The following is a 225,429-nucleotide window of genomic DNA, read 5'->3' as shown; positions in this document are numbered from 1 at the left end:
ACCCCAGCAGCTCACCGCGAAGAAATCAGAATGCGGCGTATCTGCGGCGCTAGGAAACGTGCGGCGCTAACTAGTCGTCTTTGTCTACGTCGAGGACCAGACCCTGGGGGTCGATATCGATGTCGATCTCACCGGAGGCGATTTCCCAGAACCCGTCGTCTTCCCACCTGGTCTCCACACCGGGCTCATTATCGTTGGCGGCGGCGAGGGCACGCTCGACATCAGCTGCGCTGAGGCCTTCGTCAGCCATTTCAGACTCCGCCTCTGGGGTGTAACCAGTCACTTCCTTCGGCAGTTCACGACCAGCAGCGTCGTCACCATCATCGGCATCGTCTGCGTCGTCTGCGTCGTCCGCGTCATCATCGCCGGCTACGTCGTCTTGCTGAACTTGATCGTCGCCTTCGGTCTCAACCTCTTCGGCCACCGTGGATTCGGCTCCGGCGTCGGTACCGGTGGTGCCGTCGTCCGTCTCACCGCACGCAGTGAGCGCGGAGAGGGACAAAGCGGAGGCAGCGATGGCAGCGGAAACCCTCTTAATGTTCATGGTTTCCACCCTACAGAAGGTTTCTGGCAGTTAACTGCCAGCGTTGGGCGCTGCGATGAACACCGCCAGGAAGACCGGCACGAACGTCATGAAGATGAACGCCGCGAGACCTAAGGCGACAGAGAGCGCCATCGGCTTCTTCTTCACGACTGCGAAGAAACACCCTGCAAAGAGTCCGAACCCGATGAAGATCGAGCAGATTCCGAGGATTGTTGCGGTTCCCACGTCTTTTTCGCCTCCTCCCAGTCCGCGGGTGTGGTCAGCAGCGGGTCGCACCCGAAGTGGGCGTCGCGCACCTTGTCGCGGCGGCGACCGTACATCTGCATGACGGTGAGCACCATGATCGCGATGATCAGACCGTCGCGCGTGACCACAATGAGGTTGAGCATCCCACCGGGCAACCCGAGGTTGTCGGTGCCCATCATGTGCCACATGAGGATCGGCCAGACCAACATGTCCACCGTCATCCACGACAGCAACAGGCGCCAGTGGGGGAGTGCGAGCACTGCCGGAATGACAAGCCACAGCGAGTACTGGGGGCTCCACACCTTATTGAACAGCAGAAAGAAGCCAACGATGAGCACGAACAGTTCCGCGACGCGCGGAGTCTGTGGTGCCATTAATCCCGCGACGAGAACGAATAGACAGCCTGCTAGGAAAAGCACGAGGGTGACCGCGTTGAGGATCACCGGCGCGCCGTCGCCGGAATCGAAGCCGTTCCACCCGAAGGCGCGGGAGGCCACGGCGTAGATCGTGGTCCACTCCCAGCCGCGCTCGGTGTTCAGGCGCTGGAACTCGTGCCAGGCGTCGTAGTTGTACAGCATGATTGGCACGTTGACTACCAGCCACGACACCACCGTGGCTACCAGCATCTGCACGAACGGCATGGCCTTCTTCTTGCGTAGCGCAATGACCAGGTAGGCACCCAGCAGGAACAGCGGCCACATCTTGAACGCCGTGCCCAGCCCGATGAGCACTCCCGCGAGCCAGAACTTCTTGTTCCGGGCGGCCAGCAAGGCCCCGACCATGAACGCGATGGAGGGAATGTCCCAGTTGGTGAAGGCGTGCATGATGAGCAGGGGAGAGACCACCACCAACATGGTGTCCCAAATGCGGTTACCTGCCAGCTCGGCCACCATGCGGGCGGTGAAGACCCAGATGACCGCCATGACGAATGCGGTGACGTAGAAGTACCAACCGGAATCCGGCAGTGCCCAGCTGACCAGGGGATAGGTGTTGCGAGAGAGCCAGCCCATCGCGCCTTGAAACAGTCCGCCCAGTACCGGGTACTCCATGTACCGGGTGAGGTCGCCTTCCTGCCAGGAGTAGTCGTAAACGAATCCTGGCTGGTCAAGGCCGCGCCCGCCGTAGAGGGGAACGATGTCGTTGTAGCAGAAAGAGGTGTATTGGCGGTTGCCGTCCCAGTTGAGTTGCAGGGAGCCGTCGACAAGCTTGCCGCGCGCACAGTTGGACTTGCTCAGTGCACCGAGCGCCATGAAAACCCAGGCCACCGACATGATGGCACGCAGGGGTGTCCACCAACGGCCACGGCCAATCTGCGCGAAACGGCCCATGGGGCCGCCCAAGGTTTCCACGACCCCGCGCGCAACCGGCTCCGTTTTTCCGGGTTGCACGCGGTCAGCGGCGTTCGCCCACACAGCGCGACGCTTATCGACGCTCACCTCGCCCCCCTTACTGGACCAGTTCGTCGAGAATCTCACCCAAGCTCGGCGGTGGCTCCGGTGCCGGTTCTGGCGCTTGCGGCGGGGCCGGGGCCGGTGCCGGGGCAGGCGGCGGGGCCGATGCCGCCGGTGCTTGTGGCTCGGGTGCAGCGGACCGCTGCTGCGAAGGCTGGCTGTAGTTGTACGAGGTATCCTGGCTGGAGTAGCCCTTTTGTCCGCCGTAGGTGCCGCCGGAGTAGGGGTCAACTCCCCAATTGATTGGCTTGGCGTCGGGGAACTGGCCGTATTCTTTGCCGTCGAGCGCGCCGTCGAGCACGCCCTTCCAAATCTGGGCAGGGGCCTGCGCACCGAACATCGTGCCGCCGTAAGAGTTGTAGATGGCCGTGGTGTTGTCGGCTGTACCAACCCACACCGCGACGGAGAGTTCTGGGGTGCCGCCGACCATCCAGGCGTCCTTGGACAGGCCAGTGTTGCCCAGCTGGACGGTACCGGTCTTTGCCGCCGACGGGCGGCCGCCGGCCAGGGCCGCATGGGACCAGCCAGCGACCGGCTGCATCGCCTGGACGACGTTGTCTGCCACCTGGGAGTTCACGCGGCGTTCTTTGTACTCCGGATCAAACTCGTAGAGCACTTCGCCATCGGCGGAGGTGACTTGCTGGACGAAGTGCGTCGGGTGCCACACACCACGGTTAATCAGAGTGGACACACCCGTGGCCATGTCCAGAACGCGGGACTGGTACTGGCCCAGAATGATGCCGTCGAGTGGTTGCTCACCGTGCTCGGTCAACGTTTCCGGGACATTCGGCAGCTGGCGGGCGACACCCAGCGCGTGCGCCATTTCCTTGGTGTCGTTGGTGGTGTCGTCCAGGTCGGACTGAATGCGGATGAAAGAGGTGTTGTAGGAGTTCTTCAGCGCGTCAGCCATGGAGGTCATGCCGCCGCCACCGCCACCGGAGTTGGTGATGTAGGCGCTACCGACGGTGACGGGGGAGGAGTCGTACGGCGCCGACAGCGGGATGCCCTGCTGCAGCGCAGCCGCAAGACCGAAGATCTTGAATGTCGAACCGGTCTGCAGGCCAGCGTCGGCATAGTCCCAACCGGATGGATCGTCGCCACCATAGTAGCCGCGCACTTCACCGTTCTTCGGGTCGATCGCCACGACACCGGTACGGGCATCCTCCTGCAGCGTCGCCATTTGCGTCTCAGCCGTATCGAGGATCTGCTGCTGGACATGCGGGTCGATGGTGGTCTTGATCTGCAGGCCGCGGTTGGTCACGTCCGCCTCAGAAATACCGATCTGCTCGAGCTCCCTGATCACCTGGTTCTTGATCAGACCGTTCGGGCCGGTGGCCTCCGTGTAGGCGGAGTACGTCTCCGGGTCGCGCGTGTCCGGGAACTGGGCCCCGGCGCGTTCGTCCGCGCTGAGCCAGCCCTGATCCACCATGCCGTCGAGCACGTAGTCCCAGCGGTTCTGCGCCTCGTCCGGGTTGTTCCACGGGTCAAGCTGGCTGGGCAGCTGAATCAGGCCAGCAAGCAAAGCGCCCTCTTCGACCGACAGTTCGGCGGCTGGTTTGCTGAAGTAGGCGTGGGCGGCGGCTTCAATACCGTAGGCGTTGCGGCCGAAGTAAATGGTGTTCAGGTATCCGGTGAGGATCTCTTCCTTGGACCAGTTCCTGGTCATCTTGATGGAGTAGACCAGCTCATTGAACTTACGGGTATAAGAACGCTCATTACCCACGATGGTGTTCTTGACGTACTGCTGGGTGATCGTTGAACCACCACCAGCAGAGTCATTACCCGTCAGCTGGCCGAGCAAGGCGCGGCCGAAACCGGTGAAGGAGAATCCGGAGTTGTCCCAGAAATCGCGGTCCTCAGCGGCGAAGACAGCGTTCTGCACATGCTCCGGCACTTGGTCCAACGCGATCTGCTCACGGTTGCCTTCCGGCGGGACAAGGCGGGCCAGCTCTTTCTGGCCGTCGTTGTAGAAGATGGTGGAGATCTGGGGGGTGTCAATCTCGCCCGGCTGAGGCAGGTCCGCCTTGGCGTAGTTGACACCGAAGATCGTCAGCGGCACAAGCAGAAGCAACACAACGGCCAACGCCAGGGCTGCCAGCCACTGCCCGCGGCGACGCTTCTTCTTGGTCACACGGGTGCTGGAGTCTTTCTCGGACGGCTTCGTGCCCGTCTTAGCGCCGGGCTTACTACTCGCCTTATCTGCCGTCGCCTTATCGGCCGACATCTTCTGCGTCGGCTTCTTGGGCTCCGGCTTCTTACCGGTGGATTCAGTGTCTCGTGCCAATGGGGTGTCCCTGCCTAATCTTTAAACCTCTAGGACAGGGTACTTGCTCAACCAACAAAACACCCAGTATCCCCCCCGTCTTCATTCGCGATTCACAGCTCGGGGACGGCCTGGGATTCGGTCAGCAAGTGGTTCCAACCGCAGCGCTCGCAGACCTCCACGCGGTGAACGGTGACGGGGCCGACCTCTGCGACTATGCCGTCAATCTCATCAATACTGCGTGCTGTTCCGGAGCGGCGACCCACGTTATCCCCGTAAATCCACAGGACCTCCCGCATCACTGCTTCGCAGATAGGACACGGTCGGGCAGAGTCGACTCCGTGGTGTCGGCCGGCGGCCTTGAGGAGAAAATCGGCGTCGCAAAGCTCCTCGCGCTGCACGCGACCAGCCTGAAAGTCGCGCAGCACCGCGCGCCGCTCCCACTCGTGCGAGACCTCTCCTTCGAAACGGAACATTACGCTGAGTTTATCCGTCCCCACCGGCGGCGAAAATGTGACAGAGACAACAACCTTGAGGACGATCGGATATTCGTTTGTTTGTACAACTACCTCTACACTCGAGCGCATGTCACAAATTAATCCCGAAGACGCCTATGCAATCGCAAAGGATGTCCGCCCTTTTCTCACCAAGCTTTACGTCGCTTATTTCCGCATTTCCGAGCAGTCTGACCTGACCGGGCCGCAGCTTTCCATTTTGGAACGGCTCATCGAGTCCGGCCCGATGCGCATTAGTCAGCTCGCCGCCGACGAGGGAATCCGCATGCCGACGGCATCGAATACCCTGCACCAGCTGGAACAGCGCAACCTCATCCATCGCGTGCGCGACGAGAACGACCGCCGCGGTGTGCGTGTGGAGATGACCGATACAGGCATTAAGGAATACGAGCGCGTCTCCGACGAGCGCGTGAAGTACGTCGCGGAGATGATTGGCACGCTTGACAACGAGCTGCTTCCGCTGCTCCAGCAAGCCTCGCGCATCCTGGGCCCATTGGCCGACAGCTACAACACCGGCAACGTCGAGTAGCCGAACAGGCGCAACGGCGCGCGACACCCCCTCGCAGACATGTAAAGTTAGGGAACCGTTAGTATTCCGTTAACGGTATCCCTTTCTTTCGCGCGCCATTATGAATCCTTTACCCCTCACTCCTGAGCTCCTAACCTCTGTCGGTCCGGAGCGCCCTTTGCGCATCGCTGTGGGCTGGGATCAATCCGGGGAAGAGGCGGTGCACTTCGCTGGCTGGCTTGCGCGCACCATGCCTGCACAGATCCGGGTGATTTCCACCGAGAAGCAGCCCTGGTCGCATCTGCGCAACAAGACCAGCAAGAAGTACAAGAAGTGGCTTAAAGAGATTGAGGAGAAGCGCAGCGGTGCAATCCGGGAAGCGCTCAAGGAACACGTCCCGCGCGGTGCGTGGGACGAGGACTACGCAGTATTCCGCGACGGCTCCCCGCGCTACGAGCTGCTCACGCAAGAGGTCGAGCGTTTTCACGCCGATCTTGTTCTAGTCGGTTCCAAACCGAAGGCAGCCAAAGGACGGTTCAAGGCCACGTCCACCGCGGACGCGCTCATGCACTCGTCGCCGGTCTCCGTCGGGTTGGCGCCGCGCGCGGTGAAGTTGTCGAAGAAGGGCATCACGCGGGTCAACTTCGCGTTCCTCGATGAGAACGATGAAGCCGCGAACACCGGCATTGCCAGCGCCGCCGCCATCGCGATGATCCTCGACGTCGATCTGCGCATCATGGCGTTCTCCCCGGAGGAAACCTACGACTACAACGAGCAGATCGCACCCCACCGCGCGTTTATCGACGAATGGAACGAGACATCCTTGGCCCTCCTCGACCGGGCCCGTGATGTCGTCTCGGACATGGCCGAGAAGCTCGGCGTGCAGGGCCTGAAGAACTTCGAAGTGGAAACCCGGGTCAGCGCCGGCGACGGCTGGGACACCGTGGTGGACTCGCAGAAGTGGAAGAAGGGCGACGTGCTCTTCCTCGCGTCCCGGCCGGCCACAACCAACTGTGTTTTCGCTGGTCCGCGCGCGACCGACTTCTTGGAGCACGCTCCCGTGCCCGTCGTGATTTTTCCGCAGCGCTAGCAGGGGAGTCTAGGGTGGAGGCTATGCCTAGTATGCCCTCTGACCGCCCGGACCATCCGGAGAATGACCTGCATGGAGCGGCCGACTACTACAACAAGGTGCGCCCGGAACCGCGTTCTTTCGATGAGCTTGCAAACGAACCCGATCCCGCCCAGCTCAACGAGCGCAACCAGGCGTCCACCCGCCAAGCCATCTGGTTCGGTGTCGCATCCGTTGCGGGCACGTTCCTCATCGCAGGGTTCTTGGCGCTGATCTTCCGTCTCGTCGGCGGTCCGCTGTGCGAAGCGGGAGAGGCCACGTGGCTGTGTTCCCAAGCCGCCCGCACGTGGTGGGCCACCCTGAGCTCCATCTACCCAGTCGCCGCTCTGCTCGGCTGCGCGGTGATCATGGTGCGCAAGCTCAACCGTTATGAGCGATGGATGCCGTGGATGGGCGTGTTCTGGCTACCGCTGGTCCCGTTCACCATGCTGTGGCTCACGGTGACGGTTGGCATGCTCGCCGCCGATTACGCGCCCTGAGAGCACTCCGCACAGTACGGGTTCTCAGCCCGGCACGCTTCGCAGCTCAAGTACTGCTGCCGGCACTCCGGCTCATTCGCGCAGTTGTAGTGCTGGTTCGTCGGCGCGCCGCAGTGCACGCAGTGGCCGAGCTGCACAAACTCCGGGTCATCGTCCGCACCCGCGCCGAACTCTGTGTGCATGCGCTTGTCGAACACGTAGAGCGAGCCTTCCCACAGACCCGAGTTTCCGTACTTCTCCCCGTAGCGCACGATGCCGCCGTCGATTTGGTAGACCTCTTCGAACCCGCGGTTCTTCATCAGCGACGAGAGGATTTCGCAGCGAATTCCGCCCGTGCAGTAGGACACGACTGGTTTGTCCTTCATCCAGTCGTATTTGCCTGACTCGAGCTCCGCGATGAAATCGTGGGTGGTCTCCACATCGGGCACGACAGCGCCTTTGAACTTGCCGATCTCCGCTTCGTACGCGTTGCGGCCGTCAAAGAACACGACATCGTCGCCACGCTTTTCGACGAGCTCATTGACCTCCTCCGGCTTCAAGTGCGTGCCTCCGCCGACGACCCCGTTGTCGTCGACACGCAATTCCTCGGGCACGCCGAAGGTGACAATTTCGTCGCGCACCTTGACCGACAGTTTGGGGAAGTCCTCCTTGCCGCCCTCGGACCACTTGAACTCGATGCCGCGGAAGTATTCCTTGGTTTTGCGGACGTACGCTTTGCACGCGTTGATGTCCCCGCCGACGGTGCCGTTGATGCCGTCAGGGGAGATGATGATCCGGCCGTTGAGGCCCAGCCCCTCGCACAGGTCGCGCTGCCAGAGCCGGATCGCCTCCGGGTCCGGGATCGGGCGGAACTGGTAGTAGAGCAGGATTTTGCTGGTCACACCACTAGTGTATGGAGTCAGCGGGGAACGGTGAAATCAAACGCGGGATTGTCCCCTCAGGGGGACAGGCGTGTTAACGCCTGTGGTACAGAGTTTTGCGCCAGTACTCCGGCTCCGTTGTTGCCAGCACACCGAGCGAGCGGAAGATCCCCTCATCCACAGAACCCAAGATGGTGGTGATGTGAGCATCGCAACCGCGCAGCGACTGCAGCTGCTCCAGCGCGAGCCGGGCGTTGTCGTCTTCCGAGGCGGAAGCGGACAGCGCGATGAGCACCTCGTCAGTGTGCAGGCGAGGGTTGCGCGAGCCGAGGTACGTCGTCTTCAGCGTCTGGATCGGCTCGATCGAGTCGGGGGAGAGCAGGTGCACTTCGTCGTCGATGCCGGCGAGCTTTTTCAGGGCGTTGAGCAGCACGGCTGCCGATGGTCCGAGCAGGTCAGAGGTCTTGCCGGTGACGATGGAACCGTCGGGAAGCTCCAGCGCCGCGCCGGGATTGCCCGTGGTGTCAGCAATCGCGAGCGCCGGGCCGACGACCGGGCGGTCTTCCACAGTCAGCCCTGCCTTGCGCATGACATTCGCGGCGCGCTCCGGCACGTTCTCAGCCACATCACCCCGGCGCGCGTCGACCTGAGCGGCAAGGAAGCGACGGATGATCTCCTGGTTGGCGGCGTACCGGCAGGCGGCGTCGTCGGAGATGCCGTAGCCTGCCATGTTCACGCCCATGTCGGTGGGGGACTGGTACGGCTGCGTCCCCGTCGCCTCGAGCAGCAACGCTTTGAGCAGAGGGAACGCGTCAACATCACGGTTGTAGCTGGAAACCTGCTCACCGTACGCGGCCAGGTGGTACTGGTCGATGACGTTGATGTCGTCGAGGTCGACCGTCGCTGCCTCATAGGCCAGGTTGATCGGGTGCTCGAGCGGCAGATTCCAGATAGGGAATGTCTCGAACTTTGCGTAGCCAGCGGAAATGCCGCGCCTGTTGTCGGCATACACCTGGCTGAGGCAGGTGGCCATCTTGCCGGAGCCCGGGCCCGGCGCGGTCATGACCACCACGTCGCGGGTGGTCTCCACGTAGTCGTTGCGGCCGAAGCCCTCCTCCGAGACGATCCGCGAAATGTCGTTCGGGTACCCGGGAATCACGCGGTGCAGATTGACCGTCAACCCCAGTTTCTCCAGCTTGTCCCGGAAGGCATCGGCTTGGTCAGGGCCGCTTTCGTACTGGGTGATCACGACGTTGTCCACGAGGAAGTTGCGCTCGCGGAAGCCGTCGATAAGCCTTAAAACCTCGTCCTCGTAGGTGATGCCGATGTCCGCGCGGACCTTTTGCCGGACCAGGTCAGGCGCGGCGACGCAGACGACGATCTCCACTTCGTCCTTGATCGCTTCGAGCATGGCGATCTTGTTGTCCGGGGTGAACCCGGGCAGGACGCGGGAGGCATGGTGGTCGTCGAAAAGCTTGCCGCCCATCTCGAGGTAGAGCTTTCCGCCGATTGCTTCACGACGCTTCGAAATCTGCTCCGACTGCATCGCAATGTACTTGTCGCGGTCGAATCCGACTGTGTACCCCATGTGCCCTCCTTAGCGCCGCACCCTAAAGAGAATACATAGAGCCCTGGGGAATCTTGTTCACGCAAGCCGAGTGAATACAATGTATTCATGGCCACGATGACAATCCGCATGAACGCAGAGGACGCCGAGCTGGTCCGCAAGTTCGCGAGCTTCTCCGGCGTCACGATCTCCGATTTCGCCCGCTCCGCCATTCTTGAAAAGATCGAAGATACTTATGACCTGCAGGAACTACGTGAGGCGATCGCCGACGATTCCGGCGAGCGCTTCACCATCGACGACGTGCTCACCGAGCTGCGCTAACGCTTCAAATGTCCTACAAAGTCGAACTCACCGCCAAGGCCCGTAAACAGCTCAAGAAGATGGACCGATTCGACGCCCGAATTCTTGCTACCTGGATCAAAAACAACCTCGACGGCTGCGCTGACCCGCGCGCATTCGGCAAATCATTGACAGCGAACCGCTCCGGGGAATGGCGCTACCGAGTTGGCTCTTACCGGATTCTCGCACTCATTAAGGACGAAACAGTCACCATTGAGGTCTTCACCGTCGGCCACAGAAGCGTGGTCTACGGAGACTAGAACGCCGCCACCGAAACGGTAGCGGCGCTAGCAATCGGATCTAGACCCGATTAATCAACCCCGTGGGCGGCCTTGAACTCGCGGCGCTTCGCGTGCAGGATCGGCTCGGTGTAGCCAGCCGGGGACTCGGTGCCCTTGAAGATCAGGTCCTTCGCGGCCTGGAAGCCGATAGAAGCGTCGTAATCGGCGGCCATCGGCAGGTAGTTGGCGTCCCCGGCGTTCTGCTCGTCGACCTTCTTCGCCATGCGCTCGAGAGACTCCACGACCTGTTCCTCGGTGATGACACCGTGGACCAGCCAGTTCGCAAGGAGCTGGGAAGAAATGCGCAGGGTGGCGCGGTCCTCCATGAGGTCCACGTCGTGGATGTCCGGCACCTTCGAGCAACCGACGCCCTGCTCAACCCAGCGGACCACGTAGCCCAGGATGGACTGGCAGTTGTTGTCCAGCTCCTGCTGCTTCTCCTCGTCGGACCAGGTGTCGCCGCCCGTGTTGACCGGAACGGTAAGCAGGTCAGCGTAGGCGTCGCGGCGGCCAGCGGCGCGCAGCTCGTCCTGCACCTCGTGGACATTGACCTGGTGGTAGTGGGTAGCGTGCAGGGTCGCACCGGTCGGGGAGGGGACCCAAGCGGTGTTGGCACCCTCGCGCGGCTGGCCGATCTTCTTCTCCAGCATCGCGGCCATATGCTCGGTCTCTGCCCACATGCCCTTACCGATCTGTGCGCGGCCCGGCAGGTCATGCGCCAGACCTGCGTCGACGTTGTGGTTCTCGTACGCGAGCTTCCACGGCGCGGTCTGCAGGTCCGCCTTTCGGACCATCGGGCCGGCCTGCATGGAGGTGTGGATCTCATCGCCGGTGCGGTCCAGGAAGCCGGTGTTGATGAACACCAGGCGGTCCGCGGCCTCCATGATGCACGCGTCCAGGTTGACGGAGGTGCGGCGCTCCTCGTCCATGACACCGACCTTGACGGTGTTCTTCGGCAGGTTCAGGATCTCCTCGACGCGGTCGAAGATCTCGTTAGTGAAAGCGACCTCTTCCGGGCCGTGCTGCTTCGGCTTCACCACGTACACAGAACCCGTCCGGGAGTTACCGTGCGCGTTGTCCTTGCGCAGGCCCGGGATAGCGGAGGCAACAGTGATGATGCCGTCGAGCAGGCCCTCCGGGACTTCCTCGCCGTTAAAGAGAATGGCCGGGGTGGTCATCAGGTGGCCCACATTGCGGCACAGCATCATGGCGCGGCCGTGCAGGGTGGCCTCGGAGCCGTCCTTCGCGGTATAGGTCAGGTCGTCTTCCTGCTTGCGCTCGAAGGACTTGTCACCCTTGGAGACGGTTTCAGAGATGTCGCCGCGGTTGAGGCCGAACCAGGTCTGGTAAGCAGCAGCCTTGTCAGCACCGTCGACAGCGGCGGCAGAGTCCTCGAAGTCCATGATGGCGGTCACGGCGGACTCGAGCACGACGTCAGCAACACCAGCGCGGTCGGTCTTGCCCACCGGGTGCTCGCGGTCGAGCTGAATGATGATGTGCAGGCCATTGTGGCGCAGCACGATGCCGGTCGGAGCAGACTGCTCACCCTGGTAGCCGATGTAGACCTCCGGCTCCTTCAGGGAGACCTCGTTGCCGTCAGCGGTGATCTTCAGTTCGCCGGACTCGGTGATTTCGTAGGAGTCGACCTCGGCGTGGGATGCGCCCTCGAGCGGCACAGCCTCATCGAGGAAGTTTCGGGACCACTCGATCACGCGGTCGCCGCGAACCGGGTTGTACCCCTTGCCTGGCTCGGCACCACCGTCGGTCGGGATGGCATCGGTGCCGTACAGCGCGTCGTAGAGCGAACCGTAGCGCGCGTTCGCGGCGTTGATGGCAAAGCGAGCATTCGTAATCGGCACCACCAGCTGCGGGCCGGCGACGTTAGCGAACTCGTCGTCGACGTTCTCGGTGCGGATTGCACCGTCAGTCGGCTGGTCGACGATGTAGCCGATGGAACGCAGGAACTCCTCGTGCTCCTTCGGGTCCGGCTGGCCCGGGTTCTCGCGGTAGTAGTCATCCATGGTGACCTGCAGCTCGTCGCGGCGGGCCAGCAACGCCTTGTTCTTCGGAGCCAGGTCCGCGAAGTACTGCGCGACATCGGCCCAGAACTTCTCCGCGTCCAGGTTCGTTTCGGGCTTGATCTCCGGCAGCAGAGTGTCGTTGACAAAGTCATAGAGCGGGCGGGCCACCTGCAGGCCAGCTACCTCGACGCGCTCCGTGCGGTCCTCGAATTGCGGCGTAGTCATAGGGCAGAGATCCTTTCAGCCAAGTAGACAGAAGATGTATGGCACCAGTCTAGGTTGCCTTAAATTGTTGCGTGCGCATTATGCGAAACATTAAGTGATTGCTGTCACGCTACCCCCGAAATTGTTAGTCAAAAGTCGGACGACTGTCAGGCTGGTCGCGCACGTCGATAAGCAAAAAGCTCTCAAGCTGCGACTTTCCCGTCAGCCTGACCCCCGAGCCACGCCGCTAACCAACGCAAACCACGCCCCGTATTGACGGACTAGTGAGCGGATGGTGATACTAGTCGTTGAACGCCAACAGCGTGGCTCACTTCACTTTCGCTGGGTGAGCGGCTTCAAACAACAGATCCCATAGAAAGGGGACAGGTATATGACCACCACAGGACAGGCTCGTACCGCTGAGGAAATCCAGAAGGATTGGGACGAGAACCCCCGCTGGAAGGGCATCACCCGCGACTACACCGCACAGCAGGTTGCTGACCTGCAGGGCAACGTCGTCGAGGAGCAGACCCTCGCTCGCCGCGGTGCTGAGATCCTTTGGGACGGCATCACCAAGGGCGACGGCTCCTACATCCACGCCCTGGGTGCCCTGACCGGTAACCAGGCCGTTCAGCAGGTCCGTGCAGGCCTGCAGGCTGTGTACCTCTCCGGCTGGCAGGTCGCAGGTGACGCCAACCTCTCCGGCAACACCTACCCGGACCAGTCCCTGTACCCGGCTAACTCCGTGCCGAACGTTGTCCGCCGCATTAACAACGCCCTGACCCGCGCTGACCAGATCTCCCGCGTCGAGGGCGACACCTCCGTGGACAACTGGCTCGTCCCGATCGTCGCTGACGGTGAGGCTGGCTTCGGTGGCGCACTGAACGTTTACGAGCTGCAGCGCGCAATGATCCAGGCTGGTGCCGCTGGTACCCACTGGGAAGACCAGCTCGCTTCCGAGAAGAAGTGCGGCCACCTGGGCGGCAAGGTCCTCATCCCGACCCAGCAGCACATCCGCACTCTGTCCTCCGCTCGCTTGGCTGCAGACGTTCTCAACGTCCCGACTGTTGTCATCGGCCGCACCGACGCTGAGGCTGCAACCCTGCTGACCTCCGACGTCGACGAGCGCGACGCGAAGTTCCTCACCGGCGAGCGTTCCGCTGAGGGCTACTACTACGTCCAGAACGGCGTTGAGCCCTGCATCGCGCGCGCAAAGTCCTACGCTCCGTACGCTGACCTGATCTGGATGGAGACCGGCACTCCGGACCTCGAGCTGGCGAAGAAGTTCGCTGACGGCGTCCACGAGGAGTTCCCGGACCAGCTGCTGGCCTACAACTGCTCCCCGTCCTTCAACTGGTCCTCCCACCTGGACGAGGAAGAGATCGCCAAGTTCCAGAAGGAGCTGGGCAAGATGGGCTTCACCTTCCAGTTCATCACGCTGGCTGGCTTCCACGCCCTCAACTACTCCATGTTCGACCTGGCCTACGGCTACGCTCGCGAGGGCATGCCGGCCTTCGTCGACCTGCAGAACCGCGAGTTCCAGGCAGCATCCGACCGCGGCTTCACCGCTGTGAAACACCAGCGCGAGGTCGGTGCCGGCTACTTCGACCGCGTTGCCACCACGGTCGACCCGAACTCCTCCACCACCGCCCTGAAGGGCTCCACCGAGGAGGGCCAGTTCTAAGCTGAATGCTTGAACGGACTAAACCCGCACTGCCGCTGCGCAGTGCGGGTTTGTCATCTTTTGCAGGATGACACCGCGTAAACTCGTAAACCAGAACCCACCAAACCCGAAGGAGCATCCCGCCATGACTGACTCGAGCATCCAGTTCATTGCCACCGCTGACATCGCCGACATCCACAACAAGGATGTGCGCAGCTGCGACATCCAGTTCCGCAACTTCGGCGGGAGGATCGAGTTCTGCGGTGAGATCCACACGATTTCCTGCTTCCAAGACAACGGCTTGGTCAAGAAGACGCTGAACTCTCCCGGCGAGGGCAAGGTCCTCGTGGTGGACGGTCACGCGTCGATGCACACTGCTCTGATGGGCGACATGATCGCTGAGGCTGGCGTGAACAACGGCTGGGCCGGCGTGATCATCAACGGCCCGATCCGCGACTCCGCGGAGGTGGCCAAGATGGAGTTCGGCTGCAAGGCTCTGGGCACCAACCCGCGTAAGTCCAACAAGGACGGCATCGGCGAGGAGAACATCGTGCTCCGCCTGGGCGGCATCGACTTCATCCCCGGCCAGTACGTCTACGCGGACTCAGACGGCGTCGTCGTTTCGGAGAACCCGGTGGAGCCCGAGTAAACTCCGCTCAATGCCCGAAGGTCACGTTCTCCACCGTCTCGCCCGCGAACTCAACGCGAATTTCCGCAGCGCCCCGGTGGAGGTGACCAGTCCGCAGGGGCGCTTCACGCAAGCATCGCTTATCGACGGCTCACGTCTCACCCGCGCCACCGCCCACGGCAAGCACCTGTTCGTCGACTTCGACGCGCCCCACGTCGAGCACGTGGTCTACATTCACCTGGGCCTGATCGGCTCGTTGCGTTTCGAGCCCGCCGAGGACAACTGGGGCCAGATCCGTCTCCACATCTCCAACGGTACGATTGCCGCTAACCTGCGCGGACCGCAGTTCTGCAAGCTGCTCACCGACGATGAGGTCGACGCGATCATCGCCCGGTCTGGCTTCGATCCGATTGTGGAGGCGACCCCTCCGGACGCGCTCTACGCGAAAATCCACCGATCGAAGCGCTCCATCGGTTCGCTTCTGATGGACCAGAAGCTCTTCGCCGGTGTGGGCAATATCTACCGCGCGGAGGTGCTCTTCCGGCAAGGCATCGATCCGACGGTCCCCGGGACACTACTGAGCCGCGCTCAGTTCGACGCGATCTGGACCGATCTTGTAGAGCTCATGGCCTACGGTGTCGACAACGGGCGCATCGACACCGTCCGCCCCGACCACACCCCGGAGACCATGGGGCGCGACCCGCGCAAGGACGACCATGGCGGAGAGGTCTACGTCTACCGCCGGGCGGGCGACCCGTGCTACATCTGCGGCACACCGATCGAGATGAAGGTGAGCGAGGGCCGGAAACTCTACTGGTGCCCGGGCTGCCAGTAACTTAGAAACCGGTCTTGAACTGCGTCACCACTGGTGCTAGCGTCGGTTTCATGAGGCTCACGATCCGGCTCGATGAAGAGGTGTACACCGCCGCCCGCGCTATTGCAGCTGAGAAAGGCACCAGCGTGGGTGAAGCGGTCAATGATCTTGCACGCGCCGGATTGCCCCGAAGAGATAGTGCAGTGGACTATATCCCCATGTCGCAGCCGATGGGAATGAAGGTCGAGTGCATCAAAGTTAGTGAGATCTTGGATCTGGAAGATCGCGAAAGACTCGGCCGGCGCGTGCAATGATCATCGACGCAAACGTGCTTATCTACGCGTCTGATGAGAACGCGACGCATTTCGCTGAAGCCTCGTCATGGCTTGATGGTGCTCTGCGCGGCACTGAACGGGTCGGCTTCCCGTGGATTTGCTTGCTGGCGTTTCAAAGGATCACCACGAACCCTGCACTGTTCGCTATGCCGCTCACACCTTCTCGCGCGAGTGACTACATCGAGAACTGGTTGAAACACCCGAACTCCTGGGTGCCCCAACCTGGTCCGCAGCACGCGAGTATCCTGCGCACCCTCACCGTCGACAGTGACGCCCGTGGGACCCTTGTCACCGATGCTCATCTTGCCGCTCTCGCTATCGAGCACGGCACCTCCATCTGCTCTTTCGATAGCGACTTTGCTCGCTTTCAGGGCCTGCGTTGGTTTTCTCCACTCGACGCGCAAGACACGTAACGCACCTACGCTGGGGTGCATGCTGCACGCTTACACAGCCGAACAGATCCGCGCGGCAGAGCGCCCGCTGCTCGACGCGCAACGCGAACCCGACGAACTCATGAAATCGGCGGCCCACGCCGTCTTCCTGGCGGCAGAAACCATGCTGACCTGGCCGGACTTCTTGGAACACTACCGCGAGAACCCCCGCATTTTGCTCTTGGTGGGCAAGGGCGGCAACGGCGGGGACGCTCTCTACGCCGGTGCTGAACTGGCACTTGCCGGCCACACAGTAGATGCATGGCTGGCGTGGGGGAGCGCCCACGAACCTGCCTTGGAGGCCTTCCGCAACGCCGGCGGCACCGTCCTTGACAGTGCCCCGATGCAGGAGCAGAACTACCGCCTCGCCATCGACGGGCTCACTGGCCTCGGTGGCGCGGGCAGCCTGGGGGAGGAGGTCAAGCAGGTGCTCGACCACCTCACCGACTGGTACGCCCACGTTTTGGCCGTCGACGTGCCCTCGGGCATTGATGCGGACAGCGGAGAGAAGGGCGAGGTCCACGTCATCGCCGACGCGACAGTCACGTTCGGCGGATGGCGCCGCGCGCACGGTCTCGCCCCGGAGTGCGGCGTCCAGCTGCTCGCCCACCCGCACATTCATGACGGCCGCACGATCGCCGATGAACTTCGCGTTTGGGAGAGCGACACCCTCCTCTTCCGTGCTGTGTCCTCCGAGCTGCCCGTCCCTGACGCGCTCGATCCGCTCCGCCCCGACAATGAACCGGACACGGAGCCCCGCCCGGCGGACGATAAGTACAGCGGCGGAGTCGTGGGCATCCGCGCTGGCAGCGATACATATCCCGGCGCGGCGATCCTCGCCACTATTGGCGCTGTCAATGCGACACCGGCGATGGTTCGTTACGCCGGGCCTCAGGCGTTGGAGGTGGTGCGGGCGCTGCCGGAGGTCGTCGTCACGCACAAGCTCGAAGACGCCGGGCGCGTGCAGGCGTGGGTGTTCGGCCCGGGTGTTGGCACAGATTCCGCGGCCAGCAGCGAGCTCGCGCTGCTTCTCGGACGTGAGGAGCCGTTGCTTATCGACGCCGACGGCCTCACCCTCCTGACCCGCGACCCAGAACTACGCGACCTGCTGGAACAGAGAGAGGCAGAAACAGTGCTCACCCCGCACGACGGAGAGTTCGAGCGGCTGCGGGACGCGCTCGGAATCGCACCCGCTGACCGGCTCACCGAGACCAAAGCTCTTGCAACAACGTTGAACTGCGCTGTTGTGCGAAAGGGGAGGAGCACCATCGTCGCCAACCCGGATCAGGACCACGCCATCGTTGTGGACTGCGGAACCTCGTGGGCGGCCACACCTGGATCAGGTGACGTGCTGGCCGGGCTGATGGGTGCACGGATGGCGCGCGACGGGATGTACGGCATCTACCAATCGGTCACTGTTCACGCGGTGGCGGCGTGGATCTCGGCGCAGACGGAATACGGGGCGGGGCCGACGCATGCGTCGAAAATTGCGCAGGCAATACCCGCCGCGACTGCGAACCTCAACGTGCTACAAGGAGTTCCCGCCGGTTACCGGGCCAGGCGATGGTCATAAGCGAGAAGACGACCGGTACACCGGGTACGCATATGAGCAGGTACCAGGGCCATGGGCCGAACCAGTGCAGCGGGGACCAGCCGCGCGGGTGGCCGGCACTGAAGAAGTAGTTGCCGCCGGTGAGCTTGTTCACCACGCCGGAGACGCCTGCCCACGCCATGGTGATGCCCGAAACCACCCGCCAGTCCTTCCATGACGGCCGGTAGCCCAGCCCGAAGGTGAGCACGACGGGCACGATTGTCGCCGCGAGGTGGAAGTACCAGTAGCCGAGCTCTTGCAGGCGCCAGTTGTCCTGCACGTACGCCATGTCCGGGAAGAAGATGGCCATCGGGTTGAGGAAGAAACCCCAGTAGTATGACAGCGCTGTTGCTGTCGGGTTTTCGGTCCCCAAGGCCAGCGGCGTGATGTAGCGCAGCAGGTCGGTGACATGGAACGGAGCTGTCTCGTCCCACACGATGCGTGACGGACTGAGCACCCACACGAAGTACGCCGTGGAGATCAGCAGCATGATGGCGGAGGCCACCTTGCGAGAGGCCTTCACCACTGAGCCGGGAAGCTTCTTCACAGCCATGACCAGGATGCCGCAGAGGAAGATGAACAGCACCAGAATCGACAGGTGCTTCCGGTCGTACTGTGTGATCGTGGGGTACGACTGGCCTGTGTGGCGCGACTCCCAGTCTGGCGGCTGAATCGGCATGTTTAACGTTCTACCACCAAGTGTGGGGCTGAAAACATTGAACTGCGAAATTTATGGGAGAGGTTTAGCGTGGCCCTGTGCAACAACAATTTCCCGTGCTTCCGCTGTCGACGATGGGCTTCGCTGCCTTCGTGTACGTCACCTTCGAGATGTTCGCCGTCGGCCTCATCAGCCCGATGGCGGAGGACCTAGGGGTCACCGAGGGCCAAATCGGGCTGCTCATGACTGTGTACGCGGGTCTCGTCGCGGTGGTCACCATTCCGCTCATGGAAATCACCCGCAAACTGGACAGAAAACCAGTGTTCATGGCCACGCTGATCTGTCTGCTCGCCGGCATCGCGCTGCAGGCCACCGCGGCGAACTATTGGATGCTTGTCGCCGGGCGCGTGTGCGCTGCCTTCACGCACGGGTTGTTCTGGTCTCTCGTCAACCCCATGGCGGCCCGGCTCGCACCGAAGGGGATGACCGGCCGCGCGATAGGCGTTGTGTCGCTGGGTTCGACGATGGCACTGGTCATGGGCTCGCCGCTGACCACTCTCGTCGGCGGTGCGATCGGGTGGCGCAACGCTACCTGGCTGCTCGGAGTGCTTGTCGCAGGCTCGTTCGCGGCGCTGTTGTTCTTCCTGCCGTCCATGCCCGCCATCCCGCCCGCAGGCAAAAGCGGGGAAGCCAACCAGAAATCTGCGCTACCTGCCCTCGTGCTCTATTTAACGCTGGTGATCACGGCGCTGTTCTGCTCCTACACCTACCTGGGCCTGTTCGTCGAGCGCACGATCGGCGAGACCTTCGTGGCGCTCGGGCTCGCCGGTTACGGCCTCTTCGGCATCGTCGGTGTTCTTTCTGCGGGCCGCCGCTCCGACCGCCGCATGATCCGCATGAACTTCATCTTTTCGGGTCTCATTGTCGTCGCGGGCATTCTCGGTGCACTCGCCCTGGGGCTGATCAGTGCTTCCCCCGCCCTCGCCCTCATCCCCGCCCTCCTCGTCGTCGTTTTTCTCGGTACTGCTGGCGGTGGGTTGCCTACTGCAGCGACGACAATCTTCCTCTATGCGGGGGAGGACAATCAGAACCGTGCATCGTCTATCTACGTGGTCACGTTCCAAGTGGGCATTGCCAGCGGTTCGGCCATGGGTGCCATCCCAGTGGATGCCGGGTTCTTCCCGGGCACCCTTCTGATCACCGCTGTGCTCGGCGCGCTCGCGATGGCTGAACTCAGTTTGCGAGCTCGCCCGATCCTGCGCTAACACAGGTACCCTGAACTGCATGACGAGCAAGGAATACGACAACGCCGCCGAGGTCGAGGTGCGCTCCCTGCCGCTTGCCATCGGGCCGTGGCGAGTGTCCCGCCCGGGAAAGGCCAACAACCAGACCTTCACCTGGCTTTTTTCAGGCGAGGGTTCGGGGGACAACGGAGCTTTGTTCTCCGGCGCGCAGGACTTCACCCGCCGCGGCATCCAGCTCGCACTAGCACTGCCCGAGGATGAGCGTGCCCCGCGCCGTTTCGACAGCTTCGTCCCTGAACCGTTCACACTACTGAGCTTCTCCGGCAAGTCTGCGGGTGAAGCGCGCGTCTTCGTCGGCTCGCTTTTCGGACAAAACAGCCCCGTCGAGACCGCCTACCCCGCGGTCGGCGCTGAACTACGCATCTACCCGGGTGCTGAATTCGTGTTCATGGTTACTCCCGAGTTCGAGCACGCTGTCCTTGCTCTGTCGGACGGCCTTGTACTCGAGAACATTCCTTTGGAACCATCCACGATTGGTTGCACCCAGGACGGCGTGAAGACGCTCCACATCGTCAACGATTCCGATGAATCTGCGCTGGCTATCTTGCTTGGTGGGGATCCCCAATGATTGTCACGCTGTCCATGACGGTACAGGGTTCGCGCCCCGAAATCACGCGCGTCCTGAACGTCGAGGACGCTATTGACCTTTCCGGCATGGCCGCGCTCATTGATGCGGCATTCGGCTTCAGCGGCACGTCCGACCATTTCTTCGCCAGCGAGGACGGTGGCTCCCGCACCCTTTACACCGATGAACCGACCGACGGGGAACTGAGCGAGCACACCCTCACCGTCGCCGACATCGACGGCATGACGTACTTCTATGACCCAGCCGCGACCTGGGCGGTCAGCATCGATGTGCTGGGCACCACCGACGTCGACATGCCCTCGCCCATGCTTGTCGACGCATTAGGCCCCGACGTCCTCGAAGCCTGCGGCAGCCCGGACATGATGTCGGCCTTCCACACCGAGGCTCTCCGGCTCGCCGCCGGTCTCGAACCGGACCTGAAGGTATCACCCCTGCTCCTGAGCTTCATGCCGGTGATGAGTCCGGAGCGCTTGGTCGAACGTCTCTCGCACGCCCATCACCCCTCCGTCGCTGAGCGCATCGCATACACCGCGGAGAACCTCTTCCTCACCAACGACGATGAGCTCATGGATGACCCCCGCGCCCCTGAGATCATCGAGGGGTTCGATTCCTTCGTGCAGTCCCGCCCTGACCTGCAGCAGATCCTCGACTTAGACCCCAATCCGGAGCGCAACCCCACCCTCATTGCCGCCATGTCGGAGTTCTTCGCCGACCAGGCGAGCGAACTGACGGAAGAGCCAGACGAGGACACCGACAGCGACGAGCGGGACGAGAAGGACTAAGCCTGTACCACTAGGTGTAGGCCCAGCCCGCCGAGCACAGTCATTCCTAGGGTGATGGTGAGGACGCCGAACACGTTGGCGTCGATACGCTCGTGGCTCAATCCCTCGGCCTCCGCACGATACTCGGCGCGGTTGCGCACGATGATGGCCATAGCCAGGAGGGCGAGCAGCCCCATAGCTCCGAACACGAGCGCGGAATACGGCCGCGACCAGCGTAAAAGGGTGAGCGAGCAGACTGCCATGGCCAACGCCGTGCGGGTCCACGACATCGCTGTGCGTTCGGGTTGGAGCCCTTCGTCTGCGACGGGGATGGGGGAAGGGGCCATCAGAACAGCCCGATCAGCACGACCAAGCTGGCCAACGCGATGCCGACTCCGAGCAGCGGAACCACCGCAGGCGCCGGCAACGGTTTCTTGTGGCGCAGCGCCCGCTCCAAGTGGACCCAACGCACCGCGGAGCCCAGCGCGATGAGCAATCCGACGAGAATGAGCACGATGGCCGCGATCTGGCGCCACTCCTCGTCAATTCCCGGTAGCGCGAAGGCCTCCAGAGCGATACCGCCCGCGAGGAATGCGAGCGCCGTGCGGGTCCAGGCCAGGAATGTTCGCTCGTTGGCCAGCGTGAAGCGCGGATCAGGCTCGTCCCCGTCGGGAAACACGGTGCGCGTGAACCATCCGCGCTGGTCCGGGTTCTTCTCGCTCATGGTGTCCAGTGTAGGGCTACCCTGGGGCGCATGAGCACTCTTCTCATTACTGACAATGGCCCCGAAATCGTCGACACCACCCCCGAGCATGCAGGGGAGGGCGACACGCTGCTCACCGTGTCCCACTCTTCCGTCAATTACAAGGACGGCATGGCGCTCGCGGGCGACAAAGCCATCGTGCGCGAGCTACCCATCGTTCCGGGCATCGACGCAGTGGGCACGCTTGACGACGGCTCCCTGGTCACCGTCAACGGCTGGGGCATTGGCGAGAAGCGCAACGGCGGCTACACCGAGCAGCTGCGTATCGACGCCGACAAGATCACCCGCGTGCCTGAGCGTTTCGACGCGTGGACCGCCGCCGCCATCGGCACCGCCGGCTACACCGCCGCGCTGTCCGTTGTGGCCTACGAGCGTTTCTCCGCCCACAACAACCCGTCCGGCCCGGTCCTTGTCACGGGGGCGACCGGCGGTGTTGGCTCCATCGCCATTCAGCTCCTAGCCTCACGCGGACACGAGGTCGTCGCGGCTACCGGGCGTGTCGACGAGTACGGCGATTACCTCCGCGGCCTCGGCGCCGCTGACATCATCGACCGCTTTGAGCTCTCTGAGCAGGGCAAACCTCTGCAGAAGGCACGCTTTGCGGGTGCGATCGACTCTGTCGGGTCCACACCGTTGGCCAATGTTCTCGCTCAGACCAAGTGGGGCGGCGTTGTCACTGCCTGCGGCCTGGCAGCCGGCGCGGACCTGGAGACGACGGTCATGCCGTTCATTCTCCGCGGAGTGAACCTTGTCGGCATCAACTCCGTTGACTCCCCATCCGAGCACCGCGAGGAAGCCTGGAACCTGCTTGCGGAGTCCCTCGACACCGACAAGCTGGCCACCTACACCGAGACCGTTGATCTCGAAGGCGCTATCCAGGCTGGTGCTGACCTGTTGGAGGGTAACGCCCGCCACGGCCGTACCGTTGTGAAGATCTAAATCAGCATGGACTCGGGCCTAAAGGCGAGTTAAACTGATCACAAAGGTTCCACCCCGCTAAGAAGAGCCCCTCGGCTCTCCGTCTTGGACGGTAGGCGGGGTGGTCGCTACTTTGTGGGTCTCCGCCAGTACACGCGGTCTCCCTTCTGGAATAGATTGAAGTCATCCCAGTGGACGGCCTCTTTAAGGCGATCTTCCGTGGCAGAATCCTGACGCTCTAACGTTCGGTATGCAGCCCAGGAGAAGTAGTCCGCGATCTGCCCGTTCAGATCCTGCTTGACTGGGTGGAAAAGCACCCTGTACTTCACCCCAAGTTCGCCCAGGATCGGCTTGATTTTCTTCAAGAATGCGTTGCGTTTCTTACCCGTGAGCACCGAATCGAAGATCATGATTACTTGCTGATCCCCGTCATCCACTAAGGCTTTGCCCACCCAGCGCCCCATAGCTGCGCCGAAGAGGCGAAATAACTCGATCTCATTCTGAAGATTAGGAGCAGCAAAAGCCTTATTGATCCACACAGTGTGGACCCGTAGACCGTCAAGCCCACAAATCGTATCGACGACCCGCTTCCTTGTCCCTTTAGTGTTCTCCGTCGCGTGGAATTCTAGATCTTCGCTTCCCTCAGCCATCAGGTCATACTTCAATCGCTGCATGACAGACGCGGTGTAGACCGGATCACGCAGGCATACCGCGGACAACACGAAATGCTGCGAAGCCTTAGGGCCGAACTGCATATCCCCCGACTCGTCAATGAAAACGAAAAGAGTCGATGTGCTCGTACCTGAATCCATCAAACCTGCTTAATTTTCTCCGGATCTCCAAAGCTCTCACCGGCGAGGACGAGGGAGATGAACAGGAAAACGACACCGTACGCGAGACCGATCCAGACCTTGTGCAGCCGTGGGCCGAACCACTGGGCGATCTTCGCGCCGATGAACGCGCCGAGGGTGTTCATGAGGAAGTCATCAATATCGGAGTACCCTAGCCCGAAAACGTACTGCGACACCTCGATGAGCAGGCTGAACCCGGCACCGAAGAGAGTCGCGGTGAGCACCGGTCGGCGTGCACGTTCAAAAAGAATGAATGCGAGCACGCCAACCGGGACGAAGAACGCGATATTGCCTCCGTATCCGAAGAGCGGCCCGAACCACGATTTCGCCTCAACCAGGTCCGAGAAGGGGACAAGCGAGACGCCCCTCCGCATCTGGTTCGCGGGATCCCAGAGGTACCCAATCCGAAAGAACGCCTTGAGCATGGTCAACGCAATGACCACGCCCGAATACGCTGCGAGCGCTCCGGCCGCTGCCCGGCGGCTTGTCACCGTCATTTCACCACGAGGTTGACCATTCGTCCTGGGACGACGATGGTTTTGACCACGTTCTTGCCGTCGATAAGCGATGCGACGCGCTCGTCCGCAACCGCGATCGCCTCGATGTCGTCCTTGGAGGCGTCGGTGGGGACGTCGACACGCGCGCGGACCTTGCCGTTGATCTGGACGGGGATCTCGACGGTGTCGTCGGTCAGCAAGCTCTCGTCGAATGTGGGGAAGGACTCGAACGTGATCGTGCCGGAGTGGCCGAGACGCGCCCACAGCTCTTCGGCGATGTGCGGCGCGAGCGGGGAGACCATCTGCACGAGCGGCTCCACCGTTTCACGTGAAACATTCGCACCGGATTTCTCGCGCGCCTTGGTCAGGTAGTTGACGTACTCGATGAGCTTCGCCACGACCGTGTTGTCGCGCAGGTTCGCGTAGTCGTCGCGGACACCGGCGATCGTGCGGTTGAGCTGTTTCGCGTCTTCGTCGGTCATGGGCTCATCGAAGACATCGACCTCACCGGTCTCTTCATCGACCACGAGTCGCCACAGGCGCTGCAGGAAGCGGTGCGAACCTACGACATCCTTCGTCGCCCACGGGCGGGAGGTGTCCAGCGGACCCATCGACATCTCATAAACACGCAGCGTATCGGCACCGAAATCGCGCGCGATCTCATCGGGAGCCACGGCATTCTTGAGGGACTTGCCCATCTTGCCGTACTCCTGCTTGACCTCTTCGCCCTGGTAGAAGAACTTTCCGTCCTTCTCCTCAACCTCAGCAGCCGGCACGTACACGCCACGTGAATCCGTGTAGGCGTAGGCCTGGATGTAGCCCTGGTTGTACAGGCGGCGGTACGGCTCCTTGGAGGTCACGTGGCCCAGGTCGTAGAGCACCTTGTGCCAGAAACGCGAGTACAGCAGGTGCAACACGGCGTGCTCAACACCGCCGACGTAGAGGTCCACACCACCCGGATCATTCTCACCGTGCTTGGACGGCTGCGGTCCGGCCCAGTAGCGCTCGTTCTCGATGTCGCACAGCGCCTCATCGTTCGTCGGGTCGATGTAGCGCAGCTGGTACCAGGACGACCCCGCCCACTGCGGCATGACGTTCGTGTCGCGAGTGTACTTCTGAGGGCCATTCCCAAGATCGAGCTCGACCTCGACCCACTCGGTCGCCTTCGCCAGTGGGGGAGAAGGCTCCGAATCAGCGTCATCCGGATCGAAGGAGACCGGGTTGTAATCCTCCACGTCCGGAAGCTCGACCGGCAGCATCGACTCCGGCAGCGCGTGCGCGACACCATTGTCGTCGTACACGATCGGGAACGGCTCACCCCAGTAGCGCTGACGAGCGAAGAGCCAGTCGCGCAGCTTGTACTGGATGCGCTCAACACCAGAGCCCTGCTCAACCAACCAGTCAATCGCCTTCTCAATCGACTCCGTCTTGCCCAAGCCGTTGAGGTCCAGACCGGACTCATTGGCGGAGTTGATGTGCGGGCCGTCCTCGGTGAACGCGGCCTCCTCGATATTGCCGCCCTCGAGAACTGGGATGATCGGCAGGCCGAAGACGGTGGCGAATTCATAGTCGCGTTCATCGTGGGCCGGCACCGCCATGATGGCGCCGGTGCCGTAACCGGTGAGAACGTAATCCGCGATGAACACCGGCACCTGCTCGCCGTTGACCGGGTTCACGGCATAGGAACCAAGGAAGACACCCGTCTTCTCCTTGTTCTCCTGTCGCTCCACGTCGGACTTCGCCGCGATCGCGCGCTTGTACGCTGCGACAGCCTCTGCAGGGGTTTGCTCTCCGTACGTCCAGCGGGAGTCCACGTTTGCGGGGTAGGAATCGGCCGTCAGTGCGTCGACAAGCTCATGCTCGGGCGCGAGCACCATATACGTCGCACCGAACAGCGTGTCGGGGCGGGTGGTGAACACCTCCAGCGGGCCAGCCTCAGACTGGAACGCGACCTCCGCACCGCGCGAACGACCGACCCAGTTGCGCTGCATCGCCTTGACCTTGTCGGGCCAATCCAACAGCTCAAGGTCATCGAGCAGGCGGTCCGAATACGCGGTGATGCGCATCATCCACTGGCGCAGGCGCTTACGGAACACCGGGTAGTTGCCGCGCTCCGACCGACCCTCGGCCGTGACCTCTTCGTTCGCCAGCACCGTTCCCAAGCCGGGGCACCAGTTCACCATCGAATCAGACAGGTACACCAGGCGGAACTCATCTACTGCCTTTTGCTTTTCGACGTCATCCAGCCCGTTGTAGTCACGCCCATCCTTCGTGGTGCGCTTGCCGGAGGTCAGTTCGTCGATAAGCTCCGCGATGGGGCGTGCCTTCTGCTGATCCTCGTCGAACCATGAATTGAAGATCTGCAAGAAGATCCACTGCGTCCAGCGGTAGAACTCTGGATCGGTCGTGGCGACGGAGCGGCGGCGATCGTGGCCGAGACCCAGCGCGTCCAGCTGGCGGGTCATGTTCTCGATATTCGCCATCGTGGTCGTGCGCGGGTGCGTGCCTGTCTGAATGGCGTACTGCTCCGCGGGCAGCCCGAAGGAATCGTAGCCCAGGGTGTGCAGGACGTTCTTGCCCAGCATGCGGTTATAGCGAGCGAACACGTCCGTGGCGATGTACCCCAGCGGGTGGCCGACGTGTAGACCGGCACCGGAGGGGTAGGGGAACATGTCCTGGACGTTGAGCTTGTCGGCGGGAAGTTCGCCACCGTCAGCGAGGGGGCCGACTGGGTTCGGGGCGTTGAACGTCCCGTTGTCGATCCAGTATTTTTGCCACTTTTGTTCAATGTCGTTGGCAAGGCCCGCTGTGTAGCGGAACGCCGGTCCAGTCGCGCTAGTCATGGTTAGTCAGTCTAATAGGCGGCCTCCGTCTCTTCAGGCATCGTGTAGGCCTCCGGTTCAGGTGCATCAAGTTCATCATCTGGGATCCACCTCGGCGGCACGGGATCGAACGGGAACTTCAGGTCATACTGGGCCGCCAACTTCTCCAAATCCGCTTGGCACTGGCGGTATGCGGACCACGCAGCTTCCCGCTCCGCACCGAGATAGGGGTCATACGCCACCACCTTATTTTCGTAACCGTCAAGAATGGTGTGACTTTTTGCGTGAAAGTGGGTCGCCTTCTTCCTCAACCGTTCTACGTCGTCGAGCGTGCGGCGCCACCGCGGGTTGGTGGGGGTGAGGTTCGCCCCGGTAATGGAGTCGGGGTCGATGCGCTGGTAGGTCCCGTCGTCGTACAACCAGATGATTTCTCCAGTCAGTGCGTCTTGGACATAGAAGGCGCCGCGATCGGTTTTGCAGTTGTGGTGATGTTGGCACAGACAGAAGAGATTGCTCGCGGTGGTGGGGCCGCCTTCGTCCGAGGGGATCCGGTGGTCAAGCTGGCAGTTCGTCGCGGGCCGTGTGCATCCCGGGAAGATGCAGGTTCCGTCGCGCCCGCGGACAAACGCAGCCATATCCGCCGGTGCATCATGGCCCGCCACGACTTTCGTGGCTGCTGCGTCGAGGTCGATCACGGTTGTGCCGAACTTTTCGGCCAAAAGATGAAGCATGGCGCTTCCCGACGCCCCCGTGTACCCGAACCCCGGAATAAAGGAGGCCGAGGACTCGTCCACGCCGCCATCAGCACCTTTTGGCGTGTACGCGTAGATCGTCGCTGTCGCGGCTGGGGTGATGTCACCGGTGAGCAGCTTGATTGCGGCCTCCGCTTGGGTGACCTTCTCTTTTCGCGCTGCTTCATTTATGTTGGAGCGGAGTGCTGCAATGGAGGCATTGTCAGCGGAGAGCGTCATCCATGCTTCATCGGACCCAGCTGCCCCCGGCCCGAAGTCGATCTGAGGAGCGCCCGGCGTGGTGCGCTTTCGGTTCTTTTTCTTCGCCAGGTCGAATGCGGCCTCGGTGTCGAAGTCACCGATCATCTTGTTCAGCCGCAACGTGATCGTGTTGCGCGCCGGCAACGCTTGCCGCGTCTTGACGGGCGTGAACATCTCCACAAGTGCATCGTCGAAGGCTTCGTACGCCTCGGCCGGGGCATCGGGCCCCAAGCATCCGATCGCGGCGGCTACAGCGGATAAGCGGTCCAGATCCAACCGCGCCGTTGCGAGTTGCATCTCTCGTAGACGGGGCAAGCGGCGCAGCGTCTGATACGCGTAGATCCCTTCTTCCGCCGCCCGCTTGTTGATCCCGGCCAGTTGGCTTAGACGAGACGTCTCACGGTCGTGGTCACGGTTGCCGAGGATCTCTCCACCCTCGACTTCAGACGGGTCAAAGCAATACTGCTTGAAGATCTTGAGTTGAGCGGCCCGCGCTTCCGCTCCGGCCAGCGCGACGTCATCATCGGGTTTCTCGGTCAGGAAATACGGTTCAGGTCTCGTTCGTGCAGCCATGGTTCCCCCCCTGCAGGTGCGTTCAACGTGTATGCGAACATACTTGCATACGGACCCAACAACACCGCTCGAAAGAACCTATTCGTTCGCTTGCATGTTCGAATCGATTGTCAATGAACGCTGGTCAGGGGGACAGTCTTAGAACGGGCGAATATCCACCCGCGCGAGAATCGCGTTGGTGCCCAAGCTTTCCTGGAGAGCGGCGTTGATAGCGTCGTCAGGCGCGCTCGTGAAGATGTGTCCCACCCACGCATCTTTGCCCGGGGAGAACCAACCGTCGCCATCCCCGGAGACGTTGAGCGCAGCATCGCGGATCCACAGCGGGCCGATGACGCCAGGGTTGGACAGAACGTCGAAGGGCTCCAACCGTGTGTGAGCGGCTGGGTCGAGTCGCTCGATCGCACCTTGGTACAACGCGGCCACTCGAGGCTCGTTGTCGGACCGCGACAAGAAGTACACGTTGGCCACGCGCATCCCGTCGGCCGGCGCATGGCGCAGTTTCAGCGGCTCGAACCCATCAAGGGTGCTGGGGTAGGGGTCATTATCCTCAAGATCACTGAGGAAGAAATGGTTGGCCAGCTGCTCCGAGAGCTCTTCGTCGTCGTCAATTGCTGGATCAACGCGCACAATCGTGCGCAGCTGGTAGAGGTCCATGCTCTCCGGGTCGCGCTCGCCCTCGTACGCGGCCTCAGTGCGCAAGTTCCACAGCTCGAACGCGCGGTCAGCGTCGGCGCATCGGCGCGGTGCGAGCGAATGCGTGACGACGCTCTCACCCAACCCCTCAACCCTCTCCCGGTAGCGCTGGAACGCGGAATCGACATCCTCCGGTCTGCAAATGAATGTGGTGGTGACAAGGCGGACGTCGGTTTGGCTGGCCATTTTTCTTCCAAGGTTCTTGTGACAAGTGTGCTTTAGAATCTCGATGAACTTCCAGCAGACGAGAATCCGGACGAAGAAACGCCCGGGGTCGTGCTTGAGGACTCACCGACGGAAACAGCGGCGTCGGATTGGGTGGGTACGTCGACCGTCGAAAAGCCGAATGCTGCACCTGCAGCACCCAGAAGGAGCGCAACTGCGGTAGCGACGGCGGCGCGCTTTGATATGGCCATGACTGCATCGTAATCCGAAAATGAAAAAGGCCGACGTTTCACGTGAAACATCGGCCTCAAGGCGGGGGAGGGCTAGGCGAGCTCTTTGACCTCTTCATCCCTGGACTCAAACTGGCCCTTGGCGAAGCGATCGACCACGAGGGCAATGGCGCCGTCGCCGGTGACGTTCGCGGCTGTACCGAAGGAGTCGATGACAATGTAAGCCGCGATCATGAGGCCGACCATGTTCTCGTCGAAACCGAGCATGGAGGCGAGCAAGCCAGTGGCGGCCATGATGGCGCCACCCGGGACGCCCGGCGCAGCGATCATCATGACGCCCAGCAGGAGGATGAAGCCGAGATAGAGGCCCGGGTTGACATCCATTCCCGCCATGTAGATGACGGCGAAGGCGTAGAGCGCGATCTTCATCATCGACCCGGACAGGTGGATCGTCGCGCACAGCGGCACGACGAAACCGGCGACGTTCTCATCGACTTTGTTGTTCAACGTGGATTTCAGCGTGATCGGAATAGTCGCCGCAGACGAGGAAGTACCCAGGGCGGTGAAGTACGCGGGCAGCATGTTGCGCAGAGCGGTGAACGGATTGACGCCCGCGACGGCTCCGGCGATCAAGTACTGGAGTACCAGCAAGATGACGGTCATGATGACGGACAGCACCAGCACCTTGCCGAAGGCCGCCATGGTGGAGGCCATGTTCTCGTTCATGCCCAAGTTCAAGAACATGCCGAAGATGAAGACCGGCAGCAGCGGAATGACAAAGGACGTGACCACCTTCATGATCACGCGCTCAAGATCCTTGGTGAAGGAGTAGAGAGTGTCGGACTTCACCGCAGTCATAGCCAAGCCCACGCAGAACGACAGGACCAGAGCGGTCATCACTGCGAACGGAGGATCGATCTCCACCTCGAAGAAGGGGGAGAGGGCGCCTTCATCAACGTCTTCAATATCGGTCTGCAACGACTGGCCGCCCAGCAGCCACGGGTACAGGACAGCGGAGACCCCCCAGGCAGTAAGCCCTGAGATCACCGTGGAGCTGTACGCGATACCGGCCGTGATGCCGAGCCACTTACCGGCGCCTTGGCCGAGGCTAGCGATCGCGGGCGTGATCAGCGCGAAGATCAGCACTGGAACGAAGAAGCCCAGGAAGTTGGAGAAAAGCCCGTTGAAGGTGACAAAAATGCGGGCGACCCATTCGGGAAAGAAGAAGCTGCAGGCGATGCCGGCCACGATGGCCACGACAATCCAGAACAGCAGCGACCTCGTGATCGACTTTGTGTTCATGCCTTCATTCTCCACCACCCGGACCACGAGAAAAATCGCGTCCCGGTAAACTATGCAAGCATGTCAGCTGGCGTAATCATCGGAATTCTGCTCATCATCGCGGCCCTCGCCCTCCTCATTCCCGGAGTACTGGCGACAGCGGGCCGCCTGCCCGGCAACTCGATCGTCGGGCTGCGCGTGCCAGAGGTCCGCAAGGATGAAGAGGTCTGGGACACCGCGCACAAAGTCGTGGGCCCGTTTTTCATTCTCGCCGGTGTGACACTCGCCTTCGGGGCCGCGTTCTCGTTCATCGCGCACGGGTGGCTGTGGGCCGCTCCGGTTCTGTTGATCATCGCCGCGGTGGTTGCGGTTGCCGTCGGCGGCAATCAGGGCGCGCGTACAGCCCAACTTGTCGACGAAGCCCGCACCCAAACCCCCGAGCCCGAACCCACCCCGAACGTCAACCTCGACGCACTGCGCAATGCCGCTAAGCAAGCCGACGAGAATTAGACGAGTTCCACTCCCGCGACTCAAGCTCGCGGAGCGCACCGTTGAGCGGCGATCCCGTTAACGGCAGTGCAGACAAATCGATTTCAGCCGCTGCTTTTAGAGCTATCTGGTTGGCGCTGTGCGCCGCCTTGAGCGGAAGGCCGATAGAATCCGCGAAGTCGTCCTAGTGCCGCTACCTTGACCATCGACCTCCGTCATCGCCGCCCGGAAATCGAGTTCCTCCAAGTTCCCGCGCAGAAGGGGCGGGGCAACAGACGGCGCTGTTTCACGTGAAACAACTTGAACGTCACCGGGGAGATCGTTACCGATGGCGAGGAGGAGGGAGAGCTCGTCGTCAAGGGAAGTCTTTATGGCCTTCCAATCCTTCCGAAACTCGGTGTTCTAGCGGCAAGCATATACCCCGCAGTACCAATTCGGAAATATCTGTCGGAATCTGGCGCTGTGCGAGACTAATGCGTCCGAATACACCGGTTTTCCGAAACATCGTTCCGAAACGAGCAATATTCCTAAATCAGTTGCAGCCGGCCCGCCCCTGCCTTAGCCTGAATCTTGTGACTTCCTTCAACGCCCAGAATCAGTGGTGGTGGCGCGCATAGCTGCGCGCCGTAGTCAGTCACCCCTCTCGGCCCGCAAGCTTGACCCTCCAAGCGCAGCGGGCCTTTTTGTATCCAGCACAACCACCACAGAGAGTCAGAAACACCCCCATGAGCACATCCCCTCCACGCGTGACGCACATTGACGTCCGGTACCACGAGGACGCCTCCGTCCTCTTCCAGCACATCGGCGGCACCGAACTGTCAGACACGGTGCTGCTGGAGAGCGCCGACATCACCACGAAGTCGGGGTTGCAGTCGATGGCGGTGCTCGCGGCTTCAATGCGCGTCACGTGTAACGACTACAACGTCGTGGTGGAACCGCTGAGCCCGGAAGGGGAGAGGATCGCCGCCGACCTGGGCGAACAGTTGGCGGAGTTTGCTAGCGGGGACAACACGTTCACGTTCCCGCCGTCGTCAGCTGACGACGAGCGCGAGCGTCTCACCGCCCCCAGCACCGTCGAGGTTCTGCGCGCGCTGACACAACACCCGGAGTCGATGCTCGTTGGCGGGTTCGCCTTCGACTACCTGGCCACGTTCGAGACAGTGCCTGAGGTAGGGGAGAGCACGAACACCTACCCCGATTTCCAGTTCATTCTCGCGGAGATTGTCCTCACGATTGACCACAGGAATCAGACGGCGAAGCTGACGGGGATGGGGGACGTCGATAAGCAACTGCGGAAGTACGAAGAGCTGATCCGCGCCGCCTCCACCGAGAGATCCAAGATCGCCGGTGAAGAGAAAACGCTCACGGTGACGACGAGCTTGGATGACGCGGAATTCCGCCGCGATGTGGACAAGCTGAAGGACAATATCTACAACGGCGACATCTATCAGGTCGTGCCGGCTCGCGCGTTCACGGCGAAGTGCCCGGACGCGTTCGCTGCGTATCAGTGCCTGCGCGAGACGAACCCGTCGCCGTACATGTTTTACGTGCGCGGCTTCGACCGCAACCGCGAGCCGTACGAACTCTTCGGCGCCTCGCCCGAGTCCAACCTGAAGTTCTCGGCCGCGACGCGCGAGGTGCAGCTCTACCCGATCGCGGGCACGCGGCCGCGCGGGGCAACCCACGAGCTGGACACGCGCATGGAGCTTGAGCTGCGTACCGACGCAAAGGAGATCGCCGAGCACACCATGCTCGTCGACCTGGCCCGCAACGACATGGCCCGCGTAGCTGAGCCCGGCACCCGCCGCGTCCGCGAGCTGTTGCAAGTGGACCGCTACTCGCGCGTGATGCACCTTGTTTCACGTGTAACGGCGACTCTCGCGCAGGACCTCGACGCGCTCGATGCGTACCGCGCGTCCATGAACATGGGAACACTCACCGGTGCGCCGAAGCTTCGCGCGACCGAGCTGATCCGCGAGATCGAGGGCTCCCGCCGCGGGTCCTACGGTGGCGCTGTCGGGTACCTGCGTGGGGACGGGGAGTTCGACACCTGCATCGTCATCCGCTCTGCCTACGTCCGAGACGGGGTTGCCACCGTCCAAGCCGGTGCTGGCGTCGTCCGCGACTCGAACCCTCAGGCCGAAGCCGATGAGACGCTCCACAAGGCCTATGCCGTCCTCAACTCGATTGGTCTCGCGCAGAACGCCCGATTGGAGGTCATCCGATGAGCAAGCTCGTTCTCCTGGATAATCAGGACTCCTTCGTCTACAACCTGGTCGACGCGCTCTCCGGCTTCGACGCAACGGTCTTCCGCAACACCGTGTCCGTCGACGCGGTGTTGGGCGCCGACCCGGACGTCATCATCCTCTCGCCCGGCCCCGGCTACCCGGCCGACGCTGGGTGCATGATGGAGCTCATCGAACGCGCACTAGGACGCATCCCGATTCTCGGCATTTGCCTCGGCTACCAGGCACTCATCGAGCACTTCGGCGGCACCGTCTCGTCGTGCGGACCCGTCCACGGTGTGTCCATTCCCATGCGGCTCACAGATCACGGGCTGCAGAGTTCGCTTTTCGACGGTCTCGTCATCGATGGCGGACCCGAGCACCTCGAAGAGGGCCGCCTCGTCCCCGTAGCGCGATATCACTCCCTCGGTTCAGTGGACATCCCGGATGGGTTAGTGGCCCTGGCGCGCACGGAAACACAGGTCGGCGACGTCGTCATGGCGGCGGAGACGGAGGACGGTATGTCGATCGGGCTGCAGTTCCACCCCGAGTCGATTCTTACTCCCGGTGGACCGATCCTGCTGGAACGGTGTGTGAAACAATTGTTGGGCAAATCCAAGAAAGGTGGCAATGATGGCTAGTGACAAGGCGTTGGAGACGTTCCGCTCCTTCATCGATAAGACGGACCCGACGTTGGAGGAGGCTGTCGCCGTCTTCACCCCGTTGACCGTCGGCGACTACGACGATGTGCACATTGCCGCGCTGCTGGCAGCGGTGCGCACCCGCGGCGAGACGTTCGCCGACATTGCCGGTGCCGCCAAGGCCTTCCTCGCGGCCGGCCGTCCGTTCCCGATCACGGGGGAGGGACTCATGGACTCTGCCGGCACGGGTGGCGACGGCAAGAACACCATCAACATCTCCACCGCCGCCTCTCTGGTCGCCGCCGCCGGAGGCATCAAGATGATCAAGTGCGGCAACCGTTCAGTGTCGTCCAAGTCCGGCTCGGCCGACGCGCTCGAAGCGCTGAACATCCCCCTCGACCTCGACCCGGAGCGCGCTGTCCGCCAGTTCGAAGCGTCCAACTTCACCTTCCTGTTCGCCCCTGCGTACAACCCGGCGATCGCGCACGTCCAGCCGGTGCGCAAGTCGCTGGGCATTTCCACGCTGTTCAACACGCTCGGCCCGCTGCTCTCTCCCGGCCGTCCGGAGTACCAGATCATGGGCATCGCTAACCCTGCGCTCGGCCAGACGATCGCGGAGACGATGCGCGAGCTGGGCCGCGGCCGCGCCATGATCGTCCACGGTTCCGGCACAGATGAGATCGCCGTCCACGGACCGACCGAAATCTGGGAGCTCGACCGCCAGGGCAACATCGAGCACTACACCGTCGAACCGTCCGACTTCGGCCTGCCCACCTACACCCTCACCGATCTCGAGGGCGGCAACGGTGACGAGAACGCTGCCGCGATCCGGGCGATCTTCGACGGCACTGCCCCCGATGCTCACCGCGACGCTGTCGCCGCCACCGCAGGCGCCATGTTCTACCTCTATGGGGAAGCCCCAGATTTCAAGGCAGGAACCGAGCGCGCACTGCAGTTGCTTAACGACGGCACCGTCCGCGACTGGCTCTCCACCCACGAAGGTGCAAACTATGCCCTCTGACCTGCAACAACGCGATCCTAGCCAATCTGACGGTCTTCCGACCGTTCTCGAGGGGATTGTAGAGGGTAGAAAACGTCACCTTGACGATATTCGCGGCCGCATCGCTCACGTCGATCCCGCCTCCCTTCCCCGCTCCGAGCGCTCTCTTTACGATTCGCTCGCCCGCCCGGGCGCTCAGTTCATCATGGAGTGCAAGGCGTCCTCGCCCTCGCTCGGTACGATCCGCGCGCATTACGAGCCGGGTGCTATCGCCTCGATCTACTCCCGTTACGCCGCGGGTATTTCCGTACTGTGCGAGCCAGACCGGTTCGGGGGAGACTACGACCATTTGGCCACCGTCGCTTCGACCACGCACCTGCCAGTGCTGTGCAAGGACTTCATCATCGACGAGTGCCAGATCCACGCCGCGCGCTATTTCGGCGCCGACGCGATCCTGCTCATGCTCAGCGTGCTAGACGGCGACACCTACGCCCGCCTCCACGCTGAGGCAGATCGCCTCAACCTTGACGTTCTCACTGAAGTCATCGATGAGGAGGAAGCTGCCCGCGCCACCAAGCTCGGTGCGAAAATCTTCGGCATTAACCACCGAAACCTGCACGATCTCTCGATTGACCTTGGCCGCTCGGCCCGCCTGGCTCCGCTCGCGCCCGAAGGTGCCCTCGTCGTCTCCGAGTCGGGCATCCGTAATGTCGAGACGGTGCGCCAGCTCGGTGGACACTCGGACGGATTCCTCGTAGGATCCCAGCTCACGGGCGAACCAGACATTGACTGGGCTGCCCGCATGCTCGTGTACGGCCCCAATAAGGTCTGCGGCCTTACCTCGTGGTCGGCCGCCCAGGCTGCCCGTGCGGCTGGCGCTGTCTACGGCGGCCTCATTTTCGAGGAAGCATCGCCGCGAAATGTTTCACGTGAAACAGCGGAAGACATCATTTGCCACGAACCCGGTCTGCACTATGTGGCCGTGAGCCGCCGTACCGAGAACTGGGCGGAACTCGTCTTTCCGGGCATCCACGCCGTGCAGATCCATGCGCCTTACCAGGGGAGTGTCGAGGCAGAACTCGACCTGATCGAGCGCGTCCGTACTGAATGCCACTCAATTGACCCGGAGCTTCAGATCTGGCGCGCTGTCTCCATGACGGATGGAAACCCAGAGTGGGCGCAAGGGATCGTCGATAAGCTTGATGCGCTCGTGCTTGACGCTGGCGCCGGTGGCAGCGGAACCACCTTCGACTGGGGCCAGATCCCCGCAGGAATCAAGTCTCGCTCGCTCCTCGCCGGCGGAATCGGCCTGGATAATCTCGAGGATGCGCTGGCTGTGGGCTGCGCGGGGGTCGACCTGAACTCCGGGGTAGAGTGGTCCGGCAAGAAGGATGCGGGCAAGATCCGTCAAGCGTTCACCACAATCAGGAATTTCCATTACTGAGTTTGACTCAATACGAAAGGGAACACCCATGAGCACACTCCTACCCGCGTATTTCGGTGAGTTTGGCGGACAGTTCGTCGCCGAATCGCTGCTCCCGGCGCTGGACCAGCTGGAGCAGGCGTTTGTCGACGCGTGGAACGACGAGGAGTTCATGACCGAGTACCGCGCTCTGCTGCGCGACTACCTCGGCCGCCCGACGCCGCTGACGGAAGCGAAGAACCTCACCGCGGGCAACGACTATGCGCGCATCTTCCTCAAGCGCGAGGACCTCGTTCACGGCGGTGCTCACAAGACCAACCAGGTGATTGGGCAGACCTTGCTGGCGAAGAAGATGGGGAAGACCCGGGTCATCGCCGAAACGGGCGCCGGTCAGCACGGCACCGCGACCGCGCTGGCTGCCGCGCTCATGGATTTGGACTGCACCATCTACATGGGCACGAAGGACATGGAGCGCCAGGCGCCGAATGTGTGGCGTATGCGTCTCATGGGAGCGGAGGTCGTCGGAGTCGACTCTGGTTCTGGCACGCTCAAGGACGCGGTCAACGAGGCACTGCGCGACTGGACCGCAACGTTCCACAACACTCACTACTTGCTGGGCACCGCTGCTGGCCCGCACCCGTTCCCGACGATCGTGCGCGAGTTCCACAAGGTGATCTCGGTGGAGGCGAAGCAGCAGATGCTCGAGCGCACTGGCAAGCTGCCGGATGTGGTCACGGCGTGTGTCGGCGGCGGTTCCAACGCGATCGGCATGTTCGCCGATTTCATTGAGGAAGACGGCGTCGAGCTCGTCGGCGCTGAGCCTGGCGGCGAGGGCATGGAGACCGGCCGCCATGGCGCGGCCATCAACGCAGGCACGATCGGCATCCTGCACGGCTCCAAGTCCTACGTCATGCGCGATGAGGACGGCCAGATCACCGACTCCCTGTCCATCTCCGCTGGCCTGGACTACCCGGCTGTCGGCGCGCAGCACTCGCACCTCGCCCAGACGGGCCGCGCGTCCTACATCGCCGTTCCCGACAACGAGGCCGTCGCGGCGTTCCAGATCCTCTCCCGCAAGGAAGGCATCATTCCCGCGCTCGAGTCTTCCCACGCGCTCGCCTACGCTTTACGACGCGCCGACGAAGCCGCCAGCACCCGCACCCCCACAGACATCCTCGTCTCCCTGTCCGGCCGCGGCGACAAGGATGTCACGCATGTGCAGCAGACCCTGGAAGACAACCCGGATCTCGTTGCCGATTTCACCACCGATGCAGCCACGGAGGGCAAATAACCATGTCGCGTTTTGAACAACTCTTCGCTGACCTCGAGGCGAAAAACGAGGGCGCGTTCGTCCCCTTCGTGATGCTCGGCGACCCGAACCCGGAAGATGCCATCGACATCATCTCTGCCGTCATCGAGGGCGGCGCCGACGCACTTGAGCTGGGCGTTCCCTTCTCCGACCCGGTTGCCGACGGCCCGACGATCCAGAACGCGCACCACCGCGCGCTTGTCTCCGGCGCGACCGTGGCCAAGGCGCTCGACCAGCTTCGTGAGGTCCGCCGCCGCTACCCGGACGTGCCGATCAGCATGCTCATGTACTCCAACGTCGCCTACGTCCGCGGGTACGAGCAGTTCTACCGCGAGTTCAAGGAGGCAGGCGCCGACGCCATTTTGCTTCCCGACGTCCCCGTCCGCGAATCCGCACCCTTCGTCGCCGCCGCGACCACGGTTGGTGTTGACCCGGTCTTCATTGCCCCGGCGAGGGCAACCCCGGAGGTTCTCGAGGGCATCGCCGCGAATTCCCGCGGTTATATCTACGGCGCGTCCCGCGACGGTGTGACCGGCACCGAGCGGGAGTCCCAGACCCTCGGTCTGTCCGACGTGGTCAACAACGTGGCGATGTATGGCGGCGCTCCGATCCTGCTGGGCTTCGGCATTTCCGAGCCGCACCACGTGTCCGACGCGATCGCAGCGGGTGCTGCCGGCGCCATCACCGGCTCCGCCATCGCCAAGATCATTGACGAGTGGGTGGGCGGCGACCACGACGAACCCGTCCACATCACCGACATGGATGGCCTCCGCGCCGAGCTGAAGGACTACGTCGCCTCCATGAAGGCAGCTACTGTTAAGGCATGACCGAGAACTCCCAGACCCCCCGTTGCTCACGCCGTCTGTTCCTCGTCGGCTCCGCCACTACCGTCGCGGGCGCGTTCCTCGCCGCGTGCGGCAAGCCCGCCACGGCTGAGATCGCGGCGACGCAGGTTCCGGTGGGGAGCGCTGTGATCGTCGATAAGCTCATCATCGCGCAGCCGACGGAGGGCGAATTCCTCGCGTATTCGACGGTCTGCCCGCACCAGGGAAACCCGATTTCGCAGGTCAATGGCGATACCGTGCGCTGCCCGGCGCACGGGTCCAGCTTCGACATCGCCACCGGAGAGCCTGTCGAGGGCCCGGCCCAATCGGGTATGACCCCCGCGCCCGTCCGCCAAGAAGGCGACACTGTCGTGGCGGGCGGGGAATAATGGCGATCTACGTCCGCACCACCTTGACCGTCCTGGGCGCGGGATCCGTGGTCAACGTTGCTGAACTTGCCGAGCTCAACGACCACGAGTGCCGCATGGTGCGCATGATCGAGCTCACCCCAGACCACGTGATCATGGGCGCATTTATCGACGGCAAGATCGCCGGGCAGGCCAACGAACCCCTCGACACCGTCCCTCACCCGGACACCTACGACCAGTACGAAGGACTCGAGGCGGAAAGACTGCCCGCCGAGGACTTTGAGGGTCTATGGGCCGAAGCGCGGGCGAAGTTCCCGGAGCTTTAGGCGAGAATCTAGAAGGGCGGGGCGTCCTCCACATAATCTTTGGCCGATTCTTTGAGTGTGTCTTTGTGCGCTTCCTTAGGTCGGAACGGGAACTCCCGGCCGAACTCTTTCTCCAAACCGGCGATGGCAGTGAGGCACTCGTCGAGGGTTGTGGTTCCGGCGTCGTAGTCGTCGATAAGCTTGTGCCCGAGCGCGAAAAAACGGGTCTTTTTTCGGTGCAACCGCAAGATGTCTTCTAGCGAGTGCTGCCACTTTGGGGCCGTTGGCGTGACTTGAGAGTGAATGAAGCCTTCGGGGTCGGTGCGCTGGTACGTCCCATCGGGGAAAAGCCAGACAAGCTCGCCGGTCACGGGATCGGGGATGTAATACGCCCTGCGGTCGGTTTTCATGTTGTGGTGGTGCGCGCAGAGGCTGAAAAGGTTCGATGCAGTGGTTTCCCCGCCTAAATCGAAGGGAACGCGGTGGTCGATCTGGCACTTCCAGGCCGACACCGTGCAACCGGGGAAGCGGCACGTGCCGTCGCGGCCGCGGACGTAGGCCTTGATGTCCTCCGGTGGGGAGTAGCTGTTCACGGTGCGGGTGGCGGCATCGTCGAGATTCACAACTTTGACCGAGTTCTTGTCGGCGCTAGACAGCATGTGGTTGAACATCTCTGTGCCGGGCGCTGTGGTCCAGCCGAATCCGGGGAAGTAGGCAGGGGCCGCCGAGTTCAACGAACCATCCTCGGTCAGGGGAGTGTACGCGTAGATCTTGGCCCCGGGAGCTGGGGTGATCTCGCCATTCAGGAGCTTGAGGGCCGCATCGGATTGGGTCAGGCCGTGGGCGCGGGCGGTCTCGTCGATAGATGCTTTGGTGGCGGCGATGGTCGCATTGTCGCCGACCATGGTGAGGCCCGCAGTGCCCGTGCCTGCCATCGCTTCTTGAAAAGAGATCTCGCATTCACCCGGCGGGGGAGGATCCTTCTTCTCGCGCTTTTCCCGCTTCTGCTCGTTGTATGCCACCTTGGAATCGAGCTCTGCGATGAATTCACGCAGACGCCGCGTGATAGTTGTACGAGTAGGGAGGGGCTGATTCATCCGTGCCGGGGTGAATAGGGTGACCAACAGCTCGTCGATAGTGGAATAGACCTCTTCCGTGGCGTTGATACCGAGCTCCGCTATGCGGACGGCAATCGCATCGAGACGATCAATGTCCAGCAGTTTGGTCTCCTTCTGGAGCGCGCGGAGGCGGGGCAGATCCCGCAAACTCATGTAACCCACCACGGCCCTCTCGGCCGGCGCCCGGCGCAGGCCCGTGTACGCGCACAGGCCCGCGATCTCCCGGTCGAAGTCCTTCGAACAGACCGGCCCCTCCTCACCGTCACTGGACGCGTACCTGCCGAACATCGCGTACTCGCCCTCCCGGAACTGCCTCCCCGCTGCGGCGAGTGGATCGCTCGGATTGTCGGTTGCAAAAAAGGCCGACTTCTTCTTGCGCTCCTTCGTCATTGTTCCCCCTTAGCAGTTGTGTTCGAATGCTATGCACACATCATTGCATATGGGGTGGACACTCACGCTTAACTTGCATGAACCATTAGCCTCTGTGTTCGAACGCTCACGCTAACGAGCAGGTCAGCTGGCTCAAAAAGTACATTCTTCGAACGGTGCCTTAACCGAAGACACCTGACGTGTAGGCAGCAACGGCGCCGCCGACCGCAGCCGTGATAACGCCAAGCGCGATCAACCAGTTCAGCGTGTTGCCCAGCTCGTAACCGCGAGCAGCGTCCCATTTCATAGAGCTGCCGAGCACGGCATTTGCGGAGTGGTTTTGCTCGAACTTGCCGGCGTTGGCGGCTTCGCGCTGCTGCCACTCCTGATCGTCGTTGATGTCCAGGCCGTAAATCGCCTCGATGAGGGGAGCGATGTGCCCCATGCGCACGGCCTCCTCCCATTTCTGCCGCAGTTCCTCGTCGGTCGCGGTGCTGGAGTTCTCCTGGATGTAGGACGGCGAGCTGAACTCCAACATCGGCTTGATGGAACTCGTGTCGTCAACGGGGCGGTTGACCTGGGCGTCGGCAGGCGTAGCAAGGCTAAGCGTGAGAGAGACGGCGGCGGCGGATGCGATAGCTGTGCGGAGGATGCGCTTCATACTGCGAAGCCTAAAACCCCACAGGCTTTTTAGCAGCGCATTAACGCGTTGTTCACCCGAGCACCAGGTTCAGCCGACCACCACATTCACCAGCAGCATGTACACGGCGGTGCCGGTGAGGATGGAGAGGCCGGCACTGCGTCGCCAAGCGTGGAGGGCAAGGGTGACCGCGCCCGCGAGGAGAGCAGGCACGAGCCCGCCGGGGGCATCCAGCGCGCTAGCCAGCGTGTACACGACAAGCACGGTCATGACGCCGACCGGCATCGTCGCACCGAGGAACTCAATCAGCGCGCTGCCCTTGAGCACGCGCAGAAACGCGAAGGGGAGCGCGCGCAGCAACACCGTCACCACTGCGACGGGCACCAGGACGGCTGCGACCATGGTGAGGGTCACGCCGTCGGGAAGCCCCAAAGAATCACCCATTATGTGTTCCCTCGCAGCTCAAGGCGCTTATCGACGCCCGGAAACCCGTACCGCAGCAACAGCACCACGAAGTAGGCTGACAACCCCGCCATGAGAATCGCCGACGGGGCGAGCACGGCCACGAGCACTGCGATCCCGGCGGCGGTCAGAGGCAGGGAGAAGTCGCGGTTGGATTGGAACGCCTCGTACGTCAACACGATGAACAGGGCGGTCAGGGCGAAGTCCATTCCCTGCACGCTGTCCGGAATGACCTGCCCGACGAGCGCGCCAATGATGCCGGGGATGACCCACATCGCTTGGCAGCAGGCTTGGATGGCCAGGACGTGCCGGCCGGTGAGTTCGGAGTGGGGGGTGGTGGAGGTGATGGCGTAGGACTCGTCGGTAAGCGAATAGGTGCTGTAGGCCTTGCCGGCGGGACTGTCGATGAGATGGCGGGGGAACGTGAGGCCGTAGAAAATGTGCCGGAAGTTCACCATGAAGCCGGTGACTGTGGCTGAGAGCGGCCCAACGCCACTGGCGACCATCTGCACGGCGAGAAATTCCATCGAGCCGGCGTAAATGACGATGGAGAAGATCGGCGTCCACCACCAGGCGAAACCGGCCTGTGTCATGACCAGGCCGAATGCGAGACCGAGCGGAATGAGCCCAAGGCCCACTACCCACAGATTGCGCATCTAGTTGTCTTCTGGGTTCGCGGGGAACGTGGAGAACAATGGCAGCGGCATCGGCTGGCGGCGCATGACATCGCTGTACAGGTCGGTGTTCGCGGGGGCGATGACGTCGCTCGGCAGGGCGGGCGCGACGTACCAGTCGCCGCGTTCGATCTCCTCGTCGAGCTGGCCGGGCTCCCACTCGGCGTAACCGGCGAAAAGGCGCATGCCCTCAAGCAAACCCTCGACGGTTTCCGGCTCTGTGCGCAGGTCAACGTGCACGAGGCGGTTGGCCAGGCGGGTGAACTCGGGGTGATCGTCGATCACCGTGCCGGACTTGGTCACGCCGACACCGATCGCCGCCTGCGGGCCGACGGGGCCGCCGATGTAGAGCGCCTGCGGATTGGCCACCTCGGGAAGCCATTCGGGCAGGACATTGTGGACGGCGACGTCGCTGCGCCGGTTGAGCACCGCGCCGAAGGAGTGGGTCGCGGTGTGCTCGATGACAAGGACGATGGAGCGGACGAATTCGTCGGAAAGCATGCCCGGCGCCGCGACCAGCAACATGCCCGGCCCCGGCTCTTCGCGCTCGAGGGCGGTGAACAATCTATCCGCGTAGAAAAACTCAGCCATTTTCTGCCTCCCACCACGCCTTGAGCTTTGCGACGGCCTCATCACGGCCCAGTTCACCGTGTTCCAAGCGGAGATCCTTCATGTATTTCCACGCCTTGCCCACCTGCGGGCCGGGTTCGAGGCCCAAGATCTCCATGATCTCATTACCGTCCAGGTCCGGGCGCACGCGGGCGAGATCCTCCTTGGCAGCAAGGTCCGCGATGCGCTCCTCCAGATGGTCGTAGGTGCGCTGGAGACGCGCCGCCTTCTTCGGGTTACGCGTCGTGCAGTCTGCGCGGACGAGCTTGTGCAGGCGGGGGAGGAGGTCTCCCGCATCGGTCACGTAGCGGCGCACGGCGGAGTCGGTCCACTGGCCCTCCCCGAAACCGTGGAAGCGCATGTGCAGGTAGACCAGCTGGCCCACGTCTTCGATCATGTGCTTCGGGTACTTCAGCTTGCGCATCCGCTTGCGCGTCAACTTCGCTCCGACGACCTCGTGGTGGTGGAAGGACACCCCGCCGCCCGGCTTCGCCTCGCGGGTGTCCGGCTTGCCGATGTCATGCATGAGCGCCGCCCAACGCAGCTTCAGGTCCGGTCCTTCTTCTTCAAGCTCGGTGGCCTGGCGCAGCACGGTCAGCGAGTGGGCATAGACGTCTTTGTGCTGCATGTGCTCGTCGCGCTCGAGCTTGAGCGCCGGGATCTCCGGCAGCACGTGGTCGGCCAGGCCCGTCTCCACGAGCAGGTCAATGCCCTCCCACGGCTGCACCCCGAGCATGAGCTTGTCCAGCTCCGCCTGCACGCGCTCGACGGTGATGCGGTTTATTTCCTGCGCCATGTCCGTCATCGCACGCTTCACTCGCTCTGAGACGTGGAACCCCAGCTGGGAGACGAACCGGGCCGCCCGGAGCATGCGCAGCGGGTCATCGCGGAAGCTGACCTCGGGCTCCTGCGGAGTGTCCAGGACGTGGTTCAGCAGGTCTTTCAGGCCGTCGACGGGATCGTGGAAATCCAGCGCGAGTGAATCCTCGCCCTCGGCGACAAGGAGCTCGATCGCCATTGCATTCACGCGGAAGTCGCGGCGCACCAGATCGTCGTCAATTGCGTCGCCGAAGGTGACTTCGGGGTTGCGTGTGACACCGTCATACAGATCAGCGCGGAAGGTGGTGATCTCCACCTGCTGGCCGTCCTTGACTGTCGACACGGTTCCGAATTCGATGCCGGTGTCCCACACGGCCTCGCCCCAGCCGCTCAAGATGGCTTCGATGATGTCGGGCCGTGCGGACGTCGTAAAGTCCAGGTCATTGCCGAGTCGGCCGAGCATCGCGTCGCGCACCGGGCCGCCGACCAAGTAAAAGGACTCGCCCCGGTCGTGGAATTCCCGCACCAGCGACGTGAGCAGGCCTTCAAGCTCGCGCACCGCTGTTTCCGCCCGGGCGAGCAGCCCGATGAAGGCTGTGGAATCGCCCTTCTCGGGAAAATTGAAAAGCCCGGCAGGGTCGGTGTGGTTCTCGCTCGCGGTCCTCGGGGTCACGGCCATAACCATACTTGGGGTGGTCTCAAGTTCCATATATAAGTCGTGGGCGGATACGATCTGATCTCATGGCTGACTCTCCGAATCCCCCGAAGCGCAGGCGGCGCCGGCGCGGGTCGAGTCATGCCCAAAAGGGGGAGCAGAAGCAATCCCAAAAACAACAACAAAAGCACCAGAAGCAACCCCCAAAATCCCAGAAACAACAGCCGAACAAGCGTCGCCGCAAGCAGCGCCCCCAGAACTACCGCAAGCCGCACACCAGCCAGTACACGACGGACCACAAGATGGAGACCCGGGACGAAACGTCCGCGGGCGGTTTGGTGGTCTCCGGCATGGCGGAAGCAGTGGCTGCGGACGGCAGTGTGGACCTGAGCAGGATCTATGTCGCGCTGATCGGGCGCCTTGACCGCCGCGGCCGCCTGCTGTGGTCGATGCCGAAGGGCCATGTGGAGCCCGGTGAGCACCAGTGGGACACGGCCCGCCGCGAGGTGTGGGAAGAAACCGGCATTTACGGCGAGCCCTTCGAGGACCTCGGCCTGATCGATTACTGGTTCGTGTCTGACGGCGTGCGCATTCACAAGACCGTGCACCATAACTTGTTGCGCTATGTCGACGGGGTGCTTAACGACGAAGACCCAGAAGTCACCGAAGTCGCCTGGGTCCCCGTCAGCGAGCTGATGGAGCACCTGGCGTATGCCGACGAACGCAAGCTGGCCCGCATCGCCTTCGACAAAATGCCAGCATTAGCGCGTGCCGAGAAACGTGCCGGAAGGATCACGCCGCGGTGATGAAGGCACGGATCTGCGCAGTCGTGGCAGCAGCAGTGGTGGCAGTCTGTGCTTCCCCCGCGCACGCCGACCTGCCGGTGCCGATGGATCCGCAAAACTCGGCCGTGGCCTCGCAGTGGGTCAATCCGCAGATTCGCGCGAGCGACGGCAGCGAGAACATCACGCTCTCGCTTGTCGACGCTCCCTCTACCGCCGATTCCGGCTCCACCGTCGACGCGATTGTGCGGGTGCGTAACGACGGCGATGAGCAGATGGACAACCTCACGGTGACTCCCCGGCGCGGACCTGTCTCCGGGTCTGTCTCCGATGCCCAGGTAGCAACGATTGCGGCGCCGGGGGAGTACACGGTCGCCGGTGACACGGTCGAGGTGCCGAACCTGTCCGCAGGGGAGGAAGCCGAAATCACCGTGCAGGTGGATGTCTCGGACCAACCGCTCGCGGCGACGTTCCCGATCATGGTCGTGCTGGAGCAGGAAGGCACCCACTTAGATAGCGAGCGCTGGCACATGGCCGTGCGGGGTGATCTGCCCGAGGAGCAGACTCCCGCGGGTGTCTCGGTGCTCTACCCGGTGAGCGCACCGGTGGACATTGTGCCGGGGGAGACCGGCGAAGCTCCGAACAGCCCGCCGTTGATTCTGGCCTCCGAGCAGCTCGCGGATCAGCTCGAACCTGGGGGGCGCCTGGATCAGTTGATCGAGACGTACGCGGAGACCACCGACGACACTGGCGTCGCTGACGCCACGTGTCTCGCTCTCGACCCCGCGCTGGTGGACACAGTGGACCGAATGGCGCAGGGGTACAAGGTCGACGACGATCGCCCATCCCCGGGCCGCCAACGCCAGCGCCTGCGCGATTCTTGGGGCCGTGAGGACGCGGCCTTCATGGATGCCGCGCCGGGCCGGGGCGCAGAGGATGCTGCTGCCTGGCTAGAGAAGGTCAAGGCCGCGAGCGCGTCTGGCTGCACGGTGGCACTGCCCTGGGCGAATGCTGACTTGAACGCCATCGCCCGCACCGGTGATAGGTGGCTCATGCGCGAGGCCCTCGAGCGCGGGCCCTTCACCTTGGGCCGCGTGCTGGGTACTCCCATCGTGCAGAACATAGTGGTGCCTGGCGCGGGCTACCTCACCCCGGAGTCTGCGCCGGCGATGGGCTGGGCGGACCACAGCAGGTCGACGGTGCCGCAGGTCGGCATGCAGAGCGCGTGGGAAAACGAGCAGGCTGAAACGCAAGACGGGCCCGGCGGCAAGATCGAGGGCGACCAGCAGACCACGCTGGACACCCCGACGTTGCCCAGCACTGAGGATGTCGCGGCGCCGGAACCGTCCCAGCCGGTGCGCGTGCTCGTGGCGGACAACACCGTGCCGGGGGAGCGCTTCGCCACCGCCACACCCGGTGTGGTGACGGTGGGCTTTGATGATGCGCTGGCCAGTACGCTTGCTGCGACCGGCAGCCACCCGGAGACCACCGGTTACTCCCAGGAGAAGCTGCGCTACGACTACTCGATGGATTCGGTGGCGGCGCGCGATCTCACTGCGGCATCGGCTATCGCGACGGCAGCGCGCACGGCGGGGGAGGAGCCGGTGCTCGTCAATCCGCCGGCGGCGTGGGATGCGTCGACAGCGCAGCAAGTCATGGGTACCGTGGGGGAGCTGATGAGCTCCCGCATAGCCGAGCCGATGCCACTCGAGGAGTACACGCGCCCTCCGGAGCAGATTGATCAGGCGGACCTGGAGGCACTCGGCACGCCGTACAACGACCCGACTGTGTACTCCGACACGGAGATCCTCAACGCGGGCCAGCAGGCGCGCTACATCGACGACCTCACATCCATCCTGGTCAATGACGGTGCCATCGCCCTGACCCGTTACGGCTACACGCTCCCGTTGCGGCTGGATCTGCTCGCCGCGCTGCCGGTCACGCACCGCCGCGCCTTGACCTTCTACACGGATGCGGAGCTGCGCACCCGCACGCGGCTGAATGGGGGGCGGGATGCGTTGGGGGCGATTAAAGCGTCGATAAGCTTGATCCCGCCAGGGAACGTGTACACGCGCACGTCCGAATCCTCGCCGCTGCTCATTGTTGCGGAGAACGGACTGCCGCTGCCTGTCGACGCGTCGATTCTTTATCAGGGGCCCCCCGACGCGAAGCTGAACACCCCCACGGAGTTCCGCATCCCGGCGCGCGGTTCGCTCACCCTCCAGATGACGGCGGACCTGCCGCAGAACAATAAGCGCACTGACCTGCAGCTGTACCTCTCCACGCCGGATAATCGGCCGATTTCTCAGCCGGTGAACATCGCTGTGCAGACGGCCGGCGGGGCGCTTGCCACCCGGATCCTCGTCGCCGGGCTGGCGGTGCTGTTCGCGTTGGCGGTTCTTTTCCAACTCGGGAAACGGCGGAGAGAGCACTAGGATTGAGACCCCTATGGAGAAAGCTGAAACTTCGGACCGCTCCGTCGTAAGGTCCACTGGCTCAATGGCAGTGGCGACGCTGTTGTCGCGCATCACCGGCTTCATCCGTACGGTGATGATCACATCGGCGCTCGGCGGCGCGGTGGCATCGGCATTCATCTCGGCGAACACGCTGCCGAACATGGTCACGGAGATCGTGCTCGGCTCGGTGCTCACCGCCCTGGTGGTGCCGGTGCTGGTGCGCGCGGAGAAAGAGGATCCGGACCACGGCGCCTCCTTCATCCGGCGGCTGTTCACGCTGACGTTCACGCTCGTGACTGTGGCCACGGTGATCACGCTCGTCGGTGCACCACTGCTGACACGGCTGATGCTCGATGGCGACGGCCAAGTCAACGTCGTTCAGGCCACCTCGTTTGCGTATCTGCTCTTGCCGCAGATCATGTTCTACGGCTTGTTCTCACTGTTCATGGCGGTGCTGAACACCAAGGAAGTGTTCCGCCCCGGCGCGTGGGCGCCGGTGGCGAACAACGTGGTGACCATCACGGTCATGGCGCTCTACATGCTGGTGCCGGGGTCCATTCACCCGGACGACCCGACACCTGTCACCGATCCGCACGTATTGTTGTTAGGCCTCGGCACCACGTTCGGCGTGGTGGTCCAGTGCCTGATTATGCTGCCGGCGCTCAGGCGCACCGGCGTCGACCTGCGGCTCGAGTGGGGCATCGACGACAGGTTGAAGCAGTTCGGCGGGATGGCGTTGGCCATCATCACCTACGTGGCCATTTCACAGGTCGGCTACATCATCAATAACCGCATCGCCTCGAGCGTCCACGAATCCGCGCCGATCATCTACGCGAACCACTGGCTGCTGCTCCAAGTGCCCTACGGCATCATCGGTGTGACGCTGCTGACGGCGATCATGCCGCGGCTGAGCCGCAACGCTGCCGACGGTGATGACAAGAGCGTGGTCCGCGACCTGACGCTCGGTACGAAGCTGACGTTCATCGCGGTCATCCCGATCATCATCTTCATGACGGCACTGGGCCCCGACATCGGTACCGCCCTGTTCCGTTACGGCAACTTCAGTTCCGAGGACGCCCGCACCCTGGGCCTGACGCTGAGTTTCTCCGCGTTCGCCCTCATCCCGTACGCGCTGGTGATGCTGCACCTGCGCGTCTTCTACGCCCGCGAGGAGGCGTGGACGCCGACCTTCATCATCGCCGGCATCACCTTCACCAAGGTGGTTCTGGCGTTGCTGGCTCCGTTCGCGGCGACGCGCCCCGATCAGGTGGTGGTGCTGCTCGGCGCCGCCAACGGCTTCGGCTTTGTCGCCGGCGCCGTGATCGGTTCTTTCCTGCTGCGCAGCAAGCTCGGCTCGCTGAGAACCGGGGAAGTCCTCAAGACTTCCGCGTGGGCGGTTCTTTCTGGTGTGGTGGGCGTTGGAGTAGTGTTCGCCATCCGCTGGCTGCTTCATCTGGTGTGGTCGGGGCGTTCCGCGGTCGCCATGCTGATAGAGATCGCCGTGCTCGGCGTCATCTTCGTCGCCGTCACCGCCGTGGTGCTGTCCTTCTCCAAACTGCCTGAGGTGGAGACAGTCATGCAGCGCTTCAAGCGCAGCACTCCGGTGGAGGAGTCCGCGCCGGCTCTATCCACCTTCATGCTGGAGGACACTTTCAATGCGTCCCCGGTCCCGCCGCCGATGTCCGCCGGTGTCGTCCGCGGGCCGCGCCTGATCCCGGGTGCCGCGGTGTCCGACGGGCGTTTCCGTCTGCTGAAGGACCACGGTGCCGCCACCGGCGCCCGCTTCTGGCAGGCCCGGGAGCAACGGACCGGCCGGATGGTGGCGCTGACGTTCGTGGACACGTGCGGTGCGGCACCGCTTGCTCCTGTCGCTCCGCGCCAGGCTGCTATCGACGCCGCCGGTGTCTCCCACCGCACCCACCGCCTGCGCGAACTCCAGCTGCCCGGTGTGGCACCGATCTTGGAGGCGATTCCGTACCGCATGGGCTGCCTTGTGGTCTCGGACTGGGTACCGGGGTCGTCCCTCAAGGCCGTCGCCGAGTCGGGCGCCCCGCTGCTCGAGCAGGCAGTCGACGACGCAATGGTGCCGCTGAATCAGTCCGTGGCCTTCGCGCACCAGCACGGCGTCCCCCTTGGCCTGGACAACCGCGACCGCATGCGCGTGACTGAAGACGGCGCCATCGTCCTAGCGTTCCCCGCCGTCCTGCCGGGCGCGGACCTTGATTCCGATAACGCCGCCCTGGGCTTCGCGGAGGACCTGCTGCACAACCTCTCTGGCGAGGGACCTGGCGAGACCGTGCAGGTGCCAGTGGAGCAAGAGATCGATACACCACCGGTGCGCGGTTTCGGCGAGCGCGGTCTCGGCGCATTCGGCATCACGGCTCTGGTGGCGGTAGCAATCAGCGCGGTCCTCATCGTCGCCCTGTTGACCACGTACATCCTCAGCCAGTTCCGCGACGAGCCGGACAACCCGGTGCGCGACGTGGCTACCGAGTCCGGCCCGGTAAGCCAGGCGCAGTCGCTTCCGGTTTTCATCGCCCCGCTGACGGTGGAGCCGGAGAATTTCGCCCCGCTTGTCGACGGCGACGGCGCCACCACCGCCACCGTCACCCCCGGACAGAAGTTCACGATCACCACGGATGGCCCCTTCATCGCCGATCAGCTGATCTTCCACACCGAGCCCGGCCCTGGGCTGGAGTACACCATCTACGGTCTTGCCGGAGGCAACCGCGAGGTTCTCGCAGAGGGCACGCTCACCAGTGGCCCGCAGCATACCGTCGACATCACCGACAACCCGACGCTCAACGGGCTGGAGATCGCCTTCACGGGTGCGGATGGCGCGGCGGTTGCGGTGCAGGAGGTCAGCGTCGTCGGCAAGCGTGCGTTGCACACTGGAGTGCGCAACAACTAAGTGCGTACAGGTGCGCGCGCGTGCCACAATCGGGGTGCAGCACAGGGGGATCAATCGGGGGGACACCATGCATGCACAGCACTACAGCGACAAAGCGCTGGTGGCGGCCTATCTTGCGGGGGATCAGCGCGCGTTCACGATGATCGTGCAGCGCCACCGCCGCCAGATGTGGGCGCTCGCGCTGCGCTACACCCGCAATGAGCATGACGCGCAGGATGTCATGCAGGACGCGCTGCTCAAAGCAGCAGTGAAGATGGAGACGTACCGCGGCGAATCGGGCCTGGGGACGTGGCTGTGCCGCCTCGTGCTCAACGCAGGCTACGACCATTGCAAGCGCGCGGACAACAAGCGCCGCCACGTGAGCATCGACGACGACGAGAAGATCAGCCCCGACACCAACCGGGCTCTGTCCCATGAACCGCTGACGCACCTCGACCGCAGGCTCGCGCTCATGCAGGTGCTGGGCAAGCTTCCTGCCGCGAACCGTTCTGCGCTGCTGCTTATCGACGTCGCAGGTCTGTCCATCAACCACGCCGCCCGCGAGCTCGGCGTGCGCCCCGGGACAGTGAAGTCCCGCAGGCACCGCGCCCGGGACATGCTGCTGCAGATGATCGATGAGGACGTGAATCTTGTTAGTTAGGATCACGTGACCTAAGCACTACACTGACAGCCATGACTGAGCCGCAGATCCCCAACATTCCCTCCGCCAACGCGCTTGGCGCGTTCGCTCCGGAGACCGCGACGACTGAGCCGATGCAGGAGGCCGCTGCCACGGCTGCCAACCCGGACGAGGTGCAGGAGGTCATTGTCATCGGATCCGGCCCGGCCGGGTACACCGCTGCGCTGTACACCGCCCGCGCCGACCTGAAACCGCTGGTCTTTGAAGGCTACGAGTTCGGCGGTGAGCTGATGAACACCACCGAGGTGGAGAACTACCCCGGTTTTGAAAACGGCATCATGGGCCCGGACCTGATGATGGAAATGCGTGCACAGGCAGAGCGCTTCGGCGCGGATCTGCGCGCTGAGATGGTTGACCGCGTCGAGCTGGACGGCGACATCAAGAAGGTCCACGTGGCCGATGAGGTCTACTCCGCCAAGGCCATCATCTTGGCCACCGGCGCGGCTCCGCGCCACCTGGGCATCCCGGGTGAGCAGGAGCTAACCGGCCGCGGCGTGTCCACGTGCGCGACGTGCGACGGCTTCTTCTTCAAGGACCAACACATTGCTGTCGTCGGCGGCGGCGACTCGGCAATGGAGGAGGCGACCTTCCTCACCCGATTCGGCTCGAAGGTGACTATCATTCACCGCCGCGAGGAGTTCCGCGCCTCCCAGATCATGCTTGACCGTGCGAAGGAGAATGAGAAGATCGATTTCCTCCTCAACTCCGTCGTGGAAGAGGTCATTGAGGACGGTGGCAAGGTCGCTGGCCTGCGCATCAAGGACACTGTCACTGGCGAGGAGTCCACGCTGGACGCCACCGCGATGTTCGTCGCCATCGGCCACGACCCGCGCTCCGGTTTCCTGAACGGCCAGGTGGACACCGACGAAGGCGGGTACGTCATCGTGGATCAACCGAGCACCAAGACGTCAGTGCCGGGCGTGTTCGCCGCCGGCGACCTGGTGGACAACTACTACCGTCAGGCCATCACCGCCGCCGGCTCCGGCTGCCGCGCGGCGATCGACGCCGAGCACTACTTGGAGGCCCACTCATGACAGCGATCAACGTCACACAATCGACGTTCAAGTCTGAGGTCGTCGAGTCTGACATCCCGGTCCTGGTGGACTTTTGGGCCGAATGGTGCGGCCCATGCAAGAAATTGTCCCCGCTTCTCGATGAGATCGCAGAAGAGATGGACGGGCAGATCAAGGTGGCCAAAGTCAACGTCGATCAGGAGCGTCTCCTGGGGGCGATGTTCCAGGTCATGTCCATCCCTAACGTCATGATCTTCTCCGGCGGCGAGAAGGTCGACGAGTTCGTCGGCCTGGTGCCCAAGCAAGAGATCGTGTCCCGGGTGCGCAACCACCTCTGAGCCATTCCGGACCAATAGCAGTACTATGAGACTGTCCATTTGGCCGACTGTCTGAAAGGTGAGAAGTGTTGCGTATTTATCGGGTGGGTGACTCCAGCGCGCGCGTCGCCGAAGTCCGCTCGACCCTCGCACGCTTGGGGCTGCTCCCCGGCTTTGAGGGTGACGTGGGCGAGTGGAATCGCCGCAGCTTCTCCCAGGCAGAGATGCTTTTCGACGATGAATTGGCCCAAACCCTCAAAGCCTTCCAGCAATCCCGCGGCATTTTGCCCTCCGGCGATATCGATGAGATCACGCTGCGGGAGCTGCGTCACGCCTCCTACACGCTGGGCGCGCGCGTCCTGTCGTACCAGCCGAGCCAGATCATGGTCGGCGACGATGTCGGCCAGCTGCAGAAGCAGCTGCAGGAGTTGGGCTTTTACTCGGGGCGTGTCGACGGTCACTTCGGCCCCGACACCCACGCCGCCCTGCAGGATTACCAGATCAACTACGGTATCCAGGACGACGGGATCTGCGGCCCGGAGACCATGCATGCGCTGAGCTTGCTCGGCCGCCGCATCACCGGCGGGTCCACCCAGGCCATCCGCGAGCGCGAGGTAGTCCGCCTGGCCGGCCCGCGTTTGGCGGGGAAGAGGGTGGTGATCGACCCGGATATTGACGTCGATAAGCATGCGGTCGTGCAGGGGCCCTACGGGGAGATCTCTGAAGAGGACATTCTCTGGGACTTGGCGTCGCGCGTGGAGGCGCGGATGATCGCTGCCGGCATGGAGACGATCATGTCGCGCCCGCGCGGGGACAACCCGTCGCCCAAAGCGCGCGCGGACCTGGCCAACAGTTTCGACGCTGACTTGGTGATTTCTCTGCAGCTGGACCGCTACCAGAACGAGAAGGCCAACGGTGTGGCCACGTTCTACTTCGGTTCGGAGCTGGGCGCGTCCTCAATGACGGGGGAGACCCTGTCTGGCTACATCCAGCGCGAGATTGTCGCCCGCACCCCGCTGGGCAACTGCTTCAACCACGGACGCACGTGGGAGCTGTTGCGCATGACGCAGATGCCGTCCGTCGCCGTGGTGGCGGGCTACCTGACCAACCCGCACGACGTGGCCGTTGTGACGGACCCGACGCAGCGCGACGCGATCGCCGAGGCCATTGTTGTCGCCGTGAAACGCCTGTACCTGCTGGAACAGGATACCCAGCCGACGGGCACGTTCACGTTCACCGAACTGCTGCGTCAGGAACGCGCGTGAGCATCCGCGACGAGGTCGAGGGTGTCTTCGATGATGTGATCGAGGATATCCATCCGGAGATTTTCAACGACCCCGATTTCCTGCCCCGGCACGACACCCCGGTACTGTATGTGCACGGCATTCACAGCCGGGCGTCGGCGTTTCGGCGCCAAGGGAAGTTCCTGCGCGATAACGGCTACTGGGTCTGGTCCTTTGACTACGGGAAGATGCGCCTGCCCGGGCTGTACGGAGTAGGCCCGTTCCTCGACCTCGTTGCGGAGCTGTCCGACAACATTGACACCGTCCTCGAGGCGACCGGGGCGAAGCAGGTGGATCTCATCGCGCACTCGCAGGGCGGCAACGTCGCGGCGCATTACGTGTCCAACAACCGGCACGAGGAGCACATCAAGGTCCGCCGCGTGGTCACCATGGGCACGCCCTTTTACGGCACGGACTTCAGCGGCTGGGTGCCGCGCGTGCCGTGGTGGATCATCAACCTGCTCGGCGGCCCGGGAGCGAAGGAGCAGCTGCAGGGCGTCAACGCTCCCGTGACGGACCAGCGGGTGGTGTACACCTCGCTGTACTCCAGGGCGGACACGTGGGCGACGCCGCACAGTTCGTCCTTCCTGACGTCCGACAACGGGGCGGACGTGGCCGTCAAAGCCATTCCCAGCGGCCCGAAGCACCCGCTCATGCCGCGGGATATGGAGATCGCGGAGCTGACTAAATGGGGGCTTGAGCGAGAAGCTCAGCAATCTCGGCCTCGCTAAGCAGCCCCTGTTCCGGCGGCAGCTCTAGGCGCAGACGTGGAATGACGGGGTGATCGGCAACGATCTTGAAGCCCGCCGACTCGAGCACCTCGACCGGCATCAAGCCGATCTGCTCCCCGTGCTCGACGATGGTTTTGCAAATCCCCGTCAGCTCGTGCGTGAAATCCGCCTTCACCCCGAATGCTTCGACTGCGGGGAGGCCGCGGGAAGTGAGGGCGACCACTGCGGCGTCGACAAGCACTGCCTCCCAACCGATGCCCGCGAAAGCTGCGTCGATATGCAAGCTGGTCAGGCAGTACGCGTCGGCGGAGACAGGCGCGGTGGGTAGGCGCACAGCCCCAGGAGCGGCCGAAGGCGGGCACATCAGCAAGGTGGCATGCGCCCGCTTATCGACGATCGAGAACCCGGCCGTTTTCTGCTCGTACACCAACGCGAGCAACCAGGCCGACTTGTCCATCTGGGAGTCGATGCCTTGGTAGTTCTCGCTGAGGGGGTCGAGTTCCCAGAACACGCTGCGCGCGGCCTGCGGGTGCAGGTTGCTCAGCGTGGACGAGGTGAGCGCGACAACGCTGGCCCGGGGCAGGCTCATGCGCCCTCGATGAGCCCCATGATGCGTTCGAAGTCGTCGCGGTCGCCGAATTCGACGACGATCTTGCCTTTGCGCTTGCCCATGGTGACGGAGACTTTGGTGTCCCATTCGTCAGCGAGGCGCTCGGCGGCCTGGGACAGGAACTCCGGCTGCGGTGCTGGCTCGCGCTTGGTCTTTTCGGGCATCGCGCCGTTCTTGTTCAACAGCGTGACGGCTTCCTCCGTGGCGCGCACAGACAGACCTTCGGCAACGATGCGGTCGGCGAGCTGCTCCTGAGCCTCCGGGCCCACCTTGACGCCCAGCAGTGCGCGGGCGTGGCCGGCGCTCAACACACCGGCGGCGACGCGGCGCTGCACCGGCACCGGCAGGTTGAGCAAACGGATCGAGTTGGTGATCACCGGGCGGGAGCGCCCGAGACGGTCGGCGAGCTGCTCCTGGGTGACACCGAACTCCTCGAGCAGCTGCTGGTAGGCAGCGGCCTCTTCGAGCGGGTTGAGCTGGACGCGGTGAATGTTCTCCAGCAGGGCGTCGCGCAGCATGTCTTCGTCGGAGGTGTCCCGCACGATCGCGGGAATGCGTTTCAGCCCCGCCTTGGAGCCAGCACGCCAGCGGCGCTCACCCATGATGAGCTCGAAGCCGTCCGCCGCCGGGCGGACCACAACCGGCTGCAGCAGGCCGAACTCCTTGATGGAGTGGACCAGCTCGGCGAGCTCATCCTCGTCGAAGACGCTGCGGGGCTGCTTGGCGTTGGGGAAGATGTCCCCGATAGGGATTTCTTGGTAGCTCGCACCGATCGAGTCTGCCACCGTCGCCGTCGGGGCGACCGGGGCGGGGATGCTCGGGGCCCCCTTGAGCCTCTTCGGGGCGTCTTTCTTGCCAATGATCACGTCGGCCGCGCCGTCACCCAGCGGACCCGTCTTCTGGTGGTGGTCCGCGTTAGACGGGATGAGCGCGGCCAAGCCTTTGCCCAGACCGCCTTTGTTGTTCTTCTTCGGTTGCTCCGCCATGGTTTAATCCTCTTCCTCGCCCGAATCACCAAGTTGTTCCGCAATCTCAGGGCTGACGCCGATCGGCCCGGTGCTCGAGTGCGGCTGGTAGTCGCCGCGGGTAGCCAGCTCCTTCGCCGCGTCGAAGTACGCCAGCGCGCCGGTCGAACCGGCATCGTAATCGATGACAGTTTGGCCGAAACCCGGCGCCTCCGACACCTTCACTGAACGCGGGATCACATTGCGCAGCACCACGTCGCCGAACTGGCCGCGAACCTCCTCGGCGACCTGCTCCGCGAGCTTCGTGCGGCCGTCGTACATCGTCAGCAGGACGGCCGAAATGTGCAGGTTCGGGTTCAGGGCCTGGCGGATCATCGCGATGTTGTTCAGCAGCTGGCCCACACCCTCGAGCGCGTAGTACTCGCACTGGATCGGAATGAGCACCTCATCCACCGCGTTCATCGCGTTAATCGTCAGTAGGCCCAACGATGGCGGGCAGTCCACGAAGACGTAGTCGAAGCCGTACTCTTCCAGGAACTCGCTGTGCAGCGCATCCGCGAGGCGGTATTCGCGGCGTACGACGCTGACCAGCTCGATCTCCGCACCGGCCAGGTCAATCGTCGCCGGGATGCACCACAGGTTCTGGTTATCGGTGGAGCGCTGCAGCGCTTCTGCCGCCGTCGCGTCGCCGATGAGGAGCTCATAGCTGGAGGTCTCCCCGTCGCGGTGTGCGGCACCGAGTGCTGTCGACGCATTGCCCTGGGGGTCCAAGTCCACGACCAGCACCTTGCGGCCCATCCGCGCAAGCGAAGCAGCCAGGTTCACGGACGTGGTGGTTTTACCCACACCGCCCTTCTGGTTAGCCACCGTGAACACGCGCGGCTTCTCCGGCTTGGGCACGGAGGTGCTGTTCGAGTTCATCTGCGCGGCGCGCTGGGCAGCGGCGCCGATCGGAGTGTCATCCCACATACTTGACAGAGTACTAAGCGGACCGGACAATGCGGATCATGGTTGTGGGTTGGTCCAAAACACCCTCACCAACAGTGAAAATATCGGCATCAACGCCGCCAGCTTTCGCGATCTGTTTCGCGTCGCGTTCCAGCTCTTCGCTTACCGACGCCCCCTTCATCGCCACCATCGCACCTCCCGGGCGCACCAACGGAAGCGACCAGGACGCCAATTTGCCCAGGGGGGCGACGGCGCGGGATGTCACAGCGTCGAAAAGCATCTTTTTCTGCTCTTCTGCACGACCACGAATAACGGTCACGTTGTCTAGCCCGAGTTCTTCAACGACTTCGCCGAGGTAGGTGGAGCGCTTGAGCAGCGGCTCGATGAGGGTGATGTCCAGGTCGGGGCGCGCAATGGCCAGCGGGATGCCCGGCAGGCCAGCGCCAGAACCGATGTCCGCGATGCGCTGGCCTTCCTTGAAGGCCTCGCCGATCACGGCGCAGTTGAAGATGTGCCGGTCCCACAGACGGGGAACTTCCTTCGGGCCGATGAAGCCGCGCTGCGCGGCAGTCGTGGCCAGCGAGTCGTGGTACGCCTGCGCCAACGGCAGACGGTCCCCGAAGATCTCCGCTGCGACGTCAGGCACCCTACTTCCCCTTCTTCTTTTTCTTCTTGCTCTTGTTGTTCTTGCTCAGCTCGTTCTGGATTTGCTGGCGGGTCTTCTGTTCCGGCTGCGGTTCCGATTGCTCTTCCGGCTCAGTCACACCTTCCGGGTGGTTCGTGTTCGCGTTGGTCCGGGCCTGGTTCTGTGCGTCCTTGGCGCGCTGCTTCTTGGAACGGTTATCCACCTTGCGTGCGCCAACCTGCGGGGCAGAAGCGCGGCGCGCTTCGCGCTTAGCCTCTTCCTCAGCGGCCTCTTCTTTGTCCATCTTGTCGAAGACGAGCTTGGTCTGCACCAGCGTCCACACGTTGTTGGACACCATGTAGGTCAGCAGACCGATGTGCCACAGGAAGCCGGTGAACAGCAGGGTTGCCGGGAGGAACCACAACATCATGCCGTTCATGGTCTTCATCTGCGTCTCCATCATCTCCGGAGACAGCGGGCCGTCCTGGGACGGCTTCTTGCCGCGCAGCTCATCCTCGGCCTTCTTCTTGGCCATGCGCTTGCGCTGACGGGACATGCTCAGACGGGCGTTGAGGTGGGTCATCACCACACAGATGAGCACCAGCGGCAGAGCCACCATGATGATGTTCATGCGGGTGAAGTCCACCGGGGCGAAGGCCGCGAACTGCTCCTCCGGCATGGACATGTAGGACGACAGCGGGATACCGAAGATGCGGGCGTCCAGGAAGGACTGCACGTCTTCGGGGGAGAAGATGTAGTTCGCTGTGTTGCGGTTCTGCTCGATGGACATGCCCAAACCGCCGGCGCCCGTACCGGTGCGGTTGAACGAGCGCAGCACGTGGAACAGACCAATGAACACCGGCAGCTGAACCAGCGGAACAATGCAGCTGGCCAGCGGGTTCATCTTGGCTTCTTTGTAGACCTTCTGGGTCTCCATCGCCATCTTCTGCTGGTCGTTCTTGTACTTCGCGCGGATCTCTTGCAGCTGCGGCTGCAGTTCCTGCATCTTCCGGCCGGCGCGCAGCTGGTTGACCATCGGCTTGACCAGGAAGATACGAATGGTGAACGTCAGGAAGACAATGGCCAGCAGCCACGAGGCGCCCGAATCCGGCGAGAAGATGTATCCGAAAATCTTGTGCCAGAACCACAGCACCGCTGAGATAGGCCAATAAATGAAATTCAGCACAGGTCCAACTAACTCCTGGATCTCAAAAAACTACGTCAGCGGTACGGGGTCGTATCCGCCCGGGTGCCACGGCCCGCACTTGCACACACGGGCAACGGCCAGCAAACTCCCTCTGCCTGCTCCATGCCGCGACACCGCCTCTAAGGCGTAGGCGCTGCACGTCGGCTCGAAGCGGCACGTCGAAACCATCTTAAGGGGAGAAACCCACTTTTGGTAAAGCCGCACCGCGCCCACGAGTGCGGAACCCACAGGTCCGCGGGGGGCCGGAATGGCTTCGCCATCGGTGTTGTAGTAGCTCACGTCAGGCGCCCCCGCTTAGATTTCTTGTGCGCGCGGGGGAGGGCGGAGGAGACGTCGTCAAGCAACTGCTTGCTCGTAGCCTCCGCTGCTGGCGGCAGGGCGCGCACCACAATGTCCACCTCGCGCGGGAGCTCACTGATGAACCCCGCCAGCACGTGGCGCAGACGCCGCGAAACGCTATGGCGCGTGACCGCGTTGCCCACTTGTTTAGAAACAACTAACCCGAACCGCGGCCCGCCAGTGATGACAGGATCGGTTCGGGTGTAGTAGTGCACCACCACGGTGCGGGTACCAGCGCGCCCGCCTTTGCGCATGACCGTGCGGAAGTCCGCCGATGATGCGAGTTTGTGGGCGCGCGGGAGCACGGTTTACGCGCTGAGCTTGGAACGGCCCTTCTTGCGGCGTGCGGAAACGATGGCGCGGCCGGCGCGGGTGTTCATTCGGGTACGGAAGCCGTGCTTGCGTGCACGACGACGGTTGTTGGGCTGGAAAGTCCGCTTAGGCACGGGTTTACTCCTTGACGTTGCGGCCGCGGGCCCACCGGGGAAGAAGCGGCCAAAGATGGAACTTCAGTGAGAGCGTGCGCTTGAAACCCGGTGATGGAAGCGCAGTGGTCCTCTCACGCACATCCGTCGGGCAACGCCCTGGATGCGACAGACCTAAACAGGATACGGCAGCTTGTCGGCGTGACACAAATCGCTGTTGTCACAGGTAGCTCCCAGCAAAGCCCCGTTTTCAGCGGGGGTGGCGCTTCCCGCTTCAAGCTACCCCCGAAATAACACGGGTGTAGTTATCCACAGGGGAGCTGGCGACACGCCGACGCTTACTGCGGAAGAGGAGAAGCGAACGTAACGCTGCGCCCCGGATCGCCCGATGTAGAAAGTAAACGATTGGGCCATTTGTAGACATCGGGGCTGAACGGAGGGTAAACAGTTCTATCGCCACAACTTCATTGAACAGGAAGCTTCTCCCTGTGGATAAATCTCAAGGAAACCTTAAGGTTCAACGCGGTAACTTATGTTTCTGGCAGGTCAAACCGTATTTCTCTTAGGAAAGTGAATTCCACAGTGAGGAGCCTAACTTGTGGATAAGCTCCCTGGGGGCAAATCCCACACCTGTGGATAACGTTGTGGAGTACGAGGTAGAAGCGATGTTCATATCTGAACGGGATGTGAATGGGCCAGTGGATGATATGCAGTCCAATCATCCATCATCATTCATTGGCTGAGGCATATTTAAGGGAGAAGTAGGCGAGCATGGCATTCGATCAGCAGGCGCTCGATGCGCTGTGGCAAGACGTTGTCACCGAACTTCTCAACCTTTCAGAGCGACCCAACTCACCCGTGCCCACATTCACGCCGGGCGATCGCGCGTATCTGCGCCTCGTGCGCCCCGTGATGCTCGTGGAGGGTTATTGCATCCTCTCCGTCCCGCACTCCGCAGCGAAAAACGTGGTGGAAAATCAGCTTGGCCCTTATATTGTCGAGATTCTGACGCACCACCTGAACCGTCCGTGCAATATTGCCGTCTCCGTGGACGCAGCGGCTCCAGAGCCTGCGCCCGAGCCTGAACCGCCTGTGCAGCACACGGCACCGAACCCGACGCCGTGGTTCCCGACCTATTCTGAGCAGGCACGACAGTTCCCAGCTCCGATAGCAGGGGAGCAGTTGCCGATGGGCCTGGACGAGCTGGCACGCATCCACGCGCAGCAGCAAGAACAGCACGCCATTGAAGAATCGGCGCGCCAGCAAGCTGCGCACCCGGTCGTGGAAGTTCCGCAGCGCATTCAGCGCGAGAAACCCGCGCACGATCCGAACCGCGAGACATCGCTGAACCCGAAGTACACCTTTGAAAACTTCGTCATCGGTTCTTCCAACCGTTTCGCCAACGGCGCCGCTGTCGCCGTCGCCGAGAATCCGGCCCGTGCCTACAACCCGCTGTTCATCTGGGGCGGTTCCGGCCTGGGCAAGACGCACCTGCTGCACGCCGCCGGAAACTATTCGCGCGTGCTGCAACCTGACTTGCGCATTAAATACGTCTCATCGGAAGAGTTCACCAACGACTACATCAACTCTGTCCGCGATGACCGCCAAGAATCCTTCAAGCGCCGGTACCGCGATCTGGACATCCTCATGGTCGATGACATTCAATTCTTGGAAGGTAAGGAAGGTACTCAGGAAGAGTTCTTCCACACCTTCAATGCGCTGCACCAAGCGAACAAGCAGATCATTTTGTCGTCTGACCGTCCGCCGAAGCAGTTGACCACGCTGGAAGACCGTTTGCGCACGCGCTTTGAGGGCGGTCTGATTACAGATGTCCAGCCACCGGACCTGGAAACGCGCATTGCCATTCTGATGAAGAAGGCAGCTGCCGACGGCACCCAGGTCGACGATGAAGTACTGGAGCTCATCGCGTCGAAGTTCGAGTCGTCGATCCGCGAGCTCGAAGGTGCGCTGATTAGGGTGTCGGCGTACTCCTCACTGATCAAGGAGCCGATCACGCTCGACGTTGCCCAGATCGCCCTGCGTGACATCCTCCCGGATGAAGGCGACATCAAGATCACTGCCACCACCATCAAAGAGGTGGCCGCGGAGTACTTCCGTGTGTCCTTGGACAAGCTCACCGGCGCCGGCAAAACTCGCACAGTCGCGCATGCCCGCCAGCTAGCTATGTATCTGTGCCGAGAGCTGACTGATTTGTCACTACCGAAGATCGGCCAAGAGTTCGGCGGCAAGGACCACACGACAGTGATGTACGCCGACCGGAAGATCCGCAAAGAAATGACGGAGAACCGCGAGACGTACGACGAAATCCAGGAGCTCACGCAGATCATCAAGACGCGAGTCCGCTCACAATAAACTTTCCACACAGTTTTCCACCCCAGTTTGCGCCCGCAAGCTGGGGTTTTTCTTTTATCCACAGAGTTATTCACAGCTGTGTAATTCCATGGGTGTAATTAGCCCGGGCGCCCGTGTGATGTTGGTCTCCAATGCTCAATTCACAGGCCTCGACCGAATCACACGCCCCGGTGGATAACGTGTGGGATATCAGGGGACAAGCGGTGGAAAACGTGTAGCTCGCTGTGCACACAAAAAGCGGCCGACCTTTTGTCCACAAGGAATCAGGGTTTCCCACACGAATTCCACACCCGTCACCCACACGCAGATTCGGCCGACATTCTTGGCATTTGCCCGTTCATCCACAGACTGCACAACACTTACTGTTCTTCCCGGGTTTTTTCTTAGTACTTAAACCAAGAGAAAGAAAGGGTGTGCACAACGCCCGCCGCCGCCCCGCACGACCTGCTTTCACGAATCACAAAAGCCCGTGCCCTTTTTGTTGCAGCGGGCAGGTCAGTCGGTAGGCTGAATGACCAGTTGGCACTCAAGGCCTTAACGTGGCCCGAACGCAGCAGCAACAAGGAGCAGGCAAGCATGGACACCCAGGCAGACGTGAACGTGTCATTCCGCGTCCACAAAGATGACCTCTCGGATGCGGTGGCATGGGTCGCACGCAACCTGCCCACGAAGAACACCCAGCCTGTGCTGCGCGCTGTGGTGATCACCGCGGACGACAACGGTTTGGAATTCGCCGGCTTCGACTACGAGGTCTCCACTCGCGTGCGCATCGCCGCAGAGGTGGACCAGCCGGGCCGCGTTGCTGTCGCCGGAAAGCTCATGGCCGACATCGTCTCCAACATGCCGGCGAAGCCGATCGATGTCTCCGTTGCCGACAACCAGCGTCTTCTCCTCCAGGGCGGTTCCGCCCGCTTCGAGCTGCCGCTGATGCCTCTCGACGACTACCCGCAGTTGCCGGTCCTGCCGGAGGTCACCGGAACCTTGGACACCACGACCTTCGTCGACGCCATCACCCAGGTCGCTTCTGCTGCCGGCCGCGATGACACGCTGCCGATGCTCACCGGTGTGCACATGGAAGTCTCGGGCAACCGCGTGCAGCTGGCCGCCACCGACCGTTTCCGTCTGGCTCTGCGCTCCCTCGAGTGGGAACCGAAGGCCCCGGACGTCGAGGCGAAGCTGCTCATCCCGGCCAAAACCCTGCTGGACAACGCGCGCACCCTGGACACTCACCTGGAAGAACCGGTTGAGATCGCAGTCGGCTCCGGCGACAACGTCGGCGGTGACGGCCTGTTCGGCCTGCACTCCGGCAACCGCGAGACGACCACGCGCATGCTCGACGCCGAGTTCCCGAATATTCAGCCGCTGCTGCCGAAAACCCACACTTCGATGGCCAGCGTCGAGATCGCCCCGTTGATGGAAGCGATCCGCCGCGTCAGCCTGGTTGCCGACCGCAACGCTCAGCTGCGCATGCACTTCCAGCCGGGCGAGGTCACGTTGTTTGCCTCGGGTGCTGAGTCCGGCGAGGCGAGCGAGAGCCTGCAGTGCGCGTTCACGGGAGCAGACGAATTGCTCATCGCGTTCAACTCGGGCTACCTGCGCGACGGGCTGAACGTCATCCACACCGACCGCGTCGTCTTCGGGTTCACGGAAGCCTCCCGCCCGGCGATCATGGTCCCGGAGCCGGACGAGCTGCCGGAAGCTGCCGCGGACGGGTCGTTTGAGACCCCGGCGACGAACTTCACGTACCTGCTCATGCCGGTCCGCCTGCCGGGTTAAACCAGGTCCATTACCCGTGTATCTCCGTGAGCTGGACCTGCGGGATTTCCGGTCCTGGCCTGAGCTGAACTTGGCGCTCGAGCCTGGAGTCACGGTTTTTTCCGGCCGCAACGGCCACGGCAAAACCAACATCGTCGAAGCCGCGATCTACACCGCGACGCTGGCCAGCCACCGCGTGTCCCAGGACCAGCCGCTCATCCGCACCGGCGCCAACAATGCGCGTATCTCAGCGACGACGGTCAACGCCGGCCGCGAATTGACCACCCATCTGCTCATCAAAGTGCGCGAGCAGAACCAGGCGCAGATCAACCGCACGCGCCTGAAGTCCCCGCGTGAGATGCTCGGCGTTCTGCGTACCGTCGTCTTCGCGCCGGAGGACCTCGCGCTAGTCACCGGCGAGCCGGCAGAGCGCCGCCGTTTCCTGGACACGTTGGCCAGCATCCGCACTCCGCGTTTCGGCGGGGCGAAGGCCGACTACGACAAGGTCCTGCGCCAGCGCAACGCGCTTTTGCGTTCGTCCAACATGGCGCTGCGCCGCGGCTACAACGACGACTCGGGCGCGGCCGCGCTGAGCACCCTCGACGCGTGGGACGCCCAGTTGGCAGCTTTCGGCGCGCAGGTTGTCGCAGGCAGACGCATGCTTATCGACGTCTTAAGCGACCCCGTCCACAACTCCTATTCCTCCGTCGCACCCGAATCCCGGCCGGCCGCCATCGAGTATTCGTCGACGTTGGACAAGGCCGTCGCGGAGTTGGCGGGTGAACCTTCGAACGACCCGGCGATCTTGGAAGCGGCGTTTCTGCAGGAACTCGCCCGGCGGCGCCGCGATGAGATCGACCGCGGGACCACGCTCGTCGGCCCGCACCGCGACGACCTGTTGCTCACCCTCGGTGACCAGCCGGCGAAAGGTTACGCCTCCCACGGCGAGACCTGGTCGTTTGCGCTCGCGCTGCACCTGGCCGAGTACGCGTTGCTGTCTGAAGACGGCGTGGATCCCGTGCTCATCCTCGACGACGTTTTCGCTGAGCTGGACGCGAAGCGCCGTGAACGGTTGGTGGCTGTCGCACAGCAAGCGGAGCAAGTGCTCATTACCGCTGCGGTCGGCGATGACCTGCCCGACAATCTCGACGAGCACGTCGCCGCCCGCTACTCCGTGGTGATGGAGGACGGGCTCTCGCGGTTGGAGGAGCCGTGACCGGGAACGAAGAACCCGTCGACTTGGTCACTGCGACGTTCCAGAACCTGCGCGCCACCGCCAAGCGCCGCAACGGAAAGGTCCCCAATCTGGCGAAGGCGCAGAAGGTGGTGCCGACGCGCTCGCTCGGCAAGGGTGACGGTCCCACACCTGTCGTCCCCGGGTTGGACCTGACTCCGGATGCCACAAAACCGCGGAGTTTTCGCGCCCGGCCCACCGGTGCGGATGGTCGGGCGCTGCCGCGGTCGTATGAGGTGTCGGGGTTCGCGTCGTTAGTAAAAAAGGAGATTCAGCAGCGCGACTGGACGGAATCCATCGCGCACGGCTGGGTGATGGGCAATTGGGAGGAGCTCGTCGGCGCGAAGATCGCGCAGCACACCGAGGTCACGATGATCAAAGATGGCGAGGTCTTTGTGGCGTGCGACCAGACGGCTTGGGCGACGAACCTGAAGTACATGCAGTCGACGGTCCTGGCCAAGATCGCGGAGAAGATCGGGCCGGGTGTGGTGACCAAGCTGCACGTTTTCCCGCCGAAGACGAAGAACTGGCGCTACGGGCCGCTGCATGTCAAGGGCCGCGGTCCAAGAGATACCTATGGATAAGTGTGAACGATTCGGTGCCCCGTTCTTCGCCACCTGGGGTTTCTCCGACGCATTCCCTCTGGGAGGTTGAATCGTTCACACGCTGCCCGGATCAGCCCCACACGCTCGGCCGCTACCAGGAATGTCTGCAGCGGCATGTAAAATAACCACGGTTAAGCAAGCTTTTTCCAAGGAGAGTCGTTCACGTGGCTGAGCAACAACCGAACTACGACGCGTCATCGATCACCATCCTCGAGGGGTTGGAGGCCGTCCGTAAGCGTCCCGGTATGTACATCGGTTCCACCGGCAGCCGCGGCCTGCACCACCTCGTGTGGGAGGTCGTGGACAACTCCGTCGATGAGGCGATGGCTGGGTACGCGGACAAGGTCGAGGTCACGCTGCTTGCCGACGGCGGAGTTCAGGTTGTCGACAACGGCCGCGGCATCCCCGTGGAAATGCACCCGTCGGGCGCGCCGACAGTCCAGGTGGTCATGACCCAGCTGCACGCCGGCGGTAAGTTCGACTCCGAGTCCTATGCCGTGTCCGGTGGTCTCCACGGTGTGGGTATCTCCGTGGTGAATGCGCTGTCCACTCGCGTTGAGGCGGACATCAAGCGCGATGGCAAGCACTGGTACCAGAACTTCACCAACGCGATCCCGGAGGAACTGGTCGAGGGCGACAACGCCCGCGGCACTGGGACCTCGATCCGATTCTGGCCGGACGCAGAAATCTTCGAGACTGTCGAGTTCGACTACGACATCATTGCCCGCCGCCTGCAGGAAATGGCCTTCCTGAACAAGGGCCTGACCATCACCCTCAAGGACGAGCGCGTCTCCGATGAAGAGCTTGAGCTGGAGGCGATCGCCGAAGAAGGCGATACGGCTCAGGTTGTGGAGGGGGATTCGTTTGCGGATGAGGATGTCGTCGATAAGCAAGAAGACGGCGACGTCGCACCGACCTCGAAGAAGAAGCGCGAGAAGAAGGTCACCTACCACTACCCGAACGGGCTGGTGGATTACGTGAACTACCTCAACCGCACGAAGACGGCGATCCATCCGACCATCGTCGGCTTTGAAGCGAAGGGTACTGACCACGAGCTTGAGATTGCGATGCAGTGGAACGGCGGCTTCAAGGAGTCTGTCCACACCTTTGCCAACACGATCAACACGCACGAGGGCGGCACCCATGAAGAGGGCTTCCGCGCAGCGCTGACCTCGCTGATGAACCGCTACGCGCGCGAGCACAAGCTGATCAAGGACAAGGACCCGAACCTCACTGGTGATGACTGCCGTGAGGGTCTGGCCGCCGTGATCTCTGTGCGCGTGGGCGACCCGCAGTTCGAGGGCCAGACCAAGACCAAGCTGGGCAACTCCGAAATCAAGGGCTTTGTGCAGCGTGCGGTCAACGAGCACCTCAACGACTGGTTCGACGCGAACCCGGCGGAGGCCAAGGTCATCATCAAGAAGGCCGTGTCCTCCTCTCAGGCTCGTGAGGCTGCGCGCAAGGCGCGTGAGTCAGTGCGCCGCAAGTCTGCGACGGATCTGGGCGGGCTGCCCGGCAAGCTCGCCGACTGCCGCTCCAAGGATCCGGTAGCGTCCGAGCTGTTCATCGTGGAGGGCGACTCCGCGGGCGGTTCGGCCAAGCAGGGCCGCGACTCGATGTACCAGGCCATTCTCCCTCTGCGCGGCAAGATTCTGAATGTGGAGAAGGCGCGCCTTGACCGCGTGCTGAGCAACAATGAGGTCCAGGCGATCATCACGGCGCTGGGCACGGGCATCAACGACGAATTCGACATCTCCAAGCTGCGCTACCACAAGATCGTGCTCATGGCCGACGCCGATGTGGACGGCCAGCACATTGCGACGTTGCTGCTCACGCTGCTCTACCGCCTCATGCCGGAGCTCATCGGCGATGGCCACGTGTTTTTGGCCAACCCGCCGCTGTACAAGCTGAAGTGGCATAAGGGCGAGCCGGGTTACGCCTACTCCGATGCGGAGCGCGACGCTGAGCTGGAAGAGGGCCTCAACGAGGGCCGCAAGATCAACACCGACGACGGTATTCAGCGCTACAAGGGTCTCGGCGAGATGAACCCGGGCGAGCTGTGGGAGACCACCCTCGATCCGGAGAACCGCATCTTGCGCCGCGTCGAGCTTGAGGATGCCCAGCGCGCCGACGAACTCTTCTCTATCCTCATGGGCGATGATGTCGCTGCCCGCCGGTCCTTCATTACCCGCAAGGCGAAGGACGTGCGCTTTCTCGACGTTTAGGAGGTTTTCCCCTCAAACTTGGGCGCTCTCCCCGCCAGTGCTGGCACAATAGCCTGCATGACGTCCGTGGATGAGCATTACACCTTGTCGTACCTGCCGGATCACTCTGTGAGCACGGTTTATTGTTTCGAGCCGAAAGAGCCGCGCGCCGGCGCGCCGCTGGTGATGATGTGGCCCGGGTTCGGCATGGGTGCGCGGTATTACCGTCCGTTGGCGAAGGAACTGGCGTCGCGCGGGTACTACGTGGCTATCGGTGAGTTGCGCGGCCAGGGCACGAACACCACGAAAGCGATGCCGGATAACCAGTGGGGCTACCACAACTTGGCATCGGAGGATTACCCGGAGGGCATCAAGGCGGCGAAGAAGGAGCTCTCGCTTCAGCCCAACCATCCCACTTATTTGCTGACACACTCCATGGGCGGCCAGGTGGGCTCGATGTTCCTGGCACGGCCGGAGGCTAAAGAGCTCAACGTCCAGGGTCTGATGGGAGTCGGTTCCGGCAGCCCCTACCACCGCGGTTTCACCGGGAAGGACCACGTGCGCGCTCTGCTTGGCGGGCAGATGATGGGCCAGGTGGCCAAGCTGCGCGGCGTGTGGCCGGGCGGCGCATTGGACATCGCCGGTTACGGCCGCCAGTCCGGCCGGCACGTCTACGAGTGGTCGCGCTTCAGCCGCATGAACACCATCGCAGATCTCCAGGGCCAGGACATCAACTACGCCGAGGAGATCAAGAACGTCCGCGTTCCGGTGCTGCTGACCCGGTTTGCGAACGATTCCGAGTGCACCCTTGAATCCTGCGAGTACCTTCTCGAGCACCTAGAGAAAGCGCCACGCAAGGCCGAGGAGCTTCCCGGCCGACTGGGCCACAACCGCTGGGCTCGTGAGCCGGGAATCGTGGCGGACCGTTTCGAGGAGTTCGTCGCGCAGCAAATCTAGTCCCACGAAACCCCGTCGCTGAAGGCAGTTACCGTCCCGATACCGCCTGAGGTTTTAGCCGAAAAACTGGTGAATGCTTAAGCCCGTTCTAAGCTTCACCCGGTTCCGTAGCGTCACCTGTTTATACACGTAAACCGAGCTAGTAGTTACGTACCGATTGTGCAAAAGTATCGTCTGGATCCTCCGGTTCCTCAGGTTCTTCCGACCGGGGCAGCTCCGGTTCCAGCGCGGGCACGATCCCTGCGCCGGAGGCTGAGCCAGCAGCGCCCGGCTCCGAGTAACCGAAGATAACGCTAAGGCGGTCACCCTTTTCGGTGGCCGCCTTTCGCCTTCCCTGGGGATGTTTTCAACGATTCTCCCTCGGCGGTCACTCCCGGCTGGTATAAAAAGAGACACGTGACACGGGGTGCCCTCTGGGGGCTGAGATAAGACCCGTTGAACCTGATCCAGTTTGGACTGGCGGAGGGATTGTCACGGGGACGCTCCTGCGCACCAGTGCGCGTGCACCCGTGGGCCTTTCGCCAGGAGGAAAGAAAGGCCCGAGGACAATGAAGATCTCCAAAAAGCTCGCAGTGTTCATGGCTGCGTTGGCGGGAGTGTTCATGCTCACCGCATGCGCGGACAGTGCAGACCAGGCAGGCGGTGGTGCCGGCGGCGCTGGCGGCGACAAGATCCGCATCGCGCTGGACTGGACGCCGAACACGAACCACACTGGCCTGTACGTGGCCATCAACAAGGGCTACTTCAAAGACGCCGGTTTGGATGTGGAGGTTCTGCCGTACAACGACTCCAACCCGGATCTCATGGTCGATGCCGGGCAGGCGGAGTTCGGCGTGAGCTTCCAGGACACCGCTACGATCACTATGGCTGCTGGGGCAGACGTGCGCTCGGTCCTCGCGGTCCAGCAGACCTGGTCCACTGAGGTCTCCGTTTTGGCGGACCGCGACGAGATCAAGAGCCCGGCTGACCTGGACGGCCTGACCTACGGCGGCTTCGCTAACCCGTCGGAGGAAGCCACCATGCGCGGCGTCATCCAGGCCGCCGGCGGCAAGGGCGACATCGAGACCGTCACCCTGGGCACCAGCGCGTATGAGGCGCTGTACAACGGCGACGTGGACTTTACCGTCCCCTTCGTCGCCTGGGAGGGCATTGAGGCCGCAGATCGCGGCGTCGAGCTGAAGAACTTCGCCTACACCGACTACGGCTTCCCGGACTGCTACAACGTGATCATCCTGGGCAACGGCACCTGGCTGGAGAAGAACCCGGAGCAGGCGAAGAAGTTCGTCCAGGCACTCCAGCGCGGCTACCAAGACTCGGTCGATGACCCGGATGCTGCAGCCCAGATCCTGCACGAGGAGAACTCGGACCTGCTGACGGACGTGGACTTCCTCAAGCGCAGCCAGCGCATGCTCGCCGAGAAGTACATGCTCGATGAGGGCGGCAAGTTCGGCCGCCAAACCGAGGAGCACTGGGCTGAGCTGGGCACGTTCCTGGGGGAGCAGGGCCTGCTTGTGGATGCCAACAACAAGCCGCTGACCGAGGACCCGGACTGGTCGACCTACTTCACCAATGAATACCTCGCGGATTAGCGTCGTCACGCCGGTCGTCTTCCTCACCGCCCTCATTGCGGTGTGGGAGGCTGCCGTGCGCCTGACCGGGGTCCGCCCGCAGATCCTCCCGGCGCCCAGCCGGGTGGTCACCGCCGGGTGGGAGCAGCGCGAGGTCATTGCCGGCCACGCCGCGTCCACGCTGGGCGTCACGCTCGCTGGCTTCGCGCTGTCTATGGTGTGCGCGTGGTTCATTGCCATCGCGGTGGACTTCTCGCCCACACTCAAGCGCGGCCTCATCCCGCTGCTGGTGGCCTCGCAGACAATCCCCGTGATCGCCATCGCTCCGCTGATGATCATTTGGTTCGGCTTCGGCATGCTGCCGAAGATGCTCGTGGTCGCTCTGGTCACGTTCTTCCCGGTGGCCATCGGGCTGATCGAGGGTTTTGACCGCACTGACCGCGAAGCGTCGAACCTGTTGCGTTCCATGGGGGCCAGCCGCTGGCAGGAATTCAGTTTGGTGAGGTTGCCGTCGGCTCTCCCGTCGTTCTTCACGTCCTTACGCATTGGCATCACCTACGCCGTGACGGGCGCGATTTTCGCTGAGTACGTTGGTGCGCGCCAGGGCTTGGGCATTTACATGAGCGTGCAGAAGAACGCGTTCCGGACGGACCTCGTGCTCGCGGCGGTGGCCGTGACGGCGGTGCTCAGCATCGCGCTGTACCTTTCCACGTACCTCATTGAGCGTGCCGTCATTCCGTGGCACGCGGCCGAAAGGAGGGCGCGCCGTGGCTGAAACACCCCGCCTCTCACTCCAGTCCGTCAGCCGCACATTCGGGGCGTTGCACGTGCTTGACGGTGTCTCCTTCGACGTCGCGCCGGGGGAGTTCGTCTCCCTCGTCGGGCCATCGGGCGCGGGCAAATCAACGCTGTTCAACATCATCGCAGGCCTCGACGCGCCCGGCGCAGGCACAGTGCTTTTCGACGGCACCCCCGCCGCCGGCCGCCGCGACCTCACCGCCTACATGCCCCAAAAGGACTTGCTCTTCCCATGGCGCAGCATCTTGGCGAACGCGGCACTCGGGTTGGAAGTCCAAGGCGTGCCGCGGAAGGAAGCGCGCGCCCGGGCCCGCGCATGGTTCCCCCGCTTCGGCCTGGACGGTTTCGAGGACTCGCTGCCGTTCGAGCTGTCCGGCGGCATGCGCCAACGTGCCGCGCTGCTGCGCACGGTGGTGCAGGAGCGCAGCACCCTGCTTCTTGATGAGCCGTTCGGCGCCCTCGACTACCTCACCCGTCAAGAACTCCAAACGTGGATGCAGCAGGTGTGGGCCGACAACTCGTGGACGGCGCTGCTGATCACCCACGACGTGCGCGAGGCCGTCATGCTGTCTGACCGCGTGGTCGTGTTCAGCCCGCGGCCGGCCACGGTGCGCGAGATCGTGGAGATCGACTTGCCTCGCCCCCGCGGGATCGATGTGCTCGCATCCCCGGAGTTCGGTGAATACGAACGGCAGATCCTGTCGCTGCTTTAACTTTCTTTGATTCCGTGGGCTGACCCCACGGAATCGAGCGCCTGCTGCCAGAAGTCGCGCTCGAGGCGGGACGCCGTGCGGAAAATGTCCAGCAGGCGCTCAAACCGCGGTGTGCCCACGAGGTCCTCGGCGGGCATCTCGGCAAGCCGGTCCAGCGTCTCGATGGATGCCTGGCCCATGCCTTGGAAGTCCTCGGCGGCGTAGGTGGTGATCCAGTCGCTGTACGGGTGATCCTCGCGGCCCTCCAGGCGCGGGGCAAGGTATGTGCCGATCTCGGCGTACCCGATCTGGCACGGAGCCAACGCAATCTGCAGCTCCAGCACGTCACCGGCCAGACCCGTGTCGATCACGTAGCGGGTGTAAGCCACGGTGCCCATCTTCTCCGGGGCGCGGTCGAGCTCGTCTTCGGAAATGCCCCACTCGGCGGTGAGCTTCCGGTGCAGCTTCGTCTCGTCGATAATGCCGGACATCGCGGTGCTCACGGCTTCAATCTCCGACAGACGACGGCTCTTGAACGCGGCCAGGGCATGCGCCCGGGCGAAGTGCACGAGGAAGAGGTAATCCTGCACGAGGTAGTCTTGGAAAGCTTCGAGGGGCAGTGTGCCGTCGCCAAGCTTTTCCACGAACTCGTGCTTCGTGTATTCCTCCCACTCCGGCGCGCGGGACTTCAGTTCTTCATACAGCGTGGTCATGGTTGCTCCTAGTTAGTCTCGATCGGCTCGGCGTAGGCGGCGTCGAAGAAGTCGAGCTCGAGTTTCACTGCGCGGCCGAAGAAGTCGCTGAGAACCTGGCGGGTCTCCTCGTCCTTGTCGCCGAGGCGGTCGACCTCACTGCGCAGGAACTCCACCAGGGTGTGGAACTCGGGGTAGTCGTGCAGCTCAATCCACTCGTTGTGGACAAAGCTTTCCGGGCGGTCCTCCGGGGCCTTGACGGCCCAGTCGAGGTAGAGCCACTCGGCGACGACCAGCACACCGAGCGCCGCCGCGTAGGAGCGCGTCTCCGCCGCCTCACGCATCAGGCCGGTGAAGCCTGCCGTGGCGTCCGAGTCCGGGATCTCCTTGCGCTGCTCTTCAGTCACGCCCAGTTCATCGAAGGAGCGCAGAAAATACGTGTTCTCGTCGCCGGCGACTTCACCGATGAACTGGGACAGGCGCAGGCGCGGCGCGAGATCGTCCGCAGTGGACATAGCCGCGCCGAGCAACTGCAGGAAGCTGTCCACGAACCGGTAGTCCTGGACCAAGTAGGAGGCCATGACGCCGGGGTCAATGGTGCCGTCGAAAAGCTCCTGCACAAAGCGGTGATTGACTGCTGCATCCCACGTTTCTCGGTGGGTGTTGCGCAGCTCGTCGGTAAATCGTGCATCAGTCATAAGGACATTCCTCCGCGAATTCGAATTCGATCAGGTTCAGCGGGTGTGATCTCAGCCGGACTAGTTGCCCGGCACCCCGTGTCGTATGAGTCCACGCTACCGGAAACGCGGACTCCCCGCGGCGCCGTTTTCACGGCCTCCGCGGGGAGTCGGTACAGGTTCAAGTTGCAGTCCTTCCGCCACAGCGCCTCGTAATCACATCAGTCACTGCAACCACAACGGTTCACAACTTTAACATCAGTGGGGGAGGGGCGCCACTTTCCGCGTTGAAAAGTTTCTCAGCGGCCTAAAACTGCAGGTTTTTGGTGAAATCCTGGATAGCCTGCTGCACCTGCGGCAGCTTGAGAATGGCCCCGGCAAGGACAGCCAGTGCCGCGAAACCCAGCCCGACCGAGATCGGCGCGAAGCCGGTGTACGCGCTGCCGAGCGGTGGTTCTTTCGGCGTTTCCCAGCCATCCGGGATCTTGTCGGCGTTGTCCTTTTGCGAGGATGCTGAGCTGAACGCCTGCAGCGCCGATCCGCTGCCACTGGAATCAGCCGCCTGAGCAGCCGGAACCGAGAGCAGCGACGCCGACAACGCAGCCGCAGCGAAAGCAGTGGTGAGCTTCTTCATAGTTAGCTCTTGGCGTGGCGTTCAACGATGTCGCCGAACTCAGGCAAAACCGGGGCCACGATCTTGCCCACCTTGCCGCGTAGCGACGAATACACCTTCCCCACAGCCGCCGGCGCCCGATCCGCGAACGAATCGCCGATTTTCAGCACCGAATCGGTGACCTCGTCCTCATTGGCGGCGAGGTAGGCGCCGAACGAGTCCTTGTCACCGCCGGACTGGTACTTGTCCCAGTGCGGAGTCAGCTCCTCGACGATGTTGGGCAGGAGCTGGTTGATGCCTTTGCGGAGGGCGTCGTCGTCGACACGCGTGGCAGCGCCAACCGCTCCCTTGATTGCCATGCCAGTCACACCGGACTGGTTGGACACAGTTTCGTTGGCCAGATTGGTCAGGTCGCCCACGACAGCGTCGCGGGTGGGGTCGTTGAGAATTGCTTTCAAGTCACTCATGCCAGCTATCGTATGCAGAACTGCACAGCTCGCGCACAGCAAGGGTCGAGGTGGGGTCTTGCTGGCGTGCGTGAGTTTAGAACGGCAGGCGGAATCCGCCGTTGTTCTGCATGAACGCGAAGATGGCCGCGCCGGCGGCACCCAGCAGCGCCAAGGCACCGAGCAGGATTCCGGCACCCGATGAGCCGTTGCCAAGGGTTGGGCCGGTCTGATTCGGGGTAGTCCGGCTGGACTCACCGACGGTGAACCTGATCTGGGACGCCTTCTTCGAATTATCAGGGAAAGTGGCCATCACCGAAAATTTCACCCTTGCGCCCCGGCCGGAGTTGGCGGGAGCCTTGGCGGTCACCACGCCAGTGCTGCGATCCACCGAGGCAGTCCAGCCGCTAGGGACCTCCCCCAATGCGAAGGTGGTGCCGGCAGGAACGTTCTTCTTGGTTGGAGCAGCGCTACCAGCCTTGTTGGCCGGGATTGTCACGGTCGGGTACGTGATCGTGGCGTTGTCTCGCTGCCACTGTCCCTGCTCGGAGATGGTGAAGTACAGCGTCTCCAGCTGGGTATTGCCGTTCGGGAACCAGACTTCGACGGCTACGGTGAACCGACCCGGCAGAAGATTGCCCTTCGGCTTAACGGTCACGTCGCCCTTGTGATTTATAGTCGCTTCCACGGTGTTGCGAAGCTGCGGGTTCAGGTCGTGGCGGATCTTGAAACTCGTGCCTGCAGGCAGGGACGCGGTCTGGCGGGCGGTGGCTGTCTCATTGCCGCGCATGGTCACCGATTCCCACACCGCTTTGTGCTCGTTCAGCTTTTGCTGCGCAGTGACCGTGGCTTGGTAAAACCCAACGTGGCGGCCTGCGCGCGTTTTCACGGTCACGGGGAACTCGATCCGCTTCTGGGAATTGTTCTCCTTGTTCACCGGTGCCTTAACGGTGACGACACCTGCCGAGTCAACGGAAAATTTAAAGCCTGCATACTCAGGCTGCACGGAGAACTGGTAATCACCCTCGGGGGTGCCCTGCGGGACAATGCGCACTTCGCCGCCGAAGCCTGTCTCGGCATCGGGCCAGGTCAGGCCTCCAACGGGTGCTTTTCCCGCAGTGGTCTGGGCGGTGGCAATCGGGGCGGTGGGTGCGCTAATGCCTGCACCGACGAGCGCGGTAGCGCTAACCAGCGCGATGGCCCGCATTGTGATCTTCATGGTTGTGGTCTCCAGGCAGTCTGATTCTTATACTTAAAATTGACTGCCAGAAGAGTAGCAAAACGTCATGAAATAGTTTCAGCCCAACGTACATAGACATCCCGGGCGGTCGACGCGAAAGCGCTATTGTCCCCACGCAGCGGCTCAAGCTTGACGACGCCCCGAGCCAACGCCTCCCCAGCCGCCCCCGGCGAGTCGAAAACCGGGATGCCCTCGATGCGGGCACCGGGGATCGCGGCAGCAGCGCACAAAGCGGAGTAGCTGCGGATGGCGCCGCCGTGGTGGGCGCAGAACTCGTCAGCGATGATGAGCAGTTGTTCAGGCGTGAGCGGTTTCATGAGCGGTTCAAGGGTGCTGCGGTTTCAGGTCGCTGCGGAAAAGTTTACAAACTGGATTTCTGTCTGGAACTGTTGGTGCAGGTCAGAGCGTTTCGTTGGTCTAGATCGACGACAAGCTTGTCGAGTAATCCGCACGACGCCTCCGGCGAGTCTTCTATCGGTTAGTTCTGGCGTCCGGTCCCGGTTTTATGGCCTTCGAGGGGCCTTGCCAAACCCGCTCCTGCAATCGAGTTTGTCATCGTTTGCAGGAGGCCCGGCGGCGAAGGGTTTAGGAGCGGAAAGCAGGGCCCGGCGGCCAGGGGAGGGCAGGGCCGGCGGGCGAGGGGCGAGCGAAGGCCCACCCCGAAACTGGCCTACCCCTCGCCTGGCCGGGCGCGGCGGATCCGGGCCTCCATCCCGGGGTATCCGGGGATGGTGTCGCGGGCGAGTTGGGTGACGGTGGCGTCGTCAAGCATGCGAGCTGCTGCGATGGCGACCGCTCGTTTGACTGCTTCCTGTTTCGAGCACCCCCATGCGGAGGCCAGCAGGCTCAACGCGCGGTCTTCCTCGGTGGACAGTCTGAGCGTCATTGCCATGCGCGAATGGTATCAAACTGATACCGCACGCCGTCTCGGGAATGGCCCCAGTGGTGCGTAGACTGACCACTGACATGTCCAGAGATAGAAAGGTCTCACATTGAGTGATGACACTTTGAGCGGTGACACCTACGACCGCATTTTCCCCATTGACATCAATGAGGAAATGCAGACCAGCTACATCGATTACGCGATGAGCGTGATCGTCGGTCGTGCGCTACCTGATGTGCGCGACGGCATGAAGCCGGTGCACCGCCGCATTATTTACGCGATGTATGACTCGGGGTATCGCCCGGAGCGCAGTTACGTGAAGTCCGCGCGCCCGGTGTCGGACACGATGGGTCAGTTTCACCCGCACGGTGACTCCGCGATTTATGACACGCTTGTGCGTCTCGCGCAGCCGTGGGTCATGCGCTACCCGCTTGTGGATGGCCAGGGTAACTTCGGCTCCCGCGGCAACGACGGCCCGGCGGCCATGCGTTACACCGAGTGCAAGATGACGCCGCTGGCGATGGAAATGGTCCGCGATATCCGTGAGAACGCGGTCGATTTCTCCCCGAACTACGACGGCAAGGCCCAGGAGCCGGACGTTTTGCCGTCGCGTGTGCCGAACCTGCTGCTCAACGGCTCGTCCGGTATTGCGGTTGGTATGGCGACGAACATCCCGCCGCACAACCTCGGTGAGCTGGCGGAGGCCATTTACTGGATCCTGGACAACCACGACGCGGACGAGAAGACCACCCTCGACGCGTGCATGGAGCGCGTGAAAGGCCCGGACTTCCCGACGGCCGGCATGATCGTCGGCGATTCCGGCATCAAAGACGCGTACACCACCGGCCGCGGCTCGATCCGCATGCGCGGTGTGACCGAGATTGAAGAGGTGGGCACGCGCCAGGTCATCGTGATCACGGAGCTGCCGTACAACGTCAACCCGGACAACTTCATCTCCGGCATCGCCGAGCAGGTCGCTGCGGGCAAGATGACCGGCATCTCGAAGATCGAGGACGAGTCCTCTGACCGCGTGGGCATGCGCATCGTGGTCACGCTCAAGCGCGATGCGGTGCCGCGCGTGGTGCTGAACAACCTGTACAAGCATTCGCCGTTGGAGACGAACTTCAGCGCCAACATGCTCTCGCTTGTCGACGGCGTACCCCGCACCCTTCGCCTGGACCAGATGCTGCGCTACTACGTGGCGCACCAGATTGAGGTCATTGTTAGGCGCACCCAGTTCCGCCTGGACGAGGCCGAAAAGCGCGCCCACATCCTGCGCGGCTTGGTTAAGGCATTGGACATGCTCGACGAGGTCATCGCGCTGATCCGCCGTTCCCCGACGGTCGACGAAGCGCGCGAAGGCCTGATGTCGCTTCTCGACGTCGACGAGGTCCAGGCCGACGCCATCCTGGCGATGCAGCTGCGCCGTCTGGCAGCCCTCGAGCGCCAGAAGATTGTCGACGATCTCGCCGCCATCGAGGCCGAGATCGCTGACTACAAGGACATCCTGGCCAAGCCGGAGCGCCAGCGTGCGATTGTGGCTGACGAGCTGCGCGAGGTCGTGGATAAGCACGGCGACGAGCGCCGCACCAAGCTCGTGGCCGCTACCGGCGACGTGACCGAGGAAGACCTCATTGCGCGCGAGAACGTCGTGGTCACCATCACTGCGACCGGCTACGCCAAGCGCACCAAGGTGGACGCCTACAAGTCGCAGAAGCGCGGCGGCAAGGGCGTGCGCGGTGCCGAGCTGAAGCAGGACGACGTGGTGAAGAACTTCTTCGTCTGCTCCACGCACGACTGGATCCTCTTCTTCACCAACTTCGGCCGCGTCTACCGGTTGAAGGCCTACGAGCTGCCGGAGGCGGGCCGCGCCGCCCGCGGCCAGCACGTGGCCAACCTGCTGGAATTCCAGCCGGAGGAGAAGATCGCCCAGGTCATCCAGATCCAGACCTACCAGGACGCCCCGTACCTGGTGCTGGCTACCCGCGATGGCCGCGTGAAGAAGTCCCGCTTGACCGACTACGAGTCCGCTCGTTCCGCCGGCTTGATCGCCATCAACCTCAACGAGGGCGACACTCTGATCGGCGCGTCCTTGGTGGGCGATGACGACGACATTCTGCTTGTTTCCGAGCAGGGCCAGTCCATCCGCTTCACCGCCGACGACGAGCAGCTGCGCCCGATGGGCCGCGCCACCGCCGGCGTGAAGGGCATGCGCTTCCGCGGCGACGACCAGCTGTTGGCCATGACCACCGTGTCCGACGGCCAGTACCTGCTGGTGGCCACCTCCGGCGGCTACGGCAAGCGCACCCCGATCGCGGAGTACAACCCGCAGGGCCGTGGCGGCATGGGCGTGATGACGTTCAAGTACACCCCGAAGCGCGGCAAGCTCATCGGTGCCCTGGCAGTGGAGGAGGATGACCAGATCTTCGCCATCACGTCAGCTGGTGGGGTGATTCGTACGGAGGTGAACCAGATTCGGCCGTCGTCACGCGCGACGATGGGAGTGCGCCTGGTGGACCTCGGTGACGACGTTGAGCTGCTTGCTATCGACGTCAACGTCGAGGACGAAGGCGAGCAGGAAGCCACCGCAGTGGCCAAGGGTGAGAAGACCCTCGAGGAGGTCTCTGACACCGTCTCCAGCGCCGCCTCCACCGAAGTCTCCGGCACGGCGGTGAACGTGAACTCCGTGGAGACCGACGAGGTCGGGGAGTCGCACGACTACGAGGATGACTCTGAGGGTGAGGAGTAGGCCATGGCCGCACGCAACGTGACCCTCACCCGGATTCGGCCGGGCAGCGCCTTCAAGATCGGCATCCTGCTGTCGCTGATCGGCTTCGCGGCATGGCTGCTCGCCGTGACGGTCCTGTACTTCGTCATCGATGCAGCAGGTGTCGTGGACTCGATGAACTCGCTGATCGGCGGCGTCGGCGGCGAGACCGCGATCGATTTCCCGCTCGTGCTGGCCCTGGCCGGTCTGAGCGGGGCGACCGGTGTCGTCTTCGTCGCTCTCATGGCTCCGCTGACCGCGTTCATCTACAATGCGTTGGCAGACCTTGTTGGTGGCCTAGCCATCGAACTAACCGACCAGCAATAGGGCATGTGACCAGGCGATTTGGTTCTATCAAAGCGTCTGGGTAATGTTCTAAAAGTTCCGAGCGGGGCCTATAGCTCAGTCGGTTAGAGCGCATCGCTGATAACGATGAGGTCGCAAGTTCGATTCTTGCTAGGCCCACAAGTTCGGAACAAAGGGGCATTAGCTCAATTGGTAGAGCGCCTCCCTTGCAAGGAGGAGGTCAGGAGTTCGATTCTCCTATGCTCCACAGCCCAGACCCTCTAGCTTCGGCTAGGGGGTCTTCTTGCTGTGTGCGACGTCCGTAGGAGAAAGGCTGCCGAGCTCCGGGTCTCAAACTCATAAATCGAAGTGCGAAACTGCTAACTCCTGGCGGAGGGATACGTGGTCATGGTCGGGGGTCAGGGGAGAAAGGCCACGGTCTACAGCCGCGCTTAGAGGTTGGAATCTAAGAGTCAATGAAACTATGAAATGAATGGCTGAAATTCGCACTTTCATTCGCAGTTTGACACTTTGATTCTCAGTTTGATGCAAAGTGGGAATCTCAGAGACATGAACTAGACCCTTATCGTTCTTCCGGCCTGCAGTTACATCCGCGGTCCACGGGGATCATCAACCTGCCCAAAGTCGCCCGCGCGGTTTTTGGTGGCTTGGCATTCGGTGCCGGTAGTTCTAGAGGGTTGGCATTTCCCAGCTAGTCACCGCCTGAACTTGTCGGTTCGTCGCTGCATCCGGCATACGTTTGAGCATCCAGTTGCGCGCTGCCGCTATGCGAGCACCGCCGGTGTGCACAGAGCGCCCAACAAGCCTGGATTGACGCGCAATCTGCTGGCTTCGGCGCAGACGGTGCTCGTCGTAAGCGCTCAAATCCACAGTGCCCTTCTGGAGAAGCCCGGCAAGAACTGCAGCATCTTCTAGGCCCTGGCACGCGCCCTGACCGAGGTTCGGGGTCATGGCGTGGGCCGCATCGCCCACCAACACCACCTTGCCGGAGTGGTAACTCGGCAGGGGAGACGCCAACTCCTGGATGGGCAGGTACTGGATCGACTCATCCGGCGTTGAGCGAAGCAAAGCAGGAATGGGCTCATGCCACTGACCGAAGGCGTCCCTCAACTGGCTCAGGCCGGTCTCGCCGGGTTGAGCTTCCGGGCCGGTGCGGACAGCGAACCAGTAGACGCGGCCGTCGTGAAGCGGAACGGCGCCGAATCGAGCGCCTGCGCCCCAGGTTTCGAAGCCGGCGTCGAGTACCGGGCCCTCGGTGATTGCCCGCCACGCGCTGTAGCCTGCGTAACTGATTTCTGGGCCGTCAAAGCAGCTGCGGCGCACCGCGCTGCGGATCCCGTCTGCACCGACGACCACGTCGAACTGTTCCACCGCGCCGTTGGCGAAGGTGACAACGCCGGAGCTAGCGTCAACGGCCAAAGCCTCGGCGGAGGTGTGAATGCGCGCCTCAGGGATGTCGTCGATAAGCAGCGCGTGGAGCTCGGAGCGACCGAGCGCGAGTGAAGCTTTGGTGACCTCAGCTGGGATATGCGTCAGCCAATTCCCCTGGGGGTTGCGAATTCCACCCCGTAGAGGGACTTGGTTCTGTTGCAGCTCACGGAAGCGAGCGCCGATGCCTAAAGCATCGAGGGCGGCCAGACCGTTCGGGGCGAGGGTGATACCGGATCCACCGCCGCGCACCTGTGAATGACTCTCGTGAATCTGCACGTCCATGCCGTTGCGGTGAAGTGCCGCGCCCAGTGCAAGACCCGAAATGCCAGCGCCGATAATGCCTATTCTCATGGAGCCCGAGCTTACTGGCCCGTTCGAACGGCTATGACTTAGTTATTCCGGGTCCGGGCCGGACCCGTCGATGAACACGAAGCGGGTGTCACCCATCTCCTCCAGCGCGGCGCGGACGCCGGCGGCGGTGCCGGACCCGGGGTGGTTCATGTGGGCCAGCACGATTGCGCCGTCCGGGGCATCCATGATGCGGGCGGCCACCCGTCCGGCGGGGGCTTTGGCCCCGTCGTCGCCGTTGACGGTGAACCCAGCGATGCTCACGCCGCGGTCGCGGGCGATCTGCACGGCGACATCGTCGTAGTGGGCAGTTCCGGAACGGAACCAGGTCGAATCGGCACCGTAGGAACGCAGCAACTCGCGGTTGACTTCGATCTCGTCAATAACCTCGGCGGGAGAGCTCGTACCGGCGATGCCGTAGGCGGATTGGCCATTCACCGACAAGGGTGCGTGGAGGGTGCCGTGGTTTTCGAGGCGGAAGAGGGGGTCGCTGTGAAGCGTGCGCGTCATGTCAGGGTTCTCCTCGATCCAGCGGTGGTTGAGGAAGAGCGTCGCGGGAACGCTGAACTCCCGAAGCGTATCGACGAGCGCCTCATCTACCCCCATCCCCGTCGGGCCGCCGCACGCGTCAAAGGTCAGGGCGATCGTGTGCGCGCCGGGCGTGGTGGGGACAGTGTCGGTGATGCCGTCCATGTGCAGATCGAACGTAGTGGGGGTAAGGGTCGCGTAGGTCTCAGCCGACGGCGGGGCAGTGGTGCTCGGTGTCGTGCTGGTCGGGGTGACTGCGGTGGTGCGCGTGCCGCTGGCCTGCGTGTTCCCCTCCAGATTGGCGCACCCGCCGAGCACGGCGGCACCGGCGGCGATGAGAGTGCCGGTGAGGAATTGTGCGCGACTGAACTGCTGATCCATTCCGCTTATCGTCATGGGCCGGCGGGCGGTGCGCAACAATGGCCTCCGAATTGTCCCCATCTGGGGGACGCGGCGGCGACGGGGAAGCGCGTTGACTACCAGGTATGCGTAGTTCAACGTTCATGTCTTTCAAGATCACCCCCGCGATGTGGCTGTTCGCCGCCGTGTATGTCGCCTGGGGAGTGCGGGGTTTCTTCATTCGTTTCGACGCGCCCGTGGCGATAGCGGCCAACGCCGTGCTCGCTGCCGTTGGCGTGTGGGCATTCCGGGGCGTCCTCCTGGACCATGCGCTCGGCTTGGCAGAGAATCTCCGCCAGCCTCTGCGCGTTCTCGGTGTGCTGGGCTTGTTCTTTGGGTGTCTGATTGCCGGAAGCGTCATCTTCAGTATCGCTATCAACCTGACGGGGTTGGCGGATTATGAATTGGAGAATGATGTGGCGGTGGGGGAGATCGTCGTCAAGCAATCGGCGTTGGTGAGCGTTGCGTGGATGGCTGTGCTCGGCCCGGCCGGGGAGGAGCTGTTCTTCCGCGGGTTCCTCATCCGGTTTCTCGGGCAATGGTTCGCGCCGGGATGGGCGATCGTCGCGTCGGCGTTCATCTTCGGGCTGGTGCACGCCAGCGGTGTCAGCGCGGCGGAGATGATCTTCGTCCTGCCGCACATTTTCGCAGGCCTCGGCTTCGGGCTGGTGACGTGGAAGGGTGGTATCGTGCTGTCATTCCTGCTGCATGCGGCGGTGAATACTCTGTCGCTGCTCCCGATGCTGATCCCATGATGCGAACACGTCTGACGTTTCTCACCGACATTGCGGTCCCATGCTTGATTATGGCGCTGCTGTGGATCCCGCGGCCGGAGCACGTCGCGTCCACGGCTGATGCGGCCACCGGCGCGGTCTTGTGCGTTCTCGCGGTTGCCGCTACGGCGTTGAGCAGGCGGTTTCCCGTTGTCATGCCGGTGGTGCTGCTCGTTACGACCATCGCGGGGTGGGCTCTGGAGCTGATCCGGGATCCGTTCATCGCATTGGTCGTGGAGCCCGAGACCGTGCGAACGTACCTCAAGCGCATCTTTGCCAAAACGGGGATGACGAACCGGACAATGCTGGCCGTCGCCGCCATTGAGGCGGGACTGGCGGCGCCAGGCCGTTAGGTGCGGCGTTTGGGCAGCGCGCCATGAGGACCTCACTGGCTGGCTTGCACCGGAAGGAGTGGCGTGCAGGTTATCGGCGTAGCTGAGGGTGCGTCGCGTCGACAGTGTTGGCCGCTTTCGATGTAGCTGTCCGCAGACTGTTTCTTAGTTTATCTTTACGTTATACTCATGAAACGATTTTGCAATCATTCCAGAGCGGATCTTGAGGCGGTCTACGGAATATGGATTCACGCACTAGCGGTTTCGCACGATTCACCCAGTTTCTTCAGGCACTTTTCCCGCAACGCAACGCTCGTAACGCGTCGCTCGCAACCTGCGTGATCACAGCGCTGACGGCTTCCTTCTTGGTGGCTCCGCAGGCACAGGCGGAAGATACGACGACCTACCGCGGTACGAACGGTATTGGCATTGTCACCAAGCATGTCGACGACGCGACATCAGTAAGCGAGGTCGAAGAGTCCTTCCGGACCGCCAAGGAGATGGGTGTTGAGTGGACCCGTGTTGGCGCTCCGTGGTACCACATCGAGCGCGAACGAGGTCACTACAACTGGAAGTTCCTCGACCAGACCGTTGAGATCGCTAAAAAGTACGACATCAAGGTCATGATGCAGGTCTCCACCGCACCTCAGTGGGCGACCAGCGTTGGAGACATGTCCGAGGCAGAAAAGAACTCGCTCGACCACTACAAGGACACCTACGCGCCGAAGCCCGAGTACTACAACGATTACGGGCGGTACTTCGCTGACGTGGTCAATCGCTACTCTGCCCACGGAATCGTGGACTACGAAGTGTGGAACGAGCCGTCGATGCAGGGCTTCTGGAGGGAATCCTCCGAGAACCCGAACCCGAGCCCGGAAAGCTACACCAAGCTTCTTCAGGCGACCTACCCGAAGGCGCACGCTGCTAACCCGAACGTGAACGTCATCGCTGGTGGCCAGGTTGTGCTTCCCACCTACGATGATGGCACCGTCGTCAACGGTGTGGAGTATCTCGAGCGGATGTATGACGCTGGTGCCAAGGGTAACTTCGACTCCTTGGCCCACCACCCCTACGGCATCGGTGCAGAGTACTGGGAATACAACGGCTGGGCCTACATGTTCGATGAGCCGAAGACGAAACGCTCCCCAGGCAAGTCCCTCCACTCCGTGATGTCCGCTCACGGTGACGGCCACAAGGAAATCTGGTTGACCGAGACCGGCCAGGACACCCTCAACGCCAACGAGCAGGTGCAGGCGGAGACCTACCAGGACTACATGGAGGCCTGGAACGAAACCCCCAACCTCGGGCCGATCATCTTCTACCAGCTCCACGACCGCAAGCCCTACGGATCCAATGATAAGGAAGACTACTTCGGTGTTCTCCGTGCCGATGGTTCGTGGAAGCCGGCTGCCCACACCATTAAGAACTTCACCGGCGGTGATGACGCCACACCGGTCGAATCCGGAGCCGTGCCGCCGGCTGACGACGACATTGAGGTGGACTCCGGCGCACCCCTGCCGCAGACTGAAGATGACATCGAGGTGGACTCCGGCGTACCCCTGCCTGCAGAAGAATCCGAGCCCTCTGAATCGTCCGAAGCCTCCCAGCCTTCGAAGCCCGATTCCGAAGAAAAGGCCGAGGCGAACAAGGAGAAGTCCGCACAAAAGTCGGACTCCGGAGATAGCCCCTTGGCTCGCCTGTGGACATCCATCTCTGGCTTCCTGCGCAATAACGTGTGGAAGAAGTTCCTGGACTTGTTCTCCTAGTACTCCCGGTAGGACTAACCCGAAGCTCTCGGCAGACGTGCTGTAACGGCACGGCTCCCGGGAGCTTTCGCTATTTTGTCCCGTTGCTAACAGACCGTGCGGAAAAGTTGACGTACGTTTCCCCGGTTTGGGCACCGAAAACCTTTTGACCTGCACAAATGGCGGTAGGCAGAAATCCAGTTTGTCAACTTTTCCGCAGGAGGCGGATGCCCTTGAGTCCTCAACGCTGAGCAAACAGAAATCTCCGCGTCAAGGCCCCCTTTTGAGGCCCCGGGGGTCTCGTTTGATCACGACGAACCTGCCGTTAGCGGGGAAAACTAGTCCGCCACTCCGTCACGTTGTGCACCGCCACGCCGTGCCTATGTAACGAACACGTATCGGCTAAGTAAATAACACATGTAGAAAAGCCGAAGAACTTTGTGTACAAATTAAGAAACCTCAAGTTTCTATCAGGAGGCATGGCATGAAGAAGAACACGCGAGTCGTCGGCAGCGCGATGGCCGCTCTGGCAATGAGCATTGGGTTAGCAGTCCCGCCGGCGGCGCTGGCGCAGGAAGACCCGAGCTCCCTCTCAGAGCTGAGTTCGTTGAGCTCGGGCAGCTCTGCGGTCGACGGCTTGAGCTCGACCAGCTCTGAACTGGACGGCTCGAGCGCCGCCGACACCGGGGCGGTGATGGATGACGTCGAAGAGCCAGATCCCGTCTACCGCAGTGGTCTCCCTAACGTGACTCCGCAGGGTGAACCGGGAACCGTGCTCGCTGAGGTGCCGCTCGACCAACGCGTGGGATTAGACAGCGCATCGGAGCAGTACCGCATTGCGTACACCACCGTGAACCAGCACGACCAACCTGCAGTGAGTACTGGCGCTGTCTTCTTGCCGGAGGGTGAGAAGCCGGAGGGCGGCTGGCCCGTGCTGGCCTGGGCGCACGGGACGGTCGGCTTGGCTGATGAGTGTGCGCCGTCGATCAACCCTCTCTCCCAGGTTGAAGCAGATTACCTTAACACCTTCCTGGACGAGGGCTACGCGATTGTCGCTTCTGATTACGTGGGGCTGGATTCTCCCGGCTTCCACAGCTACCTCAACGGAAAGGTCGCAGCAGAGAACGTTGTTGACTCCGTTGCTGCCGCGCACAACATGGAGATCCCGCAAGACAGTGAGCCCGTGTTCGCCGACAAATGGTCGGTGATCGGGCAGTCCCAAGGAGGCGGTGTTTCTCTCCATGTTGCTCGCCAAGCTACGGGGCTGAGTGAGGACATGGGGCTCGACTATCGCGGTGCAGTGGCAACGGGTGCACCGGCGTACGTCGAAAACCTCATGGTGGCTGCCGGACCTACCTTCCCGCGCACACCGCAGACCGGAATCTCGGCAACCTACTCGCTGTACATTCTCGCTGCTGTGCAAGAGGCTAACCCGGATGTCGACTTCGACTCCGCTTTGACCGACGAAGGCCGTCGCATGATTGCGGAATCCAAGAAGAGCTGTCTCTTCGAGGTCGCTGAAGCCATGAACGGTGTGAGCCTGGCGAAGGCATTCAACAAACCGCTGCGCGAGGTACCGGGCGCGGACGCCGCGATCCGTGACTTCCTGACCACCCCGGTGAGCGGCTACGACAAGCCGGTCTTCTTGGGCCACGGTCTGTGGGATTGGGACGTGCCCACCCCGATCGGGATGGTGCTCAACTCGGAGATCTGGGCCCGCCAGTTCATCGGCAACCCGCGCAACAACCGCGTGGTGGTCCGCTGGTACCCAGCCGACCACGTGGACACCATGCTCATTTCCACCAGGGATTCCGTGCCGTTCCTGGCCGGTATCATGAGCTAAACCCCAGTTGAAAGCTCACAGACTAGCCCGGGCTGAGCTCAGCCCGGGCTATACTTGTAGCTCGGGATGGATGTCTTTGTCCATGAGGACACGCTCGCGCCAGAACCCTGCCATGGCAAGGAGGAAGGCCGCCACTCCCACGAAGGCTAAGACGCCGAGGGCTTGTTCCAAACGTGGGTCGCCGGCGGAGGAGCCGAAGAGGGTGTGGCGCATCAGGTCCACTGAGAAGCGCATCGGGTCCCAGGAGTGGACCCACTGGATGAAGTCGGGCTGGACTTCTGGGGGGTAGACACCGTTGGAAGCGACAAGCTGCAAGGTCATCAGCACCATGGTCACCAGGCGGCCCACGTTAGGGCCGAAAAGGGCGTTGATGGCGATGATCGAGGTGACAAACACCATTGAGATGAAGCACAGCGCGCCGAGCATCTGGCCCGGGTGCACCGGGTCAATATCGAGCAGGAAGACCTGGACGAGCCATAGGATCAGCGCCTGAATCAAACCGATCCCCACGGCCGGGATCCAAGTGCCCATGACCACGCGCGCCGGGTTTGTACCGGAGTCGATCGCACGGCGGGAGATCGGGTTGAAGATCATGAACATGATCAGGCCGCCGAACCACAGCGACAGCGACAGGAAGAACGGGGACAGACCCTGACCGAAGGTAGTCAAGGTGTCACCCGTCTCGTTGAGGCGGACAGGGGAGGAGGCCACGGATGAGGCGTCCTCCAGCTTGGAGCCTTCAAAGCGGGGGACTTGCTCGGCGCCTTCGGTGATCTTCAGGGCGAGTTCGCCGGAGCCGTCGTCAAGCTGAATGAGGCCTTCGTTGAGGGCTTCGACGCCGACGACGAGTTGGCGGGTGCCGTCGACAAGCATCGGGGTCTTCTCGGCTGCCGAGTCGACACCGACGACCAGCGTCTCGGTGCCATCGGTCAGTTCCCCGGTGCCCGTGACGAGCTTGCCGGAGCCGTCGTGCAGCAGCTTCAGCGCAGCGGAGAGGGTCTCCGCGCCATCGGCGGCCGTGTTGATGCCCTGCACGTACTCCGCAGCGGGGTCGTTGAGCTGGGTGGACAGCTCGCGGGCGCCGTCGCGAAGCTGCCGCAGCTTGCTGATCGTCTCCGGATCCAGCGCGGTATCGACCATCTGCTGCGTCTCCGGATCAACGGTGATGCCGGCCGCCGCCTGCGCCTCACGGGCCTTGTCGACCAGGTCGCGCGCTGCCGGTCCGCCGACGTTTTCTAGGTCGTCGATCGCTTGGTCCAGCGCCTCATTGATCTTCCTGTTGGCCTCCTGCAGCTGTGCGAGCTGGTCGCCGACACCGGTGACCTCATCCACACCTGCGGACACAGCGGCAGCACCGGCACCCAGCGCGTTGGTCGCCGTGCGCAGTTTGTCCATGCCGTCCGCGAGCTCGTCGGCGCCGTCCGAAGCTTCCCCGAGGCCTTCGTTGAGCTTCTTGGCGCCGTCGTCCAGCTTGTTGGCACCGTCGTCAAGCTTGTGCGCGCCATCGACGAGTTCCGGAAGCTTTTCGACGGCAGTATCAACCCCATCCTCAAGCTTGTGCACCCCGTCCTCAAGCTTCTGGGAGCCATCCTTCGCTTCACCGGCACCCTCGTGCAGTTGACCGGCACCCTCAGAAGCTTGGTCCATGCCTTCGCCGATGGTGTTGAAGCCCATGAACAATGTGTTGGTGATTTGCTCGCCGACGGTGCTACTGATCACCGCCGTCATCACACGCGCCACCTGGTTACCCAGCATGGTGGGGATGAAGCCGTTGGTGTTGTTCAGCGTGACATTCATCTTCGCCGGGTGCGGCTCGTCAGAGTTCACGGACACTGCGGCCTCAGAGAAGTCCTCCGGGATCTCCACACCCAGGTAATAGGTGCCGTCCGCGATGCCCTGCTGTGCTTCCTCCGCGCTGACCTCGACGAAGTTCATCGGCTCGACCTTGAGCAACTCTTCTGTCACCTGGTCGCCGGCGCGCATTTCCTCCCCGTCAGGGCCTACAGCGCCCTTGTCCGAGTTGACCAGCGCCACCGGGATCTTGTCCAAGTTGCCCAACGGGTCGAAGTACGACCAGACGAAAATACCACCGAACAGCAGCGGTAGAACCGTAATGGCCAGCAACGCCAGCGGCGGCAAGACGCCATTGAGCAGCTTGCGGAAGTGGGTGCCCACATGAAGTCCGGAAATCATGCGCTGGCCTCCTCGGTCTGATCGGTGTGTTCGGTGTGTTCGGTCTGTTCGGTTTCAAGTTCGGGTTCGGACGGGTTGCCCGAGCGCAGATCTATGACGTGGTCCGCGTGATTGCCCGGGTCCTCGTTCACGGTGCTCACGACAACCGGTAGGTGGCGGGAGAGCGTGAGAAGGTCGTCGAGAAGCTCCTGGCGCAGCTCTGCACTGCGGATCTGATCGATGTCGTCCACGACGATCGCCACGGCGTTCTTGCGGGCGACCAGCGCGAGAAGAACGCGCAGTCGGAAGCGGTCCTGGACGGTCAGATCACCGACGTCGAGAGACGGGTCAAGGTCTGTCAGGCGCAACGGCTCCAGCCACGGCTTGACCAAGTCGTGGCTGAGAATGTCCTTCGGCACGAACTTGAAGAACGGTTGCGCCCAGGCGACCTGCTCGCGAATCACCTCGCGGGTGTCCACCTGGCGCTCCAAGCTGTCCAGCAGCGTGGTTCCGGCGAGCGCGACCTTCTTGAAGCGCTGGCGGGGTTTCGAGGCGTCGCCAACATGCACGTCACCGCTCTTCTGGCTGAAGCGGCCGGCGAGCGTCATGCACAGCGTGGTCGCGCCGACTTCGCGCTCAGTGATCAGGAGGGTCAGGCCGTCGTAGGTGTCGAACGTCAGCGGATCATCGCCTTTACGCAAAACAAGATCCCGCACGTTGAAGATGGGTTCCATTGGGTGCCCCCTCGGCTAAGTGGAGGATAGACTATCGGAAATTCATGCTGTATCATTCCGCACTACAAGACTGTAGTCAAGGCGGGGACGATGAGATCTGACGCAAAAGCACGGCGCGAAAAAATCATTGACGCGGCATGCGACCTGCTGCGCACCCGCCCCGAATCCACCGTCACCCTCGAGGCCATCGCTGCCCGCGCCGGGGTCGGCATTGCCACTCTCTACCGCAACTTTCCCACCCGGGCGGACCTCGACGCCGCGTGCGGGCTGCGGTTGTTGACGAACGTGGGGGAGTTCATCGACGAAGCACTCTCACGCTTTGCCGACGACCCCCAGGCCCACTGGGACACCTTTGTGTGGCAGCTTCTCGATTACGGTGCCGGCCCCCTCGTCGCCGCTATCGCCCATGACCGGTGGCAGCACCATCCGGAACTGTCCGCCGAACGGGCGGCCACCATGGAGGCCTTCCAAGGTGTGCTGGACAAGGCGGCGCCAGCCGGGCTGGTGCCTGCCGGGCTCACGCCGCTCGAGTTCGCCGCCGAGATGTTCGTGGTCACACGGCCTCTCGACGGCGAGATGGTGGCAGTTGACGCAGACGTGCAGCGCCGCCTTGTTGGCCGGTTGCTCACGGCCTGGAGGAACGCGGGGTAACTACCGCCGTTACTGGTTGCCGCGGGGGTTGGTGGCGTTGCGCTGATCGTCGTCAAGCGTGTCCAGCGTGGACAGCTGCTCATCGATGGAGGACAGAAGCTCCTCATCGCGCTCCGCCGGCTCCTCCGACAGCGGGCCGTGAGCCGAGTGAGCGCCAGCGGCCTTGTTCTCGACGCGGTTGCCGCTGCCGATCTTGTCGGCTGTCTCACCCTGCGCTTGGGTGCGCTGGCTCGTGGTGGTCGAGTACACGTGGGTCACAGAGCCGTCCGAATTGGTGTGCTCGTCCGTCTTCTTCACCGGACGGTGGTCCTTGCGTGGCGCCTGCTTCGGCTCCTCGCGCAGGAAGAAGTACCAGACAGCGCCACCGATCGCGGCCAGGAGAGCAAGCACGCCGGTCGCTGCGCCGATGCCCTTCGCCTGCTTCTTGCGCTTGTTCTTCTTGGCGGTCTTCTCCGCGTTCTTCAACACTCGCTTGCCCAGCTGGTCCGAGTCGAACTGGGCGCGGCGGCGGTCCAGGCGGGCGTGCGCGGCGCGGGTGATGTCACCGGCTTCGCGGCGGGCCTCGCTGAAGCGGGACTCGTCAATGATGTCGTCGATGTTGTCAATGTCCTTGAGGTCGTCTGCGTCAACACCGCGGCTCGGGTTGGCCAGAACGCGCACTGCTTCGTAGACGTTGCGCTTCTCAGCCTGGTTCAGGTCGCGGTACTGGCCGTAAAAGTGGTTGGCCACCTTCATGGCCAGACGGATATTGCGAAGGTTCATGGTGTAGGTCACCTTTCGGAGAGTTAACTTTGCCCTCCACAGTAGGTATGTCTGCGGGTTCTCGCCGTCTATAGAGTTTTAGTATCGCCTTTTGCGCGTTCTCCGGCCCTATTTCGGCCCGTTTTCGGCCTAGAAGGCGATAGTAAAATTCTATTCCGCCCGGCCCCGGGCGATCTGGACCGCTCGGTCCATTTCCGCACCGCTCAACCGCCCGGGAAGCCGAATTAAATTCACGCAGGGAACCCCCTCAACCAGCACGAACACCCCGCCCCGCCCGCTGACCTTTTGATCGCCCCGCAGCCCGGGGGTTACATTCACACACAGTTTTCCAAGTGCTGAGCCCAGCCAGTTCAACGCCCCGCTAAAGCGGAAACGTTGAACAGATAAACCTAAACCGACTAGGACGAAAGGACTCCTTCGTTGTCTGAAGGACATTTTTCGTCGAGGCTGTCGGCGTCTGCGCCCTTGGATCCCCTCGATGAAGCACTGGAACAGCCGGCTCGCACTCCTGCGCGCACGGCTTTGAGTTTCGAGCTCATCCCTCCGCGCCATGATGCTGATGAGGCCAAACTGAAGGACCTCGTTTCGGGGCTGGCGGCCTACAAACCCGACTACATTGCTGTGACGAGTTCACGGCGTTCGGGCTGGCTAGAGGGCACGGCCGACTTCATTGCGCGCCTGACCGAGTCGACGAACTTGCCGACCATCGCTCACCTGGCCTGCACAGCGGGCACGGAAGAGGAACTGGCGGACTGGATCCGCCGCCTAATCGACTCTGGTGTGCGCGGATTCCTCGCCCTGCGCGGTGACCTCCCGGAGGGGGAGACCAGCCTGCCGGAGGGCTACCTGCAGTACGCGACGCAGCTGCTCACCCTCATCCAGGAGATCGAGGAGGAGAATGCGTACCGCCTCGCCGCGGGCAAGCTCGCCCTGTCGGTGGCGTGTTATCCCTCCGGCCACGCGGAGTCGCCGACGCCGGACCTCGACCTGGACGTTCTGCTGTCGAAGCAGCGCTTGGGCGCGGACTTCGCCATCACGCAGCTGTTCTTCGCCGCAGAGGATTACCTCCAGTTCGCGGAGCAGTCGCGCATGGCTGGCGTGCGCATCCCCCTCATCCCCGGCATCATGCCTATGACCAGCCTGAAGCGGGTCGAGCGCATGGGCGTGCTGTCGGGGATTGAGGTACCGCAGACCGTGGTTGACGCGCTGTCGTCGGCCAGCACGCCGGAGGAGGAGTATGAGGCGGGCATGCAGCTCACTGTTGAGCTCACGCAGAAGCTTCTCGACGCCGGCGTTGGCGGTCTGCACATCTACACCCACAACAACCTGGCGGTGACCGAGGACCTGTTGTCTAGGCTCGGCATTGAGAAACCAACCAACTAAGGAGATACTGTGACGAATTTCCCTAAGGCAACGATCGAGGGTTACCCCCGCATCGGTGCGAACCGCGAGCTCAAGCGCGCGCTGGAGTCCTACTGGGCCGGCCGCATTGACGCTGACACGTTCCGCACCACGACGCGCGCGCTGCGCATCGACACCTACAACCACCTGCGCGACCTCGGTCTGACCGAGGACTACGCCATCCCGGCGGATGTCGCGTACTACGACCAGGTGCTCGAGACCGGCCTGACCGTCGGCCTGATCGCTGGCGGCACCGACCTGGACGAGGAGTTCGCTCTCGCCCGCGGCAACGACACCCGTGTGCCGCTGGAGATGACCAAGTGGTTCGACACCAACTACCACTACCTCGTGCCTGAGGTTGAGGCTGGCCAGGACATCACCCCGGCTCCGGAGCGCATTGTCCGCCTGGTTGAGGAAGCCGGCGAGGCTGGCCACGCTGTCCGCCCGGCACTCGTCGGCCCGATCACCCTGCTCGCGCTGGCCAAGCCGGTCGAGTGGTCGCTGCTGGACAAGCTTGTCGACGCTTACGCACAGGTCTTCGCCGCCCTCAAGGAAGCCGGCGCTGAGTGGGTCCAGGTTGCAGAGCCCGCACTGGTCGCCGACCTGTCCACCCCGGATGCTGAGCTGGCGAAGTACGCGCAGTCCGCTTGGTCCCGTCTTTTGGACGCTGAACAGCGTCCAAATGTGTACATCACCACCCCGTACGGCTCGCTGCGCGAGGGCCTGAACGCCCTGGCATCGGTGAAGCCGGAGGCTCTCCACGTCGACCTGTCCCCGTGGACCCTTGACGCTGACCCGGACTACCCGCAGCGTGTCGCTGCAGCCGTCCAGGATGGCACCACCCTCGTTGCCGGCCTCATCGACGGCCGCAACGTCTGGGCCGCTAACCTACGCGAAAAGGTCGAGGTCCTGGGCAAGCTCGGCACCGCCGACGCACCGCACGTGTCCACCTCCACCTCCCTGCAGCACGTGCCGCACACCCTGAACGCCGAGAAGAACATCCCAGTCGAGGTCGCACCGTGGCTCTCGTTTGCCGACGAGAAGATCGAAGAGATCACAGCTCTCGTTGCCGGCGAGGGCAACGCACCGGAGGCGTTCGGCCGTTCTGACCGGGCTGTCCGCACGCGTGCAGAGTCCACTCGTATTCACAACGCGGACGTCGTCAAGCGTGTTGAGGACCTGCCGACCGGCGAGGTCCAGCGCCAGCCGCTGTTCGCCGAGCGCAAGGAAGCACAGAAGGAGCTCGGCCTGCCGGCGCTGCCGACCACCACGATCGGTTCCTTCCCGCAGACCAAGGAGATCCGTGAGGCACGTGCGGCGCACCGAAACGGTGAGCTGAACGATGAGCAGTACACCGAGGCTCTGAAGCAGGAAGTCAAGCAGGTCATCGAGCTCCAAGAGCGCCTGGGCCTGGACGTCCTGGTCCACGGCGAGCCGGAGCGCAACGACATGGTGCAGTACTTCGCTGAGCTTCTCGACGGCTTCGTGGTCACCGAGAACGGCTGGGTCCAGTCCTACGGCTCCCGCTGCACCCGTCCGCCGATCGTTGTCGGCGACGTCTCCCGCCCGGAGGCCATGACCACCGAGTGGTCCGCCTTCGCGCAGTCCCTGTCCGACCACCCGGTCAAGGGCATGCTCACCGGCCCGGTGACCATCCTGGCCTGGTCCTTCAAGCGTGACGACGTGCCGCTGTCCGTCTCCGCCGACCAGATCGGCGTCGCTCTCGCCGACGAGGTCGCCGACCTGGAGAAGGCCGGCATCAACGTCATCCAGATCGACGAGCCCGCCCTGCGCGAGCTGCTGCCGCTGCGTGCCGACGACCGCCCGGCCTACCTCGACTGGGCCGTCCGCGCCTTCCGCCTCGTCGCCCTGGAGGCGCAGCCGACCACGCAGATCCACACCCACCTCTGCTACTCCGAGTTCGGCCAGATCATCGATGCCGTCGCCGGCCTGGATGCCGACGTCACCTCCATCGAGGCCGCACGCTCCAAGATGGAGCTGCTCGAGGACATCGACGAGACCTTCCATGCCGAGATCGGCCCGGGTGTCTACGACATCCACTCCCCGCGCATCCCGTCCAAGGAAGAGATGGTCGAGCTCATCAAGGCCGCCCTGGAGAACGTTCCGACCGACCGCCTCTGGGTCAACCCGGACTGCGGCCTGAAGACGCGCGGCTACGCCGAGGTCGAACCGGCCCTGGCCAACATGGTCGCCGCCCGCGACGAGGTCGTCGGAGGCCTCTAAGACTCGAAGGTCCCAGGCCCCTAAGGTCCGAGCCCCTGAGCCTCCGAGGCTTACAACCACTTTCAAACGGCTAACCCCGGGAACCGTGTACATGGTTTCCCGGGGTTTCCGTCGTTTTGGAGAAGGGGCTCCAGGCCCCGGCCGTGCGCTCCAGTGGACCCGCGTGGATCTCGATTACATCCACACCACTGACCGCCGGTAAAACCCCAGGTCAGATTTAGTGGCTGCGGTAACTAGGTAATCGAGATCCACGAGTCCACGGGCCACCACCACGGGCCCCTACGCGAACGCGCCGATGCCGGTCATCTTCTGGCCGAGGATCAGGGTGTGCATCTCGTCGGTGCTGAATATGTAACGAAACCTACGCAGTGCATTGCTCTATTTGTGCAGATTGGGTAGTATTTTAATCAATCGAGACCCCCTCCAAGCTTCTCATCGGAACAGCGCAATATGAGAGGGGGGCTTGTTATTCTTAGCACTGTGAACAGGCGGAAAGACTACCTGTCGGTCCAAGAGCAGGTCGAGAAAATCAAGGATCGAGGACTTAGCATCCCATCCGAGAAAGCCGTCGCTCGTTTCCTGGAACGGAATAACTACTACCGTTTCTCTGGCTATATGCGCTATTTCCAAAAGGACTTGGCGCATGGTGAAGATGAATTCATTGCTGGTGCTACGTGGGATGAAATCGTCGATCTGTACGAATTGGATGCACGCTTGAGGTCTCTCCTGCTCGACGGGATCCAACTCGCTGAGATTTCTACTCGAACCGCGTTCGCTCTGAGTGAGGGCGCGAAACATGGTCCGTACGAAAGCTTCCTTAGGTCCACGTCTTACAAGCTGCCTAAAGATCCTTCAGTGAAGCCGACGCACAAACTGATTGCTAGTGAGCTTCAACGATCGAAGGAGCCGTATATAAGTAAATACCGCAAAGATGCAGCTGGGAGGGGTCCTGCCTGGTTGAGAGACGTACCGGTGTGGGTGGCCGTTGAAACGTTCTCGTTGGGAACGCTTTCTAAGGCGATCACTTACAGGAATGACGCTGGTGCTGTGTATGGAGAAACTTGTTCTACCCTCGGGGTTGGTAAACCTTTTCTTGCCAGCCAGCTGCGTTCCTTCACCTTTGTGAGGAATAAGTGTGCTCACTCATCACGCTTGTGGAATTGTTTCGTTCTTGACCAGCCGAAAGTGCCAACGAGTGCGAAGAACCGGGCCGAACGAACCTTAGGTGAACCCTATGAACCAAACTCCGTGATGGCGACAATCGTTGCCCTGGATAACTTCCTTTTCCGCACTGGCATGCGTGTGGGCTTCCTCGATGAGTATCTAGAACTTGCAGCTGGAAAGCCGGCTTTTCGTCGAGGGATATCCGATCCGCAGAATTCTTAAGGGCTCTTTTGATTCCTGAAGGATGGCCCCGGCCGTGCGCTCCAGTGGACCCGCGTGGATCTCGATTACATCCACACCACTGACCGCCGGTAAAACCCCAGGTCAGATTTAGTGGCTGCGGTAACTAGGTAATCGAGATCCACGAGTCCACGGGCCACCACCACGGGCCCCTACGCGAACGCGCCGATGCCGGTCATCTTCTGGCCGAGGATGAGGGTGTGCATCTCGTCGGTGCCCTCGTAAGTGCGCACGGATTCGAGGTTGGCGGCGTGGCGGATGGGGGAGTAGTCGTGGGTCACGCCGTTGCCGCCGAGAATGGTGCGGGCCTCGCGGGCGATCTCGATGGCGGTGCGGGTGTTCTGGAGCTTGGCCACGGAGATCTGGGAGATGTCCAGGGTGCCGGCGTCTTTCTGGCGGCCGATGTGCAGAGCCAGCAGGTAGCCCTGGTTCAGCCCAACGGCCATGTCGACGAGCTTTTTCTGGGTGAGCTGGAAACCGGCGAGCGGTTTGCCGAACTGGGTGCGCTCCTTGGCGTAAGCGAGGGCGCATTCGATGGAGTCGCGGGCGGCGCCGAGCACACCCCAGCCGATGCCGTAGCGGGCCTCGTTAAGACACATGAACGGGGCTTTGAGGCCGAAGCGGCCCGAGAGGATCTTGTCTTCGCCGACAAGAGCGTCCTTCATATAGATGTGTGCCTGGGTGGAAACACGCATGGACAGTTTCTTGTCGATCTGCTGGGGGTCGAAGCCCGGGGTGTCCTTCTCCACGATGAAGCCGGCGATGGTCTCGTCGCGGCCCTCCGGAAACCCGTCGAGACCAGCGGCTTCGAGGTCGGCGGTGGACACCTTGGCCCAGATGATGGTCAGGTCGGCGTAGTGGGACAGGCCGATCCAGCGTTTCTCGCCGTTGAGCACCCAGCCTTCACCGGGCTTGTAGGTGGCGCGGGTGGTCATGGAGGCGGGGTCGGAACCGGCGGTGGGCTCTGTCAGGCCGAAGGCGCCGAGAAGCTCGCCGGCAGCCATTTTGGGCAGGTATTTCTCCTTCTGCTCCTCGGTGCCGTTGAGGTGGATCGAGGTCATAGCCAGCGAACCGAGCACGGAGAAGATGGTGCGCAGGCCGGAGTCAGCTGCTTCGACCTCGAGCATGGCCAGGCCGTAGTCCACGGCGGAGCGGCCGGGGCAGCCGTAGCCGGACAGGTGTGCGCCGATCATGCCTTTTTCAGCGAAGCGGGGGATGAGTTCGAAGGGCACGTGGGCGTCTTCGTACCACTGGCCGACGTGGGGTTTGATCTCGCTTTCGACGAAGGAACGGATATCGTCGCGCCATTCGATTTCATCGCGGGAGAGCAGGCTGTCGAAGTTGATGAGGTCGGTGGCGAGGGGAGATGCGGAGGTCATGAGGTTCCTTTCGGAAGTTGAAGAGGCTGAAGAGATGGAAGCGGTTATTTGGCAGGAGTTTGGGCGATCCACTCGAGGACGTCGCCGCGATCTTCGTCGAGGCCGGGGGCGGCCTTGGTGTAGGTGATGCCGCCGGAGCTCATGTCGAGGGGATTGGAGACGAAGGGGACGCGGTCGGTGCCGTCCTTAGTGGTGATTTCGACGACGGGCTCGAGCTCGAGGTCGTCGGCGAAGCCGATGGCTTCACGCACCGACAGGATGGGTGCGATGGGAAGGCCCTTGGCGCGGAACAGGTCGATCCATTCGTCGGCGTTCTTCGACGCGAGCAGTTCGGTGAGGATCGGGCGCAGTTCCTCGCGGTTGGCATTGCGCTGCTCGTTGGTGGCAAAGCGGGGATCGTCGGCAAGCTCGGGGGAGCCGAGGCCGTTGACAAGCGTTGCGAATTGCTTGTTGTTGCCGACGCAGATGACGAGCTCGCGGTCCTTGGCGGGGAAGGGGCCGTACGGGAAGATCGACGGGTGGTCGTTGCCCGTGCGGGTCATCTCGGCGTCGGAGGCGACGGCGGCGGATGTCATGTTGACCATGGACGACAGGGCCGCAGACAGGAGGTTGGTGCGGATCGTCTCCCCGCCGCCGCCGAATCGTTCGCGGCGCAAGAGCGATGCGAGGATGCCGACGGTGGTGTGCAGCCCGGTGAGGACGTCGATGAATGCGTAGCCTGCTTTTTGCGGCGGGCCGTCGGGCGAGCCCGTCATGGACATGAACCCGCTGGACGCTTGAATGAGCATGTCGTAGCCGGGAAGCTGCGCCCCAGCGCGCGAGCCGAAGCCCGTGATTTTCGCGTGAATGAGCTCCGGCCACCGTTTTCTCACGGTCTCTGGGTCGAGCCCGAATTTATCAAGGCTGCCGACACGGAAATTGTCGATCAGCACGTCCGCCCGGTCAATGATCGCGTACGCCGTGTCCAGGTCGTCCGGGTCCTTCAAATTGAGCTTGATGGAATTCTTGTTGCGGTTGATCGACAGGTAGTACGTGCCCACATCGCCGCGCTTCGGCGGCACCCACCCGCGGGTGTCGTCGCCATTCGGCCCCTCGACCTTGATCACGGTCGCGCCGAGGTCCGCGAGCAGCATCGTCGCATACGGCCCAGCGAGCACGCGCGAAAAATCCGCGACGACAATGCCTTTTAAGGGGCCGGCTTGTGGTTGCTGTAGCGCCATTTTCTTACGGTCTCCTTTTTAGTTTCGCTGTTCGCTTATCGACGACTCCAGGTCCTGCTCCAGCTCCCCAATGAACTCGTGGTCTTCGATATTGGATTTGCGGGCGGATTCCTCGAGCTTCTTCCTGTCCGCCGCGGGGAGAGCATCCGCGCTGCCGTGGCGGCGGAACAGGCGCCGTGCCTCGCGGCGCAGGGAAATCTCCTTGCGCAGGTCGTGGCGGTGCGTCCACCAGGCCCAGCCGATGATGACCATGATGAGGATCCCCATGTAGCCGAGGATGGGGTAGACCCAGCCGATGAGGTTGCTGAAGCCGATGAAACTGAGAACGAAGCCGACAAGCGCGGTGACGACGTAGACGGGGTAGAAGCGCTTCGGGTTATTGCGTGAAATGCGCTTGCCGAAGGCGTAGAACATGCCGATCGCGGTGTTGTAGACCATGCCGTAGATGGCCACTGTCATGACCAGGCCGAGGATGGGGTGGATGTCAGTGACCATCGCCAGGGTGGGCATTTCCTGGTCCTTTACAGTGTCCACGCTCAAGTACAGCGCGGTGACCAGCATGGCCAGCAGGAAAAGGAAGCACGCGCCGCCGGCGAGGCCGCCGAGGCCCGCTTCGCGGGGGTCGAAGAGACTGCCGCCGATCACGATCGCCATGGACACACCGACGATAACTTGCAGGCCGATGCTGTTGATCGCGGACACCCACCAATTCGGCAGTGTCGTCGGAACCTGGGTAGCCTGCTCGTGCAGGTTGGAGAAGTCCGGGTTGGCGTTGATGATCGCCCACACCGTGGCGATGCCGATCATGATGATGATCAGCGGGGTCAGCGCACCGATCGCCACCGTCACCTTCTCCACGTCCAACAGGCCGGTGAGCAGCACTAAGACCAGCATGATGGTTGCGCCGACCCATTCCGGCCACCCGAATTGCTGGTTCAGGTTGGCGCCCGCACCGGCGAACATGGAAAAACCGATGCAGAACAGGCAGACCAGGGTGGCGGCGTCGAGGATCTTGGACACGATCGGACCGGAGATCTCGTCGAACACGCTCGTGTGCTCGGTGGCGCGGTGGTAGCTGCCTAGCTGCAGCATGGCGAAGCCAGTTAGCGCCAGTGCCAGCGCCGTAATGATCGCGCCGAGCACACCCCAGTTGCCGAAGGCCACAAAATACTGCAATGTCTCACGGCCGGAAGCGAAGCTGGCGCCGACGAGCACGCCGACAAATGCCATCGCGATATTGAACACTCTCAGTCCCATGAAAGAACCTTTCTCTATGCGGGAGTTGCTGGGGGGATCCGGCCGTTTAGAAGCCGATATAGCGGATGTCCAGGCATTCCTCGATTCCCTCGGTCCCGCCTTCGCGGCCGAAACCGGATTGCTTGATGCCGCCGAACGGGGCGGCGATGTCGGTGATCATGCCGCGGTTGATTCCCACCATCCCGGCGGCGAGTTCTTTGGCGAAGCGCTTGCAGGTGTGCGTGTTCTCGGAAAACGCGTAGGCCGCGAGACCGAATTCGGTGTCGTTGGCCTTCTCGATCGCCTCGTCGAGCGTGCTGAACGTGGTCACTGTCGCGACCGGCCCGAAGATTTCCTCGCGCAAAATCCGCGCCCCGTCGGGGATGCCGCTGAGCACGGTGGGCGGGTAGAAGAAGCCCTTCCGGTCCGGGACCTCACCGCCGCGGTGGACGGTGGCACCGGCTTCGACGGTCTCGGTGACCAGGTCGTGGATGCCGTCGCGTTGGGCGGCGGTGATCATGGGGCCGAGGGTGGTGCCGTCGTCAAGCCCGTTGCCCATGACGACCTTGTCCATCTTCTTGCTGAGTCGTTCTGCGAAGTCCGCGGCGATCGATTCGTGCACGATAAAGCGGTTGGCAGCGACGCACACCTCGCCGCCGTTGCGCAGTTTCGCCTGCATGGCGCAGTTCAGCGCGAGGTCCATATCGGCATCCTCCGCGACGACGAACGGGGCGTTGCCGCCGAGCTCCATCGACGCGCGCTGCAGGTGCTGCGACGACTGTTTCACGAGGATCTTGCCCACCTTCGTCGAGCCGGTGAATGTGATCTTCCGCAGGCGTTCATCCGCCATCAGGGTGTCCGACAGCTCGCTCGACGTCGTGCTGGGGAGGACGTGGATGAGGTCGCGCGGGGCGTCGAAACGCTCCAGCACGTCCCACATGACCTGGCCGAGCAGCAGCATCGATAGCGGAGTCTCCCTGGCGGGCTTGACCAGCACCGGGCAGCCGGCCGCAAGCGCGGGCGCGATCTTGCGGGCACCCATCGCGAGCGGGAAATTCCACGGCGTGATCGCTAGGACCGGACCCACCGGCGCGCGCGAGACGACGATGTCCCCGGCACCGGACGGCGACTGGGCGTAACGGCCGGGAATTCGCACCGCTTCCTCGCCGAACCAGCGGAAATAGTCCGCCGTATTCGCCGTTTCCCCGCGCGCCTCCGCGAGAGGCTTGCCCATCTCGATCGTCATCGTGCGCGCGAAATCATCCTCGCGCGCAAGGATTTCCTCGTAGATTGCGTGCAGGATATCGGCGCGCTGGCGCGGGGTGAATGCGCTGAACTTCTCTTGCGCATCTACGGCGCGGGTCAACGCGTCGAGCCAATCATCCGCACGCGTATCCGCGACCTCTGCCACCCCTTCCTCCGTCGCCGGGTTCACCACCGTGAACGATTCGCGCTGAGCAGACGTGTCGGCGCGCGGATCCAGTGGCAGGTTATCCGGCAGCTGCTGATCGGTGGTCAGTGTCATGTCGGTCAACTCCTTGGGTGTGTGCGTGGTGCGGTGCTTAGAAGGTGTTCTTGACGGCGGCAACGAGGATTTCTAGGCCCTCGACGAGCAGAGTCTCCGGGATGACCAGCGGCGGGAGAAGGCGGATCACGTTGCCGTCTGTGCCGCAGGTGAGCGTCACAACGCCCTGCTCCTTGCATGTGTTGGCGGCGGCGGTTGCGCGTTCGCCGGTGTCCAACTCGAGGGCGATCATGGCGCCGCGGCCACGGACTTCGCGCACTTTCTCTTTATCCACGAGTGGTTCGAGGTGCGCCCGGATCAGCGACTCGATCTCTTTCGCCCGGCTCCGCAGGTCGTTGTCCTCGATTTCTTCGAAGACTGCCAGCGCTGCGGCGCAGGCCAGTGGATTTCCGGCGTAGGTGCCGCCGAGCGCGCCGGGTCCGGGCGCGTCCATGATCTCCGCGCGGCCGGTCACAGCAGACAAAGGCAGGCCACCTGCGATCGCCTTGGCTGTGGTGATCAGGTCGGGTTCGATTCCTTCGTTGTCACAGGCGAACATGTCGCCTGTGCGCGCCAGGCCAGCTTGGACTTCGTCGGCGACGAAGACGACGTTGTTCTCACGGCACCAGGATACGATCGCTGGTAGGAACCCTTTCGCTGGTTCGACGAATCCGCCCTCGCCTTGGATCGGTTCAAGCACCACGCAGGAGAGGTTGTCCGCGCCGATCTGCGTTTCGAGCACGCGGATCGTTCGCTCCGCCGCCTGTTCGCCCGTCAGCCCGTCGTGCAGTGGGTACGACGCGGGCACGCGGTGGACATCCGAGGCGAACGGCCCGAAACCATCCTTGTACGGCTTATTCTTCGCTGTCATGGCCAGCGTGAAGTTCGTGCGCCCGTGGTAGGCGTTATCGAAGGCGGCCACCGCGTATTTCCCGGTGTGGGCGCGGGCGATCTTCACCGCGTTCTCCACTGCTTCCGCACCGGTGTTGAACAGCGCGGTCTTCTTCGGGAAATCGCCCGGCGTGAGCTCATTAAGCTTCTCGCAGACAGCCACGAATCCTTCGTAACCGGTGACGAGGAAGCAGGTGTGGCTGAATTTCTGCGCGGCGTCTGCGACCGCCGCAGACACCCGGGGATTGGAGACACCGACCGAGGTCACCGCGATGCCGGAGGCGAAGTCGATGAGGGAGTTACCGTCGGCGTCGATAAGCACGCCCCCGTCCCCGTCGATGATGTAGCGCGGCAGGCCCGGCGCCATTGCACGAGCGACGGCTTCTTCCCGGCGTTCATTCAAGCGCGCGTTCTCCCCGTCAGTTGGAGCGCTGGTGACGCGGCGTTCCTGGGGTAGGCGGTAGGTGAGGTCCTGCATGATCACTCCTTCAAAACCGGTAACTATTTGTTGACAAAACAGTATGGAGCGAAGAAGGTGACCCGCGTCATGTACAGTGTGGCGAAATAGAGACGTGAGTTTATACAGAACGGAGACTATGAGTTGTTTCCCTTCACATTTCTCGTCGATAGCCAACACCTCGGCTTGACCGAGATTGTCGCGCCGCCGAAGCCCTCTTTCACCGTCGTGCAAATCAACGAGCTGGAAACCCCGGGGTCTTTCATCCAGCAGGAAGCATTCGTGCTCACCGTTGGCGCTGCATTCCGTGACAACTCCGATGGCCTGCGCGGACATGTCGAGCATCTCGCGGAGCAGGGCACCGTGGCGGTCGGCTTCGGCATCAGCACCGTCTTCGGACGCATCCCAGATGCCGTCGTGGACGCCGCGCGGGAGAACAACGTGGGCCTGTTCGAAGTGTCGCGGCCCGTGCCGTTCGCCCGGATTTTGAGCGCCGTCCATGAAGAGCAGCACCGCCGCTCCACCGCCGAACAGGAAAAGCGCGCTTACCTGCACCAGCAACTGCTCCACTCCCAGGAGAAGCTCACGCAGACCGCCACCGCGGGCGACGTCAAAGCCCTCACGCGCGATGCCGCCACCACCCTCGAGGCCCGTGTGACCATCAAAGACCCCAACGGCCTTCTGATCGCCGAGCAAGTCTCGCGGGCCTTCAACGCGATGAAAAAGACCTACTCGAGCTCCTACCGCATCAGCTCGTCCGCCACCGACGGTCGGCCGTACACGGTCGATGTGACCTCCACACGCACGCTCACAGACCAAGACCGGTCTCTCATCCGCCACTACGCCGGCCTAGCAGCCACCCTTTTATCGCGCCCGGCTCACCTGCGGCGGATCCATAACCAGCTCAATTCCTTCGCGCTGCGCATCCGCCTCGGCATCACGGATGAGGGGGAGCTCTATTCCGGTGCCGTTGACACTCCAGTCGACCGGGAAGGCTTCACCCGGCCGATCGTCATCGCGGCGCAATCGCCCCGCGGGATGCAGGCGGTGGTGGAGCGGCTGGACAGGGAGACGTCGAAAAGCGATCGGCTACTACATGTCCTCGAGGTCGATGAAACGACCTTCCTGATGGTGGTGCGCCCCGATGTGACCGTGCGCGATGTGCTCGGCACCCTCGGTGAGCACCGCGGCCGCGTGCGCATCGCTGCAGGTGGACCGGTGCTGCTTGCCCGGCTGACGCTGGACCACGTGAATCAGCTCGTCTCCAGAGCGCGGACTCTGCGGCCTGGCGATGTGGCTCGCGCCAATGATTCGGGGCTTCCGTGGCTGCGCGACCCCACCGTCGCCTACGCGCTCGCGGCCAGACGCGAAGAGATTTTCGGCCGGCTGATCAGCTTTGATGCCGCCTACGGGACAGATTACGAGACCACCCTCGCCGTTTTTCTTCGTCACGGTGCGCGGCTGGGCGAGGCCGCCGAGGCTCTGGGTGTGCACCGCCATACCGTGCGGACCCGGATGGCCAAGATCGAGAAACTGTGCGAGATCGACCTACATAACCCCGCCCACTTCAGCGAGGCCTACCTGGCCATGACTGCGTTCGAGGGCGGGGCGGGGTGAGGGGGTGCTGGGATGGTGGGTGCTGAGGCGCTGGTGGATCTAGCTCCTGGAATCTAGATCCACTAGACCCTCGACTCTTTAGCTATGACTACCTCTCTACGCCCGCGCGCGACGGGCGAGCGTGTTGCCCACAGACTGGATGGCCTGGACGATGATGATCAGGAGCACCACCGTCGTGAGCATCGCGATCGAGTCGAACTGCTGGTAGCCGTACGAGATAGCAAGGTCGCCGACGCCGCCGCCGCCGATCGTGCCGGCCATCGCCGTGGCGGAGATCAGGCCGATCGTTGCCGTGGTGACGGCGAGAATGATGGACGACTTCGCCTCTGGCAGGAGGAAGTATCTGATGGTCTGGAAGAGGCTGGCGCCCATGGAATCGGCAGCCTCGGTGATGCCGGGGTTGACCTCCAGCAGGGACTGCTCGATGAGGCGGGCGATGAACGGGGCGATGTACAAGGTCAGCGGGACGAGCGCCGCGGTGGTGCCGATGGCGGTTCCCGCGATCACGCGGGTGAACGGAGAAATAGCCACCAGCAGGATAATGAACGGCAGCGAACGGATGATGTTCACGACCACATTGAGAACGCCGTAGACAACCTTGTTGGGCTTCAAACCGCCCGGCCGGGTGATCACGAAGGCGAGCGCCAGCGGGATGCCCAACAATGCGCCGAGGAACAGAGAAATGCCGACCATGTAGAGGGTCTCGCCGAAGGAGTCGAGGTACATCTCCGGAGTGACGCGGGAGCCAGTGGTGTCGCGCCACCACGTATTGAGCTGATTCATGCTGTTACATCTCGCTATTCTTCACCAGTGCGCGGGAGAGAGCCTCACGCGCGGTGGCATCGAGTTCGGGCGGGATTACGGTGTCCACGAATTTCTGGGTCAGTTCGTGCTGCGGGTCCGCGAAGACCTGTGCCACTGGGCCGGATTCCACAAGACGGCCCTCGGAGAGCACCGCCACGTTGTCGGCCAAGCGGGCAATCACGTCGATCTGGTGGGTGATGATCAAAATCGTCACTCCGAGTTCCTCGTTGATATTGCGGAGCAGGTCGAGGATCTGGGAGGTGGTGATGGGGTCGAGGGCGGATGTGGGCTCGTCGCAAAGCAGCATTGTGGGCTCCGTGACAAGCGCGCGGGCGATGCCCACGCGCTGACGCTGACCGCCGGAGAGCTGCCGCGGCTTGTGCTGGGCGCGGTCGGTGAGGCCGACCAGCTCAAGCACCTCAGCAGTGCGGCTTTCGATCTCACTCTTCGGTGTCTTGGTCAGCTTCAACGGGGTGGCCACATTCTCCGCGACCGTTTTCGTTTCCAGGAGGTTGACGCTTTGGAAGACCATGGCGACTTTCCGGCGGAGCTCACGCAGCTCGGACGTGCTCAAGGAAGCCGGCTGCTGTCCGTTCACGGTGACGGCGCCGGAACTCGGGGTTTCCAGTCCGTTCACCATCCGGATCAGCGTGGATTTGCCGGCACCCGAGGTGCCCACGACACCGGTGACACTGCCTTCGGGGACAGTGAAACTGATGTCGTCGAGGGCGGCGAAGGAGCTATCCCGCGTCGGGAACACCCTTCCGACATGGTCGAATACAACAGCGTCAGTCATGGAAGTCAGTTCGCTTACTTCAGAGAGTCGGGCAGGAACCAGTAATCGTTCTCGTTCTGGGAGTCGAAGAACTCCTTGAACTCGTCGGAACGGTACGCCTCAGCGACAGCATTCGCCCACGGAGCGTCCTTCTTGTCCTCGGTAGTGACCGCGACGAGGATCAGCTCAGGGCGCAGTTCCTCCTGGAAGACCTGCAGGTTTGGGTCGAGCTTGGCGGAGTAGCTCATCGAGCCCGGGATGACGGCCCAGTCGAGATCCGGGAGGGAGCGCGACAGGTTCGCGGAGTCCATCGGCTTGATTTCGAGGTTGTGCGGGTTCTCATCGATGTCCGACTCTGCGAGCAACGTCTCGTCGGCGTCGTCGCGGAGGGTGATCCAGCCTGCGTCGACAAGCACGTGGAGTGCGCGGGACTTATTCGAGCCATCGAGCGGGATGCCGACCGTCTGGCCGTCAGCGACCTCGTCCAGGGACTTGTGCTTCTCCGAGTACAGGCCCGCCGGCACCGTCGGAACTTCGGTGATGGAGGTGAGGTTTGCGCCCTTTTCCTCGTTGAACACGTTCATCCACGCGGTGTGCTGCTCGACGTTGAGGTCGGCGGAGCCCTCCGCGAGAGCGGTGTCGGCCTGGGTGAGGTCGGTGAAGTTCTGGACGTCGACCGTGTAGCCCTCTTCCTCCAGGATGGGTGCGACACCGTCCTGGAAGAGCTCAGAGTACGGGCCCGGGGAGGTTGCGACGCGAATGGTCTTGTCGTCGCCCGCATCGGTGCTCTCGCTGGAGCCGCATGCGGTGAGGCCAAGAACGAGGGAGCCAGCTGCCACGGCGGCAGCGATCTTCTTGAACATTCTGGGGTCCTTTCACGTTTCTAAAAGTGCTGTAGCTGAATGCTAATACTAAACCGTACGGTATGCCTAAACAAGACAGATCTGTCTAGCTTGGTGCTGGCACGGATGTCCGCCCCGACGCGTATCCTGGTTCGCATGACTCAGAAGACTCAGACCATCACCTTCCACACGAACCACGGCGACATCGTTGCTGACCTGTTTGGCAACCACGCGCCGAAGACCGTTCAGACCATCACCGGCCTGGCGGACGGTTCCCAGGATTACTCCACGAAGAACGCCTCCGGTACCACGGACGGCCCGTTCTACGACGGCGCAATCTTCCACCGCATCATCCCGGGCTTCATGATCCAGGGCGGCGATCCGACCGGCACCGGCACCGGCGGCCCGGGCTTTCAGTTCGCCGACGAGTTCCACCCGGAGCTTTCCTTCGACCGCCCGTACCTGCTGGCCATGGCTAACGCTGGCCCGGGCACCAACGGCTCCCAGTTCTTCATCACCGTTGCCCCGACCCCGCACCTGACCAACCGCCACACCATCTTCGGTGAGGTCACTGATCCGGCGTCCCAGAAGGTCGTCGACGAGATCTCCAACGTGCAGACCGGCCGCATGGACCGCCCGGTGTCCGACGTAGTCATCGAGTCCGTCACCGTCGCCTAGGTGCGTAAACTCCTTCACGGCGCCCCCGCCACAGCAGTCATTGCGTTGCTGTGCGCGGGGGTTTTCGCGGTTGCCGCGTTTGACGCGCGGTCGCTTAGCGACGTCATCTGGACCTCACGCCTCGGCCAGACCTTCGTCCTCTACGGGCCCCTGGTCGTTGATACCCCCTTTGGATACCTTCGCGCCCTGACGTCGGGGTTCCTGCACGTCGACATCTCCCACCTGGTGGTCAACCTGTTTGTACTCGTGTTCATCGGACCGGTGGTGGAGCGGTTTGTGGGCACCGGCCCATACGTAGCGGCGTACTTGGCCTGCATCCTCGGCGGGTCAGCCGCCGTGTTGTTCTTCGGCTTCGCCCAGCCGACCGCTGGCGCGTCCGGCGCGCTCTACGGCTTGATGGCCATCCTGGTGGCTATCGCCGCCCGCAACCGAGCTGACCTGCGCGCCCCACTCGTCCTCGTCGCTGGCAACCTCGTGTTCACCCTGGTCATGCCCGGTGTGAGCCTATGGGGTCACCTGGGCGGAATGGTCACTGGGGCGCTCATCGCTGTGCCGCTCACCGCGCGCGAAACGCGGGCCCAGTGGTGGGGTGTTTCCGCCGCATTGGCAATCACCGCCATGGCCATCGCAGCACCTGTCTTGGCGTGAAAGGCCTGATCAAGCCGGGCGTGAAGAAAATCATGGCGAACATTCGCTAACGCTCATACAGTGGCTGACATGCCAACAAAGTTCCGCGTACAAAATCCGAAAACCAATGAAATTGTCGAGAGCTTCGACTTCATCACCGACGACGAACTAGAGCAGGCACTGACCACTGCGAACGACACGTTCAAGGAGTGGCGCGAGAAGAGCTTCGAAGAGCGCGCCGACGTGCTGCGGAAGGTCGCATCGCTTTTCGACGAGAAGCGCGCCGAGCTGTGCAACATCATCGCAGAAGAAATGGGCAAGTCCGTTTTTGAGGGCGACGGCGAGGTCGACGATGTCGTCGACATCTTCAACTACTACGCCGACAACGGTGCACAGTTCGGCGCTGACGAGGAGATTCCGAACAACCAGGGCGGCACCTCCATCATCCGCAAGGTCCCGCTCGGGATCATCGTGGGCATCATGCCCTGGAACTTCCCCTACTACCAGGTCGCACGCTTCGCAGCGCCGGTGCTCATGGCCGGCAACGTTGTGATGGTCAAGCACGCCGAAATCTGCCCGCGCTCCGCAGCGGCCATTGAGAAGATCTTCGACGAGGCTGGTGCCCCGAAGGGCCTGTACACGAACGTGTACGCACAGCACTCCCAGATCTCCACCATGATCGAGGATGACCGCGTGCAGGGCGTGTCCCTGACGGGTTCCGAGACCGCTGGCCGTGCCATCGCATCGCAGGCAGGCCAGGCACTGAAGAAGTGCGTGCTCGAGCTCGGCGGCACCGACGCATACCTGGTGCTGGACTCCTCCGACGTGAAGGCCGCAGCTGAAACGGCGTGGCAGAAGCGCGTCGGCAACGTCGGCCAGGCATGCACGGCGAACAAGCGCATGATCGTCATGGAGGACATCTACGACGAGTTCGTGCAGGCCCTGGTGGACCTGGCATCGTCCTACACCGAAGGTGACCCGCTGAACCCGGGCGAGGGCAACGAGTACTACCCGCTGTCCTCCCGCGACGCTGCAGAGATGCTTTCCCAGCAGCTGCGTGTTGCCGTTGACGAAGGTGCGAACCTGCGTCTCGGCGGTGAGGTCACCGGCGAGGGTGCCTACATCACCCCGGCCGTGATCACCGACATTCCCGTCGGCAGCGACTCCTACTACGAGGAGTTCTTCGGCCCGGTCGCCGAGGTGTACAAGGCCACGTCCGAGGAGGAAGCGATCGAGCTGGCCAATGACTCCCGCTACGGCCTCGGCGGCGCAGTGATGTCCGAGGATGAGGAGCGTGCGAAGAAGGTGGCGGCGAAGATCGACACCGGCATGATCCACGTGAACATCCCGCAGGCCCGTGGTGCTGAGCTGCCGTTCGGCGGTGTGAAGGCATCCGGTCTGGGCCGTGAGCTCGGGCCGCTGGGCATGGATGAGTTCGTGAACAAGCAGCGCTACTACATCGCCGGCTCCGACTCCGCAGTCTAAGGCGGGTTTCAGCACTCCGTTTAGCTCGCTAGCCCCGGTCGTCATCGTGACGGCCGGGGCTAGTTTTTTGTGCCCTGTGATGTGCTGCCGCCGAGTTATCCACAGGGTGTGGAAGATCCTGTGCATAAGCCACTTCCGTACCACTTTGCACAGCCTGTGGAAAAGGCGTTTTCGCAACCCTGACCTGTTCTTTCCATGCTTTGTCAACAGTGTTTGTGCACAGGCCTGTGTAACACGTCCTGGGGATTTCCCGGTGGGGATAGTTGGGGATAAACCCGTGCACAACACACCGGGATTTCCACACGTTTCACAACCTCAAGGTGGACCGTGTGCGGGCATGAAAAAACCAGCGCTGAGTGCAGCGCTGGGCGACGGGCCGGGGAGCATGGCGCGGTCGTTAACGCCACCCCATGGTCATCAGCAGACCGATGATCAAGCCTGCGAAGCCGATCGCGTAGTTCCACGCACCGAGTTCGTTCATGACAGGGATCTGCGGGCCGGCGAGGTAGTTGACCACGAGCCAGAGCAGGCCGATGGCCATGAACCCGAACATCAGGATCTTGTACCACATGGGCGTGCCGCCGGTGTTGATCTTGACGGGGGTGCGGTTGGCGCCGGTGGACGTCGTCGTCACCGGGGTAGCGGCGGTGTCCTTCGTGACCTTTGCCTTGGGCATTACGTACGTCCTTTCGTTAGTTCAGCAGTGACTTTACCAGCTACCCGACCAGGTCCTCGATACCGCCGAGGACGGGGTTCTTCCAGTAGTCGACGGTGATGTCTGCGTCCTTGCGGATCTCCTCGCCGGAGGCGGGTCGGTGGCCAGCGATGTGGCCATGGTCAGCTGGGTCGGGGGTGTCTACTAAGTTGCCCTGCTTCAGGGTGCCCGTCCATCCGGAGGAGCGGAGGGCTGTTTCGGCTTCATCCTTGGTCTTGTGCACCAGGCTAGGCAGTTCGAAGAGCATGCCGTTGGAAACACGCAGCTCGACGGTGGTGCCGCGGGCGACGTCGGTGCCTTCTCCGGCGACGGCGATGACTTCGCCCTCTGGCTTTGAGGAATCAACGTCCACCTTGGTGGATTTCAGGCCGAGCGAGTTCAGCACGGACTCGGCTTGTTGGATATTCATGCCGGTCAACGAGGGCACCTGGACCGTTTCGCGACCACTTGAGACGGTCACGGAAACCTTGGATCCCTTTGACAGCTGGGACCCGGCGACCGGCTGCTGGTCCATGATGTGACCGTCGGGGACGTCGTCGGAACTTTCACGCTTCAGGTTGTCGTCAAGTTTCAAGCCGGCTTCTTCGAGCGTTTTCGCGGCTTCTTGCGGGGTGAGGCCATCCAGGTCGGGAACATCGGTGATCTCACGGCCGGAGGACACCGTGATCGTGACGTTCGTGCCCTTTTGCAACTGCGAACCTTCGGTCGGGTTGGTGCCCAGCACGTCGCCGCGGGGAACGTCGGGATCCGGTGCCTCATTCACGGTGACTTGCAGGCCAAGATCCTCGAGAATCTTGACTGCCTCTTCGCGCTTCTTGCCCACGACGTTGGGCACGGTCACCATCTCGGCAGCGGCTTGCTCTTCGCCGTCGCCACGGACCTTGTTGTATACGTACGCGCCACCGCCTAGCAGCATCACCGCAGCGAGCAGCAGCGCGGCCACCTTCATGCCCGAATTCTTCTTTTTCGTTTCCTGGCGGTGCTGCGCATACCTGCTTTCCGACGGCACCACCGCCGTAGTCTCATCCTGTCGCTCCGCCAGGTGATTCCGGGCAGCGTTGGTCACCGCGCCGCGCTGGAGACGCTGTAGGTCTTCGGCCATCTCCATGGCGGTCTGGTAGCGGTCGGCCGGGTGCTTGGCCATGGCCGTGAGGATGACGGAGTCGACGTTGATCGCCTCAGTCTCGCTCAAGCCTGAGATGCGTGCGCTCGGCGGCTGCGGATCTTCCTGCACGTGCTGGTAAGCAACGGCGAAGGGAGTTTCACCTTCAAACGGCGGGGCACCGGTGACGGTCTCGTACATCACACACCCGAGGGCGTAGACGTCGCTGCGGCCGTCGGCGGTCTTGCCGCGCGCCTGCTCGGGGGAGAGGTACTGGGCGGTGCCGATGACGGCAGAGGTCTGGGTCATCGCCGCGGTGGAATCATCCAGGGCGCGTGCGATGCCGAAGTCCATGACCTTCACTTCGCCGGTGCTAGTCACCATGATGTTAGCGGGCTTGACGTCGCGGTGGATGATGCCGGCCTCATGGCTGGCGGCCAACGCGTGAGTGACGGGCAGTAACAACGAGGCGGCTTGCTCGGGCGCGAGTGGGCCGTCGCCGTGGACAATGTCCCGCAGGTTTCGTCCCTGGACGCGTTCCATGACGATGTACGGGATGGAGGTGTCGCCGATAAGCGTCTCGCCCGTGTCGTACACCGAGACGATATTGGGGTGGTTGAGCCGCGCGGAGTTCTGGGCCTCCCGGCGGAAACGCTCCCGGAAGTTCTCGTCGCGCGCCATGTCGAGCTTGAGCATCTTGACCGCGACCTCGCGGCCGAGCAGCGTATCCGTGGCCACGTAGACGTCGGACATACCGCCGGTGCCGATGGTGTAACCCAGTTGATAGCGGTCCCCAATGAGAGTCATGTTGATCAAGGCTCCTTATTCGAATGGGTTCGGCAGTTCCGGCAATTCCGGGGCTGGCGGGACGGGACTTTCCGGTTGCGGTGCAGGCGGCTCTTCGCGGGTGGGCTGCGGTGCGGGTTGTTCTGCGCGGCTGGTCTGCGGCGTCGACGGTTCTGGGGAATTGTAAATGGTCGACGGTTCTTCCTGGGTGCTCTGCTGTGTCTCCTCCGGTTCGGAGCTGGGGGTGGTCTGCTCCGTGGTTTCTTCGACAGTCGTCTCGATGGTCTCTGTAGTCACCGTGGTGCTCGACGTGCTCGAGGAAGTCTCTTCGCCACCGCCGCTAATGCCGTCAAAAAGCCCCGATGCGTAGGCCCAGAATGCACCGAGCCCGAGAAGCAGCACCACCAGCGCGATGAGCACACCGGTGCCGAAGCCACCGGAACGCTTCTTCGGCTCCGCATCGACAGCAGGCGTCTGGTGCTCCGACAACTCCGGGTAATCCTGCGGGTAGTCCGGCTGGTAGCTCGGAGCCGGGCCCGTTTCGGGTTGGATCGTGGTCGCCTCGGTGACGGCGGCGAGCTGCGCGGTGGACTCCTGCGGGGAGGGAGAAGAGACCGCGCGGGTGTTTTTGGTCACCGGGCGCTGGCCGTTGCGGGCGTCGGCAATGGCGTTCTGGAACTCGGAACCGTCGGCAAAGCGCGTCGCGGGGTCTTTGCGCATGGCGATGCCGATCAGTTCGCGCGCCGGCGCCGAAATCGACGTCGACAGCGGAGGTGCCTCGTTGGAGACGTGCGCCAGCGCCACGGAAACGGAGGAGTCACCGGTGAAGGGGCGGCGGCCCGAGAGGAGTTCGTACCCGACGACGCCGAGGGAGTAAATATCCGATGCGGCGGTGACCGGCAGGCCCTGCGCCTGCTCTGGGGAGACGTACTGGGCAGTGCCCACGACCATGCCGGTGCGCGTCAGCGGCACGGCGGAAGCGGCCTTGGCAATGCCGAAGTCGGTGATCTTCACCTTGCCGTTCTGAGTGATCATCAGGTTGCCCGGCTTGATGTCGCGGTGGACCAAGCCCATCCGGTGGATCACGGAGAGACCGTGGGCGGCCTGCTCGAGCACGTCGAGGGCCATTGCCTCGGTGAGTTGACCCTCGCGGACAATGAGGTCCGCCAAGGACTCGCCCCGGATGTACTCCATGACGATGAAGCACATCGGGTAGCCCTCGCGCGTGGGCACCTCACGGTAGTCGTAGGTAGCCACGACATTCTCGGAGTTGATGCCCTCAGCGGCATTCGCCTCGTTCCGGAAACGGCTCAAGAACTCTTCGTTAGCGGAGAACTCGGGTCGCAGGACCTTCACGGCGACTTCGCGGTCGCGGGTGGTGTCGTCGGCAAGCCAAACGGTGGACATGCCGCCGTGCCCGATAATCCATTGGAGCTGGTAATCGGGGCCGATGAGCTCTTGCAGCTCGGCGCGGTTATCAGTGTGCATTACTGTGCACCTCCAGTGTCATCGGTGTTCGGTGCCGCCGCCACCCCCAGGATGGCGCGGCCGATCGGGGCGGAGACCAGTCCACCAGTAGCGCTCTGGCCCATGCCGCCGCCGTCCTTGACCACGACAGCCACGGCGACATCCTTGTCCGGGTCGAAGGCGACGTACCAGGTGTGCGGTGCAAGTCCCTCGCCGTGCTCGGCGGTACCCGTCTTGGATGCGTAGCCGTTGCCGTTGTACCCGGCGGTGTTGCGCTCGGAGGAGTACATCAGACCTGTCAGCGTCTCAGCTTCATCGGCGCTGATGGCTTCCGCTGCCTGGTGGGGGCGGGTTTCGCTCACGGTCTTCATGTTGGGCGCGACGACGCGGGAAACCACATAGGGGTCCATGCGTTTGCCGTCGTTAGCCACCGTGCCTGCCATGACTGCGGCCTGCAGCGCGGTCATGGTGACGTCGCGCTGACCGATCGCAGACATGCCCACCGCAGCCAGATCCTCCAGCTCACCGAGGGAACCAGCCGCGTTGGGCAGGCCCAGATCGTAGTTCTGGCCCACGCCGAACGCGGTGGCCATCTCGCGCATCGGTTCGTCGCCGATCTCAGTGGCCATCTCCACGAATGCCGTGTTGCATGACAGGGTGAACGCCTGGGTGAGCGACGTCTCTCCACCGCCGCCGCCGCAGGCCTTGCCGCCGTAGTTGGTCAGCTGCACCTCCGTGCCCGGCAGGGTGATGGCAGCTTCGGCCGTCAACTGCGAATCAGGCGTGTAGCCCGCGCGCAAACCGGCGGCCGTGGTGATGATCTTGAAGATGGACCCCGGCGGCAACTGCTCCTGCGCAGCTTGGTTGAGCAGCGGTTTACCCGGATCCTCGTTGACAGCCTGCCACGCGGAATCTGCGGTGTCGGGGTTCACAATCGAGTTCGGGTCATAGGACGGGTTCGACGCCATCGCGAGCACTTCGCCTGTCGACGGCCGCAGCGCCACCACCGCACCGTTGTATCCACGAGACTCCAGCTGGTCGTAAGCCGCGGCCTGCATCTGCGGATCAAAGGTGAGCTCGATGGAATCGCCAACTCGGTTCTCCTTGTTCGTCCGCAGGAAGCGGCTGCCGGACGCGCGCGATTCGCCGTTGAGTTCTTCGTTGAACCCGGCCTCGAGCCCAGCCACGCCGTAGCGGTCCGACACGTAGCCGATCACCGGGCCAAACGAGTACGGCATGTTGGGGTAGCTGCGGTCGTAGAAACCCTCGCTGTTCTGGTGGGACTCGGCGAGAATCTCGCCGCCTGCGCTGATCTGGCCGCGCTCCACCATTTTGGCTTCCACAAAGTTGCGTGAATTCAAAGGGTTGCGTGCGTACCTGTCCTCAGTGAATGCTTGCACCCAGGTGAGGTTGACCAGCAGCATCACGATGAGCAGCAGCGAGCCAATCGCGCCAATTCGAATCGTTTTATTCATCGCGCCCCCTCCAGTTGACGCTCCTCAGAAGCAGCACCAGACGACTCACCAGCCGGGCGGTTCGCGTTGTTGGAGATGCGCAGCAGCAGTCCCAGCAGGATGTAGTTCGCCATGATGGCGGAACCACCAGCCGACATGAACGGCGTGGTCAGACCCGTCATGGGCAGCATGTTGGACACACCGCCGGTGACCACGAAGATCTGCACGGCGATGGTCAGTGCGAGCCCGGAGGCGACCAGCTTGCCGTAGGTGTCGCGCACGGCCAAGGCGGTGCGGAAACCGCGGGTGATCAAGATGGCGAAGATGATCAACACGGCGCTCAAGCCCACCAGGCCGAGCTCCTCACCGATAGCGGCGAGGATGTAGTCCGAGTGCGCGACCGGAACCATGTCGGGGTGACCGAAGCCCAGGCCCGTACCGGTGATGCCGCCCCAGCTCAGGCCGAACAGGGCCTGGGAGGGCTGGAAACCGAAGGTGTCGTAGTTAGCCAGCGGGTCAATCAAGTTGGCCACGCGGTCCTGGATCTTTTCAGACATCTGATAAACAGTGAACCCGCCGATGGCCACCAAACCAGAACCAATGAATAGCCAGCTCGTCCGGCCAGTGGCGAAGTACACCATGCCCAGCACGGTGGCAAAAAGCAGCAGTGCCGGACCGAAGTCGTTGGACATCGCCATGATGAGGATCGCGATCGCCCAGACCATGAGGATTGGAGCCAAGTCGCGCAGGCGCGGGAAAGTCAACCCCAAGAAGCGATACCCGGCCACGGTGAATAGGGACCTTTTTTGCGCCAAAAGTTGGGCGAAGAAGAGCAGCAGGAGGATCTTGGAGAACTCACCCGGCTGGATGGAGAACGGACCCAGCCAGATCCAAATGCGCGCCTCCGCGTCCGGGGGCTGCGGCCATACCAGTGGCAGAGCCAACAGGAACAGTCCGAGCAGACCCAGCAGGTAGGAAAAACGCGTCAGCTGGCGGTGGTCACGCACGATCAGCAGTGTGCCCACCAGTAGAACCACACCCACGAGAGACCAGATGACCTGCCGTTCCGTCAGGTGCGCATCCTTCGCGATATCGATGCGGTAGATGAACACCAGACCGATCGCGTTCAACGTCGCCGCCAGCGGCAGCATCATCTGGTCGGCGTGCGGTGCGGCATAACACATGGCCACGTGTGCGATCGCGTAGACGCCGATGAAACCGCCGACGAGCCAGAGCATGTCGACGGTGAGCGCTTTACCCTGGGAGAGTTCCAAGCCCACGAGCATGAGCAGCAGCAACGCCGCCGACATGATCAGCAGGGTCATTTCCCTGCCGCGGGAAAACAGCTGGCGCATCTACTTCACCTCCCTACAGGCCTCAGCGGGGGTTTCCGGCTCAGCATCGGCCCCCTCGTTGTCCGCGTCTTCAGCAGCTTGAGCATCTTCGGCCGCTGCCTCATCGACGCAGACAGGCAACGCGTCCTCGGCCAAGCGGTTGACTTGCTCGGTGACCTCGGCATACGAGCCGCTGCCCAGGTTGTCCACGCGTTCACGGGTGGAATCGGGCAAGTCGCTGACCGTGAACAGCTGGCAGTCGTTCGGGACAGAGCCCGTGTCGACGAGCCGGATCTGGTTCTCGTCGTTAATGCACACCTTCTGCACAGGTTCATGCAGGTCGCGGCCGAAAACGCTGGTTTGGAAGCCCTGCTCGATGATGATTTCATCTGCGTCGTTCGCAGTGACGAAGTACGACGACTGCTTGGCGTTGTCGTACCACCACATGCCGCCCAGCCCCAGCAGGGCGACGAGCAACACGCCAATGACTATCGGCCACGCCGAGCGCCGCTGGTGATCCTCCTCGTCGTCATCGGGTTCCGGGGTGTCGTGGGTGGCGCGCGTTTCGCTTGTCGACGTCTTATTCTGCGGCCGCACCAACTTCGCCGCCCTACTCGCGGACGTATCCGGATGGGTGGGATCTTCTGCCTGCACCAACGCACCGGCCATCGCAGGTGCGGTGGGCACGTCGGGGGACTCCGGATCATCCGTGTCGATAACATCGGCCACTACAACAGTGATGTTGTCCGGCCCTCCCGAGCGCAGCGCCAGTTCGACGAGGCGTTGCGCGGCCTCGGCGGGGGAGCCTTCTCCCAAGGTGGTCTCAATGGTGGAGTGCGTCACCGGGTCGGACAGCCCGTCGGAACACAGCAGGTAGCGGTCGCCGGCGTGGGCGTCGATAAGCTCCAAATGCGGCTCGACCGGACGGCCGGTGTACGCCTTGAGAATGAGCGACTTCTGCGGGTGCGAGGAAACGTCTTCGGCGTTGAGTTTGCCCTGTTCAACGAGCGACTGGACGAATGTGTCGTCGACAGTGATCTGTGTCAGCTCACCGCCCCGCAGGCGGTATCCGCGCGAGTCACCGACGTGGATCAACCCCAGCTGGACACCGTTGAACATCAGCGCGGTCAGGGTCGTGCCCATGCCTTCTTGCTCAGGGTGCTTACTGATGGACGCCTTGATCGACGCGTTCGCGTCATCAGCCGCCGCGCCGAGCAACGCCAGAATGTCGGCGTCGCCCGGGTCGCGGTCGAGGTGCTCCATGTGCTGGACCATGAGCTGGGAGGCGACTTCACCGGCGGCGTGGCCGCCCATGCCGTCGGCAAGCAACAGCAAGTGCGGGCCGGCGTAAGCGGAATCTTCGTTGTTTCCGCGCACAAGCCCGCGGTCAGACACAGCGACGAAGTTGAGTTTCAGCGTGCTCATGGCATCAACCTCACAATCGTGCGCCCCATCTTGATGTCCGTGCCCACCTGGACGCGTTCAGGCTGGTCAATCCGGATACCGTCGACAAATGTGCCGTTACGGGAATCCAAGTCCTCGACGAACCATTCAGACCCGCGGCGGAACAACCGCGCGTGGCGCGAGGATGCAAAGTCGTCCCCGAGCACGAAATCGTTGTTGTCCGCACGGCCCAGTGAGAGTTCTTCCAGCGTGGAAATTTCCATGTGGGAGCCCTGCAGCGGGCCCTCAACCACGACAACCTCGCGGGCCTTTTCCCTGCGCATGGGCGCCGGTGCCGGGGCAGCTGCCGAACGTGGGCGGCGCTGCGCCGAAGCCGCGGCCTTGATGTCGCGGCGCTGCGCGGCGAGCACCGCCATGATGAAAGCCCACAACAAGATCAGGAGCCCGAAGCGGGCACCAAGCATCAATGCAGTATCTAGCACGTCACACCGCCCCTTACTGGTACTGCTGGTAGTGCTCGTTTGGCTGGGCCGGCTGGGAATAGCGCGGACCCACGATACGAACCTCGATGGAGGAATGCCCGACAGTGATCACATCGCCATCGGCCAGCTCCCAGTTCTCCACAAGCTGGTCGTTGACCGTCGTGCCGTTGGTGGACTGGAGGTCCACCAGAAACGCGGTCTGACCGTCCCAAATGACTTCGGCGTGCTGGCGCGAGACACCCGTGTCCGGCAGGCGGAAGTCAGCGTCGTTCGACCGGCCGAGGATGTTGGACCCTTCGTGGACTTGGTAGGTGCGCGACGAGCCGTCGAGAAGCAAAAGGGTCACGGCGGGACCGTTCGGTGCTGGCTGGGGCTGGAACATCGGTGCCTCCTGATCATCGGCCTTGCGCGGTGCGCGGTCCGCAAGAATCGCGTCGAATCCGCTATCGACATCCGGGGCTTCGTCGATATACGACGACACACGCAACTGACCCGTGCGCAACCCGGACTCCTCCGCAACCCGGACCACCACGGGCCCGTACAGGCCCCAGTTCAGGTTACGGACAAAACGCGTGAGCTGCCCCGCGAGGTGGGCGGGCAAATCCGGATCCTGCGACAAGTTCTCCAGATCCTTACTGGACACGCCGATCGCGAACACATTCGGGGCGACAATCTCATCCACCTCATTGGCGACGAGTTCATCCTGCGCCTCCTGCTTCAGCAGCTCTTCCAGCTCAGCCGGAACAACACGGCCCCCGAACACTGCAGCAAAGCCGTTATCCAACCCGCGCTGCAGTGAACTGTCGATCTTGGCCAACCTATCCATCAACGCCATTTACCCACACCTCCTCCCAGGAATGTTTCGATGACAGTATAGAGTTTCGCGTCCGTTCGACATAGCTGCCCAGGCGTTTCTTACAGTCCTTATTGAGTTTTAAGGTCTCGTTGAGACTATCTGGACGGCAACTGAACACGCGATTTGGTGGTTTATAGCGCGCCCGTGCTATGTTTACCTAGTCGCCCGCCCGGGTGGCGGAATTGGCAGACGCGCTGGCTTCAGGTGCCAGTGTTCGCAAGAACGTGGGGGTTCAAGTCCCCCCCCGGGCACAATGTGAAGTCCCGAGACATCGTTCCTATGGTGTCCCGGGATTTCTTGTTTTTGGAGTGCCCCGGTTGGGGGGTTAAGTGACAAAAGGGGATGCGGACGGAATCTTGGAGGATTCCATCATGAACCGCTCATACACCAAGGAGCAGCGACGCAGAGCTCTGCAGGTTTACAAGCGCACTCAATCGGTGACCAAGACCGTCCGTGAACTTGGTTATCCAGGGCGATGGACGCTGTACAAATGGTTGCGTGAACCCGCCAAACCTGGTCGACCCCGCAAACAGTCAAAAACATTGACCCGCTACCCGTTTGAGGTCAAGCTTCGTGCTGTTGAGCTCTTCAACGCTGGTTGGAGGCCAGCTGACATCGCTGTGGAATGCGAGCTGCGCTCAAAGATGAGTGTCTATTCTTGGGCACAACGCCACCGTGAAGAGGGAAAATGGGGTTTGATGTCGAAAAGAGAACGCAAAGAGCACACTCGCATGCCCACCCGAGCAGCATTCGAGAAATCATTAGCCGATGATCCTGCAGAACTGAAAAAGCAAATGGCTCAACTGCTCGTTGACAAGGCTGTTTTGGAAAAGGAGCTGGAACTTGTAAAAAAAGACGTCAGCGTCATCCCGGGTCAGCTCAGCAATAAGCACAAGGCTGAAGTGGTTGACGCGTTACGCGGCGAGTTTCCGTTATCTATGCTGCTTGCTGCTATTGATCTTGCGGCATCAAGCTTCTACTACCAACTCCAACAGCGATTTGCTCCGGATAAGCACGCGCGTATCCGCGAATTGCTTCATGAGATTAGTTCTGAGTCGAATAACACCTACGGCTATCGCCGACTTTGGTGGGAACTGCGCCATCGCGGGATCGTTATCAGTGAGAAGGTCGTCCGCCGTCTCATGCACGAAGAGGGAATTCGTCCCTGGTTCCCGAAACGAAAGTGGCGTTACTCCAGCTATCAAGGGGAAATTTCTCCCGCACCACCTAACCTGGTGAACCGCAATTTTCATGCTGAGCATCCAAATCGGTTGTGGCTGACTGACATCAGTGTTTTCGCTACTAACCAAGGTCGCGTGTACCTGTCTGCCATCATCGACTGTTTTGACGGGAAGGTCGTGGCAGCAAAAACAAGTGTTCATCCCACCATGGAGTTAGCAGAAGAAACTTTGTACGCAGCAATCGCAACCGAAAAGCCGGCAATGGATGGCTCCTTGGTGATTCACTCAGACCGCGGAGCACATTATCGAGGCAGCAGCTGGCGAAGTATGACCGAGAAGTTCGGAATACTTCGCTCGATGTCGAAGAAAGGTTGTAGCCCCGACAATGCAGCATGCGAGGGGTTCTTCGGCCGAATGAAAAACGAAATGTACTACGGCAGAACCTGGCAGAACCCCCAAGAGCTCAAAGAAGCAATCGCGACATACATTGAGTTCTACAACGATCACCGAATCAAGATCAGCCTCGATGGTTTGAGCATTGCCGAATACCGAAAAGTCAATGTAGCGTGAGATTGAAACTGTCCAAAAAACGTCCGCATCCTCAAAAGTGTGTCTGATTTTCAGCGTATCTGCTGATCGGCCTATGTAAATCGGGCTTGAATAGGGTTCTGGACCTTATTCGAGCCCGTTCTTCGTTCAATTAGCCGGAATGTCACCTCCATGTGATAGCGGGGTGTTGGTGTGCTTTCCCGGTGACGCCAAACAGACCACGATGCCCCTCATGTAATGGGGAAACGAAGAAAAACGGAAGGGTGTCAGGATGTTTGTGTGTGAGGCTCTGATCTAGAGGGAGTTTCAGCGTGGCTTCGGTCCAGGACAATGGTGGTCGGGATGACCGAGGTCGGCACCCCACCCAGGGCCGCAGCGATACGAAACGGCGGGTCGTAGATCGGGGGATAGGTCACCGCGTTGTCGAGTTTGAAGTCCTGGGCGATGGTCTGGTTGTAGTCACGGACGTTGATGCCCAGCACCGTGCCACCGAGGGGGTCGAGAGTCTCCTGGACAAGCTGCAGGTCATCGACTTCCGCCCGACACGGTGCACACCACTGGCCCCAAGCGTTGAGGACGACGACCTCGCCTTCAAAATCAGACAGGCTGATCTCCTCACCTTCCTCCATCAGCAACGGGCCGGAGAAGTCCGGCAGCGGGGCACGCTCCTCCTCTGCGTAGATAATTTCGGTTTGGCCTCCTGGTGAGTGGAACTGGAAGGTGCCCCCGACGGCGACGGCGTTTCGGGCGCCGTCGTCTGAGGAACAGGCCACCAGGGTCACGGCGGTGAGCACCGCGGCAACCGCGATGGCGGCTCTGCGGGGGTGTGCTCGGCATGGATTAGATCTCCTTATTCCGGGGCGGTGGGGAAGAAGACGGTGTTCTGGTTGTCCCGGAAGACCACAACACCGAGGAAGGTCCTCGTGCTGCCCGGTGGGTGGTCTGCAGCGACTCTGCCCACCTCGGCACTCAACCCTGCTGTGGGGGGTTACTCGTAGCGAAGCGAGCTGAGCATCCCGGTTTCCAAGTGATAGGCGTTATGGCAGTGAAATGCCCACTCACCGGGGTTGTCAGCGATCAGGTCGGCGATCATGGTTTCACCGTGGCGGAGAAGGACGGTGTCCTTGCGTAGCCCGCCGCTGCCGGGCAACGCCCACGTGTGTCCGTGGATGTGCATGGGATGGGGCATCATGGTCCTGTTGCGCATGACCATCCGCAGGCGCTGGCCCTCCTGCACGGTCGCGGAGGAGGATTGGCCGTCGGTGAGAATGCTCCATTCATACGGCATCATCTGCCCGCCCAGGTCGATGCTGACTTCTCGGTCTGGTGTGCCCTCGGGCAGGAGTGCACGGTCTGCTGGCTTCAGGGAGGACAGAAGCAGTCCGGTGGACGACAACTCGGGGAAGTCGACATCGGGGCGGGGGGCCTGGCCGCCGGCGGTGCGGATGACGGCGAAGGCGCGGTCGTCCTTACCCACCGCCAAAGCCGTGAGCGGGAAGATGCCGTCGCCGAGGATGACCTCGACGTCGACACGCTCGCCCATCGACAGGTAGATCGATTCGGTCTCCCAGGGCTGGACAGGGAAGCCGTCGGTGTGGGTGACGGTCATGCGGTGACCACCGAGTGCCACCTTGAAGATGGTGTCACCGCCGGAGTTGATAAACCGCAGGCGGGCCTTGTCGCCCGGGCGAGCCTCGAAGGTCCGGTGAGCACGGGGGATACGTCCGTTGATGAGGTAGTGCGGATACATCACATCGCCGGCATCCCCGCCCAGTACCCGGTCCGGGGTGCCGTGCATCATCTGGCCGTGACCTCCCATTCCCATCCTCCCGTTATGGTCGCCCGAACCCATTCCGGTGAGCTTGTCGAGCTCATCGTCGGGAGTGCCCTGAATGCCATCGACCCAGTCGTCGAGCACGATGGTCCACTCGACGTCCTGGTCCTCAGCGTCTTGCGGGTCACGGATGATCAGTGGGGCGTGGAGGCCGCGATCAAGCTGCAGGCCGGTGTGGGAATGGTAGAAGTAGGTGCCACCGTGGGGGACTTCAAAAACATAGGAGAAAGACTCGCCAGGTTCAATGGGGTCCTGGGTCATGCCGGGCACACCGTCGGCTGCGTTGTGGAGTGCGATGCCATGCCAGTGGATGGAGGTGCTCTCAGGCAGTTCATTGGTGATATCGACCTGGAGGACGTCGCCGGCGGTGGCCTCAATGGCCGCATCCCCGGTGTCAGAGACGTATCCCCACGTCTTGGCTTCGATGCCGCCGATATCCAGGGAGAGGGGTCGGGCGGTCAGTGTCCGGCGCACCGTCGGCTCACCGAGCGCAGTGGGGGTGGGAGTGGGGCGAAGGGAGGGACCTGGTGCCGAGGCAGCGGGTCCAGGGTCGCTGGTGCAGGCGGCCACGGCCCCGGTGCCGGCGAGGACGAGCCCGCCGAGCAGAAACTGTCGTCGGGAAAAAGCGTTCATCATGATTTAATCGTCCTTGGTGCAAGATTTCAGTGACACGGGAGACAGGCGCAGGTGAGGACCCTGCTGAGCCATCACGTCAGGGGCAGGTCCGTGACACACGTGGCACCATCAGCGGTGGTGGAGAACTCAGTGACACCGGTACGTCCCTGGTGGGTGACCTCAATCGTTCCGGTGGCCTCACGCGGGAGCCAGAAGCCGACAAACCCGTTGTCGAACGTGGTGGTTTGCTCGTCGATCAGGACCTCCCCGGTGGTCTCATCGGTGACCGTGACCTGGACGGGCGCATTGCGCAGTTCACCCAGGCAGGTGGTCAGACTGTGGTAAAAGCAGTCATGGGTCTGGGTCACGTAGGGGGCAATCGAAACGTAGGTCAGGTCCTGGGGCAGGTCGAGGGCCACCTCCTGGTTCTCATCCGAGAGCACCAGCTCATTGGGGCGAACCGAGGCGATCAGGTCGGTGGGGCGGTCGGCAACCGCCTCCTGGTCGAGGTGGTCGATGATCTCGGTTGCGTCCATGGCGGCCAGACCGTGGGCGGTCAAGAACTTATCCTGGGTCGCCTCCGCGGTAACGGCGGGCTCCGGGTCGGCGGCCGAGCACCCGGTGAGGGTCAGGGCGAGGGCGGCGGCTGCGATCGCTGCTCGTTTCACGTCAATCTCCTTGGGTCGTGGTAAGACCGTGATAGGGCACCGCTTATGCGTCGGTGCTTCATCTTTCTCTAGCACGTCCGCCGGCCGGCCGGAAAACAAAAACCCTGCTCGCAGCCTTGAAATGCGGTGAAAAGGGGGCGCGATCGGTGGGCTGGGTCACTCCTGAACTGGCCCGCCCCACCACGGGTTGCTGTCCTGCTACCCCGCCCCCGGTATCTGGCGCGGGGCGCCCAACCCCTGGTAGCACCTGCTCCCCCCCACCGGTGAAGGCAACACCTTTGGTTTGTGAGGGGACACAGAAACGAGAGCGATCCAGGGGTTGTTTTTGAAGATTTAATGAAGATGCCCTCGGTGAGTACCGAGCGAGGATGGGCCGGGACCATACTGGATCCTATGGATGACCGCGCGCTGACCATCGCCACGCTCCCGGGGCGGGTGCTGGTGGTCGACGATGAACAACCCCTGGCCCAGATGGTGGCCTCCTACCTCATCCGGGCCGGCTTCGACACCCGTCAGGCCTACACGGGAACTCAGGCCGTGGACGAGGCCCGTCGCTTTTCCCCCGATGTCGTGGTGTTGGATCTGGGTCTGCCCGAACTCGACGGTCTAGAGGTCTGCGGACGGATCCGCACCTTCTCGGACTGCTACATCCTCATGCTCACCGCCCGCGGCACCGAGGACGACAAGATCACCGGTTTGACCCTGGGGGCCGATGACTACATCACTAAACCCTTCGGCATCCGGGAACTGGTGACCCGGGTGCATGCGGTGCTACGCCGCCCCCGCACCAGCACCATCCCGCCGCAGGTTACCACCCCGTTGACCGTCGGTGAGCTCACCATTGACCCCGCCGCCCACAAGGTGCAGGTGGGGGAGGTGGTCGTGGATCTCACCCGCACGGAGTTCGAGCTGCTGGTCACCCTGGCCCTGCGCCCAGGCCAGGTGCTCACCCGCCACGACCTGGTCACCGAGGTTTGGGATACCACCTGGGTGGGGGATGAGCGCATCGTCGATGTCCACATCGGCAACCTGCGCCGCAAGCTCGGCACCGATACCCGGGGGCGGGGCTTCATCGAAACCGTGCGTGGAGTGGGCTACCGGGTGGGGCAACCATGAAGCACGGACCCGGCCTGACCTTCCGCTTCCTGGCCGCCCAGGTGGTGGTCGTGGTGATCAGCCTGCTGGTGGCCGCGGCCGTGGCCACAATCGTAGGCCCGACCCTGTTCCATGATCATATGCTGATGACCGGCCGGGAGGATCCCTCGCTGGAGCTGTTCCACGCCGAGCAAGCCTACCGGGACGCCAACCTGATCACCCTGGCCGTAGCCCTGCCCACCGCCTTGTTCAGTACCCTACTGGCCAGCCTGTGGTTGTCTCGTCGACTGCGCACCCCCCTGCAGGGCCTGACGCGCGCGGCCGCCTCCGTCGCCGGTGGCAACTACCGGGTACGCGTCCCCGCGGGGAACGCCGGCCCGGAGGTGAGCACGCTGGCACAAGCCTTCAACACCATGGCTAATCGGATGGAACACACCGAACAGGTCCGCCGCCAAATGCTCTCGGACCTGGCCCACGAAATGGGCACCCCTCTGTCTGTGCTCGCGGTCTACCTCGATGGCCTCCAGGACGGTGTCGTGGACTGGAACCTGTCTACTCACCAGATCATGTCCGACCAACTCACCCGTCTGACCCGGCTGATCGAGGATATCGACGATGTGTCCCGGGCCCAGGAAGACCGCATTGACCTAGACTTGGCCGAGGAGGGGCTCGATGAACTGCTCCACGTCGCGGCCGCCGCCGCGGGGGAAGCCTACGCCGACAAGGGCGTCGGTCTACACATCGAGGCTGGCCACGACACCGCCCGGGTAATGGTGGACCGGCAACGCTTCGGCCAGGTGATGGGCAACCTGCTGTCCAACGCCCTGCGGCACACCCCAACCGGTGGACGGGTCCAGGTCACCGTCCGCCAACAGGGGGCTTCCGCCGCGCTCATTGATATCACCGACACCGGCGACGGCATCCCGCCCGACCAGCTCGAGCACATCTTCGAACGCTTCTACCGGGGTGATACTGCCCGGAGCCGGGACAAGGGTGGGGCCGGCATCGGTCTGACCATCTCCCGTGCTCTGATCGAAGCTCACGGCGGCACCTTAACCGCCGCCTCACCCGGAGCCGGTCACGGATCGGTGTTCACCCTCCGCCTCCCGTTGTCCTCTCCTGTGAAGGAACCACCTGCGATGACCACCACTCACCCCGGCGACGATCACGACTCTCACTACCCCTTGGCGGGTACCCCTGGGGGTATACCATGAAGAGTGAAAGCTCATCCGACCCCACCAACCCGATAACCACGCCGACTCCTCACCTGCTGCCGGTGGCCTCCTACCAGATGGAAGGCCTGACCTGCGGGCACTGCGCCGGGCGGGTGACTGAGGCGGTCCAGGCCCTGCCGCTCGTTGACGACGTCCAGGTAGATCTTGCCGCCGGGGGCGGCTGTACGGTCACCGTCACCGGAGCCGTTTCCGCGGAGGAGGCGCGCCAGGCCAACGAAGAAGTCGGTTACGCCGCTTTCTGAATGCCCCACCACGACACCCACCCCCCCCGGATTAAGGGGTGGGGAGGAAGGAATCTTTATGACCAGCCCACACCACGGTAACCACAGCAGCAGTCCCCACTCCCCGGAGATGAATCACACCGAGCACGCCAACCACACCGACCATTCGGGACATGAGGATCACCAGGTCCACAACCACGGCGAGCACGCTGGCCACAGCACGGCGATGTTCAGGCAGCGTTTTTGGTGGTCGTTGCTCCTGTCGGTCCCGATCGTGATCTTCAGCCCAATGGTCGCTGACCTGCTCGGCTACGACCTCCCCGAATTCCCGGGCTCATCCTGGATTCCCCCGGTACTCGGCACCGTCATTTTTGTCTACGGTGGCAGCCCTTTCCTCAAGGGCGGATGGAAAGAACTGAAATCCCGCCAACCCGGGATGATGCTGCTGATCGCGATGGCGATCACGGTGGCGTTTGTCGCCTCCTGGGTGACCACCCTGGGTGTGGGCGGGTTTGACCTGGACTTCTGGTGGGAACTGGCCCTGCTGGTGACCATCATGCTGCTGGGCCACTGGTTGGAGATGCGCGCCCTGGGTTCTGCCTCTTCCGCTCTCGACGCCCTGGCGGCGCTGCTGCCCGACGAGGCCGAGAAAATTGTCGACGGGCAGGCCCACACCGTGGCCATTTCGGAGCTCAGCGTCGATGACGTGGTGCTGGTGAGGGCCGGGGCCCGGGTACCGGCGGATGGCACGATCATCGACGGAGCGGCAGAATTCGACGAGGCGATGATCACCGGTGAATCCCGACCTGTCTTCCACGAGACCGGCGCGAAGGTGGTCGCCGGGACCGTGGCCACCGACAACACTGTGCGTGTCCGGGTGGAGGCCACCGGTGGAGACACCGCTCTGGCCGGCATCCAAAACATGGTCGCTGATGCCCAGTCCTCCTCCTCGCAGGCTCAGGCCTTGGCGGACCGGGCCGCGGCCCTCCTGTTTTGGTTCGCCCTGATTTCGGCCACTATCACTGCGATTGTCTGGACGATCATCGGCAGCCCCGGTGACGCGGTGGTCCGCACCGTCACGGTGTTGGTCATCGCTTGTCCGCATGCCCTGGGATTGGCGATTCCGTTGGTGATTGCGATCTCCACCGAGCGGGCGGCCAAGTCCGGGGTGTTGATTAAGGATCGGATGGCACTGGAGCGGATGCGCACCGTCGATGTGGTCCTGTTCGACAAGACCGGCACCCTGACCGAGGGTGCGCACGCGGTCACCGGTGTCGCAGCTGTCGAGGGCATCACCGAGGGCGAGCTGCTGGCTATTGCGGCGGCGGCCGAGGCTGACAGCGAGCACCCCGTCGCACGCGCCATTGTTACCGCCGCGAGTGAGCACCCCGAGGCCTCACGAATGGTGCTGCGCGGCACCGGTTTTACCGCGGCCTCCGGCCGGGGCGTGCGCGCCACCGTTGATGGCTCCGAGATCCTCGTCGGCGGGCCGAACATGCTCCGCGAATTCAACCTGACCAACCCCGGTGTGCTCGAAGAGCAGACTGGGGAGTGGACTCAACGCGGGGCCGGAGTCCTCCACGTGGTCCAGGACGGACAGATCATCGGTGCCCTGGCCGTCGAGGATACGGTCCGCCCCGAATCCCGCGCGGCGGTAAAGGCCCTGCAGGACCGCGGGGTCAAGGTCGCGATGATCACCGGTGACGCGCAGCAGGTGGCCCAGGCGGTTGGCCAGGACCTGGGGATCGATGAGGTCTTCGCCGAGGTCCTGCCCCAGGACAAGGACACCAAGGTCACCCAGTTACAGGAGCGTGGCCTGACTGTGGCGATGGTCGGTGACGGTGTCAACGACGCCCCCGCTCTGACCCGCGCGGAGGTCGGTATCGCCATCGGGGCCGGCACCGATGTGGCGATGGAGTCCGCCGGAGTGGTCCTGGCCAGTGATGACCCTCGGGCGGTGTTGTCGATGATTGAGCTCTCGCAGGCCAGCTACCGCAAGATGATCCAGAACCTCATCTGGGCCTCTGGCTACAACATCGTCGCCGTGCCGCTGGCCGCCGGTGTACTCGCCCCCATCGGGGTGGTGCTCTCCCCGGCCGTGGGCGCGATCTTGATGTCTGCCTCGACCATCGTGGTGGCCCTCAACGCCCAGCTGCTACGCCGGATCGATCTGGACCCGGCCCACCTAGCCCCCACCGATCGACAGGAGGACCCTGCCAGGTCCGCCTCTCCCGTGACCAACGGTCGCTGACCCTTCGAGGTTGACCCGCTGTTAAATTAACAGCGGGTTTCTCCTTTTGTATATGCTTGCTCCGTCATGTGTCCGGCACGTAGCCAAACGCCGGGCCTGTCCCGAGCAAGAAAGACAAACTCCATGAACGATATTGCACGCAAGGCGCTCGCGGAGGCCCTGGCCACCCTGCTGTTCGTCTTCACCATCATCACCGCTGTCGCCGCTGCCGACAACTTCGCGCCCGTAGCCATTGGTATGGCACTGATGGTGCTGGTGTACTCCACCGGCCACATCTCCGGTGGACACGTGAACCCGGCTGTCTCCCTCGGTGCCTGGATTCGCGGTGCTATGACCGCCACCGAGATGCTCATCTACTGGGCTGCTCAGATCGTCGGCGGCATCCTTGGCGCCCTGCTGACCCGTGCCGTCATCTCTGATCCGGTCGAGGCTGCGCAGATCCAGTCTCTGCCGGCCTTTGTTGTAGAGGCCGTGTTCACCTTCATCCTCGTGTGGGTCGTGCTGAATGTGGCCACCTCCAAAGAGACCGACGGTAACTCCTTCTTTGGCCTGGCCATCGGTGCCACCGTGATGACCGGTGCCTTCGCTGTCGGCCCCATCTCCGGCGGCGGGTTCAATCCGGCCGTGGCAATTGGGCTGTGCGTCAACGGCAACTTCGCGTGGGACAACGTGTGGCTCTACATTCTCGCGCCGCTGGTTGGTGCAGCCTTGGCGGCGCTCGCGTTCCGCGTTCTCAGCCCGGCTGACGTCGAGCACGACCTGCAGGCCTAAGACTGGCGGAAAGCTCACCTTTCGCGTCCATCGGCGTTGATGTCGGTGATGGCGACGTGCCATCCATCGTCGGCAAGTTGGCGAGCGACTTCCTTGCCAATGCCGGATGCGGCACCCGTCACGATGGCGTACTTCTGCGCATTCTGCTCTGCGTTCATGGGTCGTATCCTAGAGGAAACAACCTCACGTGTTTGTGGGTTCGGGCGTTACACTGGACCGCATGCCTGCGACCCCCATCCCGACCTACTTGAACGCGATCCTCGACGAGGTGCGCGACAACAAAGAGGGCAACAACGCCGACTACATCGAGACGTTGCGCGACGCTGACCCGGACAAGCTCGCGCTCGCGCTGTGCACCCGCAGCGGCAACCTGTATTCGGTGGGGGATGACGAGTATGAATTCTCCATCCAGTCCATCTCGAAGCCGTTCGTGTACGCGCTTTCACTGGACATGGTCGGTCCGGAAGAGGTCCATAAGTACGTCGGCGTGGAACCGTCGGGCGAGGCGTTCAATGAGCTGTCGCTGGATGACACGCACCGTCCCGCCAACCCGCTGATCAACGCCGGTGCGATCGTGGTCAACGAGCTTGTCGCCGGTGACGGGGTTGTTTTGCGCGAATTCAGCAAGCTCGCGGGACGCGAATTGCTTCTCGACGACAACCTCGCCCGCGCCGAACTCTCCAGCGCCGACCGCAACCTCGCCCTGGGGCACATGCTCCGCGAGTACGGGATGATCAAGGGCGACGTGGAAGAAGTCGTGGCCAGTTACATCCGCCAGTGCTCGATCATGGTGAACGTGAAAGACCTGGCTATCATGGCGGCGACATTGGCCAACGGTGGATTGCAGCCGGTGACGGGGGAGAGGGTGCTCTCTGCGCGGGCGTGCCGGCTCACACAGGCCGTCATGGCGTCTGCCGGCATGTACGACGGTTCGGGCCGCTGGATGAGCCGCGTGGGTATCCCCGCGAAGTCCGGTGTGTCGGGCGGGTTGATCGGGACGCTGCCGGGCCAGCTTGGTGCGGCGTCGTTAAGCCCGCGGCTGAACGAGGAAGGCAACTCCGTGCGCGGTGTAGAGATTTTCCAGCGCATGTCGGAGACCCTCGGTCTGCACATGATGGGTTCTTATTACTACTCCGCGCCGGGTATCCGCACCGTGCACCGCCAGGGTGACACCAACGTGGTCGAGCTGCAGGGCATGATCAACTTCACCGCCGCCGAGACGATCCTCCACGACCTGGTGGAGCGCCACCTGGTCGGCGACAAGCTCGTCCTCGACTTCACCCATGTGACATCGTTCAACATGGCCGGCCGCCGCCTGGTCAAAGAAGGGCTGCGCCAGTTCCGCGAGGAAGGATATGAAGTCGCCGTCTACGACCCGGAAGCCGCCATGCCGGACTACGAATTCTCCGACGGCACCCGTGTCGAATCCATCAAGGACTTCACCGAATCCTTCACCGTCAACGTGTCCCCGGAGGATGCCTACACCGTGGTGTCGGACCCGAAGCAGTGGTGGGAGGACACCGAAGATTCTGTCGAAGGCAATGCCGATGAAAAGGGCGAGTCCTTCTCCATCGAGTCCGACGACGGCACCGGTTACTTCACCGTCGAGCAGGCCGATGACGGCGAGCGCCTCGTGTGGCACTCCGAAACCACCGACGAGGATGGCGAGGACGAGGACTGGCGCGACTCCGACATCATCTTCGACTTTGACCGCGAAGAGGACGGCTCCACCACCGTCCACGTCACCCACCGCGGCCTGAAACCCCACGACAGGCACTATGAGGAGCGGGTGCAGGACTGGCGCGACCGGATTGGTAAGCGCCTCCAGCCGTACATCAACCGCCGCGCCGGGAATTCACGCGCGGCAGAAGATGCGGCTGGGGCTGAGCCCAGCGAGCCCAGCTAGTCTTCGAGTTCCGCGTTGAGGCGCTCCTCGTCGCGCTCACGCTGTTTGCGCAGCATCGCTGGCACGGCGATCACGGCGAAGACGGTGCCGATGATCCCGCCGGTGTACAACCCGCGCGCCAAGGACGGGTCCGAGACGTTGTACGCGATGCCGAACAGCATGACAAAGCACAGCGTGAGGTTCACTATTGCCAGCCCCCACAGCCCGTCTTTGAGCTTCGGTGCTGGGCGGGCGGCGCGGGACTTCAACCATTGCGTGAAGATGAGGTTCGGCCCGATCAGCGGGATGACGATGAGCAACGACCACATCGCATGTGTGCCGGGCAGCACCCAAGCGAGCATAGCGCCGGCGATCAGCGCGAAGGTGGGCAGCAGGGCCAGTGCGATGGTGGAGGCTTGGTGGTAAGTGCGGGTTTCGTATTCGTCGCCAAGCATCTTCTCTGTCTTGGCCAGGATGGTGTCGCCGATGTTCATGGTCAGCTCCTTTGCTGGTCACCGAAGACTTCCTCAACCGTTTTGCCGAGTTCGCGGCAAATGTCGAGCGCCAGGTGAACCGAAGGGGAATAGTTTCCTTTTTCGATGTTGGCTACGGTCTGCCGGGAGACACCGACGCGTTGGGCAAGCTCGGCTTGCGAAAGCTCGTGCCAGCGCCGCCATTGGCGGACCATGTTCGGGTGTGGATCTATGTCGCGCGACATTTTCTAACCGTAAATAATCCCATTCAGAGTGTCAAGGAAACTTTACAAACTGCTAACCCCAGTCGCCGAGCGCGCCCTCCAACGCGCCCAACGCTGCATCGATGATCGGCCGCCGTGCATCCTCCGGGCATCCCGCATCCGCCCAATCGAGGCACACAGCCTCCACGAATCCGAAGAACCCGGATACAGCGACAGCTGCGCGTTCACCGTCCGCGCCCACCAGCGCCCGCAGCTTATCGACGCCCGTATCCCGCCCCTCAATCCTCACAAACTGGACCTCCTGCGGCGTATCCCCACGCACCACCGCCGCCCACGCCAACGGGTGAGCGGCAACGTGATCGAGGTAGACCTCCGCCGCCGCCCGGACCTTGCCGCGTGTCGACGTATTCGGCGGCAGTCCCTCGACCGCCTCCGCCACCGCCGCAGTCAGCTCCTCCTCCCGCTGGGCAACCACAGCCGCGTACAGTCCCGCCTTCGAACCGAAGTGGTGGAAAATCAACCCGACCGAGATGCCCGCGGCTTGGGCAATGTCCTGGGTGGATACCTCGGAGTAGCTGGAGGAGGCGAACAGGGGGCTGGCGACGTCGATAAGCGTGTGGCGTCGTTCTGCGACGCTGAGCCGCGTGCGTGTCATGAAAACCACTATACTGAGTGGCGCTCAGTAGGAAAGGAGTCCCATGCTGGAGAACACGATCTGGTGGCACGTCTACCCGCTCGGCGCACTCGGTGCGCCCATCCGCGACCGCGCCGGCGACGATGCCGCGCCGCGTCTGCGTGAGCTTGAACCGTGGCTCGACTACCTCATTGAACTCGGCTGCGACGGCCTGCTACTCGCCCCGATTTTCGAGTCCGTGGGGCATGGCTACGACACCCTCGACCACTACCGCGTCGACGCGCGCCTGGGCACGAACGAGGACTTCGATTGGCTCATGTCTGCGTGTCGCGAACGCGGCATCAAGGTCATGCTCGACGGCGTGTTCAACCATGTCGCCGCCACGCACCCCGCCGTCGCCGCTGGTCTGGCAGGCTCGACTTCCTGGGAAGGCCACGACGAGCTGGCTACCCTCCACCACGATGACGAGCGCGTCCGCGACATGGTCGCTGACATCATGAAGTTCTGGCTCGCGCGCGGCATCGCCGGCTGGCGTCTCGATGTCGCCTACTCCGTGCCACCCGCCTTCTGGGCCGACGTGCTCGCGCGGGTGCGCGCCGACTACCCCGACGCTCTGTTTTTGGGCGAGGTCATCCACGGCGACTACGTGCAGATCGCGTCGTCCGGCACTCTCAATTCGGTCACCCAGTACGAACTGTGGAAGGCCATCTGGAGCTCGCTTCACGACGAGAACTTCTGGGAACTCGACCACGCCCTTTCCCGCCACGCAACCGTGAGTGGTTCGATGGTGGCGAACACCTTCGTGGGCAACCACGACGTTGACCGCATCTCGAGCAAGATCGGCCAGGACAAGGCCATCGTCGCGCTGGCCATCTTGATGACACTGCCCGGCATGCCCTCCATCTACTACGGCGACGAGCAGGGCTTCGAAGGCATCCGCGGGGAAGGCTGGACCGCCGACGACTCCGTCCGCCCCGCCCTCCCCGCCAACCCTTCTGATCTGTCGCCGCTGGGTTCATGGATCTTCAACGAGCACCAAGCCCTCGTTGGGCTGCGCCGCCGCCACCCGTGGCTCACCCGCGCGTCCATTGAGGTGCTGGACAAGACCAATGAGACCATTAGCTACCGCGTGAGCGCGGGCCCCACCGAACTGCAGATCGATGCATGGTTGCAGCCGGCACCCGGTGTGCGCATCCGTGCGTGCGAGCACGGGGAGACCGGGGAGACCCTCTACGAGTGGGCAGCTTAGACCCCGGGCGTCGCCACTGCGGAAAAGTTGACAAGCTTGGGATCGATCCGTATCGCGAAAACGCCCTGACCTGGTGCTTTGTTCCTAGGCAGAAATCGAGTTTGTCAACTTTTCCGCAGGCTCAATTGTCGTCGAGCCCGTGCCCTCGAGACTTAGCTCGGCCCTGCCGATTCGGCGGCTGTCCTAGGCAGCCATTCTCGAACGCACGGCATCCCTCAAGTGTTGCGGGATATCGGCGAGGGTGCCTGCTGTCACCCTGATCACTAGCCATCCGCGGAGAGCGCATTCGATGCCTATGCGCGAGTCCTTATCCCTTTGGGTCCGTTCGAGGTGGTGCTCACCGTCGTACATCAAGGCAATCTTCAGATCAGGGAGAGCGAGGTCGAAGACGGTGATGAGGCGGGATTCGTCGTAAAGCGGAAGCTGCTCTACGAGGAAAACCTGCAGCTCTTTGCACACAGCGACGCTTAGCAACCGCATCTCGGTCTCCTTCGGGGAATCGGCGAACCGGCTGGAATGGCCAATCAAAATGGCGAGCCACCGCCTATTTAATCTGCGTGCCGCGGCATCGACAACATCCTCGAGTCTGACACCGAGATGACGACGAGCCATGTCGAGCACTTGAATGCACCGCACCTCAACCGCTGTCAATCCCTCGACGTGCAGGACCCGCCATGAATGCAGGCCAGAACGGATATGGCGAATAGCCTCGACGACCGCATCCGCGGGCGGTGAGATCCGAACGTCAAGTCCGCGGTACGTCACGATCCACGGCACGGTCCCGCTGAGATGAGAAACGTGCGGGGTGAAAGCTGTGGCCGCCTGTTTCGTGCGAACCGGACCCGCGAGGGTCGTGTCGCAGTGGTCAGCGAAGAATGGGAGACCGAAAACGGCTAGTGCGCTGAGCCCGGATATCGAATGATTGGGCCGTTCCAATGCCATGGCGAGTGCTCGGGCAGCGGCAGGGGCCCGGTAAACAATTCGACGGGGGTGGTCCCACGACTGCGATTCAGCCAAGTCGAGCGGGCGACCGAGAGTTGGGTCGATCGCGTAGGTGGATGTGACGGTCAGGCCCTCGCCGGGTTCACGGAACCCCCGGCGAACGGCGGAAGACACATCCATCCCATTGAAAGCGTGCAGGGGTTGGTCTCTGAGCGAAGAGGGGTAGCGCGGGTTTCTCATGTCCTGTTGGACTGCGGTAACTGTTCGTTCGGTTCCCTCCCTTCGGCTGGGAGTGCGGAAAAGTTTACAAACTCGAACCAAGTTCAGACACCCAAAAGGCTATGACCAGCGCGTTTATTTCTAGACCGAAATCCAGTTTGTCAACTTTTCCGCAGGCGCCGCTGAACGCCCGCCCGCCCACGCGGGCCCTGCCTCACTCCAGGGCCCCAAACCCCTTACCGCAGCACGTCGCGCCCGTACTTCAGCGCCATGGTGAGCAAGTTGGCCCACTTCTCGGGGGCCAGCCCGTCTGGCCCGGCGATGGGGACGATGCGCTGTTCAGCGACGGTGCGGGCTTCGGTGAATTTGAGCAGGCCGTCGTCACCGTGGCGGCGGCCCACACCGGAGCGCTTCCAACCGCCCATGGGCGCACCGATGGAGGACCAGCCGGCGGCGTACCCTTCGTTGATGTTGACGGTGCCGGCTTCGAGCTGGCTCGCGATCTCGCGGGCTGTCGCGGGTTTGCCCCACACGGACGCGTTCAGGCCGTATTCAGTGTCGTTGGCGCGGCGGATGGCTTCTTCGTGCGAGTCAACAACCTCGATGTAGACGACGGGGCCGAAGACCTCTTCGCGGTGGAGGCGCGCGTTTTCGGGCACATTGAGCAGCACGGTGGGGGCGTAGAAGTTCTCACCGAGGTCGGGCAGGCGCTTGCCGCCGGTGGCCACGGTCGCGCCCTTGGACACGGCATCCTCAACGAACGAAGCGACGGTGTCGGCCTGGTCGGAAGAAATCAGCGAACCCATGTCGATATCCCAGTCGTGGCCTGGGCCGATGCGCATCTTCTCGACGCAGCGCACAAACGCCGGGATGAACTTGTCGGCCACGTCGCGGTGGACGTAGATGCGCTCGATAGAGATGCACAGCTGGCCGGTGTTGGAGAAGCAGGCGTGGCGCACGCCGGAGACGACCTTGTCCACGTCGGCGTCGGAGGTGACGATGAGCGGGTTCTTGCCGCCGAGCTCGCCGGAGAAACCGATGAGTCGCTCGCCAGCCTGGGACGCGAGCTTCGCGCCGGTGTCGGAGGAGCCGGTGAACATGAGGTAGTCGACCGAGTTGACCAGTGCCTGGCCGACCTCGCGGCCGGAACCGGGCACGACGGTCAGCACATCTTTGGGCAGGCCGGCTTCAGCAAGCAGCTCGGCGGCGCGCAGCGAAGTCAACGGGGTCGACGAGTCCGGCTTGAGCACGACGGTGTTGCCGACCATGATCGCTGGGATCGCGTCAGAAATGGCCAAGACGAGCGGGTAGTTCCAGGGCGCGATGATGCCGACCACGCCGACGGGCGCGTGCTGCACCTGCGTTTTCGTCGCGATTGGCAGGGCGACCTTCGCGCGGTCCGGGGAGAGCAGCTTCTCCGCGCGGTAGGCGTAGTGGCGCGCGGTCAGCGCGTTGTCCAGCACTTCTTCGAAGGCGGCGCGGCGGTTTTTGCCGTTTTCGTCCTGGATGATGTCCAGGAGTTCCTTTTGGTGCTTGAGCACGAGGTCGTGGTAGCGCAGCATGATTTTCTTGCGCTCTTTGACTGCGGTGGCGGCCCATTCGGGCTGTTTGGCGCGGGCGCGCTCGACGGCTTCGAGTGCCGTGTCGGCGCCGTAGTAGTTGGTGGTGCCCACGATCGTGCCGTCGGCGGGGTTTTTAATGGTGATGGTCGTGTTGTTATTCACGCTCGTCGTCATAAACCCCAAATCTAGTGCACCTGGCGGCGACGGTACAGGTTGTTTGCGCTAAAAAATCACTTAGCGACGTCTCCGCCCACCCCGACAAACCTGCGCACCAACGAGCGGTATGCCGCGGCAGTCAGGGCGACGTCTTCCACGTCAATGTATTCGTCGTGGGAGTGGAGCTGGTCGAGGACTTCGCCGAAGCTGCGCTCGCGGGCGTGCAGCGCGAATCCGTAGCCGACTCCGCCGAGGCGGCGGCCAAAGCGCAGGTCGGAGCCCCCGGCGGCGATGGTGGGTACGACGGGGACGCCGGGGAAGAACTCGTCAAGCGTATCGACGATAGCGTCGTAGAGCGGGCCCTCCGTCGGCGACACCGTGGCATCTTCGGTGATGAGGTGTTCGATGGTGACGCGGTCAGCGAGGTCACCCAAGGCGTTCCGCAGCAGCTCGTCGATTTCCTCCTGGGTCTGTCCCGGCAGCGGGCGAATATCTAGTTCGAGGTACGCGGTCGACGGCAGCACATTAATAGCGCCGCCGGCGCGCAGCACGGTGGGGGAGGCGGCTAGGTGGCTCATCGCGTGGGAGTAACGGGCCAGGTCGCCCAAGGCCTCGTAGTTCTCGCCGCGCAGCAGTTGTGCTTCGGTCTCGGGGTCGAAGCGGAACGCGCGGACGTAGCCCTGCCACAGCTCGTCGGAAACGACGTCGGGCTCGAGCGCGGCCAGCCGGCGCGCCACTTCGCCGATCAGCCCGACGGTCATCTCGCGGCCGTAGGGTGCGGAGCCGTGGCCCGCGTCGCCATGCACGGTCAGGCGGCGCTGAGCTGCGCCTTTCTCACCGACGACGACAACGATCGCGTCACCATCGCCAACCACCGGCAAGTGCGATCCCGCTGTCTCGGACAGGCAGTTGCGCCAGCTGAAGGCCTCGGGCTCGTTCTGGGAGATCCAGCCGGCACCCAGGCCGCCACGGGCTTCCTCATCGGCGCAGCCGACGAAGGTCAGGGTGCCGCGCGGCGGGTTGCCTGCCTGCGCCTCAATAGCGACTTCGCGAGTCACGGCGGCCATCGCTGCGGTAATGAAGAGCATGTCCATGGCTCCGCGGCCGTAGATGCGGCCGTCGATAAGCTCGGCGCCGAAGGGGTCCTTGGTCCACTTCGGTTCGTCGACAGGGACGACGTCGGTGTGGCCGAGGAGGGTGAGCGGCTCGGCGGACGGGTCGGAGCCCGCAATGGTGAAGGCGACGGAGACGCGGCCCGGGTGCGGCTCGAAGCGGCGCACGGACACGACCGAGGAGTCCTCCCCGAGAGCCTCCGCGAAGAAAGCCTCGAGGGTTTCGGCGTTGCGCACCTCCTGGCCGGAGTCTGCCGTTAGGTCGTTCACGCAGGCGTTGCGGATGAGCTGCTGCAGCAGGTCGACGGTGGTGTCGGTCAGCTCGGTGGGGGTGCGGTCTGTCATTGGCGGTGTCAGTGCTCCTTCGGGCTTTGGGTGAGGGTGCCGGTCGGACTGGATTCCAGAATGTATTGTGCGAGCTTATCCAACGCGTTCTGGCAGTCTTCTTCCGAGCCGTCAAGTGAGCGGGCCGCAATAGCGATGCCGTAGGTGGTGTCGCCGATGGTGGTAAAGCCCATTTGGCGGGAGTGCCAGGAGCCGTCGTCGGCATCAGACCAGCCGCCCTTGAAGGGCATGTCGGCAATGCGCCCGAGGCCGTAAGAGTGCTCAGGGTTGATCTTGTGCATCTCGTCGATCACGGGGTGGTCCTCCGGCAGGGAGGCCAGGTGGCGGGCATAGCGGGCCTGGGCGGGAACGGGCCACACGGTCGTTCCAAAATACGGTCCCACCTGGACAGACATTCCGCCTTTGGCGATCTCTTCGCCGACGATCTGGCTGGCTTCGTCGTCGGAGCCCAGGCACGACCACAGGCTTGAGGCTGCGTCGTTATCGGAGTATTCGATGGAGGCGGATGTCAGCTCCGCAAGTGTTTCCTCGTCGTAGGAGCAGTGGTCTTGCGCGACCACAGCGATCGGGATTTTGATGGTTGACCAGGCGGGTAGCATGCCGACGGAGCCAGCGGAGGCGTCGGTGGTGCCGTCGAAAAGCGAAATGCCTGCCTGGGTGCCTGTATCTTCCTCGATGGCGGCGACGGCCTCAGCCATGTCGTCGAGGTCCAGGTGCTGTGGTGCAGGGGCCGGTCCGGGCGTGACGGGAGGAGCATCCTCAGGCTTGTTTCCGCAGGAACTAAGCCCTAGCGGGAAAGCGAGACACGTGGATAACAGCAGTGCCGCAGTCGGCGTGGGACGCTTCACAAGACTGATACTGTAGCCCCTTTTCAGTAGGGTTGACAGACATGGGTGATCTTGAGGTCGTAGGCAGTGTTGAGGAAGCCGTTGATAAGCTCATTGAGCTGTATCGCGCATCGTGCCTCCTCGCCCGCGAAAGCCTCGATTCCGGTGACGTTGCGCGCTATGAGGGCGTGAAGTACCCGAAGATCGCCGTGGAGGTCAAAGAGTGGCACCCCGTCGACCGCTCGCAGCCGTTCGGCTATGTCGATGAAGCTGGCGTGTACTCGGCGGTGCTGTCGCGGCCGGACATAATGGCCCGCTATTTGCGCCACCAGCTGCAGTGCTTGGTGATCAACTACGACTGCGAGATCGCCGTCGGCTATTCCGACGTGGGCATTCCGCCGGAGTACATCCGCGGGCTCGAAGGCATCAATGAAGCGCGGCGCTCACGGTCCGGCACCGTCATTCCGCGGCCGACGCTTGACGACGTCCACGATGCCATCATCGACGGCGACTGGGATGCCTTTCACGGACCGGAGAAACCCCTGTTCCACTTCGGGCCGCAACGCTTCGACATCGCGTGCGCGCGGATCGAGCACTACACCGGCATCGAGGTCGATTCGGTGCAGCGGTTCATCCTGTTCACCAACTACGAGATGCACACGCGTGAGTTCGTGAAATTCGGGTTGTCGCAGCTCGCGGGGGAGGAGACCCGTTACTCGGCGCTGATTCTGCCGAACGGGCGCACGATCACGCGCGGGGATGTCGCCGACATCGACCAACTGGCCATGGACTTGGCTTCGCGCTACCAGATGCCGCGCTTCGACTTGGCCGCCGAGGATAACTCCGGCGTGACCATGATCAACATCGGCGTGGGCCCGTCGAACGCGAAGACGGTGACGGACTGCCTCGCTGTTCTGCGCCCCGAGTGCTGGATCATGATCGGCCACTGCGCCGGCTTGGATGCCCGCATGCGCATCGGCGACCTTATTCTGGGCAACGCCTACGAGCGCCGCGACCACGTGCTGCAGAACCACATCAAGTCTGAGCTTCCCATTCCCGCCGTGCCGGAGATCCAGCGCACGCTAGAGAAATCGGTGAAGAAGATTTACGGCGAGGAGGAGCAGTCCCTCATGCGCACCGGCACGGTGCTGTCCACGGACGACCGCAACTGGGAGTGGCAGACCCCGCGCGAGCTGTGGGATTGGTTGCGGCACTCCACCGCGGTGGCCGTGGATATGGAGTCCTGCACCATCGCGGCGAACGGGTACCGCTACCGCGTTCCCTACGGCGCACTGCTCGCCGTGTCCGACTTGCCGCTGCACGCCGTGCCGAAGCTGCCGGCTGCGGCGCAGGCCTTCTACTCCAACTCGAAGGAAGCCCACGTGATGTGCGCTGTCCGCGCGATGGAACGCCTCGCCGAGCACCCTGAGCGCCTGCGTACCCGCAAACTGCGCCGTGCGCAGGGTGAGGTCCCGTTCCGGTGACTTTTCACGACCCGGAGTTCAACGACCCTGCTGTCGAGCTCGCTCACCGCAGCGCGATCCGCTCCATCGAGCGCGTCGTGCATGAAACAGCGCAGCCAACTCCGCCCGAGCAGGCACTCGCGGAGATTGCCCGCATGCTCAACCGCGGCCCCGCCCTCATCCTCACCGGCGCTGGCATGTCCACGGAGTCCGGCATTCCCGACTACCGTTCGCCCGGTGGCCGGTTGTCCAAGGGCCGCCCGATGACGTACCAGGAATTCGCCCATTCGCCGGCTGCGGTGCGCCGCTACTGGGCCCGCGCCTTCGTGGGCATGCGCTACATGCGCGCCGCTCACCCAAACCGTGCCCATTTCGCGCTAGTGGAGCTGGAGCGCGCCGGGTTGATCCGCGGCATTGTCACACAAAACGTCGACGGGCTTCACCTCGAGGCGGGTTCCCAGAATGTCATTGCGCTGCATGGCGACATGGAGCACGTCGTGTGCCTCGATTGCGGCCGCCGCGAAACACGCACGCTTTTCGACGCCCGCCTCGACGCCGCCAATCCCGGCTACTTCGAATCCGTCACCGTGACTGAGGGCATGATCAACCCCGACGGTGACGTGGAGTTGCCCGATTCTGCGGTGGAGCGGTTCACCATGTTGACGTGCGGGGCCTGCGGGGGCCAGCGGCTCAAACCGGACGTGGTCTACTTCGGTGAGAATGTTCCGCGGCAGCGCCGCGCCGAGGCGGGGCAGTGGCTGGCGGAGTCGACATCGCTCATTGCGGTGGGGACGTCCTTAGCCGTGATGAGCGGGTACCGCCTCGTGCTTGACGCACGCGCGCAGGAGAAGCCGGCCGCGGTGGTCAACGGTGGTCCCGGCCGGGCCGATCAGAAGGTGACCACAGTGTGGCGCAGCAATGTCGGCGACGCGCTGGACAGCATTTTGGATGAGCTCGGGCTCTAGGTGCGGCCAGAGTGCGGGCCGGTTGTGCGGCGAATCTGTGAATCAGCCCTCAAAATGTGGTGACTTTTCGGGACTCGCGTAGATAATCCACGGTTTATGCGACGAGGGCAAGTAGCGTTTCAACCGTGAAACAGCTGGCTGGGCGGGTAAGCATCGCCGTGACACTCATCGTGGTGATTGTTTTCGCCCTGTACCGTTACTGGGCCAATCATCTCGAAGGCACAAGTGTCTTCGAAACGGATATTCCACTGGACTTGTGGATTTACCTCCGTGGTGGCGAGCGGGTGCTCGACGGGGTGAATGTCTACGATGCCCCGATCTATGACGACCTTCCGTTCACTTACCCGCCGTTTTCCGCCATGCTGTTCGCGGGGCTGAGCCTGCTGCGCGATGAGACAGTGACCATGTTCTGGCACATTGGCACCCTCATCGGTATCGGGTGGGTCATCTGGGCTTGCCTGAAACGGTTGAAGGTGCAGGTCACGCCGCTGCACGCTGTGCTCATCCCGCTGTTGACCGCCACGTTCGTGCTGATGGCCGAACCACTGCATGCGACGATGTTCTGGGGGCAGATCAATGTCATGCTCATGGTGCTCGTCTGCCTCGACTTCCTGCCGACTAAGTACCGCCTACCGGGTATCGGGGTGGGTCTGGCCGCGGGCATCAAGCTCACCCCGGCGTTTTTCGGACTGCTGTTTCTTGTGCAACGGCGTTGGCTCGATGCCCTGATCAGCTTTGTGACGTTCCTGGTCACAGTGGTCGTCGGGTACCTCACCGTCCCAGATGCGCACGTGTTCTGGACGCGGGCGGCGTTCGATTCCGAGCGCGTCGGCGTGCACACCAACCCGGGGGCGCAGTCGCTGCGCTCCATCCTGATCCGCGTCTACGGGGTAGATTCCACCGCGGTGTGGGCGGCGATCGTCGTCGCCATGATGGTCCTGCTCGTCTGGACGTTGTGGCTGTGCGTCAAGCACGACAACATCCCGGCGGCAGTCGGACTGACCGGCATCGGAGCGTGCATGGTGTCCCCGTTCAGCTGGTACCACCACTGGGTGTGGCTCGTGCCGTTCGGCATCGCTGTGTTCGTCGCAGCCAACCGCGCCGGCGCCGGTTACGCGCAGAACAATCCGGTGCGCTGGCAGGCCGCGGGCGTGCTCTCGGTTGCGGCGTTGTTGCTGGTCATCCTGCCGTACTGCGCGACGAACGTGGCAACGGGGTGGCTCGCGGACGAAAGCTCCACGCCGCTGCAACTGTCTGAACGCTTCCACATGCTCCGCTACGTTGCTGGGGCACTGATCATGATGCTCGGCACGGTGGGGTACTACCTGTTGCAGGAAAAGCGCTACGGCCGCGTACCCGCCGACCGTGCCGCGACTCGCTCCGCAGGCGCAGAGGCGGACGCAGACGCAGACGCAGGCGCAGGCGCTGACGGCTCCACTGTTACTACAGTGGAGGAGCATGATCTACAGCTTCGAGGGCAAAACACCGGTCATCGCTGAATCGGCGTTCGTGGCGCCGGAGGCGACCATCATCGGCGACGTGGTGATCGGGGAGGACGCGGCGATCTTCCCGGGCGTGGTCATCCGCGGTGACGTTGGCAGCATCCGCATCGGTGCCCGCACGAACGTCCAGGACAACAGCGTCATTCACGTCCAGACCGGCACAACGACCGTGCTCGGCGACGATGTCACTGTCGGCCACATGGCCATGGTTCACGGTGAAGAAGTCGGAAACGGCACGATGGTCGGCATGGGGGCGACGGTGCTGGCCTACTCGAAGATCGGCTCAGGCTGCATCATCGGCGGCGGCGCTGTCGTGCTCGAAGGGGCAGAAATTCCCGACGGCTCGCTCGCCGCGGGAGTTCCAGCGAAAGTGCGCCGCGAGCTTTCCGACGACGAAAAGGCCGGGCTGGTCAATCACGCCGCCATGTACGCGGACCTAGGCCGTCGTCACGCTGAGGGGCTCACGGAGCACGAGGTCTAGCGCGACCGCGCGGGCGATGTCGCGCACCATTTCGCGGTGCGTGGGGATCATCCGCAAGCTGGCGGCCGCCCCATCCGGCAGGTTCGCCCGGACGGTGCGGGCGAAGACGGCGGGGGCGTGGGGGTCGTCGATAAACGCGCTGCCAGCGACGACCAACGTGGAGGCGTCATGCTGCGCCATCAAGTCCGCCGCGACGGCGCCCAGCTCCTCAGCCCTCTCGTCAAGGGTCTGTCGGGTGGAGGAGTTGGACGAGGCGTGGGATACAGCGTCGATAAGCGAGCTGGTGGGCTCCTCAATGCGCTCGAGCAGCCCGTGCGTGGTCAGGTCCTCGCGGTCGACCGCGATGGGCAGCACGCCTTTGTCTTCGGTGACGGCAGCGCCGATGGAGTCGTCGGCGAAAATCGCCATGATGGAGCCGCTGCCCGGGTGCTGGTCAGACTGGATCTCGGAGCCGATAATGGCAGCGACGGCCGAGGTCACGGTGACCGGGACGGAGAACTGTTCGCGCAGCTGGGCCGCGAACGGAGCATCGTGCCAGCCGAGGTTCGGCGCCGTGACCGCGCCTTGCGGGCTGACTGAGCCGGATGTGGTCACCCCGACGGTGGCCAGCGGGCGGCCCAGATCCGCCATGAGCCGGTTCAGCCCCGCCATGATGTGCTGGATGAAATCGTCCTGGCTGACGCTGGCGACATCGATCTCCACGTCTGTGTCGCGGATTGTGCGGCCTTTGATGTCGAACAGCGCGATGTACGTGGCCGCCGTACCCACCGAAATTCCGGCGTGGACGGGGTGCGTGTCGCTCAGCTCGAGCGGAATGATCGGGCGGCCGCGACCTTTCGACTTCGATAGGTCCGCCCGCTCTGTCACATATCCGGCGCTCATGAGCGCCGCGATGGCGCGCGTGACGGTCGGTTGAGACAGCCCAGTCGCCGTGACGAGCTCACTGCGGGACGTCACAGGACTCAACCGCACCATGTGCAAGCATTTCGCCGTCGGATTGTGGGGGCGCGAGAACGCGGACCACGAGGATTTCATAGTTTCCATCATAGAACGGAACTAGACCGGCTAGTCTAATCGAGGCCCCCGTAACAGCTCTGGCAGGGCTTTTGCTGCCGTGTCAACCAAAGTTACATTTGAAATTCTAGACAGCTCGGTATGCATTGGGGTGACCTCAATAATGGGAGTCCCCAATTCATGCGCGAGCAGCGGTAACCCGGCCGCCGGAAACACCACCCCGGATGTGCCCACGATGACGACCAAGTCCGCCTCAACCATGCGCCGCTCCGCCTCGTCCCACTCCTTCGGGGGCAACGGCTCACCGAACCACACCACCCCCGGACGCACCAGGTTCCCGCACAGCGGGCACGACGGAGGCGTGAGCTTTTCGACGGGCTCTTCCGGCAGCTCAATCTCCCCCTTATACGGCCGCGAACAGATGGAGCAGCGGAACTCGAACAGGGAGCCGTGCAGGTGCACGATATCGTCCGGGTTGTTTGGGCCGTCAGGGGTGCTGTTGACAAGCACGGCGCGTTCATGCAGATTATCGATGTTCTGCGTGGTCACAGTGACCCGCACTCCCTCGCGGCGGCCCCATTCAGCGATAGCGAGGTGCCCGGCGTTCGGTTCGGCGCGGCTGGCCAGGCGGGCGCGCCAGAGGTACCAGGCCCACATGGGTTCAGGGTCGCGTGCCCAGGCATCGATCGAAGCCATTGCCTGCGGGTCGACGTTTTCCCACACCCCCGTAACGGCATCGCGGTAGGTGGCGATGCCACTGTCGGCGGACATGCCAGCACCGGTGAAGACTTCCACCCGTTTCGCGTCCCCGACAAGCTGACGTGCATATTCGAGTCCGTCCATGGGCCCCACTGTACCGTTACGTGCAAAGTGCCTTGAAGGGTTAGACTCTGCGTCTATGAGTTCATCCATCTCGGTTGGTTCTGCGGGCAGCGACCGCCAACCCTCGCTCCTCGACGCGACGTGTGAAGACTTCGTCTACGACCTCGCGGAGCTTTCACCTACGGTGGCCACCGAGATCGGCATTCCCGGTCACGACCACGGGTTGCAGGACTTCAGCCCCGAGCACTGGCACGCCATTGCTGACCGCATCCGCGACTTGATCGCCGACGTCGACGCGCTGAACGACGGCACCGACGACTCCGACGATGACGATGATTTCGATGGAGTCGATTACGTCACCGGCGCTATCTTGCGCGACCGGATGGCCGTCGAGCTGGAGTTGCACCACCGCGGGGAGGACCTGCGGATGCTCAACAACATCACCTCGCCGGTGCAGGTCATCCGCAACGCCTTCACCATCATGCCGAAGGTGACAGATGAGGACTTCGACAACATCGCCTCCCGCCTGGGCCAGGTGCGTTACTCGCTGGCGGGCTACCGCGAGTCCTTGGCGGAGGCGGCGAGCCAGGGTGATGTCGCCTCCCAGCGCCAGATCGACGCCGTGATTAGCCAGTGCGAGGCGCTGGCCGAAGACGGCTCGATGTTCGAGGAGCTCGGCCTCGAGGCTGATGCCGAGCCGGTGCGCCAGGCGAAGGAGGCGTTCGCGGAGATGGCGGACTGGCTCTCTTTGGAGCTCGCCCCGCTGGCCGCGCACACCGACGCGGTGGGCCGCGAGCGCTACGAGCTGTTCTCCCAGTTTTTCCTCGGCCGCACCGTTGACTTGGACGAGGCGTACGACTGGTCGCTGGAGACCCTCGCTGAGCTGGTCGAACGCCAGCAGAAGGTCGCGGACGAACTGTACGGCGAGTGCACGGCGCGCAGCGCTTATCGACGTCTCGACGAAGACCCCGACTACACCGTCAACGACGACGTTGCTCTGGTCGATTGGATGCAGGCGATGAGCGACCGGCTGATCTCCCAGCTCGACGGCACGATGTTCACCCTGCCAGAGGAGATCAAGACGCTTGACTGCCGCGTCGACGAGAACCTCGGCGGTGGCCTGCGCTACACCCCTCCGTCAGAGGACCTGTTGCGCCCCGGCATCCTGTCCTGGTCGGTGCCGGAAGGTCAAGAGTGCTTCCACGCCTGGCAGCAGCTGGCCCGCATCTGCCACGAGGGCGTGCCCGGCCACCACGTGCAGCAGGGGATTGCCATGACGCAGCGCAACACCCTCAACCTGTGGCGTCGCACCTTGAACTGGAACGCCGCCCACGGTGAGGGATGGGCCGTCTACGCGGAGCGCATGATGGAGGAGCTCGGTTTCTTCGAGGACCCGGGCTACCGCATGGGCCTTCTTGATTCCCTGCGCCTGCGCCTGGCTCGCGTCGCTGTCGACATTGGTGTGCACCTGCACAAGAAGACCCCGGACGGTGTCGGCAACTGGGACGTGTCCTACGCCAAGGCGTTCCTGCGCGACAACACCGCCATGAACGAGCTGAACCTCACTTTCGAGCTCGACCGCTACATGGGATGGCCGGCACAAGCCACCTCCTACGCGCTCGGTTACCGCGACTGGATGGACCTGCGCGAAAAGGCCTGTGAGAAGGGGATGACACTGCTCGAGTTCCACGACAAGGCGCTGCGCCTGGGTTCTATGCCGATGGACATGTTGGCCCACCAGGTGCTGGGGCACTAACCACTCGGCCGGCCAGTTAGCGCCGCGGCAGCCGCCGGAGGATCTTCGGCAGCGCCGCCGCGAAGACGAGAATGCAGATCAACCTGATCAGCTGCAATGACACCACAGCCGGCCCGCCGCCTTCGCTGGACAGGGCGAGGACGGTTTCGAGGGCGCCGGGGCTCGTCGCTAAGTAGCCCTCGAAGTAGGTGATCCCGAGCCAGCGCGCGACCACCCACCCCGTGGCCGCGCAGGACGCCATGACCACCACGATGAAGGCGATGGTGGCGGGCAACAGTTGCGCGAAGCGTTTCAGGCCGGGCACGTCCAGGCCGCCGCCGCAGATCCACCCGACGGACATGAACGCCATCACGGCCAGCGGCTCGGGCGGGACGATCGGCACCGGCAACACAGCGGCCAGCACGGCGGTGAGAATGAGCGGGCCGAACACGCTCGCCGCGGGCAACCGCACCCAGGAGCCGAGCCGGTTGCCCACCACCGAGATCGCGGGGATGAGCAGCCACATCCACCACTGTCCGCTCGCGCCCGCGGAATGGCCCGCCCCGGGCGTGACCAGCAGGGAGGCGACGAGCGGTAGCGTCATCGACACCGCGAGCAGCCGCAGGTACTGGGTCAGGGCGACGTAGCGCATGTCGGCACCAAGCTCGCTCGCCAGCGCTGGCATGATCGACGCCCCACCGGACAGCATGGACAGCACGCCTGTTTCGCGGCTGACCCGCCCGCGGGAGTATCCGGCCAGTGCGAGCCCGCCGAAGAACCCGATGCCCACGATCACCGCCGCCGATACCAACCCCGGAACCAGGTAGTGCAGCAGTTCGCGCGGCGGCACCCCGGCCAGCGGCACTGCGGCGAGAACGCCGATGATCCCGCGGCAGAACGCGTAGAACTGCTTGTTCACGTGCAGTTCGCGGCCTGTGCCCAGCGCGGAGATCCCGGAGATGATGATCGCGGCGAGGATCCACGCCGCCGGCACGTTGAAACGCGACAGCGCAAGCCCCAACGCCACCGACGCCGGGGCGACGATCATCCACCGCTGCCACTGCTTCACGTCGGGCTATGCTACTCCCCGTGACTGTCCTCCTTGTTCTCGCCGCTGCGCTCGCGGGCTGGGTGGACGCGGTCATCGGCGGGGGAGGGCTGATTCTCATTCCGGCGCTCATGGCCGGCACGTCGCTTTCGCCGGCGGCGGTGTTGGCGACGAACAAGATCGCATCAGTCTCCGGCACGGGCTCGGCGGCGGTCACGCTGGTCCGTCGCGTAGGCGCGCCGCGGCATATCTGGGGTTACGCGCTCATTGCGGGGTTACTCTCAGGGTGCGGCGCGGCGTTCGCCTCGCTTATCGACGCTTCCATCCTCCGCCCCCTCATCATCACCCTTCTTCTGACCGTGGGGGTGTTCGTGGCATTCAACCCGTCGTTCGGGACGGCGTCGGCGAACCCGATCTTGACGCGCCGCCGCGTCGTGTTGGGCGCGTGCCTGGTGGCGGCAATTGGGTTTTACGACGGCATTTTCGGCCCCGGCACCGGCATGTTCCTCATCATGGGTTTCACGGCGTTGTTCGCCCAAGACTTTCTGCGCTCGGCCGCGATGGCGAAGGTGGTCAACACCGCCACCAACGTGGGTGCGCTGGTGGTGTTCATCTCGGCCGGGTTCGTGGACTGGCCGCTTGCGCTCGCCTTAGCGGCCGCGAATATCGTCGGCGCGCAGATCGGTGCCCGCACCGTCCTCGGTGGTGGGGCGCGGCTGGTCCGCTACGCCTTGCTGGCCCTCGTGGTGGTGCTTTCTGGCTATTTGATTTACCAGCAGATCGCGTAGCGGGCCACAGCTCGCGTTCAGCCCCCGGCGTTACGGTGAGTGTGTGCTTAGAACGATGAATGCGGTCGCCGTGACTGTCGGCCCGTTGGGCGGCGAGGACTGCGCAGACGTCGCGGACGTAGTGGAAGCGGCGTTATGGTTCGCGCGTCAAACCAGCGCGGAGAAACTTCGTCTCATCGCCGAGCCGGAGGAGATGCTGCAGCTCGCCGTCGCCCTGGCTACCCGGGAACACATCCCGGACAACCTCGTGCTTGTGGAAACCGGCCACGAGCTCAACGACGAGTTCGTCGCCGTCTCCTCCGACTTCGTCCTGAAACTTACTCGAGAACAAGCGAGCCGTTGACCAGACCGATCACGGCGAAGACAGCACCGACTGCAATGAGCGCCACCACGACCCATTCGAAGGTGTTGAACGGCTTTTCCTTCACGGCGAGACGCGTCCACACGTAGGCGATGAGGCCCGGGATGACGGCCAACGCACCGAATAGGACGTACACCGGGTCAGCTGCGTAAATCAGCCACAGTGAGTAGATGAAGCCGATAATTCCGATGGCGAGGTGTCGGCGGTTGTCGGTTGCGGAGACTTCGGGGCCGGAGTCGTCGAAAAGCTTTCCGGCGTGCGGGTGTGTCAGCCCCTTACCGCGCACCGCTAGCAGAATGAGGTACAGCGTCGAGAAGATGTACGGCAGCAAGTACATGATCGTGGCTAGCTGCACCATCGCGTTGTACGACGTCTCGTTGGCGAAGAAGAGGATCACGCAGAACTGCACCACCGCCGTGGAGATCAGCTGTGCGATGTATGGCGCGCCCGAGGCGTTTGTGGTGGCCAGACGCTTCGGCAGCAGGCCGTCTGTGGCCATCATGACGATCGGTTCCGCGCACAGCATCTGCCACGAGATGTAGGCGCCGAGCACCGACAAGCACAGGCCGATGGAGATGAGCACACCACCCCACGGGCCGACTGCAGCTTCGAGCACTGCGCCCATCGAGTTGTCCGGCAGCGCGGCGAGTTCTTCGCGGGTGAGCACGCCGTACGACAGCGTCGACACCGCTACCAGCAGCGCCAGCACCGACAGAAAGCCGATCACGGTCGCCCGGCCGACGTCTTGGCGAGAGCGGGCCTGCTTGGAGTACACCGACGCGCCCTCAATGCCGATGAAGACCCACACGGTGAACAGCATGATTCCCTGGAGCTGCTCGGACAGTGGAATGCCGGAGTTCTCACCCCAGAAGTCGAGCGTGAATTTGTCCCAGCTGAAGCCGACGAACGCGATGAGCACGATGAAGGCGAGGATGGGCACGAGCTTGGCGATCGTCGTGATCAAGTTCATCGCCGCCGCCTGCTTGATGCCGCGTGTCAGCGCGAAGAAGATACCCCACGTCAAAAGCGACACCGAAATGGCCATCACCCACGTGTTGTCCGGGTCGAAGAACGGGATGTAGTGGCCCAGCGTTCCGAAGAACAGCGTGGCGTACCCCACCTGCGCGATCACCGAGCCGAGCCAGTAGCCCCAACCGGAGGTGAAACCGATGAAGTCGCCGAGGCCGGCGCGCACGTAGGAGTACACGCCGGAATCCAGGTGCGGTTTGCGCCGAGCGAGGGTCTGGAAGACGAAAGCAACGGACAACATGCCCACGCCCGCGATCGCCCAGCCGATGAGCATCGCGCCGGGGCTGGCCACCGATGCAATATTCTGCGGCAGCGCGAAAATTCCGGAGCCGACAGTCGAACCAATAATGAGGGAGACCAGCGTCCAAATCGTCACTGAGGGCGCGCGCTGGTTATGGGCAGTACTCATAGATAAATAACTTAACTCATAGATAAATAACTTACTGTGTTAAGCCTATAAAATTCACATCCGGTTCTTAGTCCGCGCTGTCGCAGGCGCAGTCCACGGGTCCTCCGGCCAGGGGTGCTTCGGGTACCGGCCGCGCATTTCTTTGCGCACGTCCTGGTAGGGCCCGTTCCAAAAGCTCTCCAGGTCGTCGGTCACAGCGAGTTCGCGGCCCGCGGGCGAGAGCAGGTGAAACAGCACCCTCTCATTGCTTATCGACGGGCTCACCCCCAAACCGAAGCACTCCTGCAACTTCACCTTCACCACCGGCCGGCCGCTGCTGTAGTCAATGCGCGGGTGCGAGCCGCTCGGCACCGCCAATTTTTCGGGGGCGAGCTCATCCATCCTGGCGGCTTCGGGCCACGGGAGCTGTCGGGTAAGGGCGGCGTGCATATCCAGCTTGTCCAGTGGGGTGCCGTGGGCGAGCTGCTGGGTCTCTGGCGAGTAGTCGCCCTTTGTAACGTCCGGCCACGGGTCGCCGTGCTGGGCGTGGAGGAAATCGAGCCGCTCTTTGAGTCGTCTGGCTTTGTCGTCGAGGGGGAACTGCTCGAAGCTCAGGTGCTTCAGCGCCTCCGCCGCTTCCTCGGCGGTGAGTTGAATGGGTGTTGAATCCAGCTCAATGGCGCCTATGGAACGAACCCGGCGGCCGCGCACTTTGCCGCCCTCGAGCGTGGCTGTGGTCTCGGTGGTGACGCGGTGTGCGGGGAAGTCAGTCGCCGCCGCCGCGCGAATGATGGCGCCCTTGTGCGTCAGCTGTACTTCGGCGGCGACGATCCAGTCGGCGGGCGGGATGGACGAGTCGAGAGTCGCGCGGGTGCCGCTGGCCAGCAAGTATTCACGCTCGTCGAGACGCTTCGCCACCCACTCCGGGTAGGCGGAGGCGACCACATCGCCGGCCGGGACGGGCGCAGAATCTGGCACCATCTTCGCTAGGTGTTGGACCTGGTTCTTCGGCGCGCGGGCGTGGGCGTGGGCAAGGTCGCCGCCGATTCCCTCGGCGAGCGCAGCGACGGTCGGGGCGGCTCCGGAGCCATGTTCTAACAGCGCGGCACCGAGGCGCGGGTCGAGCGGGAGGCGGGATAGCTGCTCACCGAAGGGGGTGATGGCTCCGCCTTCGAGCGCGCCAAGCGCCTCCAACGTTCGATGCGCGGCGTCCAGTGCGCCGGCAGGTGGCTGGGTCAGTAGCGGTAGATCCGGTGAGCCCCACGCCGCCAACGTCAACGCCGCAGAGGTCAGGTCCGACGTGGCGATCTCCGGCACAATATCGGCGCTGAAGTGCTGGTAGTCGGATTCCGAGTACGCCCGCAGCACCTCACCCGGTCCGAGACGTCCCGCGCGGCCGGCACGCTGGTCTGCGCTCGTCTTCGCCGCTGAAACGGTGACCAGGCCCGTCATGCCGCGGGCAGCGTCGCGGCGGGGGACGCGCGACAGCCCGGCGTCGACGACGCGACGGACACCGGGGACGGTAATGGAGGACTCGGCAATGGATGTCGCCACGACGACCGGAGCATCACCGTTTAGCGCGTCATCTTGTTCTTTCGAGCTCAGCCGGCCATGGAGTGGCGCAGCGGAACCGTTCGGCAGGTGCGCGCAGACCTGGTCCACTTCGCGCACCCCGGGAACGAACACGAGGGTGCGTTCGCTGGCGCCGTGCGCCAGGTCGGCGACGTGCGCGTAGAACTCCGGCGACCCCTCAGCACGGCCCGGATGCGGGTGGTAGGAGACGTCCAGCGGATGGGTGACTGCTTCGGTGGAGAGGATCTGGGCACCCATGTGCTCCGCCAGGGCGGCCGCGTCGAGGGTGGCCGACATCGCCGCCAGGTATAAGTCCTCGCGCAGGAAAGCGACCTCCATGGCCATCGCCAGAACAAGGTCGGTGTCTAGCTGACGCTCGTGAACCTCGTCGATGATCACCGCGCCGACACCGGTCAGCTCTGGGTCGCGCAGCAGGCGATTGAGCAGGACCCCCGGCGTGACGAACTCGACTAGCGACCCATCACGGTGCTCACCGCGGATGGAGTAGCCGACGCGGTGGGGGGAGCCGTCGAGAAGCGAAAGGCGTCGCGCGGCCGCACGCACCGCAACTCTGCGCGGGGCCGTGACCAGCGTCAACCCTTCGACTTTGTTGCTGATCGCCGGCGGGACCAGCGTCGTCTTACCCGTGCCGGGCGGAGCCTCAACCACCAACGGGCCGTGCGCGGGCAGGTCGCCGATCACGCCGGCGACGGGGAGGCCCTGGCCAATCACGGAGAGGTCGAACATGTCGGACCAGGGTAGCCGAAATGCACACTGTAGTGCGCAAAGCGCGGTTTACACGGGTTTGCGGGGCGCTTTAATGTCAGGAAGCGAAGGGGGAAACATGACATTTCACAGCCACACTTTCCACTACCAGCCAGACCGCAACGACGACTACAGCTACCCAGCCGCCATCATGGCCACCGATCTGTCCACGGGGGAGACAGTCAGTGCCATCCTGCGCGTCGACCATCCAGCCGCGCCCGCCGCGCACGACGCCCGCGCCGTCGCCGCATTGCACAAGCTTATCGACGAGTTCTACGCCAACTTCACCATCGGCATCCCATTCCACGAAGTGCCTACCGGCGACCACATCACCTGCGAATGCAACCCGGACGTCGAAGGCGACGACATCGATGCCGCGCTGACCATGCTCATGCAGGTCCACGTGACCGGCCCAGCGCAGCTCGCCGCCGGCGCATACGAAACGTTCACCATCGACTACCGGCCGAACCAGACTGAGCACTACCCGCTGGCGATCTTCAGCTACCACCAGACCAGCGGCCGGTTCACCGGTTTCGCACTTGCGGAACCGAACCCGTTCCTACCGCGCCTCAACCGCCAGCAAAAGCGGACAATCAAACGCGAAATGGACGCCTTCTTCCACCGCCTCAACGCCGGTAACGCCCAAGAGGCACTGAGCAGGCTCGACCGGCCGCGGTTCGGTGTATTCCGCATCGATCACTACCACACCCGCAACATTCACAAGGCCCTCCAGTTAGGAATCACTGACCTCTACATGGCCCACTTCGGCGACAGCGCTGAGGAATTCGACGACGAGATCGAGGACTACTGGGACTACCTCGATGACCTAGAAGACCTCGAAGATCTAGAAGACCTCGACGACTTCGATGACTTCGACGACTTCGACGACTTTGAGGAGCGCAGCGCCTAGCCCGCGCTTTCCTCACCCGCACCGTTCAGCTTCCGCACGACCTTTCCCGGCACCCCGGCGACCAGCGAGTCGTCGGGGATGTCGCGCGTGACCACCGTCCCCGCCGCGATGACGCAACGGTCGCCGACGGTCACGCCGGGTAACACCATGGCGCCGGCGCCGAACCAGCAGTCGTCGCCGATGCGGACGGGGCGGCCGCGCTCCCAACCGTCGGCACGCTGCTGGGCGTTGTCGACCGGGTGCTCAACGGTGATGATCTGGCAGGCCGGCCCGAACAGCGTGCGCTCGCCCACCGTCACTTCGGCTACATCGAGGATGACGCAGTTGTAGTTGAGGAAGCAGTCCTCGCCGAAGGTGGTGTGGATGCCAAACTCGAAGTGGATGGGGGCGAAGACACCGGGGAGGGAGGAACCTTGGGCAAGCATTGCGCGCAGCAGCTCCTCGGCGCGGGCGGGATCTGTGTTGCCGAGCGCGTTGAATTCACGCATCAGCTTCCACACCTTTGCGTGCGCGGCCTCGGGCTCGGGTGACCCAGGTTGGTACCAGTTGCCGGCGGCGAGATCGCGGAGGGTGTAGTCCATGTCCGCCAGGGTAGACTTCCCCGCATGGAGAAAATTGCTGTAGTCACGGGCGGTTCCGCTGGCATCGGGGAGGCTGCGTGCCGGGCGCTCGCGGGTGACGGGTGGACCGTGTACGTTGCGGCGCGGCGCGCAGAGCGGTGCCGCGCTATTGCCGACGAGATCGGTGGTGTCGCGGTGGAGCTGGATGTGACGGATCAGGGGAGCGTCGATAAGCTTGCGGAGCTTGTGCCGCGCGTGGATCTGCTGGTCAACAACGCGGGCGGCGCGAAGGGCCTTGATTTTCTGCGCGACGCGAAGCCGGAGGATTGGGACTGGATGTACCAGACCAACGTCATGGGCACCGTGCGCGTGACCAAGGCGCTGTACCCCGCGCTCGTGGCGGCTGAGGGCCTGGTCATCAACGTCGGATCGGTCGCAGGATGGGACGCTTATGTCGGCGGCGCCGGATACAACGCGGCGAAGTTCGGTCTGCGCGCCCTCACGCGCGCTTTTCGACGAGAAGAAGCCGCCACCCCCATCCGCATCACCGAAATCGACCCCGGCCGGGTGGAAACCGACTTCGCCTTCAACCGCCTCGGCGATGAAGAAAAAGCCGCGCAGGTCTATGCCGATAAACTCAACCTCACCGCCGAGGATGTCGCCGAAGCGATCCGGTGGGTTGCGTCACTGCCACCGCACGTCAACATCGACACGATGAACATCATGCCGCGCGACCAAGCAGAACGCTAAACATTAGGAGCTAGTAGTGACTGTTTCGACCTATCTCGCCCTGATCGGCATTTGGATCGCCGCAATCGCCAGCCCGGGGCCTGATCTCGTGCAGATCATCCGCGTCGGTGCGAAGTCGCGCGCCGCCGGTGTCGCCTGCGCGTTCGGCATTATGGCCGGCAACGCGCTGTGGATCGCGGCATCCCTGCTAGGGCTTGGCGCCCTGATCCAGGCTGTGCCGCAGGTGCTCGCCGTGCTGCAGCTGATCGGCGGGGCCTATCTGCTGTGGATGGGTGTGGGCGCGGTACGTTCCGGGCTGGCAGCGCGCGGCCAGGGTGCTTCCAGTGTCTCCGCCGCCGCGACAGACACTACCGATGCGCCACCGGCTGGCACCGTGCTATCCGCGCGCCGGGCGTTCGCCACCGGTGTACTCACCAATCTTTCCAACCCGAAGGCGGTGCTGTTTTTCGGGGCAGTGTTCGCTCAGTTCATGACACCGGGGATGGGCTGGGGGTGGGTGGCCCTCATCCTCGTCACACTGGTGCTAATTGGGGTGGCGTGGTTTGTGGGGTTCGCGGTGGGCGTCGATAAGTTTGCGGGCGTTTTGGCGCGCTGGGGGCACATTGTTGACGTTGTGACGGGCGTGATCTTCGTGGCGCTGGCGGTGTGGATGATCGCCGAAGGCGCGCTCAGTATCGCCGCAAGCCTTTAAATTCTCACACCTAGACACACCTTCACCTCCAGTAACAGGTGAGCTGGGGAAGCTGGAACCGCGCTTGGGCCGCTGGGCAGAACGTGAGTCCACGGGGTACAACAACGCTGTGAGAACCATGGCAAAACGAATGTGCGCGCTGGTGATAGCCGTCGGTCTGGCGCCGGCCGCACACGCAGTAGATGTGAAGCGCGGCGCGCCAGGCGGACGAACCGCGGTGGCCGTCTACCACCCGGACGGATCGTGGACCGGGTCGCTGGACGCGCACCAGCCGCGCGCGGCGCTGTCGCTGAGCAAGCTCTACCTCGGCTACTGGGTACTCCAGCACGGTGCGCCCGTGGATAAGGCCCAGGTAGAGCACATGATTCGTGTGTCGCCAGACTCGATCGCGGCACACCTTGACCGCCGGTACCCGCAGGCCATTGACGCTGTCGCGCGGCAGTTCGGCCTGACCAACACCGCGCGCCGCGGCCGCTGGGGTAACACGGCGACCTCGGCTTATGACGCTGCCAAGTTCGTCGAGCGCATCCGCCGCGACCCGCTCGCCGCGCCGATCATCCGCGGCATGCGGACCGCCTCCCCGATCGCGCAGGACGGCTTCCGCCAGGACTACGGAACGTCGCGTCTCCCCGGCGCCGAGGGGACGAAGTTCGGCTGGTCCGACGACCGCCGCTCCTACACCGCCACCGTCAGTTTCGGCCCCGGCTGGGCCGCCGCCGCGATGACGGTCGGTGATGCGGGTGCGAACACGCACGACGCGCTGGCCATGATCGATCCGGCGCAACCGGCCCCGTCTGCACCGATGAGCTCGGTCGGCCCGTGGAGCATCCCGCTCGTCCCGCTCCGCGACATTCTGCCCCCGCAGGTCCCGTATCAGATCCGTGACGCCGTTCCGCGCGATGTCCTCGTGCCCGCGGGACCGGTACAATTCAGGCCATGATCCTTACAACGACGCCTACCGTCGAAGGCCGGCGCATCACGGAGTACATGCGCATCATCGGCGGCGAGACCATTGCCGGCATGAACATGTTCAAAGATATGGGCGCGGGTTTCCGCAACATGGTCGGTGGCCGCGCCAGCTCGTGGGAGCAGGAGCTGGTCCGTTCCCGCGATAGCGCGCTCAACGAGCTGTGGGAGCGTGCCCGCCAGATCGGCGCTGACGCGGTGGTCAACATTGAGTTGGATTACTCCCCGATGGGGCAGGGCAACACGATGATGTTGGTTGCGGCGACCGGCACTGCCGTGAGACTCGATTAATGGATCTGCCCATTAAGCTCGGCCAGTTTCTCAAGCTGGCCAATCTCGTCGAGTCCGGAGGCGAAGCGAAAGAGCTCATCGCCACGGGTGAGGTCGCGGTCAATGGTGAGGTAGTCACGTCGCGCGGCTTTTCGCTTGACGACGGCGACGAGGTCTCCCTCCCCGGCCACACCATCACCGTCACTGGTACCGGTGCAGGCGACGATGACGACTACTTTGACGAGCGCACCGCGAACGACGATTTCGACCCTGAGAAGTGGAGGAACCTCTAACCCATGCCCGCTTTCGAAGCCCGTCCGGGCATGCCGTATTGGATCGACTTGTTCTCGAGCGAGCTGCGAAAGTCCTCTTATTTCTACTCCCGCATCCTCGGCTGGGATGTGCAGGGTGCCGACATGCCAGGCGCAGATAACCAGGGCGCTGACGACGGTTCCTACCGGGTTGCTCGCGTTCAGGGGCTGCCGGTTGCAGGTCTCGTCGCCCAGAAAACTGATTCCACCGGCACGGACATGCCCGACGCGTGGGTGACGTACTTCTATACCACCGACATTGAGCGCGACTCGGAAAAGGTGGCGCAGCTCGGTGGACGTGTTCTTGCAGAGCCGGCTCAGGTGTCCTTGGGGAAGATGGCCCTGTGCGCCGACGTTGCTGGTGGGTGGTTCGGACTGTTCCAGCCATCGGGAGAGGATGCGTTCGTGGCCGCTGGCGAGCCAGGAACCCCCGTGTGGCACGAGTACACCTGCACCGGGGATGTGCAGGCCGTGGTGGACTTTTACCGTTCGCTCTTTGAGTGGGGGGTTGACCACGACAACGGTTACCACGTCGCCATGCAGGACGGCGCCGCATTTGCCGGTGTGTGGGATGCATCCGACACGATTCCGGCGGAGGTGCCGAGCTTTTGGCAGACCTTCCTTGGCGTCGCCAACGTGGCTCAGGTGCGCGGCCGGGTCGAGGAGCTCGGCGGGGAGATTGTGCGCGGTCCGGAGAATTCACCGTTCGGGGTGCTGTTGACGGTGGCGGATTCGACGGGTGCCGTCGTCACGCTGTGCGAAGTCGATGAACCTGTCGACGAGGACGAACTCGACGAAGCCGAGTCCGTGCTTGAGGTTCTTGACCGTCACCAGGCATAATTGCGTGCTGTGAAGCGGTTTTTTGCCGCCGCGGCGACACGCGTAGCCAGAGCAGTCAGTACTGCCGGCGTAGCCAGTGCAACATGCGTAGTCGGTGCGGCCTTCGTAGTCGCGCCGTTGCCTCCTGCGGCGGCTGTCGATGTGCTGCCGGGGGATCCGGGTGAGCGCACTGATCTCGTCGTCATGCATGACGACGGCCGGTGGACCGGGTCCCCGGGCGCCCAAGACCCCCGACCAGCACTGTCTTTGGCCAAGCTGTACCTTGGCTACTGGGTCCTGCTCGAGGGAAAACCGGAGGATCAGGGGAAGGTCCTGCGGATGATTCGCACGTCGTCCGATGCCGTCGCCGGCGAGCTGGATGCCGCGTACCCAGAGGCGATCAACGAGGTCGCCGAGCTTTTCGAGCTGACCAACACCTACAGCGGTGGCTTTTGGGGCCGGTCGTCGACCTCGCCGTACGACCTCGCGCGCTTCATCACCGCAATTATCGACGATCCCGTCGCTGAACCCATCATCCGCGGCATGGCCAACCACGCCCCTTTTGCCGAGGACGGCTTCAAACAGGACTTCGGCACCGATCAAATGGCCGGTGTGATTGGCTCGAAGTTCGGCTGGTCCGATGATCGCTCCGGCGCGTTCGGCTCGGTGTCCTTTGGCCCAAGTTGGGTCATCGCCGCCATGTCTTACGGCGATGTCGACGAGCACACCAATGACGTCCATGACTGGATCGACCAGAGCGAGGACGATCTGATTTTCAACCTCGACCACGAGGAAGCCGAGGAGCGCGGGTTGACCGACGGCACCGACCGACTTCAGGTGTGGCTCAGCGACTACGGCCGCAGCGAACCAGTGCCGGCGATCCGACCGATCATCCCCGAAGACGACACCGACGGCCGCGACACAGAGGACGCCGACGACCGCGACGCTGACGACTAGACGGCGCTTATCGCTCTTGCTGGCCAGGTTAAGCCACTATTGCCCGCTCACCAGGGGCCGCCCCGAAAAGGACATCCATTGCCCCAAAGCGGTGCCGAGGGTTGATCCGTTCGTTGCCGTATGGGGAGATCCACACCGGCCTGCCGTCACGCATCTCGATGCGGCCGCGGGTGCGGCGGATGGAGGGGTCGTCGTCGTTAATGCGGTTGTGGTAGCGGCACAGCGGGACCAGGTTGGACACGTTGGTTTCGCCGCCGTTCTTCCAGGCGTCTGCGTGGTGGACTTGGCACAGGTCGGCGGCGTGGTGGCAGTCGGGATGCGCACAGACGGGTTGCACCGCGCGGGCGAGGTCGCGCTGCTTGTCGTTGGCCAGGCGCTGTGAACGGTACATGTTCACGGCCCCTTGAGTCGGGTGGAACAGCGCCGCCTCCAGGTGCGGGGTGTTGGATGCGATCTGGTTGAGGTATTCGGCGCCGGTCATGGTGGTGCCGTTGGTGAGGCCGAGGACGACGTCGTCCCCCTCGCCGTCCATGATCTTGGTGTAATCGGGCAACCCGACGAGCAGCAAGGGCCGAGGCACGGCCTCTGGTACACCGCCGCCGTCTCTGAGCAGTGCTATGAGTTTGGCGGCCATATGGCGACCGGGGGAAGTAACGCTGTCCAGCCCGGACATGAGCAGGTGCTTCAAGTCGGCCATGAACTTCTCCGACGCCGTCAACGTCAACGTCGCATAACCGTCTTTCGGCTCGCTGATACTGGCGTGCTCCTGGCGAGCGGGCGGCTCCTTCGGCGGGACGATGTTCTTGAGCAGCTTCGACATGGCGGCGCATGTGCGTCCGATGCGGGAGGCCGCCGACAGCACTTTCATGCGCATGGTGTGCCGTCGGGTGGCGTGTTTGATGTGGCGGATGGCGCGCTCGATGGTGGCGAGCATCCCGATGGACAAGCCCAGCGCGGTCGCCTTCGCAACCGCTTTGGCTTGCTTGGTGTCCGATAAGCCTTCCCCGAAGTAGGCGTCGTGGACGAGTTTCCAGTTGTTGACCACCGACGGTTCCACGCCGGCGTTCAACGCTTGTTGTTTGTTGAAGTCTTTCAGCGCCCCCAACCTTGGGGCGCTGTGTGCGCTGACAAGGTCATTGAAAGTGTCCATGCCCGCAACACTAACCCCATTTTTGCAGCTAGGAAAGGGTTTTTGGAATACGTCACAAATCCCGGATTCATGGAACCGGACGGGCCTCTACGGCAGTCTAATAAGGGTTTGTGGCGTCTACGGCCGCGAGGAAATCAGCGACGTCGCAGATGCGGCGGCGTGATTCCTCCGGCGTCGCAATGGTGTGTGTTGAGTGGTACTCAATGACAGTTGCGTTGTGGGCCTCGGTGGTGGTGGGGTGTGGGGTGGTGTCGTCGTAAAGCGCGGTTTGCACGAGCGTGCGCGGCCATGCGCTCGGAGCTGGCACGGTGCGGTTTCCACGCAGTTCCGCCGGTAGCTTATCGACGCTCCCAAGCCCCGGATTCGTCAGCACCAACCCATCCACACTGCGCTGCTCAGCAGCGAGAACGGCAAGCGCAGCGCCGGAGCCGGCACCCCAAAGGGTGACTGACGCCGGCTCTTGGGCTGCGACGTAGTCAAGCGCTTTGTGCACGCTGGAAACGACCTCGTCGAGGGTGGCGCCGGGCAGCAGCGGGTAGTCCAAGTCGAGGATCGTGGTGCCAGACAACTCCGCTGCCGCGGCAACATCGGGGCGCCAGTGCTGCTCAAGGGAGATTCCGGAACCGCGCCACAAGCCACCCGGGTGCAGTGAGACGGCCCACCGGCGGGTTGGGGAACTGGGGACGAACACGCGGGCAAGCAGTTCCGGCTCTCCGGGAGTGTCGGGGATGTCGGAAAGGGCGGGCAGATCGCGGATCTTGGCGATGTTCATCCCGTACGCGACCCCTGGCATCGTGTGGTCGAGCCCGGAACCGAGCATGAGCATGGACGCGTGGGTGATGCGGTCAGCGAGGTGTCCCATGTAGCGGTCTGCCTCGGCCGGGTCGCCGGTGCCGCCCTCCCACGGCGGGGGCGTATCCGGTGCGGGGTAGGTGGCGTTCATGTAGCTGATCAGCTGCTCGAGCTGCTCTTTCGGCGACAGGGCGCGCTCGACACCACCGACGTTGAACTCCGGCGAACCCTGATCGTTCAACGGCCCAGCCTCACCGGCGGGAAGTGGCGCGGCAGGTTCCTCGGGGGAGGGGGTGTGGCGCATCCGGTCCTGCGCCTCGCGGTACGGTTGGTCGGGTTGGCCAGGTTGGTCGGGCATCACCAGATCACCACGCGGTCCGCTTCCGCGACTGCGTCCGGGGCTTCGGCGGCGTCGGGGAAGGCCTCATAGAACTCGGCGATGTTGCTGGCGACGACGTTGCAGCGGAACTCAGACGGCGAGTGCGGGTCGATCGCCAGGTATTGCGCGGCCATTTCGGGCCGGATGGCGGTGCGCCACACGCGCGCCCACGCGAGGAAGAGGCGCTGCAGGCCGGTGAATTCCTGCCCGTCGATGGTGTCGCTGGCGCCGGGGGCGTGGAAGGTCCGCACGGGGCCCTGGTCGGTGGCGGGGTCGAGACCTTGCTCGGCCAGGTAGTCCTTGTACGCGACGACGGCGATGCCAAGCCCGCCCAAGTCACCGATGTTCTCGCCGAGCGTGAACTCGCCGTTCACCCCGCGGATTCCTCCGCGGCCGGACAGGACGGAGGGGACGAGACCGTCGTATTGCGAAATCAACTTGGCGGTCAGTTCCTCGAAGCGGGCACGGTCGGCGTCGGTCCACCAGGAGTTGAGGTTGCCGTCGCCGTCGTAACGCGAGCCTTGGTCGTCGAAGCCGTGTCCGATTTCGTGGCCGATCACGGCGCCGATCGCGCCGAAGTTCTCGGCGGCGTCCGCGTCGGGGTCGAAGAAGGGCGGCTGCAGGATCGCGGCCGGGAAAGTGATGTCGTTGACCACCGGGTTGTAGAAGGCGTTGACGGTCTGCGGGGTGGAGACCCATTCACCGCGGTCGGCCGACTTGCCGATCTTGGACAGCTGGTAGTCGTGCTCAAAGGCGGCGCCGGCGCGCACATTCGCGACGAGCTGGGCGCCGGAGCGGTCGAACGTCAAGCCGTCGTAGTTGCGCCACTCGTCGGGGTAGCCGATCTTCGCGGTGAACTTGCCCAGTTTCTCTAGGGCGCGCTCGCGCGTTTCGGGCGACATCCAGGTCAGCTGGCTGATCCGCTCTTCGTAAGCGCGCACGAGGTGGTCGACGAGGTCGAGCATGCGCTGTTTGTGCTCCGGCGGGAAGTGCTTTGCGACGTACGCGCGCCCCATATCCTCACCCACCAGCGATTCCGCGAGCGCAATGCCGCGCTTCCAGCGGTCGCGCTGTTGGGTCGCACCGGAGAGCACGGTGCCGTAGAACTCGAAGTTCGCCTGCCCGATGTGCTGCGGGAGGAGGCCGGCGCGGGAGCGCAGGATGGCCCAGGTGGCCCAGAGTTGCCAGTCGGTGAGGGGGGCGTCGACAAGCAATTGCGCGAGTTCGTCGATGAAGCTGGGCATCATCGCGATGACCTTGCCGTCTTCAAGGCCGGAGGCGCGCAGGAGCGTCTGGATGATCTCGGGTAGTTCCGCCAGCTCAGTGGGGTTGTACGTTTTCACAGCGTCGCGCGTGGTCACCACGTCCCAGTGGTGCGAGGCGATGCGCTTTTCGACGTCCAACACCCGCTCCGCCGCGTCCCCCGCCCCGAATCCACGGCGCTGCTCGTCGGTGAGGAAACCGAGCATGCGCTCGACGTGCTCGCGGTACGCTTCGAGCGTCTCGGCGTGGGCGGGCTCGCGGTAGTAGGCCTCGTCGGGCAGCCCCAGGCCGGACTGGATCACGTAGGGCACGGACTCCTCGCCGAGCGAGTCTTTTTCCACCCAGTACGTCAGCGGGGCGCCCACACCGGAGCGCTCCAGCTCGCCGAAGACGCGGACCAAATCCTGGATCGTGTCCACGTCGAGCAGGGCGAAATCGTCGGTAAGGGGGTCCAGGCCGGCGGCGTCGATCGCGTCGACGTCCATGAAGGAGGCGTATAGATCGGCTGCACGGTCATCGCCAGCCTCAACGATGGCGTGGACGTCCTCCTCCGCCTTGTCGCGCAAGGCGTGGAAGGTGCCGTCCACACCGCGGTCCTCAGGGATGACGTGGCTTTCCAGCCAGGGGCCGTTGACTAGTTGGTAGAGGTCGTTCATGACCTCCAGACTAGTCTTCGTTCTCGTACGGATCCCTGATCTTCATGTCGGACGGGTGCCACAAGCCAGAGCGGGTGATCGTCTTGTGGTTGATCTCCGCCACGTCCGGTGTCTCACCGCGGGAGTTGGTCCGCGGGACGTAGCGGTAGGCCGAGCCCCAGTCGCGGTGCCAATCCTGGTTGAGGTAGCCGGGCATCTCGTAGGCGGAGTTGACCGCCTCCGCAGTAGCCATGGCTCCTCCGCCGAGAAAGTCCTGGAAGCCGGAGAGCTGCTCCTTCGCCTTCGCGTCGGCGGCGATGCGGAACTCGGGGATCTCTGTCACACCGGCGTAGTGGTTGAAGGTGCGGTTGCAGGGGAACTGCATCGCGACCGGCCAGTCGAGCAAGCCAGGGACGTCGGGGCCGAAGACCTCGGTGAGCGGCTCCAACGTGGGGTTGCGCAACGGAGTCAGGGCCATCCACTCCTCGGGGTCGAGGTTGACGTCTTCGCCGACGAGGCGGACGACGTTTGCGCCCTCCGGTAGATCCGCGATGGGGTAGCGCAGGTTGCGCCACTTCGTCGTCGGGCCCGGATCCAGCATTTCGACGTCGCCGATCTCGGTCACGTTGCCTTCCTCATCGCGCGTGCCGTACTCGAGTTTGAGGGTCTGCCCCTCCTTTTCCTCGCCGCTGATGTTGCGGTGCTCCAGCCGGCCAGCGACGGAGGTGACCAGCAGCGGGGCTTCCTCGGTGGCGTCGGGGAGTTCGAACCAGGACGTCTTGATTTCCGAGGCGCTCAACGCGTTCTCGCTGAACGTGCCCAGCACCGGGATGCGGTTGTAGTCCAGGTTGAACGGAAGGCGGACCGTGGAGCCGTTGACGCCGATCTGGTCCGACGGGCGGTTGCCCTGGGTGGCGGCGCGGGAGGTGGACTGGACCGTGTCGGAGCCGGCGTCATCACTCTGGGTGTTGGAGCCGGTGTCGGTCGTCGCGGTCGATGCGTTCTGGTCGGCACCGGAAGCACCACCGGTGGCAGGGCTGCCGGCACCGCTGTCTGTCGCCGGGGTGTTCTGGATGGCGCCGACGTTAGCGGCGCCCTCGTTGTCCGAGTCGATGTAGGCCGGGACACCCTCCGGGTGGAACCCGCGCACCGTACCGGATTCCAGTGACTTGCCCAGCGGCACGCCGTCGACGGGGGTGAGGAAGGAGTCGTTCGTGTTGGCTTCCAAGAGCACGTCGGCACTCATCTGGCAGGTCTCGCCCTTGAGCGAGCGCACGTTACCCATGCCGACGGAGTAGGCCGGCGACTGGTCCATGAAGGACTTCAGGAAGGTCAGGCAGGAGAACGCCACGATGAGAATGCAGGCGAGCGCGATCGGTGCGGTCATGGCGCGAGAGATCCGGGTGCTGCTGGTGCCGCCAGCGCCGGCTACGGGGCCTTCGCCCGCACCTGGCCGCGGCTTGTGCCACAGGGACTGCACAATCCCGACGACGAGCGTGAGCAGGAACAGCGCCAGCATGACCGAGCTGGCCTCCACACCCTTGTACTGCACTGTCTTGTCCCACCACGGGACCGCGAAGGAGGAAACGTACCACCACGCGTTCCATCCGCCGAGTGCTAGCGCGAAGACGAACATCACCGCTGCCAGGGCGAAGGTCCTCGCGCGCGGGGAGCGTGCCGCAACCTGTGCCAGCACGATCGCGCCTAGGGCCGCAGCGGCACCGGCGATGCCGGCGTAAATGCCGAAGTGGTGGGTCCACTTCGTCGGGGTGAACATGAGGAAGAACATCGACAACCCGAAGATCGCCAGCATGCGGCGCGTCGGTGCCGGCTTGGCGCCCGGGACTGCGCCGTAGTGAGACATGCTCCACAGCACCAGCACCAGGCAAAGGACGAGGATGAGCATGGGGAAGCGGCGGGTCAGGGAGCCGTCGACGGTTGCTTCCAGCAGTGTCGCGTAGCGGACGTACTCGTTGTACCACTCCAGCGCGGGGCCGACGGCGGAGCGCACGGAGGTGGACTCCAGCACGGTCGCCAGTGTCTGGTCCTTGAACACGAGCACCATGACGGCGAAGCCGGCACCGAGGAACGGGAAGACGTAGGACACCAGCGGGGCGATGACGCGCCGCTCCGACAGGATCTTCAGCACTTGCGGCAAGCAGACGAGGAATACGCCCACGGCCGTCAGGCCGGTCGGCCCGCAGGCCAGGGTCACGGCGGCGAAGATGGTTCCTAGGGCGGCGGGGAGGAGGCGTCGTGAAGCAATGGCGCTTTCAAACGACGCCCAGGTAGCAAGGGTGCCCAGGGCGATGATCGGCTCCGGGCGCAGGCCGTTGTCGTACGGCAGCCAGAACGCGAGGAACATGAACGCGGCGGTCCAATAGGACACGCGCCGTGTCGCGATGGTGGCTCCGAGCCGCGGCAGGATTTCCCGCGAAAGGATCCACCAGATGAGGATGCCGGCGATGAGCGTGGGCAGGCGCATCCAGGCTGACGCGGTACTGACTTTCGACAGCAGCGACAGTAAGTCGTAGAACGGTGAGCCGAACGGAGCCTCGGGCACGCCGTACCAGCGGTAATAGTTGGCCATGTAGTCCGACTCGTTGGCCACCCGCGCCATGGTGAGCAAGAAGCCGTCGTCGGAGGTGTTCGCGCCGAAGAAGTGCCAGAACAGCAACAGCGTGACGACGACCCCATCCAACGGCTTGAACGACCTCCACTCCGGGCGCAACACGCTCAGGCGGCGGCCGTCCAACACATCCATCCGAGCGATGGACCACAGGGCGATCAGGGCGGCGATCGTGCCGGCGATCATGGCGAACCACTTCACCAGTGACGGGCTGGAGGTGAAGCGGGAGTTGATTTCGACGTGGGCGGTCAGGCCAGCGTCGATAAGTGCTTGGGCGTCGCCCGTGAGCTCGCTGTAGATGCCTGTGACCTGGGGACGCATGTCGTCCTCAGTTTCTTCGCTGAAGTCGGTGCCCGGGACGGAAACCGTTAGCGCTTCGTCGGTGGCGGAGACTTCGAGCACGGCGTCACCACTCAGCGTGGCCAGTTCCTCAGCGGTGAGCTCGAAGACGACCTCGTTGAGCGAGGAGACGTTGACGCTGCCGTCGGCAGGCGCGGTGACGAACAGGCCGCGGTCGAGCGCTTCCGTGGAGTCCACAGGCAGCGTGGACAGCACGTTCGACTGGCCGGGGGCCAGCTCCTCCAGCACGCTGATGGGGATGGTCAGCTCGAGCGATTCCGGCGCCAGCGAAATCAGCGGCGCGTTGACGGAGTTGAGCGAGCCGTTCTGCGGCCAGTCGAACGAGGACTGCACCTGCTTGACCGGCAAAAACGGCAGCAGCGCGAAGAAGATGAAGGCGAGCAGGCCGGACATCATCGCGGTGAGCGCCAGATTCCGGGGCGCGCGTTTGGAATGCGCCAGCGGGTCGGATTCGGGCGTGAACGCGGTGGACCCGCCAGTCGGCTCAACCACGGTTTGCGTCTCGACGTTATTCACTCGTCTACCTTTCATCGGTTCCGGACCACCACCACGAAGGGGCCGAACTGCTGGGTGTCCCACTCGGGCGAGTTGAAGGCTGCCGGGTTGAAGAACAAAGCCTCATAGTGCACGTTGGGCTGGCTGGGGAAGATGTCATGCGCGATGTGGGTTTTCCACGGCGCTTCCGGGTCGGTTTCGCTGCCGCGGAAGATGAAGGCTTGGGGCGGGGCCCAGGGTGCGTCGTCAATAGCTGCGGCGAACGCCTGCGGGTTCGACAACTCGTTGAACGATCCGTTCGCCCACTGCTTCAAGGACTCGTTGCGCGCGTCGAATTCACCGAGCGGGTTGGCGTAGTGGCTGGTGAACGCGTTGAAACCACGGTAGGGGTGGTAGGCCATGAAGTTGATCTCGTCGGTGAACAGCACGGTCTCGCCCGGTGTGTAGCCGCGGGATTGGATGTATTCGTCCATCTGCTTGTAGTAGCGGCCGACGTCAGATTCGCGCAGGTCGGAGCGCTCACCGTTGCCGTCGGTGCTGGCGTAGGCCTCGTCGATGAAGGATTCATTCTCCGCCGGGATCTGCTGCACGTACCCCAAGGTCGCCGTAGCGAGCAGCAGGACAAACAGCGTTGTCAAGAGATGGCTGCAGCGCTTGCTAATCGAGTTGGGGTAGAGCACGGCCAGACCGGACAAACGCAGATCTGCGATCGCGAGGATGCCCGCGGTGGACAGCAGCAGCGCCACAAGCACCTCCACACGGAAGCCGAGCAGCGTGGTGCCGGCCAGCGTGATCACCATTGAGCCGACCACCCAGACGTAGCACACGCCCACGGCAATGCTGATGTGTGCGATCTCCGGACGGCGGAACCGCACCACAAGAAAGACCAGACCCGCCAGGCTGAGCAACCCGACCAGGGAGAGGTCAAAGAACGGCAAGGGTACTTCCGCGCCTTCAGACGGCAGGAAGTGCTGCGCCGTTGAGCGCGTGGTCTCCGGGCTGCGCAGCACGGCCATGAGGTACGGGCCCCACGCGATGAGGGCAATGAGGATCGAACCGAAGCCCATCAAAGCGAGTTGTCTCAGGGGCACCCAACGCTGCTTGCCTTCCATTGTCAAGAACCCCGTCAGGGCAAACGCCATCATGGTCACAGCAACAATGCCTGTGTAGAGGGTGTACAAGCAGGCCGAGAGACCCAGGTAAAGAGTCAAGGTGATAGTCGGCGCCCACGATCCCCGCATGGCGTAGTAGCCGAGGACAGCTGCGGCGGGCACGAACATGCCGACGATGGCCGCATACGGCTCGTCGGGGGTCTGGGTGAGGATGATCGCGATGGTTACCAGTGCAATCGCCGTGGCGATCGGGAGCGAACTGGTGAGCTTGCGCCACAGCGGGACCAGCTGCGACGCGGCGGTCGCCAAAGAAACAAGAGCCCACGGCTGGTACACCTCCCAGCCCGGCATGCCTAAAACATCGGACAGGCGTCCGCCCAGCCAGAACCAGCCGATCGGGTAGAACGCCGGCAAGTCGGCGTAGTTCATGTCCTGGTTGGACATGGTGTCGGCCATGCGGGTGAGGAACTGGGTGCGGAAACCCTGGTCCACCTGGATGCCGTCGAGATAGAGCTTCGTGGAGGCCAGCGGGATCCCCAGCGTGGACACGACCAACCCCGCAGGGGCGAACGAGCAGACGAACTCAGTGAGCCAAACGCGCCAGGTGGGGCGCCGGCGGGAGGTGGATTCGTCGCGAAGCCACGCGAGCAACAACGCGCCCACCGCAAGAATCACCACGAATGAGCACGCTGTGGCCAACGCGCGGGGGACCATGGAGACGTTGAACGCCGCCAAGCTCGACGCACGCAGTAAGTACCACGCGGCAAGCGTGAGTGCCCCTCCTACCAGGGGGTAGACCAACATGCGCACGGTCGTGCCAACCGTGTCGATGCTGTCCGGTTCGTAGTCGTAGACGCGGATGGCGCGCGTGCTGCCGCGAAGCTCTTCCTTGGGCTCTTCTTTTGTGTCCGTGACGGCCGTGGTCATACCGAACAGTCTCCCACAGACTCGGCCGCAAACAGGTATTAGAAGAAGCGGTTAGAAGCTCAGCTTCCGCATAATCGGTGCCGGGATGTGCTGGAGCACCAGAGAGATCGGGCCGAAGAGCTTGTGCACGAACACGTGGCTCTTACCGTCGAGAGCTGCGGAGACGGCAGCCTTGGCCACGTCTTCCTTGTCCACGGTCAGTGGTGCCTCGTCCAGGCCGTCGGTCATCTTGGTGCGCACCTGGCCGGGTCGGACGACGGTGACGTGGACGCCGCTGCCGCGCAGCGCCTCCCCGAGCTGGGTGTAGAAGCCGTCCATGCCGGCCTTTGTGGAGCCGTAGACGAAGTTGGAGCGGCGCACCTTCATGCCCGCGACCGAGCTCATGGCGATGATGGTGCCGTGGCCCTGCTGCTTCATCTTCTGGCCCAGCAGCACGCCGACGGAGACCGGCGCCGTGAAGTTGGTCTGGGCGGACGCGACAGCGGCCTGCTGGTTCTGCCACAGTTCTTCCTGGTCGCCGAGGGTGCCGAAGGCGACGATGGCCACATCGACATCGCCGGCCGCAAAGGCTGCGTCGATGACGGCCGGGTGGGAGTCGGTGTCGAAGGCGTCAAAGTCGACGATGCGGACCTTACCGGCGCCGTGGCGGGAGACCTCTTCGACAGCGGCGTCGATACGCGGGCTGTCTTGGCGGGCAGCCAGGGTGACGGTCGGGTTGCCTCCGCGCTTGGTCAGCTCGGAGACGATGGCCAGGCCGATCTCGGACGTGCCGCCGAGAAGGAGAATATTCTGTGCTTGTCCTACTGCGTTCAGCATTGCGGTTCCTTTCGGTTTCTTGAGCGGGCTACGCAGCCAACTAGTGCAGCTCGAGTCGGCGGGACATGTCGGAGGCGAACACCCCAGTCGGGTCGATCGCGTTGCGGGTTTCCAGCCAGCCGGCCATGCCGGGGTACATCTGGTGGAACTTCTCGGCAGACGTGCGGGACTCCTTGGCCAGGTAGAGGCGGCCGCCGAATTCCATCACCTGGTCGTCCAGGCGGTCCAGGAAGGAGTGCAGGCCGTCGCGGATGGGGAAGTCCACGCACACGTTCCAGCCGCGCATCGGGTAGGACAGCGGGGCCTTGTTACCGTCGCCGAACAGCTTGAACACGTTCAGGGCGGTGTAGTGGCCAGAGGACTGAATGTCGTAGATGATCTGCTTGAACGGCTCGACAGCGTCGGTGGGCACAACGAACTGGTACTGCAGGAAGCCGGCCGGGCCGTAACCGCGGTTCCATTCCGCGATCATGTCCAGCGGCTGGTAGAACTGCGTCAGGTTCAAGATGTCGTTCTTCGAATCCTTGCCCATGAAGTAGTAGGCCTCACCGATGGCGCGCAGAGTCAGCTGGTTCATGGTCCAGGACGGGAAGATGTCCGGCACCGTCATCAGCTGCGGGGCGGAGAACTTCAGCGGGTCTTTGGCCAGCTTCGGCGCGAACTCCTCGAGCTGCGCCAGTGTGGCCAGCGAACCGCGGGAGATGGTGGAGCGGCCGGTCTTCGGCGGGGCGGAGATGGCGTCGAACCATGCAGAAGAATAGGTATAGCCCTCTTCTTGGCCGTGGGAGTGCTCCTCGATTGTTTCGTCGAGGGTGGAGGTGCGGACCGTGTCGGAGATGAAGTACGCCGTCTCGGTGCGCGTCATCTTGATGCGGACGCGCAGGATGATGCCGGTCAGGCCCATGCCGCCGACGGTGGCCCAGAACAAGGTGCCGTCCGGGTCATCCGGGGTGCCAGCAGGCTCGAGGTGCAGGACGCGGCCGTCGGCGACGAGCAGCTCCATCGAAACCACGTGGTCGCCGAAGGAGCCGGCGGAGTGGTGGTTCTTGCCGTGAATGTCCGGGCCGATCGCGCCGCCGATGGTCACCTGGCGGGTGCCGGGCAGCACCGGGACCCACAAGCCGTAGGGGATCGCGGCGCGCATCAGTTGGTCGAGGGTGACGCCGCCGTCGACGTCCACGATCGCGGTATCGGGATTGATCTCGTGAATCTTGTTCAGCGGCTGCATGTCAATGACAAGGCCGCCACCGTTTTGGGCCGGGTCACCGTAGGAGCGGCCCATTCCGCGGGCGATTACTCCGCGGCGCTTGCCTTCCGGCAGGGTCGCGTTGTCTTCGGCGACGTGGCGCACTGCCTCCTTGATCGCGTCCACGTCGGCGGTGGCTAGAACTTGCGCGGTGGACGGTGCGGTGCGGCCCCAGCCGTAGAGGGACTTGGTGGTGGTGTGGAGTTCCATAAACCCCACCCTACCGCTAGAGTTCCATGATCTCCCGGATCCTTTTTGGCAGCTCCCCCTGATTGGTGATCACCGGTTTGCCTGCATTTTTGTGTGCCCGGAGCTCTTCGTAGACGATGCCCCGGGAGGTGCTGTCCAGCAAGGGTAGTTCTTGGGCGATCAGGCGCGTCATGAAGTCGTCGAGGGGGACGTCGGCAAGTTGCGCCGACATGTGGGGTTTGTCAGGTTGCTGCATGGATGACATCCTACGGGGCGCGCAATCGCTAGGGTGGGGTCATGTCGGTCGTGGTCGAGCTCAAGCGCACCTTGCTCGTGCGCTGCGCCACAATGCTTGCCGACGAATCCGTCTTCCGCCACATCGGCCTGAACTCCGAAAGCACTCTCGAGGATGTGCAGCGCGTCCTGGAAGTCTGTTTCGCGATGCCGGACGGCCCGCCGAGCCCAACGCGCTTCACCGCGGACGCCGAGGATGCAGGCCGCCTGGAGGCCGGTGTGCAGATCGGTTCCTACCTGCGCCGGGGCGGTGACCGGCTGTTTTTCCACTGGGGGCTGTGGCAATTCGAACTCACCTTGCTGGATATCTACCCGCGCGACAGCGCCACCCCGAGCGCGCTGTGTGTGGCCGGGCACGGGGACTTCGCCGATCAACCCTTCGACATCCCCGCCATCAACGCGGAGCTGCTCGGGCCGTCCGCGATTGAGAATGTGCTCGCGGGCGCGCGCGATGACGTCGTCGACATCGTCGACCGCTCCCACACTCTCGACTTCCTTCCCCTGTTGCAGGCCATTGACCTGCCGCGGCCGTGCGAGCTCGACCCGCTGGTGGCCGACACGCTGGCCAGCCTGCCGCGCGAACGCACCCCGCTCGCCCGCGATGCCTTCTGGTCCACCGTTCTCGCCCTGTCGTGCTTGGCTGACGACGACACCACCGACGACGTCATCGAAACCACCATGAGCGCCCTGAACTGGGCCAACCCAGGCGGCGAGAGATACTCCGCCCGCCAGATCCGCTCCCTGTGCGCCGGATCCCTCGTGCGGTTGGCCTCGGTGGGCGGGTATGGGGCCGGGGGCGTGAGTGCCGTCGATAAGCTGGACATGTACCGCGCTTTGCTGCGACGGTGACTGGTGGGGGTAAGGTGAACCGCTGTGACCTCCAAGGTTGAAACGACACACCCGATGAGCGCGAAGCGGCAGCTGCTGCGGTTCGTGATCATCGGTATCTTCTGCGCAATGCTCGATTTCGGGCTGACGTACCTGCTCGACCACTCCTTCGGTTTCACGCGCGTGTCCGCGAAAGTGGTCGGCTGGTGCTTCGGCACGCTCGTCGCGTACCTGCTCAACTCGCGGTTCACGTTCCAGGCTAAGATCACCGGCAAGCGGGCGCTAGCCGTGTTCATCCTCTACGCCTCGACATTCGGCATCCAGGTGTTCCTCTACTGGATCACTAATCCGCCGCTCATCGCGCTCGGCATCGAGGACCCGTGGAAAGACTTCATCGCCTTCGTCATCGCTCAAGGCGTGGCGACGATCACCAACTTCATCCTCCAGCGCGTCCTTATCTTTAAGCAGCCGACGAAGGTCGTCGTCGACACTGATCCATCTTGATCCGGACGTCGGCCCGGATCAAGGTCGGCGGAAGTCCTCGTTCGCGCCCATCCGCAGCAGGCGCAACCACTCGCGGAACTCCCGCGGGTTCTTGCGCTGGATCAGGAAGAACCAACCGAAACGCACCAGCTCCTGCAGCTGCATCTTCTTCATGCCGCGCTGGCCGATGATGTAACCGCGGTTGCGGTACGTGAAGTAGCGCTTGACCTCATTATCCGGCCACTGGGCGTGCGCGCGGCCGCCCATGATCGGGTGGAACTCGGCGGAGCCGTCCGGGTGCAGGTAGCTGGTGGTCAGCGCGGTGCCGTATTTCATGCCGGACTGGGCCAGGCGGCGGTGGTATTCGACCTCGTCGCCGCGGATGAACAGGCGGTAGTCGGGCACGCCGATGCGCTCCATCGCCTTTGCGCTGATCAGAGCGCCGTTGAAGAGGCTCGCGTACTGCGGGAGGTAGTCTCCCTCCAGCTCGCTGCGGCGCCGGTGCCAGATCAGGCCTTGGCGCAGCGGAAAAGCGAGCTGGTCAGGGTCATCGATATTGGCCACGACGGGGGAGACCTCAGTCAGACCCTCCCGCGCGGCGACGCGGTAGAGCTCCTCCAGCACGCCCGGGTCGGCGGGGCGGCCGTCGTCGTCGGCGCACCAAATCGCGTCCGCGCCGAGGGCGAGCGCGTGCAGAAAGCCGTATGCGAATCCGCCCGCGCCGCCGAGGTTCGTGTGCGACGCCATGTAAACGCCCTTGTCGCCGGCAAGGTCTTGGATCAACTCACGGACTTCGTCTTCTGCGCCGTTATCCACCACGATCACCCAATCGACCGGGTGAGTCTGATTCGCCACCATCTCCAGCGAGTGCCTGAGCAGCCCAGCGCGCTTGTGCGTGACAATCACCGCCGCGGTGGTGCCGTTCGGGTTCAGCAGCGCATCGGTGGTGGAAGTCATGGGGACTATTGTGCCACGGCGGAGGGAACGGATAAGGGAAGCGCTGCGGTGAGGGAACCGTAACGGGGTCAGCGCCTGTCTAACAGTCCATGGCATTGCGCAACAACATGGACATCACCGCTAATGTGCACGGCGGTTTCTACCTGGACGGTCCTGGGGTGCAGGTTTCGCGGCGGTTCTGGATGGCGGAGCCGTTCGCTTTGGCCCGTTCTTCGGAGCTGGGGTACCGGGCGCCCGCAGCCACACGGGCCGTTGCGATGGTGCTGGAGCACCCCGGCTGCTCAGTCAGCGGATTCAGCGCGTTAGCCGTGTTCGGCCTGAGGTTCTTTGCGGATTCGTTCCATACGACACTGCATGGCGCTGTCCGGAAAACCGTCCAAGCGACCCAATACACACCGCGGATTACCCGCGCCCGCCCGCGAAATATATGGACTGTCCGTTACCAGGGGCAGCCGATTCGGATCTCACAGCCAGGGTCCGCCGTCGTGGAAGCCCTGCAGTGCATCCGCGCCGGGGAGATCCGGTGGCCCGTCGCCACGGTTGACGGGTGGAGTCCAGCGGACCTCAGAGCCCTGCAGCTTATCGACGCTTCCCGCCGCCACCTCAACATCCACCCCGACCTCATTTACAACGCTGCCCGGAACCGCCTGCCCCGCGCATGGCTGAAAAGGATCGTCGGAGCGTCCAGTGACCTCGCCGATTCCCCGAAAGAGACCGAAATGCGGCTGATCGTCCAACAGATCTGCGAAGAACTCGGGGTGGAACTGTCCGAACAGGTGACAGTCTCCGACGGCAACGGCATCATTACCACCTTTGACCTGGCTATTACCGAACTAGGGATCGGCCTCATGTATGACGGCGAGCACCACTTGCAGCGTAGCCAGCGCGACCGGGACTCGGCCATCAACCTCAGGTGCGTCATGCAAGGGTGGACAGTACTTAGATTCACCGCCGGAACGATGGGCAAGATCGCCCAGTTGCTGAGGGAGCTGATCTCCCAGCGGTTGTGAACCAGGCGGTTATGGCCCGGGCAGCGGCCGCGGCGGCTGTGTGAACGATTAAGCGCACCGACCTATAAGTCCCGAGCAGTAAGTGCAGGTCAGGGGGTTATGGCCTGAACGATACGGGGCCGAAATGCTCATATCGTTCACCGCTGATGCTTTGGCTGGGGGCCCGGGGCCCTGGAGTTTAGGCCCCTAGCCCTCCTGGTCTGCCTGATCGTCCCGGTCCTCATCGTCGAAACGGACGAGCAGGTCGCGGACGAAGTCGCCGGCTTCTTTGCCTTCGTAGGCTTCGACGACGTCGTCGACAAGCCCGGCCTGGCGGACCTCTCCTTTGTCGATCCACAGTGCGGTGTTGCACAGCTGCGCCAAGAAGTCGTTGGAGTGGGAGGCGAAGACGAGGATGCCGGAGCGTTTGACCAGTTCAGCCAACCGGACGCGGGCTTTGGCCATGAAGGCGGCGTCGACGGCGCCGATGCCTTCGTCGAGAAGCAAAATCTCGGGCTCGATGGAGGTGACCACTCCGAGTGCCAACCTCACGCGCATACCGGTGGAGTAGGTGCGCAGCGGCATGGCCAGGTAGTCGCCGAGCTCGGAGAACTCGGCGATTTCGTCCATCTTGGCTTTCATCTGTTTGCGGGTCTGGCCGAGGAACAGTCCGCGGATGATGATGTTCTCGTAGCCGGAAATCTCCGGGTCCATGCCCACGCCGAGGTCGAAGACGGGGGCGACGCGGCCGCGGACATCGGCGACGCCGCGGGTGGGTTCATAGATGCCAGATAGCAGGCGCAGCAAGGTGGACTTGCCGGCGCCGTTGTGGCCGACTAGACCGACGCGGTCGCCTTCGCGCAGGTGCAGGTTGATGTCCTTCAACGCCTCGACGACGACCGTGTTGGAGGCGTTCTTGCCGATCGCCCCTCCGGCCGAGGACATGACGGCCTTCTTCAGGGAGCGGGACTTGGCATCGAAGATGGGGAAGTCGACGCAGGCGTTGTAGGTGTCAATAGAAACCACGTGAAACTCCTTACACCCAGTACGGTACGCGGAAGCGCCACTGGCGCATCACCAGCAGGGCGGCGAGCAGGCCGACAGCAGTGAAGGCCAGCACGATCCACCAGTGATAAGCGGCCAGGTCGCGGCCGATCAGGGGCGCGCGGACGATTTCAAGGTAGTGGTAGAGGGGGTTGAGCTCGGCGAGCATGGCGCGCTGGGCGACATCGCCGCGTTGCTCCTTCAGGGTCTGGGTGGTCCAGACGATCGGGGTGACGTAGAACAGCAGCTGTACCAGCGCCTCCAGCAGAGGCGCGACATCGCGGAAACGCGTGGCGATGATCCCGAACAGCATGGTCACCCACACCCCGTTGAGGATCATCAGGGCCAGTGCCGGGATGAACAGCAACAGATCCCACCCCAGCTCGAGGCGGAAGATCAGCACGAGCGCGAGCCAGATGACCATGTTGTGCGCGAAGAACAGCAGCTGGCGCCACACCAGGCGGTACACGTGGACAGACAGGGCAGAGGGGAGCTGTTTAATCAGCCCTTCGTTCTCTATGAATACATTCGCGCCGTCTCTTATGCACCCGGAGATGAAGCCCCACACGATGAAGCCGACGGTGACGTGCGGCAGGAAGTCGCGCACCGGAATCTGGAACAGCATGGAGTACAGCAGGCCCAGGGCCAGCGCCATCACGCCGGTAGCGATCGTGATCCACAGTGGGCCGAGCACGCTGCGGCGGTAGCGCTGTTTGATGTCCTGCCAGCCCAATTGCAGCCACAGTTCGTACTGGCCCCACCCGCGGGTGAGGTCGGCTGCCGCAGCGCGGAAGGTTTTGGACTTCGACGCTGGGGTGGTCTCGTCGGCGGAGGACGTCATGCGGGAGACGTCGGAAAGCAATGTTGCCTTGTCTTGCACACTTAACAGCTTAGTGCCAAGATCCTTAAATATTGCTAAGGGGCCGATGGTGCGTCCCGCCTGGTATGGGTGCATACTAGTGAAACACTTAGTTCGGAAGGAGGAGACCGTGGATTACGGTGCGGAGTATGACGTGTACCGCGTTCGCGGGCTGTACGCCTCGCTTTCCGACGGCTGGACTTACCTGAATTCCCACGACTGCCCACAGATCCCGGAGCGCGTTTCCGCGGCTGTGTCTCGGTCGTTCCGGATGGCGCCGCAGGTGCCGGCGCGTGAGTTTCACTCCGGTTCGCACTCGGGGCAGTCTGTCGGTCGTCCTGAGGGTGACAATCTGCTGGAGGCCGCGCGGCATGCCGTGGCAGACCTCGTGGGGGCGAGCGCGGACCGGGTGATTCTCGGTGCCAGCCTGCCGGTGCTTTACAGCGCTCTGGTCACGTCGATGGAGCCGCAGTTCCGGTACGACTCGTCTGTGGTGGTCAGCAGCCTGGACCGGTGCGAATTGCGCACGGCCGTGTCGCGGGCGCGGGCCCAGGTCCGCACGGCTCACGCTGAGCTGGGCACGGGCGAGCTTCCATCGTGGCAATACGAGCAGCTTGTCGACGGCTCCACCCGCCTCGTCTCCATTCCCGCCGCCCACGCAGAACTGGGGTCGGTGACGGAAGTGTCCGAGATTGCCGAGCGTGTCCGCTCCCGTTCGCGCGCCTGGGTGCTTGTCGACGCGACGGCGTACGCCCCGTACCACCGCATCGATTTTGATAAGTGGGACGCTGACATCGTCGCCTTGGACATGGCGGCGCTGGGAGGGCCGCAGGTCGCGGCGCTCGTGTTGCGCGACGCGGCGATGCTCAAGCGTGTCGACTCACAGGTGCTGGGCATCGTCAGCGCCGGCGTGGCCCCCGGTCTTGCCGGAGGTGTCACCGCTGCTGTGGACCACTTGGCGGGTCTCGCGCCGGAGCTGCCCGGCCGGGGCACGCGCCGGGCACGCCTCGACCGTTCGATGGCTGAGATGTCGACTTACCTGGGTGGTCTACGCGATGACCTGTACACCTTCCTGGGTACGTGGCCGCACGTGCACATTCTCGGCAGCTCCGGGGAGGCGGCGGCGGATGCGACGACGGAACGCCTGCCGCGCCTGACCTTCGGTGTGCAGGGCGTGCCAGCGCCGACGGTGTATGAGCGGTTGTTCGACAACGGCATCGTGACCACCCTGACCCGGCCGACCCCGCTTTTGACGGATATGGGCCTGGAGGAAATCGGTGGCGGTGTGACCGTCGGCCTCGGGCCGTTCAATACCTACCAGGACATCGAGCAGGTCATGCGCGTCGTCGCGTCGCTGGCGTAGCTGGCTTCGGGCTAATCGACAACAAGGACGACCTTCCCGGTGGAGGTGCCGGAGTCGAGGTGGTCGTGAGCTGCTGCGGCGTCGGCAAGCGGGAACGTCTTAGTCAGCTGGTGCTTGATCGAACCGTCCTCAATGAGCGGCCACACGTGCTCCTCGGTGGAGCGGCAAATATCTGCCTTCATCGCCCACGGGCGAGCGCGCAGGGTCGTGGCGTGCACTGACAGGCGGCGCGGCATCATCCGGCCCAGCGAGAGCTCGCCCTTCGGGCCACCCTGCACAGCGATGACGATGAGCTTGCCGTCGGTCGCCAGGGACTTGATGTTGTCTTCTAGGTAGGGCCCGCCGATGACATCGAGGATCACGTCGCAGGAGCCCTTGAGCTCGTCGATGAAATCCTGCTCTTTGTAATTAATGAGGATGTCGGCGCCGAGCTCCTTGCAGTACTCGAGCTTTTCTGCCGAGCCCGCGGTGACCGCGACTTCCGCACCGAGTGCCTTGCACAGCTGGATGGCAAACGAGCCGATGCCGCCGGAACCGCCATGAATAAGGACGCGGTCGCCCTCGCCGACGCCGGCGAGCATGCCCAGGTTGGACCAGACGGTGGTGGCCACCTCAATGACAGCAGCGGTCTCGATCAGCGACAGTCCGTCCGGGATGCGCATGAGCTGGCCCTCCGGCACCGCGACGTACTCGGCGTAGCCGCCGCCGGCGAGCAGGCAGGCGACCTCGTCGCCGACCTTGCGGTCGGTGCCGCCTGCGTCGACGATCTCACCGGTGCATTCCAGGCCGATAATCTCGGACTCGCCCTTCGGCGGTGGGTAATTGCCCTCCGCCTGCACGAGGTCGGCGCGGTTGACGCCGGTCGCGTGAATTTTCACGAGGACTTCGCCTTCGCGGAGGACGGGGGTGGGGGCGTCGACAAGCTCGAGCGAACGCGGGTTCTCTGGGTCCGTGACGGTAATTGCTTTCATGGTGCCCCAGGGTAGTAAAGTTTTGTGGGCGCCCTGATCGGGCAGCAAGGAGACGTGGCAGAGCGGCCGAATGCACTGGTCTTGAAAACCAGCGAGGGTCACACCTCCAGGGGTTCAAATCCCCTCGTCTCCGCCAGACCTTTCGCTCAAAGACGAAAGGCGCCCCAGCGGGGGCGCCTTGTGTGGGGGAGTGGACGTTACTTAAGCGTCAGTCTTCACCTTGTCGCCGCCGATGGCGCGGAAGATGCCGCCGACGATCCAGGACGCGATCGCCATGACGATGGCACCGAAGAACGCGGACCAGAAGCCGTCAATCTGCAGGCCGTTACCGATGCTGTCGGAAATCCAGCCGGTCAGGGAGAACAGCAGGGTGTTAACGATCAGGGAGAACAAGCCCAGCGTGAGAACCTTCAGCGGGAAGCTGATCAGGTTCACCAGCGGGGAGATGAACGCGTTGACGAACATGAACACCAGGGCGACCCAGATGAACGCGCCGATGCCGCCGAAGATCTCTACGCCCGGGACGATAACGGTGACCAGCCACAGGGCCAGTGCTGTAACTACGAGGTCGACAATGAAACGCATGAACTTACCTTTTCTTTAGTGGTCTTGTTTTTACTGTTCGAAGAACTCGTGGATGATGTGGAACTGGCGCTCACCGGGGATCTCGGCGAACTCGCGCTGAGCTTTCCGTCGCGTCGGGCCGTCTTTCGCGACCACTACCTTCACCTGCTCCAATGCAATCGGCGAGGCTACCTCTACCGTAGCGTGTGCGTCGGGCTGGCCGTAAGAGAGCTGCTGCGGGTCGATGTTCCGCCCGGCCAGCGCATCTGCCACGCCGTCTAGGTCGCCGACAGGGACACCGAGGAGCACGGTGTCGTCGTTCAGCGCCATCGCGCGCGGGGCCAAGTAAAGAGTCGTCGCGTCGGGCGCGGGGGCCCACGCGATCCAGGCGGAAACGTTGTCGCGGGTGGGGGCAGAGCCGTCGCCGGTGGCGAAGCCGGAGTTCAAAGAGTAATTCAGCTGCATGAGCACCAGCGTACGGATTTTTGCCCGGGGCGGGGACTAAGCGGCGGGACCGGCTAGGTCACCGCGTCCCACGCGGAAAGGAACTCGTCGGCTTCCTCGCGGTCGGTCACTGTCACGCGGAGCCCTTCGGGGAAGGCGCGCACGAGCACACCGCGCCGGGCAAGATCAGCGGCAATGTAGGCTGGTTCGCGGTCGCACTTCTCGGCAGGAAGCCAGACAAAGTTGGCCTGGGAGCGGGCGGCGCCGATGCGGTCGGCGACCTCGTCACGGACCTCGATGGTGTCTTCGAGGCGGGCCAACAGCTCGTCGGAGTGGTGCAGCGAAGCGAGCGCCCCGGCTTGGGCGATGGCGGAGACTTGGAAGGGGACGCCGACTTTGTTCACGGCGTCGATCAGCTCGCGGTGCCCGAAGGCGTATCCGATGCGCACGCCCGCCAGACCGTACGCCTTGGAGAAGGTGCGCAAACACAGGACATTGTCGTGCTCCCGCCAAACGTCGCAGCCGTTGACGGCATCGGGGTCGCGGTTGAACTCGACGTACGCCTCATCGAGCGCCACGGTGACATGGTCCGGAACGCGGGCCATGAAGTCGTCGAACTCGGCGCGGGTCACCACTGCGCCCGACGGGTTGTTGGGGGAGCAGAGGTAGACCAGGGACGTTCGTTCGTCGATGGTGGACGCGATGGTGTGCAGGTCGAGGTGGCCGTCGTCAAGCAAAGGCACCGGTCGCGGCTCGGCCCCGGCGATGCGGCAGAAGATGGGGTACGCCTCGAAGCTGCGCCACGGGAAGACGATGTTGTTCTCGGGTGTGGACGTGGCCTGTGCGAGCTGCTGGCACAGCGCGGACGAACCGCAGCCAACGGCGATGTTGCCGGGATCGACGCTGAGGTGCTTGCCCAGCGCCGTGCGCAGCTGTGTCGTGCCCATGTCCGGGTAACGGTTGCCGGTGATCGCGGCCTTGGCCATCGCCTCCGCAGCCGCCGGGAGAGGCTGGCCAGCAACCTCGTTCGAGGACAGCTTCAACGCCTCCGGATCAGACGTGCCGGGGACGTAGGCGGGGATGGCGGCGAGGTCAGGGCGGATCATGCTCAAAGATTCTAGACAGGTGTTTTGGCCGACCGCACGAATGTGGGTAATGTAAGTCCAGGCCTGCTGAAGGCCGTTGGAGATGTGCCAGAGTGGCCGATTGGGGCTCCCTGCTAAGGAGTTGACCTTTCACGAGGTCCGCAGGTTCAAATCCTGTCATCTCCGCCACGCGCCCGTAGCTCAACGGATAGAGCATCTGACTACGGATCAGAAGGTTGGGGGTTCGAATCCCTCCGGGCGCACCATTGTCATCAGTCGCGACATTGTTGACAGATGAGTCGCGACATGGTGGACAAACCGGCGTCTTGGTGTTTATTTTTTCCAAGGCGCCGGTTGTGGTTTTCAGGTCAGTGGGGGTTGGCCTTTTCGCCAGTATGGTTTTTGGTAGTTGCGGGATGTGTCGATGTAGTGCTCGGTGATGGGTTCGCCGGTTTCTTTTAGTGATGTCGTGATGTGGTTGTCGGTGATGATCATCAGGACTTCTTCGCCGCTGTGGGCTCGGCCGATTCCTAGGCTGTAGAGCCTGCCGGCGTAGCGGATGGTGACTTTGCCGCTGGCGGCGACGACGTCGTTGCGGGTGCGCCATTCTTCTTTCGGGGTGAAGGTTGGTTCAGCTTTAGGTCCTGTTGTGTAGGCCTGGTGTGGGGTACGGCGTCCGAGTGATCGGTGGGGGCGTTCGGTGTTGTAGTAGGCGGTGAATTCGTTGAGCTGCCGTTGTAGTTGGGGGATGGTTTCTGCTGGTGGTTGTGCGTTGATCCAGCGTTTGAGTGTTTGGTGGAAGCGTTCGATTTTGCCTTGGGTTTGTGGGTGGCCTGGCCGGCCGTTTTTCTGCTGGATACGGTTGTCGTTAAGTGTTTTCTCGAATGCGTTTCTGCCGCCTTTGCGTCCGGCTAGTCGGGCGGTGAACACCAGCCCGTTGTCAGTGAGTGTGGATGCCGGTGGGCCGTAGGTGTCGATGAGGCGCTGTAGTTCTGCTGCGACAGCTGGCCCTGTAAATGCTGGCCGGGCGGTGATCGATAGCAGGTAGCGGGAGTGGTCGTCGATGAAGTCGAGGACTTCTACGCGCCTGCCGTCGATGAGGAAGAGGTAGGTGATGTCGGCCTGCCAGCATTCGTTGGGCATGGCCGCTTCAAACCTGATGTAGGAGCTGCGTGGTTTCTTTTGCGGTTGCGGGGCAACAAGTCCGGCTTCAGTGATGATCCGGCGGATCGTCGATGTTGACGGCACACGCAGGCCTTGTTGTCCTAAGTGGAAAGCGATGGTGTCGGGCCCTGCGTCGAAACCTGCTTTGGTGAGTTCTTTGCGCATGTCGATGATGTGGTTGCGCAGGGTCTCCGGCACGGCATTGGGGTGGGTGTGCGGCGCGCGCGATTTGGGGGCGATGGCTTGTTCGCCTCCGGCGTCGAACTCGGAGAGGATCTTGTAGATGCGTTGGCGGGAGATGCCGAATCGTTTGGCGACTTTGGTGACTGGTTCGCCTTGATCGCGGACGGCTTTGACGATGGCGAGATTTCGGTTCGGGCTGTTCATCTGTCAACGATGTCCCGACTGATACCAGCACCGTCACTAAACACGCGGGGGTGGCGGGAGGTGTCAATGATGTCGCGACTGAGGTGTCAACCATCACCCCAGATTGTTTCTACCCCCTAAGTGTCAACAATGTCGCGACTGACCTGTCAACCATCAGGAATGCTGTCCCAGGCACGCCGTGTCAACTATGTCATGACTTCAGACACCTCCGGGCGCACCATTTTTAGCTCCTACTCGGACTTCGCTGGCCGGGATATTCCGCTACCCTCAAGCTTCGGAATATCCCGTGGCGAAAGGACCAGCATGGCCACCGTTGAGCAGCACGATGCCCTGCTTGAGCTCGAGCGCATGATCGAGTCGCACGACATCGACGGCGACCACGCCGAAAAGATCTGTGGCCTGTTGGAAGAAGCGCAGCTCAACGACATCATCTGGCTGATTGAACGGTCGCCTGTCAAACGCAGTGCGGTGCTGTTCCGCCTGCTGTCGCCCGAGCGTGCCGGCGCTGTTTTTGACGCGCTCGACCCCAACCACCAGGCCGACATGGTGCGCGCGCTTGGCGACGATGAAGTCGCCGCATTCTTCGAGGAGATGGGTGCGGAAGACCGCGTCATGCTTCTCGACGAGCTTCCCGCCCCGGTGGCCGACCGCCTCCTCAAAGAGCTCAACGAGCAGGACCAAGAGAACACGAATGTGGTCCTCGGCTACGAAAAGGGCTCGGTCGGCCGTGTGATGTCCCCGGAGATTCCGGAGATCTACGGGGACATGACCGCGCAAGAGGTCGCGAACCTGCTGCGCGAAGAGGCCGAGGAGCTGGAGACCATCTACACCATCCCGGTGATGGATGAAGACCGGCAGCTGGTGGGCATTGTGAAGATGCGCGACTTGTTCCTCGCGGATGCCAATGACCTTGTGTCTGACCTAGTGCAGGATTCGCCGTGGGCGCAGGCGGAGGATGATGCAGAAGACACCGCCCGCTGGTTCCTCCCGCTGGCGCTGCTGGCCATCCCGGTGGTGGACAACAACAACCGCCTCGTGGGCATTTTCACCTTCGACGAAGCTCAGGCCGTGGTCGAGTCCGAGGACACCGAGGACAGCGCCCGCCAGGGTGGTTCGGAAGCGCTGAAGCGGCCGTACCTGTCCACGCCCGTGTTCACCCTGATGCGTTCGCGCATCGTGTGGCTGCTGGTGCTGGCGATCTCGGCGATTCTCACCGTGCAGGTCCTGGACGTGTTCGAGGGGAAGCTCGAGCAGGCCGTGGTGCTGTCCCTGTTCATCCCGCTGCTCACCGGCACCGGCGGAAACACCGGCAACCAGGCGGCAACGACCGTGACGCGTGCCCTTGCGCTTGGCGACGTCCACAAGGCCGACATCCTCAAAGTCATGTGGCGTGAAATCCGTGTCGGGTTCATGCTGGGTGCCGTTCTCGGCTCGATCGGTTTCGTGCTGGCCTCGTTGGTCTACGATTTGGACATCGGCATCATCATCGGATCGACCCTGCTGGCCATCTGCACAATGTCGGCGACGGTGGGCGGCGCCATGCCGATCGTGGCGAAGACGGTGGGCGCTGACCCGGCAGTGTTCTCCAACCCGTTCATCTCCACCTTCTGCGATGCGACGGGTCTGATCATCTACTTCCTCATCGCTACCTCGGTCCTGGGCCTGTGACCTGCTGATTTTTCCTGCTGTTCACCGTGGTGTACCGTTACATCTCGTTGCAAAAAGCACGCGCCCGTAGCTCAACGGATAGAGCATCTGACTACGGATCAGAAGGTTGGGGGTTCGAATCCCTCCGGGCGCACCAATAAAATGAGGGCCCTACCTGGTGTTTCAGGTAGGGCCCTTCGCTTTTGCCTACCCCTGCGCTGCAGCGAGCGCGGAGCTGCTAGGAACTCAAAAGACTAGCTCTCGAGATCCTTGACAATGTCGGGGTTCTCGCCCAGCCATGCCTCGATCGCTTCAGGCTCCTTGCCTTCGCCGTACTCGTTGACCACGGTGTCCTCGAGGGAGCCGTACTCGTCGTCGGAGAGCTTCAGGTCCTCGAGCCACTTGGCCACCTCGGGGTTGTCCTCGGCGAAGCCGCCGCGTGCGAGCCAGTGCAGGGACTCCGGCTCACCGAGTGCGCCCTTCGGGTCCTCCAGGTCCTTGACCGGGAACTTGGAGTTGGCCCAGAACGGGCGCCACAGGGTGACGACGATGTCCTTCTCGCCGTCCACCGCGGTCTGCAGCTCGGAGAGCATAGCTGGGGTGGAAGAGGTGGACAAGGAGTATCCGTCGGCATCCAGGCCGTACTCGGTGATGGCCTCCTCGGATGCCTTGGTCAGGCCGGCGCCAGGCTCGATGCCGACGACCTTGCCGCCGAAGTCGTCCGCCTTGCCCTTCAGGTCCTCAATGGAGTTGATGTCCTCCATGTACTCCGGCACAGCCCAGGTCAGCAGTGCATTGTCGTAGTAGGCGCCCAAGTCCTCGATGTCGTCGGAGTACTTGTCCATGTACTGCGCGTGGGTCTTCTCCGGCCATGCGGACGGGTACAGGTCGATATCGCCCTTGGCCAGGCCGGCGTAGAGGACGGCGGCGTCGGTGAGGGTCTCGTGCTCGACGGTGTAGCCGGCGGCCTCGAGCTTGTTCTCCAGCAGGTAAGCGGTGGACAGGCCGTCGGTCCAGGACGGCAGGTAGCCCAGGGTGATGGTGCCCTTGTCTCCGTCGCCCCCTTCGCTCGAAGCGGTGTCGCCAGAGTCGGAGCATGCCGTCAGCCCGAAGATGAGCGTGGCGGCAGACAGCGTAGCTAGCGTTTTACGGATGGTCATTGAAAGTAAGTCCCTTCTTCGACTGTGTAAGACAAAATCTCCGTGCCTCCCCCGTCCCCGCCAGAAAAGGCGGCGCCGCCTCACCCCGAGTGATTCAGCGGTGAAGCGGCGCGCGCATTTCTCCAGCAGATGTGGGGTTATTCCACCAATTATAGAGAATGATCCAATCTTCAGCCAAGGAAAATTACAGGTAGGGCGGAGTGCGCTAGTTTTTTCGATTCCGGATCTGGGTCAAAAGAGACGACTTATATGCATTCAAATCGCCCAGTGCGGCGGTGAGACGGTCGAGGTAGACCGCCAGGATGACCACGGCCAGACCTGCTTCGACACCCTGGGCGACATCCAGCGTGGAGATCGCGGCGGTGACTTCTTTGCCCAGACCGTCGGCGCCGACCATGCCGGCGATGACGGCCATGGAAAGCGAGAGCATGATGACCTGGTTGATTCCGGCCATGATCGTCGGCACTGCCAGCGGCAGCTGGATGCCGCGCAGAATCTGCCACGGGGTCGCGCCGTAGGAACGGCCGGCCTCGACGGTCTCCTCGTCCACCTGGCGGATGCCCAGCTCCGTCATGCGCACGCCCGGGGGCAGCGCGAAGATGATGGTGGAGAACACGCCCGGCACGACACCGATGGAGAAGAAGGTCACGGCCGGAATCAGATAGACGAATGCCGGCATGGTCTGCATGAAGTCCATGATCGGGCGGACGATCTTGCTCACCGTCTCCGACTTCGCCGCCCAGATGCCCAGCGGGATCGCCATGATTACCGCGGTCAGGGTGGACACGAGCACCAGCGACATTGTCTGCAGCATGGTCTCCCACTGCCGCATGCCCATCACCAGCAGGAAGCCGATCAAAGCGCCGAGGGCCAAGCGCCAGGAGCGGACGAACCAGGCGATGAGCACCAGGATGGCCAGCAGAATGAAGACCGGGATGGACAACAGTGCGTTGGAAAAGCCCTCGACGAGGAATGTCATGACGGCACTGAAGGCGTTGAAAAGCACTGTGGCGTTGTCTGTGAGCCAGTCGATGCCGTCGTTGACCCAGTCGCCGACGTTGATGCGGGGAATCAAAGTCTGGTCCATTACTCGTTCACCTCGTTGGTCGTGGTGTGTGCAGTGGTTGCAGCGCGGGCATCGGCATCGTCGGCGGCGGCCGCCGCGGCGGGATCGCTGCTCTCAGTGGATGCGGCGGACAGTAGCGTCACGCGTGGGACGACACCGCAGAATTTGCCGTCGTTGTCCGTGACCACGATCGGGGTCGGGGAGTCCGCGGCGAGCTGGAACAGCTCGTGAAGGGGGGTGTCTTTGTGGACGGTGTGAGTTGCCGGGCCGTCGTTAAGCGGAAGCGCGTTCTCGCTGTTGCGCACGGCGCGCGCGACAGCGTCTTCCCACACGATGCCGGCGGGCGTGCGGTCGCGGTTGAGAACGACGAGCCACGGGTTCTGCGTCTCGCGCAGGAGTTTCTGCGCGGTGAGCGGTCCGTGGCCTGCGCCGAGGGTCTCCTTCGGCTGCTCGGCGATGTTGTCGGCGGTGAGCACGCGCGCACGGTCGACGTCTTTGACGAAGTCGGCGACGAAGTTATTCGCCGGGTTCTGGAGGATGTCTTCGGCGGTGCCGATCTGCTCGATGCGGCCGGACCGCATCATCGCGATGCGGTCGCCGATGCGCATGGCTTCGTTGAGGTCGTGGGTGATGAACAAAATGGTCTTGTTCAGCTTGCCCTGCAGCTCGATGAGCTGGTCCTGCATGTCTTTGCGGATCAGCGGGTCGAGCGCGGAGAATGCCTCGTCCATGAGCAGGACATCGGTGTCCGCAGCGAGCGCGCGGGCGAGGCCGACGCGCTGCTGCATGCCGCCGGAGAGTTCGCCCGGCATGTAGTCGGCCCATCCGTCGAGGTCGACCATGCGCAGCGCCTCGTGCGCCTTCTCGTCGCGCTCGGCCTTGGACACGCCCTTGATTTCCAGGCCGTAGGCCGCGTTCTGCAGCACGGTGCGGTGGGGGAGCAGCGCGAAATGCTGGAAGACCATGGAGATCTTGTCGCGGCGGAGGTCGCGCAGCTGGGATTCGGACATCTCCGTCAACGGGGTGCCGTCGATCTCTAGGGTGCCGCCGGAGGCGGGCAAGAGTCCGTTGACCATGCGGATGAGCGTGGACTTGCCGCAGCCGGACAGGCCCATGATGACGAAAATCTCGCCCGGCTCCACATCGAAAGAGGCGTCGATGACGGCGGCTGTGCTGCCCTTTTCCATTAGTTCTTCGCGGCTCGCGCCGTTTTCAAGGGCGGCGATCGCGTTCTGCGGATCTTTGCCGAAGACTTTATAGAGTCCCCGGGCTGAAATCGTTGTCATGCATGCCTCCAGAAAAATTACACTGAAAATTCAGGTTCTTCAGGGATTTCATCTTTCCACACACTTCACCCAGTATCGAGCTCAGAGCGTGGAGATCACGGCATGCCGCACGATGAAACGGGGGCATAAACGAGGGCACGCGTGGACTAGAAGACGTCGATGCGCCCGCCGAGCGACTCGGTTTGCCGCAGTGCTTTGACCCAGCCGGGGGCGCCGAGCTGGATGCGCATGACGGGGCGCGAGGAGATCTTCACCGGGGACACGGATTCGGCGCGGGCGCCCTTGCGTGCGCCCATCCGGGTGGCGGCGCGGTAGCCGGCACCGGCGAGCTGCTCGATGGAGGGGCGGTCCGGGTCGGCGAGGGAGTCGCGGGCATCCTGCAGGAGGACCAAGATCTCGTCGATAGTTTTCACCACGGCATCGGCGTTGGTCTCGCACATCGCGCGCACGAGTCCGGGCTCGGTACCGGCGACGCGGGTCGCTCCGCGGAAGGACCCAGCCGCCAGCGACTGGGCGAGGGTGCCGCCACGGTCACCGACGATGGCCAGCGCCTCGGCGAGCACGTGGGGCAGGTGGGAGACCCGTGCGACAGCTTCGTCGTGGGCAGCCACAGACACCGGCACGGCTTCCGCGCCGCAGATGCGGGCGAGCTCGCAGACGTCGGCAAACAGCTCGATCCAGTCCGCCGGCACTCGGCGACCTGCGTTGTCGCACTCGACGGCGTAGTCGTAGGTGACGGCCCAGGCCGCGCGGGTGAACAAGCCTTCGCGTGAGGCGCCCCAGCCGGAATCTTCGGTGCCGGACATGGGGTGCCCGCCAACGTAGCGCAGCTGCATGCCACGCTCGCGGATCAGATCGTAAACGGACTTCTTCACGCTCACCACATCTGTCACCCCGCAGTTCGGGGCGTACAGGGCGATGCCGTCGAGCACATCTTCCACGGCATGCATCGGCACGGCGACAATGATCAAGGCGTTGTCGGAGGCGGCGCGGGACAGCACGCTGGAAAGGTCATCGTGGACGTCGAAACCCTCGCGGGAGGCGGCGCGTGCGCCGGAGCGGGAGTGGTTGTAGCCGTAGACATCTACGCCGGCGGCGGCCAGATCTCGCATGATGGATCCCCCGATGAGCCCTAGCCCGATCACGCAGGTAGGGGGGAGTTCGCGCTTGCTCAGATTGTGGCCGTTCACCCTGACAAGTGTTCCACAACGCGGGTAGTCTGACTAGGCATGGGTGCAGAGTTTGAGGATGGCTACGCGGTGACCGTGGCCATGCGTGGTGGCGAGTGGGTTGTCGCAGGGTTCGACGATGACTTCGAGCACCTGTCCACCGCTGTGAAGGCGGTCCGCAACCTGCGTAGCGAGGGCGCTGCTTTCGCATTGCTGAACGTCGAGGAGGAGTACCTCGTCATTGTGCGCCCCGGCCCGAGTGACGTGCGCGTGCTCATTTCGGACGCGACGATGGGCGTGGACGATGATTTCGCTGCGGAGATCCTCGACCAGGCAGGCATTGACATCCCGGACATCGATCCGGATGAGCTGGACAATGTCGACGGGTGGGCGGACGGCGACTTCGCCATTCTGGAAGACGTTGGTCTCTCCGAGCAGGTGCTCGCAGTGCTTATCGACGACACCTCCGCCGACCCCTCCACCATCATCGACTCCATTGCGGACGAACTCGGCTTTGCCGACGAACTGGACCGCGTGATCAGGCGGTGATCCCGCGGTGAGCCGGCGACAGGCACAGGCCGAGGAGCGGATGCGCCGCGCCATCGAGGTCGCCCGGACCACACCCATCGGCGACATTCCCGTCGGTGCTGTCCTCTACGGCCCGGACGGTGAAGAGATTGCCACCGGGACGAACCGGCGTGAAACGGATCGGGATCCGGTGGGGCACGCGGAGGTCGTCGTCACGCGAAAGGCGGCGCAGGCACTGGGAACCTGGCGTTTGGATGGCTGCGAGCTCGTGGTCACGTTGGAACCGTGCACCATGTGCGCCGGCGCAATCCTGGGCGCGCGCGTGCAATCGCTGGTCTTCGGCGCGTACGAGCCGAAGACGGGAGCTGTCGGATCGCTTATCGACGTCTTGCGTGACCCGCCTCATCTCCACACCGTCGAAGTGCGCGGAGGCGTGCTGGAGACTGAAACCGCCTCACTGATGCGGGACTTCTTTGCGCGTGAAGTCCGTGGTCACACGGCCGATGGGCGAGCTTGAAGGCGATTGAAACGAAATCGTTACCCACGCCACAGCCGACTTTCTCTACCATGGGCGACGTAAGCGAAACTCACTTAGATAAAGGAGAAGATCATGGCTGATTTTGAAGGCAAGGCAGACCAGCTGAAGGGCGACGCTAAGGAAGCTTTCGGCAACGCTACCGACAACGACCAGCTGAAGAACGAGGGCAAGGCTGACCAGCTCGGCGGCGACATCAAGGAGAAGCTGTCCGACGCTGGTGACGCTGCTAAGGACAAGTTCAACGAGGTCGCTGGCAAGGTCCAGGACAAGCGCGACGAGGCTTAAGTAGCCCCTTAAGGCGAATTTGGTTCGCCGGTCACGTTGCCGTTAGTCTGTTCTGCGGTAGCGTGTCCGAGCGGCCGAAGGTACTCGCCTCGAAAGCGAGTGAGGGTAAAACCTCCGCGGGTTCAAATCCCGCCGCTACCGCCAAAAATTTTGAAGTTCGGAGTTTGGGTAATATTCAGTCGACAACAGGCTGAATCGCACCCAGGCTCCGAACTTTTTTGAAAGGTACATGTGGCGACGTTTCTTTACCGGCTCGGCAAATGGTCCTTCCTGAACAAATGGAAGGTCATCGTCGCGTGGCTGCTGTTGTTTGCCGCTGGTCTTGTTGGGGCGTTGACGCTAATGAAGCCGCTGACGAGCGACTTCGAAATCTCGGGCACGCCGTCGATTGACGCGCTGTACTCGCTGAACGAGAACTTTCCTGACCAGAGCGATCCGGTCCAAGCCCCGTCGGTCAACCTCGTTTTCGCCGCGCAGGAGGGTCAGCGCTTGGACGCCGCCCACAACATGGCGGCGATTGACGAGACCATCGCCTACATCGAGGACAACCTCGACGGGCTCACCGGCACAGACCGCTTCGGCAACCCGGTCACGGTCAACAAGGCCCAAACCGAACAGATCGTGTCCATGATGACGGACATGGGCATGCCGGAGGAGCGCGCCAAGGCCGACGCCCACAATGTGCGCTTGCTGTCCGACGACGGCCGCATCGGCTACACCACCTTCGAATTCGGCGCCGAAACGTCGATGCAGGTGAGCGCCGAAGAACGCGAAGTCGTCGCGGAGGCAATGGAGCTCGCCCGCGACAAAGGCCTCCAGGTGGAGGCAGGCGGGCCGGGCTACGGCGACCCGATCGAGATCAAGGCCACCTCGGAAATCGTCGGCATTGCGATCGCATTCGTGGTCATGATTGTCACGTTCGGCTCGCTCATCGCGGCCGGCATGCCGGTGATCACCGCGGTGCTGGGCGTGGGGCTCGGCGTGTTCCTCATCCTCATGACTACGCACTGGGTCGACCTGAACGAGGTCACACCGACGATGGCCATCATGATCGGCCTGGCCGTCGGCATTGACTACGCGCTGTTCATCCTGTCGCGCTACAAGACCGAGCGCACCCGTTTACCTGGCCCGGAAGCTGCGGGTTTGGCGGTGGGCACAGCCGGGTCATCAGTCGTCTTCGCCGGCACGACAGTGTTCACAGCACTCATTGCCCTGCTGCTGGCGCAGATCGAGTTCCTGTCCTGGATGGGCATTGCCGCCGCCGTCACTGTTGCGATCGCCGTGCTCGTGGCTATCACGCTGCTGCCCGCACTCATGGGCGCGCTGGGCGACAAGATGTTCGCCGCGAAGATTCCCGGTGTGGCCGGCAACCCCGGCCCCGGCGACCGGCCCGGCAAGAACCTGCAGGAAAGGTCCCTGGGCAGGTCGTGGGTGAACGCGATCAAGCGCGCACCTGCTCTGGTCATGGCCAGCGTCGTGCTCGTGCTGGGCACGCTCGCGGTGCCGGTGCTCGGGATGGAGATGTCGCTGCCGTCGGACTCCAACTCCAACCTGGACACCACGCAGCGTAAATCCGCCGACCTCATGGCGGAGGGCTTCGGTGAGGGCGTCAATGCGCCCTTCCTGTTGATCGTCGACGCTCACGACGTGAACGCCGACGCCCAGGCACTGCAGCCTTACGTCAACGTGCTGCCGGATGAGGAGGAGAATAAGGCGCAGCTGTCGACCTTCCTCTACGCGATGGAGCGCGCTGGATCCGTCAACGGCATCACCCACGCGCAGCTCATCGCGGTCAACGAGGACATGACCGCCGCGCAGATCTTGGCGACGCCCACCACCGGCCCGGATAATCCCTACACCGTGGATACCGCGCACGCGCTGCGCGAGGTCGACCGCGAGATCACCGACGCCACCGGCGCTGACATCGGCCTGACCGGGTTCACCGCCGTGCAGATGGACATCACCGAAGAGCTCGCCGACGCGATGCCGCTCTACCTGGGCATTGTCGTGGGCCTGGCGGTGATCCTGCTCGTGCTGGTGTTCCGGTCCCTCATGGTGCCGTTGGTCGCGGGGCTGGGCTTCCTGCTCTCCGTCGGCGCGGCGTTCGGCGTCACGGTCGCGTTCTTCCAGTACGGCCTGTTTGGGCTGGTGAACACGCCGGGTCCGATCCTGTCCTTCCTGCCCATCCTCCTCATCGGCGTCACGTTCGGCCTGGCGATGGACTACCAAGTCTTCCTGGTCACACGCATGAGGGAGGAGTACACCGGGGCGCGTTCGCACGGCGCGCGCGGCGATTCACAGGCGACGCTCGCCGCCGTCGAAAAGTCCACGGTGGAGGGCTTTGTGCGCGGTGCGCGCGTGGTCACGGCCGCCGCGATCATCATGATCGCCGTCTTCGTCGCCTTCATCGACCAGCCGCTGCCGTTCATCCAGATCTTCGGCTTCGCGCTCGGCGCCGCCGTGCTTTTCGACGCATTCTTCGTCCGCATGGCGCTTGTCCCCGCCACCATGTTCATCCTGGGTACGGCGACGTGGTGGATGCCGGGGTGGCTCGACCGCATCCTGCCCAACCTGGATGTTGAGGGTGAAGCACTGGAGAAGCAGTTCGAGGAACGAGGAGTCCACGCATGACAGAACAGAGCGTGGATCTGAGCTTCACCCTGGGCACGCGTCTCGACGGCGCGAACGGCCGCACCGGCGTCATCCATACTCCGCACGGCGACATCCGCACGCCCGCGTTCATTCCCGTGGCCACGAAAGCGACGGTGAAAACGCTCACCCCGGAGCAGGTGCGGGCGGCTGGCGCGCAGGCGATTCTGTCCAACGCATACCACCTGTACCTGCAGCCCGGATCCGACATTGTCGACGAGGCCGGGGGAGTGGCGGCGTTTGAGAACTGGCGCGGCCCGACATTCACCGACTCCGGCGGCTTCCAGGTGATGAGCCTGGGTGTCGGCTTCAAAAAGATCCTCGCGATGGACATCACCGACCTGACCGAGAGCGACATCCGCGCCGCGAACAAAGACCGCATGGCGCGTGTCGACGACGACGGCGTGGACTTCAAATCCGTCATCGACGGCTCCGCCCACCGTTTCACCCCGGAGAAGTCGATGCAGATCCAGCACCAGCTCGGTGCGGATATCATGTTCGCGTTCGATGAGCTGACGACGCTCGTCGATACGCGCGCTTACCAAGAGCACTCCGTGGAGCGCACGCGGTTGTGGGCGCAGCGTTGCCTTGAGGAGCACAACCGGCTCACGCTGGCGCGCCCGGGTAAGCCGCTGCAGTCGTTGTGGGGCGTGGTGCAGGGCGCGAACTACGAGGATCTGCGGCGCCAAGCAGTGCGCGGGCTGCTCGCCTTGGACGAGGAGGCTCGCGCGGAAGCTCGACGCGGATTCGGCGGCTTCGGTATCGGCGGCGCGCTGGAAAAGGAGATTCTAGGCACCATCACCAGCTGGGTCACCGACGAGCTTCCCGAGGACAAACCGCGCCACATGCTCGGCATCTCCGAACCCGACGACCTGTTCACCTGCATCGAGAACGGTGCCGACACCTTCGATTGCGTCGCGCCGACCCGCCTCGGCCGCCGGGGCGGCGTGTACACCCTCGACGGGCGAATGAACCTCATGGCCGCCCGCTTCAAACGCGACTTCACCGGCATTGACGAGGAGTTCGGCGGCTACGTCTCCGAGAACTACTCTCGCGCCTACATCCACCACCTGCTCAAGGCGAAGGAGTTCCTCGCCGGCACGTTATGCACCCTGCACAACCTCGAGTTCATGCTGCGGCTGGTGGACAATATCCGCGCTGCCATCGACGAGGGCAGGTTCTATGAGTACCGCGACGAATTCTTGGGGCGGTACTACGCGGGGCGCGGATAAGGGGCTGCTAGGCCGTCGTCGAGCTGACTTCCTTTTCTTTCCGGCGCACGGCAGCGATGGTCGGGTAGGTGATCGGCAGCAGGACGATCTCAATGAAAGTCTTCCAGAAGAACCCGACAGCGACGTAGTTAATGAACGCGCCCGCGGAGTCGATGCCGATGACCCCGGCCGCAATGGAGCAGAACAGGAACGTGTCAGCGAATTCGCCGACGATGGTGGAGCCAATCAGGCGGGCCCACAGGTTGTCGGTGCCGAAGCGGTCCTTCATCTTCTCCAGGACCCACGCGTTGAGCAGCTGGCCAACGACGTAACCGGTCAGCGACGCGACGACGATGCGCGGCAACAGGCCGAGGACCGCCTCGAAAGTGTCCTGCATGTCGTAGAACGGCGCGCCCGGGAGCCAGATTGCAATGTAGAAAGACACCACGGCGAGCACCGCGATGCCGAAACCGGTGAACACGGCGCGCCGGGCGGTTTTGAAGCCGTACACCTCGGCGATAACGTCACCGATCACGTAGGAGATGGGGAAGAGGAAGAACGCGCCGTCAGTGATCAGCGGGCCGATCTGCACGCCCTTTTGCGCGGTGATGTTGGAAATCAGGAACACCGCGCAAAACACTGCGAGCAGGTAGGGGTACGGGGACCGCGAAACGGGATGACTCATGCGCATGATCTTTGCACACATCTCTAGCTTTAACCCGATCGCGTGCATAAGTGGCTAGCGTTTATGAACTTGGAACGTTCAGTAAAAATGAACGTTCAATTAAAATGAGCGATGAGGGCGTCTGGATGTTAATTTGATTGCTATGTTGCGTGAAATCGACGCTGCGAATCGGGTTCTTGCGCTCGAAGGGCTGCCGGTCCGACTGGAGCTTAGATCTGAGTTCGGATCTGAGCCGCCTTCAGGCCTCCTTAATCTCATCGACGTTCGGGATCCGGAAGCGGTTGCTTACCCGGTGGTGGGTTTCATGGGAGCACTGCCGTCTAAGTATTTTCCAGAGCAACGGACGGGGGAGCGATTCCTTCTTTTATCGGAGAACATCACTCCTGCAGTCGCTGAATCGCTGCGCCAGAGAAACATTATGTACCTCGATGCGCGGGGCAACTGTTTCGTCAATGAGGGTCCGATATTTGTGGATATCCGAGGCCGGACTCGCGCCCCCGAAAGCTCCGGAAGGGCGAGAGGCGGGGAGCTTTCTGGTCCAGTGAATTCGGCGCAAAACTTGTTCACACCGCGGCGTGCGCAAGTGATAGCTGTGCTTTTGTCGTTTCCGGAGCTGCTCGGCAAACCGACCCGGCTATTGGCGAAGGCTTCAGACACTTCTGTAGGAACGACCTCGCAAACGCTTTCCCTGTTGAAGGAGACGGGGTATTTGTTCGAATCGGGCAGCGGATTCAGCTTCACGCCCAACAAGGTGCAGACATTGGTGGACACGTGGGTGGACGCTTACTCGACAGGTCTCGGGAAGCGTCTTGAGTTGTTCCACGGGAAAGCTGAGCTGTCTCGCCTGGGAGACATAGATCCACGTGGCTGGGTCAGCGGGGAAGCGGCTGTTCCGGAATTGGTGCGCGGTGGCGACTCTGTCACGTTGTACGTCGATCATCGAAATGATCTGAAGAGCTTGATAAAAGACTCAAGGATGCGCAACGATCCGCAAGGGAATGTGCTCGTTCGGAGGGCCTTTTGGTCACAACCGTGGGCACCTGATCTTCAGCGGGTGATCGATTCTGAGTCGGACATGCACGGATGGTCGGTTGCCCCGCGCATCCTCCTGATTGCTGACCTCGCAGCGACTCGTGATCCTCGCTTGGTCGAAGTGTCGCAAACCATCAGAGCGCAGTTGCTTAGGGATATCGATGCACAACGATGAACATATTTGCACTGTCTTAGAGCAGGTGGGGGAGTTTATTTCACTCGATAGCGTGATGGTCGTTGGGGCGGCCTGTCGTGACATTCACCAGTCCAGTTTCCGCAACGCGGAACCGGCTCGCGCCACCGGGGATGTGGATTTAGGCCTTGCGGTTGAAGATTGGGGTGCCTTTTTGGCTCTCCGTTCTGCGTTCTCACCACACTCGAGCGCCTGGCAAGAGGTGAAGATCGGTGATATCGCTGTTGATCTGGTGCCCTTTGGGCCCTTGGAGACCCCTCCTGGGACTGTCGTCACAGATGACGGGATCCAAATGAATGTCGCCGGATTTCAGGAAGCGTTTGATAATGCAGACCTCCACACGTTGTCTAACGGTATGCAGATCAAGATTCCTACTGTTCCTGGTCTAGCGGCTTTAAAGCTGCATGCATGGTTAGACCGCTATCTGAAGGGGAACTACAAAGACGCTTATGACCTCGCCCTGATCATGGCTTGGTACGGAGAGCCTCAAGCTGAACGACTGTTTGATCGGTTCTTGGAATACCGGGAGCCGGAGGAAATTTTCCCAGATGACCAACTGGCCGCTTTCGTCCTCGGGGCAGATGTAGCCGTAGAGCTGGGTGTGGAGGCCGCGTCCATTCTGCATGAGAGGTTCGAGCGTGAGCCTGAGAATGGCATTGAACTCCTTGCCAAAGAGTTGACCTGTCGTGGTGAACACTCTCTCCCAAAGGATCGCAGGCGAGCCCAAGTAGATTCTCTGTTGGACGGGCTCAACGAGGGGATCAGAGGTATGAGCATATGACCCCGTTCGATGCCCCCGCCGGCCGGTACGCCCCCAGCCCCAGCGGTGATCTCCACTTTGGCAACCTGCGCACTGCGGTGCTGGCGTGGTTGTTCGCGCGCCAATCGGGCCGACGATTTTACATGCGGGTGGAGGATGTTGATTCGGAGCGGTCGTCGGCGGAATCGGCCCGGCGCCAGCTCGAGGACCTCGCGGCGGTCGGCATCGAGTGGGACGAGCCGGTCATCTACCAGTCGAATCGCTCCGAGGCGTACGAGGCCGCACTCGCCACGCTCACCGAAAAAGGCCTGGTCTACGAGTGCTATTGCACGCGCCGCGACATCCGCGAAGCAGCGTCCGCCCCGCATGTTCAGCCCGGCATGTATCCAGGCACGTGCAGAGAGCTTGACGACGAGACCCGCGTCCAGAAACGTGCCCTCCTCCGCGCCGAAAACCGCCTTCCCGCTCTTCGCCTGAAGTCCCAGGCGGAGCAGTGGACGGTGCGGGACTTCTATCACGGCGAGTTCACCGGCCCCGTCGACGATGTCATCTTGCGCCGCGGCGGCAACCTTGAACAGGCGCAGGCAGGGGACTGGGCCTACAACCTCGCGGTGGTCGTGGACGACGGCGACCAGCGTGTCGACCAGGTAGTGCGCGGGGATGACCTGCTCGCCTCCGCCCCGGCGCAGGCCTACCTGGCGCACGAGCTGGGATACGCCGAGCCGGAATACGTGCACGTGCCGCTGGTGGTGAACAAGGAGGGGCGCAGGCTAGCCAAGCGCGACGGAGCCGTCACGCTGCGCGAGATGAACGCTGGCGCCGTGGACGTCCCAGGCGCGATCGCAGAGTCGCTGGGTTACCCAGGCGCGGACATGGCCTTGTTGCTCCAGGAATTCGATCCGGAAGCGCTTCCGCGCGAGCCGTTCGTCTGGTGCGACTGAGAACAGCACCGAGACAGCGCGCTTGAATACTTTTGCTCGCTTATTCCTACGGGGGCATTAACCGCCATTGTGAGAAGCGACTCCGAAGAATGCTAGGGGGTTTCAATCGAACGTAAAGCGCTAAAATAACGGGAATTAAGTCCATTCTTAAGTCTTCTTTACGCTGGTGGTGAGGGGTATCACAGGGAATTGACATGCTGCAAGGGGTGGGTTAGCTTCGACCACGATTACCACCCTCAGAGAGATCGCAAAAGAGGTTTCCCTGCCTAAACGATACTGTCCACCCGGACCTGCAGCCGACATTTTTAGGAGCGGCCAGATGCCGAAAACTAAAGGAGCTAGGACTATGACCAAACGTTCACATACTCGTGTACGGGGGTTACTATGTTCAGTTTCGGTTGTCGGTGCCCTGCTTATCGGTAGTGTTGCGCCGGTTGCGGTCTCCCAAACCGCAACCGAGTCGGCCTCGGACGAAGCATCTGTTTCCGATGCGGGAGAAACTCCCTTGGATATGCCGGCTGACGGAATGGGAGATAACGGTGGCGGGACTGCGGCTGGGAGCGATGCGCCCGACGACCGAACGCCGAGTGCCGGAGATCAAACCATTGATTCGTTGAACTCGGCGCGCTTTGGTGATGTCATCTCGATTCCCAAGGGATCCAATGCCGAGGGGAAACTTCTGTACACACTCGCTAGTAAGGTGTCTTCCGCCGAGCTGGGTCAAGATGAATACATCAGGCTCGTCCGCCAAGATGCCGGAGCCCAAGTGAACGCGGTAGAGGCGCGTTTCAACTCGGATGAAGTTGAGGTATCAGAAGGCGTTGATGATCAGGATAGGCAAATCATTAGCCTTCAACGCCCAACTCACGTGACCGACACGAACCTGGTTGAAGTGGATGTCGAGGTGGATGCAGGAAGTGTCCTCAGCGGGCAGTCGTGGCGCCTGGAAACGGCTGATGAGGCTCTCGACAGCGAGCTTTCCATCTCCCCAGAGCTCTTCCGAAGCCAACAGTATGCAGCGGCAGACGATCCGCAAGCGGATATATGGAAGATTCAGGAGTACAAGGGTGGTGGGAGTAACTTTTCCCTCGGTAAAAATCCGACCTTCCAGCTGACAGAAATCGTGCCGGAAGAAGATGACGGAAAAGTAGCGACGATTCGTTTCACGTTCCAAGTAGACGGCATGAGCCCCCAGGGTGGGCCGTTCAACGAGCTTCGATTCAACCCTCGCGGCTGGTTCATTCTCGAACAAGGGGCCAAGCTCGAGGGGTTGGAATATCTGTGGCTCAACGACAGTAAGGACACGAACCCGGAGAATTCGCTGACTGCGCAGGAACGGGGGCTCAGGAAGTTGGTCGAGCACTCAGTGGACGAAAAGGGAGCGGGCGCACCTCTCGATGTTTGGTCTTCCACTCACTTCTTAATCTCCAGTAACAGGCCAACGATTAAGAACGGCGACACCCTCACGGTTCGTTACAAACTCACACGCGAAGGGTATGAGGTCGAGCCTGATTCTGGGCTCTCCGGAACCCCGACAGAACATACCTATTGGGTGAATACTGCGTCCCAGTTCACTAGGTACGACATTTCCCCGGATTTAGGGTCGATAAGGATCGGTCGGCAGTTTCCCGCCAAACTCGGGTACGGCGATATCGCGGTGACTAAGGACGGCAAATACCTTTACGCCGTCCAGTTTGTGGGTCAATCTACGAACTCTAACGGTTTCGTCATGGATAAATACGATGCTCGTACCGGTGCTCACGTAGGCCGAGGTTCGTTCAACCTGGGAGCATCTGCGGCCGGTAGCGCTTTGACAGATGGTGGGCAGCTCAATTCTTTGACCTTTGACTACGATGGCAAGCTACTCTTCTCTACACCGAAGACAACTAAGGGATACAGTCCCATTTGGAAGCTCGATCCGTCGTGTGTGAAAGATCCAGCTTTGAATTCTGCATGCGAGCTTGGCGCAGACATTAAAGAAATGGAACAACGATGGCCAAATATCGGAAGAAAAGAAGTTTCGTCTGCAGGTGACTTCTTCGTGGGGTCAGACGGAAGCCTGTTTGGAGCCGGCACTACTGACTCGGGATTTTCCAGATCTGAGTCCGTTATTGTCCGCTGGCCGGCTTTGGAGCCAGGTAACCCGGATGCGGGGCGTAGCAAGGAAGGAGAAATTATAGGAAACCTTCCCCGCCCAACTTATGGCATGGGCCGCTTTGGTGAGTACATTCTTTCGACGCAAACGGAGGGAACTCACGATCGCGTTGCCAACTCCGGTCTTGTGTGGTCTCACTTTGTCTCGGATGGAGAGGGTGGATACGACCTTGAGGGTGATGAATTAAAAGCAACGGTTGAAAGCACTCCGTACGGAATATTTAAACCGAACCAATCTCTGTGGGGAGCCACCTCGATTTACGATTCGGGCCCGGTTAATGAATTGATTCTACGGATCGAAAAAGAGGTCACGGGCGATCGTGTCGAAGACGATGACCAATTCCAACTGGGGGCCTATCGAGACCCGTCATCGCTGACGAATAGGCGCACCTATTTGGAGGGGGCCGTTACGGCATCAACGCCTGAGACCGGGCTGCAGGACCAGGTTGCTTTTAGCTATGTCAAACGTGGTGAAACGTACGGGATCTTTGAGGGGTTCCGCGATGGAGACGGCGAGAAGCTAGCCAAGGAGCACACTGAGCAGTATTCGTCCGCGCTCAAATGTGTTGAAGGCCATGCGTGGTCCGCGAACGGGACAGTGGTTCCGACGGAAGCACTGTCAGACCTGACTGATAGGTCTGACATCGAGAGTAGGCTGACGATTCCTTCAAACCCCGGCCTGCAGGCCGTGACGTGTAGGTTCAGCAACTCTACTGGGGCAGAGAAAACCTCGTTGGCGCTGTTCAAGATGGCCGATAATGACGGACGCGACAACTTGGAGCTGCTCGATGGAGCTAAGTTCGCGCTTCATGAAAAGGACGAGAATGCTGCCGATGGACTGGGCGCGAAGGTTTCAGACATCGTCCCTAACCCGGCGAGCGGCTACTCGGTCAGTGGCCTGGAATTCGACAAACCGTACCTTTTGGTAGAGACGCAAGCGCCTCCGGGCTACCTTCGGCTTGCGCAACCGATTGAGTTCATGATCACCCGCGGGCAGGATGGTCGCTCCCAACTCCAGCTATTGAGTCAACCGACGAGCGTCGGAGTGGCGCTTCCCCCAGATGATCCGAAAGCTCAAAAGGTCCGAGATGCGGGTGGCGTGGATGGTGTTGCTCTGACAGTTGTCAATGTTGAGCAGCCACAACTACCGAAAACTGGCGGTCCCGGTGTGCACCGTTTAGGCGCATTTGGGCTCTTGTTGCTGGCTCTGGGAAGTATGTCCGTGATTAATGACTCTCAGGGTGCCAGGAGACGGCTTCTCATCTAGCGCTGCCGCGCGAACCGTTCGTCTGGCGTGACTGACCTGGCGAAAGCCCAATTATGGGGCTCTCCCCACCGTGGCAGTTGTGCATACAGTGGGGCGCATGCTCTTCGATGCTGATCTGTCCAACGTCCGTGTCAATGACCCTTGGAAGCGCTACGACCTGTCCACCCTGAACCGCCTCCACGATGCCGAAGCCGCCGTCGTGGGTGACACTCTCGGCCACCTGACCACGATGGCGGGCCGGATCCGCCGCATCACCGGCGAAGGCAGCGCCATCGGCAACGCATTCCCGATCAACTGCACCCCTGGTGACAATCTCGGCGTGTGGCGCGCGCTTGACGACGCGCAAGAGGGCGACATCTTCGTCATCAACGCCCGCGGAGCTGACGGATCGGCCATCATCGGCGGCCAGATCGCCCGCATGATGGTGGAAGCGGGCGTGCTCGGCTGCGTCGTCGACGGACCTGTCCGCGATGTGAACGATCTGGAAGAGTACGGCCTGCAGGTCTTCGCCACCGGTACGACGCCGATGGGTCCGACTCGTTTCGGCCCGGCGGAGGTGGGCTACCCGGTCGCCTGCGCTGGCACGGTGGTCAAAGGCGGGGACCTCATCATCGCCGACAACGACGGTGTCACTGTCGTCCCTGCCGGCCGCATCCAGGAAGTCCTCGACAACATCGCCGATTCTGAAAAGAAAGAGAAGGACTTCTTCCGGAAGATCAGCGAGGAATGGGTGCCCGCCAAGAGGCGCGGTGACATCGGCCAGGATAACCCGGGCACTGTCACTCCCGAAACAGAAGAGGAAGTCGACGAGGAGCGCTAAACCCTTAGGGGTGCAGGACTAGCGTTCACGCAAGCGGGTCAGCACACGAATCTGCAGCAGAACCGGGTAGAAGTGGAGGACAACCCCGGCCAGCAGAAGGACTATCAAAGCCACCCACCCTCCGGACGCGCCAGCCCAGATTGCGGTCGCGGCATGAAGCAGGAACCCCCACCCATGGCCAGCAGCGGCCGACTTCATGTGTCGTGGGTCCCAGCGGTCTCCCTCTCCGGTCGCGCTATCCTCCCGCATAGCGAAGATGAGCTTGTTCCAGCCGATCCGCGATAGGAGAGAATTGAACTGCGAGACTCCCCATCGACGAGAGGTTTCGTGTGACATGGACATTCGATCCCACAGGGAGTGCGGGATATAGCGCTCTAGCGAATTGCCGACGAACGGCGCCCATCCGAATCCCGTGAGAGTCACCATGAGGACGAAGATTGCGGAGTGGGCGCTCGTCGCATCAGCGACAATGACAAGGCCCCCGACGGCAACCACCGTTATGACTACGGCGATCACGCCAACGCCGCCTGCGCACTGATGGACATAGGTTGTCAGTTTAAAGCTGGGGGCAGCGGGGGCGTCGATAAGCAAAATGCCCTGCCCTGAACAATGCAGGCAGGGCATTTCGTGTGGCGGAGGATGTGGGATTTGAACCCACGAGGGTCGTGAAACCCGCACGCGTTCCAGGCGTGTGACATAGGCCGCTAGTCGAATCCTCCAGCGACGTTGCTCTGCTCACCGCAAGGCGGTGAACAGCGTCGAGCAACCACTTTAACCGATTGGAGACGGTGTACAAAATCCCCGGGCGGAACCGGGTTGGGTGCAGGTAGGCGTGGTTTTTGAATCGGCTTGCCCGAAACGATAAGCTGGTGCGCAGGATCTCACGCGGTGCTTATCTTGTGAACTCCCCCAGGGCGGGAACGCAGCAAGGGTCAGCGAGCTCTGGCAGGTGCGTGAGGTCCCTTTATTTTGCGCGTACACGCTCGGGGGCGGTGTCCGTCCGCTGATCGCGGGTACGCTGGACGTGGCAAATTAAACTTACCCATTCCCCGTTTAGCCGAACGCAAAGGATGTGATCGCCAATGTCCCTTCTGGATCTTGATCAGGCAGCTCGCGACGAGCTCGCGCAGCAGGTGCGCGGCGAGTACGAGGCGCTCAAGGCCCGTAACCTCAACTTGGACTTGACGCGCGGTAAGCCGTCGTCGGAGCAACTGGACTTCTCCAACGAACTGCTGGAGCTGCCGGGCCGCGAAAACTACACCGACAAGTCGGGCACGGACGTGCGCAATTACGGCAACCTGCAGGGCATCACGGACATTCGCGAGATCTGGGGCGAGCTCATCGGAGTCAACCCGGAGAACCTGTACGCGGGTGATTCATCGTCGCTGAACATCATGTTCGACCTGATCTCCTGGTCCTACACCTTCGGCAACAATGACTCGGAGCGTCCGTGGCGCGAAGAGGAGACAGTGAAGTGGATCTGCCCGGTGCCGGGCTACGACCGTCACTTCGCTATCACGGAGAAGTTCGGCTTCGACATGGTCAACGTGCCGATGCTGGAGGACGGCCCTGATGCCGATGCGATTGCCGAGCTGGCAAAGGATCCGGCTGTGAAGGGCGTGTGGGTCGTGCCGATGTACTCCAACCCGACGGGTGCGACTGTGTCGGAGGAGGTTGCGCGCAAGCTCGCCACGATGGAGACAGCCGCGCCGGACTTCCGCATTGTGTGGGACAACGCGTACGCCGTGCACACGTTCAAAGATGAGTTCCCGCCGATCATCGATGTGCTGTCGATCGCCGAGGAGGCTGGCAACCCGAACCGTTTCTGGGTGATGAGCTCGACCTCCAAGATCACCCACGCCGGTGCCGGTGTCGCGTTCTTCGCTTCTTCGACAGAGAACCTGGACTGGTACGCCTCTATCGCGGGGATCCGTGGAATCGGCCCGAACAAGGTCAACCAGCTGGCCCACGCGAAGTTCTTCGGCGACGCCGATGGCGTGCGCAACGTAATGCGCAAGCACGCCCAGTCGCTGGCCCCGAAGTTCGAGGCTGTGCTGGAGACCCTCCGGAACCGCCTCGGCGAGTACAACGTGGCGCGCTGGACGGAGCCGGAGGGCGGTTACTTCATCTCCCTCGACGTCGTCGACGGCACCGCCACCCGCGTCTGGGAGCTGGCCAAGGAAGCCGGCATCACTTTGACCAAGGCGGGTTCCGCTTTCCCGCACGGCAAGGACGACAATGACCGCCACATCCGCCTGGCGCCGTCGTTGCCTCCGCTGGATGAGGTCCGCACCGCCATGGACGGCGTGGCCACCTGCGTCCTGCTCGCCGCTCTGGAGAAGCTCGAGCGCTAGTGGCACCCGAAGAGACCATTGAGTGGCTGACGAATGTCGTCGGCCCGATTGAAGTGCGCGAACTCGCCGGGTTCCCGATCGCGCTGGCGCAGGCAATGCCGCTGGCCGCAACGGTGGGTTTCAGCGCGGAGGACACGGGCCTGACCCTCGACTCCGACGGGGTCACGTCCGTGCGGTGCGAGCTGGTGTGCGGGGGAGGAAGTCCAGAGCAGCGCGCGATGGCGCTCGCGGGGACGTGGAACACGCTGCGTGACGCCGCGAATCCCGCACAGCCTGGGGAACTGTTGCCGCAGCTTATCGACGATCCCGACCTCACCGTCCACCACGGCCTCCTGCGCGAACCCCAGCTGTTCGACCAGGGGACACCGACATTCACGGAGCCTGGGCAGATGACTCTGTTGCTGGAACTGGTGCTGCTCACCGACGATGAGTATGAGATCGTCTCCGGGCAGGGCCCCGACGTGCTGGAGCGCCGTTTGCGCCGCCGGCGGACCGATCTTGCAGACTGGGGACGGGACTAGCTCACGACTAGCCCACCACTAGCCCACGCCGCGTTCCGACAGGTACATCAAGATCGCGCGCACGCGCCGGTTCTCCGTGTCGGGGTGCAAGCCCAGCTTGGCGAAGATCGACGAGACATGCTTCGCCACCGCAGCACCGGAGAGGTAGAGCTTGCCGGCGATCTCTGCGTTCGACAACCCCTCCGCCATGAGCTCGAGGACCTCGCGCTCCCGCGGGGTGAGGGTAGTCAGCCACCGCGAGCTCGCGGCCATGAGCGCGCCGGCGACGTCCGGGTCGATCACGACTCCTCCTGCGGCGACAGTCTCACAGGCGGCAACGAAGTCCTTGACCTCGGCCACACGGTCTTTGAGCAGGTAGCCGGTGCCGCCGCCACCGCCGGCGAAGAGTTCGCGCGCGTACGTCGCGGCGACGTACTGAGACAGCACCAGCACGTTGACGGCTCCGAAGGTTTCGCGGAGGGTGAGGGCGGCGCGCAGGCCGTCGTCACGCATGTCCGGCGGCATCCGCACGTCTGTGATCACGAGGTCAGGGCGCTGCTCATCCACGACCCCTGCCAGCGACGGCGCATCGCTGACCTGTCCGACCACCTCGTGCCCGCGCCGGGTGAGCAGCCCGGCGACACCTTCGCGCAGCAGCGCAGAGTCATCCGCGATCACGATCCGCATTGCGCCACCCCGCTTTCACCGCGGAAGAGGAGCAGCGGGATCCGCGCGATGACAGTCGTGGGGCCGCCGCTCGGCGAGTTGAGCTCGACGGATCCGCCGAAAGCTGCGATCCGTTCCCGCATCCCGTCCAGCCCGCCGCCAGGGCGGAAATGGGCGCCACCGTCGCCGCTGTCGGTGACTGCGACGTTGAGGGTGCGGTCGCTGGTGATCAGCACGTCCACAGCTGCGCCGGGCGCGTACTTCGCCGCGTTGGTCAGTGCCTCGGCGGTGAAGAAGTAGGCGGCGGCGAGGACGGAGGCGTCGATACGCGGAAGGGCATGCGGGGCGCGCACAGAGACGTGCGGGCCGTATTGGGCAGCCGCCGTTTCGATCGCTGCGACAAGGCCACGGTCGGTGAGCTCGCGCGGGTGAATCCCGCGGACGGTGCGCCGCAGTACTTGAAGGCCTTCGGTGAGGTCGCGTGCGGCGTCGTCAAGCAGCGGCGAGTCCACCTCAAGTCGTGCCTCCCCGAGTTTCATGGCGGCAGCAACGAAGTACTGTTGCGCGCCGTCGTGGAGGTCGCGCTCGATACGCAGCCGCTCGATTTCGTACGCTTCTGCGATCCTGCGCCGCGACGCCGTGAGTTGGTGGATCGCCGCGGCTGAGGCTGCTTCGTGGTTCTGTTTGCGCCACATGTGTCACACAGTAGCGGGGTAGTGCTGGCACTACCCTTATTCGGGAGTCCGCACCATGGTCCGTGACTGCAGCCGGAGGTGAAATGGAAAGCATGCTTGAACTACGCGACATCACGAAATCATTCACCCAACAACGGGTTCTAGAAGGCATCAGCCTCACCGTCGAGGCCGGCCAGTCGGTGGCTATCATGGGACCGTCCGGCTCGGGCAAGTCGACCCTGCTGCACTGCATGTCGGGGGTGCTTGTGCCGGATACCGGCGAGATCCTCTTCAACGGGCGCAATATCGCATCGCTTAACGACGCCGAGCGTTCCGAACTCCGCCTCGACCACTTCGGCTTCATCTTCCAGGACGGGCAACTCCTCCCCGAGCTGACCGCGAAGGAGAATGTGGCGCTGCCGCAGATTCTGCGCGGCACACCCCAGAAGGACGCGCACGCCGCGGCAGCCGACATTCTCGGCAGGCTGGGCATGGGTGACTTTGTGGACCGTTTTCCCGGCCAGCTCTCCGGCGGCCAGGCGCAGCGCGTCGCCATCGCCCGCGCTTTCGGCGGTCCGCCGCTGGTCGTCTTCGCCGATGAGCCGACCGCCGCGCTGGACCAAGCAACCGGGCACGAGGTCATGCAGCAGATCACCGCGATCACGCGCAAAGCCGGGGTGACGTTGGTACTGGTCACCCACGACCCGAACATCGCCGCATGGTGCGACCGGCGGATTGAAATCCGCGACGGCTTGATCCACTCGGAGGCGGCGGCATGAGCGCAACGACCTTGATGAAAGCTGCACGGTCCCAGTCGCGCGACGCCCGGGCGCAGCGCAACAGCGGCGAGCGCTGGGTAGGGGCTTTGTCCCTGGCGGCGTTCACCCTGTCCACGTGGATGCTGTTGACCCTTGCCGGCGGCACATGGATGTTCTTTGAGCGGCACCGCAACCCCCACGCGGAGATTGCTGCAGGTGCTGAAGAGTTTGGAACGCCGTTCTCTTCGAGCTACGTGTTTCTCGCCCTGTTCGCCGGCATTCTCTTGCTGCCTACGTTGCTAGGCCTGCTCACCCAGGCCGCGCGCACGAACCTGGGCGGGCGGGAAGAACAGTTGGCCGCGCTGCGTCTCATCGGCGCAACTGCGCGCCAGGTGCGCGGCATGATGACCCTCGACGCGCTGCGGCAGGCGGCCGTCGGATTGGTGCTCGGCACGGCACTCTACCTAGCCACGGTGCCTGCGTGGTCGCTGCTGACCCTGCAGAAAAAGCGCATCGGCACGTGGGAAATGTTCACGTGGTGGCTCGTGCCTGCAGTATGGCTACTGGTGCTGGTTCTCGCCGCTGGTTCCGTCTGGCTGGCGCTGCGCCGGGTGGCCATCACCCCGCTCGGCGTGGCCCGGAAAGTCCCGCCCAAGGGCCAAAGCGTCGTTGTTCTCGTCCTGTCGGTGATTGCGGCTATTGCGCTCTACCGTGTGCTCTCCAGGCTCTCTATTACACCAGGTTCGGATGCGCTCGAATTCGCCATGGTGCTTATGATTGTCGGCTTCATTCTGGTGATCAATGGGGTCATCGCGGTAGGGATGATTCAGCTCATCTCGCGTCTGAGCTACGGAATGCCCGGTGCCGCGAACTACGTGGCCACCAGAAGAGTTGGCCGCGGGGTGCGCACCACGTGGAAGCGGGTGACAGCGTTGTTCTTCGTGTCTCTCATCGCCGGTGTCGGCAGCTGGGCCGCATCGGTCCCGGTGTTAGAAGTCGATCCGGCCACTGCGATGATGACCACGGATATCAGTACAGGCCTGGCGATCACGGCGGTCTTCGGTGCCGTGTTGCTGGCCGCCTCGACCCTGCTCACCCAGTCGCTGTCCGTTGTTGAGCAGAAGCAATTGACCCAGGCGCTTTATTTCATCGGTGCACCGACGAGCTTCCACACCCGCACCGCGGTGCGTGAAGTCGGCGTGCCCATGCTTCTCGCGATGGTGATGGGGTTCTGTATGGGCGCACTCATGGGGTCGATCGTCGTCGTGGTCTACGCGGACGTCGGCAAGCATCTCGCACTGTTCGCCGCATTGATTCTGCTGGCCTTCCTCGGCTGCGTCGCAGCGGTGGCGGCAACCGGGCCGCTGCGCACCAAGGTTCTCGCGGAGACGGGCCGGCTGAACGACTAAACACTGAGGTCGGCGACAGTGTCCGGGGCGAATAGTAGGGTTAGTGCCGTGGCTCTCTACAGGAAGTACCGCCCAGGCTCGTTCGCCGAGATGATCGGGCAGGACCAGGTGACCCGCCCGCTGTCGACCGCGCTGGACAACGGGCGGATCAACCACGCTTATTTGTTCTCGGGGCCGAGGGGTACGGGCAAGACGTCGTCGGCACGCATTTTGGCGCGGTCGCTGAACTGCGTCGAAGGGCCGACGTCGACACCGTGCGGAGTGTGCGCCTCGTGCGTGTCGCTCGCGCCGGGTGGGCCGGGCAACCTCGATGTGACAGAGCTTGACGCCGCATCGCACCGCGGTGTGGAGGACATGCGTGCGCTGCGTGAGAGCGCCATGTTCGCGCCGGCGGAGTCGCGCTATCGCGTCTTCATCGTCGATGAGGCGCACATGATTACCCGCGAAGGCGCGAACGCCCTGCTCAAAGTGGTGGAGGAGCCGCCGGAGCATCTCGTATTCATCTTCGCAACGACGGAGCCGGAAAACATCATCGGCACGATCCGTTCGCGCACCCACCACTACCCATTCCGCCTGCTCACGCCGAACGCGATGCGCTCACTACTCGAGCGCACAGTCGCGGCCGAGGGCGTGACTGTCTCCGACGACGTGTATCCACTGGTCATCCGTGCCGGCGGCGGTTCCCCGCGTGACACGCTGTCCATCTTGGATCAGCTGCTCGCGGGCGCAGGCCCCGACGGGTTGACCTACGATCTCGCGTTGCCGTTGCTGGGGGTCACGGATCTTTCGCTTATCGACGCGACTGTCGACGCCCTCGCCGAGCGCAACCCTGCAGCCCTTTTCCAAACGGTGGATGACGTCATCGAAGCCGGCCACGAACCTCGCCGCTTCGCCATCGACCTGCTTGATCGGTTGCGCGACCTGATGATCCTGCGGGAAGTGCCCGACGCCTTCGACCAGGGGCTTGTCGACGCACCGACCGACCGCGCCCAGATCCTTGCCGCCGAAGCCGACTCTTTCACCGGCACCCAGCTGGCGCACCTGGCCACAGAGGTCAACGAGCGACTCGGGATGCTGCGCGGCGCGACCTCCCCTCGCCTGCTGCTGGAAATCATGATGGCGCACCTGCTCGGCGTGTCCGCCGGCACCCAGGCCCCAGCTGCCATTACAGGTCTGGAGGAGATTCGCGATGCCTCCGCTGAAGCTGTCGGCATGGGTGACCAGCCGCGCGGTGCCGCCGCTGCGCTCGCGGCCGCTGCCGCGGTGCAGGCCACAGCCGACGTAGTGTCGCAATCCACGCCGGCGCCGCGGGAAGCGCCCAAAGCGCAGCCTGCACAACCCCAGCAGAGCCAACAGTCGCGTCCGGCACAGCCAGCCCCGTCCGAACCTGCCCAGCCATCGGCGCCGGAGCCGCAGGAACAGACTGCGCAGCCCGCTCAGCCGGAGCCGGAGCAGCCCGCTCATCCGGAACCGGGGCAACCGGAGCGTGAGCCTTCGCGCTCCGAGCCTCAGGAGCAGGCTGAACCGCGAGAGCGTGCCGAACCGGAGCCGACGGAACCGGTTTCGGAGGCAACGTCGGACGGTAGTGATGACAGCGCCAGCGATGACCTTATGGACCGTATTCACCGCGAATGGATCACGCTGCGCCAGTTCGTGGGCGAGCGCAACAAGGTCGCGGAGATCATGCTGACCGAGGCCAAGCCGTTGGGCATGGAAAACGGCACCCTCATTGTCGGCCACAACACCGGCGCTTTGGCCAACGCCATCAATTCCGAGCACAACAACGTCGACATCGTTGCTGCGTTCGCCGAGAAACTCGGCACTGAAGTCGCCGTGCGCTGTGTGGTGGGTACGGACCCAAAAGCCGCGGGCTTTGAGCCCCAACCCCCACCGAAACGCAACGAGTGGAAACCGACCCCGCCACCAAATCCAACGCCGAGCCAGCCGGCGGTGCCTCAGCCAGAGGCGAGACAGGAGCAGGAGAAGAACCCCGACGAAGTCCGCGCAGAGAATCCGACAGATACGGCTGACGGTTCCGCCGCTCAGGACAACCCGTCGGTGACTCCGGAACCCGCTCCCGCGCCTGTGGAAGACGACGAGAGCCAGCCCGACGCCGGGACGGACGAACCGGATGCGGTGCCGGACGGCTCGGAGGAGACGTCGGCACTTGCAACGGAGTACGCGGCGACTCAAGAGGGCCCGGCCCAGAGTGCACTCACCCAAGAACTCACCGGGGCAGCAGCTGCAGCGGCTGCGGCAGCTGCCGCGGTAGGTCGTCGATCCCGTAACCGCGACTTCCAGGGCTTCAGCGATGGCACCCCGTTGCCGCCTGAGCCTGCCGACGATTTCCCCGACGCGCCCGATGAGGAACCCGCCGCCTACTCGCGCGAGGACGAAGAGCGCGACATGGTCGATCAGTCCCAGGAGGCTGGAGAGCTCGATCGCCGCAACCCGACGGAAATGGCGATGGAGTTGCTTGCCGACGAGCTCGGCGCCCGTCCCCTGTAAGCCCCCTGGCGCTTCTCGCTACACTGGTGTGAAACGAAATCAAAGGAAAGGCCAACAATCATGACTCAGCCCGATCAGCCCGGTATGCCCGATATGCAGGAACTCATCCGCCAGGCGGCTGAGGTTCAGGCGCAGATGCAGCGCGCGCAGGAGGAAATCCTCGCGACCAACGTGCAGGGCACCGCTGGTGGCGGCCTGGTGACCATCACGATGACCGGTGGCGCAGACATCACCGACCTGAAGATCGACCCGGAGGCTGTTGATCCCGAAGATGTGGAGACCCTCCAGGACCTGATCCTCGCCGCATACCGCGATGCGCACACCAAGGCTGGCCAACTCGCCCAAGAGAAGCTCGGCCCGCTGACCCAGCCGGGCGCGGGTGAGGGTAACGACTTCACCCAGATGTTCGGCGGCTAGTAGCCGACGGCCGACTGAGGTCGGCACTATCAAACAGGGCCTTTCGGGGCCCTGTTTGCGTTTCGGGGTGGTGTTGGCGACCTCCGGGGTCCTCGGTGGCAACCGGCCGGTGGGTGAGTGACTAGTATTGCAACGGTGTTTGAAGGCCCGCTGCAAGATCTGATCGATGAATTTTCCCGCCTGCCCGGTGTCGGACCGAAGTCGGCGCAACGGATTGCGTTCCACCTGCTCAAGACCGATCCGGAGGACATTGACCGGCTCCGCGCGGCGTTGGGGGCAGTCCGTGACGGGGTGACCTTCTGCCGGATCTGCAGCAACGTTTCCCGCGAGGAAGTCTGCCGAGTCTGTGCGGACTCGGGGCGCGACGCGGGACTGATCTGCGTTGTCGAGGACGCAAAGGACATCCAGGTCATCGAGCGCACAGGGGAGTACACGGGCCGTTACCACGTGCTCGGCGGGGCACTGGACCCGCTGGCGAATGTCGGGCCGAAGGACCTGTCCATCTCGTCGCTGTTGCAACGGATTGGCGGGGTGTTGCCGGACCGCGATCCGGATGACGCAGATAGCATCCCCGAGATTCACGAGGTCATCTTGGCCACCGACCCCGATACAGAGGGTGAGGCCACAGCGTCCTACTTGGCTCGGCTGCTCAAGGACTTCCCGGAACTGACTGTGTCGCGGTTGGCATCGGGCATGCCGCTCGGCGGGGATTTGGAGTTCGTGGACGAACTCACCCTTTCCCGCGCGTTGTCCGGCCGCCTCACTTTGTAGCCGCTGGTTCCTCACCCCGCCAGCACGCTCGCCTGGAATACTGCTGGAGAATATAAGACAGATCGCACCCTTTTGACCTGCGTGTCTGTGTGAGCAGTATTCCGGAAAAGGGCCAGTAGTATTCCAGCGCGGAAAGGCGGAAGGGGGAGGTTAGCCTTTCAGGCGCTCGAGGCGCAGGCGATCGACCTCGGGAAGCTCGAGGGGCGCGAGGTCGGACAGGGGAATGTCTAGCGCCTGGGCGAGGATGAGGTCCGCCAGTTCAGGGTTGCGGGCCAGCGCCGGGCCGTGCATGTAGGTGGCGATCACGCTGCCTTGGACAACCCCTTCGACGCGGGCACTGCCAGCACCGCCGCCGTTGCCGTTGCCGGTCCGGACGGTGCCCAACGGCTCGGCGTCGGGGCCCAAGACGGTGCCTCCGAGGTGGTTCTCAAAACCGGTCAGCGGCTGGGTCAGCTCGCGGGTGATGCCGGCTTTGGTCGGGGCCGAGGAGACTTCGCCGATGGAGCGGGTGGATAGGGGGGTGGTTGTGGCGTCGATAAGCGACAGGCCGTCGACGGCGGAGCCTTGCGCGTGGAAGGAGACACCGAGTACTTGCAACCCTGCGCACACGGCGAAGATGGGGCGGCTTGCAGCAGCGGCGCGGGTGAGGCCGCCGTCGGCGCGCAGGTGCTCCGCGGCGAGAACCTGGGCTGCGTCCTCACCGCCGCCGATGGTGTAGCAGGACAGGTCGTCGGGAACCGGCTCGCCGAGCTTGATCGGCACAATGTCGGCGGTCATGCCGCGCATTCGGGCGCGGCCGCGCAGGACGAGCGCGTTGCCGTCGTCGCCGTAGGTGCCTAGGACGTCAGGCAGGACAAGGCCAATGCGGATGTTATCCACGGGCGGACTCCTTCGTCAGCGCGTTTTTCAGGTTGAGCAGCGCGGTGTAGTTGGCCAGGACCTCGACGCGGCCGGGCGGGCAGGCCTGAATCGCCTTGACGGGGTCGTGAATGAGCTCGTGGTCGATGCCGGCGTAGAGCAGGCGGACGGCCAGGTCGGTTCCGCGCTCACCGGCGGCCTTGACGGACATTCCTTCGAAGTCCTCGAACTTCACGTCCCACAGCCAGGACAAGTCCTCACCGTCGCCCTGCTGGCCGTTGACGGCGATGACCAGGCCGTCAGCATCGCGGTCGACCATGGACAGAGCCTCCTGCCAGCCCGCGGGGTTCTTGGCCAGCAGCAGGCGCGCGTGGTGGTCGCCGACGGTGATGGTGGTGTAGCGGCCGGCGACGTCGTCGATGCTCTCTGTGGCGGCGATAGCGGCGTCCTCGTCGACCCCGAAGGCCTCGACAGCGGCGGCCACAGCCTGGGCGGCGTTGCCGCGGTTCGCGCGTCCTGGCAGAGCAAGCTCGAGCGGGTAGGTCCCGTCGGGGCCAGTCAGGCCTTCGTCGGTAACGGCCCAGTCGGGGGAGGGGCGGCGGAAGTCGCCTGTGGTGGCGTACCAGTCGTCCTCGTCGCGCACGATGTGGCCGGCCCCGCGGGGGTTGGACACAGAATCACCGAGCCAGCCTGCGCCAGCGGAAACCCACACGACATTCGGTGCGTCAAGAGCCACCGAGGTCATCAGGACATCGTCGCAGTTCGCGATCACGGTCATCTCCGGATGCTTTTCGACGCACCCACGCAACGCCCGTTCAATCGCATTGATCTCCCCGACCCTGTCGAGCTGGTCCCGCGACAGGTTGAGCAGCACGAGGGCTTCCGGCTTGAGCCGGTCGGCAATGGCGGGAACATGCAACTCGTCGACTTCGAGGACAACGTGGGATGCTGCGCCGTCAGCAAGCAGAGCCGAGATGATGCCCGCGTCCATGTTGTCGCCGCCGTCATTGGTGGCCACCGTGTACTTCGTGCGCAGCGCCGCCGCGAGCATGCCAGTCGTAGTGGACTTGCCGTTGGTGCCGGTGACCAGGATGGTCGGCCGGCCCGCGAGCCCCTCGAGGATGTTCGGGTCGATCACACCGGCGACAAGGCCGCCGATCATGCCGCCGGCCCCGCGGCCGGTCGCCCTCGAGGCAGTGGTGGCTAGTTTTGCGGCGGACACTGCGGCCCGCGAACGCAGGCGGGCAAAGGCGCTCCTGCCGCCGGTGGTGCTCCGGCTCGTGCTTGAACTCATGGGTAGAAACTTTAGCGCAGCGCCTCGGCGGCGGCCGCGAGGAATTCCGTGTCCGTCACGAGCGGGATGTTCTTCCGTTGCGCGTGCATCGCCTTACCGCGCAGCTGCTCCGGCGGGCCGGTGATGTTGCTGACCACGAGCGATGTCTCCCGGGACAGCTTCTCCGAGTAGTTCAGGTCCAGGTCCAGGATCTTCTGCACCACCTCGTCGTGGTCGGCCTGAATGTCGTCCGTGACCACGACCTCCATACCGGGGCGCAGGCCGGACTTGTCAGTGAACTGGCCGGGGTTGCCCTGCTTCGGCTGTTTCTTCTCTGCCTCGACGCGGATGCGCGAGCGTTGCAGGCCGAAGCGGTCCGGGGCGAGCTCATCAGGGGTGCGCGAGAGAACCTCACCGTTCTCCAACTGCTTCAAGAACAGGCTGACCAGCACGAGTGTGCGTTCGCGGGAGGTTTCCTCCTCCGGCCGCGCGGCGCGCTGCGGGCTCGCGTCCGGCGCGGGTGCATCGATGCCGGAGGCGGAGGCGACGGATTCGAGTCGGACGTCGATAAGCGTCACGCCCTGCTTGCGTGCTGTCGCGAGCGTATCGACGATGCCTTCCGGCGCCGGCACATGCCCCACCCGCTGCCTGCGGCGGCCTTGCCTGCGGTTACGGGAACGGTTCGCGCGGGCTGCGGCGTTCATCGCGCGGCGGGCTTCAGACACGATGAACCCCCACGTCATAGGGGCGTCATGAACCACAAGTGTGCGCGCGTCGAGGAATTTGTCCAGCGCCTTAAGGTGACGGGAGAACTTCGCGGCGCGCTCGAACAAGTTCGGCTCCACGCCGTGCATGTGCATGGGGCCCGGGTCACCGCCGACGTTGAAGATGCGGTGGAATTCCTCACCGACCACCCCAGAGTCGTCGAACGCCACCGCATCGAGGGTGACCAAACGCCCGGTGCTCGGGTGGATATTCGTCGTTTGCACGTACAGCGCGACATACGGGAACTGCTCGGCCGGCGGGATCACCTCGGCCTCAGGGGTGCCTTCTACCATGAAATCTCAAAAATGGGCTTGCCGCCGCGCTCCTCAGGCGTCAAGGGCCGATTGGGCGGCGGAGGCGCGGGGGCCGGTGGAGGAGGCGGTGCGGGCGCAGGGGCAGGGGCAGGAGCAGGCGGCGGCGCAGGAGCGGGCGGCGGCGCGACGTACTGGTTGTTGTAATCGTTGCCGGACGGCGATTGCGGAACCGGGGCAGGAGAGCCCGGCTGCGGAGCCGGGGGCACGTTAGCTCCCTCGTCCGTCGCGGGATCCTTGTCCGGGTCCTCGGAGGGCTCCTCGGGTTTGGAGGATTCAGGCGGTGCTGGTTTCTCGGAGGATGCCCGTGTGGGCAGGCTCGGCCCAGTGGATGCCGTTGTGTTGTCGGACCCCATGAAGGCGTTCATCTCTTGGCCCTGCTGGCCCATGCCGGCGTAGTAGCTAATGGTGCCCACTATGCCCAAGGCCAGCGCGAGCGCCACGACAGCGGTGGTGTTGGTGCCCATGCGCTCCGGGAGCAACCGCACCCGGCTACTCGACCGGGGTGCATCGCCTTCCTGGTCTGCGGCCAGAGCGGCTGCCTCCGCCTCGGCGTCGGCCGCGAAGTACGTGTTCGCGGCGCTGGCACCAGCAGCTGTTGCAGTGCCGGCAGCAACGGCGGCACCGGCACCGGCACCGTCGTCTCCGTCTTCATCTTCGGGCAGGTCATTTTCTGCGTTCACCGGGGCAACCGCAGTTACGGGCCCGCCGCCGAGAGCGTCCGCGTACACGGTCACCGTTGGGGTGCCGTCCGCGGTGGAGTACACGCCGTGGGCCAGAGCGATCAGACCGCGGCTTTCCATCATGCGTAGCGACGGGCTCAGCTCAGCGCTTGCAGCACTGTCGAATTCGCCGAGCACTTCACCGTCGATACGCGCGACAACATCGCCCGCGGCGTCGAAGGCGATCTCCACGGCCACGCGGGCGCCGTCACTGCTGACGCCGACACATTCCGCGGCGGCAGGCTCCAGCGTGATCACGCGCGGTGTGCCAGCGGGCAGCCATACGCTCTGAGTTTGCGGGGACAGGTCAGAGCGATCTTTGGCAAAACCGTCGCCGTCTGGCTTGGTCAAGCTCATCGCCTCCCCTGGTTACTCTGTGGAACGGTGCCTAGTCGTGCCCCTAGAGTAGTACGACCACAAGGGTCCAAGCCAACAGGCGGGAGCGGCGGACTACTGACCTCTACTGGCCCAGAGGTTGCTGCACCTTCAAACCACGGTTGACAGCAGAGACCATTGCCTTGATGGATGCGCGGGTGGTGGAGCCGGCGATGCCCACGCCCCAGGCCTCTGATCCGTCGACGTCGCTGTAGATGAAGCAAGCTGCGTCGGCGTCGCCGCCGGCGGTGCGGGCCTGTTGGCGGTAGTCGCGCACCTCGTATTCAAGGCCCAGGGAGCGCAGTGCGCTGGCAAAGGCCGCGATCGGGCCGTTGCCGGAGCCGGTGATCTCTTTTGTCTCGCCGTTGTAGACAGCGCCGGCGGTCACGGTGGCTTCATCGTCGTCGGACTCAGCGGCGTCCACATGCAAGCTGACCAGCTCGAGCGGCGTGTCCACATCGAGGTATTCGCCAGCGAAGACGTCCCACATGTTCTTGGAATTGACCTCACCGCCCTCGGAGTCGGTGATCGCCTGGACGACGGAGGAGAACTCCGCCTGCATCTCCTTGGGCATGTCGATGCCGTGGTCGGTCTTCATGATGTAGGCGACACCGCCCTTGCCGGACTGGGAGTTGACGCGGATGACGGCCTCGTAGTTGCGGCCCACGTCCTTCGGGTCGATCGGCAGGTAGGGCACCTCCCACACGGTTTCGCGCAGGTCCTCCCAGGCCACCTCGGTGGAGGAGGCGCCGGGGCGCACCTTCTGCGCCAGGGCGTCCAGCCCCTTGTTGATGGCGTCTTGGTGGGAGCCGGAAAACGCGGTGAAGACCAGGTCGCCGCCGTAGGGGTGGCGCTCCGGGACACGCAGCTGGTTGCAGTACTCCACAGTTTCGCGGATGCCGGCGATGTCGGAAAAGTCGATCTGCGGGTCTACGCCCTGGGTGAGCATGTTCAACCCCAGCGTGATCAGGTCGACGTTGCCGGTGCGCTCGCCGTTGCCGAACAGGCAGCCTTCGATGCGGTCCGCACCGGCCATGTAGCCCAGCTCTGCCGCTGCGACACCTTCGCCGCGGTCATTGTGCGGGTGCAGCGACATGATGATGGAGTCGCGCTTGGCAAAATTGCGGTGCATCCACTCGATGGAGTCTGCGTAGACGTTCGGAGTGATCATCTCCACTGTCGCGGGCAGGTTGATGATCATCGGGTTCTCCGGGGTGGCCTCCATGATGTCCACCACGGCGTCGCAGACCTCCACAGCGAAGTCCAGCTCGGTACCGGTGAAGGACTCCGGGGAGTACTCCCAGCGCCACTGGGTGTCCGGGTAATCCTTAGCAATGGTCTTGATCAGCTCAGCTGCGTCGGTAGCCAGCTTCTTAATCGCCGGGCGGTCTTTGCGGAACACCACCTCGCGCTGCAGCTTGGAGGTGGAGTTGTAGAAGTGGACGATCACGCGTGGCGCGCCTGCGCAGGCCTCGAAGGTGCGGCGGATGAGGTGCTCGCGCGCCTGAACGAGAACCTGGATGGTCACATCCTCCGGGATCATGCCTTCTTCGATGATCTCGCGCACGAAGTTGAAGTCGGTCTGGGAGGCGGACGGGAAGCCGACCTCGATTTCTTTGTAGCCCATCTCCACCAGCAGCTTGAACATGCGACGCTTGCGCTCGGGGCTCATCGGATCGATCAGGGCTTGGTTGCCGTCGCGGAGGTCGACCGCGCACCACTGCGGTGCGACCGTGATCTTCTTGTCCGGCCAGGTGCGGTCCGGCAGGGTGATGTCCTCGACTTCCTGGGCGAAGCTCAGGTAACGGTCGGCCGGCATCTGGGAGCCGCGCTGCATGTTCCAGGCGGGCTGGCCTTCGTTGCGGGGGCCGTTCGGTTTGCGGATTTCGGAAGGTGCGCTGATCTGGGAGTCAGAGGGGGTCATGGCGTGCGTCCTTGTGTGAGAGATGAGTCGTCAGGGTACGGCCGGCATGGCGAACTCCGCGACGGGGCGCCGGCCGTGAATGAATGTGGCCTAGAACCCGCCGCGGCGTAGAAGTAGGGCAGTTCCCTGACGCGGGAGCGCCTGCACACGCGCGGTTGCCAATGACATGGCTCACACCCTACCACGCGTCTGTGGGCTCACACCGGTTTCCGGGAGAGCATGAACGTTGCGGCGAACATCATCAGCACCGCCAGCGCCATAAGTGTCCACCCCAGCGGCGTGGATACGTCGAAGGTTTCTCCGAGCAGCGTTAGCCCCAGTGCGTATGCAAGCAGCGGCTCGAAGATCTTCATTGCAGGCAGCGACTGCGCTAGGTTGCCGGCGCTGAACGCGTACTGCTGCACAATCGTGCCCACTACTGCGGCCGCCAGCAGAGCGTAGAGCGGCCACGCGGTCACCAGGCCTTCCACGCCGCCGGCAACGAAGGTGTCCACTGCCTTCTTTGAAAACACTGCGAGATAGCCGAAGATGGCGCCGCACACCGCCCCCAGCGCAAAAGTGCTTATCGACGCGTCGTGGCCCACGGCCACGACAAACACCACCGCCATGATCACCGCGCCGATCCCCACCGCGACGAGCCATTCCGCTGGTGGAGCCTCGCGGGTACCGGGCACAGGACGGCCGAGAATGACCAGCACGCCGACGGCCGCGGTGAGCGTCGTCGCCCAGAACGTCTCGTCGATTTCCATTGGGCGGCGTTCTACGTGGGCAGCGAGCAGCAACGTCATTAATAAGGAGAGAACTAGCACCGGCTGTACAACCAGGAGGGAACCGCAAGCAAGCGCCACCGCTTGGAAGCCGTAGGCCAGCCACGCCAACATGAGTGACAACCACCACGTAGGACGCTTCACCGTGCCGAGCGTGGATACCTTGGAAGCGCCCGCGCCCCCGTTCGCATTTTCCGTTTGGCGGCGGTGGCGGAGAACAATCTGGTGCCGCCAGACAGTTCCTACCGCGATGGTCAGCGCCGACAGCAGCGCGAAAGTCACGGCGAGGAAGTTGTTGTGCACCCGGATCATGGTAATCGGTAGGGGGCCTAAACCCCTGTAACAACCGGTGTAACCATGCGTCTCATCAGGGTGCAATCTGCAAGGCGGGGAGTTCACTAAGCTATGGATCACCACTCAATTGCTGTGAAAAAGAGGTTGATCCGTGCATTCCATTCGGCCCCACCACTGTGTTCTGTCGATGTCGCGCAAGCACAGACCGCAGCTGGAAATCAGCAGCGGAGACGAGGTCGCGGTGCAGACGATGGACTGCTTCTCTAACACCGTCACCGATGAGTCCCAACTGTTCGACTCCATTGGTGAGGAATTGGTGAACCCGGCAACGGGCCCCATTGCGGTCAGGGGCGCCCGCCCCGGTGACACGTTGAAGGTGGAGATCCTGAGCATCGAGGTGGGAGGCCAGGCCACCATCATGACCCACCCAGAGGTCGGGGCGCTGCCCGGCACCGTCGAGGAACGCACACGCCTTCTGCCTGTGCGCAACGGTCAGGTCTACTTCTCCGAGCGGGTCGCAATCCCCGTTCGGCCGATGATCGGTGTCATCGGGACCGCGCCGGCGAAGCGTGCCGTGCCCACGAGTGAATCGCGTGAGCACGGCGGAAACATGGACACCAAAGAGATCGTGGCTGGTTCGACCCTCTACCTGCCCGTCGAGGTCGAGGGTGGGAATCTCAGCCTTGGCGACGTGCACGCAGTGATGGGTGACGGTGAAGTCGCTGTGTGTGGTGCAGAAATCGACGCGGAAGTGAAGATCCGGGTCACGGTGATCCCCGGCCGGCCACTGCCGCTGCCGTTCCTTGCTGCGGGCGATTCCGTGTACGCCATCTCTTCGGAGATCGACCTCTACGATGCTGTCAGTGAATCGACCCGGATGATGCGGGACTGGTTCGCTGCCGCCAGCGGTCTGGATAGAACGGACTCGCTGATGTTGTTCTCGCTCGTCGGGGACACCCAAATCAGTCAGATCGTCGGGGAGTGGAATACGGCGCGATTCCGTTTACCGGTTTATATTCTCCACCAATACGGCGTGCGGCTTCCTTAAGCACTGATTAAGCGCTAGTAAGAACAAGTATGCGATCACAAAGCGCGAACGCGCCACGACGTACGTAAAGTGGGCACCGCATGTGCAGGCCGTGGCCGGTCTGCACAGAAAACAAGTAAGGAGAACGCACCGTGGCACTCATCGTCCAGAAGTATGGCGGCTCGTCGCTGGAGACCGCGGAGAGAATCCGTGCGGTGGCGAAGCGTGTCGTCGAAACGCGTAAAGCGGGCAACGATGTCGTTGTGGTTTGCTCCGCAATGGGGGACACCACCGATGAGCTGCTTGACCTTGCGGCGCAAGTGAACCCGACTCCGCCGCCGCGCGAGATGGACATGTTGCTGTCGGCGGGGGAGAGGATCTCTAACTCGCTCGTCGCTATGGCAGTCGCCTCACACGGCGTGGACGCGCGGTCCTTTACCGGTTCCCAGGCGGGTGTGATCACTACCGAGCGTCACGGCAACGCCCGTATTATCGAGGTCACTCCGGGTCGCGTCAAGGAGGCTATCGACGCCGGCAAGGTTGCCATCGTCGCCGGCTTCCAAGGCGTCAACCGCGACTCCAAGGACGTGACCACGCTCGGGCGCGGCGGGTCCGACACGACTGCGGTCGCGCTGGCTGCAGCCCTCGGTGCCGACGTGTGCGAAATCTACTCGGATGTCGACGGCGTCTACAGCGCTGATCCGCGCATCGTCCCCGACGCGAAGAAACTGGACAAGCTCTGCTTCGAGGAAATGCTCGAACTGGCAGCCTCTGGTTCGAAGATTCTCGTTCTGCGCAGCGTGGAGTATGCCCGCGCATTCAACGTTCCTATGCGAGTACGCTCGTCTTACAGCAACGATCCCGGTACCCTCGTGACCGGAGCGATGGAGGATATCCCCATGGAAGAAGCAGTCCTGGCAGGCGTCGCCACCGACGACTCTGAAGCAAAGATCACCGTCTCGGGCATCCCGGACGTTCCCGGTGAGGCAGCCAAGTTGTTCCGCGTGCTCGCGGATGCCGAGATCAACATCGACATGGTGCTGCAGAACCCCTCGTCGCTGCACGACAACATCACTGACATCACCTTCACCCTGCCGAAGGCCGACGGCCCCCGCGGCCTCGAGGCGCTGCGCGAACTGGCGCAGACGGAGGGGTGGGGTGACATCGCCTACAACGACAAGATCGCCAAGGTGACCCTTGTCGGCGCAGGCATGAAGTCCCACCCGGGTGTGACCGCAGACTTCACGCAGGCTCTGCGCGACAACGGCATCAACATCGGCATGATGAACACGTCCGAGATCCGCATCACCGCTGTCATCGAGCAGGAGAAGATGGAAGACGCTGCCCGCGCCATCCACGAGAAGTTCAACCTCGGCGGCGGCGAAGCGGCCGTCGTCTACGCAGGTACCGGGCGCTAACCCGCGCAACGCTCGCCAACTGCCCAATATTCAAAGGAGAACAGAAATGACCACCGTCGCCGTCGTCGGCGCAACCGGCCAAGTCGGCCGTGTCATGCGCGACATTCTGGAGCAGCGCAACTTCCCCGCAGACACTGTGCGCTTTTTCGCATCCCCGCGCTCTGCGGGCAAGAAGATCGAGTTCCGCGGCGAGGAGATCGAGGTCGAGGATCTCACCCAGGTCAGCGCTGACTCTGTCGCGGATGTCGACATTGCGCTGTTCTCCGCAGGCGGCTCGACGTCGCGTGAGTGGGCGCCCGTGTTCGCGGAAGCCGGCGCCAAGGTTGTGGACAACTCCTCCGCGTGGCGCAAGGACGAGGAGGTCCCGCTGGTCGTGTCCGAGGTCAATCCGGACGACCTCAAGGACCTGCCGAAAGGCATCATCGCCAACCCGAACTGCACGACCATGGCGATCATGCCTGTCATCAAAGCGCTGCACAACGCTGCTGGGTTGAACACCATGCGCGTTGCGTCGTACCAGGCGGTGTCGGGCTCGGGGCTTGCGGGCGTCGACACGCTTGCGGCGCAGGTCGCGGGCATCGGCGAGCGCAACACGGAGCTCACGCACGACGGCTCCGCGCTGCAGGCCGACGACCTGGGACCGTACGTCGCGCCGATCGCATTCAATGCGCTGCCGATGGCGGGCAACTTCGTCGACGACGGCACCCTGGAAACCGACGAGGAGCAGAAGCTGCGCAACGAATCGCGCAAAATCCTCGGCCTGCCGGAGCTGAAGGTGTCCGGCACCTGCGTGCGCGTTCCGGTGTTCACCGGCCACACGATGGTTGTGCACGCAGAATTCGACGAGGCCATCACGCCTGAGGATGCACGGCGCGTGCTTGACGACGCTCCAGGCGTCGCCGTCGTCGACGTGCCCACCCCCTTGATGGCCGCCGGGCAGGACGACTCCTTTGTCGGCCGTATCCGCCAGGACCAGACTGTCGACGGCAACCGCGGCCTGATCTTCGTCGTCTCCGGCGACAACCTGCGCAAGGGCGCAGCGCTGAACACGATTCAGATCGCCGAACTGCTGGTCTAAATTCCTTGGCCGTCGGCCTCGATGCCGGTGACGAGGTCGCGCCGGGCACGCGCCACACGCGACCGGATCGTTCCAATGCGCACCCCGGCGATTTTCGCGGCCTCCTCGTAGGTGTACCCCAGCACTTGTGTGAGGATGAGGGCTTCGCGGCGTTCGGGGGCGAGTGCGTCGAGAAGCGAGCGGGCGTCCATGACCTCTGACCAGGTGTTGGGGTTGTCGCCGCTCGGCTGCTGGGCAGCAACATCTTCGTACTCCGCCGCGGCCTTGCGGGGGCGGGCCATGTCGTGGCGCACCGAGTCGACCCACGCGCGGCGGGCAAGCGAGAGCAACCACGTGCGTGCGCTGGACCGCGCCGCGAATCGGGGGAGCGAGCCCAACACTCGCAGATAGGTTTCCTGGGTCAGGTCGTCGGCCTGTTCACGGCCGGCGAGGTGGGCCAGTAGCCGCCAGACGTCGTCATGCGTGAGGCGGATGAATTCGGACAACGCTTGCTTGTCGCCGCGGCCGGCTTGCAGCGCCAGATCCGTGACGTACGCGTCGTCCTTTTTATTCACGCCTGCCGACGTTACCAGCCGAGTCGGTATTGATTATTGGGCCTGTTCTGATATCGTTTACGTACCAGCCCAGCCGTTGACCCTCCGCCAATAAGGAGCGCGCCGATGACTGGGCTCATTCAGGTAGGCCGACAGCCGATTATCCGCGCCGACCGATAACTACTGCCATTCTGGTCGACGGCGGCTTTTACCGAACTGACTTGGGTGAGAAGGATTTCAAGCTCGACATCACTCAGAAGGGTGTCGATATGAGGATCGGCTTGGACATAGCTTCACTGGCGGAGCGATCCCTAGTGAACCAGATCGTAATGACCTCCGGAGCCTACGCACCAGGAAGATCCGCTTTTCGAAGCGGCCGCAATCACCGATAGCGAGTTTGATGGGGATCTCTAGACCCTGCCCCTCATCCGCAGGTCAAACAAACGATTGAGTTAGGGCGAGCTTCCTTGAAGGCCTGTCAGAGCGTACGTAAGCTCGCGGGTATCCCCACCGGATAAACCTGACTTCGAGGAGGGCCATTTCATGGCTGACAACACCCCTGACAACATCCTGAACAAGGGCGAGCGTGACGCCGGCAACGGCAAGACCACTCGTCTTGGCGGCCAGCCGGTCGCATCCGAGAACATTTCTGTCACCGCCGGTCCGCAGGGCCCGAACCCGCTGACGGACATCCACTTGGTGGAGAAGCTCGCGCACTTCAACCGCGAAAACGTTCCGGAGCGCATCCCGCACGCAAAGGGCCACGGTGCATTCGGTGAGCTGCACGTGACTGAGGATGTCTCCCAGTACACCAAGGCGAAGCTGTTCCAGCCGGGCACTGTTACCCCGATGGCTATTCGCTTCTCCACCGTCGCTGGTGAGGCTGGATCCCCCGACACCTGGCGCGATGTCCACGGTTTCGCGCTGCGGTTCTACACCGAGGACGGCAACTACGACATCGTCGGCAACAACACCCCGACGTTCTTCCTGCGTGATGCGGTGAAGTTCCCGGACTTCATCCACTCCCAGAAGCGCGACCCGCGTACTGGTCTGCGCTCCGACGAGATGCAGTGGGACTTCTGGACCCGTACCCCGGAGTCCGCTCACCAGGTGACCTACC

General features: G+C 63.1%; 208 protein-coding genes, 9 tRNA genes, 1 other RNA gene, 4 pseudogenes and 2 riboswitches (1 of these 224 cut by a window edge). Of the genes and pseudogenes, 114 read left to right on the top strand and 108 right to left on the bottom strand.

The window, feature by feature from the left end; translation table 11 throughout:
- Window positions 1-70: 70 nt before the first annotated feature.
- The 4 genes from HMPREF0291_RS11210 to HMPREF0291_RS03220 form a co-directional block, all read right to left on the bottom strand.
- Window positions 71-544, bottom strand: a complete 474-nt coding sequence (locus HMPREF0291_RS11210) for a hypothetical protein (RefSeq protein ID WP_156774794.1) — start codon at window positions 542-544, stop codon at window positions 71-73.
- Between the two features lie 143 nt (window positions 545-687).
- Window positions 688-2,226, bottom strand: coding sequence for a glycosyltransferase family 87 protein (locus HMPREF0291_RS03230; RefSeq protein ID WP_005287870.1), 1,539 nt, complete (start codon window positions 2,224-2,226; stop codon window positions 688-690).
- Between the two features lie 10 nt (window positions 2,227-2,236).
- Window positions 2,237-4,465 (bottom strand): transglycosylase domain-containing protein, encoded by a 2,229-nt coding sequence (locus HMPREF0291_RS03225; RefSeq protein ID WP_050748858.1) that lies wholly within the window; start codon window positions 4,463-4,465, stop codon window positions 2,237-2,239.
- 152 nt (window positions 4,466-4,617) lie between these two features.
- Complete coding sequence (locus tag HMPREF0291_RS03220; protein ID WP_040423453.1) at window positions 4,618-4,980, bottom strand: DUF5318 family protein; 363 nt, start codon at window positions 4,978-4,980, stop codon at window positions 4,618-4,620.
- Window positions 4,981-5,089: 109 nt separating this feature from the next.
- Between HMPREF0291_RS03220 and HMPREF0291_RS03215 the strand changes: the two genes are divergently transcribed.
- The 3 genes from HMPREF0291_RS03215 to HMPREF0291_RS03205 all read left to right on the top strand — a co-directional run bounded on the left by HMPREF0291_RS03215 (window position 5,090) and on the right by HMPREF0291_RS03205 (window position 7,135).
- Window positions 5,090-5,548, top strand: coding sequence for a MarR family winged helix-turn-helix transcriptional regulator (locus HMPREF0291_RS03215; RefSeq protein WP_005287862.1), 459 nt, complete (start codon window positions 5,090-5,092; stop codon window positions 5,546-5,548).
- Window positions 5,549-5,648: 100 nt separating this feature from the next.
- Window positions 5,649-6,617 carry a universal stress protein gene (locus HMPREF0291_RS03210; protein ID WP_005287859.1) on the top strand — a complete coding sequence of 323 codons (969 nt, stop codon included), beginning with the start codon at window positions 5,649-5,651 and terminating at the stop codon, window positions 6,615-6,617.
- Between the two features lie 32 nt (window positions 6,618-6,649).
- Complete coding sequence (locus HMPREF0291_RS03205) at window positions 6,650-7,135, top strand: hypothetical protein (RefSeq protein WP_005287856.1); 486 nt, start codon at window positions 6,650-6,652, stop codon at window positions 7,133-7,135.
- Here the strand turns inward: HMPREF0291_RS03205 and trhO are convergent.
- Window positions 7,123-8,016, bottom strand: a complete 894-nt coding sequence (gene trhO, locus HMPREF0291_RS03200) for an oxygen-dependent tRNA uridine(34) hydroxylase TrhO (RefSeq protein WP_005287854.1) — start codon at window positions 8,014-8,016, stop codon at window positions 7,123-7,125. The genes HMPREF0291_RS03205 and trhO overlap by 13 nt on opposite strands.
- A 73-nt stretch (window positions 8,017-8,089) precedes the next feature.
- Window positions 8,090-9,583 carry a DUF1846 domain-containing protein gene (locus HMPREF0291_RS03195; protein WP_005287852.1) on the bottom strand — a complete coding sequence of 498 codons (1,494 nt, stop codon included), beginning with the start codon at window positions 9,581-9,583 and terminating at the stop codon, window positions 8,090-8,092.
- An 87-nt stretch (window positions 9,584-9,670) separates the two neighbouring features.
- Between HMPREF0291_RS03195 and relB the strand changes: the two genes are divergently transcribed.
- Both relB and HMPREF0291_RS03185 read left to right on the top strand, forming a co-directional pair.
- On the top strand, window positions 9,671-9,883 hold the full coding sequence (relB, locus tag HMPREF0291_RS03190; RefSeq protein WP_005287849.1) for a type II toxin-antitoxin system RelB family antitoxin: 213 nt from the start codon (window positions 9,671-9,673) through the stop codon (window positions 9,881-9,883).
- A gap of 8 nt (window positions 9,884-9,891) precedes the next feature.
- On the top strand, window positions 9,892-10,161 hold the full coding sequence (locus HMPREF0291_RS03185; RefSeq protein WP_005287846.1) for a type II toxin-antitoxin system RelE family toxin: 270 nt from the start codon (window positions 9,892-9,894) through the stop codon (window positions 10,159-10,161).
- A 50-nt stretch (window positions 10,162-10,211) separates the two neighbouring features.
- On the opposite strand, the gene HMPREF0291_RS03180 is transcribed toward HMPREF0291_RS03185, so the two are convergent.
- Entirely contained in the window at window positions 10,212-12,428 is a 2,217-nt protein-coding gene (locus tag HMPREF0291_RS03180; RefSeq protein WP_005287843.1) for a malate synthase G, read from the bottom strand.
- 370 nt (window positions 12,429-12,798) lie between these two features.
- Here HMPREF0291_RS03180 and aceA point away from each other — a divergent pair, with 370 nt between their 5' ends.
- The 6 genes from aceA to HMPREF0291_RS03150 all read left to right on the top strand — a co-directional run bounded on the left by aceA (window position 12,799) and on the right by HMPREF0291_RS03150 (window position 17,851).
- Window positions 12,799-14,091 carry an isocitrate lyase gene (aceA, locus tag HMPREF0291_RS03175; protein WP_005287840.1) on the top strand — a complete coding sequence of 431 codons (1,293 nt, stop codon included), beginning with the start codon at window positions 12,799-12,801 and terminating at the stop codon, window positions 14,089-14,091.
- A 124-nt stretch (window positions 14,092-14,215) separates the two neighbouring features.
- Window positions 14,216-14,719 (top strand): ribonuclease E activity regulator RraA, encoded by a 504-nt coding sequence (gene rraA / locus HMPREF0291_RS03170; protein ID WP_005287838.1) that lies wholly within the window; start codon window positions 14,216-14,218, stop codon window positions 14,717-14,719.
- 10 nt (window positions 14,720-14,729) lie between these two features.
- Entirely contained in the window at window positions 14,730-15,533 is an 804-nt protein-coding gene (locus HMPREF0291_RS03165; protein WP_005287836.1) for an Fpg/Nei family DNA glycosylase, read from the top strand.
- Between the two features lie 50 nt (window positions 15,534-15,583).
- On the top strand, window positions 15,584-15,826 hold the full coding sequence (locus HMPREF0291_RS03160) for a hypothetical protein (RefSeq protein WP_005287833.1): 243 nt from the start codon (window positions 15,584-15,586) through the stop codon (window positions 15,824-15,826).
- Window positions 15,823-16,260 carry a type II toxin-antitoxin system VapC family toxin gene (locus tag HMPREF0291_RS03155; RefSeq protein WP_005287826.1) on the top strand — a complete coding sequence of 146 codons (438 nt, stop codon included), beginning with the start codon at window positions 15,823-15,825 and terminating at the stop codon, window positions 16,258-16,260. Before HMPREF0291_RS03160 ends, HMPREF0291_RS03155 begins: the two co-directional genes overlap by 4 nt.
- Before the next feature lie 19 nt (window positions 16,261-16,279).
- Window positions 16,280-17,851 (top strand): bifunctional ADP-dependent NAD(P)H-hydrate dehydratase/NAD(P)H-hydrate epimerase, encoded by a 1,572-nt coding sequence (locus tag HMPREF0291_RS03150; RefSeq protein WP_005287823.1) that lies wholly within the window; start codon window positions 16,280-16,282, stop codon window positions 17,849-17,851.
- On the opposite strand, the gene HMPREF0291_RS03145 is transcribed toward HMPREF0291_RS03150, so the two are convergent.
- A complete protein-coding gene (locus HMPREF0291_RS03145; RefSeq protein ID WP_005287821.1) occupies window positions 17,799-18,548 on the bottom strand; it encodes a YwaF family protein in 750 nt (249 codons plus the stop codon). The genes HMPREF0291_RS03150 and HMPREF0291_RS03145 overlap by 53 nt on opposite strands.
- A 113-nt stretch (window positions 18,549-18,661) precedes the next feature.
- Here HMPREF0291_RS03145 and HMPREF0291_RS03140 point away from each other — a divergent pair, with 113 nt between their 5' ends.
- The 3 genes from HMPREF0291_RS03140 to HMPREF0291_RS03130 are packed head-to-tail and all read left to right on the top strand — an operon-like array spanning window position 18,662 to window position 21,199.
- Window positions 18,662-19,792, top strand: coding sequence for an MFS transporter (locus HMPREF0291_RS03140; RefSeq protein ID WP_050748857.1), 1,131 nt, complete (start codon window positions 18,662-18,664; stop codon window positions 19,790-19,792).
- A 19-nt stretch (window positions 19,793-19,811) separates the two neighbouring features.
- On the top strand, window positions 19,812-20,399 hold the full coding sequence (locus HMPREF0291_RS03135) for a pirin family protein (protein ID WP_005287815.1): 588 nt from the start codon (window positions 19,812-19,814) through the stop codon (window positions 20,397-20,399).
- Window positions 20,396-21,199, top strand: a complete 804-nt coding sequence (locus HMPREF0291_RS03130) for an IS1096 element passenger TnpR family protein (RefSeq protein ID WP_005287812.1) — start codon at window positions 20,396-20,398, stop codon at window positions 21,197-21,199. The genes HMPREF0291_RS03135 and HMPREF0291_RS03130 overlap by 4 nt, the downstream gene beginning before the upstream one ends.
- Here the strand turns inward: HMPREF0291_RS03130 and HMPREF0291_RS03125 are convergent.
- On the bottom strand, window positions 21,196-21,525 hold the full coding sequence (locus tag HMPREF0291_RS03125) for a DUF202 domain-containing protein (protein ID WP_005287809.1): 330 nt from the start codon (window positions 21,523-21,525) through the stop codon (window positions 21,196-21,198). The two genes, HMPREF0291_RS03130 and HMPREF0291_RS03125, sit on opposite strands and share 4 nt — an antisense overlap.
- Window positions 21,525-21,902 (bottom strand): YidH family protein, encoded by a 378-nt coding sequence (locus HMPREF0291_RS03120; RefSeq protein ID WP_005287807.1) that lies wholly within the window; start codon window positions 21,900-21,902, stop codon window positions 21,525-21,527. Before HMPREF0291_RS03120 ends, HMPREF0291_RS03125 begins: the two co-directional genes overlap by 1 nt.
- Before the next feature lie 30 nt (window positions 21,903-21,932).
- Between HMPREF0291_RS03120 and HMPREF0291_RS03115 the strand changes: the two genes are divergently transcribed.
- Window positions 21,933-22,880: an acrylyl-CoA reductase family protein gene (locus HMPREF0291_RS03115; protein ID WP_005287805.1), complete on the top strand. Its 948-nt coding sequence runs from the start codon at window positions 21,933-21,935 to the stop codon at window positions 22,878-22,880.
- 107 nt (window positions 22,881-22,987) lie between these two features.
- On the opposite strand, the gene HMPREF0291_RS03110 is transcribed toward HMPREF0291_RS03115, so the two are convergent.
- The 7 genes from HMPREF0291_RS03110 to HMPREF0291_RS03085 all read right to left on the bottom strand — a co-directional run bounded on the left by HMPREF0291_RS03110 (window position 22,988) and on the right by HMPREF0291_RS03085 (window position 30,984).
- The gene (locus HMPREF0291_RS03110; protein WP_005287803.1) at window positions 22,988-23,671 is read right to left on the bottom strand and encodes a DUF3800 domain-containing protein; all 684 of its coding nucleotides are present in this window, start codon (window positions 23,669-23,671) and stop codon (window positions 22,988-22,990) included.
- A complete protein-coding gene (locus tag HMPREF0291_RS03105) occupies window positions 23,671-24,207 on the bottom strand; it encodes a VanZ family protein (RefSeq protein WP_005287799.1) in 537 nt (178 codons plus the stop codon). Before HMPREF0291_RS03105 ends, HMPREF0291_RS03110 begins: the two co-directional genes overlap by 1 nt.
- Window positions 24,204-27,050 (bottom strand): leucine--tRNA ligase, encoded by a 2,847-nt coding sequence (gene leuS / locus HMPREF0291_RS03100; RefSeq protein ID WP_005287795.1) that lies wholly within the window; start codon window positions 27,048-27,050, stop codon window positions 24,204-24,206. The genes HMPREF0291_RS03105 and leuS overlap by 4 nt, the downstream gene beginning before the upstream one ends.
- An 11-nt stretch (window positions 27,051-27,061) precedes the next feature.
- Complete coding sequence (locus HMPREF0291_RS03095; RefSeq protein ID WP_005287791.1) at window positions 27,062-28,594, bottom strand: HNH endonuclease signature motif containing protein; 1,533 nt, start codon at window positions 28,592-28,594, stop codon at window positions 27,062-27,064.
- 138 nt (window positions 28,595-28,732) lie between these two features.
- On the bottom strand, window positions 28,733-29,473 hold the full coding sequence (locus HMPREF0291_RS03090; RefSeq protein ID WP_005287788.1) for a hypothetical protein: 741 nt from the start codon (window positions 29,471-29,473) through the stop codon (window positions 28,733-28,735).
- Between the two features lie 32 nt (window positions 29,474-29,505).
- A complete protein-coding gene (locus tag HMPREF0291_RS11725) occupies window positions 29,506-29,703 on the bottom strand; it encodes a hypothetical protein (protein WP_156774793.1) in 198 nt (65 codons plus the stop codon).
- 72 nt (window positions 29,704-29,775) lie between these two features.
- Window positions 29,776-30,984 (bottom strand): dicarboxylate/amino acid:cation symporter, encoded by a 1,209-nt coding sequence (locus HMPREF0291_RS03085; protein ID WP_005287785.1) that lies wholly within the window; start codon window positions 30,982-30,984, stop codon window positions 29,776-29,778.
- 60 nt (window positions 30,985-31,044) lie between these two features.
- Between HMPREF0291_RS03085 and HMPREF0291_RS03080 the strand changes: the two genes are divergently transcribed.
- From HMPREF0291_RS03080 to HMPREF0291_RS03040, 9 genes are all read left to right on the top strand, one after another.
- Window positions 31,045-31,473 carry an SdpI family protein gene (locus tag HMPREF0291_RS03080; RefSeq protein WP_005287782.1) on the top strand — a complete coding sequence of 143 codons (429 nt, stop codon included), beginning with the start codon at window positions 31,045-31,047 and terminating at the stop codon, window positions 31,471-31,473.
- A 704-nt stretch (window positions 31,474-32,177) separates the two neighbouring features.
- On the top strand, window positions 32,178-33,680 hold the full coding sequence (locus tag HMPREF0291_RS03075) for an anthranilate synthase component 1 (RefSeq protein ID WP_005287779.1): 1,503 nt from the start codon (window positions 32,178-32,180) through the stop codon (window positions 33,678-33,680).
- Complete coding sequence (locus HMPREF0291_RS03070; RefSeq protein WP_005287776.1) at window positions 33,677-34,318, top strand: anthranilate synthase component II; 642 nt, start codon at window positions 33,677-33,679, stop codon at window positions 34,316-34,318. The genes HMPREF0291_RS03075 and HMPREF0291_RS03070 overlap by 4 nt, the downstream gene beginning before the upstream one ends.
- A complete protein-coding gene (gene trpD, locus HMPREF0291_RS03065; RefSeq protein WP_040423451.1) occupies window positions 34,311-35,339 on the top strand; it encodes an anthranilate phosphoribosyltransferase in 1,029 nt (342 codons plus the stop codon). Before HMPREF0291_RS03070 ends, trpD begins: the two co-directional genes overlap by 8 nt.
- A complete protein-coding gene (trpCF, locus tag HMPREF0291_RS03060; protein WP_005287768.1) occupies window positions 35,329-36,762 on the top strand; it encodes a bifunctional indole-3-glycerol-phosphate synthase TrpC/phosphoribosylanthranilate isomerase TrpF in 1,434 nt (477 codons plus the stop codon). The genes trpD and trpCF overlap by 11 nt, the downstream gene beginning before the upstream one ends.
- Window positions 36,763-36,790: 28 nt before the next feature.
- Complete coding sequence (gene trpB / locus HMPREF0291_RS03055) at window positions 36,791-38,032, top strand: tryptophan synthase subunit beta (protein WP_005287764.1); 1,242 nt, start codon at window positions 36,791-36,793, stop codon at window positions 38,030-38,032.
- A gap of 2 nt (window positions 38,033-38,034) precedes the next feature.
- Window positions 38,035-38,877, top strand: coding sequence for a tryptophan synthase subunit alpha (trpA, locus tag HMPREF0291_RS03050; RefSeq protein WP_005287761.1), 843 nt, complete (start codon window positions 38,035-38,037; stop codon window positions 38,875-38,877).
- On the top strand, window positions 38,874-39,263 hold the full coding sequence (locus HMPREF0291_RS03045) for a Rieske (2Fe-2S) protein (protein WP_005287758.1): 390 nt from the start codon (window positions 38,874-38,876) through the stop codon (window positions 39,261-39,263). Before trpA ends, HMPREF0291_RS03045 begins: the two co-directional genes overlap by 4 nt.
- Entirely contained in the window at window positions 39,263-39,568 is a 306-nt protein-coding gene (locus HMPREF0291_RS03040) for a hypothetical protein (protein ID WP_005287756.1), read from the top strand. The genes HMPREF0291_RS03045 and HMPREF0291_RS03040 overlap by 1 nt, the downstream gene beginning before the upstream one ends.
- Window positions 39,569-39,576: 8 nt before the next feature.
- On the opposite strand, the gene HMPREF0291_RS03035 is transcribed toward HMPREF0291_RS03040, so the two are convergent.
- The 6 genes from HMPREF0291_RS03035 to HMPREF0291_RS03010 all read right to left on the bottom strand — a co-directional run bounded on the left by HMPREF0291_RS03035 (window position 39,577) and on the right by HMPREF0291_RS03010 (window position 44,917).
- A complete protein-coding gene (locus HMPREF0291_RS03035) occupies window positions 39,577-41,055 on the bottom strand; it encodes an HNH endonuclease signature motif containing protein (protein WP_005287753.1) in 1,479 nt (492 codons plus the stop codon).
- A 160-nt stretch (window positions 41,056-41,215) separates the two neighbouring features.
- The gene (locus HMPREF0291_RS03030) at window positions 41,216-41,695 is read right to left on the bottom strand and encodes a hypothetical protein (RefSeq protein ID WP_005287750.1); all 480 of its coding nucleotides are present in this window, start codon (window positions 41,693-41,695) and stop codon (window positions 41,216-41,218) included.
- A 69-nt stretch (window positions 41,696-41,764) separates the two neighbouring features.
- On the bottom strand, window positions 41,765-42,118 hold the full coding sequence (locus HMPREF0291_RS03025) for a branched-chain amino acid transporter permease (protein ID WP_005287748.1): 354 nt from the start codon (window positions 42,116-42,118) through the stop codon (window positions 41,765-41,767).
- Window positions 42,118-42,792: an AzlC family ABC transporter permease gene (locus HMPREF0291_RS03020; protein WP_005287747.1), complete on the bottom strand. Its 675-nt coding sequence runs from the start codon at window positions 42,790-42,792 to the stop codon at window positions 42,118-42,120. The genes HMPREF0291_RS03025 and HMPREF0291_RS03020 overlap by 1 nt, the downstream gene beginning before the upstream one ends.
- A complete protein-coding gene (locus tag HMPREF0291_RS03015; RefSeq protein WP_005287744.1) occupies window positions 42,793-43,401 on the bottom strand; it encodes a YqgE/AlgH family protein in 609 nt (202 codons plus the stop codon).
- On the bottom strand, window positions 43,394-44,917 hold the full coding sequence (locus HMPREF0291_RS03010) for a CCA tRNA nucleotidyltransferase (protein WP_156774792.1): 1,524 nt from the start codon (window positions 44,915-44,917) through the stop codon (window positions 43,394-43,396). The genes HMPREF0291_RS03015 and HMPREF0291_RS03010 overlap by 8 nt, the downstream gene beginning before the upstream one ends.
- Before the next feature lie 134 nt (window positions 44,918-45,051).
- Between HMPREF0291_RS03010 and HMPREF0291_RS03005 the strand changes: the two are divergent.
- The 8 genes and pseudogenes from HMPREF0291_RS03005 to HMPREF0291_RS02970 all read left to right on the top strand — a co-directional run.
- A pseudogene (locus HMPREF0291_RS03005) lies at window positions 45,052-45,699 on the top strand (NUDIX hydrolase); the annotation flags it as partial.
- The gene (locus HMPREF0291_RS03000) at window positions 45,699-48,110 is read left to right on the top strand and encodes a DUF6049 family protein (RefSeq protein WP_005287735.1); all 2,412 of its coding nucleotides are present in this window, start codon (window positions 45,699-45,701) and stop codon (window positions 48,108-48,110) included. The pseudogene HMPREF0291_RS03005 and the gene HMPREF0291_RS03000, both read left to right, overlap by 1 nt.
- A 13-nt stretch (window positions 48,111-48,123) precedes the next feature.
- Entirely contained in the window at window positions 48,124-51,042 is a 2,919-nt protein-coding gene (murJ, locus tag HMPREF0291_RS02995; protein ID WP_005287729.1) for a murein biosynthesis integral membrane protein MurJ, read from the top strand.
- Window positions 51,043-51,109: 67 nt separating this feature from the next.
- Window positions 51,110-51,682, top strand: coding sequence for an RNA polymerase sigma factor (locus HMPREF0291_RS02990; protein WP_040423449.1), 573 nt, complete (start codon window positions 51,110-51,112; stop codon window positions 51,680-51,682).
- 113 nt (window positions 51,683-51,795) lie between these two features.
- Window positions 51,796-52,755, top strand: coding sequence for a thioredoxin-disulfide reductase (gene trxB, locus HMPREF0291_RS02985; protein ID WP_156774875.1), 960 nt, complete (start codon window positions 51,796-51,798; stop codon window positions 52,753-52,755).
- On the top strand, window positions 52,752-53,072 hold the full coding sequence (trxA, locus tag HMPREF0291_RS02980; protein ID WP_005287722.1) for a thioredoxin: 321 nt from the start codon (window positions 52,752-52,754) through the stop codon (window positions 53,070-53,072). Before trxB ends, trxA begins: the two co-directional genes overlap by 4 nt.
- Window positions 53,073-53,137: 65 nt before the next feature.
- Window positions 53,138-54,316, top strand: coding sequence for an N-acetylmuramoyl-L-alanine amidase (locus HMPREF0291_RS02975; RefSeq protein ID WP_040423448.1), 1,179 nt, complete (start codon window positions 53,138-53,140; stop codon window positions 54,314-54,316).
- Window positions 54,313-55,065, top strand: coding sequence for an esterase/lipase family protein (locus tag HMPREF0291_RS02970; RefSeq protein WP_005287716.1), 753 nt, complete (start codon window positions 54,313-54,315; stop codon window positions 55,063-55,065). The genes HMPREF0291_RS02975 and HMPREF0291_RS02970 overlap by 4 nt, the downstream gene beginning before the upstream one ends.
- On the opposite strand, the gene HMPREF0291_RS02965 is transcribed toward HMPREF0291_RS02970, so the two are convergent.
- Genes HMPREF0291_RS02965 through rpmH form a run of 8 tightly spaced genes read right to left on the bottom strand, consistent with a single transcriptional unit; the run spans window position 55,019 to window position 60,205 of the window.
- Entirely contained in the window at window positions 55,019-55,654 is a 636-nt protein-coding gene (locus HMPREF0291_RS02965; protein ID WP_005287714.1) for a hypothetical protein, read from the bottom strand. The two genes, HMPREF0291_RS02970 and HMPREF0291_RS02965, sit on opposite strands and share 47 nt — an antisense overlap.
- A complete protein-coding gene (locus HMPREF0291_RS02960) occupies window positions 55,651-56,661 on the bottom strand; it encodes a ParB/RepB/Spo0J family partition protein (protein ID WP_005287711.1) in 1,011 nt (336 codons plus the stop codon). The genes HMPREF0291_RS02965 and HMPREF0291_RS02960 overlap by 4 nt, the downstream gene beginning before the upstream one ends.
- A 3-nt stretch (window positions 56,662-56,664) precedes the next feature.
- On the bottom strand, window positions 56,665-57,609 hold the full coding sequence (locus HMPREF0291_RS02955) for a ParA family protein (protein WP_005287708.1): 945 nt from the start codon (window positions 57,607-57,609) through the stop codon (window positions 56,665-56,667).
- A gap of 13 nt (window positions 57,610-57,622) precedes the next feature.
- Window positions 57,623-58,234 (bottom strand): 16S rRNA (guanine(527)-N(7))-methyltransferase RsmG, encoded by a 612-nt coding sequence (gene rsmG, locus HMPREF0291_RS02950; protein WP_005287705.1) that lies wholly within the window; start codon window positions 58,232-58,234, stop codon window positions 57,623-57,625.
- A gap of 1 nt (window position 58,235) precedes the next feature.
- On the bottom strand, window positions 58,236-59,399 hold the full coding sequence (gene yidC / locus HMPREF0291_RS02945) for a membrane protein insertase YidC (RefSeq protein WP_005287703.1): 1,164 nt from the start codon (window positions 59,397-59,399) through the stop codon (window positions 58,236-58,238).
- A gap of 30 nt (window positions 59,400-59,429) precedes the next feature.
- Window positions 59,430-59,699 (bottom strand): membrane protein insertion efficiency factor YidD, encoded by a 270-nt coding sequence (yidD, locus tag HMPREF0291_RS11480; RefSeq protein ID WP_156774791.1) that lies wholly within the window; start codon window positions 59,697-59,699, stop codon window positions 59,430-59,432.
- On the bottom strand, window positions 59,696-60,064 hold the full coding sequence (rnpA, locus tag HMPREF0291_RS02940) for a ribonuclease P protein component (RefSeq protein ID WP_005287697.1): 369 nt from the start codon (window positions 60,062-60,064) through the stop codon (window positions 59,696-59,698). The genes yidD and rnpA overlap by 4 nt, the downstream gene beginning before the upstream one ends.
- A gap of 3 nt (window positions 60,065-60,067) precedes the next feature.
- Window positions 60,068-60,205, bottom strand: a complete 138-nt coding sequence (gene rpmH, locus HMPREF0291_RS02935) for a 50S ribosomal protein L34 (protein WP_005287695.1) — start codon at window positions 60,203-60,205, stop codon at window positions 60,068-60,070.
- A 750-nt stretch (window positions 60,206-60,955) separates the two neighbouring features.
- Here rpmH and dnaA point away from each other — a divergent pair.
- The 9 genes from dnaA to HMPREF0291_RS02890 all read left to right on the top strand — a co-directional run bounded on the left by dnaA (window position 60,956) and on the right by HMPREF0291_RS02890 (window position 72,391).
- Entirely contained in the window at window positions 60,956-62,557 is a 1,602-nt protein-coding gene (gene dnaA / locus HMPREF0291_RS02930) for a chromosomal replication initiator protein DnaA (protein WP_005287692.1), read from the top strand.
- 576 nt (window positions 62,558-63,133) lie between these two features.
- The gene (gene dnaN / locus HMPREF0291_RS02925) at window positions 63,134-64,333 is read left to right on the top strand and encodes a DNA polymerase III subunit beta (protein ID WP_040423446.1); all 1,200 of its coding nucleotides are present in this window, start codon (window positions 63,134-63,136) and stop codon (window positions 64,331-64,333) included.
- A 16-nt stretch (window positions 64,334-64,349) separates the two neighbouring features.
- Window positions 64,350-65,528, top strand: a complete 1,179-nt coding sequence (recF, locus tag HMPREF0291_RS02920; RefSeq protein ID WP_005287685.1) for a DNA replication/repair protein RecF — start codon at window positions 64,350-64,352, stop codon at window positions 65,526-65,528.
- A complete protein-coding gene (locus HMPREF0291_RS02915) occupies window positions 65,525-66,130 on the top strand; it encodes a DciA family protein (RefSeq protein WP_005287683.1) in 606 nt (201 codons plus the stop codon). The genes recF and HMPREF0291_RS02915 overlap by 4 nt, the downstream gene beginning before the upstream one ends.
- Window positions 66,131-66,315: 185 nt before the next feature.
- Window positions 66,316-68,376, top strand: a complete 2,061-nt coding sequence (gyrB, locus tag HMPREF0291_RS02910; RefSeq protein ID WP_005287678.1) for a DNA topoisomerase (ATP-hydrolyzing) subunit B — start codon at window positions 66,316-66,318, stop codon at window positions 68,374-68,376.
- Between the two features lie 57 nt (window positions 68,377-68,433).
- On the top strand, window positions 68,434-69,312 hold the full coding sequence (locus HMPREF0291_RS02905; protein WP_005287675.1) for an alpha/beta fold hydrolase: 879 nt from the start codon (window positions 68,434-68,436) through the stop codon (window positions 69,310-69,312).
- 392 nt (window positions 69,313-69,704) lie between these two features.
- Window positions 69,705-69,798: riboswitch (TPP riboswitch) on the top strand.
- Between the two features lie 62 nt (window positions 69,799-69,860).
- Window positions 69,861-70,901: an ABC transporter substrate-binding protein gene (locus tag HMPREF0291_RS02900; RefSeq protein WP_005287672.1), complete on the top strand. Its 1,041-nt coding sequence runs from the start codon at window positions 69,861-69,863 to the stop codon at window positions 70,899-70,901.
- Window positions 70,882-71,655, top strand: a complete 774-nt coding sequence (locus tag HMPREF0291_RS02895; protein ID WP_005287669.1) for an ABC transporter permease — start codon at window positions 70,882-70,884, stop codon at window positions 71,653-71,655. Before HMPREF0291_RS02900 ends, HMPREF0291_RS02895 begins: the two co-directional genes overlap by 20 nt.
- Window positions 71,648-72,391, top strand: a complete 744-nt coding sequence (locus tag HMPREF0291_RS02890) for an ABC transporter ATP-binding protein (protein ID WP_005287667.1) — start codon at window positions 71,648-71,650, stop codon at window positions 72,389-72,391. The genes HMPREF0291_RS02895 and HMPREF0291_RS02890 overlap by 8 nt, the downstream gene beginning before the upstream one ends.
- Here HMPREF0291_RS02890 and tenA read toward each other — a convergent pair.
- The 7 genes from tenA to HMPREF0291_RS02855 form a co-directional block, all read right to left on the bottom strand.
- Window positions 72,388-73,083: a thiaminase II gene (tenA, locus tag HMPREF0291_RS02885; protein WP_005287664.1), complete on the bottom strand. Its 696-nt coding sequence runs from the start codon at window positions 73,081-73,083 to the stop codon at window positions 72,388-72,390. The two genes, HMPREF0291_RS02890 and tenA, sit on opposite strands and share 4 nt — an antisense overlap.
- Before the next feature lie 8 nt (window positions 73,084-73,091).
- On the bottom strand, window positions 73,092-73,760 hold the full coding sequence (locus HMPREF0291_RS02880; protein ID WP_005287660.1) for a TenA family protein: 669 nt from the start codon (window positions 73,758-73,760) through the stop codon (window positions 73,092-73,094).
- A riboswitch (TPP riboswitch) is annotated at window positions 73,751-73,849 on the bottom strand. Its footprint overlaps the gene before it by 10 nt.
- A gap of 197 nt (window positions 73,850-74,046) precedes the next feature.
- Window positions 74,047-74,373, bottom strand: coding sequence for a hypothetical protein (locus HMPREF0291_RS02875; protein ID WP_005287657.1), 327 nt, complete (start codon window positions 74,371-74,373; stop codon window positions 74,047-74,049).
- 2 nt (window positions 74,374-74,375) lie between these two features.
- Window positions 74,376-74,819, bottom strand: coding sequence for a DUF6918 family protein (locus HMPREF0291_RS02870; RefSeq protein ID WP_005287654.1), 444 nt, complete (start codon window positions 74,817-74,819; stop codon window positions 74,376-74,378).
- Between the two features lie 76 nt (window positions 74,820-74,895).
- Complete coding sequence (locus HMPREF0291_RS02865; RefSeq protein ID WP_005287651.1) at window positions 74,896-76,017, bottom strand: YPDG domain-containing protein; 1,122 nt, start codon at window positions 76,015-76,017, stop codon at window positions 74,896-74,898.
- A gap of 65 nt (window positions 76,018-76,082) precedes the next feature.
- Window positions 76,083-76,355 carry a hypothetical protein gene (locus HMPREF0291_RS02860; RefSeq protein ID WP_005287648.1) on the bottom strand — a complete coding sequence of 91 codons (273 nt, stop codon included), beginning with the start codon at window positions 76,353-76,355 and terminating at the stop codon, window positions 76,083-76,085.
- Between the two features lie 353 nt (window positions 76,356-76,708).
- Window positions 76,709-76,930, bottom strand: a complete 222-nt coding sequence (locus HMPREF0291_RS02855; RefSeq protein WP_005287645.1) for a hypothetical protein — start codon at window positions 76,928-76,930, stop codon at window positions 76,709-76,711.
- Between the two features lie 100 nt (window positions 76,931-77,030).
- Between HMPREF0291_RS02855 and gyrA the strand changes: the two genes are divergently transcribed.
- The 4 genes from gyrA (at window position 77,031) to HMPREF0291_RS02835 (ending at window position 80,241) form a co-directional block, all read left to right on the top strand.
- Complete coding sequence (gene gyrA, locus HMPREF0291_RS02850; RefSeq protein ID WP_005287642.1) at window positions 77,031-79,670, top strand: DNA gyrase subunit A; 2,640 nt, start codon at window positions 77,031-77,033, stop codon at window positions 79,668-79,670.
- A gap of 3 nt (window positions 79,671-79,673) precedes the next feature.
- A complete protein-coding gene (locus HMPREF0291_RS02845; RefSeq protein WP_005287639.1) occupies window positions 79,674-80,015 on the top strand; it encodes a DUF3566 domain-containing protein in 342 nt (113 codons plus the stop codon).
- Between the two features lie 64 nt (window positions 80,016-80,079).
- Window positions 80,080-80,153 (top strand) — tRNA-Ile (locus tag HMPREF0291_RS02840).
- A 15-nt stretch (window positions 80,154-80,168) separates the two neighbouring features.
- Window positions 80,169-80,241: transfer RNA gene (locus HMPREF0291_RS02835), tRNA-Ala, on the top strand.
- Between the two features lie 422 nt (window positions 80,242-80,663).
- On the opposite strand, the gene HMPREF0291_RS02830 is transcribed toward HMPREF0291_RS02835, so the two are convergent.
- Window positions 80,664-81,776 (bottom strand): FAD-dependent monooxygenase, encoded by a 1,113-nt coding sequence (locus HMPREF0291_RS02830; RefSeq protein ID WP_005287637.1) that lies wholly within the window; start codon window positions 81,774-81,776, stop codon window positions 80,664-80,666.
- 42 nt (window positions 81,777-81,818) lie between these two features.
- Window positions 81,819-82,799 carry a polysaccharide deacetylase family protein gene (locus HMPREF0291_RS02825; protein WP_232210315.1) on the bottom strand — a complete coding sequence of 327 codons (981 nt, stop codon included), beginning with the start codon at window positions 82,797-82,799 and terminating at the stop codon, window positions 81,819-81,821.
- Here HMPREF0291_RS02825 and HMPREF0291_RS11205 point away from each other — a divergent pair.
- The 4 genes from HMPREF0291_RS11205 to HMPREF0291_RS02805 all read left to right on the top strand — a co-directional run bounded on the left by HMPREF0291_RS11205 (window position 82,787) and on the right by HMPREF0291_RS02805 (window position 87,393).
- The gene (locus HMPREF0291_RS11205; RefSeq protein ID WP_083770232.1) at window positions 82,787-83,455 is read left to right on the top strand and encodes a CPBP family intramembrane glutamic endopeptidase; all 669 of its coding nucleotides are present in this window, start codon (window positions 82,787-82,789) and stop codon (window positions 83,453-83,455) included. The two genes, HMPREF0291_RS02825 and HMPREF0291_RS11205, sit on opposite strands and share 13 nt — an antisense overlap.
- On the top strand, window positions 83,452-83,826 hold the full coding sequence (locus HMPREF0291_RS02815; RefSeq protein ID WP_005287625.1) for a helix-turn-helix domain-containing protein: 375 nt from the start codon (window positions 83,452-83,454) through the stop codon (window positions 83,824-83,826). Before HMPREF0291_RS11205 ends, HMPREF0291_RS02815 begins: the two co-directional genes overlap by 4 nt.
- A gap of 221 nt (window positions 83,827-84,047) precedes the next feature.
- Window positions 84,048-85,571: a beta-galactosidase gene (locus HMPREF0291_RS02810; RefSeq protein WP_005287622.1), complete on the top strand. Its 1,524-nt coding sequence runs from the start codon at window positions 84,048-84,050 to the stop codon at window positions 85,569-85,571.
- A gap of 463 nt (window positions 85,572-86,034) precedes the next feature.
- On the top strand, window positions 86,035-87,393 hold the full coding sequence (locus HMPREF0291_RS02805) for a lipase family protein (RefSeq protein ID WP_005287619.1): 1,359 nt from the start codon (window positions 86,035-86,037) through the stop codon (window positions 87,391-87,393).
- 48 nt (window positions 87,394-87,441) lie between these two features.
- Here HMPREF0291_RS02805 and HMPREF0291_RS02800 read toward each other — a convergent pair whose 3' ends face one another.
- Both HMPREF0291_RS02800 and HMPREF0291_RS02795 read right to left on the bottom strand, forming a co-directional pair.
- Window positions 87,442-89,586 carry a YhgE/Pip domain-containing protein gene (locus HMPREF0291_RS02800; RefSeq protein ID WP_005287617.1) on the bottom strand — a complete coding sequence of 715 codons (2,145 nt, stop codon included), beginning with the start codon at window positions 89,584-89,586 and terminating at the stop codon, window positions 87,442-87,444.
- Window positions 89,583-90,299 carry a P-loop NTPase family protein gene (locus HMPREF0291_RS02795; protein WP_005287614.1) on the bottom strand — a complete coding sequence of 239 codons (717 nt, stop codon included), beginning with the start codon at window positions 90,297-90,299 and terminating at the stop codon, window positions 89,583-89,585. Before HMPREF0291_RS02795 ends, HMPREF0291_RS02800 begins: the two co-directional genes overlap by 4 nt.
- Window positions 90,300-90,389: 90 nt before the next feature.
- On the opposite strand from HMPREF0291_RS02795, the gene HMPREF0291_RS02790 reads away from it, so the two are divergent.
- Window positions 90,390-90,950 (top strand): TetR/AcrR family transcriptional regulator, encoded by a 561-nt coding sequence (locus HMPREF0291_RS02790; RefSeq protein WP_005287611.1) that lies wholly within the window; start codon window positions 90,390-90,392, stop codon window positions 90,948-90,950.
- Window positions 90,951-90,959: 9 nt separating this feature from the next.
- On the opposite strand, the gene HMPREF0291_RS02785 is transcribed toward HMPREF0291_RS02790, so the two are convergent.
- A complete protein-coding gene (locus HMPREF0291_RS02785; RefSeq protein ID WP_005287609.1) occupies window positions 90,960-91,712 on the bottom strand; it encodes a flagellar basal body-associated FliL family protein in 753 nt (250 codons plus the stop codon).
- A 465-nt stretch (window positions 91,713-92,177) separates the two neighbouring features.
- Between HMPREF0291_RS02785 and HMPREF0291_RS02780 the strand changes: the two genes are divergently transcribed.
- The 3 genes from HMPREF0291_RS02780 (at window position 92,178) to HMPREF0291_RS11475 (ending at window position 96,743) form a co-directional block, all read left to right on the top strand.
- A complete protein-coding gene (locus HMPREF0291_RS02780; protein WP_005287606.1) occupies window positions 92,178-93,095 on the top strand; it encodes a methylenetetrahydrofolate reductase in 918 nt (305 codons plus the stop codon).
- A 9-nt stretch (window positions 93,096-93,104) separates the two neighbouring features.
- A complete protein-coding gene (gene metE, locus HMPREF0291_RS02775; RefSeq protein WP_005287604.1) occupies window positions 93,105-95,357 on the top strand; it encodes a 5-methyltetrahydropteroyltriglutamate--homocysteine S-methyltransferase in 2,253 nt (750 codons plus the stop codon).
- A 480-nt stretch (window positions 95,358-95,837) separates the two neighbouring features.
- Window positions 95,838-96,743: an Abi family protein gene (locus HMPREF0291_RS11475; RefSeq protein WP_005287603.1), complete on the top strand. Its 906-nt coding sequence runs from the start codon at window positions 95,838-95,840 to the stop codon at window positions 96,741-96,743.
- Window positions 96,744-96,913: 170 nt separating this feature from the next.
- On the opposite strand, the gene HMPREF0291_RS02765 is transcribed toward HMPREF0291_RS11475, so the two are convergent.
- Genes HMPREF0291_RS02765 through gabT form a run of 5 tightly spaced genes read right to left on the bottom strand, consistent with a single transcriptional unit; the run spans window position 96,914 to window position 103,469 of the window.
- Window positions 96,914-98,140, bottom strand: coding sequence for an acyl-CoA dehydrogenase family protein (locus HMPREF0291_RS02765; RefSeq protein WP_005287600.1), 1,227 nt, complete (start codon window positions 98,138-98,140; stop codon window positions 96,914-96,916).
- Window positions 98,141-98,184: 44 nt separating this feature from the next.
- Entirely contained in the window at window positions 98,185-99,360 is a 1,176-nt protein-coding gene (locus HMPREF0291_RS02760; RefSeq protein ID WP_005287596.1) for a CaiB/BaiF CoA transferase family protein, read from the bottom strand.
- Window positions 99,361-99,378: 18 nt separating this feature from the next.
- Window positions 99,379-100,617, bottom strand: a complete 1,239-nt coding sequence (locus HMPREF0291_RS02755) for a YkvI family membrane protein (protein ID WP_005287593.1) — start codon at window positions 100,615-100,617, stop codon at window positions 99,379-99,381.
- A 46-nt stretch (window positions 100,618-100,663) separates the two neighbouring features.
- Window positions 100,664-102,121, bottom strand: a complete 1,458-nt coding sequence (locus tag HMPREF0291_RS02750) for an NAD-dependent succinate-semialdehyde dehydrogenase (RefSeq protein ID WP_005287589.1) — start codon at window positions 102,119-102,121, stop codon at window positions 100,664-100,666.
- Between the two features lie 37 nt (window positions 102,122-102,158).
- The gene (gabT, locus tag HMPREF0291_RS02745) at window positions 102,159-103,469 is read right to left on the bottom strand and encodes a 4-aminobutyrate--2-oxoglutarate transaminase (RefSeq protein WP_005287586.1); all 1,311 of its coding nucleotides are present in this window, start codon (window positions 103,467-103,469) and stop codon (window positions 102,159-102,161) included.
- Window positions 103,470-103,592: 123 nt separating this feature from the next.
- Between gabT and HMPREF0291_RS02740 the strand changes: the two genes are divergently transcribed.
- On the top strand, window positions 103,593-105,065 hold the full coding sequence (locus HMPREF0291_RS02740) for a helix-turn-helix domain-containing protein (protein ID WP_005287585.1): 1,473 nt from the start codon (window positions 103,593-103,595) through the stop codon (window positions 105,063-105,065).
- Between the two features lie 96 nt (window positions 105,066-105,161).
- Here the strand turns inward: HMPREF0291_RS02740 and HMPREF0291_RS02735 are convergent, their stop codons facing one another.
- The 3 genes and pseudogenes from HMPREF0291_RS02735 to HMPREF0291_RS02725 all read right to left on the bottom strand — a co-directional run bounded on the left by HMPREF0291_RS02735 (window position 105,162) and on the right by HMPREF0291_RS02725 (window position 107,507).
- Complete coding sequence (locus HMPREF0291_RS02735) at window positions 105,162-105,848, bottom strand: methionine ABC transporter permease (protein WP_005287582.1); 687 nt, start codon at window positions 105,846-105,848, stop codon at window positions 105,162-105,164.
- A gap of 70 nt (window positions 105,849-105,918) precedes the next feature.
- Window positions 105,919-106,665 (bottom strand): annotated as a pseudogene (locus tag HMPREF0291_RS02730) (methionine ABC transporter ATP-binding protein); the annotation flags it as partial.
- A gap of 14 nt (window positions 106,666-106,679) precedes the next feature.
- Window positions 106,680-107,507 carry a MetQ/NlpA family ABC transporter substrate-binding protein gene (locus tag HMPREF0291_RS02725; RefSeq protein ID WP_005287575.1) on the bottom strand — a complete coding sequence of 276 codons (828 nt, stop codon included), beginning with the start codon at window positions 107,505-107,507 and terminating at the stop codon, window positions 106,680-106,682.
- A gap of 123 nt (window positions 107,508-107,630) precedes the next feature.
- Here HMPREF0291_RS02725 and HMPREF0291_RS02720 point away from each other — a divergent pair, with 123 nt between their 5' ends.
- The 3 genes from HMPREF0291_RS02720 (at window position 107,631) to HMPREF0291_RS02710 (ending at window position 110,276) form a co-directional block, all read left to right on the top strand.
- The gene (locus HMPREF0291_RS02720) at window positions 107,631-108,164 is read left to right on the top strand and encodes a peptidylprolyl isomerase (protein WP_040424050.1); all 534 of its coding nucleotides are present in this window, start codon (window positions 107,631-107,633) and stop codon (window positions 108,162-108,164) included.
- Complete coding sequence (locus HMPREF0291_RS02715; RefSeq protein ID WP_005287568.1) at window positions 108,165-108,812, top strand: rhomboid family intramembrane serine protease; 648 nt, start codon at window positions 108,165-108,167, stop codon at window positions 108,810-108,812.
- A gap of 69 nt (window positions 108,813-108,881) precedes the next feature.
- Entirely contained in the window at window positions 108,882-110,276 is a 1,395-nt protein-coding gene (locus HMPREF0291_RS02710) for an NAD-dependent succinate-semialdehyde dehydrogenase (protein ID WP_040424047.1), read from the top strand.
- Window positions 110,277-110,673: 397 nt separating this feature from the next.
- On the opposite strand, the gene crgA is transcribed toward HMPREF0291_RS02710, so the two are convergent.
- Genes crgA through HMPREF0291_RS02670 form a run of 8 tightly spaced genes read right to left on the bottom strand, consistent with a single transcriptional unit; the run spans window position 110,674 to window position 119,855 of the window.
- Window positions 110,674-110,952 (bottom strand): cell division protein CrgA, encoded by a 279-nt coding sequence (gene crgA, locus HMPREF0291_RS02705; protein ID WP_005287563.1) that lies wholly within the window; start codon window positions 110,950-110,952, stop codon window positions 110,674-110,676.
- 40 nt (window positions 110,953-110,992) lie between these two features.
- The gene (gene pknB, locus HMPREF0291_RS02700) at window positions 110,993-112,900 is read right to left on the bottom strand and encodes a Stk1 family PASTA domain-containing Ser/Thr kinase (protein ID WP_005287560.1); all 1,908 of its coding nucleotides are present in this window, start codon (window positions 112,898-112,900) and stop codon (window positions 110,993-110,995) included.
- Between the two features lie 15 nt (window positions 112,901-112,915).
- Window positions 112,916-114,367 carry a serine/threonine-protein kinase gene (locus HMPREF0291_RS02695; protein ID WP_005287557.1) on the bottom strand — a complete coding sequence of 484 codons (1,452 nt, stop codon included), beginning with the start codon at window positions 114,365-114,367 and terminating at the stop codon, window positions 112,916-112,918.
- Window positions 114,367-115,821 (bottom strand): penicillin-binding transpeptidase domain-containing protein, encoded by a 1,455-nt coding sequence (locus tag HMPREF0291_RS02690; RefSeq protein WP_005287555.1) that lies wholly within the window; start codon window positions 115,819-115,821, stop codon window positions 114,367-114,369. The genes HMPREF0291_RS02695 and HMPREF0291_RS02690 overlap by 1 nt, the downstream gene beginning before the upstream one ends.
- Complete coding sequence (locus tag HMPREF0291_RS02685; RefSeq protein ID WP_005287553.1) at window positions 115,818-117,155, bottom strand: FtsW/RodA/SpoVE family cell cycle protein; 1,338 nt, start codon at window positions 117,153-117,155, stop codon at window positions 115,818-115,820. Before HMPREF0291_RS02685 ends, HMPREF0291_RS02690 begins: the two co-directional genes overlap by 4 nt.
- On the bottom strand, window positions 117,156-118,559 hold the full coding sequence (locus HMPREF0291_RS02680; RefSeq protein WP_005287550.1) for a PP2C family protein-serine/threonine phosphatase: 1,404 nt from the start codon (window positions 118,557-118,559) through the stop codon (window positions 117,156-117,158).
- On the bottom strand, window positions 118,556-119,002 hold the full coding sequence (locus HMPREF0291_RS02675; RefSeq protein WP_005287548.1) for an FHA domain-containing protein FhaB/FipA: 447 nt from the start codon (window positions 119,000-119,002) through the stop codon (window positions 118,556-118,558). Before HMPREF0291_RS02675 ends, HMPREF0291_RS02680 begins: the two co-directional genes overlap by 4 nt.
- Window positions 119,003-119,033: 31 nt before the next feature.
- On the bottom strand, window positions 119,034-119,855 hold the full coding sequence (locus HMPREF0291_RS02670; RefSeq protein ID WP_005287545.1) for a DUF3662 and FHA domain-containing protein: 822 nt from the start codon (window positions 119,853-119,855) through the stop codon (window positions 119,034-119,036).
- Window positions 119,856-120,043: 188 nt separating this feature from the next.
- On the opposite strand from HMPREF0291_RS02670, the gene HMPREF0291_RS02665 reads away from it, so the two are divergent.
- Window positions 120,044-120,127: transfer RNA gene (locus tag HMPREF0291_RS02665), tRNA-Leu, on the top strand.
- A 120-nt stretch (window positions 120,128-120,247) separates the two neighbouring features.
- Window positions 120,248-121,627: an IS3 family transposase gene (locus tag HMPREF0291_RS02660; protein ID WP_005287188.1), complete on the top strand. Its 1,380-nt coding sequence runs from the start codon at window positions 120,248-120,250 to the stop codon at window positions 121,625-121,627.
- Window positions 121,628-121,872: 245 nt separating this feature from the next.
- Here HMPREF0291_RS02660 and HMPREF0291_RS02655 read toward each other — a convergent pair whose 3' ends face one another.
- From HMPREF0291_RS02655 to HMPREF0291_RS02645, 3 genes are all read right to left on the bottom strand, one after another.
- Window positions 121,873-122,400: a TlpA disulfide reductase family protein gene (locus tag HMPREF0291_RS02655; RefSeq protein WP_005287540.1), complete on the bottom strand. Its 528-nt coding sequence runs from the start codon at window positions 122,398-122,400 to the stop codon at window positions 121,873-121,875.
- Between the two features lie 194 nt (window positions 122,401-122,594).
- On the bottom strand, window positions 122,595-124,076 hold the full coding sequence (locus HMPREF0291_RS02650; RefSeq protein ID WP_005287538.1) for a multicopper oxidase family protein: 1,482 nt from the start codon (window positions 124,074-124,076) through the stop codon (window positions 122,595-122,597).
- Between the two features lie 71 nt (window positions 124,077-124,147).
- Window positions 124,148-124,723, bottom strand: a complete 576-nt coding sequence (locus HMPREF0291_RS02645) for a CueP family metal-binding protein (protein ID WP_040423443.1) — start codon at window positions 124,721-124,723, stop codon at window positions 124,148-124,150.
- A gap of 393 nt (window positions 124,724-125,116) precedes the next feature.
- On the opposite strand from HMPREF0291_RS02645, the gene HMPREF0291_RS02640 reads away from it, so the two are divergent.
- The 5 genes from HMPREF0291_RS02640 (at window position 125,117) to HMPREF0291_RS02620 (ending at window position 130,296) form a co-directional block, all read left to right on the top strand.
- Window positions 125,117-125,839, top strand: coding sequence for a response regulator transcription factor (locus HMPREF0291_RS02640; RefSeq protein WP_040423442.1), 723 nt, complete (start codon window positions 125,117-125,119; stop codon window positions 125,837-125,839).
- Window positions 125,836-127,032: a sensor histidine kinase gene (locus HMPREF0291_RS02635; protein WP_005287529.1), complete on the top strand. Its 1,197-nt coding sequence runs from the start codon at window positions 125,836-125,838 to the stop codon at window positions 127,030-127,032. The genes HMPREF0291_RS02640 and HMPREF0291_RS02635 overlap by 4 nt, the downstream gene beginning before the upstream one ends.
- Window positions 127,029-127,295 (top strand): heavy-metal-associated domain-containing protein, encoded by a 267-nt coding sequence (locus tag HMPREF0291_RS02630; protein WP_005287527.1) that lies wholly within the window; start codon window positions 127,029-127,031, stop codon window positions 127,293-127,295. Before HMPREF0291_RS02635 ends, HMPREF0291_RS02630 begins: the two co-directional genes overlap by 4 nt.
- 58 nt (window positions 127,296-127,353) lie before the next feature.
- Window positions 127,354-129,525: a copper-translocating P-type ATPase gene (locus HMPREF0291_RS02625; RefSeq protein ID WP_005287524.1), complete on the top strand. Its 2,172-nt coding sequence runs from the start codon at window positions 127,354-127,356 to the stop codon at window positions 129,523-129,525.
- A gap of 123 nt (window positions 129,526-129,648) precedes the next feature.
- Window positions 129,649-130,296, top strand: coding sequence for an MIP/aquaporin family protein (locus tag HMPREF0291_RS02620; protein WP_005287521.1), 648 nt, complete (start codon window positions 129,649-129,651; stop codon window positions 130,294-130,296).
- A 14-nt stretch (window positions 130,297-130,310) separates the two neighbouring features.
- Here the strand turns inward: HMPREF0291_RS02620 and HMPREF0291_RS11470 are convergent, their stop codons facing one another.
- Window positions 130,311-130,454, bottom strand: coding sequence for an SDR family NAD(P)-dependent oxidoreductase (locus HMPREF0291_RS11470; protein ID WP_005287518.1), 144 nt, complete (start codon window positions 130,452-130,454; stop codon window positions 130,311-130,313).
- Window positions 130,455-130,516: 62 nt separating this feature from the next.
- On the opposite strand from HMPREF0291_RS11470, the pseudogene HMPREF0291_RS02615 reads away from it, so the two are divergent.
- Window positions 130,517-131,734, top strand: a pseudogene (locus HMPREF0291_RS02615) (glutaminase); the annotation flags it as partial.
- A gap of 464 nt (window positions 131,735-132,198) precedes the next feature.
- On the opposite strand, the gene HMPREF0291_RS02610 reads toward HMPREF0291_RS02615, so the two are convergent.
- From HMPREF0291_RS02610 to HMPREF0291_RS02600, 3 genes are read right to left on the bottom strand one after another with little or no spacing between them, the layout of a single operon-like run.
- Entirely contained in the window at window positions 132,199-132,675 is a 477-nt protein-coding gene (locus HMPREF0291_RS02610; protein WP_005287512.1) for a hypothetical protein, read from the bottom strand.
- 2 nt (window positions 132,676-132,677) lie between these two features.
- Window positions 132,678-132,899 (bottom strand): helix-turn-helix transcriptional regulator, encoded by a 222-nt coding sequence (locus HMPREF0291_RS02605; RefSeq protein WP_005287509.1) that lies wholly within the window; start codon window positions 132,897-132,899, stop codon window positions 132,678-132,680.
- Between the two features lie 52 nt (window positions 132,900-132,951).
- On the bottom strand, window positions 132,952-133,533 hold the full coding sequence (locus HMPREF0291_RS02600; RefSeq protein ID WP_040423441.1) for a TetR/AcrR family transcriptional regulator: 582 nt from the start codon (window positions 133,531-133,533) through the stop codon (window positions 132,952-132,954).
- Window positions 133,534-133,576: 43 nt separating this feature from the next.
- Between HMPREF0291_RS02600 and HMPREF0291_RS02595 the strand changes: the two genes are divergently transcribed.
- Complete coding sequence (locus HMPREF0291_RS02595; protein ID WP_005287506.1) at window positions 133,577-134,761, top strand: alpha-amylase family protein; 1,185 nt, start codon at window positions 133,577-133,579, stop codon at window positions 134,759-134,761.
- Between the two features lie 183 nt (window positions 134,762-134,944).
- On the opposite strand, the gene HMPREF0291_RS02590 is transcribed toward HMPREF0291_RS02595, so the two are convergent.
- From HMPREF0291_RS02590 to HMPREF0291_RS02575, 4 genes are all read right to left on the bottom strand, one after another.
- Window positions 134,945-135,877, bottom strand: a complete 933-nt coding sequence (locus tag HMPREF0291_RS02590; protein WP_156774789.1) for a hypothetical protein — start codon at window positions 135,875-135,877, stop codon at window positions 134,945-134,947.
- Window positions 135,878-136,158: 281 nt separating this feature from the next.
- Window positions 136,159-137,658: a succinic semialdehyde dehydrogenase gene (locus tag HMPREF0291_RS02585; protein WP_005287501.1), complete on the bottom strand. Its 1,500-nt coding sequence runs from the start codon at window positions 137,656-137,658 to the stop codon at window positions 136,159-136,161.
- A gap of 56 nt (window positions 137,659-137,714) precedes the next feature.
- On the bottom strand, window positions 137,715-139,097 hold the full coding sequence (locus HMPREF0291_RS02580) for a M20/M25/M40 family metallo-hydrolase (RefSeq protein ID WP_005287498.1): 1,383 nt from the start codon (window positions 139,095-139,097) through the stop codon (window positions 137,715-137,717).
- 8 nt (window positions 139,098-139,105) lie between these two features.
- Complete coding sequence (locus tag HMPREF0291_RS02575; protein ID WP_156774788.1) at window positions 139,106-139,945, bottom strand: serine hydrolase; 840 nt, start codon at window positions 139,943-139,945, stop codon at window positions 139,106-139,108.
- A 41-nt stretch (window positions 139,946-139,986) separates the two neighbouring features.
- On the opposite strand from HMPREF0291_RS02575, the gene amn reads away from it, so the two are divergent.
- From amn to HMPREF0291_RS02555, 4 genes are all read left to right on the top strand, one after another.
- Window positions 139,987-141,408: an AMP nucleosidase gene (amn, locus tag HMPREF0291_RS02570; protein WP_005287494.1), complete on the top strand. Its 1,422-nt coding sequence runs from the start codon at window positions 139,987-139,989 to the stop codon at window positions 141,406-141,408.
- Window positions 141,405-142,352, top strand: coding sequence for a Sir2 family NAD-dependent protein deacetylase (locus tag HMPREF0291_RS02565; RefSeq protein WP_005287491.1), 948 nt, complete (start codon window positions 141,405-141,407; stop codon window positions 142,350-142,352). Before amn ends, HMPREF0291_RS02565 begins: the two co-directional genes overlap by 4 nt.
- A gap of 125 nt (window positions 142,353-142,477) precedes the next feature.
- Window positions 142,478-143,851, top strand: a complete 1,374-nt coding sequence (locus HMPREF0291_RS02560; protein WP_005287489.1) for a glycosyltransferase 87 family protein — start codon at window positions 142,478-142,480, stop codon at window positions 143,849-143,851.
- A complete protein-coding gene (locus HMPREF0291_RS02555) occupies window positions 143,811-144,335 on the top strand; it encodes a gamma carbonic anhydrase family protein (protein WP_005287485.1) in 525 nt (174 codons plus the stop codon). Before HMPREF0291_RS02560 ends, HMPREF0291_RS02555 begins: the two co-directional genes overlap by 41 nt.
- Here HMPREF0291_RS02555 and HMPREF0291_RS02550 read toward each other — a convergent pair.
- Window positions 144,291-145,370, bottom strand: a complete 1,080-nt coding sequence (locus HMPREF0291_RS02550) for an ROK family protein (RefSeq protein WP_040423439.1) — start codon at window positions 145,368-145,370, stop codon at window positions 144,291-144,293. The genes HMPREF0291_RS02555 and HMPREF0291_RS02550 overlap by 45 nt on opposite strands.
- A 30-nt stretch (window positions 145,371-145,400) precedes the next feature.
- Entirely contained in the window at window positions 145,401-146,192 is a 792-nt protein-coding gene (locus HMPREF0291_RS02545; protein ID WP_005287480.1) for an SIR2 family NAD-dependent protein deacylase, read from the bottom strand.
- 55 nt (window positions 146,193-146,247) lie between these two features.
- Between HMPREF0291_RS02545 and HMPREF0291_RS02540 the strand changes: the two genes are divergently transcribed.
- Window positions 146,248-147,927, top strand: coding sequence for a DUF885 domain-containing protein (locus HMPREF0291_RS02540; protein ID WP_005287478.1), 1,680 nt, complete (start codon window positions 146,248-146,250; stop codon window positions 147,925-147,927).
- 16 nt (window positions 147,928-147,943) lie between these two features.
- On the opposite strand, the gene HMPREF0291_RS02535 is transcribed toward HMPREF0291_RS02540, so the two are convergent.
- Window positions 147,944-148,975: an AbrB family transcriptional regulator gene (locus HMPREF0291_RS02535; RefSeq protein WP_005287474.1), complete on the bottom strand. Its 1,032-nt coding sequence runs from the start codon at window positions 148,973-148,975 to the stop codon at window positions 147,944-147,946.
- Window positions 148,976-148,983: 8 nt separating this feature from the next.
- Between HMPREF0291_RS02535 and HMPREF0291_RS02530 the strand changes: the two genes are divergently transcribed.
- Together HMPREF0291_RS02530 and HMPREF0291_RS02525 are read left to right on the top strand one after the other, a co-directional pair.
- Complete coding sequence (locus tag HMPREF0291_RS02530; protein WP_005287471.1) at window positions 148,984-149,742, top strand: TSUP family transporter; 759 nt, start codon at window positions 148,984-148,986, stop codon at window positions 149,740-149,742.
- Window positions 149,743-149,785: 43 nt separating this feature from the next.
- Window positions 149,786-150,085: a hypothetical protein gene (locus tag HMPREF0291_RS02525; RefSeq protein ID WP_156774787.1), complete on the top strand. Its 300-nt coding sequence runs from the start codon at window positions 149,786-149,788 to the stop codon at window positions 150,083-150,085.
- Here HMPREF0291_RS02525 and HMPREF0291_RS02520 read toward each other — a convergent pair.
- Both HMPREF0291_RS02520 and HMPREF0291_RS02515 read right to left on the bottom strand, forming a co-directional pair.
- Window positions 150,060-151,541 (bottom strand): amino acid permease, encoded by a 1,482-nt coding sequence (locus tag HMPREF0291_RS02520; RefSeq protein ID WP_005287466.1) that lies wholly within the window; start codon window positions 151,539-151,541, stop codon window positions 150,060-150,062. The genes HMPREF0291_RS02525 and HMPREF0291_RS02520 overlap by 26 nt on opposite strands.
- Window positions 151,542-151,595: 54 nt before the next feature.
- Complete coding sequence (locus HMPREF0291_RS02515) at window positions 151,596-153,839, bottom strand: ATP-dependent RNA helicase (RefSeq protein ID WP_005287463.1); 2,244 nt, start codon at window positions 153,837-153,839, stop codon at window positions 151,596-151,598.
- A 97-nt stretch (window positions 153,840-153,936) separates the two neighbouring features.
- Here HMPREF0291_RS02515 and HMPREF0291_RS02510 point away from each other — a divergent pair, with 97 nt between their 5' ends.
- A complete protein-coding gene (locus tag HMPREF0291_RS02510) occupies window positions 153,937-154,767 on the top strand; it encodes a hypothetical protein (protein ID WP_005287460.1) in 831 nt (276 codons plus the stop codon).
- Here HMPREF0291_RS02510 and HMPREF0291_RS02505 read toward each other — a convergent pair.
- Complete coding sequence (locus tag HMPREF0291_RS02505) at window positions 154,764-155,348, bottom strand: sugar O-acetyltransferase (RefSeq protein WP_005287457.1); 585 nt, start codon at window positions 155,346-155,348, stop codon at window positions 154,764-154,766. The two genes, HMPREF0291_RS02510 and HMPREF0291_RS02505, sit on opposite strands and share 4 nt — an antisense overlap.
- A 24-nt stretch (window positions 155,349-155,372) precedes the next feature.
- On the opposite strand from HMPREF0291_RS02505, the gene HMPREF0291_RS02500 reads away from it, so the two are divergent.
- From HMPREF0291_RS02500 to HMPREF0291_RS02470, 7 genes are all read left to right on the top strand, one after another.
- Window positions 155,373-156,077, top strand: a complete 705-nt coding sequence (locus HMPREF0291_RS02500; RefSeq protein ID WP_005287454.1) for an SDR family oxidoreductase — start codon at window positions 155,373-155,375, stop codon at window positions 156,075-156,077.
- A 16-nt stretch (window positions 156,078-156,093) separates the two neighbouring features.
- On the top strand, window positions 156,094-156,768 hold the full coding sequence (locus tag HMPREF0291_RS02495) for a LysE family translocator (RefSeq protein WP_005287451.1): 675 nt from the start codon (window positions 156,094-156,096) through the stop codon (window positions 156,766-156,768).
- Between the two features lie 118 nt (window positions 156,769-156,886).
- A complete protein-coding gene (locus tag HMPREF0291_RS02490; RefSeq protein WP_156774786.1) occupies window positions 156,887-157,708 on the top strand; it encodes a serine hydrolase in 822 nt (273 codons plus the stop codon).
- A complete protein-coding gene (locus tag HMPREF0291_RS02485; protein ID WP_005287446.1) occupies window positions 157,705-158,025 on the top strand; it encodes a heavy metal-binding domain-containing protein in 321 nt (106 codons plus the stop codon). The genes HMPREF0291_RS02490 and HMPREF0291_RS02485 overlap by 4 nt, the downstream gene beginning before the upstream one ends.
- Entirely contained in the window at window positions 158,025-158,297 is a 273-nt protein-coding gene (locus HMPREF0291_RS02480) for an RNA-binding S4 domain-containing protein (protein WP_005287443.1), read from the top strand. The genes HMPREF0291_RS02485 and HMPREF0291_RS02480 overlap by 1 nt, the downstream gene beginning before the upstream one ends.
- A 3-nt stretch (window positions 158,298-158,300) precedes the next feature.
- Window positions 158,301-159,155 carry a VOC family protein gene (locus HMPREF0291_RS02475; protein ID WP_005287441.1) on the top strand — a complete coding sequence of 285 codons (855 nt, stop codon included), beginning with the start codon at window positions 158,301-158,303 and terminating at the stop codon, window positions 159,153-159,155.
- Between the two features lie 9 nt (window positions 159,156-159,164).
- On the top strand, window positions 159,165-160,091 hold the full coding sequence (locus HMPREF0291_RS02470) for a hypothetical protein (RefSeq protein ID WP_156774785.1): 927 nt from the start codon (window positions 159,165-159,167) through the stop codon (window positions 160,089-160,091).
- Window positions 160,092-160,119: 28 nt separating this feature from the next.
- Here HMPREF0291_RS02470 and HMPREF0291_RS11200 read toward each other — a convergent pair whose 3' ends face one another.
- The 8 genes from HMPREF0291_RS11200 to HMPREF0291_RS02430 form a co-directional block, all read right to left on the bottom strand.
- A complete protein-coding gene (locus HMPREF0291_RS11200; RefSeq protein ID WP_005287434.1) occupies window positions 160,120-161,241 on the bottom strand; it encodes an HNH endonuclease signature motif containing protein in 1,122 nt (373 codons plus the stop codon).
- A gap of 97 nt (window positions 161,242-161,338) precedes the next feature.
- Window positions 161,339-162,391, bottom strand: coding sequence for an alpha/beta fold hydrolase (locus HMPREF0291_RS02460; RefSeq protein ID WP_005287431.1), 1,053 nt, complete (start codon window positions 162,389-162,391; stop codon window positions 161,339-161,341).
- Window positions 162,391-164,331, bottom strand: a complete 1,941-nt coding sequence (locus tag HMPREF0291_RS02455; RefSeq protein ID WP_005287428.1) for a M13 family metallopeptidase — start codon at window positions 164,329-164,331, stop codon at window positions 162,391-162,393. The genes HMPREF0291_RS02460 and HMPREF0291_RS02455 overlap by 1 nt, the downstream gene beginning before the upstream one ends.
- Before the next feature lie 10 nt (window positions 164,332-164,341).
- Entirely contained in the window at window positions 164,342-167,830 is a 3,489-nt protein-coding gene (locus HMPREF0291_RS02450) for an arabinosyltransferase domain-containing protein (RefSeq protein WP_005287425.1), read from the bottom strand.
- Entirely contained in the window at window positions 167,827-169,833 is a 2,007-nt protein-coding gene (locus HMPREF0291_RS02445; RefSeq protein ID WP_005287422.1) for a galactan 5-O-arabinofuranosyltransferase, read from the bottom strand. The genes HMPREF0291_RS02450 and HMPREF0291_RS02445 overlap by 4 nt, the downstream gene beginning before the upstream one ends.
- A gap of 51 nt (window positions 169,834-169,884) precedes the next feature.
- Complete coding sequence (locus HMPREF0291_RS02440; RefSeq protein ID WP_005287419.1) at window positions 169,885-170,649, bottom strand: decaprenylphospho-beta-D-erythro-pentofuranosid-2-ulose 2-reductase; 765 nt, start codon at window positions 170,647-170,649, stop codon at window positions 169,885-169,887.
- Between the two features lie 40 nt (window positions 170,650-170,689).
- On the bottom strand, window positions 170,690-172,105 hold the full coding sequence (locus HMPREF0291_RS02435; protein WP_005287415.1) for an FAD-binding oxidoreductase: 1,416 nt from the start codon (window positions 172,103-172,105) through the stop codon (window positions 170,690-170,692).
- 16 nt (window positions 172,106-172,121) lie between these two features.
- Window positions 172,122-172,340 (bottom strand): hypothetical protein, encoded by a 219-nt coding sequence (locus HMPREF0291_RS02430; RefSeq protein WP_005287412.1) that lies wholly within the window; start codon window positions 172,338-172,340, stop codon window positions 172,122-172,124.
- A 41-nt stretch (window positions 172,341-172,381) separates the two neighbouring features.
- Here HMPREF0291_RS02430 and HMPREF0291_RS02425 point away from each other — a divergent pair, with 41 nt between their 5' ends.
- A complete protein-coding gene (locus HMPREF0291_RS02425; protein WP_005287409.1) occupies window positions 172,382-173,227 on the top strand; it encodes a plasmid pRiA4b ORF-3 family protein in 846 nt (281 codons plus the stop codon).
- A gap of 24 nt (window positions 173,228-173,251) precedes the next feature.
- Window positions 173,252-173,710 (top strand): GtrA family protein, encoded by a 459-nt coding sequence (locus HMPREF0291_RS02420; RefSeq protein WP_005287406.1) that lies wholly within the window; start codon window positions 173,252-173,254, stop codon window positions 173,708-173,710.
- 18 nt (window positions 173,711-173,728) lie between these two features.
- Here the strand turns inward: HMPREF0291_RS02420 and glfT1 are convergent, their stop codons facing one another.
- Window positions 173,729-174,646, bottom strand: coding sequence for a galactofuranosyltransferase GlfT1 (gene glfT1, locus HMPREF0291_RS02415; protein WP_005287402.1), 918 nt, complete (start codon window positions 174,644-174,646; stop codon window positions 173,729-173,731).
- Between the two features lie 89 nt (window positions 174,647-174,735).
- Between glfT1 and HMPREF0291_RS02410 the strand changes: the two genes are divergently transcribed.
- Window positions 174,736-175,656 (top strand): hypothetical protein, encoded by a 921-nt coding sequence (locus tag HMPREF0291_RS02410; RefSeq protein ID WP_005287399.1) that lies wholly within the window; start codon window positions 174,736-174,738, stop codon window positions 175,654-175,656.
- Between the two features lie 186 nt (window positions 175,657-175,842).
- Here HMPREF0291_RS02410 and wzt read toward each other — a convergent pair whose 3' ends face one another.
- Together wzt and wzm are read right to left on the bottom strand one after the other, a co-directional pair.
- Entirely contained in the window at window positions 175,843-176,661 is an 819-nt protein-coding gene (wzt, locus tag HMPREF0291_RS02405) for a galactan export ABC transporter ATP-binding subunit Wzt/RfbE (RefSeq protein WP_005287396.1), read from the bottom strand.
- A 10-nt stretch (window positions 176,662-176,671) separates the two neighbouring features.
- Window positions 176,672-177,520, bottom strand: a complete 849-nt coding sequence (gene wzm, locus HMPREF0291_RS02400; protein ID WP_050748853.1) for a galactan export ABC transporter permease subunit Wzm/RfbD — start codon at window positions 177,518-177,520, stop codon at window positions 176,672-176,674.
- Window positions 177,521-177,638: 118 nt separating this feature from the next.
- Between wzm and HMPREF0291_RS02395 the strand changes: the two genes are divergently transcribed.
- Window positions 177,639-178,901 (top strand): aminotransferase class V-fold PLP-dependent enzyme, encoded by a 1,263-nt coding sequence (locus HMPREF0291_RS02395; RefSeq protein ID WP_005287390.1) that lies wholly within the window; start codon window positions 177,639-177,641, stop codon window positions 178,899-178,901.
- Window positions 178,902-178,912: 11 nt separating this feature from the next.
- Here HMPREF0291_RS02395 and HMPREF0291_RS02390 read toward each other — a convergent pair whose 3' ends face one another.
- Window positions 178,913-179,872 (bottom strand): NAD(P)H-quinone oxidoreductase, encoded by a 960-nt coding sequence (locus tag HMPREF0291_RS02390; protein WP_005287387.1) that lies wholly within the window; start codon window positions 179,870-179,872, stop codon window positions 178,913-178,915.
- A 48-nt stretch (window positions 179,873-179,920) separates the two neighbouring features.
- On the opposite strand from HMPREF0291_RS02390, the gene HMPREF0291_RS02385 reads away from it, so the two are divergent.
- Window positions 179,921-180,008 (top strand) — tRNA-Ser (locus tag HMPREF0291_RS02385).
- Between the two features lie 65 nt (window positions 180,009-180,073).
- Here the strand turns inward: HMPREF0291_RS02385 and HMPREF0291_RS02380 are convergent.
- Genes HMPREF0291_RS02380 through HMPREF0291_RS02370 form a run of 3 tightly spaced genes read right to left on the bottom strand, consistent with a single transcriptional unit; the run spans window position 180,074 to window position 181,986 of the window.
- Complete coding sequence (locus tag HMPREF0291_RS02380; RefSeq protein WP_005287384.1) at window positions 180,074-180,457, bottom strand: phage holin family protein; 384 nt, start codon at window positions 180,455-180,457, stop codon at window positions 180,074-180,076.
- A gap of 30 nt (window positions 180,458-180,487) precedes the next feature.
- Window positions 180,488-180,901 (bottom strand): hypothetical protein, encoded by a 414-nt coding sequence (locus tag HMPREF0291_RS02375; protein ID WP_005287382.1) that lies wholly within the window; start codon window positions 180,899-180,901, stop codon window positions 180,488-180,490.
- 53 nt (window positions 180,902-180,954) lie between these two features.
- Window positions 180,955-181,986: a histidinol-phosphate transaminase gene (locus HMPREF0291_RS02370; RefSeq protein WP_005287379.1), complete on the bottom strand. Its 1,032-nt coding sequence runs from the start codon at window positions 181,984-181,986 to the stop codon at window positions 180,955-180,957.
- A 78-nt stretch (window positions 181,987-182,064) separates the two neighbouring features.
- Between HMPREF0291_RS02370 and HMPREF0291_RS02365 the strand changes: the two genes are divergently transcribed.
- Both HMPREF0291_RS02365 and HMPREF0291_RS02360 read left to right on the top strand, forming a co-directional pair.
- Window positions 182,065-182,154: transfer RNA gene (locus HMPREF0291_RS02365), tRNA-Ser, on the top strand.
- Between the two features lies 1 nt (window position 182,155).
- Window positions 182,156-182,231: transfer RNA gene (locus HMPREF0291_RS02360), tRNA-Arg, on the top strand.
- A 97-nt stretch (window positions 182,232-182,328) separates the two neighbouring features.
- Here HMPREF0291_RS02360 and HMPREF0291_RS02355 read toward each other — a convergent pair.
- On the bottom strand, window positions 182,329-183,516 hold the full coding sequence (locus tag HMPREF0291_RS02355) for an IS481 family transposase (protein WP_005287373.1): 1,188 nt from the start codon (window positions 183,514-183,516) through the stop codon (window positions 182,329-182,331).
- Between the two features lie 303 nt (window positions 183,517-183,819).
- On the opposite strand from HMPREF0291_RS02355, the gene mgtE reads away from it, so the two are divergent.
- Together mgtE and HMPREF0291_RS02345 are read left to right on the top strand one after the other, a co-directional pair.
- Window positions 183,820-185,184 carry a magnesium transporter gene (mgtE, locus tag HMPREF0291_RS02350; protein ID WP_040423436.1) on the top strand — a complete coding sequence of 455 codons (1,365 nt, stop codon included), beginning with the start codon at window positions 183,820-183,822 and terminating at the stop codon, window positions 185,182-185,184.
- A gap of 60 nt (window positions 185,185-185,244) precedes the next feature.
- A tRNA-Arg gene (locus HMPREF0291_RS02345) sits at window positions 185,245-185,320 on the top strand.
- Window positions 185,321-185,417: 97 nt separating this feature from the next.
- Here the strand turns inward: HMPREF0291_RS02345 and HMPREF0291_RS02340 are convergent.
- The 4 genes from HMPREF0291_RS02340 to HMPREF0291_RS02325 form a co-directional block, all read right to left on the bottom strand.
- Window positions 185,418-186,323, bottom strand: a complete 906-nt coding sequence (locus tag HMPREF0291_RS02340) for a glycine betaine ABC transporter substrate-binding protein (RefSeq protein ID WP_005287360.1) — start codon at window positions 186,321-186,323, stop codon at window positions 185,418-185,420.
- Window positions 186,324-186,528: 205 nt separating this feature from the next.
- The gene (locus HMPREF0291_RS02335) at window positions 186,529-187,410 is read right to left on the bottom strand and encodes an ABC transporter permease (RefSeq protein ID WP_005287358.1); all 882 of its coding nucleotides are present in this window, start codon (window positions 187,408-187,410) and stop codon (window positions 186,529-186,531) included.
- Window positions 187,410-188,675 carry a quaternary amine ABC transporter ATP-binding protein gene (locus HMPREF0291_RS02330; RefSeq protein ID WP_005287354.1) on the bottom strand — a complete coding sequence of 422 codons (1,266 nt, stop codon included), beginning with the start codon at window positions 188,673-188,675 and terminating at the stop codon, window positions 187,410-187,412. The genes HMPREF0291_RS02335 and HMPREF0291_RS02330 overlap by 1 nt, the downstream gene beginning before the upstream one ends.
- 146 nt (window positions 188,676-188,821) lie before the next feature.
- Entirely contained in the window at window positions 188,822-189,865 is a 1,044-nt protein-coding gene (locus HMPREF0291_RS02325) for a prephenate dehydrogenase (RefSeq protein WP_005287351.1), read from the bottom strand.
- 39 nt (window positions 189,866-189,904) lie between these two features.
- On the opposite strand from HMPREF0291_RS02325, the gene HMPREF0291_RS02320 reads away from it, so the two are divergent.
- The 6 genes from HMPREF0291_RS02320 to tgt all read left to right on the top strand — a co-directional run bounded on the left by HMPREF0291_RS02320 (window position 189,905) and on the right by tgt (window position 195,076).
- Window positions 189,905-190,393 (top strand): tRNA adenosine deaminase-associated protein, encoded by a 489-nt coding sequence (locus tag HMPREF0291_RS02320; RefSeq protein WP_005287348.1) that lies wholly within the window; start codon window positions 189,905-189,907, stop codon window positions 190,391-190,393.
- A 7-nt stretch (window positions 190,394-190,400) separates the two neighbouring features.
- A complete protein-coding gene (locus HMPREF0291_RS02315; RefSeq protein ID WP_370687268.1) occupies window positions 190,401-190,889 on the top strand; it encodes a nucleoside deaminase in 489 nt (162 codons plus the stop codon).
- Window positions 190,890-190,982: 93 nt separating this feature from the next.
- Window positions 190,983-191,195, top strand: a complete 213-nt coding sequence (locus tag HMPREF0291_RS02310) for a CsbD family protein (RefSeq protein ID WP_005287340.1) — start codon at window positions 190,983-190,985, stop codon at window positions 191,193-191,195.
- Between the two features lie 56 nt (window positions 191,196-191,251).
- Window positions 191,252-191,339: transfer RNA gene (locus HMPREF0291_RS02305), tRNA-Ser, on the top strand.
- 87 nt (window positions 191,340-191,426) lie between these two features.
- Window positions 191,427-193,826, top strand: coding sequence for an MMPL family transporter (locus HMPREF0291_RS02300; protein ID WP_005287338.1), 2,400 nt, complete (start codon window positions 191,427-191,429; stop codon window positions 193,824-193,826).
- On the top strand, window positions 193,823-195,076 hold the full coding sequence (gene tgt, locus HMPREF0291_RS02295) for a tRNA guanosine(34) transglycosylase Tgt (RefSeq protein WP_005287335.1): 1,254 nt from the start codon (window positions 193,823-193,825) through the stop codon (window positions 195,074-195,076). The genes HMPREF0291_RS02300 and tgt overlap by 4 nt, the downstream gene beginning before the upstream one ends.
- Window positions 195,077-195,083: 7 nt before the next feature.
- On the opposite strand, the gene HMPREF0291_RS02290 is transcribed toward tgt, so the two are convergent.
- Complete coding sequence (locus HMPREF0291_RS02290; RefSeq protein WP_156774784.1) at window positions 195,084-195,740, bottom strand: queuosine precursor transporter; 657 nt, start codon at window positions 195,738-195,740, stop codon at window positions 195,084-195,086.
- Window positions 195,741-195,882: 142 nt separating this feature from the next.
- On the opposite strand from HMPREF0291_RS02290, the gene HMPREF0291_RS02285 reads away from it, so the two are divergent.
- The 5 genes from HMPREF0291_RS02285 (at window position 195,883) to HMPREF0291_RS02265 (ending at window position 202,907) form a co-directional block, all read left to right on the top strand.
- Complete coding sequence (locus tag HMPREF0291_RS02285) at window positions 195,883-196,947, top strand: type IV toxin-antitoxin system AbiEi family antitoxin (protein ID WP_005287329.1); 1,065 nt, start codon at window positions 195,883-195,885, stop codon at window positions 196,945-196,947.
- On the top strand, window positions 196,934-197,746 hold the full coding sequence (locus tag HMPREF0291_RS02280; protein WP_005287327.1) for a nucleotidyl transferase AbiEii/AbiGii toxin family protein: 813 nt from the start codon (window positions 196,934-196,936) through the stop codon (window positions 197,744-197,746). Before HMPREF0291_RS02285 ends, HMPREF0291_RS02280 begins: the two co-directional genes overlap by 14 nt.
- Window positions 197,743-198,666 carry a tRNA glutamyl-Q(34) synthetase GluQRS gene (gene gluQRS, locus HMPREF0291_RS02275; protein ID WP_005287324.1) on the top strand — a complete coding sequence of 308 codons (924 nt, stop codon included), beginning with the start codon at window positions 197,743-197,745 and terminating at the stop codon, window positions 198,664-198,666. The genes HMPREF0291_RS02280 and gluQRS overlap by 4 nt, the downstream gene beginning before the upstream one ends.
- A gap of 346 nt (window positions 198,667-199,012) precedes the next feature.
- Window positions 199,013-202,087, top strand: a complete 3,075-nt coding sequence (locus tag HMPREF0291_RS02270; RefSeq protein WP_156774783.1) for a prealbumin-like fold domain-containing protein — start codon at window positions 199,013-199,015, stop codon at window positions 202,085-202,087.
- Between the two features lie 97 nt (window positions 202,088-202,184).
- Window positions 202,185-202,907 (top strand): RraA family protein, encoded by a 723-nt coding sequence (locus tag HMPREF0291_RS02265; protein WP_005287318.1) that lies wholly within the window; start codon window positions 202,185-202,187, stop codon window positions 202,905-202,907.
- 18 nt (window positions 202,908-202,925) lie between these two features.
- On the opposite strand, the gene HMPREF0291_RS02260 is transcribed toward HMPREF0291_RS02265, so the two are convergent.
- Both HMPREF0291_RS02260 and HMPREF0291_RS02255 read right to left on the bottom strand, forming a co-directional pair.
- Entirely contained in the window at window positions 202,926-203,423 is a 498-nt protein-coding gene (locus tag HMPREF0291_RS02260) for a glycosyl-4,4'-diaponeurosporenoate acyltransferase CrtO family protein (protein ID WP_040424010.1), read from the bottom strand.
- Window positions 203,424-203,537: 114 nt separating this feature from the next.
- Window positions 203,538-203,626: transfer RNA gene (locus tag HMPREF0291_RS02255), tRNA-Ser, on the bottom strand.
- A 153-nt stretch (window positions 203,627-203,779) separates the two neighbouring features.
- Between HMPREF0291_RS02255 and ffs the strand changes: the two genes are divergently transcribed.
- The 3 genes from ffs (at window position 203,780) to HMPREF0291_RS02245 (ending at window position 205,782) form a co-directional block, all read left to right on the top strand.
- Window positions 203,780-203,876: signal recognition particle sRNA small type (ffs, locus tag HMPREF0291_RS11405), an RNA gene on the top strand.
- 113 nt (window positions 203,877-203,989) lie between these two features.
- Window positions 203,990-205,261, top strand: coding sequence for an aminotransferase class I/II-fold pyridoxal phosphate-dependent enzyme (locus tag HMPREF0291_RS02250; RefSeq protein ID WP_005287311.1), 1,272 nt, complete (start codon window positions 203,990-203,992; stop codon window positions 205,259-205,261).
- The gene (locus HMPREF0291_RS02245; protein ID WP_005287308.1) at window positions 205,261-205,782 is read left to right on the top strand and encodes a suppressor of fused domain protein; all 522 of its coding nucleotides are present in this window, start codon (window positions 205,261-205,263) and stop codon (window positions 205,780-205,782) included. The genes HMPREF0291_RS02250 and HMPREF0291_RS02245 overlap by 1 nt, the downstream gene beginning before the upstream one ends.
- Window positions 205,783-205,800: 18 nt before the next feature.
- Here HMPREF0291_RS02245 and HMPREF0291_RS02240 read toward each other — a convergent pair whose 3' ends face one another.
- A complete protein-coding gene (locus tag HMPREF0291_RS02240; RefSeq protein ID WP_005287305.1) occupies window positions 205,801-206,448 on the bottom strand; it encodes a response regulator transcription factor in 648 nt (215 codons plus the stop codon).
- Window positions 206,436-207,122 (bottom strand): sensor histidine kinase, encoded by a 687-nt coding sequence (locus HMPREF0291_RS02235; protein WP_005287303.1) that lies wholly within the window; start codon window positions 207,120-207,122, stop codon window positions 206,436-206,438. Before HMPREF0291_RS02235 ends, HMPREF0291_RS02240 begins: the two co-directional genes overlap by 13 nt.
- 83 nt (window positions 207,123-207,205) lie before the next feature.
- On the opposite strand from HMPREF0291_RS02235, the gene HMPREF0291_RS02230 reads away from it, so the two are divergent.
- From HMPREF0291_RS02230 to recR, 5 genes are all read left to right on the top strand, one after another.
- Window positions 207,206-207,880 (top strand): ABC transporter ATP-binding protein, encoded by a 675-nt coding sequence (locus HMPREF0291_RS02230; RefSeq protein ID WP_005287301.1) that lies wholly within the window; start codon window positions 207,206-207,208, stop codon window positions 207,878-207,880.
- On the top strand, window positions 207,877-209,268 hold the full coding sequence (locus HMPREF0291_RS02225; RefSeq protein ID WP_005287298.1) for an FtsX-like permease family protein: 1,392 nt from the start codon (window positions 207,877-207,879) through the stop codon (window positions 209,266-209,268). Before HMPREF0291_RS02230 ends, HMPREF0291_RS02225 begins: the two co-directional genes overlap by 4 nt.
- 48 nt (window positions 209,269-209,316) lie before the next feature.
- Window positions 209,317-211,776: a DNA polymerase III subunit gamma and tau gene (locus HMPREF0291_RS02220; RefSeq protein ID WP_005287294.1), complete on the top strand. Its 2,460-nt coding sequence runs from the start codon at window positions 209,317-209,319 to the stop codon at window positions 211,774-211,776.
- Between the two features lie 60 nt (window positions 211,777-211,836).
- Window positions 211,837-212,193: a YbaB/EbfC family nucleoid-associated protein gene (locus tag HMPREF0291_RS02215; protein ID WP_005287292.1), complete on the top strand. Its 357-nt coding sequence runs from the start codon at window positions 211,837-211,839 to the stop codon at window positions 212,191-212,193.
- A gap of 135 nt (window positions 212,194-212,328) precedes the next feature.
- Window positions 212,329-212,964, top strand: a complete 636-nt coding sequence (gene recR / locus HMPREF0291_RS02210; protein ID WP_005287289.1) for a recombination mediator RecR — start codon at window positions 212,329-212,331, stop codon at window positions 212,962-212,964.
- A 150-nt stretch (window positions 212,965-213,114) separates the two neighbouring features.
- Here the strand turns inward: recR and HMPREF0291_RS02205 are convergent, their stop codons facing one another.
- The 6 genes from HMPREF0291_RS02205 to HMPREF0291_RS02180 all read right to left on the bottom strand — a co-directional run bounded on the left by HMPREF0291_RS02205 (window position 213,115) and on the right by HMPREF0291_RS02180 (window position 220,271).
- Window positions 213,115-213,843, bottom strand: coding sequence for a type 1 glutamine amidotransferase (locus HMPREF0291_RS02205; protein ID WP_005287284.1), 729 nt, complete (start codon window positions 213,841-213,843; stop codon window positions 213,115-213,117).
- Window positions 213,836-215,116, bottom strand: coding sequence for a Mur ligase family protein (locus tag HMPREF0291_RS02200; RefSeq protein ID WP_005287280.1), 1,281 nt, complete (start codon window positions 215,114-215,116; stop codon window positions 213,836-213,838). Before HMPREF0291_RS02200 ends, HMPREF0291_RS02205 begins: the two co-directional genes overlap by 8 nt.
- 11 nt (window positions 215,117-215,127) lie before the next feature.
- Window positions 215,128-216,153 carry a hypothetical protein gene (locus HMPREF0291_RS02195; RefSeq protein WP_005287276.1) on the bottom strand — a complete coding sequence of 342 codons (1,026 nt, stop codon included), beginning with the start codon at window positions 216,151-216,153 and terminating at the stop codon, window positions 215,128-215,130.
- A complete protein-coding gene (locus HMPREF0291_RS11720; RefSeq protein ID WP_005287274.1) occupies window positions 216,147-217,250 on the bottom strand; it encodes a hypothetical protein in 1,104 nt (367 codons plus the stop codon). Before HMPREF0291_RS11720 ends, HMPREF0291_RS02195 begins: the two co-directional genes overlap by 7 nt.
- Before the next feature lie 103 nt (window positions 217,251-217,353).
- Entirely contained in the window at window positions 217,354-219,192 is a 1,839-nt protein-coding gene (gene leuA, locus HMPREF0291_RS02185) for a 2-isopropylmalate synthase (RefSeq protein ID WP_005287270.1), read from the bottom strand.
- Window positions 219,193-219,389: 197 nt separating this feature from the next.
- Window positions 219,390-220,271 carry a DMT family transporter gene (locus tag HMPREF0291_RS02180; RefSeq protein WP_005287266.1) on the bottom strand — a complete coding sequence of 294 codons (882 nt, stop codon included), beginning with the start codon at window positions 220,269-220,271 and terminating at the stop codon, window positions 219,390-219,392.
- Between the two features lie 133 nt (window positions 220,272-220,404).
- Between HMPREF0291_RS02180 and HMPREF0291_RS02175 the strand changes: the two genes are divergently transcribed.
- The 3 genes from HMPREF0291_RS02175 to HMPREF0291_RS02165 all read left to right on the top strand — a co-directional run bounded on the left by HMPREF0291_RS02175 (window position 220,405) and on the right by HMPREF0291_RS02165 (window position 223,776).
- Window positions 220,405-221,301, top strand: coding sequence for an acetamidase/formamidase family protein (locus tag HMPREF0291_RS02175; protein WP_040423433.1), 897 nt, complete (start codon window positions 220,405-220,407; stop codon window positions 221,299-221,301).
- Between the two features lie 131 nt (window positions 221,302-221,432).
- A complete protein-coding gene (locus tag HMPREF0291_RS02170) occupies window positions 221,433-222,698 on the top strand; it encodes an aspartate kinase (RefSeq protein ID WP_005287262.1) in 1,266 nt (421 codons plus the stop codon).
- Between the two features lie 46 nt (window positions 222,699-222,744).
- Entirely contained in the window at window positions 222,745-223,776 is a 1,032-nt protein-coding gene (locus tag HMPREF0291_RS02165) for an aspartate-semialdehyde dehydrogenase (protein ID WP_005287259.1), read from the top strand.
- Here the strand turns inward: HMPREF0291_RS02165 and HMPREF0291_RS02160 are convergent.
- Window positions 223,773-224,330, bottom strand: a complete 558-nt coding sequence (locus HMPREF0291_RS02160) for an RNA polymerase sigma factor (protein WP_005287257.1) — start codon at window positions 224,328-224,330, stop codon at window positions 223,773-223,775. The genes HMPREF0291_RS02165 and HMPREF0291_RS02160 overlap by 4 nt on opposite strands.
- A gap of 197 nt (window positions 224,331-224,527) precedes the next feature.
- On the opposite strand from HMPREF0291_RS02160, the pseudogene HMPREF0291_RS12050 reads away from it, so the two are divergent.
- Both HMPREF0291_RS12050 and HMPREF0291_RS02155 read left to right on the top strand, forming a co-directional pair.
- Window positions 224,528-224,650, top strand: a pseudogene (locus HMPREF0291_RS12050) (NYN domain-containing protein); the annotation flags it as partial.
- 202 nt (window positions 224,651-224,852) lie between these two features.
- A protein-coding gene (locus tag HMPREF0291_RS02155; protein WP_005287252.1) for a catalase crosses the window boundary here: on the top strand, window positions 224,853-225,429 show its 5' end (the start). It continues 1,016 nt past the right edge of the window; the window shows 577 of its 1,593 coding nt (coding positions 1-577); the start codon lies at window positions 224,853-224,855; its stop codon lies off the right edge, out of view.

Source organism: Corynebacterium genitalium ATCC 33030, assembly GCF_000143825.1.
Taxonomy (GTDB): Bacteria; Actinomycetota; Actinomycetes; order Mycobacteriales; family Mycobacteriaceae; genus Corynebacterium; species Corynebacterium genitalium.
This window is presented reverse-complemented; position numbering and strand designations above follow the sequence as displayed.

Excerpts from the sequence above, each read along its gene's own strand:
- trpD (WP_040423451.1), top strand. The coding sequence starts at position 34,311 with ATGGCTAGTGACAAGGCGTTGGAGACGTTCCGCTCCTTCATCGATAAG.
- HMPREF0291_RS02670 (WP_005287545.1), bottom strand. The coding sequence starts at position 119,855 with ATGGCGTTGATGGATAGGTTGGCCAAGATCGACAGTTCACTGCAGCGC.
- gluQRS (WP_005287324.1), top strand. The coding sequence starts at position 197,743 with ATGACCCCGTTCGATGCCCCCGCCGGCCGGTACGCCCCCAGCCCCAGC.
- HMPREF0291_RS02340 (WP_005287360.1), bottom strand. The coding sequence starts at position 186,323 with ATGACCATCCGTAAAACGCTAGCTACGCTGTCTGCCGCCACGCTCATC.
- glfT1 (WP_005287402.1), bottom strand. The coding sequence starts at position 174,646 with ATGACTTCCACCACCGATGCGCTGCTGAACCCGAACGGCACCACCGCG.
- HMPREF0291_RS02810 (WP_005287622.1), top strand. The coding sequence starts at position 84,048 with ATGGATTCACGCACTAGCGGTTTCGCACGATTCACCCAGTTTCTTCAG.
- HMPREF0291_RS02390 (WP_005287387.1), bottom strand. The coding sequence starts at position 179,872 with ATGAAAGCAATTACCGTCACGGACCCAGAGAACCCGCGTTCGCTCGAG.
- HMPREF0291_RS02660 (WP_005287188.1), top strand. The coding sequence starts at position 120,248 with ATGAACCGCTCATACACCAAGGAGCAGCGACGCAGAGCTCTGCAGGTT.
- HMPREF0291_RS02505 (WP_005287457.1), bottom strand. The coding sequence starts at position 155,348 with ATGGACTACACCCTCCGCGATCTCGCCGCCGGCAACTGGTACCAACCT.
- HMPREF0291_RS02490 (WP_156774786.1), top strand. The coding sequence starts at position 156,887 with ATGGCAAAACGAATGTGCGCGCTGGTGATAGCCGTCGGTCTGGCGCCG.
- HMPREF0291_RS03035 (WP_005287753.1), bottom strand. The coding sequence starts at position 41,055 with ATGACGAAGGAGCGCAAGAAGAAGTCGGCCTTTTTTGCAACCGACAAT.
- HMPREF0291_RS02235 (WP_005287303.1), bottom strand. The coding sequence starts at position 207,122 with ATGTGGCGCAAACAGAACCACGAAGCAGCCTCAGCCGCGGCGATCCAC.
- HMPREF0291_RS02335 (WP_005287358.1), bottom strand. The coding sequence starts at position 187,410 with ATGGACCAGACTTTGATTCCCCGCATCAACGTCGGCGACTGGGTCAAC.
- HMPREF0291_RS02620 (WP_005287521.1), top strand. The coding sequence starts at position 129,649 with ATGAACGATATTGCACGCAAGGCGCTCGCGGAGGCCCTGGCCACCCTG.
- HMPREF0291_RS02580 (WP_005287498.1), bottom strand. The coding sequence starts at position 139,097 with ATGACAGACCGCACCCCCACCGAGCTGACCGACACCACCGTCGACCTG.
- HMPREF0291_RS03095 (WP_005287791.1), bottom strand. The coding sequence starts at position 28,594 with ATGGCTGCACGAACGAGACCTGAACCGTATTTCCTGACCGAGAAACCC.
- HMPREF0291_RS02165 (WP_005287259.1), top strand. The coding sequence starts at position 222,745 with ATGACCACCGTCGCCGTCGTCGGCGCAACCGGCCAAGTCGGCCGTGTC.
- HMPREF0291_RS02230 (WP_005287301.1), top strand. The coding sequence starts at position 207,206 with ATGGAAAGCATGCTTGAACTACGCGACATCACGAAATCATTCACCCAA.
- HMPREF0291_RS02545 (WP_005287480.1), bottom strand. The coding sequence starts at position 146,192 with ATGGACGGACTCGAATATGCACGTCAGCTTGTCGGGGACGCGAAACGG.
- HMPREF0291_RS03025 (WP_005287748.1), bottom strand. The coding sequence starts at position 42,118 with ATGGGTGATTCTTTGGGGCTTCCCGACGGCGTGACCCTCACCATGGTC.
- HMPREF0291_RS02695 (WP_005287557.1), bottom strand. The coding sequence starts at position 114,367 with ATGCACACTGATAACCGCGCCGAGCTGCAAGAGCTCATCGGCCCCGAT.
- HMPREF0291_RS02410 (WP_005287399.1), top strand. The coding sequence starts at position 174,736 with ATGGCATTGCGCAACAACATGGACATCACCGCTAATGTGCACGGCGGT.
- HMPREF0291_RS02675 (WP_005287548.1), bottom strand. The coding sequence starts at position 119,002 with ATGCTTGGTGCCCGCTTCGGGCTCCTGATCTTGTTGTGGGCTTTCATC.
- HMPREF0291_RS03215 (WP_005287862.1), top strand. The coding sequence starts at position 5,090 with ATGTCACAAATTAATCCCGAAGACGCCTATGCAATCGCAAAGGATGTC.
- HMPREF0291_RS02635 (WP_005287529.1), top strand. The coding sequence starts at position 125,836 with ATGAAGCACGGACCCGGCCTGACCTTCCGCTTCCTGGCCGCCCAGGTG.
- amn (WP_005287494.1), top strand. The coding sequence starts at position 139,987 with ATGGGTGATCTTGAGGTCGTAGGCAGTGTTGAGGAAGCCGTTGATAAG.
- HMPREF0291_RS02510 (WP_005287460.1), top strand. The coding sequence starts at position 153,937 with ATGACATTTCACAGCCACACTTTCCACTACCAGCCAGACCGCAACGAC.
- HMPREF0291_RS02760 (WP_005287596.1), bottom strand. The coding sequence starts at position 99,360 with ATGGCGCTACAGCAACCACAAGCCGGCCCCTTAAAAGGCATTGTCGTC.
- HMPREF0291_RS02595 (WP_005287506.1), top strand. The coding sequence starts at position 133,577 with ATGCTGGAGAACACGATCTGGTGGCACGTCTACCCGCTCGGCGCACTC.
- HMPREF0291_RS02455 (WP_005287428.1), bottom strand. The coding sequence starts at position 164,331 with ATGAACGACCTCTACCAACTAGTCAACGGCCCCTGGCTGGAAAGCCAC.
- aceA (WP_005287840.1), top strand. The coding sequence starts at position 12,799 with ATGACCACCACAGGACAGGCTCGTACCGCTGAGGAAATCCAGAAGGAT.
- HMPREF0291_RS03030 (WP_005287750.1), bottom strand. The coding sequence starts at position 41,695 with ATGAAGCGCATCCTCCGCACAGCTATCGCATCCGCCGCCGCCGTCTCT.
- HMPREF0291_RS02475 (WP_005287441.1), top strand. The coding sequence starts at position 158,301 with ATGCCCGCTTTCGAAGCCCGTCCGGGCATGCCGTATTGGATCGACTTG.
- HMPREF0291_RS03020 (WP_005287747.1), bottom strand. The coding sequence starts at position 42,792 with ATGCGCAATCTGTGGGTAGTGGGCCTTGGGCTCATTCCGCTCGGTCTC.
- HMPREF0291_RS02680 (WP_005287550.1), bottom strand. The coding sequence starts at position 118,559 with ATGAGCACGCTGAAACTCAACTTCGTCGCTGTGTCTGACCGCGGGCTT.
- HMPREF0291_RS02435 (WP_005287415.1), bottom strand. The coding sequence starts at position 172,105 with ATGGAACTCCACACCACCACCAAGTCCCTCTACGGCTGGGGCCGCACC.
- HMPREF0291_RS02800 (WP_005287617.1), bottom strand. The coding sequence starts at position 89,586 with ATGATTTCCGGACTTCATGTGGGCACCCACTTCCGCAAGCTGCTCAAT.
- trpCF (WP_005287768.1), top strand. The coding sequence starts at position 35,329 with ATGCCCTCTGACCTGCAACAACGCGATCCTAGCCAATCTGACGGTCTT.
- murJ (WP_005287729.1), top strand. The coding sequence starts at position 48,124 with ATGGAGAAAGCTGAAACTTCGGACCGCTCCGTCGTAAGGTCCACTGGC.
- HMPREF0291_RS02600 (WP_040423441.1), bottom strand. The coding sequence starts at position 133,533 with ATGACACGCACGCGGCTCAGCGTCGCAGAACGACGCCACACGCTTATC.
- HMPREF0291_RS02425 (WP_005287409.1), top strand. The coding sequence starts at position 172,382 with ATGTCGGTCGTGGTCGAGCTCAAGCGCACCTTGCTCGTGCGCTGCGCC.
- HMPREF0291_RS11470 (WP_005287518.1), bottom strand. The coding sequence starts at position 130,454 with ATGAACGCAGAGCAGAATGCGCAGAAGTACGCCATCGTGACGGGTGCC.
- HMPREF0291_RS02265 (WP_005287318.1), top strand. The coding sequence starts at position 202,185 with ATGCTCTTCGATGCTGATCTGTCCAACGTCCGTGTCAATGACCCTTGG.
- HMPREF0291_RS02805 (WP_005287619.1), top strand. The coding sequence starts at position 86,035 with ATGAAGAAGAACACGCGAGTCGTCGGCAGCGCGATGGCCGCTCTGGCA.
- HMPREF0291_RS03180 (WP_005287843.1), bottom strand. The coding sequence starts at position 12,428 with ATGACTACGCCGCAATTCGAGGACCGCACGGAGCGCGTCGAGGTAGCT.
- rraA (WP_005287838.1), top strand. The coding sequence starts at position 14,216 with ATGACTGACTCGAGCATCCAGTTCATTGCCACCGCTGACATCGCCGAC.
- HMPREF0291_RS03125 (WP_005287809.1), bottom strand. The coding sequence starts at position 21,525 with ATGGCCCCTTCCCCCATCCCCGTCGCAGACGAAGGGCTCCAACCCGAA.
- HMPREF0291_RS02710 (WP_040424047.1), top strand. The coding sequence starts at position 108,882 with ATGCCAACAAAGTTCCGCGTACAAAATCCGAAAACCAATGAAATTGTC.
- HMPREF0291_RS02830 (WP_005287637.1), bottom strand. The coding sequence starts at position 81,776 with ATGAGAATAGGCATTATCGGCGCTGGCATTTCGGGTCTTGCACTGGGC.
- HMPREF0291_RS11200 (WP_005287434.1), bottom strand. The coding sequence starts at position 161,241 with ATGGACACTTTCAATGACCTTGTCAGCGCACACAGCGCCCCAAGGTTG.
- leuA (WP_005287270.1), bottom strand. The coding sequence starts at position 219,192 with ATGACCCCCTCTGACTCCCAGATCAGCGCACCTTCCGAAATCCGCAAA.
- HMPREF0291_RS02965 (WP_005287714.1), bottom strand. The coding sequence starts at position 55,654 with ATGAGCCTGCCCCGGGCCAGCGTTGTCGCGCTCACCTCGTCCACGCTG.
- HMPREF0291_RS02990 (WP_040423449.1), top strand. The coding sequence starts at position 51,110 with ATGCATGCACAGCACTACAGCGACAAAGCGCTGGTGGCGGCCTATCTT.
- HMPREF0291_RS02290 (WP_156774784.1), bottom strand. The coding sequence starts at position 195,740 with ATGAGTCATCCCGTTTCGCGGTCCCCGTACCCCTACCTGCTCGCAGTG.
- pknB (WP_005287560.1), bottom strand. The coding sequence starts at position 112,900 with ATGACTCTCATTGGGGACCGCTATCAACTGGGTTACACCATCGGCACC.
- HMPREF0291_RS02215 (WP_005287292.1), top strand. The coding sequence starts at position 211,837 with ATGACTCAGCCCGATCAGCCCGGTATGCCCGATATGCAGGAACTCATC.
- HMPREF0291_RS03150 (WP_005287823.1), top strand. The coding sequence starts at position 16,280 with ATGCTGCACGCTTACACAGCCGAACAGATCCGCGCGGCAGAGCGCCCG.
- HMPREF0291_RS02450 (WP_005287425.1), bottom strand. The coding sequence starts at position 167,830 with ATGAAAGGTAGACGAGTGAATAACGTCGAGACGCAAACCGTGGTTGAG.
- HMPREF0291_RS02430 (WP_005287412.1), bottom strand. The coding sequence starts at position 172,340 with ATGCAGCAACCTGACAAACCCCACATGTCGGCGCAACTTGCCGACGTC.
- trpA (WP_005287761.1), top strand. The coding sequence starts at position 38,035 with ATGTCGCGTTTTGAACAACTCTTCGCTGACCTCGAGGCGAAAAACGAG.
- HMPREF0291_RS02685 (WP_005287553.1), bottom strand. The coding sequence starts at position 117,155 with ATGCGCCAGCTGTTTTCCCGCGGCAGGGAAATGACCCTGCTGATCATG.
- HMPREF0291_RS02250 (WP_005287311.1), top strand. The coding sequence starts at position 203,990 with ATGTCCCTTCTGGATCTTGATCAGGCAGCTCGCGACGAGCTCGCGCAG.
- HMPREF0291_RS02460 (WP_005287431.1), bottom strand. The coding sequence starts at position 162,391 with ATGCCCGACCAACCTGGCCAACCCGACCAACCGTACCGCGAGGCGCAG.
- HMPREF0291_RS02550 (WP_040423439.1), bottom strand. The coding sequence starts at position 145,370 with ATGAAATCCTCGTGGTCCGCGTTCTCGCGCCCCCACAATCCGACGGCG.
- HMPREF0291_RS02330 (WP_005287354.1), bottom strand. The coding sequence starts at position 188,675 with ATGACAACGATTTCAGCCCGGGGACTCTATAAAGTCTTCGGCAAAGAT.
- HMPREF0291_RS02310 (WP_005287340.1), top strand. The coding sequence starts at position 190,983 with ATGGCTGATTTTGAAGGCAAGGCAGACCAGCTGAAGGGCGACGCTAAG.
- HMPREF0291_RS02895 (WP_005287669.1), top strand. The coding sequence starts at position 70,882 with ATGAATACCTCGCGGATTAGCGTCGTCACGCCGGTCGTCTTCCTCACC.
- HMPREF0291_RS02750 (WP_005287589.1), bottom strand. The coding sequence starts at position 102,121 with ATGACACTGACCACCGATCAGCAGCTGCCGGATAACCTGCCACTGGAT.
- wzm (WP_050748853.1), bottom strand. The coding sequence starts at position 177,520 with ATGACGTCCTCCGCCGACGAGACCACCCCAGCGTCGAAGTCCAAAACC.
- HMPREF0291_RS03140 (WP_050748857.1), top strand. The coding sequence starts at position 18,662 with ATGGGCTTCGCTGCCTTCGTGTACGTCACCTTCGAGATGTTCGCCGTC.
- HMPREF0291_RS03090 (WP_005287788.1), bottom strand. The coding sequence starts at position 29,473 with ATGGCCAGCCAAACCGACGTCCGCCTTGTCACCACCACATTCATTTGC.
- HMPREF0291_RS02270 (WP_156774783.1), top strand. The coding sequence starts at position 199,013 with ATGACCAAACGTTCACATACTCGTGTACGGGGGTTACTATGTTCAGTT.
- HMPREF0291_RS02845 (WP_005287639.1), top strand. The coding sequence starts at position 79,674 with ATGGCCGCACGCAACGTGACCCTCACCCGGATTCGGCCGGGCAGCGCC.
- HMPREF0291_RS02605 (WP_005287509.1), bottom strand. The coding sequence starts at position 132,899 with ATGTCGCGCGACATAGATCCACACCCGAACATGGTCCGCCAATGGCGG.
- HMPREF0291_RS02765 (WP_005287600.1), bottom strand. The coding sequence starts at position 98,140 with ATGACCTCCGCATCTCCCCTCGCCACCGACCTCATCAACTTCGACAGC.
- HMPREF0291_RS11205 (WP_083770232.1), top strand. The coding sequence starts at position 82,787 with ATGCGTAGTTCAACGTTCATGTCTTTCAAGATCACCCCCGCGATGTGG.
- HMPREF0291_RS02900 (WP_005287672.1), top strand. The coding sequence starts at position 69,861 with ATGAAGATCTCCAAAAAGCTCGCAGTGTTCATGGCTGCGTTGGCGGGA.
- HMPREF0291_RS02640 (WP_040423442.1), top strand. The coding sequence starts at position 125,117 with ATGGATGACCGCGCGCTGACCATCGCCACGCTCCCGGGGCGGGTGCTG.
- HMPREF0291_RS02485 (WP_005287446.1), top strand. The coding sequence starts at position 157,705 with ATGATCCTTACAACGACGCCTACCGTCGAAGGCCGGCGCATCACGGAG.
- dnaN (WP_040423446.1), top strand. The coding sequence starts at position 63,134 with ATGGACACCCAGGCAGACGTGAACGTGTCATTCCGCGTCCACAAAGAT.
- HMPREF0291_RS02860 (WP_005287648.1), bottom strand. The coding sequence starts at position 76,355 with ATGAAACCGCTCACGCCTGAACAACTGCTCATCATCGCTGACGAGTTC.
- HMPREF0291_RS03135 (WP_005287815.1), top strand. The coding sequence starts at position 19,812 with ATGACGAGCAAGGAATACGACAACGCCGCCGAGGTCGAGGTGCGCTCC.
- HMPREF0291_RS02690 (WP_005287555.1), bottom strand. The coding sequence starts at position 115,821 with ATGAATAAAACGATTCGAATTGGCGCGATTGGCTCGCTGCTGCTCATC.
- HMPREF0291_RS02625 (WP_005287524.1), top strand. The coding sequence starts at position 127,354 with ATGACCAGCCCACACCACGGTAACCACAGCAGCAGTCCCCACTCCCCG.
- HMPREF0291_RS03105 (WP_005287799.1), bottom strand. The coding sequence starts at position 24,207 with ATGACGGTGACAAGCCGCCGGGCAGCGGCCGGAGCGCTCGCAGCGTAT.
- tgt (WP_005287335.1), top strand. The coding sequence starts at position 193,823 with ATGACAGAACAGAGCGTGGATCTGAGCTTCACCCTGGGCACGCGTCTC.
- HMPREF0291_RS02320 (WP_005287348.1), top strand. The coding sequence starts at position 189,905 with ATGGGTGCAGAGTTTGAGGATGGCTACGCGGTGACCGTGGCCATGCGT.
- HMPREF0291_RS02960 (WP_005287711.1), bottom strand. The coding sequence starts at position 56,661 with ATGGCGGAGCAACCGAAGAAGAACAACAAAGGCGGTCTGGGCAAAGGC.
- HMPREF0291_RS02955 (WP_005287708.1), bottom strand. The coding sequence starts at position 57,609 with ATGTGGGATGACACTCCGATCGGCGCCGCTGCCCAGCGCGCCGCGCAG.
- HMPREF0291_RS02855 (WP_005287645.1), bottom strand. The coding sequence starts at position 76,930 with ATGGCAATGACGCTCAGACTGTCCACCGAGGAAGACCGCGCGTTGAGC.
- HMPREF0291_RS03120 (WP_005287807.1), bottom strand. The coding sequence starts at position 21,902 with ATGAGCGAGAAGAACCCGGACCAGCGCGGATGGTTCACGCGCACCGTG.
- HMPREF0291_RS02200 (WP_005287280.1), bottom strand. The coding sequence starts at position 215,116 with ATGAGTTCAAGCACGAGCCGGAGCACCACCGGCGGCAGGAGCGCCTTT.
- HMPREF0291_RS02225 (WP_005287298.1), top strand. The coding sequence starts at position 207,877 with ATGAGCGCAACGACCTTGATGAAAGCTGCACGGTCCCAGTCGCGCGAC.
- HMPREF0291_RS02755 (WP_005287593.1), bottom strand. The coding sequence starts at position 100,617 with ATGGGACTGAGAGTGTTCAATATCGCGATGGCATTTGTCGGCGTGCTC.
- HMPREF0291_RS02795 (WP_005287614.1), bottom strand. The coding sequence starts at position 90,299 with ATGGAACCCATCTTCAACGTGCGGGATCTTGTTTTGCGTAAAGGCGAT.
- trxA (WP_005287722.1), top strand. The coding sequence starts at position 52,752 with ATGACAGCGATCAACGTCACACAATCGACGTTCAAGTCTGAGGTCGTC.
- HMPREF0291_RS03130 (WP_005287812.1), top strand. The coding sequence starts at position 20,396 with ATGATTGTCACGCTGTCCATGACGGTACAGGGTTCGCGCCCCGAAATC.
- HMPREF0291_RS02240 (WP_005287305.1), bottom strand. The coding sequence starts at position 206,448 with ATGCGGATCGTGATCGCGGATGACTCTGCGCTGCTGCGCGAAGGTGTC.
- relB (WP_005287849.1), top strand. The coding sequence starts at position 9,671 with ATGGCCACGATGACAATCCGCATGAACGCAGAGGACGCCGAGCTGGTC.
- HMPREF0291_RS03155 (WP_005287826.1), top strand. The coding sequence starts at position 15,823 with ATGATCATCGACGCAAACGTGCTTATCTACGCGTCTGATGAGAACGCG.
- HMPREF0291_RS02725 (WP_005287575.1), bottom strand. The coding sequence starts at position 107,507 with ATGTTCAAGAAGATCGCTGCCGCCGTGGCAGCTGGCTCCCTCGTTCTT.
- HMPREF0291_RS02880 (WP_005287660.1), bottom strand. The coding sequence starts at position 73,760 with ATGACTGATGCACGATTTACCGACGAGCTGCGCAACACCCACCGAGAA.
- HMPREF0291_RS02555 (WP_005287485.1), top strand. The coding sequence starts at position 143,811 with ATGATCTACAGCTTCGAGGGCAAAACACCGGTCATCGCTGAATCGGCG.
- HMPREF0291_RS02480 (WP_005287443.1), top strand. The coding sequence starts at position 158,025 with ATGGATCTGCCCATTAAGCTCGGCCAGTTTCTCAAGCTGGCCAATCTC.
- HMPREF0291_RS02815 (WP_005287625.1), top strand. The coding sequence starts at position 83,452 with ATGATGCGAACACGTCTGACGTTTCTCACCGACATTGCGGTCCCATGC.
- HMPREF0291_RS03015 (WP_005287744.1), bottom strand. The coding sequence starts at position 43,401 with ATGGCTGAGTTTTTCTACGCGGATAGATTGTTCACCGCCCTCGAGCGC.
- HMPREF0291_RS02180 (WP_005287266.1), bottom strand. The coding sequence starts at position 220,271 with ATGATCCGGGTGCACAACAACTTCCTCGCCGTGACTTTCGCGCTGCTG.
- HMPREF0291_RS03000 (WP_005287735.1), top strand. The coding sequence starts at position 45,699 with ATGAAGGCACGGATCTGCGCAGTCGTGGCAGCAGCAGTGGTGGCAGTC.
- HMPREF0291_RS02630 (WP_005287527.1), top strand. The coding sequence starts at position 127,029 with ATGAAGAGTGAAAGCTCATCCGACCCCACCAACCCGATAACCACGCCG.
- HMPREF0291_RS03110 (WP_005287803.1), bottom strand. The coding sequence starts at position 23,671 with ATGGATTCAGGTACGAGCACATCGACTCTTTTCGTTTTCATTGACGAG.
- HMPREF0291_RS02515 (WP_005287463.1), bottom strand. The coding sequence starts at position 153,839 with ATGTTCGACCTCTCCGTGATTGGCCAGGGCCTCCCCGTCGCCGGCGTG.
- trpB (WP_005287764.1), top strand. The coding sequence starts at position 36,791 with ATGAGCACACTCCTACCCGCGTATTTCGGTGAGTTTGGCGGACAGTTC.
- HMPREF0291_RS03145 (WP_005287821.1), bottom strand. The coding sequence starts at position 18,548 with ATGCCGATTCAGCCGCCAGACTGGGAGTCGCGCCACACAGGCCAGTCG.
- HMPREF0291_RS03165 (WP_005287836.1), top strand. The coding sequence starts at position 14,730 with ATGCCCGAAGGTCACGTTCTCCACCGTCTCGCCCGCGAACTCAACGCG.
- HMPREF0291_RS03160 (WP_005287833.1), top strand. The coding sequence starts at position 15,584 with ATGAGGCTCACGATCCGGCTCGATGAAGAGGTGTACACCGCCGCCCGC.
- HMPREF0291_RS11210 (WP_156774794.1), bottom strand. The coding sequence starts at position 544 with ATGAACATTAAGAGGGTTTCCGCTGCCATCGCTGCCTCCGCTTTGTCC.
- HMPREF0291_RS02380 (WP_005287384.1), bottom strand. The coding sequence starts at position 180,457 with ATGCGTTTCATTGTCGACCTCGTAGTTACAGCACTGGCCCTGTGGCTG.
- HMPREF0291_RS03080 (WP_005287782.1), top strand. The coding sequence starts at position 31,045 with ATGTCAGCTGGCGTAATCATCGGAATTCTGCTCATCATCGCGGCCCTC.
- HMPREF0291_RS02905 (WP_005287675.1), top strand. The coding sequence starts at position 68,434 with ATGACGTCCGTGGATGAGCATTACACCTTGTCGTACCTGCCGGATCAC.
- HMPREF0291_RS02865 (WP_005287651.1), bottom strand. The coding sequence starts at position 76,017 with ATGAAGATCACAATGCGGGCCATCGCGCTGGTTAGCGCTACCGCGCTC.
- HMPREF0291_RS03220 (WP_040423453.1), bottom strand. The coding sequence starts at position 4,980 with ATGTTCCGTTTCGAAGGAGAGGTCTCGCACGAGTGGGAGCGGCGCGCG.
- HMPREF0291_RS03040 (WP_005287756.1), top strand. The coding sequence starts at position 39,263 with ATGGCGATCTACGTCCGCACCACCTTGACCGTCCTGGGCGCGGGATCC.
- HMPREF0291_RS03075 (WP_005287779.1), top strand. The coding sequence starts at position 32,178 with ATGAGCACATCCCCTCCACGCGTGACGCACATTGACGTCCGGTACCAC.
- HMPREF0291_RS02585 (WP_005287501.1), bottom strand. The coding sequence starts at position 137,658 with ATGACGACGAGCGTGAATAACAACACGACCATCACCATTAAAAACCCC.
- mgtE (WP_040423436.1), top strand. The coding sequence starts at position 183,820 with ATGGCCACCGTTGAGCAGCACGATGCCCTGCTTGAGCTCGAGCGCATG.
- HMPREF0291_RS03115 (WP_005287805.1), top strand. The coding sequence starts at position 21,933 with ATGAGCACTCTTCTCATTACTGACAATGGCCCCGAAATCGTCGACACC.
- HMPREF0291_RS02375 (WP_005287382.1), bottom strand. The coding sequence starts at position 180,901 with ATGCAGCTGAATTACTCTTTGAACTCCGGCTTCGCCACCGGCGACGGC.
- HMPREF0291_RS03195 (WP_005287852.1), bottom strand. The coding sequence starts at position 9,583 with ATGGGGTACACAGTCGGATTCGACCGCGACAAGTACATTGCGATGCAG.
- crgA (WP_005287563.1), bottom strand. The coding sequence starts at position 110,952 with ATGCCCAAGGCAAAGGTCACGAAGGACACCGCCGCTACCCCGGTGACG.
- HMPREF0291_RS03225 (WP_050748858.1), bottom strand. The coding sequence starts at position 4,465 with ATGTCGGCCGATAAGGCGACGGCAGATAAGGCGAGTAGTAAGCCCGGC.
- leuS (WP_005287795.1), bottom strand. The coding sequence starts at position 27,050 with ATGACTAGCGCGACTGGACCGGCGTTCCGCTACACAGCGGGCCTTGCC.
- HMPREF0291_RS02520 (WP_005287466.1), bottom strand. The coding sequence starts at position 151,541 with ATGAGTACTGCCCATAACCAGCGCGCGCCCTCAGTGACGATTTGGACG.
- HMPREF0291_RS02280 (WP_005287327.1), top strand. The coding sequence starts at position 196,934 with ATGCACAACGATGAACATATTTGCACTGTCTTAGAGCAGGTGGGGGAG.
- HMPREF0291_RS02875 (WP_005287657.1), bottom strand. The coding sequence starts at position 74,373 with ATGAAGAAGCTCACCACTGCTTTCGCTGCGGCTGCGTTGTCGGCGTCG.
- HMPREF0291_RS02790 (WP_005287611.1), top strand. The coding sequence starts at position 90,390 with ATGAGATCTGACGCAAAAGCACGGCGCGAAAAAATCATTGACGCGGCA.
- gabT (WP_005287586.1), bottom strand. The coding sequence starts at position 103,469 with ATGCAGGACCTCACCTACCGCCTACCCCAGGAACGCCGCGTCACCAGC.
- HMPREF0291_RS03205 (WP_005287856.1), top strand. The coding sequence starts at position 6,650 with ATGCCCTCTGACCGCCCGGACCATCCGGAGAATGACCTGCATGGAGCG.
- HMPREF0291_RS03070 (WP_005287776.1), top strand. The coding sequence starts at position 33,677 with ATGAGCAAGCTCGTTCTCCTGGATAATCAGGACTCCTTCGTCTACAAC.
- HMPREF0291_RS11725 (WP_156774793.1), bottom strand. The coding sequence starts at position 29,703 with ATGGCCATATCAAAGCGCGCCGCCGTCGCTACCGCAGTTGCGCTCCTT.
- HMPREF0291_RS02500 (WP_005287454.1), top strand. The coding sequence starts at position 155,373 with ATGGAGAAAATTGCTGTAGTCACGGGCGGTTCCGCTGGCATCGGGGAG.
- HMPREF0291_RS02285 (WP_005287329.1), top strand. The coding sequence starts at position 195,883 with ATGTTGCGTGAAATCGACGCTGCGAATCGGGTTCTTGCGCTCGAAGGG.
- HMPREF0291_RS02370 (WP_005287379.1), bottom strand. The coding sequence starts at position 181,986 with ATGATCCGCCCTGACCTCGCCGCCATCCCCGCCTACGTCCCCGGCACG.
- HMPREF0291_RS02870 (WP_005287654.1), bottom strand. The coding sequence starts at position 74,819 with ATGAGTGACTTGAAAGCAATTCTCAACGACCCCACCCGCGACGCTGTC.
- HMPREF0291_RS03085 (WP_005287785.1), bottom strand. The coding sequence starts at position 30,984 with ATGAACACAAAGTCGATCACGAGGTCGCTGCTGTTCTGGATTGTCGTG.
- tenA (WP_005287664.1), bottom strand. The coding sequence starts at position 73,083 with ATGACCACGCTGTATGAAGAACTGAAGTCCCGCGCGCCGGAGTGGGAG.
- HMPREF0291_RS02195 (WP_005287276.1), bottom strand. The coding sequence starts at position 216,153 with ATGGTAGAAGGCACCCCTGAGGCCGAGGTGATCCCGCCGGCCGAGCAG.
- HMPREF0291_RS02785 (WP_005287609.1), bottom strand. The coding sequence starts at position 91,712 with ATGAACCTTCGCAATATCCGTCTGGCCATGAAGGTGGCCAACCACTTT.
- HMPREF0291_RS02650 (WP_005287538.1), bottom strand. The coding sequence starts at position 124,076 with ATGATGAACGCTTTTTCCCGACGACAGTTTCTGCTCGGCGGGCTCGTC.
- HMPREF0291_RS03210 (WP_005287859.1), top strand. The coding sequence starts at position 5,649 with ATGAATCCTTTACCCCTCACTCCTGAGCTCCTAACCTCTGTCGGTCCG.
- HMPREF0291_RS11720 (WP_005287274.1), bottom strand. The coding sequence starts at position 217,250 with ATGAGCTTGACCAAGCCAGACGGCGACGGTTTTGCCAAAGATCGCTCT.
- HMPREF0291_RS02610 (WP_005287512.1), bottom strand. The coding sequence starts at position 132,675 with ATGAACATCGGCGACACCATCCTGGCCAAGACAGAGAAGATGCTTGGC.
- HMPREF0291_RS03185 (WP_005287846.1), top strand. The coding sequence starts at position 9,892 with ATGTCCTACAAAGTCGAACTCACCGCCAAGGCCCGTAAACAGCTCAAG.
- HMPREF0291_RS03010 (WP_156774792.1), bottom strand. The coding sequence starts at position 44,917 with ATGGCCGTGACCCCGAGGACCGCGAGCGAGAACCACACCGACCCTGCC.
- HMPREF0291_RS02440 (WP_005287419.1), bottom strand. The coding sequence starts at position 170,649 with ATGCTGAACGCAGTAGGACAAGCACAGAATATTCTCCTTCTCGGCGGC.
- HMPREF0291_RS02355 (WP_005287373.1), bottom strand. The coding sequence starts at position 183,516 with ATGAACAGCCCGAACCGAAATCTCGCCATCGTCAAAGCCGTCCGCGAT.
- HMPREF0291_RS02735 (WP_005287582.1), bottom strand. The coding sequence starts at position 105,848 with ATGAATCAGCTCAATACGTGGTGGCGCGACACCACTGGCTCCCGCGTC.
- HMPREF0291_RS02540 (WP_005287478.1), top strand. The coding sequence starts at position 146,248 with ATGAGTTCATCCATCTCGGTTGGTTCTGCGGGCAGCGACCGCCAACCC.
- trxB (WP_156774875.1), top strand. The coding sequence starts at position 51,796 with ATGCAGGAGGCCGCTGCCACGGCTGCCAACCCGGACGAGGTGCAGGAG.
- HMPREF0291_RS02530 (WP_005287471.1), top strand. The coding sequence starts at position 148,984 with ATGCTACTCCCCGTGACTGTCCTCCTTGTTCTCGCCGCTGCGCTCGCG.
- dnaA (WP_005287692.1), top strand. The coding sequence starts at position 60,956 with ATGGCATTCGATCAGCAGGCGCTCGATGCGCTGTGGCAAGACGTTGTC.
- HMPREF0291_RS03045 (WP_005287758.1), top strand. The coding sequence starts at position 38,874 with ATGACCGAGAACTCCCAGACCCCCCGTTGCTCACGCCGTCTGTTCCTC.
- HMPREF0291_RS02445 (WP_005287422.1), bottom strand. The coding sequence starts at position 169,833 with ATGACCACGGCCGTCACGGACACAAAAGAAGAGCCCAAGGAAGAGCTT.